The organism is Paraniabella hibiscisoli, from assembly GCF_022512515.1.
Lineage (GTDB): Bacteria > Bacteroidota > Bacteroidia > Chitinophagales > Chitinophagaceae > Niabella > Niabella hibiscisoli.
Window position 1 is genome coordinate 3,497,545 of record NZ_JAKWBK010000001.1, and the last position, 224,340, is coordinate 3,721,884.

276 protein-coding genes, 1 other RNA gene and 17 pseudogenes (1 of these 294 only partly in view) are annotated in these 224,340 nt (G+C 41.4%); 130 read left to right on the top strand and 164 right to left on the bottom strand.

Annotation, left to right across the window (positions count from 1 at the left end):
- From MKP07_RS21775 to MKP07_RS21830, 12 genes are all read right to left on the bottom strand, one after another.
- On the bottom strand, nucleotides 1-533 hold the 5' portion of the coding sequence (locus MKP07_RS21775) for an FtsX-like permease family protein (protein ID WP_240849075.1). 991 nt of this gene lie to the left of the window's left edge; only the first 533 of its 1,524 coding nucleotides appear in the window; its start codon is at nucleotides 531-533; the stop codon falls past the left edge of the window.
- Nucleotides 455-637 (bottom strand): hypothetical protein, encoded by a 183-nt coding sequence (locus MKP07_RS21780; RefSeq protein WP_240851130.1) that lies wholly within the window; start codon nucleotides 635-637, stop codon nucleotides 455-457. The genes MKP07_RS21775 and MKP07_RS21780 overlap by 79 nt, the downstream gene beginning before the upstream one ends.
- Nucleotides 622-1,215 carry an ABC transporter permease gene (locus MKP07_RS21785; protein ID WP_240849076.1) on the bottom strand — a complete coding sequence of 198 codons (594 nt, stop codon included), beginning with the start codon at nucleotides 1,213-1,215 and terminating at the stop codon, nucleotides 622-624. The genes MKP07_RS21780 and MKP07_RS21785 overlap by 16 nt, the downstream gene beginning before the upstream one ends.
- The gene (locus MKP07_RS21790) at nucleotides 1,215-1,394 is read right to left on the bottom strand and encodes an ABC transporter permease (RefSeq protein ID WP_240849077.1); all 180 of its coding nucleotides are present in this window, start codon (nucleotides 1,392-1,394) and stop codon (nucleotides 1,215-1,217) included. Before MKP07_RS21790 ends, MKP07_RS21785 begins: the two co-directional genes overlap by 1 nt.
- A 61-nt stretch (nucleotides 1,395-1,455) precedes the next feature.
- The gene (locus MKP07_RS21795) at nucleotides 1,456-2,856 is read right to left on the bottom strand and encodes an ABC transporter permease (protein ID WP_240849078.1); all 1,401 of its coding nucleotides are present in this window, start codon (nucleotides 2,854-2,856) and stop codon (nucleotides 1,456-1,458) included.
- Nucleotides 2,856-3,179, bottom strand: coding sequence for an ABC transporter permease (locus tag MKP07_RS21800; RefSeq protein ID WP_240849079.1), 324 nt, complete (start codon nucleotides 3,177-3,179; stop codon nucleotides 2,856-2,858). The genes MKP07_RS21795 and MKP07_RS21800 overlap by 1 nt, the downstream gene beginning before the upstream one ends.
- Nucleotides 3,180-3,348: 169 nt before the next feature.
- Nucleotides 3,349-3,849, bottom strand: coding sequence for an ABC transporter permease (locus MKP07_RS21805; protein WP_240849080.1), 501 nt, complete (start codon nucleotides 3,847-3,849; stop codon nucleotides 3,349-3,351).
- Nucleotides 3,850-3,904: 55 nt separating this feature from the next.
- Nucleotides 3,905-6,298 carry an ABC transporter permease gene (locus MKP07_RS21810; protein WP_240849082.1) on the bottom strand — a complete coding sequence of 798 codons (2,394 nt, stop codon included), beginning with the start codon at nucleotides 6,296-6,298 and terminating at the stop codon, nucleotides 3,905-3,907.
- Between the two features lie 38 nt (nucleotides 6,299-6,336).
- Entirely contained in the window at nucleotides 6,337-7,014 is a 678-nt protein-coding gene (locus MKP07_RS21815) for an ABC transporter ATP-binding protein (RefSeq protein WP_240849083.1), read from the bottom strand.
- Between the two features lie 48 nt (nucleotides 7,015-7,062).
- Nucleotides 7,063-7,647 (bottom strand): efflux RND transporter periplasmic adaptor subunit, encoded by a 585-nt coding sequence (locus MKP07_RS21820; RefSeq protein ID WP_240849085.1) that lies wholly within the window; start codon nucleotides 7,645-7,647, stop codon nucleotides 7,063-7,065.
- Nucleotides 7,647-8,009, bottom strand: coding sequence for an HlyD family secretion protein (locus tag MKP07_RS21825; protein ID WP_240849086.1), 363 nt, complete (start codon nucleotides 8,007-8,009; stop codon nucleotides 7,647-7,649). Before MKP07_RS21825 ends, MKP07_RS21820 begins: the two co-directional genes overlap by 1 nt.
- Nucleotides 8,010-8,011: 2 nt before the next feature.
- Nucleotides 8,012-8,272, bottom strand: coding sequence for a hypothetical protein (locus MKP07_RS21830; RefSeq protein ID WP_240849087.1), 261 nt, complete (start codon nucleotides 8,270-8,272; stop codon nucleotides 8,012-8,014).
- A gap of 282 nt (nucleotides 8,273-8,554) precedes the next feature.
- Between MKP07_RS21830 and MKP07_RS21835 the strand changes: the two genes are divergently transcribed.
- The 4 genes and pseudogenes from MKP07_RS21835 (at nucleotide 8,555) to MKP07_RS21850 (ending at nucleotide 11,270) form a co-directional block, all read left to right on the top strand.
- Nucleotides 8,555-9,100, top strand: a complete 546-nt coding sequence (locus MKP07_RS21835; RefSeq protein ID WP_240849088.1) for a response regulator — start codon at nucleotides 8,555-8,557, stop codon at nucleotides 9,098-9,100.
- Nucleotides 9,043-9,725 (top strand): annotated as a pseudogene (locus MKP07_RS43840) (sigma 54-interacting transcriptional regulator); the annotation flags it as partial. The gene MKP07_RS21835 and the pseudogene MKP07_RS43840, both read left to right, overlap by 58 nt.
- Nucleotides 9,711-9,935 carry a helix-turn-helix domain-containing protein gene (locus MKP07_RS21845; protein ID WP_240850987.1) on the top strand — a complete coding sequence of 75 codons (225 nt, stop codon included), beginning with the start codon at nucleotides 9,711-9,713 and terminating at the stop codon, nucleotides 9,933-9,935. The pseudogene MKP07_RS43840 and the gene MKP07_RS21845, both read left to right, overlap by 15 nt.
- 1,003 nt (nucleotides 9,936-10,938) lie before the next feature.
- Nucleotides 10,939-11,270 (top strand): annotated as a pseudogene (locus tag MKP07_RS21850) (sensor histidine kinase).
- Here the strand turns inward: MKP07_RS21850 and MKP07_RS21855 are convergent.
- Nucleotides 11,267-11,731 carry a GtrA family protein gene (locus MKP07_RS21855; RefSeq protein WP_240849089.1) on the bottom strand — a complete coding sequence of 155 codons (465 nt, stop codon included), beginning with the start codon at nucleotides 11,729-11,731 and terminating at the stop codon, nucleotides 11,267-11,269. The pseudogene MKP07_RS21850 and the gene MKP07_RS21855 overlap by 4 nt on opposite strands.
- 259 nt (nucleotides 11,732-11,990) lie before the next feature.
- Here MKP07_RS21855 and MKP07_RS21860 point away from each other — a divergent pair, with 259 nt between their 5' ends.
- From MKP07_RS21860 to MKP07_RS21880, 5 genes are all read left to right on the top strand, one after another.
- Entirely contained in the window at nucleotides 11,991-12,323 is a 333-nt protein-coding gene (locus MKP07_RS21860) for a hypothetical protein (protein ID WP_240849091.1), read from the top strand.
- Nucleotides 12,324-12,339: 16 nt separating this feature from the next.
- On the top strand, nucleotides 12,340-12,921 hold the full coding sequence (gene argS, locus MKP07_RS39225) for an arginine--tRNA ligase domain-containing protein (RefSeq protein ID WP_262919413.1): 582 nt from the start codon (nucleotides 12,340-12,342) through the stop codon (nucleotides 12,919-12,921).
- On the top strand, nucleotides 12,906-13,763 hold the full coding sequence (argS, locus tag MKP07_RS39230) for an arginine--tRNA ligase domain-containing protein (protein WP_317235871.1): 858 nt from the start codon (nucleotides 12,906-12,908) through the stop codon (nucleotides 13,761-13,763). Before argS (MKP07_RS39225) ends, argS (MKP07_RS39230) begins: the two co-directional genes overlap by 16 nt.
- A gap of 169 nt (nucleotides 13,764-13,932) precedes the next feature.
- The gene (locus MKP07_RS21875; RefSeq protein WP_240849092.1) at nucleotides 13,933-14,643 is read left to right on the top strand and encodes a hypothetical protein; all 711 of its coding nucleotides are present in this window, start codon (nucleotides 13,933-13,935) and stop codon (nucleotides 14,641-14,643) included.
- Between the two features lie 589 nt (nucleotides 14,644-15,232).
- Nucleotides 15,233-16,576: a hypothetical protein gene (locus MKP07_RS21880; RefSeq protein WP_240849094.1), complete on the top strand. Its 1,344-nt coding sequence runs from the start codon at nucleotides 15,233-15,235 to the stop codon at nucleotides 16,574-16,576.
- A gap of 141 nt (nucleotides 16,577-16,717) precedes the next feature.
- Here the strand turns inward: MKP07_RS21880 and MKP07_RS21885 are convergent, their stop codons facing one another.
- The 14 genes and pseudogenes from MKP07_RS21885 to MKP07_RS21945 form a co-directional block, all read right to left on the bottom strand.
- The gene (locus MKP07_RS21885) at nucleotides 16,718-18,181 is read right to left on the bottom strand and encodes a hypothetical protein (RefSeq protein WP_240849096.1); all 1,464 of its coding nucleotides are present in this window, start codon (nucleotides 18,179-18,181) and stop codon (nucleotides 16,718-16,720) included.
- A complete protein-coding gene (locus tag MKP07_RS21890) occupies nucleotides 18,157-18,438 on the bottom strand; it encodes a hypothetical protein (protein WP_240849099.1) in 282 nt (93 codons plus the stop codon). The genes MKP07_RS21885 and MKP07_RS21890 overlap by 25 nt, the downstream gene beginning before the upstream one ends.
- Before the next feature lie 10 nt (nucleotides 18,439-18,448).
- Nucleotides 18,449-19,315 carry a hypothetical protein gene (locus MKP07_RS21895; protein WP_240849101.1) on the bottom strand — a complete coding sequence of 289 codons (867 nt, stop codon included), beginning with the start codon at nucleotides 19,313-19,315 and terminating at the stop codon, nucleotides 18,449-18,451.
- Nucleotides 19,287-19,748 (bottom strand): hypothetical protein, encoded by a 462-nt coding sequence (locus MKP07_RS21900; RefSeq protein ID WP_240849103.1) that lies wholly within the window; start codon nucleotides 19,746-19,748, stop codon nucleotides 19,287-19,289. Before MKP07_RS21900 ends, MKP07_RS21895 begins: the two co-directional genes overlap by 29 nt.
- Entirely contained in the window at nucleotides 19,741-20,673 is a 933-nt protein-coding gene (locus MKP07_RS21905) for a glycoside hydrolase family 130 protein (protein WP_240849105.1), read from the bottom strand. Before MKP07_RS21905 ends, MKP07_RS21900 begins: the two co-directional genes overlap by 8 nt.
- Before the next feature lie 142 nt (nucleotides 20,674-20,815).
- Nucleotides 20,816-22,300 (bottom strand): RagB/SusD family nutrient uptake outer membrane protein, encoded by a 1,485-nt coding sequence (locus MKP07_RS21910; protein ID WP_240849106.1) that lies wholly within the window; start codon nucleotides 22,298-22,300, stop codon nucleotides 20,816-20,818.
- 31 nt (nucleotides 22,301-22,331) lie between these two features.
- A complete protein-coding gene (locus MKP07_RS21915; RefSeq protein ID WP_240849108.1) occupies nucleotides 22,332-23,780 on the bottom strand; it encodes a SusC/RagA family TonB-linked outer membrane protein in 1,449 nt (482 codons plus the stop codon).
- Between the two features lie 20 nt (nucleotides 23,781-23,800).
- The gene (locus tag MKP07_RS21920; RefSeq protein ID WP_240849111.1) at nucleotides 23,801-24,673 is read right to left on the bottom strand and encodes a SusC/RagA family TonB-linked outer membrane protein; all 873 of its coding nucleotides are present in this window, start codon (nucleotides 24,671-24,673) and stop codon (nucleotides 23,801-23,803) included.
- Between the two features lie 29 nt (nucleotides 24,674-24,702).
- Nucleotides 24,703-25,461 (bottom strand): TonB-dependent receptor plug domain-containing protein, encoded by a 759-nt coding sequence (locus tag MKP07_RS21925; protein ID WP_240849114.1) that lies wholly within the window; start codon nucleotides 25,459-25,461, stop codon nucleotides 24,703-24,705.
- A 281-nt stretch (nucleotides 25,462-25,742) separates the two neighbouring features.
- Nucleotides 25,743-27,503, bottom strand: coding sequence for a hybrid sensor histidine kinase/response regulator transcription factor (locus tag MKP07_RS21930; protein ID WP_240849117.1), 1,761 nt, complete (start codon nucleotides 27,501-27,503; stop codon nucleotides 25,743-25,745).
- A gap of 42 nt (nucleotides 27,504-27,545) precedes the next feature.
- A pseudogene (locus MKP07_RS42845) lies at nucleotides 27,546-27,638 on the bottom strand (triple tyrosine motif-containing protein); the annotation flags it as partial.
- The gene (locus MKP07_RS21935) at nucleotides 27,596-29,782 is read right to left on the bottom strand and encodes a ligand-binding sensor domain-containing protein (protein ID WP_240849119.1); all 2,187 of its coding nucleotides are present in this window, start codon (nucleotides 29,780-29,782) and stop codon (nucleotides 27,596-27,598) included. The pseudogene MKP07_RS42845 and the gene MKP07_RS21935, both read right to left, overlap by 43 nt.
- A 187-nt stretch (nucleotides 29,783-29,969) precedes the next feature.
- Nucleotides 29,970-31,746, bottom strand: a pseudogene (glgB, locus tag MKP07_RS21940) (1,4-alpha-glucan branching protein GlgB).
- Entirely contained in the window at nucleotides 31,701-31,949 is a 249-nt protein-coding gene (locus tag MKP07_RS21945; protein ID WP_240849121.1) for a hypothetical protein, read from the bottom strand. Before MKP07_RS21945 ends, glgB begins: the two are co-directional and overlap by 46 nt.
- A 280-nt stretch (nucleotides 31,950-32,229) precedes the next feature.
- Here MKP07_RS21945 and MKP07_RS21950 point away from each other — a divergent pair, with 280 nt between their 5' ends.
- The 6 genes from MKP07_RS21950 to MKP07_RS21970 all read left to right on the top strand — a co-directional run bounded on the left by MKP07_RS21950 (nucleotide 32,230) and on the right by MKP07_RS21970 (nucleotide 35,834).
- Nucleotides 32,230-32,805 (top strand): carboxypeptidase-like regulatory domain-containing protein, encoded by a 576-nt coding sequence (locus tag MKP07_RS21950; protein WP_240849122.1) that lies wholly within the window; start codon nucleotides 32,230-32,232, stop codon nucleotides 32,803-32,805.
- 104 nt (nucleotides 32,806-32,909) lie between these two features.
- Nucleotides 32,910-33,056 (top strand): hypothetical protein, encoded by a 147-nt coding sequence (locus tag MKP07_RS21955; protein WP_240849125.1) that lies wholly within the window; start codon nucleotides 32,910-32,912, stop codon nucleotides 33,054-33,056.
- A 32-nt stretch (nucleotides 33,057-33,088) separates the two neighbouring features.
- Nucleotides 33,089-33,301, top strand: coding sequence for a hypothetical protein (locus MKP07_RS21960; protein ID WP_240849126.1), 213 nt, complete (start codon nucleotides 33,089-33,091; stop codon nucleotides 33,299-33,301).
- Nucleotides 33,292-34,668: an outer membrane beta-barrel protein gene (locus tag MKP07_RS21965; protein ID WP_317235872.1), complete on the top strand. Its 1,377-nt coding sequence runs from the start codon at nucleotides 33,292-33,294 to the stop codon at nucleotides 34,666-34,668. The genes MKP07_RS21960 and MKP07_RS21965 overlap by 10 nt, the downstream gene beginning before the upstream one ends.
- On the top strand, nucleotides 34,650-35,042 hold the full coding sequence (locus tag MKP07_RS39235; RefSeq protein ID WP_317235873.1) for an outer membrane beta-barrel protein: 393 nt from the start codon (nucleotides 34,650-34,652) through the stop codon (nucleotides 35,040-35,042). Before MKP07_RS21965 ends, MKP07_RS39235 begins: the two co-directional genes overlap by 19 nt.
- Before the next feature lie 84 nt (nucleotides 35,043-35,126).
- On the top strand, nucleotides 35,127-35,834 hold the full coding sequence (locus MKP07_RS21970) for a GLPGLI family protein (protein ID WP_240849128.1): 708 nt from the start codon (nucleotides 35,127-35,129) through the stop codon (nucleotides 35,832-35,834).
- Here MKP07_RS21970 and MKP07_RS21975 read toward each other — a convergent pair.
- Together MKP07_RS21975 and MKP07_RS21980 are read right to left on the bottom strand one after the other, a co-directional pair.
- Nucleotides 35,831-36,253 (bottom strand): hypothetical protein, encoded by a 423-nt coding sequence (locus MKP07_RS21975; RefSeq protein ID WP_240849130.1) that lies wholly within the window; start codon nucleotides 36,251-36,253, stop codon nucleotides 35,831-35,833. The two genes, MKP07_RS21970 and MKP07_RS21975, sit on opposite strands and share 4 nt — an antisense overlap.
- A gap of 8 nt (nucleotides 36,254-36,261) precedes the next feature.
- Nucleotides 36,262-37,104 (bottom strand): aspartate kinase, encoded by an 843-nt coding sequence (locus MKP07_RS21980; RefSeq protein WP_240849132.1) that lies wholly within the window; start codon nucleotides 37,102-37,104, stop codon nucleotides 36,262-36,264.
- Between the two features lie 146 nt (nucleotides 37,105-37,250).
- On the opposite strand from MKP07_RS21980, the pseudogene MKP07_RS42850 reads away from it, so the two are divergent.
- From MKP07_RS42850 to MKP07_RS22010, 5 genes and pseudogenes are all read left to right on the top strand, one after another.
- Nucleotides 37,251-38,011, top strand: a pseudogene (locus MKP07_RS42850) (ABC transporter ATP-binding protein).
- A gap of 65 nt (nucleotides 38,012-38,076) precedes the next feature.
- Complete coding sequence (locus tag MKP07_RS21995) at nucleotides 38,077-38,520, top strand: FKBP-type peptidyl-prolyl cis-trans isomerase (protein ID WP_240849134.1); 444 nt, start codon at nucleotides 38,077-38,079, stop codon at nucleotides 38,518-38,520.
- A 4-nt stretch (nucleotides 38,521-38,524) separates the two neighbouring features.
- Entirely contained in the window at nucleotides 38,525-39,052 is a 528-nt protein-coding gene (locus MKP07_RS22000) for a YfiT family bacillithiol transferase (RefSeq protein WP_240849135.1), read from the top strand.
- Between the two features lie 59 nt (nucleotides 39,053-39,111).
- On the top strand, nucleotides 39,112-39,681 hold the full coding sequence (locus MKP07_RS22005; RefSeq protein WP_240849136.1) for an NUDIX hydrolase: 570 nt from the start codon (nucleotides 39,112-39,114) through the stop codon (nucleotides 39,679-39,681).
- Nucleotides 39,682-39,889: 208 nt separating this feature from the next.
- Nucleotides 39,890-40,465, top strand: coding sequence for a DNA-3-methyladenine glycosylase family protein (locus tag MKP07_RS22010; RefSeq protein ID WP_240849138.1), 576 nt, complete (start codon nucleotides 39,890-39,892; stop codon nucleotides 40,463-40,465).
- 571 nt (nucleotides 40,466-41,036) lie between these two features.
- On the opposite strand, the gene MKP07_RS22015 is transcribed toward MKP07_RS22010, so the two are convergent.
- The 16 genes from MKP07_RS22015 to miaE all read right to left on the bottom strand — a co-directional run bounded on the left by MKP07_RS22015 (nucleotide 41,037) and on the right by miaE (nucleotide 57,416).
- Nucleotides 41,037-41,321, bottom strand: a complete 285-nt coding sequence (locus MKP07_RS22015) for an alpha-L-fucosidase (protein WP_394803594.1) — start codon at nucleotides 41,319-41,321, stop codon at nucleotides 41,037-41,039.
- Complete coding sequence (locus tag MKP07_RS22020; RefSeq protein ID WP_240849140.1) at nucleotides 41,294-42,337, bottom strand: alpha-L-fucosidase; 1,044 nt, start codon at nucleotides 42,335-42,337, stop codon at nucleotides 41,294-41,296. Before MKP07_RS22020 ends, MKP07_RS22015 begins: the two co-directional genes overlap by 28 nt.
- Nucleotides 42,338-42,485: 148 nt before the next feature.
- Nucleotides 42,486-42,836, bottom strand: coding sequence for a hypothetical protein (locus MKP07_RS22025; RefSeq protein ID WP_240849142.1), 351 nt, complete (start codon nucleotides 42,834-42,836; stop codon nucleotides 42,486-42,488).
- A 35-nt stretch (nucleotides 42,837-42,871) separates the two neighbouring features.
- On the bottom strand, nucleotides 42,872-43,225 hold the full coding sequence (locus MKP07_RS22030) for a hypothetical protein (protein WP_240849144.1): 354 nt from the start codon (nucleotides 43,223-43,225) through the stop codon (nucleotides 42,872-42,874).
- A 544-nt stretch (nucleotides 43,226-43,769) separates the two neighbouring features.
- Nucleotides 43,770-44,216, bottom strand: coding sequence for a redoxin domain-containing protein (locus MKP07_RS22035; RefSeq protein WP_317236072.1), 447 nt, complete (start codon nucleotides 44,214-44,216; stop codon nucleotides 43,770-43,772).
- A gap of 163 nt (nucleotides 44,217-44,379) precedes the next feature.
- Complete coding sequence (locus MKP07_RS22040) at nucleotides 44,380-45,618, bottom strand: SusD/RagB family nutrient-binding outer membrane lipoprotein (protein WP_240849147.1); 1,239 nt, start codon at nucleotides 45,616-45,618, stop codon at nucleotides 44,380-44,382.
- A complete protein-coding gene (locus tag MKP07_RS22045) occupies nucleotides 45,545-46,081 on the bottom strand; it encodes a hypothetical protein (RefSeq protein WP_240849148.1) in 537 nt (178 codons plus the stop codon). The genes MKP07_RS22040 and MKP07_RS22045 overlap by 74 nt, the downstream gene beginning before the upstream one ends.
- A 23-nt stretch (nucleotides 46,082-46,104) precedes the next feature.
- Nucleotides 46,105-48,057 (bottom strand): TonB-dependent receptor, encoded by a 1,953-nt coding sequence (locus MKP07_RS22050; RefSeq protein WP_240849149.1) that lies wholly within the window; start codon nucleotides 48,055-48,057, stop codon nucleotides 46,105-46,107.
- A complete protein-coding gene (locus MKP07_RS22055) occupies nucleotides 48,054-49,127 on the bottom strand; it encodes a TonB-dependent receptor plug domain-containing protein (protein ID WP_262919864.1) in 1,074 nt (357 codons plus the stop codon). Before MKP07_RS22055 ends, MKP07_RS22050 begins: the two co-directional genes overlap by 4 nt.
- Nucleotides 49,061-49,399: a carboxypeptidase-like regulatory domain-containing protein gene (locus MKP07_RS22060; protein WP_240849150.1), complete on the bottom strand. Its 339-nt coding sequence runs from the start codon at nucleotides 49,397-49,399 to the stop codon at nucleotides 49,061-49,063. The genes MKP07_RS22055 and MKP07_RS22060 overlap by 67 nt, the downstream gene beginning before the upstream one ends.
- A gap of 639 nt (nucleotides 49,400-50,038) precedes the next feature.
- Nucleotides 50,039-51,634 (bottom strand): SusD/RagB family nutrient-binding outer membrane lipoprotein, encoded by a 1,596-nt coding sequence (locus MKP07_RS22065; protein ID WP_240849151.1) that lies wholly within the window; start codon nucleotides 51,632-51,634, stop codon nucleotides 50,039-50,041.
- Between the two features lie 41 nt (nucleotides 51,635-51,675).
- The gene (locus MKP07_RS22070; protein ID WP_240849152.1) at nucleotides 51,676-55,011 is read right to left on the bottom strand and encodes a SusC/RagA family TonB-linked outer membrane protein; all 3,336 of its coding nucleotides are present in this window, start codon (nucleotides 55,009-55,011) and stop codon (nucleotides 51,676-51,678) included.
- Nucleotides 55,005-55,145, bottom strand: a complete 141-nt coding sequence (locus MKP07_RS22075) for a carboxypeptidase-like regulatory domain-containing protein (protein WP_240849153.1) — start codon at nucleotides 55,143-55,145, stop codon at nucleotides 55,005-55,007. Before MKP07_RS22075 ends, MKP07_RS22070 begins: the two co-directional genes overlap by 7 nt.
- A gap of 100 nt (nucleotides 55,146-55,245) precedes the next feature.
- Nucleotides 55,246-55,479: a hypothetical protein gene (locus MKP07_RS22080; protein WP_240849154.1), complete on the bottom strand. Its 234-nt coding sequence runs from the start codon at nucleotides 55,477-55,479 to the stop codon at nucleotides 55,246-55,248.
- 52 nt (nucleotides 55,480-55,531) lie between these two features.
- Nucleotides 55,532-56,467: an ROK family protein gene (locus tag MKP07_RS22085; RefSeq protein WP_240849155.1), complete on the bottom strand. Its 936-nt coding sequence runs from the start codon at nucleotides 56,465-56,467 to the stop codon at nucleotides 55,532-55,534.
- A gap of 340 nt (nucleotides 56,468-56,807) precedes the next feature.
- Nucleotides 56,808-57,416: a tRNA-(ms[2]io[6]A)-hydroxylase gene (gene miaE / locus MKP07_RS22090; RefSeq protein ID WP_240849157.1), complete on the bottom strand. Its 609-nt coding sequence runs from the start codon at nucleotides 57,414-57,416 to the stop codon at nucleotides 56,808-56,810.
- Nucleotides 57,417-57,540: 124 nt separating this feature from the next.
- Here miaE and rpsO point away from each other — a divergent pair, with 124 nt between their 5' ends.
- The 5 genes from rpsO to MKP07_RS22115 all read left to right on the top strand — a co-directional run bounded on the left by rpsO (nucleotide 57,541) and on the right by MKP07_RS22115 (nucleotide 61,435).
- Complete coding sequence (gene rpsO, locus MKP07_RS22095; RefSeq protein WP_240849158.1) at nucleotides 57,541-57,810, top strand: 30S ribosomal protein S15; 270 nt, start codon at nucleotides 57,541-57,543, stop codon at nucleotides 57,808-57,810.
- 255 nt (nucleotides 57,811-58,065) lie between these two features.
- Nucleotides 58,066-59,028: a hypothetical protein gene (locus tag MKP07_RS22100; protein ID WP_240849160.1), complete on the top strand. Its 963-nt coding sequence runs from the start codon at nucleotides 58,066-58,068 to the stop codon at nucleotides 59,026-59,028.
- Nucleotides 59,021-60,238 (top strand): polyribonucleotide nucleotidyltransferase, encoded by a 1,218-nt coding sequence (gene pnp / locus MKP07_RS22105; RefSeq protein ID WP_240849161.1) that lies wholly within the window; start codon nucleotides 59,021-59,023, stop codon nucleotides 60,236-60,238. The genes MKP07_RS22100 and pnp overlap by 8 nt, the downstream gene beginning before the upstream one ends.
- Nucleotides 60,239-60,342: 104 nt before the next feature.
- A complete protein-coding gene (locus MKP07_RS22110; protein WP_240849162.1) occupies nucleotides 60,343-61,092 on the top strand; it encodes a HipA family kinase in 750 nt (249 codons plus the stop codon).
- Nucleotides 61,070-61,435, top strand: a complete 366-nt coding sequence (locus tag MKP07_RS22115) for a DUF3037 domain-containing protein (protein ID WP_240849163.1) — start codon at nucleotides 61,070-61,072, stop codon at nucleotides 61,433-61,435. The genes MKP07_RS22110 and MKP07_RS22115 overlap by 23 nt, the downstream gene beginning before the upstream one ends.
- A 43-nt stretch (nucleotides 61,436-61,478) precedes the next feature.
- Here the strand turns inward: MKP07_RS22115 and MKP07_RS22120 are convergent, their stop codons facing one another.
- The 12 genes and pseudogenes from MKP07_RS22120 to MKP07_RS22175 all read right to left on the bottom strand — a co-directional run bounded on the left by MKP07_RS22120 (nucleotide 61,479) and on the right by MKP07_RS22175 (nucleotide 69,148).
- On the bottom strand, nucleotides 61,479-62,486 hold the full coding sequence (locus MKP07_RS22120; protein ID WP_240849165.1) for a UbiA family prenyltransferase: 1,008 nt from the start codon (nucleotides 62,484-62,486) through the stop codon (nucleotides 61,479-61,481).
- 49 nt (nucleotides 62,487-62,535) lie between these two features.
- Nucleotides 62,536-62,820: a hypothetical protein gene (locus tag MKP07_RS22125; protein WP_240849166.1), complete on the bottom strand. Its 285-nt coding sequence runs from the start codon at nucleotides 62,818-62,820 to the stop codon at nucleotides 62,536-62,538.
- Between the two features lie 203 nt (nucleotides 62,821-63,023).
- Complete coding sequence (locus MKP07_RS22130) at nucleotides 63,024-63,461, bottom strand: glycosyltransferase family 2 protein (RefSeq protein WP_240849167.1); 438 nt, start codon at nucleotides 63,459-63,461, stop codon at nucleotides 63,024-63,026.
- A gap of 7 nt (nucleotides 63,462-63,468) precedes the next feature.
- The gene (locus MKP07_RS22135; RefSeq protein WP_240849168.1) at nucleotides 63,469-64,161 is read right to left on the bottom strand and encodes a glycosyltransferase family 4 protein; all 693 of its coding nucleotides are present in this window, start codon (nucleotides 64,159-64,161) and stop codon (nucleotides 63,469-63,471) included.
- 154 nt (nucleotides 64,162-64,315) lie between these two features.
- Nucleotides 64,316-64,630, bottom strand: coding sequence for a hypothetical protein (locus tag MKP07_RS22140; protein WP_240849169.1), 315 nt, complete (start codon nucleotides 64,628-64,630; stop codon nucleotides 64,316-64,318).
- The gene (locus MKP07_RS22145) at nucleotides 64,627-65,439 is read right to left on the bottom strand and encodes an ABC transporter ATP-binding protein (protein ID WP_240849170.1); all 813 of its coding nucleotides are present in this window, start codon (nucleotides 65,437-65,439) and stop codon (nucleotides 64,627-64,629) included. The genes MKP07_RS22140 and MKP07_RS22145 overlap by 4 nt, the downstream gene beginning before the upstream one ends.
- 220 nt (nucleotides 65,440-65,659) lie before the next feature.
- Nucleotides 65,660-66,184, bottom strand: coding sequence for a 6TM ABC transporter family protein (locus tag MKP07_RS22150; RefSeq protein ID WP_240849172.1), 525 nt, complete (start codon nucleotides 66,182-66,184; stop codon nucleotides 65,660-65,662).
- Nucleotides 66,181-66,453: a hypothetical protein gene (locus MKP07_RS22155; RefSeq protein ID WP_240849173.1), complete on the bottom strand. Its 273-nt coding sequence runs from the start codon at nucleotides 66,451-66,453 to the stop codon at nucleotides 66,181-66,183. Before MKP07_RS22155 ends, MKP07_RS22150 begins: the two co-directional genes overlap by 4 nt.
- Before the next feature lie 116 nt (nucleotides 66,454-66,569).
- A complete protein-coding gene (locus MKP07_RS22160; protein ID WP_240849175.1) occupies nucleotides 66,570-67,616 on the bottom strand; it encodes a prenyltransferase/squalene oxidase repeat-containing protein in 1,047 nt (348 codons plus the stop codon).
- A gap of 52 nt (nucleotides 67,617-67,668) precedes the next feature.
- Nucleotides 67,669-68,082 (bottom strand): 4-(cytidine 5'-diphospho)-2-C-methyl-D-erythritol kinase, encoded by a 414-nt coding sequence (locus tag MKP07_RS22165; RefSeq protein WP_240849178.1) that lies wholly within the window; start codon nucleotides 68,080-68,082, stop codon nucleotides 67,669-67,671.
- A gap of 56 nt (nucleotides 68,083-68,138) precedes the next feature.
- On the bottom strand, nucleotides 68,139-68,462 hold the full coding sequence (locus MKP07_RS22170) for a 4-(cytidine 5'-diphospho)-2-C-methyl-D-erythritol kinase (protein ID WP_240849181.1): 324 nt from the start codon (nucleotides 68,460-68,462) through the stop codon (nucleotides 68,139-68,141).
- 75 nt (nucleotides 68,463-68,537) lie between these two features.
- Nucleotides 68,538-69,148, bottom strand: a pseudogene (locus MKP07_RS22175) (bifunctional nuclease family protein).
- 203 nt (nucleotides 69,149-69,351) lie between these two features.
- On the opposite strand from MKP07_RS22175, the gene cmk reads away from it, so the two are divergent.
- Genes cmk through MKP07_RS22190 form a run of 3 tightly spaced genes read left to right on the top strand, consistent with a single transcriptional unit; the run spans nucleotide 69,352 to nucleotide 71,200 of the window.
- Entirely contained in the window at nucleotides 69,352-70,035 is a 684-nt protein-coding gene (gene cmk / locus MKP07_RS22180; protein WP_240849185.1) for a (d)CMP kinase, read from the top strand.
- A gap of 53 nt (nucleotides 70,036-70,088) precedes the next feature.
- Nucleotides 70,089-70,412: a hypothetical protein gene (locus MKP07_RS22185; protein WP_240849187.1), complete on the top strand. Its 324-nt coding sequence runs from the start codon at nucleotides 70,089-70,091 to the stop codon at nucleotides 70,410-70,412.
- The gene (locus tag MKP07_RS22190) at nucleotides 70,391-71,200 is read left to right on the top strand and encodes a Gfo/Idh/MocA family protein (RefSeq protein WP_394803687.1); all 810 of its coding nucleotides are present in this window, start codon (nucleotides 70,391-70,393) and stop codon (nucleotides 71,198-71,200) included. Before MKP07_RS22185 ends, MKP07_RS22190 begins: the two co-directional genes overlap by 22 nt.
- Here MKP07_RS22190 and MKP07_RS22195 read toward each other — a convergent pair.
- From MKP07_RS22195 to MKP07_RS22235, 10 genes are all read right to left on the bottom strand, one after another.
- Nucleotides 71,195-71,854, bottom strand: a complete 660-nt coding sequence (locus tag MKP07_RS22195) for a tRNA1(Val) (adenine(37)-N6)-methyltransferase (RefSeq protein ID WP_240849189.1) — start codon at nucleotides 71,852-71,854, stop codon at nucleotides 71,195-71,197. The genes MKP07_RS22190 and MKP07_RS22195 overlap by 6 nt on opposite strands.
- Before the next feature lie 126 nt (nucleotides 71,855-71,980).
- Nucleotides 71,981-73,021 (bottom strand): tRNA (adenosine(37)-N6)-threonylcarbamoyltransferase complex transferase subunit TsaD, encoded by a 1,041-nt coding sequence (gene tsaD, locus MKP07_RS22200; protein ID WP_240849191.1) that lies wholly within the window; start codon nucleotides 73,019-73,021, stop codon nucleotides 71,981-71,983.
- 104 nt (nucleotides 73,022-73,125) lie between these two features.
- Nucleotides 73,126-73,398 (bottom strand): ABC transporter permease, encoded by a 273-nt coding sequence (locus tag MKP07_RS22205; protein WP_317236073.1) that lies wholly within the window; start codon nucleotides 73,396-73,398, stop codon nucleotides 73,126-73,128.
- The gene (locus MKP07_RS22210) at nucleotides 73,308-74,000 is read right to left on the bottom strand and encodes an ABC transporter permease (protein ID WP_262919414.1); all 693 of its coding nucleotides are present in this window, start codon (nucleotides 73,998-74,000) and stop codon (nucleotides 73,308-73,310) included. The genes MKP07_RS22205 and MKP07_RS22210 overlap by 91 nt, the downstream gene beginning before the upstream one ends.
- Complete coding sequence (locus MKP07_RS39250; protein ID WP_262919415.1) at nucleotides 73,997-74,284, bottom strand: ABC transporter permease; 288 nt, start codon at nucleotides 74,282-74,284, stop codon at nucleotides 73,997-73,999. Before MKP07_RS39250 ends, MKP07_RS22210 begins: the two co-directional genes overlap by 4 nt.
- Nucleotides 74,285-74,427: 143 nt before the next feature.
- The gene (locus tag MKP07_RS22215; RefSeq protein WP_240849193.1) at nucleotides 74,428-74,832 is read right to left on the bottom strand and encodes a hypothetical protein; all 405 of its coding nucleotides are present in this window, start codon (nucleotides 74,830-74,832) and stop codon (nucleotides 74,428-74,430) included.
- Nucleotides 74,833-74,842: 10 nt separating this feature from the next.
- Complete coding sequence (locus tag MKP07_RS22220; protein WP_240849195.1) at nucleotides 74,843-76,096, bottom strand: OstA-like protein; 1,254 nt, start codon at nucleotides 76,094-76,096, stop codon at nucleotides 74,843-74,845.
- 83 nt (nucleotides 76,097-76,179) lie between these two features.
- A complete protein-coding gene (locus MKP07_RS22225) occupies nucleotides 76,180-77,127 on the bottom strand; it encodes an MlaD family protein (RefSeq protein WP_240849197.1) in 948 nt (315 codons plus the stop codon).
- A 163-nt stretch (nucleotides 77,128-77,290) separates the two neighbouring features.
- A complete protein-coding gene (locus MKP07_RS22230; protein WP_317236074.1) occupies nucleotides 77,291-77,920 on the bottom strand; it encodes an N-acetylmuramoyl-L-alanine amidase family protein in 630 nt (209 codons plus the stop codon).
- Entirely contained in the window at nucleotides 77,847-78,077 is a 231-nt protein-coding gene (locus MKP07_RS22235) for an N-acetylmuramoyl-L-alanine amidase (RefSeq protein WP_240851000.1), read from the bottom strand. The genes MKP07_RS22230 and MKP07_RS22235 overlap by 74 nt, the downstream gene beginning before the upstream one ends.
- 993 nt (nucleotides 78,078-79,070) lie before the next feature.
- On the opposite strand from MKP07_RS22235, the pseudogene MKP07_RS42855 reads away from it, so the two are divergent.
- Nucleotides 79,071-79,966: pseudogene (locus MKP07_RS42855) on the top strand (putative LPS assembly protein LptD).
- 29 nt (nucleotides 79,967-79,995) lie between these two features.
- On the top strand, nucleotides 79,996-81,399 hold the full coding sequence (locus tag MKP07_RS39260; RefSeq protein WP_262919417.1) for a putative LPS assembly protein LptD: 1,404 nt from the start codon (nucleotides 79,996-79,998) through the stop codon (nucleotides 81,397-81,399).
- Nucleotides 81,400-81,410: 11 nt separating this feature from the next.
- Here the strand turns inward: MKP07_RS39260 and MKP07_RS22245 are convergent, their stop codons facing one another.
- The 5 genes from MKP07_RS22245 to MKP07_RS43845 form a co-directional block, all read right to left on the bottom strand.
- Entirely contained in the window at nucleotides 81,411-82,034 is a 624-nt protein-coding gene (locus MKP07_RS22245) for a methyltransferase domain-containing protein (RefSeq protein ID WP_317236075.1), read from the bottom strand.
- A gap of 110 nt (nucleotides 82,035-82,144) precedes the next feature.
- Nucleotides 82,145-82,405, bottom strand: coding sequence for a 1-acyl-sn-glycerol-3-phosphate acyltransferase (locus tag MKP07_RS39265; RefSeq protein WP_317235874.1), 261 nt, complete (start codon nucleotides 82,403-82,405; stop codon nucleotides 82,145-82,147).
- Nucleotides 82,406-82,416: 11 nt separating this feature from the next.
- The gene (locus MKP07_RS39270) at nucleotides 82,417-82,827 is read right to left on the bottom strand and encodes a lysophospholipid acyltransferase family protein (protein WP_262919418.1); all 411 of its coding nucleotides are present in this window, start codon (nucleotides 82,825-82,827) and stop codon (nucleotides 82,417-82,419) included.
- A gap of 350 nt (nucleotides 82,828-83,177) precedes the next feature.
- The gene (locus tag MKP07_RS22255) at nucleotides 83,178-83,618 is read right to left on the bottom strand and encodes a uracil-DNA glycosylase (RefSeq protein WP_262919419.1); all 441 of its coding nucleotides are present in this window, start codon (nucleotides 83,616-83,618) and stop codon (nucleotides 83,178-83,180) included.
- Nucleotides 83,543-83,848 carry a uracil-DNA glycosylase family protein gene (locus tag MKP07_RS43845; RefSeq protein WP_262919420.1) on the bottom strand — a complete coding sequence of 102 codons (306 nt, stop codon included), beginning with the start codon at nucleotides 83,846-83,848 and terminating at the stop codon, nucleotides 83,543-83,545. The genes MKP07_RS22255 and MKP07_RS43845 overlap by 76 nt, the downstream gene beginning before the upstream one ends.
- A 148-nt stretch (nucleotides 83,849-83,996) precedes the next feature.
- Here MKP07_RS43845 and MKP07_RS22260 point away from each other — a divergent pair, with 148 nt between their 5' ends.
- From MKP07_RS22260 to MKP07_RS22275, 4 genes are all read left to right on the top strand, one after another.
- Nucleotides 83,997-84,908: a DnaJ C-terminal domain-containing protein gene (locus MKP07_RS22260; protein ID WP_240849201.1), complete on the top strand. Its 912-nt coding sequence runs from the start codon at nucleotides 83,997-83,999 to the stop codon at nucleotides 84,906-84,908.
- A 3-nt stretch (nucleotides 84,909-84,911) separates the two neighbouring features.
- Entirely contained in the window at nucleotides 84,912-85,184 is a 273-nt protein-coding gene (locus MKP07_RS22265) for a chaperone modulator CbpM (RefSeq protein ID WP_240849203.1), read from the top strand.
- 112 nt (nucleotides 85,185-85,296) lie between these two features.
- Complete coding sequence (locus MKP07_RS22270; RefSeq protein WP_240849205.1) at nucleotides 85,297-88,452, top strand: glycoside hydrolase family 2 TIM barrel-domain containing protein; 3,156 nt, start codon at nucleotides 85,297-85,299, stop codon at nucleotides 88,450-88,452.
- Nucleotides 88,453-88,607: 155 nt separating this feature from the next.
- Entirely contained in the window at nucleotides 88,608-90,038 is a 1,431-nt protein-coding gene (locus MKP07_RS22275; protein ID WP_240849207.1) for a Gfo/Idh/MocA family protein, read from the top strand.
- Nucleotides 90,039-90,621: 583 nt separating this feature from the next.
- Here MKP07_RS22275 and MKP07_RS22280 read toward each other — a convergent pair.
- The 4 genes from MKP07_RS22280 to MKP07_RS22295 all read right to left on the bottom strand — a co-directional run bounded on the left by MKP07_RS22280 (nucleotide 90,622) and on the right by MKP07_RS22295 (nucleotide 93,801).
- Nucleotides 90,622-91,290 carry a DUF4097 family beta strand repeat-containing protein gene (locus tag MKP07_RS22280; RefSeq protein WP_240849209.1) on the bottom strand — a complete coding sequence of 223 codons (669 nt, stop codon included), beginning with the start codon at nucleotides 91,288-91,290 and terminating at the stop codon, nucleotides 90,622-90,624.
- A 98-nt stretch (nucleotides 91,291-91,388) separates the two neighbouring features.
- Entirely contained in the window at nucleotides 91,389-92,345 is a 957-nt protein-coding gene (locus MKP07_RS22285) for a sigma factor-like helix-turn-helix DNA-binding protein (protein ID WP_240849210.1), read from the bottom strand.
- Nucleotides 92,342-92,752 carry an RNA polymerase sigma factor gene (locus MKP07_RS22290; protein WP_240849212.1) on the bottom strand — a complete coding sequence of 137 codons (411 nt, stop codon included), beginning with the start codon at nucleotides 92,750-92,752 and terminating at the stop codon, nucleotides 92,342-92,344. Before MKP07_RS22290 ends, MKP07_RS22285 begins: the two co-directional genes overlap by 4 nt.
- A gap of 716 nt (nucleotides 92,753-93,468) precedes the next feature.
- Nucleotides 93,469-93,801, bottom strand: a complete 333-nt coding sequence (locus tag MKP07_RS22295; protein ID WP_240849214.1) for a hypothetical protein — start codon at nucleotides 93,799-93,801, stop codon at nucleotides 93,469-93,471.
- A 172-nt stretch (nucleotides 93,802-93,973) separates the two neighbouring features.
- On the opposite strand from MKP07_RS22295, the gene MKP07_RS22300 reads away from it, so the two are divergent.
- From MKP07_RS22300 to MKP07_RS22385, 19 genes and pseudogenes are all read left to right on the top strand, one after another.
- Nucleotides 93,974-94,210, top strand: a complete 237-nt coding sequence (locus MKP07_RS22300) for a hypothetical protein (RefSeq protein WP_240849217.1) — start codon at nucleotides 93,974-93,976, stop codon at nucleotides 94,208-94,210.
- Nucleotides 94,211-94,221: 11 nt separating this feature from the next.
- Entirely contained in the window at nucleotides 94,222-94,401 is a 180-nt protein-coding gene (locus tag MKP07_RS22305; protein WP_240849219.1) for a hypothetical protein, read from the top strand.
- Between the two features lie 18 nt (nucleotides 94,402-94,419).
- Complete coding sequence (locus MKP07_RS22310; protein WP_240849221.1) at nucleotides 94,420-94,956, top strand: YciE/YciF ferroxidase family protein; 537 nt, start codon at nucleotides 94,420-94,422, stop codon at nucleotides 94,954-94,956.
- Between the two features lie 40 nt (nucleotides 94,957-94,996).
- A pseudogene (locus MKP07_RS22315) lies at nucleotides 94,997-96,183 on the top strand (catalase); the annotation flags it as partial.
- 87 nt (nucleotides 96,184-96,270) lie between these two features.
- Nucleotides 96,271-96,828 carry a catalase-related domain-containing protein gene (locus MKP07_RS22320; protein WP_240851002.1) on the top strand — a complete coding sequence of 186 codons (558 nt, stop codon included), beginning with the start codon at nucleotides 96,271-96,273 and terminating at the stop codon, nucleotides 96,826-96,828.
- 47 nt (nucleotides 96,829-96,875) lie between these two features.
- Nucleotides 96,876-97,127 (top strand): hypothetical protein, encoded by a 252-nt coding sequence (locus MKP07_RS22325; protein ID WP_240851003.1) that lies wholly within the window; start codon nucleotides 96,876-96,878, stop codon nucleotides 97,125-97,127.
- Between the two features lie 34 nt (nucleotides 97,128-97,161).
- Entirely contained in the window at nucleotides 97,162-97,386 is a 225-nt protein-coding gene (locus tag MKP07_RS22330) for a hypothetical protein (protein ID WP_240849223.1), read from the top strand.
- Entirely contained in the window at nucleotides 97,335-98,024 is a 690-nt protein-coding gene (locus MKP07_RS22335; RefSeq protein WP_240849224.1) for an SDR family oxidoreductase, read from the top strand. The genes MKP07_RS22330 and MKP07_RS22335 overlap by 52 nt, the downstream gene beginning before the upstream one ends.
- 148 nt (nucleotides 98,025-98,172) lie before the next feature.
- Nucleotides 98,173-98,325: a hypothetical protein gene (locus MKP07_RS22340; protein WP_240849226.1), complete on the top strand. Its 153-nt coding sequence runs from the start codon at nucleotides 98,173-98,175 to the stop codon at nucleotides 98,323-98,325.
- An 8-nt stretch (nucleotides 98,326-98,333) separates the two neighbouring features.
- On the top strand, nucleotides 98,334-98,822 hold the full coding sequence (locus tag MKP07_RS22345; RefSeq protein WP_240849228.1) for a chemotaxis protein CheB: 489 nt from the start codon (nucleotides 98,334-98,336) through the stop codon (nucleotides 98,820-98,822).
- A 41-nt stretch (nucleotides 98,823-98,863) separates the two neighbouring features.
- On the top strand, nucleotides 98,864-99,280 hold the full coding sequence (locus MKP07_RS22350; protein ID WP_240849230.1) for a hypothetical protein: 417 nt from the start codon (nucleotides 98,864-98,866) through the stop codon (nucleotides 99,278-99,280).
- 46 nt (nucleotides 99,281-99,326) lie between these two features.
- Complete coding sequence (locus tag MKP07_RS39280; protein WP_262919421.1) at nucleotides 99,327-99,728, top strand: chemotaxis protein CheB; 402 nt, start codon at nucleotides 99,327-99,329, stop codon at nucleotides 99,726-99,728.
- A 13-nt stretch (nucleotides 99,729-99,741) separates the two neighbouring features.
- Nucleotides 99,742-100,748, top strand: a pseudogene (locus tag MKP07_RS22355) (CheR family methyltransferase).
- Between the two features lie 79 nt (nucleotides 100,749-100,827).
- The gene (locus tag MKP07_RS22360; RefSeq protein ID WP_240849231.1) at nucleotides 100,828-101,958 is read left to right on the top strand and encodes a PAS domain-containing protein; all 1,131 of its coding nucleotides are present in this window, start codon (nucleotides 100,828-100,830) and stop codon (nucleotides 101,956-101,958) included.
- Nucleotides 101,959-101,979: 21 nt separating this feature from the next.
- A complete protein-coding gene (locus MKP07_RS22365; RefSeq protein WP_240849233.1) occupies nucleotides 101,980-102,354 on the top strand; it encodes a hypothetical protein in 375 nt (124 codons plus the stop codon).
- A gap of 5 nt (nucleotides 102,355-102,359) precedes the next feature.
- Complete coding sequence (locus MKP07_RS22370; RefSeq protein WP_240849235.1) at nucleotides 102,360-102,761, top strand: hypothetical protein; 402 nt, start codon at nucleotides 102,360-102,362, stop codon at nucleotides 102,759-102,761.
- Nucleotides 102,762-102,861: 100 nt separating this feature from the next.
- On the top strand, nucleotides 102,862-104,085 hold the full coding sequence (locus MKP07_RS22375) for a sensor histidine kinase (RefSeq protein WP_240849237.1): 1,224 nt from the start codon (nucleotides 102,862-102,864) through the stop codon (nucleotides 104,083-104,085).
- A gap of 2 nt (nucleotides 104,086-104,087) precedes the next feature.
- Complete coding sequence (locus tag MKP07_RS22380; protein WP_240849239.1) at nucleotides 104,088-104,453, top strand: response regulator transcription factor; 366 nt, start codon at nucleotides 104,088-104,090, stop codon at nucleotides 104,451-104,453.
- A 252-nt stretch (nucleotides 104,454-104,705) separates the two neighbouring features.
- Nucleotides 104,706-104,927, top strand: coding sequence for a hypothetical protein (locus tag MKP07_RS22385; protein ID WP_240849241.1), 222 nt, complete (start codon nucleotides 104,706-104,708; stop codon nucleotides 104,925-104,927).
- 10 nt (nucleotides 104,928-104,937) lie between these two features.
- On the opposite strand, the gene MKP07_RS22390 is transcribed toward MKP07_RS22385, so the two are convergent.
- The 3 genes and pseudogenes from MKP07_RS22390 to MKP07_RS22395 form a co-directional block, all read right to left on the bottom strand.
- Nucleotides 104,938-105,165, bottom strand: a complete 228-nt coding sequence (locus MKP07_RS22390) for a helix-turn-helix domain-containing protein (protein WP_240849243.1) — start codon at nucleotides 105,163-105,165, stop codon at nucleotides 104,938-104,940.
- Between the two features lie 72 nt (nucleotides 105,166-105,237).
- Nucleotides 105,238-105,327: pseudogene (locus MKP07_RS43850) on the bottom strand (hypothetical protein); the annotation flags it as partial.
- Entirely contained in the window at nucleotides 105,300-106,331 is a 1,032-nt protein-coding gene (locus MKP07_RS22395) for a sigma-54-dependent transcriptional regulator (RefSeq protein WP_240849245.1), read from the bottom strand. The gene MKP07_RS22395 and the pseudogene MKP07_RS43850, both read right to left, overlap by 28 nt.
- A gap of 201 nt (nucleotides 106,332-106,532) precedes the next feature.
- On the opposite strand from MKP07_RS22395, the gene MKP07_RS22400 reads away from it, so the two are divergent.
- On the top strand, nucleotides 106,533-106,727 hold the full coding sequence (locus MKP07_RS22400; protein ID WP_240849248.1) for a hypothetical protein: 195 nt from the start codon (nucleotides 106,533-106,535) through the stop codon (nucleotides 106,725-106,727).
- A 264-nt stretch (nucleotides 106,728-106,991) separates the two neighbouring features.
- On the opposite strand, the gene MKP07_RS22405 is transcribed toward MKP07_RS22400, so the two are convergent.
- Complete coding sequence (locus MKP07_RS22405) at nucleotides 106,992-107,132, bottom strand: dodecin domain-containing protein (protein ID WP_240849250.1); 141 nt, start codon at nucleotides 107,130-107,132, stop codon at nucleotides 106,992-106,994.
- A 395-nt stretch (nucleotides 107,133-107,527) separates the two neighbouring features.
- Here MKP07_RS22405 and MKP07_RS22410 point away from each other — a divergent pair, with 395 nt between their 5' ends.
- The 4 genes and pseudogenes from MKP07_RS22410 to MKP07_RS39285 all read left to right on the top strand — a co-directional run bounded on the left by MKP07_RS22410 (nucleotide 107,528) and on the right by MKP07_RS39285 (nucleotide 110,237).
- Nucleotides 107,528-108,079, top strand: a complete 552-nt coding sequence (locus tag MKP07_RS22410; RefSeq protein WP_240849252.1) for a hypothetical protein — start codon at nucleotides 107,528-107,530, stop codon at nucleotides 108,077-108,079.
- A gap of 17 nt (nucleotides 108,080-108,096) precedes the next feature.
- A pseudogene (locus MKP07_RS22415) lies at nucleotides 108,097-109,358 on the top strand (cation:proton antiporter).
- Nucleotides 109,301-109,918 carry a hypothetical protein gene (locus tag MKP07_RS22420; RefSeq protein WP_240849255.1) on the top strand — a complete coding sequence of 206 codons (618 nt, stop codon included), beginning with the start codon at nucleotides 109,301-109,303 and terminating at the stop codon, nucleotides 109,916-109,918. Before MKP07_RS22415 ends, MKP07_RS22420 begins: the two are co-directional and overlap by 58 nt.
- A 184-nt stretch (nucleotides 109,919-110,102) precedes the next feature.
- Nucleotides 110,103-110,237, top strand: coding sequence for a hypothetical protein (locus MKP07_RS39285; protein ID WP_262919422.1), 135 nt, complete (start codon nucleotides 110,103-110,105; stop codon nucleotides 110,235-110,237).
- A 35-nt stretch (nucleotides 110,238-110,272) separates the two neighbouring features.
- Here the strand turns inward: MKP07_RS39285 and MKP07_RS39290 are convergent, their stop codons facing one another.
- The 3 genes from MKP07_RS39290 to MKP07_RS22435 are packed head-to-tail and all read right to left on the bottom strand — an operon-like array spanning nucleotide 110,273 to nucleotide 112,114.
- A complete protein-coding gene (locus tag MKP07_RS39290) occupies nucleotides 110,273-111,244 on the bottom strand; it encodes a chloride channel protein (protein ID WP_262919423.1) in 972 nt (323 codons plus the stop codon).
- Nucleotides 111,156-111,770, bottom strand: coding sequence for a chloride channel protein (locus MKP07_RS39295; RefSeq protein WP_317236076.1), 615 nt, complete (start codon nucleotides 111,768-111,770; stop codon nucleotides 111,156-111,158). Before MKP07_RS39295 ends, MKP07_RS39290 begins: the two co-directional genes overlap by 89 nt.
- Nucleotides 111,716-112,114: a hypothetical protein gene (locus MKP07_RS22435; protein ID WP_240849257.1), complete on the bottom strand. Its 399-nt coding sequence runs from the start codon at nucleotides 112,112-112,114 to the stop codon at nucleotides 111,716-111,718. Before MKP07_RS22435 ends, MKP07_RS39295 begins: the two co-directional genes overlap by 55 nt.
- A gap of 312 nt (nucleotides 112,115-112,426) precedes the next feature.
- Between MKP07_RS22435 and MKP07_RS22440 the strand changes: the two genes are divergently transcribed.
- The 7 genes from MKP07_RS22440 (at nucleotide 112,427) to MKP07_RS22470 (ending at nucleotide 116,966) form a co-directional block, all read left to right on the top strand.
- Nucleotides 112,427-112,786: a mechanosensitive ion channel family protein gene (locus tag MKP07_RS22440; RefSeq protein ID WP_240849259.1), complete on the top strand. Its 360-nt coding sequence runs from the start codon at nucleotides 112,427-112,429 to the stop codon at nucleotides 112,784-112,786.
- On the top strand, nucleotides 112,783-113,223 hold the full coding sequence (locus MKP07_RS22445) for a mechanosensitive ion channel family protein (RefSeq protein WP_240849261.1): 441 nt from the start codon (nucleotides 112,783-112,785) through the stop codon (nucleotides 113,221-113,223). The genes MKP07_RS22440 and MKP07_RS22445 overlap by 4 nt, the downstream gene beginning before the upstream one ends.
- A gap of 22 nt (nucleotides 113,224-113,245) precedes the next feature.
- A complete protein-coding gene (locus MKP07_RS22450; protein ID WP_240849262.1) occupies nucleotides 113,246-113,992 on the top strand; it encodes a DUF72 domain-containing protein in 747 nt (248 codons plus the stop codon).
- A gap of 200 nt (nucleotides 113,993-114,192) precedes the next feature.
- Entirely contained in the window at nucleotides 114,193-114,369 is a 177-nt protein-coding gene (locus MKP07_RS22455; RefSeq protein ID WP_240849264.1) for a hypothetical protein, read from the top strand.
- A gap of 221 nt (nucleotides 114,370-114,590) precedes the next feature.
- Entirely contained in the window at nucleotides 114,591-116,078 is a 1,488-nt protein-coding gene (locus tag MKP07_RS22460) for a PAS domain S-box protein (RefSeq protein WP_240849266.1), read from the top strand.
- A 15-nt stretch (nucleotides 116,079-116,093) separates the two neighbouring features.
- Nucleotides 116,094-116,447: a response regulator transcription factor gene (locus MKP07_RS22465; RefSeq protein ID WP_240849268.1), complete on the top strand. Its 354-nt coding sequence runs from the start codon at nucleotides 116,094-116,096 to the stop codon at nucleotides 116,445-116,447.
- A gap of 18 nt (nucleotides 116,448-116,465) precedes the next feature.
- Entirely contained in the window at nucleotides 116,466-116,966 is a 501-nt protein-coding gene (locus MKP07_RS22470; RefSeq protein WP_240849269.1) for a hypothetical protein, read from the top strand.
- A gap of 48 nt (nucleotides 116,967-117,014) precedes the next feature.
- Here MKP07_RS22470 and MKP07_RS22475 read toward each other — a convergent pair whose 3' ends face one another.
- Nucleotides 117,015-117,326, bottom strand: a complete 312-nt coding sequence (locus tag MKP07_RS22475; protein WP_240849272.1) for a winged helix-turn-helix transcriptional regulator — start codon at nucleotides 117,324-117,326, stop codon at nucleotides 117,015-117,017.
- 82 nt (nucleotides 117,327-117,408) lie between these two features.
- On the opposite strand from MKP07_RS22475, the gene MKP07_RS22480 reads away from it, so the two are divergent.
- The 3 genes from MKP07_RS22480 to MKP07_RS22490 all read left to right on the top strand — a co-directional run bounded on the left by MKP07_RS22480 (nucleotide 117,409) and on the right by MKP07_RS22490 (nucleotide 120,264).
- Nucleotides 117,409-118,404 carry a ClpXP adapter SpxH family protein gene (locus tag MKP07_RS22480; RefSeq protein WP_240849274.1) on the top strand — a complete coding sequence of 332 codons (996 nt, stop codon included), beginning with the start codon at nucleotides 117,409-117,411 and terminating at the stop codon, nucleotides 118,402-118,404.
- A gap of 272 nt (nucleotides 118,405-118,676) precedes the next feature.
- Nucleotides 118,677-119,282: a hypothetical protein gene (locus MKP07_RS22485; RefSeq protein ID WP_240849276.1), complete on the top strand. Its 606-nt coding sequence runs from the start codon at nucleotides 118,677-118,679 to the stop codon at nucleotides 119,280-119,282.
- Between the two features lie 64 nt (nucleotides 119,283-119,346).
- Nucleotides 119,347-120,264 (top strand): alpha/beta fold hydrolase, encoded by a 918-nt coding sequence (locus tag MKP07_RS22490; RefSeq protein WP_240849279.1) that lies wholly within the window; start codon nucleotides 119,347-119,349, stop codon nucleotides 120,262-120,264.
- Between the two features lie 186 nt (nucleotides 120,265-120,450).
- On the opposite strand, the gene MKP07_RS22495 is transcribed toward MKP07_RS22490, so the two are convergent.
- The gene (locus tag MKP07_RS22495; protein ID WP_240849281.1) at nucleotides 120,451-120,963 is read right to left on the bottom strand and encodes a TetR/AcrR family transcriptional regulator; all 513 of its coding nucleotides are present in this window, start codon (nucleotides 120,961-120,963) and stop codon (nucleotides 120,451-120,453) included.
- 350 nt (nucleotides 120,964-121,313) lie between these two features.
- On the opposite strand from MKP07_RS22495, the gene MKP07_RS22500 reads away from it, so the two are divergent.
- The 5 genes from MKP07_RS22500 to MKP07_RS22515 all read left to right on the top strand — a co-directional run bounded on the left by MKP07_RS22500 (nucleotide 121,314) and on the right by MKP07_RS22515 (nucleotide 123,682).
- On the top strand, nucleotides 121,314-121,481 hold the full coding sequence (locus MKP07_RS22500) for a hypothetical protein (protein WP_240849283.1): 168 nt from the start codon (nucleotides 121,314-121,316) through the stop codon (nucleotides 121,479-121,481).
- 6 nt (nucleotides 121,482-121,487) lie between these two features.
- Nucleotides 121,488-121,610, top strand: a complete 123-nt coding sequence (locus tag MKP07_RS42860; RefSeq protein WP_394803688.1) for a DUF5694 domain-containing protein — start codon at nucleotides 121,488-121,490, stop codon at nucleotides 121,608-121,610.
- 29 nt (nucleotides 121,611-121,639) lie between these two features.
- Entirely contained in the window at nucleotides 121,640-122,578 is a 939-nt protein-coding gene (locus tag MKP07_RS22505) for a hypothetical protein (protein WP_240849285.1), read from the top strand.
- Nucleotides 122,579-123,110: 532 nt separating this feature from the next.
- Nucleotides 123,111-123,350, top strand: coding sequence for a hypothetical protein (locus MKP07_RS22510; RefSeq protein WP_240849287.1), 240 nt, complete (start codon nucleotides 123,111-123,113; stop codon nucleotides 123,348-123,350).
- A gap of 26 nt (nucleotides 123,351-123,376) precedes the next feature.
- Nucleotides 123,377-123,682, top strand: coding sequence for a hypothetical protein (locus tag MKP07_RS22515; protein ID WP_240849289.1), 306 nt, complete (start codon nucleotides 123,377-123,379; stop codon nucleotides 123,680-123,682).
- A 118-nt stretch (nucleotides 123,683-123,800) separates the two neighbouring features.
- Here MKP07_RS22515 and MKP07_RS22520 read toward each other — a convergent pair whose 3' ends face one another.
- Nucleotides 123,801-124,175: a hypothetical protein gene (locus MKP07_RS22520; protein ID WP_240849291.1), complete on the bottom strand. Its 375-nt coding sequence runs from the start codon at nucleotides 124,173-124,175 to the stop codon at nucleotides 123,801-123,803.
- A gap of 190 nt (nucleotides 124,176-124,365) precedes the next feature.
- Nucleotides 124,366-125,133, bottom strand: coding sequence for a hypothetical protein (locus MKP07_RS22525; RefSeq protein WP_240849294.1), 768 nt, complete (start codon nucleotides 125,131-125,133; stop codon nucleotides 124,366-124,368).
- A gap of 255 nt (nucleotides 125,134-125,388) precedes the next feature.
- Between MKP07_RS22525 and MKP07_RS43855 the strand changes: the two genes are divergently transcribed.
- The 6 genes from MKP07_RS43855 (at nucleotide 125,389) to MKP07_RS22555 (ending at nucleotide 130,144) form a co-directional block, all read left to right on the top strand.
- A complete protein-coding gene (locus tag MKP07_RS43855) occupies nucleotides 125,389-125,520 on the top strand; it encodes an ATP-binding cassette domain-containing protein (protein WP_240849296.1) in 132 nt (43 codons plus the stop codon).
- A gap of 62 nt (nucleotides 125,521-125,582) precedes the next feature.
- Nucleotides 125,583-125,732: a hypothetical protein gene (locus MKP07_RS43860; RefSeq protein ID WP_240849298.1), complete on the top strand. Its 150-nt coding sequence runs from the start codon at nucleotides 125,583-125,585 to the stop codon at nucleotides 125,730-125,732.
- Nucleotides 125,729-125,887, top strand: a complete 159-nt coding sequence (locus MKP07_RS43865) for a hypothetical protein (RefSeq protein ID WP_240849300.1) — start codon at nucleotides 125,729-125,731, stop codon at nucleotides 125,885-125,887. The genes MKP07_RS43860 and MKP07_RS43865 overlap by 4 nt, the downstream gene beginning before the upstream one ends.
- Nucleotides 125,881-127,014, top strand: a complete 1,134-nt coding sequence (locus MKP07_RS22545; protein ID WP_240849301.1) for an ABC-F family ATP-binding cassette domain-containing protein — start codon at nucleotides 125,881-125,883, stop codon at nucleotides 127,012-127,014. The genes MKP07_RS43865 and MKP07_RS22545 overlap by 7 nt, the downstream gene beginning before the upstream one ends.
- A 146-nt stretch (nucleotides 127,015-127,160) precedes the next feature.
- Nucleotides 127,161-128,354: a C1 family peptidase gene (locus tag MKP07_RS22550; RefSeq protein ID WP_240849303.1), complete on the top strand. Its 1,194-nt coding sequence runs from the start codon at nucleotides 127,161-127,163 to the stop codon at nucleotides 128,352-128,354.
- Nucleotides 128,355-128,863: 509 nt separating this feature from the next.
- The gene (locus MKP07_RS22555) at nucleotides 128,864-130,144 is read left to right on the top strand and encodes a Gfo/Idh/MocA family protein (RefSeq protein WP_240849305.1); all 1,281 of its coding nucleotides are present in this window, start codon (nucleotides 128,864-128,866) and stop codon (nucleotides 130,142-130,144) included.
- Between the two features lie 82 nt (nucleotides 130,145-130,226).
- Here MKP07_RS22555 and MKP07_RS22560 read toward each other — a convergent pair whose 3' ends face one another.
- From MKP07_RS22560 to hisG (MKP07_RS22620), 12 genes and pseudogenes are all read right to left on the bottom strand, one after another.
- Nucleotides 130,227-130,670, bottom strand: a complete 444-nt coding sequence (locus tag MKP07_RS22560; RefSeq protein ID WP_240849307.1) for a VOC family protein — start codon at nucleotides 130,668-130,670, stop codon at nucleotides 130,227-130,229.
- Nucleotides 130,671-130,682: 12 nt separating this feature from the next.
- On the bottom strand, nucleotides 130,683-131,225 hold the full coding sequence (locus MKP07_RS22565; protein WP_240849309.1) for a DinB family protein: 543 nt from the start codon (nucleotides 131,223-131,225) through the stop codon (nucleotides 130,683-130,685).
- Nucleotides 131,226-131,457: 232 nt separating this feature from the next.
- Nucleotides 131,458-132,090 carry a bifunctional phosphoribosyl-AMP cyclohydrolase/phosphoribosyl-ATP diphosphatase HisIE gene (gene hisIE / locus MKP07_RS22570; protein WP_262919425.1) on the bottom strand — a complete coding sequence of 211 codons (633 nt, stop codon included), beginning with the start codon at nucleotides 132,088-132,090 and terminating at the stop codon, nucleotides 131,458-131,460.
- A 36-nt stretch (nucleotides 132,091-132,126) separates the two neighbouring features.
- Nucleotides 132,127-132,882 carry an imidazole glycerol phosphate synthase subunit HisF gene (hisF, locus tag MKP07_RS22575; RefSeq protein ID WP_240849312.1) on the bottom strand — a complete coding sequence of 252 codons (756 nt, stop codon included), beginning with the start codon at nucleotides 132,880-132,882 and terminating at the stop codon, nucleotides 132,127-132,129.
- Between the two features lie 6 nt (nucleotides 132,883-132,888).
- Nucleotides 132,889-133,688: pseudogene (locus tag MKP07_RS22585) on the bottom strand (1-(5-phosphoribosyl)-5-[(5-phosphoribosylamino)methylideneamino]imidazole-4-carboxamide isomerase).
- Between the two features lie 34 nt (nucleotides 133,689-133,722).
- Nucleotides 133,723-134,019 carry a GNAT family N-acetyltransferase gene (locus tag MKP07_RS22590; protein WP_240849316.1) on the bottom strand — a complete coding sequence of 99 codons (297 nt, stop codon included), beginning with the start codon at nucleotides 134,017-134,019 and terminating at the stop codon, nucleotides 133,723-133,725.
- 1 nt (nucleotide 134,020) lies between these two features.
- Nucleotides 134,021-134,653, bottom strand: a complete 633-nt coding sequence (gene hisH / locus MKP07_RS22595; protein WP_240849317.1) for an imidazole glycerol phosphate synthase subunit HisH — start codon at nucleotides 134,651-134,653, stop codon at nucleotides 134,021-134,023.
- A gap of 75 nt (nucleotides 134,654-134,728) precedes the next feature.
- Nucleotides 134,729-135,766, bottom strand: a complete 1,038-nt coding sequence (hisB, locus tag MKP07_RS22600; protein WP_240849318.1) for a bifunctional histidinol-phosphatase/imidazoleglycerol-phosphate dehydratase HisB — start codon at nucleotides 135,764-135,766, stop codon at nucleotides 134,729-134,731.
- A 104-nt stretch (nucleotides 135,767-135,870) separates the two neighbouring features.
- Entirely contained in the window at nucleotides 135,871-136,944 is a 1,074-nt protein-coding gene (gene hisC / locus MKP07_RS22605; RefSeq protein WP_240849319.1) for a histidinol-phosphate transaminase, read from the bottom strand.
- A gap of 34 nt (nucleotides 136,945-136,978) precedes the next feature.
- On the bottom strand, nucleotides 136,979-138,247 hold the full coding sequence (gene hisD / locus MKP07_RS22610) for a histidinol dehydrogenase (RefSeq protein WP_240849321.1): 1,269 nt from the start codon (nucleotides 138,245-138,247) through the stop codon (nucleotides 136,979-136,981).
- Between the two features lie 106 nt (nucleotides 138,248-138,353).
- A complete protein-coding gene (hisG, locus tag MKP07_RS22615) occupies nucleotides 138,354-138,602 on the bottom strand; it encodes an ATP phosphoribosyltransferase (RefSeq protein ID WP_240851016.1) in 249 nt (82 codons plus the stop codon).
- Between the two features lie 17 nt (nucleotides 138,603-138,619).
- On the bottom strand, nucleotides 138,620-139,210 hold the full coding sequence (gene hisG, locus MKP07_RS22620; protein ID WP_240849322.1) for an ATP phosphoribosyltransferase: 591 nt from the start codon (nucleotides 139,208-139,210) through the stop codon (nucleotides 138,620-138,622).
- A 441-nt stretch (nucleotides 139,211-139,651) separates the two neighbouring features.
- On the opposite strand from hisG (MKP07_RS22620), the gene MKP07_RS22625 reads away from it, so the two are divergent.
- From MKP07_RS22625 to MKP07_RS22685, 13 genes and pseudogenes are all read left to right on the top strand, one after another.
- Nucleotides 139,652-139,921: a hypothetical protein gene (locus MKP07_RS22625; protein ID WP_240849324.1), complete on the top strand. Its 270-nt coding sequence runs from the start codon at nucleotides 139,652-139,654 to the stop codon at nucleotides 139,919-139,921.
- A complete protein-coding gene (locus MKP07_RS22630) occupies nucleotides 139,908-140,213 on the top strand; it encodes a SatD family protein (RefSeq protein WP_240849325.1) in 306 nt (101 codons plus the stop codon). The genes MKP07_RS22625 and MKP07_RS22630 overlap by 14 nt, the downstream gene beginning before the upstream one ends.
- A 31-nt stretch (nucleotides 140,214-140,244) precedes the next feature.
- A complete protein-coding gene (locus tag MKP07_RS22635; protein WP_240849326.1) occupies nucleotides 140,245-140,982 on the top strand; it encodes a DUF3307 domain-containing protein in 738 nt (245 codons plus the stop codon).
- A gap of 150 nt (nucleotides 140,983-141,132) precedes the next feature.
- Nucleotides 141,133-141,855 carry an exonuclease domain-containing protein gene (locus tag MKP07_RS22640; RefSeq protein WP_240849327.1) on the top strand — a complete coding sequence of 241 codons (723 nt, stop codon included), beginning with the start codon at nucleotides 141,133-141,135 and terminating at the stop codon, nucleotides 141,853-141,855.
- 98 nt (nucleotides 141,856-141,953) lie between these two features.
- Complete coding sequence (locus MKP07_RS22645) at nucleotides 141,954-142,703, top strand: polyprenol monophosphomannose synthase (protein ID WP_240849328.1); 750 nt, start codon at nucleotides 141,954-141,956, stop codon at nucleotides 142,701-142,703.
- Nucleotides 142,704-142,771: 68 nt separating this feature from the next.
- Nucleotides 142,772-143,368 carry a DUF4268 domain-containing protein gene (locus tag MKP07_RS22650; protein ID WP_240849329.1) on the top strand — a complete coding sequence of 199 codons (597 nt, stop codon included), beginning with the start codon at nucleotides 142,772-142,774 and terminating at the stop codon, nucleotides 143,366-143,368.
- Complete coding sequence (locus MKP07_RS22655; protein ID WP_240849330.1) at nucleotides 143,334-143,732, top strand: alpha/beta hydrolase; 399 nt, start codon at nucleotides 143,334-143,336, stop codon at nucleotides 143,730-143,732. The genes MKP07_RS22650 and MKP07_RS22655 overlap by 35 nt, the downstream gene beginning before the upstream one ends.
- On the top strand, nucleotides 143,716-144,195 hold the full coding sequence (locus MKP07_RS22660; protein ID WP_240849332.1) for an alpha/beta hydrolase: 480 nt from the start codon (nucleotides 143,716-143,718) through the stop codon (nucleotides 144,193-144,195). Before MKP07_RS22655 ends, MKP07_RS22660 begins: the two co-directional genes overlap by 17 nt.
- Before the next feature lie 95 nt (nucleotides 144,196-144,290).
- Nucleotides 144,291-145,694, top strand: coding sequence for an MBL fold metallo-hydrolase (locus tag MKP07_RS22665; protein ID WP_240849334.1), 1,404 nt, complete (start codon nucleotides 144,291-144,293; stop codon nucleotides 145,692-145,694).
- Between the two features lie 237 nt (nucleotides 145,695-145,931).
- Nucleotides 145,932-148,294 (top strand): annotated as a pseudogene (locus tag MKP07_RS22670) (penicillin acylase family protein).
- Between the two features lie 76 nt (nucleotides 148,295-148,370).
- On the top strand, nucleotides 148,371-148,718 hold the full coding sequence (locus MKP07_RS22675) for a hypothetical protein (RefSeq protein WP_240849335.1): 348 nt from the start codon (nucleotides 148,371-148,373) through the stop codon (nucleotides 148,716-148,718).
- A 438-nt stretch (nucleotides 148,719-149,156) separates the two neighbouring features.
- Nucleotides 149,157-150,131, top strand: a complete 975-nt coding sequence (gene trhO, locus MKP07_RS22680; RefSeq protein WP_240849337.1) for an oxygen-dependent tRNA uridine(34) hydroxylase TrhO — start codon at nucleotides 149,157-149,159, stop codon at nucleotides 150,129-150,131.
- A 148-nt stretch (nucleotides 150,132-150,279) separates the two neighbouring features.
- Nucleotides 150,280-150,453, top strand: a complete 174-nt coding sequence (locus tag MKP07_RS22685; RefSeq protein WP_240849338.1) for a hypothetical protein — start codon at nucleotides 150,280-150,282, stop codon at nucleotides 150,451-150,453.
- Between the two features lie 6 nt (nucleotides 150,454-150,459).
- Here the strand turns inward: MKP07_RS22685 and MKP07_RS22690 are convergent, their stop codons facing one another.
- From MKP07_RS22690 to MKP07_RS22705, 4 genes are all read right to left on the bottom strand, one after another.
- Entirely contained in the window at nucleotides 150,460-150,879 is a 420-nt protein-coding gene (locus MKP07_RS22690) for a hypothetical protein (protein WP_240849339.1), read from the bottom strand.
- Complete coding sequence (locus MKP07_RS22695) at nucleotides 150,869-151,063, bottom strand: hypothetical protein (protein ID WP_240849340.1); 195 nt, start codon at nucleotides 151,061-151,063, stop codon at nucleotides 150,869-150,871. Before MKP07_RS22695 ends, MKP07_RS22690 begins: the two co-directional genes overlap by 11 nt.
- Before the next feature lie 50 nt (nucleotides 151,064-151,113).
- Nucleotides 151,114-151,806, bottom strand: coding sequence for an ROK family protein (locus MKP07_RS22700; protein ID WP_240849341.1), 693 nt, complete (start codon nucleotides 151,804-151,806; stop codon nucleotides 151,114-151,116).
- Between the two features lie 225 nt (nucleotides 151,807-152,031).
- On the bottom strand, nucleotides 152,032-153,042 hold the full coding sequence (locus tag MKP07_RS22705) for a hypothetical protein (RefSeq protein WP_240849342.1): 1,011 nt from the start codon (nucleotides 153,040-153,042) through the stop codon (nucleotides 152,032-152,034).
- Nucleotides 153,043-153,180: 138 nt separating this feature from the next.
- Here MKP07_RS22705 and MKP07_RS22710 point away from each other — a divergent pair, with 138 nt between their 5' ends.
- The 5 genes from MKP07_RS22710 (at nucleotide 153,181) to MKP07_RS22725 (ending at nucleotide 156,195) form a co-directional block, all read left to right on the top strand.
- Nucleotides 153,181-153,852: an ABC transporter transmembrane domain-containing protein gene (locus MKP07_RS22710; RefSeq protein ID WP_240849345.1), complete on the top strand. Its 672-nt coding sequence runs from the start codon at nucleotides 153,181-153,183 to the stop codon at nucleotides 153,850-153,852.
- 190 nt (nucleotides 153,853-154,042) lie between these two features.
- The gene (locus MKP07_RS39300; protein WP_262919428.1) at nucleotides 154,043-154,627 is read left to right on the top strand and encodes an ATP-binding cassette domain-containing protein; all 585 of its coding nucleotides are present in this window, start codon (nucleotides 154,043-154,045) and stop codon (nucleotides 154,625-154,627) included.
- Nucleotides 154,600-155,010, top strand: a complete 411-nt coding sequence (locus tag MKP07_RS39305; protein ID WP_317235875.1) for an ATP-binding cassette domain-containing protein — start codon at nucleotides 154,600-154,602, stop codon at nucleotides 155,008-155,010. Before MKP07_RS39300 ends, MKP07_RS39305 begins: the two co-directional genes overlap by 28 nt.
- 59 nt (nucleotides 155,011-155,069) lie before the next feature.
- Nucleotides 155,070-155,666, top strand: a complete 597-nt coding sequence (locus MKP07_RS22720; protein ID WP_240849346.1) for a rhomboid family intramembrane serine protease — start codon at nucleotides 155,070-155,072, stop codon at nucleotides 155,664-155,666.
- Nucleotides 155,667-155,922: 256 nt separating this feature from the next.
- On the top strand, nucleotides 155,923-156,195 hold the full coding sequence (locus tag MKP07_RS22725) for a hypothetical protein (RefSeq protein ID WP_240849347.1): 273 nt from the start codon (nucleotides 155,923-155,925) through the stop codon (nucleotides 156,193-156,195).
- Between the two features lie 61 nt (nucleotides 156,196-156,256).
- Here MKP07_RS22725 and ssrA read toward each other — a convergent pair.
- The 4 genes from ssrA to MKP07_RS22745 form a co-directional block, all read right to left on the bottom strand.
- Nucleotides 156,257-156,630, bottom strand: a transfer-messenger RNA (tmRNA) gene (gene ssrA / locus MKP07_RS22730).
- A 131-nt stretch (nucleotides 156,631-156,761) separates the two neighbouring features.
- The gene (locus tag MKP07_RS22735) at nucleotides 156,762-157,187 is read right to left on the bottom strand and encodes a site-2 protease family protein (protein ID WP_240849348.1); all 426 of its coding nucleotides are present in this window, start codon (nucleotides 157,185-157,187) and stop codon (nucleotides 156,762-156,764) included.
- A gap of 89 nt (nucleotides 157,188-157,276) precedes the next feature.
- A complete protein-coding gene (locus tag MKP07_RS22740; RefSeq protein WP_240849350.1) occupies nucleotides 157,277-157,717 on the bottom strand; it encodes a Do family serine endopeptidase in 441 nt (146 codons plus the stop codon).
- A complete protein-coding gene (locus tag MKP07_RS22745; RefSeq protein WP_262919429.1) occupies nucleotides 157,714-158,145 on the bottom strand; it encodes a site-2 protease family protein in 432 nt (143 codons plus the stop codon). Before MKP07_RS22745 ends, MKP07_RS22740 begins: the two co-directional genes overlap by 4 nt.
- A gap of 255 nt (nucleotides 158,146-158,400) precedes the next feature.
- Between MKP07_RS22745 and MKP07_RS22750 the strand changes: the two genes are divergently transcribed.
- Nucleotides 158,401-158,883, top strand: a complete 483-nt coding sequence (locus MKP07_RS22750) for a DUF3276 family protein (RefSeq protein WP_240849351.1) — start codon at nucleotides 158,401-158,403, stop codon at nucleotides 158,881-158,883.
- Nucleotides 158,884-159,023: 140 nt separating this feature from the next.
- Here the strand turns inward: MKP07_RS22750 and MKP07_RS22755 are convergent, their stop codons facing one another.
- The 6 genes from MKP07_RS22755 to rplU form a co-directional block, all read right to left on the bottom strand.
- Nucleotides 159,024-159,446, bottom strand: a complete 423-nt coding sequence (locus MKP07_RS22755) for a hypothetical protein (protein ID WP_240849352.1) — start codon at nucleotides 159,444-159,446, stop codon at nucleotides 159,024-159,026.
- Between the two features lie 71 nt (nucleotides 159,447-159,517).
- The gene (locus MKP07_RS22760) at nucleotides 159,518-160,177 is read right to left on the bottom strand and encodes a hypothetical protein (protein ID WP_240849353.1); all 660 of its coding nucleotides are present in this window, start codon (nucleotides 160,175-160,177) and stop codon (nucleotides 159,518-159,520) included.
- A 247-nt stretch (nucleotides 160,178-160,424) separates the two neighbouring features.
- Complete coding sequence (locus tag MKP07_RS22765) at nucleotides 160,425-162,044, bottom strand: DNA polymerase/3'-5' exonuclease PolX (protein ID WP_240849354.1); 1,620 nt, start codon at nucleotides 162,042-162,044, stop codon at nucleotides 160,425-160,427.
- A gap of 101 nt (nucleotides 162,045-162,145) precedes the next feature.
- Nucleotides 162,146-162,427, bottom strand: a complete 282-nt coding sequence (locus tag MKP07_RS22770; RefSeq protein WP_240849355.1) for a hypothetical protein — start codon at nucleotides 162,425-162,427, stop codon at nucleotides 162,146-162,148.
- A gap of 185 nt (nucleotides 162,428-162,612) precedes the next feature.
- Nucleotides 162,613-162,876, bottom strand: coding sequence for a 50S ribosomal protein L27 (gene rpmA, locus MKP07_RS22775; protein WP_114791204.1), 264 nt, complete (start codon nucleotides 162,874-162,876; stop codon nucleotides 162,613-162,615).
- A gap of 57 nt (nucleotides 162,877-162,933) precedes the next feature.
- Nucleotides 162,934-163,233, bottom strand: a complete 300-nt coding sequence (gene rplU / locus MKP07_RS22780; protein WP_114791205.1) for a 50S ribosomal protein L21 — start codon at nucleotides 163,231-163,233, stop codon at nucleotides 162,934-162,936.
- A gap of 219 nt (nucleotides 163,234-163,452) precedes the next feature.
- On the opposite strand from rplU, the pseudogene MKP07_RS43870 reads away from it, so the two are divergent.
- The 10 genes and pseudogenes from MKP07_RS43870 (at nucleotide 163,453) to MKP07_RS22830 (ending at nucleotide 171,721) form a co-directional block, all read left to right on the top strand.
- Nucleotides 163,453-163,889 (top strand): annotated as a pseudogene (locus MKP07_RS43870) (GH3 family domain-containing protein).
- The gene (locus MKP07_RS22790; protein ID WP_240849357.1) at nucleotides 163,886-164,257 is read left to right on the top strand and encodes a hypothetical protein; all 372 of its coding nucleotides are present in this window, start codon (nucleotides 163,886-163,888) and stop codon (nucleotides 164,255-164,257) included. The pseudogene MKP07_RS43870 and the gene MKP07_RS22790 overlap by 4 nt, the downstream one beginning before the upstream one ends.
- Nucleotides 164,254-164,829, top strand: coding sequence for a GH3 domain-containing protein (locus MKP07_RS22795; protein WP_240849359.1), 576 nt, complete (start codon nucleotides 164,254-164,256; stop codon nucleotides 164,827-164,829). Before MKP07_RS22790 ends, MKP07_RS22795 begins: the two co-directional genes overlap by 4 nt.
- A 174-nt stretch (nucleotides 164,830-165,003) precedes the next feature.
- Complete coding sequence (locus tag MKP07_RS22800) at nucleotides 165,004-166,158, top strand: 1-deoxy-D-xylulose-5-phosphate reductoisomerase (protein WP_240849361.1); 1,155 nt, start codon at nucleotides 165,004-165,006, stop codon at nucleotides 166,156-166,158.
- Nucleotides 166,159-166,257: 99 nt separating this feature from the next.
- Nucleotides 166,258-167,079, top strand: coding sequence for an alpha/beta hydrolase (locus tag MKP07_RS22805; protein ID WP_240849362.1), 822 nt, complete (start codon nucleotides 166,258-166,260; stop codon nucleotides 167,077-167,079).
- 163 nt (nucleotides 167,080-167,242) lie between these two features.
- A complete protein-coding gene (gene mazG, locus MKP07_RS22810; RefSeq protein ID WP_240849363.1) occupies nucleotides 167,243-168,040 on the top strand; it encodes a nucleoside triphosphate pyrophosphohydrolase in 798 nt (265 codons plus the stop codon).
- A complete protein-coding gene (locus tag MKP07_RS22815; RefSeq protein WP_240849364.1) occupies nucleotides 168,033-168,608 on the top strand; it encodes a hypothetical protein in 576 nt (191 codons plus the stop codon). The genes mazG and MKP07_RS22815 overlap by 8 nt, the downstream gene beginning before the upstream one ends.
- Before the next feature lie 175 nt (nucleotides 168,609-168,783).
- Entirely contained in the window at nucleotides 168,784-170,259 is a 1,476-nt protein-coding gene (locus MKP07_RS22820; protein ID WP_240849366.1) for a hypothetical protein, read from the top strand.
- On the top strand, nucleotides 170,250-171,176 hold the full coding sequence (locus tag MKP07_RS22825; protein ID WP_240849367.1) for a HAMP domain-containing protein: 927 nt from the start codon (nucleotides 170,250-170,252) through the stop codon (nucleotides 171,174-171,176). Before MKP07_RS22820 ends, MKP07_RS22825 begins: the two co-directional genes overlap by 10 nt.
- A gap of 5 nt (nucleotides 171,177-171,181) precedes the next feature.
- On the top strand, nucleotides 171,182-171,721 hold the full coding sequence (locus MKP07_RS22830; protein ID WP_240849369.1) for a sensor histidine kinase: 540 nt from the start codon (nucleotides 171,182-171,184) through the stop codon (nucleotides 171,719-171,721).
- 125 nt (nucleotides 171,722-171,846) lie between these two features.
- Here the strand turns inward: MKP07_RS22830 and MKP07_RS22835 are convergent, their stop codons facing one another.
- From MKP07_RS22835 to MKP07_RS22885, 11 genes and pseudogenes are all read right to left on the bottom strand, one after another.
- Nucleotides 171,847-172,065, bottom strand: a complete 219-nt coding sequence (locus tag MKP07_RS22835) for a hypothetical protein (protein ID WP_240849370.1) — start codon at nucleotides 172,063-172,065, stop codon at nucleotides 171,847-171,849.
- 137 nt (nucleotides 172,066-172,202) lie between these two features.
- Nucleotides 172,203-172,670 (bottom strand): Rrf2 family transcriptional regulator, encoded by a 468-nt coding sequence (locus MKP07_RS22840; protein WP_240849372.1) that lies wholly within the window; start codon nucleotides 172,668-172,670, stop codon nucleotides 172,203-172,205.
- Nucleotides 172,671-172,679: 9 nt separating this feature from the next.
- A complete protein-coding gene (locus MKP07_RS22845; RefSeq protein WP_240849374.1) occupies nucleotides 172,680-172,991 on the bottom strand; it encodes an iron-sulfur cluster assembly protein in 312 nt (103 codons plus the stop codon).
- 46 nt (nucleotides 172,992-173,037) lie between these two features.
- The gene (locus MKP07_RS22850) at nucleotides 173,038-173,475 is read right to left on the bottom strand and encodes a SufE family protein (protein WP_240849376.1); all 438 of its coding nucleotides are present in this window, start codon (nucleotides 173,473-173,475) and stop codon (nucleotides 173,038-173,040) included.
- Nucleotides 173,476-174,000: 525 nt separating this feature from the next.
- Nucleotides 174,001-175,247 (bottom strand): annotated as a pseudogene (locus MKP07_RS42865) (SufS family cysteine desulfurase).
- 78 nt (nucleotides 175,248-175,325) lie between these two features.
- Nucleotides 175,326-176,630 (bottom strand): Fe-S cluster assembly protein SufD, encoded by a 1,305-nt coding sequence (gene sufD, locus MKP07_RS22860; protein ID WP_240849378.1) that lies wholly within the window; start codon nucleotides 176,628-176,630, stop codon nucleotides 175,326-175,328.
- A 27-nt stretch (nucleotides 176,631-176,657) separates the two neighbouring features.
- Nucleotides 176,658-177,236: a Uma2 family endonuclease gene (locus MKP07_RS22865; RefSeq protein ID WP_240849379.1), complete on the bottom strand. Its 579-nt coding sequence runs from the start codon at nucleotides 177,234-177,236 to the stop codon at nucleotides 176,658-176,660.
- A gap of 10 nt (nucleotides 177,237-177,246) precedes the next feature.
- Nucleotides 177,247-177,996 carry a Fe-S cluster assembly ATPase SufC gene (sufC, locus tag MKP07_RS22870; protein ID WP_240849381.1) on the bottom strand — a complete coding sequence of 250 codons (750 nt, stop codon included), beginning with the start codon at nucleotides 177,994-177,996 and terminating at the stop codon, nucleotides 177,247-177,249.
- Between the two features lie 61 nt (nucleotides 177,997-178,057).
- Nucleotides 178,058-179,542, bottom strand: a complete 1,485-nt coding sequence (sufB, locus tag MKP07_RS22875; RefSeq protein WP_240849383.1) for a Fe-S cluster assembly protein SufB — start codon at nucleotides 179,540-179,542, stop codon at nucleotides 178,058-178,060.
- Between the two features lie 761 nt (nucleotides 179,543-180,303).
- Entirely contained in the window at nucleotides 180,304-180,636 is a 333-nt protein-coding gene (locus MKP07_RS22880) for a substrate-binding domain-containing protein (RefSeq protein WP_240849384.1), read from the bottom strand.
- Nucleotides 180,637-180,682: 46 nt separating this feature from the next.
- Nucleotides 180,683-181,336, bottom strand: coding sequence for an SGNH/GDSL hydrolase family protein (locus tag MKP07_RS22885; RefSeq protein WP_240849386.1), 654 nt, complete (start codon nucleotides 181,334-181,336; stop codon nucleotides 180,683-180,685).
- Between the two features lie 131 nt (nucleotides 181,337-181,467).
- Between MKP07_RS22885 and MKP07_RS22890 the strand changes: the two genes are divergently transcribed.
- The 5 genes from MKP07_RS22890 to MKP07_RS22905 all read left to right on the top strand — a co-directional run bounded on the left by MKP07_RS22890 (nucleotide 181,468) and on the right by MKP07_RS22905 (nucleotide 183,671).
- Entirely contained in the window at nucleotides 181,468-181,785 is a 318-nt protein-coding gene (locus MKP07_RS22890; protein WP_240849388.1) for a ferritin family protein, read from the top strand.
- A gap of 105 nt (nucleotides 181,786-181,890) precedes the next feature.
- Nucleotides 181,891-182,544: a hypothetical protein gene (locus tag MKP07_RS22895; RefSeq protein WP_240849390.1), complete on the top strand. Its 654-nt coding sequence runs from the start codon at nucleotides 181,891-181,893 to the stop codon at nucleotides 182,542-182,544.
- Nucleotides 182,541-183,179, top strand: coding sequence for a C25 family cysteine peptidase (locus MKP07_RS22900; RefSeq protein WP_240849392.1), 639 nt, complete (start codon nucleotides 182,541-182,543; stop codon nucleotides 183,177-183,179). Before MKP07_RS22895 ends, MKP07_RS22900 begins: the two co-directional genes overlap by 4 nt.
- 10 nt (nucleotides 183,180-183,189) lie before the next feature.
- A complete protein-coding gene (locus tag MKP07_RS39320) occupies nucleotides 183,190-183,318 on the top strand; it encodes a hypothetical protein (RefSeq protein WP_262919431.1) in 129 nt (42 codons plus the stop codon).
- On the top strand, nucleotides 183,315-183,671 hold the full coding sequence (locus MKP07_RS22905) for a hypothetical protein (protein WP_240849394.1): 357 nt from the start codon (nucleotides 183,315-183,317) through the stop codon (nucleotides 183,669-183,671). Before MKP07_RS39320 ends, MKP07_RS22905 begins: the two co-directional genes overlap by 4 nt.
- 81 nt (nucleotides 183,672-183,752) lie before the next feature.
- Here the strand turns inward: MKP07_RS22905 and MKP07_RS22910 are convergent, their stop codons facing one another.
- The 5 genes from MKP07_RS22910 to MKP07_RS22930 form a co-directional block, all read right to left on the bottom strand.
- Nucleotides 183,753-184,142 carry a DUF6157 family protein gene (locus MKP07_RS22910; protein ID WP_240849397.1) on the bottom strand — a complete coding sequence of 130 codons (390 nt, stop codon included), beginning with the start codon at nucleotides 184,140-184,142 and terminating at the stop codon, nucleotides 183,753-183,755.
- A 21-nt stretch (nucleotides 184,143-184,163) separates the two neighbouring features.
- Entirely contained in the window at nucleotides 184,164-184,346 is a 183-nt protein-coding gene (locus MKP07_RS22915) for a GNAT family N-acetyltransferase (RefSeq protein WP_240849398.1), read from the bottom strand.
- The gene (locus MKP07_RS22920) at nucleotides 184,324-184,611 is read right to left on the bottom strand and encodes a hypothetical protein (RefSeq protein WP_240849400.1); all 288 of its coding nucleotides are present in this window, start codon (nucleotides 184,609-184,611) and stop codon (nucleotides 184,324-184,326) included. Before MKP07_RS22920 ends, MKP07_RS22915 begins: the two co-directional genes overlap by 23 nt.
- A 96-nt stretch (nucleotides 184,612-184,707) precedes the next feature.
- Nucleotides 184,708-185,409, bottom strand: a complete 702-nt coding sequence (locus MKP07_RS22925; RefSeq protein WP_240849401.1) for a LytR/AlgR family response regulator transcription factor — start codon at nucleotides 185,407-185,409, stop codon at nucleotides 184,708-184,710.
- Nucleotides 185,406-186,446 carry a sensor histidine kinase gene (locus tag MKP07_RS22930; protein WP_240849402.1) on the bottom strand — a complete coding sequence of 347 codons (1,041 nt, stop codon included), beginning with the start codon at nucleotides 186,444-186,446 and terminating at the stop codon, nucleotides 185,406-185,408. Before MKP07_RS22930 ends, MKP07_RS22925 begins: the two co-directional genes overlap by 4 nt.
- A gap of 180 nt (nucleotides 186,447-186,626) precedes the next feature.
- On the opposite strand from MKP07_RS22930, the gene MKP07_RS22935 reads away from it, so the two are divergent.
- The 3 genes from MKP07_RS22935 (at nucleotide 186,627) to MKP07_RS22945 (ending at nucleotide 188,551) form a co-directional block, all read left to right on the top strand.
- Nucleotides 186,627-187,448, top strand: a complete 822-nt coding sequence (locus MKP07_RS22935) for a DUF5694 domain-containing protein (RefSeq protein WP_240849403.1) — start codon at nucleotides 186,627-186,629, stop codon at nucleotides 187,446-187,448.
- Nucleotides 187,449-187,544: 96 nt separating this feature from the next.
- Nucleotides 187,545-188,309 carry a bestrophin family protein gene (locus MKP07_RS22940; protein ID WP_240849404.1) on the top strand — a complete coding sequence of 255 codons (765 nt, stop codon included), beginning with the start codon at nucleotides 187,545-187,547 and terminating at the stop codon, nucleotides 188,307-188,309.
- Nucleotides 188,285-188,551: a bestrophin family protein gene (locus MKP07_RS22945; protein WP_240849405.1), complete on the top strand. Its 267-nt coding sequence runs from the start codon at nucleotides 188,285-188,287 to the stop codon at nucleotides 188,549-188,551. Before MKP07_RS22940 ends, MKP07_RS22945 begins: the two co-directional genes overlap by 25 nt.
- 188 nt (nucleotides 188,552-188,739) lie before the next feature.
- Here the strand turns inward: MKP07_RS22945 and MKP07_RS22950 are convergent, their stop codons facing one another.
- From MKP07_RS22950 to MKP07_RS39340, 9 genes are all read right to left on the bottom strand, one after another.
- Nucleotides 188,740-189,174, bottom strand: coding sequence for a sensor histidine kinase (locus tag MKP07_RS22950; RefSeq protein ID WP_240849406.1), 435 nt, complete (start codon nucleotides 189,172-189,174; stop codon nucleotides 188,740-188,742).
- Nucleotides 189,123-190,082, bottom strand: a complete 960-nt coding sequence (locus tag MKP07_RS22955) for a histidine kinase dimerization/phospho-acceptor domain-containing protein (RefSeq protein WP_240849407.1) — start codon at nucleotides 190,080-190,082, stop codon at nucleotides 189,123-189,125. Before MKP07_RS22955 ends, MKP07_RS22950 begins: the two co-directional genes overlap by 52 nt.
- Nucleotides 190,083-190,355: 273 nt before the next feature.
- A complete protein-coding gene (locus MKP07_RS22960) occupies nucleotides 190,356-191,546 on the bottom strand; it encodes a PIG-L family deacetylase (RefSeq protein WP_240849408.1) in 1,191 nt (396 codons plus the stop codon).
- Nucleotides 191,486-191,686 carry a hypothetical protein gene (locus MKP07_RS22965; protein WP_240849409.1) on the bottom strand — a complete coding sequence of 67 codons (201 nt, stop codon included), beginning with the start codon at nucleotides 191,684-191,686 and terminating at the stop codon, nucleotides 191,486-191,488. Before MKP07_RS22965 ends, MKP07_RS22960 begins: the two co-directional genes overlap by 61 nt.
- A 124-nt stretch (nucleotides 191,687-191,810) precedes the next feature.
- Nucleotides 191,811-192,236, bottom strand: a complete 426-nt coding sequence (locus MKP07_RS22970) for a 6-phosphogluconolactonase (RefSeq protein ID WP_240849410.1) — start codon at nucleotides 192,234-192,236, stop codon at nucleotides 191,811-191,813.
- A complete protein-coding gene (locus tag MKP07_RS39325) occupies nucleotides 192,233-192,547 on the bottom strand; it encodes a family 20 glycosylhydrolase (protein WP_317235878.1) in 315 nt (104 codons plus the stop codon). The genes MKP07_RS22970 and MKP07_RS39325 overlap by 4 nt, the downstream gene beginning before the upstream one ends.
- Nucleotides 192,548-192,647: 100 nt before the next feature.
- Nucleotides 192,648-193,043: a family 20 glycosylhydrolase gene (locus MKP07_RS39330; RefSeq protein WP_262919433.1), complete on the bottom strand. Its 396-nt coding sequence runs from the start codon at nucleotides 193,041-193,043 to the stop codon at nucleotides 192,648-192,650.
- Nucleotides 193,043-193,645: a family 20 glycosylhydrolase gene (locus tag MKP07_RS39335; RefSeq protein WP_317235879.1), complete on the bottom strand. Its 603-nt coding sequence runs from the start codon at nucleotides 193,643-193,645 to the stop codon at nucleotides 193,043-193,045. The genes MKP07_RS39330 and MKP07_RS39335 overlap by 1 nt, the downstream gene beginning before the upstream one ends.
- Before the next feature lie 2 nt (nucleotides 193,646-193,647).
- The gene (locus MKP07_RS39340; protein ID WP_262919434.1) at nucleotides 193,648-193,938 is read right to left on the bottom strand and encodes a glycoside hydrolase family 20 zincin-like fold domain-containing protein; all 291 of its coding nucleotides are present in this window, start codon (nucleotides 193,936-193,938) and stop codon (nucleotides 193,648-193,650) included.
- 93 nt (nucleotides 193,939-194,031) lie between these two features.
- Between MKP07_RS39340 and MKP07_RS22980 the strand changes: the two genes are divergently transcribed.
- Nucleotides 194,032-194,520, top strand: coding sequence for a nuclear transport factor 2 family protein (locus tag MKP07_RS22980; protein ID WP_240849411.1), 489 nt, complete (start codon nucleotides 194,032-194,034; stop codon nucleotides 194,518-194,520).
- Between the two features lie 94 nt (nucleotides 194,521-194,614).
- On the opposite strand, the gene MKP07_RS22985 is transcribed toward MKP07_RS22980, so the two are convergent.
- The 3 genes and pseudogenes from MKP07_RS22985 to MKP07_RS23000 all read right to left on the bottom strand — a co-directional run bounded on the left by MKP07_RS22985 (nucleotide 194,615) and on the right by MKP07_RS23000 (nucleotide 195,855).
- Nucleotides 194,615-194,884 carry a hypothetical protein gene (locus tag MKP07_RS22985; protein WP_240849412.1) on the bottom strand — a complete coding sequence of 90 codons (270 nt, stop codon included), beginning with the start codon at nucleotides 194,882-194,884 and terminating at the stop codon, nucleotides 194,615-194,617.
- Nucleotides 194,885-194,908: 24 nt separating this feature from the next.
- Nucleotides 194,909-195,318 (bottom strand): annotated as a pseudogene (locus MKP07_RS22995) (class I SAM-dependent methyltransferase); the annotation flags it as partial.
- Nucleotides 195,319-195,384: 66 nt separating this feature from the next.
- Nucleotides 195,385-195,855: an NADPH-dependent FMN reductase gene (locus tag MKP07_RS23000; RefSeq protein WP_240849414.1), complete on the bottom strand. Its 471-nt coding sequence runs from the start codon at nucleotides 195,853-195,855 to the stop codon at nucleotides 195,385-195,387.
- A gap of 265 nt (nucleotides 195,856-196,120) precedes the next feature.
- On the opposite strand from MKP07_RS23000, the gene MKP07_RS23005 reads away from it, so the two are divergent.
- The 3 genes and pseudogenes from MKP07_RS23005 to MKP07_RS23010 all read left to right on the top strand — a co-directional run.
- Complete coding sequence (locus MKP07_RS23005; protein ID WP_240849415.1) at nucleotides 196,121-197,149, top strand: isoaspartyl peptidase/L-asparaginase family protein; 1,029 nt, start codon at nucleotides 196,121-196,123, stop codon at nucleotides 197,147-197,149.
- A gap of 201 nt (nucleotides 197,150-197,350) precedes the next feature.
- Nucleotides 197,351-197,434: a copper homeostasis protein CutC gene (locus MKP07_RS39345; RefSeq protein WP_317236080.1), complete on the top strand. Its 84-nt coding sequence runs from the start codon at nucleotides 197,351-197,353 to the stop codon at nucleotides 197,432-197,434.
- Between the two features lie 46 nt (nucleotides 197,435-197,480).
- Nucleotides 197,481-198,008, top strand: a pseudogene (locus MKP07_RS23010) (copper homeostasis protein CutC); the annotation flags it as partial.
- A gap of 21 nt (nucleotides 198,009-198,029) precedes the next feature.
- On the opposite strand, the gene MKP07_RS23015 reads toward MKP07_RS23010, so the two are convergent.
- From MKP07_RS23015 to MKP07_RS23050, 8 genes are all read right to left on the bottom strand, one after another.
- Nucleotides 198,030-198,974 (bottom strand): hypothetical protein, encoded by a 945-nt coding sequence (locus MKP07_RS23015; RefSeq protein WP_240849416.1) that lies wholly within the window; start codon nucleotides 198,972-198,974, stop codon nucleotides 198,030-198,032.
- A 2-nt stretch (nucleotides 198,975-198,976) separates the two neighbouring features.
- Nucleotides 198,977-199,825, bottom strand: a complete 849-nt coding sequence (locus tag MKP07_RS23020) for a hypothetical protein (RefSeq protein ID WP_240849417.1) — start codon at nucleotides 199,823-199,825, stop codon at nucleotides 198,977-198,979.
- A gap of 11 nt (nucleotides 199,826-199,836) precedes the next feature.
- Entirely contained in the window at nucleotides 199,837-200,343 is a 507-nt protein-coding gene (locus MKP07_RS23025) for a hypothetical protein (RefSeq protein WP_240849418.1), read from the bottom strand.
- Between the two features lie 335 nt (nucleotides 200,344-200,678).
- Nucleotides 200,679-201,539 (bottom strand): DUF4249 domain-containing protein, encoded by an 861-nt coding sequence (locus tag MKP07_RS23030; RefSeq protein WP_240849419.1) that lies wholly within the window; start codon nucleotides 201,537-201,539, stop codon nucleotides 200,679-200,681.
- Complete coding sequence (locus MKP07_RS23035; protein ID WP_240849420.1) at nucleotides 201,539-202,120, bottom strand: hypothetical protein; 582 nt, start codon at nucleotides 202,118-202,120, stop codon at nucleotides 201,539-201,541. Before MKP07_RS23035 ends, MKP07_RS23030 begins: the two co-directional genes overlap by 1 nt.
- A 149-nt stretch (nucleotides 202,121-202,269) precedes the next feature.
- Nucleotides 202,270-203,817 carry a TonB-dependent receptor gene (locus MKP07_RS23040; RefSeq protein ID WP_240849421.1) on the bottom strand — a complete coding sequence of 516 codons (1,548 nt, stop codon included), beginning with the start codon at nucleotides 203,815-203,817 and terminating at the stop codon, nucleotides 202,270-202,272.
- Between the two features lie 479 nt (nucleotides 203,818-204,296).
- The gene (locus MKP07_RS23045; RefSeq protein WP_240849422.1) at nucleotides 204,297-204,989 is read right to left on the bottom strand and encodes a hypothetical protein; all 693 of its coding nucleotides are present in this window, start codon (nucleotides 204,987-204,989) and stop codon (nucleotides 204,297-204,299) included.
- Between the two features lie 76 nt (nucleotides 204,990-205,065).
- Entirely contained in the window at nucleotides 205,066-205,839 is a 774-nt protein-coding gene (locus tag MKP07_RS23050) for a sensor histidine kinase (RefSeq protein WP_240849423.1), read from the bottom strand.
- 265 nt (nucleotides 205,840-206,104) lie between these two features.
- Here MKP07_RS23050 and MKP07_RS39350 point away from each other — a divergent pair, with 265 nt between their 5' ends.
- Nucleotides 206,105-206,233, top strand: a complete 129-nt coding sequence (locus MKP07_RS39350; protein WP_262919435.1) for a hypothetical protein — start codon at nucleotides 206,105-206,107, stop codon at nucleotides 206,231-206,233.
- Between the two features lie 239 nt (nucleotides 206,234-206,472).
- On the opposite strand, the gene MKP07_RS23055 is transcribed toward MKP07_RS39350, so the two are convergent.
- From MKP07_RS23055 to MKP07_RS23125, 15 genes are all read right to left on the bottom strand, one after another.
- Nucleotides 206,473-206,772, bottom strand: a complete 300-nt coding sequence (locus tag MKP07_RS23055; RefSeq protein ID WP_240849424.1) for a hypothetical protein — start codon at nucleotides 206,770-206,772, stop codon at nucleotides 206,473-206,475.
- 334 nt (nucleotides 206,773-207,106) lie between these two features.
- On the bottom strand, nucleotides 207,107-207,748 hold the full coding sequence (locus MKP07_RS23060) for a response regulator transcription factor (protein WP_240849425.1): 642 nt from the start codon (nucleotides 207,746-207,748) through the stop codon (nucleotides 207,107-207,109).
- A gap of 21 nt (nucleotides 207,749-207,769) precedes the next feature.
- A complete protein-coding gene (locus tag MKP07_RS23065) occupies nucleotides 207,770-208,519 on the bottom strand; it encodes a sensor histidine kinase (protein WP_240849426.1) in 750 nt (249 codons plus the stop codon).
- Nucleotides 208,489-209,169, bottom strand: coding sequence for a hypothetical protein (locus MKP07_RS23070; protein ID WP_240849427.1), 681 nt, complete (start codon nucleotides 209,167-209,169; stop codon nucleotides 208,489-208,491). Before MKP07_RS23070 ends, MKP07_RS23065 begins: the two co-directional genes overlap by 31 nt.
- Before the next feature lie 14 nt (nucleotides 209,170-209,183).
- Nucleotides 209,184-209,450, bottom strand: a complete 267-nt coding sequence (locus tag MKP07_RS23075) for a hypothetical protein (protein WP_240849428.1) — start codon at nucleotides 209,448-209,450, stop codon at nucleotides 209,184-209,186.
- A 222-nt stretch (nucleotides 209,451-209,672) separates the two neighbouring features.
- On the bottom strand, nucleotides 209,673-210,023 hold the full coding sequence (locus MKP07_RS23080) for a glycoside hydrolase (RefSeq protein ID WP_240849429.1): 351 nt from the start codon (nucleotides 210,021-210,023) through the stop codon (nucleotides 209,673-209,675).
- Between the two features lie 70 nt (nucleotides 210,024-210,093).
- A complete protein-coding gene (locus MKP07_RS23085; protein ID WP_240849430.1) occupies nucleotides 210,094-210,660 on the bottom strand; it encodes a WD40/YVTN/BNR-like repeat-containing protein in 567 nt (188 codons plus the stop codon).
- A 52-nt stretch (nucleotides 210,661-210,712) separates the two neighbouring features.
- Nucleotides 210,713-211,171: a DUF2867 domain-containing protein gene (locus tag MKP07_RS23090; RefSeq protein ID WP_317236081.1), complete on the bottom strand. Its 459-nt coding sequence runs from the start codon at nucleotides 211,169-211,171 to the stop codon at nucleotides 210,713-210,715.
- Nucleotides 211,120-211,347, bottom strand: a complete 228-nt coding sequence (locus tag MKP07_RS23095) for a hypothetical protein (protein WP_240849431.1) — start codon at nucleotides 211,345-211,347, stop codon at nucleotides 211,120-211,122. The genes MKP07_RS23090 and MKP07_RS23095 overlap by 52 nt, the downstream gene beginning before the upstream one ends.
- Before the next feature lie 5 nt (nucleotides 211,348-211,352).
- Nucleotides 211,353-212,141: an NAD(P)H-binding protein gene (locus MKP07_RS23100; RefSeq protein ID WP_240849432.1), complete on the bottom strand. Its 789-nt coding sequence runs from the start codon at nucleotides 212,139-212,141 to the stop codon at nucleotides 211,353-211,355.
- Nucleotides 212,142-212,176: 35 nt separating this feature from the next.
- Nucleotides 212,177-212,998 carry a response regulator transcription factor gene (locus MKP07_RS23105; RefSeq protein ID WP_317236082.1) on the bottom strand — a complete coding sequence of 274 codons (822 nt, stop codon included), beginning with the start codon at nucleotides 212,996-212,998 and terminating at the stop codon, nucleotides 212,177-212,179.
- Between the two features lie 109 nt (nucleotides 212,999-213,107).
- Nucleotides 213,108-213,665, bottom strand: a complete 558-nt coding sequence (locus tag MKP07_RS23110; RefSeq protein ID WP_240849434.1) for a sensor histidine kinase — start codon at nucleotides 213,663-213,665, stop codon at nucleotides 213,108-213,110.
- A gap of 207 nt (nucleotides 213,666-213,872) precedes the next feature.
- Nucleotides 213,873-214,088 (bottom strand): triple tyrosine motif-containing protein, encoded by a 216-nt coding sequence (locus tag MKP07_RS23115; protein WP_240851019.1) that lies wholly within the window; start codon nucleotides 214,086-214,088, stop codon nucleotides 213,873-213,875.
- 20 nt (nucleotides 214,089-214,108) lie between these two features.
- Nucleotides 214,109-214,693, bottom strand: coding sequence for a two-component regulator propeller domain-containing protein (locus MKP07_RS23120; protein ID WP_240849435.1), 585 nt, complete (start codon nucleotides 214,691-214,693; stop codon nucleotides 214,109-214,111).
- Nucleotides 214,693-216,048, bottom strand: a complete 1,356-nt coding sequence (locus tag MKP07_RS23125; protein WP_240849436.1) for a ligand-binding sensor domain-containing protein — start codon at nucleotides 216,046-216,048, stop codon at nucleotides 214,693-214,695. The genes MKP07_RS23120 and MKP07_RS23125 overlap by 1 nt, the downstream gene beginning before the upstream one ends.
- 697 nt (nucleotides 216,049-216,745) lie before the next feature.
- Between MKP07_RS23125 and MKP07_RS23130 the strand changes: the two genes are divergently transcribed.
- The 9 genes from MKP07_RS23130 (at nucleotide 216,746) to MKP07_RS23165 (ending at nucleotide 223,904) form a co-directional block, all read left to right on the top strand.
- Complete coding sequence (locus MKP07_RS23130; RefSeq protein ID WP_240849437.1) at nucleotides 216,746-217,540, top strand: TonB-dependent receptor plug domain-containing protein; 795 nt, start codon at nucleotides 216,746-216,748, stop codon at nucleotides 217,538-217,540.
- A gap of 29 nt (nucleotides 217,541-217,569) precedes the next feature.
- Nucleotides 217,570-217,719, top strand: a complete 150-nt coding sequence (locus tag MKP07_RS23135) for a hypothetical protein (RefSeq protein WP_240849438.1) — start codon at nucleotides 217,570-217,572, stop codon at nucleotides 217,717-217,719.
- Nucleotides 217,686-218,285, top strand: coding sequence for a hypothetical protein (locus tag MKP07_RS23140; RefSeq protein WP_240849439.1), 600 nt, complete (start codon nucleotides 217,686-217,688; stop codon nucleotides 218,283-218,285). The genes MKP07_RS23135 and MKP07_RS23140 overlap by 34 nt, the downstream gene beginning before the upstream one ends.
- A 61-nt stretch (nucleotides 218,286-218,346) precedes the next feature.
- Nucleotides 218,347-219,906: a SusC/RagA family TonB-linked outer membrane protein gene (locus MKP07_RS23145; protein WP_240849440.1), complete on the top strand. Its 1,560-nt coding sequence runs from the start codon at nucleotides 218,347-218,349 to the stop codon at nucleotides 219,904-219,906.
- A 28-nt stretch (nucleotides 219,907-219,934) separates the two neighbouring features.
- Nucleotides 219,935-221,230, top strand: a complete 1,296-nt coding sequence (locus tag MKP07_RS23150) for a RagB/SusD family nutrient uptake outer membrane protein (protein WP_240849441.1) — start codon at nucleotides 219,935-219,937, stop codon at nucleotides 221,228-221,230.
- On the top strand, nucleotides 221,227-221,802 hold the full coding sequence (locus MKP07_RS41375; RefSeq protein ID WP_317235880.1) for a RagB/SusD family nutrient uptake outer membrane protein: 576 nt from the start codon (nucleotides 221,227-221,229) through the stop codon (nucleotides 221,800-221,802). Before MKP07_RS23150 ends, MKP07_RS41375 begins: the two co-directional genes overlap by 4 nt.
- Nucleotides 221,763-221,849, top strand: coding sequence for a RagB/SusD family nutrient uptake outer membrane protein (locus MKP07_RS41380; RefSeq protein ID WP_317236083.1), 87 nt, complete (start codon nucleotides 221,763-221,765; stop codon nucleotides 221,847-221,849). Before MKP07_RS41375 ends, MKP07_RS41380 begins: the two co-directional genes overlap by 40 nt.
- A gap of 77 nt (nucleotides 221,850-221,926) precedes the next feature.
- Entirely contained in the window at nucleotides 221,927-223,174 is a 1,248-nt protein-coding gene (locus MKP07_RS23160; RefSeq protein ID WP_240849442.1) for a DUF4959 domain-containing protein, read from the top strand.
- Between the two features lie 10 nt (nucleotides 223,175-223,184).
- Nucleotides 223,185-223,904 carry a DUF4998 domain-containing protein gene (locus tag MKP07_RS23165; protein ID WP_240849443.1) on the top strand — a complete coding sequence of 240 codons (720 nt, stop codon included), beginning with the start codon at nucleotides 223,185-223,187 and terminating at the stop codon, nucleotides 223,902-223,904.
- Nucleotides 223,905-224,340: the final 436 nt, after the last annotated feature.

Below are 224,340 nucleotides of genomic sequence, written 5' to 3' on the forward strand. Positions count from 1 at the left end.
TTCATGTCAATTTGCAGCAGATTACTTTTGTTAAAGCCCAGGTTACGGCTTTTTACGTGTTGTATCTGCTGAAAAATAATGACGGTGCTGACAATTAAAATAATTGAAATGCTGAATTGTAATACTACCAGACCTTTTCTGATAAAAGCGGCGCTGCCGGTTTTAACGTTCAGGCCTTTTAATACAGACACAGGATTGAACGACGAAAGATAGAAGGAGGGGTAGCTGCCTGCGATCAGCCCGCAAATAACAGCAATTGTAACCATAGCAATAATATGACTGGGTTGGCTAAGGCCAAGAGTAAGGTTGGTTTGCGCCAGTGAGTTAAAGGAGGGGAGCAGCAATGACATGAAGAGGACTGCAATAATGGCTGACAGGAGGGCCATACAGAGTGTTTCAGCAATAAATTGAAAAATCAGTTTTTGCTTGCCGGCGCCTAATACTTTTCTAACACCTACTTCCCTTGCTCTTTTTCGCTTTGGGCAGTAGAAAGGTTCATAAAGTTGATACAGGCTATAACCAATATGATCCATGCAATAATTGAGAACATGTGTACATACTCAATTCTTCCCCCACCTGTAAGTTTACCATTTTTAAATTCACTTTTAAGGCGCCAATCATTCATAGCCCATAGCATAGGGGAAGCTGTAGCTTCCGCTTCTCTTTTTTGATCATGTTACTAATGGACCGGTTGATAGCCTGTGCTGTTATGCCTTCTTTCAGCTCTACAAAAGTTTGTAAGCAATTGTTGCCCCAGGATTGAGCCCAGGAATGGTTAAGGTTATACCAGATGGCAAAGGGTGCTACCCAATCGAACCGAAGGGTGGATGTAGCGGGTATATTTTCGATAACACCAGAAACAACGTATTCATTTTTATTATCAACCCTGATAGATTTTCCCACTACATTTTTTGCAGTACCAAAGAACTTTTCGGCTGTTGCCTGTGTAAGCACCAAAGAATAAGTTTGTGAAAAGGCGGTTTTAGCACTGCCCTCGGTAAAGTGAAAACTAAACATGCTAAACAGCGATGGCTCAGCATAAGCGCCAAATGCAAATATCGACTTGTCGCCAACTGCCAATAGTTGTTTGGTTCCTTTGTCGGCAATCCGGCAACTGTTAACAATACCAGGTATCTCCGACTGCATGGCGGGTCCCATAGGCATGGGTGTTGAACTGAAGGTGGATGTTTGTGACCCGTAGGTCTGGTTGGTCATTACCTCATATAACCGGTCTTTTTTGAATGGAACTGATCGTAACTTACTTCATGCTCCACCCAAAGAAAAATAAAACCAGCACAGGTAATACCAATAGCTAAACCAAAAATATTCAGAAAGCTATAACCTTTGTTTTTCCAAAGGGTTCTGAAAATAGTTTTTATATAATTATTGAGCATGTATTGATTATTTGAAAATTATCGTCTTATTACTGTTATAGAGAAGCGCTAATCATCAATCTTATTCTGATCTAAGACTTTTGACCGGGCTGGCAGTTGCAGCTCTTATAGCATGGAAACTAATTGTTGACAGTGTGATAAGGATCATACCCAGAACAGCTGCGGCGAAAACCCACCAGGATATTGCTACTCGGTAATTATATTTCTCCAGCCATTCATGGAGATAGTAATAGGCGACGGGTATAGCTATAACACTGGCGATGCTTACCAGTATTATAAATTCAGCCGAAAGTAAAGTCCATAAATTAAATACAGATGCGCCTACTATTTTTCGTATTCCCAGTTCCTTGGTACGTTGTTCTGCTACAAACGATGCTAAGCCGAATAAACCTAAGCAGCTAATGAAAATAGCCAGCAAAGTAAAGAAGCCCGCCAGGTTGCCAATGCGTTCTTCATTGGAGAACTTTTTGGCATATTCTGTATCCGCAAACTCATAGGCAAATGGTGCTGCGGGGATCAGTTTCTTAAAAACTTTTTCTATAATCGCCAGGGATGCTGACGTGCTTTTTTCCGGATTTAGTTTCAGGTTAATGACGTTTACGTTATTATTCGTTAAAAGATATACCGCCTGCTTCACCGGTTCGTATGGAGACGTCATTACCATATCTTTTACCACACCTACAATGGTAAACGCGCCGGCTTCCGGGCCATCTCCCCATCGTACTACTTTGCCTATAGGGTCTTTTACACCCATAAATTTTACAGCCGCTTCGTTCAGGATTACGGAACTACTGTCTCCTTTAAATTCCGGGGAAAAGTCGCGTCCCTCTTTAATAGTAAAGCCAACTGTTTTCCCATATTCGGCGGTTATCCAAATGGTGGCAAAGTCACTATCAGTATTAGGGTCTTTACCCTCCCAGTTAAAACCGCTGTTATTACTCCATACACCGGTAACGGGGCTTGACGATTCAGACATTTCTTCAATGGCCTGTTGTTTTTTTAGCTCTGTACGCAGGATATCGTATTTGCCGTAAAAGTCCGGCGTCTGCATCATGATCGATACCAGGTTATTCCGGTCATAACCAACAGGCCTGTTTTTACTATGTTGTATTTGCTTGTATACAATGATAGTGCAGATCATTAAACAAACAGAAACTGCAAATTGCATTACCACTAAAACCTTCCGGGGCAGGGTAGCCAACCGCCCGGCTTTAAAAGTGCCTTTTAATACTTTGATAGGCCTGAACGAGGATAAATATAATGCAGGGTAACTTCCGGCTAATAAACCGGTAACAATAGTAAAGCCGAGGCCGATCAACCAAAACCAGCCATTGCTCCATAAAATATGTATTTGTTTGTCGGCTACTTTGTTAAACCAGGGCAGGGACACCATGGTGAGCAATATGGAAAATACAAAAGCAATAAGTGCTACCATTACCGATTCGCAGAGCAGTTGTCCCACTAATTGGCTACGATGTGACCCAACTGTTTTCCTGATCCCAACTTCTTTTGCTCTTTTTCGGAACGGGCAGTGCTTAGGTTCATGAAATTGATGCAGGCTAGTAGTAATACAAATGCACCAATGATAGCGAACATCCAAACATATTCTATTTGTCCGCCAGACTGTACTCCCTCTTTGTAAGATGATCGCAGATGCCAGTCTTTCATTGGATGGAGAAAGATCCGGGATTTAAACCTTTTGTTTCTTTCTGCTACCTTGTTATATCGTACTTTCTGAATTTTGGCGCTTACCGATGCGAAATCGGTATGGTCATTTATTTGCACAAAGCATTGAAATGAATTGTTGCTCCATTGTGTAGCCGCCTCTGCTAACCATCCTTCGGATGTTTTATACAGGTCCCAGGGAGCGATGAATTTTAAATCCCTGAACGTGGTGCTGTGGGGAGGTCTTTAAATACGCCGGTAACTTTAACATCCAGTTTGTTGTCGATCTTCATCGATTGATTGATGGGGTCCGCATCTCCAAAAAAGCTTTGGCCGTGCTTTCAGAAATGAGAATACTATTGGGGTTACTCAAACTCTTCCTGGAGCCTTTCAACATATCGAGCGATAAAATGTAGGGTCCATCTTTATCGATGTAAATACCGTTCTTGTTTAAATAATTATTGTTAGTGCTCAGCATGTGATCGCCTTGCCAGGAGGCCATCGCTATATACTTGAAATTATTTCCATAGAGGGTTTTTAGTTCGTTTCCCAGGGGGAATGGAACGGCAGGCCAGGTTTCTGTATTGCCATTCTTGCTCTCGTATTGCTGTATCTGCGCCACCCGGTCATAGTTGGTATGGTAATGGTCAAAATTAAGTTCGTCCCATATCCACAAGCCAATGAGTGTCGTAACAGCCATGCCTATGCTTAAACCGCCGATATTGATAAAAGAGGCTATTTTATGTTTTAATAAATTCCTCCAGGCTATTGTGAGATAGTTTTTAAGCATAATTCCTATTGTTTTGAATAAGGTTGTTTGGGATTGGTTTTCTCGGCTATTCTTTTTATTCAGTTTTCAAACTCTTTACAGGATTGGACATAGCTGCTTTTACTGCCTGTGTGCCAATGGTGATTAACACAATAATAGCAATGGTGAAAACAGTTCCTGTCACCATCATCCAGTTCAGGTGAATACGATAAGCAAATGTTTGCAGCCATTTGGAAGCAGCCAGCCAGCTAAGGGGGATTGCTACCAGCAGCGCCACGATGATCAGTTGCAGGAATAGCTTACCCACCAAAACAAGCACATCACCTATGCCGGCTCCCAACACCTTCCTGATACCGATTTCCTTGGTTCGTTCTTTTATGATATAGGCAGTAAGTGCAAACAGTCCCATTGCTGAAATAAGTATGGCAACCAGGGCGAAGAAGCTGATGGTTTTTTGAATAGTAAAATAGGTTTTAAATATCCGTTGAAAATTCTCATCCAAAAAGGTATAGCGGATAGGTGTGTCTGGCTCAATTTGCTTCCACCTCTCTTCTATATTGCTGATTGTTTGCGATAGGTCGCCACCCGACAGCTTTATTAAAAGCGCTCCGCCAGACAGGTACCCGCATGCCTTATTATTGATGGAGTATGCGATTGGTCTTACTGCGTTTGCCATATCCTGCACATTAATGTCTTTTGTAATACCTACTATTTGCGCTTTAACCGAATCGCAGTAGGGCATGCCTACAAAAGAGCCAACTACTTTCTGATTGCCCCACAAACTGGCTGCCGTTTCGTTTAAGATAAGGCTGCGCGTATTTTGATCGGCATAACTGTCATTAAATCCCCTGCCCTTTAATACGGGCGTTCCAACCGTTTTAAAATAGTCGGCGCTTACCTTAACAGTGGTCATTTTTATAGTCTGGCCGTTAAACGAATAGTCGTTTAATATAGTGTCTACATCGGCATCGCCCGGAACCAGTGTTGTTTTAGATACCAGCTCTATACCAGGAACGGATAAGAGTGTCGCCCGGGCTTTATCGAATCCGTCATCGCGGGTGCCTTGCTGAGCTTCAATTCGCATGATCTGAGCGCTGGAAAAGCCTTTATCCTTTGTTTGCATATAGTGAACCTGTGAACTAATGACTATAACAGAGAAAACAAAAAAGGCAGAAAGTGCAAATTGCAAAACCAATAATAAGTTGCGGAGTTTTAATCCCGACTTGCCCTGCGAGTAGTTACCTTTTAATATTTTAGAAGTGTTGAAGCGGGAAAGAAAAACGGAAGGATAGAGGCCCGATAATAAAATAACCGTTACAATACATAAAGTGATCTGCGCAATAAAAACCAAGGTGCCACCACTGAGAATGGAAAACTGAATGCTGAACTCCTGTTTGAACCAAGGCATTAATAGTACCACCAGCATTCCTGCAATGCATAAGCTCAATGAACAGGATAAAATAGCTTCTCCCATAAACTGCCAGAACAATTGTTGCCTGCGGCCTCCTAACACCTTTCTTACACCTACTTCTTTTGCCCTTTTAATAGATGTGGCAATAGATAGATTGCTAAAGTTTACAGCTCCTGCAACCAGCAACAGGAAGGCTAAGATTAGCAGCACCACTATAGTTTTGAAATTACTGCCTCCGCTTTTGGGGAAGTTGTGGAGCGCCGATAGCTTTTCTGAAAATAGAATTGTTTTATTTTCTTTTTGCAGGTATTGCTGATAGGTTAGGTTATTAGCTTTCTGCTGGTCATTGTAGTAAATAGTATTGATCGCAGTTTCCAAATCGCCGGGTGTAACTGCATTTTTTACTTTTATAAATGTCTGATAAGAAAAGTTCTGCCAGTGACTATTTGATTTTTCATAAGGAGAGCGAAATAATATCTGCATATTTAATGCAGAAGGTTGGTCAGGCGATTGCATGATGCCCGACACTACGACTTCAATCCTCCCGTAGAGTTTAATGGTTTTGCCGATAGGGTCGTCCTGGCCAAAAAGTTTGTTCCTCACAGTTTCAGTAATTACTGCTGCATTCGGTGCATTTAATGCGGTATGTATATTACCAGAAGAAAGTTGATAGGGAAAGACTTTAAAGAATAATGAATCTACTTCTGTGATACCTTTTTGGTATATTTTTTTATCGTTTGCCGCTACCAGTATCTCATAATCGCCCGCGCCACTCATACGCGTTGCGGCTTCGGCATTACTGTATTTTCCGGCTATTAAGCGACCCAGAGGCTCAGGAGTTGCCCCATTCCAGGCTATACCATCTTTATCTTCAATTCCAAGCTTATAGATCTTTGTCAGTTCCGGGTTCCATTTATCATAGCTTAGTTCATAGTTCAAAAACAGAAGCACTAAAATAAAGCTGGCAAGACCAATACCCAGTCCGATGATATTGATGGCGCTATACCATTTATTGATCCGCAGATTTCTCCAGGCAATTTTTAAGTAACTTTTAAACATACAGCCGATTTAGATTTTTTCCTGATGGTTGGTGATCATTAAACTAATATATTCTCTGTAACTGTCTGGCCATCCAGCATACGTATAATACGATGACTATAGCGGGCATCATGCTCGCTATGGGTTACCATAATGATGGTAGTGCCTTGTTCATTGAGGTCGGTCAGCATTTCCATTACTTCGTTACCGTTAGAGGAATCGAGATTACCGGTAGGCTCATCGGCCAGGATCAGCTTGGGCTTGTTTACAACAGCGCGGGCAACAGCTACTCTTTGTTGCTGTCCGCCCGAAAGCTGTTGGGGGTAATGGTTGCGACGATGCATGATCTGTACCTTTTCAAGTACTTCTTCCACCCGTTTTTTACGATCGGCGCTTTTAACACCGGTATATATCAGCGGGAGCTCTACATTCTCAAAAACAGTTAGTTCATCAATCAGGTTAAAGCTTTGGAAAACGAAACCAATATTATGCTTTCTTAAGTCTGCTCTTTTGCGTTCATTGAAATGCGCCACTTCAATACCATTGAAAACGAAGCTGCCGCCATCCGGATCGTCCAGTAACCCCAGTATATTTAACAGGGTAGATTTACCACAGCCGGAGGGACCCATCACAGCAACAAATTCTCCTTCTTTTACTTCGAGCGATAATTTGTTGAGCGCAATAGTTTCTACTTCTTCAGTCCGGTACATTTTTTCCAGATCGGTAATTTTTATCATATAAAAGATTTCAGATTCGAAAGTTTAGGTTTAGTGCTGTTGTTAAATTTATTGTTTGATCACCAACTCCTGCATATCTTCTCCATAATTCTCATAGCTGCTGGTTACTATTTTATCACCGGGTTTTAGCCCGCTGATCACTTCGAAGTAATCAGGGTTTTGACGCCCCAGTTCAATATCTGTTTTATAAGCAACAGACCCGTCTTTACTGAGTTTGTACACCCATCTGCCACCGGTTTTGTTATAAAAACCTCCTCTTGCCAATAATAAAGCCTTGGTTTCATCGCTTAAAGCCAAACGTATCTGCAGGGTCTGGCCGCGCCTGATGCCTTCCGGCGCTTTGCTCTCAAAAGCCATATCCACCGAAAATTTCCCATTGGCTACCTGTGTATATACTTTTTTAATGGTCAGTGTATAGTCTTTACCGCCAATACTTGCTATGCCCTCAAGTCCGTTATAGATACGGTTAATATAATGCTCATCTACATCTACCCGAACCTTATAGTCTCCCATTACATCCAGCTGCCCTAATCTTTCACCTTTGTTTTTGTTTTGCCCAGGTTCTGCGTCAAGAGAAGTGAGTTGCCCGTCAACCGGCGCACGTACTATCAAATCTCCCACTTTTTGACGCATTACCGATAAGGCATTTTGTGAACCAGTGTACGATTGTTGGGCCTGTACCAGCTGTTGTTTAGAAGATTGAGCGTCCTGGTTAATGGTTTCAGTGGCCAGGTTTTTTTAGCTTGCTGGTAGTTATAAGCGTTTTCACTTTGTTTCAGCTCCTGCAAACCAATAGCCTTTTTATCATATAGTTTTTTGTTAAGTGTATACACCCGGTCAGCTTCTTTCAGTTCGTTATCTACATCAGTCATCTGGTTGAGGTTAGTAATGCGGTTTTGCTGGGAGGCATTTTTAGCGATCTGCATTTGCGTGATCAGGTTGTATACCTGTGTTTCCTGTTGCACCAGGCTCAGCTGAAGATCCGTATTCGACAATCTCAGGATCGGTTGTCCTTTTTCATGATGGCCCCGTCTTCTACAAACTTTTCTTCCACACGACCGCCTTCCGCAGCGTCAAGGTAAATAGAAGTGAGTGGCTGCACCACGCCGTTAACCGGTATAAACTCCTGGAAATTTCCCTGCTTTACTTCACTGATCGTGATTCTTTCAGCGGCTACATTCAGTTTGGTATTGCCTGTTGTAGCGTAAATGCTGGCTGCAATCAATACTACGAGGCCGGCAATACCGGCGATAAGCATGATTCTTTTCTTAGACCATTTTTTTGTTCAATCTTCCTGTCCAACCCTATTAGTTTTAATTGATATGATTCTTTTAGTACTGTTCTAAAAAGCTGCCGGATTTTTTGATCAGTCATCCGGCACTGATGCCTTGTAATACCGTGCCATAATCGCAATTTATTTGTTTTCAATGTTCTATGTGATTTGCATGACATGTGTTTTGTGCGAAACCGGACACTGAGTGTACGGTTTTGATACAGTTTTTTTAATTGTCACCCGGCAGGCTATAAAAATGTATATCAGGTGATCAAATGTGGTATTATTGCATTGCAAATGTCCCTAAAAAATATATCCATATTAGCTGTAGACGATGACGCAGATATGCTGACGGCATTGCGCTTATTGCTGAAGGCAGAAGTGAGGCAGATCACTACCGAAAAGAACCCGGAAAATATACGCACGCATTTACTGGAACAAAAGTACGATCTGTTACTGCTGGATATGAATTTTACGAGCGCGCTGCATACAGGTAATGAAGGGCTTTACTGGCTACGGAAGGCTAAATCGTTAGACCCCGGCATACAGGTAGTAATGATCACCGCCTACGGGGATATTGACCTGGCCGTAAGGAGCTTAAAGGATGGGGCAGCAGATTTTATTGTAAAACCCTGGCATAATGAAAAAATGCTGGAGACCATTAAGGAAATAGTTGCGCAAAAAATAAATCAGCAAGAGCCGCTAATAGTACGCTGTTGCAGCCGGATGTTTCTTTTATTGCTGAGTCTCCGGCTATGCAGGATATTTTGTATAAGATCAGGAAAATTGCTCCTACGGAAGCCAATATCTTAATACTGGGAGAAAACGGAACAGGTAAAGACCTGGTAGCCCACCTGGTTCATCAGCAGTCGTTGCGCCACAATGGTCCGTTTGTAAAAACAGATGTAGGCGCTTTAACAGCCAGTCTTTTTGAAAGCGAGTTATTTGGTTATAAACGGGGCGCTTTTACCGATGCAAGGGAAGACAGGGCAGGGCGTTTTGAAATGGCTTCGGGAGGTTCGCTTTTTTAGATGAGATCGGGAATATTGCCTTGCCGCAACAGGCTAAATTATTGACAGTGCTACAAAACAGGGTAGTAAACCGGTTAGGCAGTAACGAAGCGTTGCCTGTCAATATACGGTTAATATGCGCTACCAACCTGCCTTTGCACGAGCTGGCTAATGAACATCGTTTTCGGCGCGACCTGGTGTACAGAATCAACACCGTTGAGATCACAATACCGCCATTGCGCGACAGGCAGGAAGATATTTTACCCCTTGCGCAACACTTTATTAAACTGTATAGCGAGAAATACCTCAAACCTTCTTTGTCCATTAGCAGGCAGGCCATTGAAAAGCTAAAGCTATACCATTATCCAGGCAATATCAGAGAGCTGCAGTACGCAATTGAGAGGGCTGTGATCATGTGTGAAGGGAAAACACTGGATGCCGATGACGTGGTTTTTTCGCCTATAGAAAAACACCAGGCCCAGGTGCAGGAGCAGGGTCAAACGAACCTGGAAACCCTTGAGAAAAATACCATCATCAGGGTTGTTGAAAAACATAACGGGAATATTACCAAAGCTGCGAAGGAGCTGGGTCTTACACGCACAGCTCTATACCGGCGTTTAAGTAAGTACGATATTTAGCACTATGGCAATCCATCGAAAATACAGGTTCAGGTATGCACTACGACTGGTATTACTTTTTCTTTCATTGTTGGTTACCGCCTGGTTTTTCCTGAAAGCTGAGTATATTTTATCCGTATTGGTCTTTTTACTGGCAGTGGTGCAAGCCTGGCTGCTTTATAAGCTGGTGGTATTGCCTTTTACTGAATTAGAAGATTTTGCATCAGCTGCCAGGTACCGCGACTTTTCGCGCCATTTTAATATCGATAAAGCTCCTGTGGAGCTACAGGCATTAAGAAACGATTTTAACCAGATCAATCAGACCTTTAAAACAATTACCAAAGAGAAAGAAGCCCAGTATCAATACCTTCAGAAAATACTGGAGTTAATACAAACCGGTATTTTGCTGTACGATACAGAAACCGGTAAGGTGAGTTGGGTGAACGAGTCGCTTAAAAAAATGCTGGAGCTTCCGTATATCCCCAACCTGCAGCTGATAGAAAAGAAGAATGCAATAGTTTATAATGCAGTACTTCAGCTGGAACCGGGCCAGAGCAGTGTGCTTTTACTGGATGCCGACCAGCAGAAGTTAATGCTTTCTGCAGCAGCTTTCTTTACAGAAGGTAAAAACTACAAGCTGGTAGCATTACAGAATATTAATGAAGCGCTTGATGAGAACGAAGCCAGGTCCTGGCAGAAGTTGCTGAGTGTTATGACCCACGAGATCATGAATTCTGTAGCACCCATCGCTTCGCTGGCAGCTACATTAAAACAGCAGCTACAGTCAGGCGGCAATAATTTGAGTTCTATTAAGGAGGATGTAGAACTGGGCATTGAGACCATACAGCGTAGGAGTGAGGGCCTGATGCAGTTTGCGGCTACTTATCGTACCTTGAATAAAATTACCAGCTCGCGTAAACAATCGTTTCTTGTTGGAGAGTTGTTTGAAAATGTGTTGCAATTGCTAAGTCCTAAACTGGATCAGCGAATTATTAATACCGATATTATTCTGAAAGATCCTTTAATGAAGCTGAGTGCCGACCGGCATTTGATAGAGCAGGTATTGATCAACCTGGTGCTCAATGCCATTGATGCTTTAAAAGATACCCGGGATCCAAGGTTGATACTTTCGGGTTATTTGAACAATGATGGCCGGATCATTATAACAGTTACCGACAATGGTGCGGGGATGCCGGCAGATGTAATGGAAAAGATTTTCATTCCTTTTTTAGCACCAAAGCAAGCGGGAGTGGTATTGGTTTAAGCCTTTGCAAACAGATCATGTTGCTGCACAAAGGCAACATCTACGCAAAATCAGTACCTGGCTCGGGAACGGTTTTCTATTTGCAGTTTTAAAGCGGAGCTGAAGAGTTGTCTTCTTCCTCTGCCACATAATCGGGTACCACTGTTTTCTTAAAGGTGAAATTGCGTTGTACCAGGTAACTTACAATGATCAATATAGCTGTGGTGCCCAGCTGCGCAAATGTGGGAAATATATGCAGGTATTCAACTGCCAGTTTCAGTAATATCCAGTTTAAAAAAAGGTTCAACAAACAAGAGAGAAAATACCTGAAGAACTGCACCCTTCCTTTGATCTTGCTATCGTCAAACACTACATATTTCATCAGGAAAAAGCCCCAGAATAAAGCCACGGTAAATGAAATAGCAAGCGTAACGGTATAAGATTCAAAAACGTAAAAACCCAGGTCTACATTCTGGCTTCCTACTATATAATGATAGGCGATATAAAAAGTAAAAAGACCCAATAGGGTATTGGAAGCACCGGTTGCCAGGTAACGGAAGGTTTGAATGGTCATTAACTTCTTAAAAGGAGGGTAAAAAAGTCAATAACCGGCAAAATAAAATTTCTAGCCCGATAAAAATGTTGCCGCATCGGCTGCGAAGATATTGGTATTTACAGCTATTTATGATGTATGCTATCTTAAATTTCTGCTGTATTGCGGTCAAATCAGTAATATCTCTAATTTCTGTAGGAGACCAGGGACAGGCGCGGATAGGCAACTGTAAATCGCGAACGAAAAAATCTTGTACGTTTGCACGAAAATTAAAGATAGTATGAGCATTGTTGCGGAATTGAAACCTGTAGTACTGGATACTTTAAACCAGTTGTACGGACAGGATTTTGGCCAGGATGTGGTTTCGATCAATATAACCAAGCCTGAATTTGAAGGCGATTACACTTTGGTACTTTTTTCCTTTATCAAACTGCTGAAAAAGAAACCGGAAGAAATAGGGGATGAGATAGGCCAGCACCTGGTAGATAACCATCCGCAGCTGATCACTTCTTTTAATGTTATTAAGGGCTTTTTAAATCTTTCGATCAATCAGAACTTGGAAGCAATACCTGGAGCAGCGATATGCTGTGACCGATTTCAGGCAGTCTGCTGAAGCTCCACAGAAAATTATGTTGGAATATGCTTCGCCAAATACCAACAAGCCTTTGCACCTTGGGCATTTGAGAAATATTTTCCTGGGCTGGAGCGTTTCAGAAATTTTGAAACAGCGGGGTGATGAGGTTTTTAAAAGTTCTATCTCTAACGACCGCGGGATCCATATCTGCAAATCAATGGTAGCCTGGGAGCAGTTTGCAAACGGTCAAACACCAGAACAGGCAGGCGTAAAAGGCGATCACCTGGTAGGAGACTACTATGTGTTGTTTGGTGCTAAACATAAAGAGCAGATGGCTTCTTTAATAGAAGCAGGTATGAGCAAAGAGGATGCAGATAAAAATACACCGATCATGAAAGCCGCTCAGCAAATGCTGGTAGACTGGGAACGCGGTGATACGGCTGTTGTGGGACTTTGGGAAAAAATGAATGGCTGGGTGTATGAAGGGTTCAGCAAAACCTACAATCGCATCGGTGCAGACTTTGATAAAAATTATTATGAGAGCCAGACCTATTTGTTGGGAAAGGAATTTGTGCAGGAAGGTTTAAGCAAAGGTGTTTTTATCAGAAAGAAGATGGCAGTGTGTGGATTGATCTGACATCGGACGGGCTGGATGAAAAGATTGTGCAGCGTAAAGATGGTACTTCGGTATACATAACGCAGGACTTAGGTCTGGCAGATGAGAAGTACAAAGATTTTCCTTATGATGAGAGCATTTATGTAATAGCGGATGAGCAGAATTATCACATGAAAGTGCTGAAGCTGATCCTGCAGAAATTGGGCAAGCCTTACGCAGATCGTATTCATCATTTAAGTTACGGAATGGTGGAGCTTCCAACGGGAAGAATGAAAACCCGTGAAGGTACCGTAGTAGATGCGGATGATTTGATGGATGAGCTGGTAAAAGTGGCGGCAGCTAAAACCGAAGAGTTGGGCAAGGTGAGCGGCTTTAACGAGGCAGAATTGAAAGAACTTTATGAAACCATTGCAGTAGGTGCTTTGAAGTTCTTCCTGTTACGTGTAGACCCTAAGAAACGTATGGTGTTTAACCCTGAAGAAAGTATCGACTTTCATGGTTTTACCGGTCCGTTTATACAATATACGCATGCGCGTATCAAGTCAGTATTAAGAAGTGAGACGATCAACCAGGAATCGGTTATTGCAGATGGTTTATTGCCGCTGGAAAAAGACCTGGTGTTTTTGCTGGAGCAGTTTAATGTAGTGGTACAGCAGGCTGCTTCCGAGTTTAATCCATCTCTGTTGGCTATTTATGCTTTTAACCTGGCCAAGCTGTTCAATAGTTTTTATGCGGCACATTCTATACGTAATGCCGAAAGCGAAGAGAAAAAGCAATTGCGGTTGAAAATTTCTACCTTAACTGCCAATACTATTGCTGCATCGATGAGCTTATTGGGTATTAAGGTGCCTGAAAGGATGTAGTAGCGGTTATTGAATAATTATGATAAGTATGCGGAATGAAGAGGCACTTTATTCCGCATTTTTTTGAGTAGGTTAATATGATGCGGGCTATATTGTAGTCACTACTTAGTGAATAATTTTATATTTGTACCCGGGATCGGGATTTAATAAGTATTCTAACCATAATGAAATGTCAAACTGTATTTTATACCTATTGGTAATACTCAGCCTGATGACGAAAGGATGTGATTCTTCGAAAGGCGCGCAGCAAGCGACCGGTAATAATCAAACTGACATGCCATCAACAGCGTCCTGGCTTAAAGAGCAGTATAATAATGTGGTGGAGATAGAACAAAAACATGTTGCCCGATCGGGGGATAATTTTCTGGTTGATATTCCGCTTACAGAGCACCCGGACAGCGGTTATGTGTTTTTTCTGAATGCAGCTATACCTGTAAATAAGTTGGTAAAGTTGGAAGGCTTTTATCCTGGCATTAAAGAGCTCACTATTATTGTACCCGATTGGAAGTTTTATGAGCAGGTAGCTGCAGATGCAACCAAAAACGGTATTATGCTGGAGCCTGCTACCACCAACCTGTATTATCATGTTATTCGCGAGAACGATAGTATAAAAGTAGATAGCATCCGTATATCGGGAGACGGGCATCCTCAACTCCAGTATCAAAAGCCAGCAGTTCCTAAAGATATGCTGGTGGTATACCGCACAGAAAGCTACGGTTCGGTTTGCTGCCCGAAAGACCCGCGATGGGAAATAGCAGATGAGGATCCTGCCTTTGTTAAAGAGTTTGAACAGCGGTATCAAACCCATATTACAGAAACCTACCGCCAGAATAATGGCAAAGAAGGTGAACATAGTGTTTTTATACTTTGCCTGCGCTAACAATCCAACAACGTCTAAGCTTTATATTGGAGAAACGCTCGCAATGGATCGTCAATAAAGAAGCTAAAAAAATAGCCTTCCAGCCCCAGGTATTTACACCTCAATTAGTACCTGTTATAAAAACGGGATTCACTAAAATGACTCAATTATAGCTTCCCTGGCATGCCTGATCCGGATGGATTGAGAATGATATGGGCTGGATCGCCTTTAGGCGGTTAAAGCATTGTCAAGCCTGGTAGACGTGCAGTTTGATATTTCTTTTCTGTCTCATTTTTTTTTTTTTTTTGACACTCTCGCGCTATTTTTTCTTCTGGCCGTTAAGGTATTGCTAACACCTGTTAAATCCTTACCGGAATATTTTCAGGTTTCAAAGAGTTTTCTCTGTCTTCTGTCGAAAACCGGCATGAGAGATGCTGGTTTTCAATCAGTTTTGTGATCTCTTTACAAACAAGAGGTGCTCAATAGCACATCTACATCAATCAAAACAAAATGAAAAAATCTTTTCTCACTCGCATTAGCCAGCGCTGTTATTACGCTACAGGCTCAGGATCGCATTTACTGGTCGGCTTCATGTCCAACTTTTTCAAGGATGGCTTCCCCAACCGCTAAAAGCATGGCTACAACGGCCAGCAGTAGCGTAGCTAACCCCTCCGGCAGCACAAGTGGCTGGTTCCAGGGTAGTATCGATCCAACAACCGGTGCGCTTACCCCAGGTACTAACTATTATAACAGTACCGCAATTAAGGCAGAGTACCCTATAGGGATTTCACCCAACGGTTATTTATACGGTATTGCTGGCAATGTAACCAACAATAACAACGGCGTCATTCAACTAGCGTATAAGCCTGCTGCTGTTTTCACCGATACGGCCCCCACACTCACTCCTTCAATTGATTTAAATGGTACCAGCAATCCCACACAGGATATTTACCCTTACGCCCTCGGCATCGGAGCGTCAGGAAACGGAGGCTTTATTTATGAAGATGGCCCTGGTATGAAGTATACCAGCTTTACAACGGCAGCCAACGGGTCAGTAACCTGGGGCAGTTCGGTAGCTATTTCACTGATCAATTCAGATGCGCCTGCAGCCTGGAATAGTTATATAGAAATCGCCGACCTGGATTTTGATGCTGCTGGTAATCTTTATATACTAGGAACCCGCTATACGGCCAGCACCTCTGAACCGCAACCGGCTATTTACATGGTACCTGCAGCCAATGTGGGCACCGGTGCTATGACAGCTAATTTACAGTGGGCAATTATCGATAGTAAGAATCTTGGTGATCTTGGAGGCAATCGCGGTTTGGCTTATTCAAACGGTACTTTTTATCTTTCTCAATCCTCAACAACTGATTTCACTACCTATACGAATTACATTACGGCCATACAACCCCCTGCCACCGGAACTTCGATTGTTTTAGGAGATAATTATACATCGCTTACCGGATATTGCGAAATAACTGACCTGGCTGTAATTCCGGCATCAGTATTACCGGCAGATTGGGGAAGCATTAATGCTCTTGTTCAAAATGGCCAGTTGAAAGTACAGTGGCAAACACTAAAAGAAGCCAGTAATGATCATTTTGAAGTGGAAGCGTCTGCTGATGGTGTAACTTTTTCCAGCATTGGTAAGGTAGACAGCAAAGCCAATAACGGAAACAGTGATACTGCATTGGACTACAGCTTTAATATAGATGTGAATGGAGTAGTATTAGGATTTTCGGCCGTAGCCTTACTGCTGCTTTTTGTTCGCCGCAGAAAAACATTTTTAGCGCTTGCCACTGTTCTGAGCATTGTTATGACTGTTCAAATAGGTTGTTCTAAAACCAGCAATGATGTTGCCACTACGAGCTCCACTTTATTTGTTCGTATTGCACAGATAGATAAAGATGGTAAAAAGACCTACTCGAAAGTGATACAGGCAAGGAAATAAATTTGTTCTTGTTATAGAACAAGCGTATTCGCAGTTTTTATATTAATGATTGTAAATAATGAAGCCGCCTCAGAATATGGGGCGGCTTATTTTATATGATTGAGCAAGGCTGTTCTACTACAAAGTAAAATGAAGATAAGGCTAATTTTTCCTGAAATCGATCACCACATTGTTTGCTAAAAGTTTTCCATTGATTGTAGTGATTAAAGCTCCAGCAGGAACCTGTACTAAAACTGCTGTTTTTTTTGCGCCAATTTTATAGCTAAAATGCTGCCTGATATTACGTGCAACAAATTTTCCTTCTACTGTATTGTAAAGATCAATTGGGTGTTTTAATTTGTTTTTAATAATAACAGCCTTTGTCGCCGCATAGGGATTCGTATATAGGTGAGTGGGATAGGCTTCCTGGTGAAAGAAGTCAGTCGCCAGCAAATCCAGCTGAAGGATGCCTGGTATATTGGTTGGGTGTATAGTGCTGCCGAAGATACCTACATGCCCGCTTCCATACACACTTAACTGAGATTCCCTTGGGTTTTTGTCTTGCACCCATAAAGGTCCGTCTCCCTGCGCCACCGGGGCTGCCAGGTGTTCGCTCTCTTTATAAAGTGATTTTTTGATAATGCCTTCGTACGCAATCACTCCTTTTGAAGTAGCTATTGCATTCGGTAAGGTCTGGTGATTGGCCGGCATGTACTGGGGGTAGAATAACCTGGCTACATTAGCGGCATTCAGCATCCATTTGCCCACAGCGGCTGCATAAGAGGCGTCATATCTAACCATCGGTAATAACGGCAGTGCGAGGTCGTAAGTATTCATTAAAAATCCATAACCACCATTGTGTACGGTACTGCCTACCATACCAGATATATCAAAACCATTCCAGTTGCCCACCAATACACCCCATCCTTCACGACATTTAGCATTTCCATCAAAGCTCCAGTCGAGGATCTTTTGAAAATCGAACTGCTGTCCGGCTTCTACGTTTAACATGGCTGCAACATAGGCGCCGTAAGGCATCAGCAATTCGTAAGTCATGTTTTCATTTAATGCAAGCAATGCTTTAATTGCATTGATAGCGCCATGCAAATAACGTTTATCTCCGAATTTTTTATAAGCCATATATAAAACCCATGCCTGGCCGGCCGCTGCATCGGGCTGTATACAGATCTGGTTTTGTGTGGGTGTTAAAGTAGCATAATTGAAGAAACTGTAATTATAATTGCCCTGCAAAACAGAGTCTGCAGCATAAAATTTTTCGGCAATGCTCCTGGCTATTTGCTCAAAATCTTTTTCATTGGGGTATAAACTGTAAATAGAGTAGAACAATACATTGGGATATACATCATACCACCAGTCTCTTCCATAACCACCGCCGAGCAATGCTACTTCAGGGCAGGTATTATTCATCATAATATTCCAGCCGGTTTCTTTGTTGAAATAGTTTTTCAACATAGCCACATAGTTGTATTGCTGCGTTGATTTATCAATGCCTACCAGGCTCGCACCCAGTACAGCGCCCATGGTGGTCAGCGCCTCATGAAAAATGCCTTTATGATTTTGAAGACCCTGGCGTACGTCGCCTACTGCTGTGTAAATACCCGCCACGTTTTGCGGGAAATTTCTTTACTGCTGTCGATCCAGATCATAGGCCAGAACTTTCCTTTTGCATTGAAGTCGTAAATTTTACGATCGAAATCTTTGGCAAGAGTGGTAAAATCGATAATTTTCAGGGGACGGGGCAGATCAGGCATCTCGTTAACCCGGTCGATTGATTTTTGCGATACCTGCGAAAGTGCCGAGACGCTATAGCTGCATATAGCTAAAGTAAACAGATAGGTAAGGAGGATATTCTTAAATGTCATGGGCTACTGATTAAGCTTGTGGTTGTATAACTTTTTCTACTGTTCCTGTTTGTACCGGCGGCAGTTCTTCCAGGCCGTCCGGTGCTATTTTGTTGCCATCTTTAATAATAACTTTTGCTACTAATATAGAACCTAATTGTAAAATAGCGATGATCAATATGGCATATCGTAAAGCTATTTCTGTAGAAACTTTATAGGCTAAAATTAAGAAAGTAGCAGCACCCAGGAAACGGCCTATATATAATCCTGCTTCATGGTTAAGGATATAGGCAAACTCGCTGCGTTTTTCTATTTTAGATACAATATCAATTACCCGGAATTGTATGGGGAAATAAGCGAGGTCCATTAATGGCTTTGCGATCAGGAGTAAAAGAATGAATAAAATTACCCCGGTCTGGTTAAATAAAACACTGTTGAAAGCTGCGCCCGCCGTAAAAAGTATCAGCCCTGCTGCAAATATCTTGATACGGTCAGAGGGCTTGGTTAAACGTCCTAATACATACATGATTACCGCAGCTAATATAGCGCCAATAGATTGAGCAGTTCCCAATGCACCTTCTTTTCCCAGGAGGAGCATAATGAGCATAGCCGGAGCCGTAACCAGGAAGCCTTGTGCCAGTCCCTTTAATGAAGCCAGTACCAGTAGCTTTCTCCACAAGGGATGAAACCTGAAATAAACATATTTCTTTTGGACAGGATTGCTGAAACTGCTGCGAAAACAAACTATTGAAGCCAATATGGTAACCATAAACACAATGCCCGTAACAATACGGTAGGCATTTTTACGCCTTCGCCAGATCCTTTTGACTCGATGAACCAACCAATCGTAATAGGAATAGCTACTGCGATCAAAGTATAGAAAAAGTTTCGAGTCCATAATAATAATTCCGGTTGCTATCGTTGGTAATAGCCAGTGCCAGGTAATCCCGGTTGGCCCAGTAAAAACCAAAAGATAATCCCATGATCATGCCGGCAATACCGATGCCTACAAGGTCCAGTGATTTTAAAGACATCATAACGATCATCGATACTGCGCTCAGCATCATACCTGCCGAATAAAGCTTACGTATATTAACGTACTTTAACAGAAAACCATTCAGTAGAAAAGTGAGTGGTATACCAGTGTAAATAGTAAGCTGGTATATTACAACTTTGGTAGGGTCATTGGAGTTACGCATTACATAAGCTGCAACGAAAATATCAATAACGGGCAACACAAATGCGTATACCAGGTTGGTAAGTACCAGTATTCGAAAGTTATGCGGTTGCTGCCTGAAATGAGCTATTTCGCTGGATAAATATTTAAACATGGGTATAGCTTAATTGTGATAAGATCTGGTTGATGGAAAAATTAGCTGCACATACCACTTCATCGGAGGCCCCATAATAAACGGTTACGGTATCGCCATCCGGCTGAACAATATGCCCATTAGTAAAAACCACGTTGCCAAAAAATCCTGCCTGTTCGTAGGTAGCCAGTGGCATCATAATAGGATCAATGGTCTTTGCCAATACTTTTGAGGGATCCTGGAGGTCTAGCAAAAACGCACCCAGGCAGTACTGGTGCTTTTCGTTTGCACCATGATAGATGGCAAGCCATCCCTTATCAGTTTTAATGGGTGCTGCCCCACCACCCACACGGGCGCTATCCCAGCTTCCCTTTGTTGTTTTTACGAGGCATTGATGATTTCCCCAATGAATGCCATCGGGTGAACTGCATAGCCATATATAGTTTCCGCCGATGTCTACGCTGCTGGGGCGATGCAGCATATAATGCCGGCCGTTTATCTGCTCCTCAAACAATGCGCAGTCTTTATTGTGAGGCGGTAATATCATACCATGTATCTCAAAATGTTTCCAGTCTTTGGTCGTTCGTAAACCTACACCTACACCGTTATCAGAAACAGAAGTAAAGGTGAGGTAATAGGTGTCGCCGATCTGTGTTACGCGGCAATCTTCTATGCCGAATGTTTCCAGCCTGCCAATTCCGGTCAGTGGCGGATAGCCTTCGGGTTCATAAAAATGAATACCATCATCACTGCAAACCAGTCGCAGGTGCGACAAGGTTGTTAAATAGTCGGCACCTTTATAATTGATCACGCGCGCGTCGGTGGCGTCCAGGTCAGGATCTGATTTGGATATTCTGATCAATTGTATCGCCCCTTCTTCAGTGAAAATAGGGAAGGAGATCGTTGCTTCGTCCTGCGTGGGGCGCTCTGCCACCCGAACGATCATCCATGTTTTGTTGTTGAACCGGAATACGCCGGGGTTGAGCAGGCATGCTATCTCCAGCCCCTCCGTACTGGGCTTCAGATCTGAAGGTCTCAGTAACGGATTCCGGGGAATCTCTTTGCTATGTCAGACATTGAATTGTTTTTTAGTATCCGTTGTTTTGAGTGATGGAACCGCCTGATTTATCGATCTCTCCCTGGGGAATGGGGTAGAGATAATGCTTGTCCTGGAAGCTTTTGCCAAGCCCGGTAAGAAATGCTTTAGCTATTCCCCACCTTTTCAGGTCATTGAAACGATGACTTTCAAAACCAAGCTCTACGCGCCTTTCGTGCACCAGCCAGTTTTTAATTTCATCTTTATTGCTGGAAGCCGGGCGATCGGCAATGCTGCCAGCGGGTACAGTTCCTCCCGTAATAGTAGGCGTTTGGCGGGCCCGGGTGCGTATCTTGTTAATATAGGTTACAGCATTTGCATAACCGTTGGTTTCATTATAAGCTTCTGCTTTCCACAGTAAAACATCTGCCCAACGAATGTACACCTTATTACTGGCGGCATCTTCATTGCCTTTATTGGCGGTGCCCGTCTCGCCGAAAATTTTATATACATTTTGGGCAGCCGCATCCACGGTATAAAGCAAGCGCGGGTCATTGGCTTCAAATTCGTTAATGAAATTTGTAGTGGGCGCTATAAAGCCCCATCCTGCCAACGCGCAAATACCATTACCATTTCTGGGTGTTTGCTCTGGTACATGGTTGTAGGCAAAAATTACCTCGTTATCAGCGTATTCTTTAGCAATCGAAAAATTATCAAAATAATTACTGTTTAAACTGTAATAACCAAGTCCTTCCAGTTCTGTAATGATCGTAATGACATCGTTCCACTTCTGATTGAATAAAGCTACTTTGGCCTGCATGGCTAAGACGGCTCCCTGCGATATCCGCCACTTGTCGGTAGCATTGGAGTATTTGCCCGCTGGGATCAAACCTTTGGCTGCTGCCAAATCAGTACTAACCTGGTTGTACACTTCTTCTTTTGATGTACGTTTGGATACCTCATAGGCTTCGGAAAAGTTCTTCAACGGTTTTAGCAATAGTGGTACATCACCAAAGGCGTTTACCAGATCAAAATAGTAAAATGCTCTTAGAAAATAAGCTTGTCCCAGCTGGTAATTTCTGCTGGCGTTATCAATGGATAGTTTCGACATTAAGGCATCGTCTGTAAGATAGCTGATAGCCATATTGCAGCGCGAGATACCTTCATAGTTATAACTCCATTGTCCATTAAATCCACCGTTGTCGGCTGTGAAGCTCCAGGAGGAAAACTGATCCATCCAGGCCTGGTCGCCATCGGGGTTCCATTTCTTCTGCATATCGCCTGAGGCAATGTCCTGTATAATAAAATCATTTCTGAGTACCAGTCCTCTTGGCCAATCCCAGTTGCCCAGTAAGTTAAGCGTGCTGGATAACATTTGATAAGAAGAGTTGACCGCACCGGTAACAGTACCTACCTGTGGATCGGTATTTACCTGTTGCGGTGTTAAAAGACCGATGGGGTCACGATCGAGATTTTTCATACAACCCATCGTCAATAAGAGGGCTGCGGGTATTATTAGTTGATATATCGCTTTCATATTATTCTTTTACTGGTGAAAAACTGCTGATTTAGAATCTGACATTGATGCCTAACATTAAATTGCGGGATTGCGGGTAAGTACCCTGGTCAATTAGTGCTGTCGATTCCGGATCCAAGCCTGTGTATTTGGTAACCGTGAAGAGGTTTTGTGCAGACACATAAAGGCGACAATTTTGGAAAACATTACCTGATTTTACTACCTTGCCCAAATCATATCCAAGCTCTATGTTTTTTAAACGTAAATAGCTGGCGTCCTCTACAAAAATGCTGGAGATATAGCTGCTGCCATTGTCCTGGAAGGTAGAGCGGGGCATCGTGTTAGTGCTGCCTTCGCCATTCCAGGCGCCTAATGTAGCCACCGTGTGGTTGAACGGACGGGAATCATAATCGATAATTTTCTTCAGATCATTATAACGCTCCACACCCTCAGCTCCCTGGAAAAGAAAGGAAAGGTCTAGGCCCTTGTAGCCTAACCTGAAGTTGGCGCCGTACATTAATCTGGGATTGGGGTTGCCAATATGGGTGCGGTCATCATCATTGATAATACCATCGCCGTTCAGATCTTTAAAACGGATATCACCGGGTACCTGTGAAGGGCTGCTTACACCATGTAAATGGCTGGAAATCTCTGAAGTGTTTTGATAAATACCTTCCATTACATATCCAAAATAGGAATTAAGCGGGTGGCCTGCTTCTGTTTTAGTAACCGGCCCGGTAAGGTTGGGTAGATTAGGGTGCAGTTTCACTACCTCGTTCTTAAGCGTTGCGATGTTAGCGCTGATACCATAGGTAAAAGCATTTGCAGTGTTGTCATAGTTTACTGATGCTTCAAAACCTTTGTTCATTACGGTTCCTGCATTTACTACGGTGGCAGATACATTGCCCACTAATGCTGGCAAAGAAATGGGTAGTAAAATATCGGAGGTGGTTTTTTTGAAGTAGTCAAAGGTGAAATTGAGTTTGTTTTTCAAAAATCCTATATCCAGGCCTATATTATCCTGGCGGGTGCTTTCCCATTTCAGATCGGGGTTGCCGTATCTTGAAATAAGGTATTGCTCGCCCGATTTTCTCAGCAAAGTAAGATAAGCATAGTTGTCAATTTCCTGGTTGCCCAATGTACCGGTACTGGCCCTGAGTTTCAGGTCAGATAACCAATTGGCCTCTTTCAGGAAACTTTCCTGTGAAATTCTCCATCCCACAGAAACGGATGGGAAATATCCCCACTGGTTATCGGGTGAAAAACGGGAGGAAGCGTCAGCTCTTAAACTGGCCGTTACAAAATATTTGTTTTGAAAATTGTAGTTGGCAGAACCAAATAATGAAAACAAGGCCCATTCTGAAGCTGTACCACTATTCCAAAGGTCTTGTGCAGTACCGCCAAAGTCTAAATATTGGAAAGTAGGCTGTGTGTATTCAAACCGTGCACGCGATGCTCCAATGGACGAAGCCCGGTTTTGTATATATTCTGTACCACCCAATACACTAAAAGTGTGGTCACTTATTTTTTATTGTATTGCAAAGTATTATTCCAGGTAATGGTGGTTTCCTGACCACGATTTTCATTGAGGCTGGTAGGTCTGTTCTGACGACCCAATCCTTTGTCTGCATCAGCGCCGCCGCCATCAACATCGCCAAAGTTCTGGTTAAAGGCTTTGTTGTGCAACATATTCAGGTCGATACCAAAATTGGTTCTGAATTTTAATTCTTTCTTAGCCAGGAATGCATACTCGGCGAAAGCGTTTCCAAATGTTTTTAAATTCACTCTTTTGTCATTCGTAAAATAGGCTAGGGCAATTGGGTTGGCGCTAAATTCATATCGATTGGCCGCCCCATTCCAGCTGCCACCATTGGCCTGTACATTCCGGTAATAAAATGGCAGGTCTGTATATGGGTCTTCTGCTGAATAAGTAGGGTCAGACGGGTCTTTAAAGACTGGAATTACCGGTGCCCGCAGAAACGCATGGCGTATAATTCCCGGCGCATCGCCGCTGGAAGATGTTTTGTCCTGGCGTATATTGGTGATTTGCAGGTTGGCGCCAACTTTCAGCCTGTTCGTCAGATTGCCGATAACATTGCTTCTGAAGTTGATCCTTTCGTACTGATCATTGTCATAAATAACTATGCCGTTCTGCTTATAGTATCCGCCAGAGATCAGGTATTGCACCGATTCGTCGCCGCCGCTGGCGGTAAGGGCCACATTCTGGCTACGGCCCGTTGTAAACAATTCATCCAGCCAGTTCGTATTGGCAAGGTCGGTTCGCGATTTGTCGGTTGTATATGGATTAGTACCTGTTAAACCAGAATTATTCCAGCTTTCTTCCATTTTGTCCATGTATTGGCTGCCGCTCAGCATAGTAGGCAGGTTGGCCACCTTATGAAAGCCTGTAAAATAATTCAGCTCTACAGCAGGTTTACCTTTTTGCCTCCTTTGGTGGTGATCACTACTACGCCTGAGGCCGCCCTGGAGCCATAAATAGCTGAGGCTGCTGCATCTTTTAGCACGGTTATGCTTTCAATATCCTGGGGATTAATAAAGTTGATTTCACGGGAAGGAATACCATCCACGATATACAGCGGGTTGTTATTCCCAATGGTGCTGTTACCCCTTATTCTTATTTCTATCCCATCACCGGGAGCGCCCGTACTTTGGGTTACCTGTACACCCGCTACGCTACCCTGCAATAGCTGTCCCACATCAGGAACACGTCGGGTGCTGAGGTCGGCCATATTAACGCTGCTGGCAGCACCGGTAATGGTACTCTTTCTTTGAGCGGTATAGCCCACTACCACAATATCATCCATCGATTGGGTAGATGGCATCAGGGTAAAATTAAACTCGGTAAGGCCCGCAGTGTTCACTTCCTGCTCTTTATATCCCACAAACGAAATAACCAGTATCGCATTTTCGGGTATATGAATGGAGAATGAACCATCGCTTCCGGATACTACTGCACCGCTAGCTCCTTTTACTGAAATAGTGGCACCTTCGATCGGCTCTCCATTGGAAGTAACTACTTTGCCCGATATATCCCTGCCGGTTTGTTGGGCAAAACTGCTTAAATTAAATAAAAAGAATGCCAGGCAACAGCTAAACAGGCGAAGTGCGCGAGGCCATTTTGAGGCCAAGGCGGGCAAACAATTTTTGTTCGGTTGTATCATAATTATGGCTTTAGAATTAAATCGTATTTTATTTACAAACTACCCGGAACTGACAGATTCTGCTCTTCTTGGAAATGATGGTACACTTTATAATAATAGCAGGTAGCAAACTTTCAATCTGGCGAACTGGCAATAATCGTTAAGTTTCTGTACCAAAACTACGGTTGAGTACCCCCGAAAAGGGTGTACCATTATTGCATTTTACTGTACTGTAATTGCAAAAGAAGGTAATTCTTCTTTTTTAAAGAATTGATTTTCAAATTAAAATAAAAATCATGGTTTTAAGTCCCTGCTTTTGCGGTAATCCTGGGGGCGCATTCATACCTTTTTTTAAACTCCCTGAAAAAATAGGACTCATTGTTAAAGCCGCTGTTCAGGAAGATCTCTCCAACCGGCATATTGGTGTGGATGAGCAGGTCGGCTGCCTTTGCCAAACGTGTATGCTTGATGAATTCTCCGGGCGTCATTCCTGTCAGGGATTTAGTTTTGCGGTAAAGCTGCATCTTGCTCAGGAAGATGGTTTTTTCGAGTAGGGCTGCATTAAGCTCTGGATTGAGTATTTCTTCCTGTATAATACGGGTAAGCTGCTCAAGGAATGCTTTGTCATCTTTTTTGATCCCGGCATCACGAACAGGTAGATTACTATCTGCATTTTTAAACAGTTGCTGTATGCGTTTCTGGTATTCGATCAGCTTTCTTACCCTTACTTTGAGGTTCGACGTATTAAATGGCTTTGAAATATAAGCGTCAGCTCCGGCCTCATAGCCCTCCATATGTTGTTCTTCCATTGATCTGGCCGAAAGCAGGATAACGGGTATCTGGCAGGTTGCCGGGGTTTCTTTGATTAACTTACATAATTCAAGACCGTTTACCTTAGGCATCAATATATCAGCAATTACCAAAGAGGGCATATAGGTATTGACGAGTTCGGCAGCCTGCCCTCCGTCTTCTGCTTCATATATGATATAGTCATTTTTTAGAATATCTCTTAACAGGTAGCGTATTTCCGCTTCATCGTCTACAATTACCACAATGTCCCTTTCTTTATTCTGAATTTCCTCTATAGCAGCCGTTTTATTTCCCAGGTTAACGGGACGTGACAGGCTATCAGAGGTCATTACAGTAAACAGCTCGGAAGGGGTATCGTCTGCCACCGGCTGCTCCTGCACCGGCTGGTTGATGTTTTTTAATGGAATGCTGGTTGTAAAGCAAATGCCATTCTGCCTGTTTTCGGCCACAATGGTTCCTTCAAGCAGGTTTACCAGCTGGGAAGTGAAGGCGAGACCGATGCCTGTACCATAACTGTCGGGTGCGTTTTTAATGTTATCGCCGGTATAGAATTTTTTGAAAATATCGCGGAGCTGCTCTTCCGGTAAATGAGCGCCCGAGTTAAACACCTGCAAGGATAACTGATTGTCGATGATCGAAGCATGGAAGGATACCTTCTCGTTTTTGCCGGTGTATTTAAAGGCATTGGATAGCAAATTGAATAGGATCTTTTCCAGTTTGTCCTTGTCCATCCAACCCATCATGTTGCCGGCAATATGATAATCGTATTCCAGTTTTCTTTTTTCAGCCAGGGGTGCAAACGGCTCCACTATATTTGTTAATAATGCAGTGAGGTTAAGATAGCTGAAGTTGTTTCGGGTATACCCGGTATCGGCTTTTCTGAATTCAAACAGCTGGTGCAGCAGGTAAGTGAGTTTTGCTGTTTGCTGTTTAATCAGAGACAGATATTTGTTCCTGTCATCTTTAATAAGTAGGTTGTCTGCTTTTTCTGTGAATCGTTCGAAGCCACCCATAATGAGCGTGAGCGGGGTTTGCAGCTCATGTGCGATATTGGTAAAAAAGCCGATACGGTTTTCATGTACCTCTTCTTCTTTTAACCGCATTAGTTGTTCGAGCTTCAGTTGCTGTTTTATTACCGTTCTTCTTTTACGGTAGCTGTATAAAGCATAAAGGGCAAAACCAAAGATCAATGCGTATACAATAAAGGCCCATATGCTCAGCCAGGGATAAGGTTGTATTTTTACCTGTAGCACCGTGATTTCGTTCGAACTGAGTCCCTCTCCGTTATTCCATTTTATTTTGAGCTCGTAGCTGCCGGGCGGAAGATTACTATAAGATATCTTGGCTATGGCTTTCTGTGTATTCCATGTATGATCATAGCCTTCCAGGAAGTAAGATATTTCAAATTTTTCGGCATTGGCAAAATTAATGGCCGATGCTTCAAGGCTAATATAATTTTCGTCCCGGGGAGTTGTATAGAGAGGGGAATAGCCGTTTTATTATTGGGGAAAACAAAAAGACTGTTTTGCCCCGAACCCTGGTTTCCCGCAGTAACGTATGAAATAAGCATGTTTCCCAGGTAATTGCTTTTGCTGATCCGGGCGGGCAGGAAACTATTGAACCCAGATATGCCACCAAAGTAGAGCTTGCCATTTTTATCTTTCCATACAGCGCCGTCACTAAACTCGCTGCTTTGCAAACCATCGGTTTGCTGGTAATTACTAACCGATAAATTAGGCCAGTTGATCTTGGCTATTCCTTTATTGCTGCTGATCCAGATGTTCCCTTCATTGTCTTCCGTGATGGCGTGGATGGTATTATTGGGAAGACCCTGTTCGGTGGTGATCTTTCTAAAAACAGGGTTGCTTTTGTTTATTTCATCCGGCAGTAAAAAATTAAGTCCGTAGCTGGTACCTATCCATAGAACACTTCTCTTATCCTTATATATATAAATGATATCATTGTTGGATAAGCTGCCTTCATAAGTAAAGGCCTTAAAGGTTCTGAACCGACCGGTTTTCTTGTTTAAAAGACTAAGCCCGCCATACCTGCAACCCACCCAGATATGATCTTTATCGTAAGGTGTGATGGAATAAATAATATTATTGGCCGGACCTTTATCTTTTTCTCCTGCGCTATATTTTCGCCCCGAAGCATATTTGATACTACCATTTACTGCTCTCGAAAAACGGAGGTGTAACAGGCCGTACCCACTGGTGCCCACCCATATAGAGCTATCGGGGTCCTGGTAAATGCTATACACCGATCCAAAATCAGGGCAGGTTTCTTTATTGATAATATCAGACCATTTAAAGAACCGGTCCCTGTTTGCTTCATATATATTCAACCCGGCTCCATCTGTTCCTATATAAATAAGGTTATCTATCCCTTTTTTTAAAGCATATACTGAATTGTTGTCGAGATATTCAGGTGCAGTTATGTTTTTAAACTCTTTTTCTTTTGATGGGTTAGCGTAGGTAATAATCCCCCTTCCTTTTGTTGCTACCCATAATTGCTGCCCGTTTTCACAAAAAGCACGTACCGGGCGGTTGTAGGCGCTGCCCTGTTGAAATAGCGAAACTGTTCCAAAGAATTTTGTTTGAGGCGTTATTTTGATAACACCGTTACCATCTGTGCCTGCCCAAAGGGTTTCATCTTTTAAGGCCCAACTGGTAACCCTTATATTGGTGAGAAATCTGGATACCTCAGGCATAATGCCCGAAGGTTGCCATACATGATTAAATATACTGCAGCCACTTGTACTCCAGGCAATGAAATAATGATTATTATAAAAGGTGATTGAATTGACTGTGCTGCCTAACGCGACAAGGGCAGAGGATCCGCCTGGGGTATAACGATATAAATAGGCGTCGTTTTTGGCAAATAAAAGCTGGTTATTAACGAGGAAAAAATTAGTAGCGCCGTTTGTTATAGCAGCTATTAACCTGGGGTGGTTTTGCGAAAGCGTCCATAATTGTAGCTGATCATTTTCTGTAAGAATGATCAAACAGTTGTTACTGTCGAAGGAGAATTTCTTAATCTTAAGGGATATGGTTCCAGGAATGGCTTCGAATTTATTTTGCTTCAGGTTATAATGGGTTAATCCTTGCCGTTGTGTATAGCAAAATACCTGTCCATTTGAATCAATGGCAATTTTATACTCGTGCTCGGTAATATTCCCCGGTACATTTTGCTGATAAAAGAAATTATAAAACCGGCCTTCTTTTTTGTCGTATCGGGTTATACCTCCAATAGTGGTGATCCACAAGTTGCCGCTCTTATCTTCGTCAATTGCCTGGATGATGTTACTGCCGATACTTTGCTGATCGTTATTTGAGTTATAATTAAATATCCTCAGGCGGCTTCCTTCAAACATGTTTAAGCCATCCCAGGTACCCAGCCAAAGCAACCCGTCTTTATCTATATGCAGATCATTAATGGAGCTGTTGGATAAACCGTTGTAATTGTCATATGCCTGTACCAGGAATGAATCTGCCGGTGAGGCCGCAAAACTTCTACTGCTGATTAACAAAAAAGAGCACCATAGCAGCAAACATTTTATGCAGTTATTGATCATGAAGCCTTATCGTTTATAAAGCAAGTATACGGAATCCAGGCATTAATACGTTAACAGGGATTTTCGTTGACGCTCACTCGAATAGTTCAATGTAGTATTAAACGAATACCAGGATCTTTTACAGTTGTGTCATAGATCGTAGTTACTTCAGTATAATACCAGCTAGTGGCGGCAGATTGATTGTGATTCTATACTTTTTAGAGGCCTCATCTAACAGCTCGCTTCTTATCTCCTGATTAAATACATTACCGGTACCGTCAAACTCTTTGAGGTCAGAGTTGAAGACCTCCCGGGTGTAATGCTTACCGTAGGTTTCAATAACCCAGTTGTTGCGTACTTCGGGCGTGGCATTTAATATAATCAGTACATCATCTTCTTCTTTTTCAGCTTTCCTTTTATAGATCATCACACATTCATTACGGTGATTGAGGTCTACCCATTCAAATCCCCCGATATCAAACTGGCGCGTGTAAAGCGCCGGCTCATTTTTCAATACCTGGTTAAGCGTTTTTAAACAATGTTGTGCTCCTTTGTGGCTGTCGTGCTCTAACAAATGCCAGTCTAATTCTGATTTGTAATTCCATTCGCTGGTTTGTCCAAACTCGCTGCCCATAAACAAGAGTTTGCCTCCGGGATGTGTCCACATATAAGTGAAGAACAGCCGGAGATTAGCAAATTTTTGCCATAGGTCGCCGGGCATTTTAAATAGCAGCGGACTTTTACCGTGTACTACTTCATCATGACTAATGGGTAGCATAAAGTTCTCATCATAATAGTACATCATACTAAAAGTAAACTGGTTCTGATGAAAAGTGCGGTGAACTGCTTCCAGTTTAAAATAGTCGAGCGAGTCGTGCATCCAGCCCATCATCCATTTCATGCCAAAACCCAGGCCGCCTGTAAACGTAGGTTTTGATACGCCGGGCCAATCGGTAGCTTCTTCTGCAATGGTTTGTACACCCGGAAAATCACGGTACACCATTTCGTTAAGGTTTTTAATAAAGTCGATCGCTTCCAGGTTACCATCGCCTCCATGTTCATTAGGCTCCCATTCGCCCTCTTTGCGGGAGTAATTCAGCTTTAGCATGGAGCTTACAGCATCAACCCGTATGCCATCTATATGAAAAAGATCAAACCAGAACCTTGCATTACTGATCAGGAAGGACTTTACTTCGCCTCTTTTATAATTGAATATATAGCTGTTCCAATCGGGATGGAAGCCTTTTCGCATGTCGGCATATTCGTAAGTATGATTGCCGTCAAACATAAAAAGACCATGCGAGTCGTAGGGAAAGTGCGAGGGCACCCAATCTAATATTACGCCAATGCCTTCCTGGTGAAAAGCATCGACCAGGCGCATAAATCCTTGCGGATCACCAAACCTTGATGTAGGTGCAAAATAGCCGGTGATCTGGTAGCCCCAGCTTCCGTCGAAAGGGTGCTCTGCAACGGGCATAAACTCCACATGGGTAAAGCCCATTTCTTTTACATAAGGCACCAGGCTTTCTTTCATTTCATCATAGCTTAGGTATTTATGCTCATCAGTTGCATCAGGTCTTTTCCAGCTTGCCAGGTGCACTTCGTACACACTCCATGGAGCGTTCAACGCATTGTGTTTTGCCCTGTTTTGCATCCATTCGTTATCATTCCATTCATATTGCAGGTCCCAGGTTATAGAAGCGGTAAGTGGTTTTAGCTCCCAGAAATTAGCGAAAGGGTCGCCTTTATCTGCAATGCGGTTATTAGGCCCGGCTATGTGATATTTATAGAGTTCTCCTTGTTTAATGTCTGGTATAAATCCTTCCCAAATTCCACTATTATCCCATCTGGGCGTAAGGGGGTGAAAGCTTATCCCAGTCGTTAAAATTACCCGTTACAAAAACAAACTTGGCACTCGGCGCCCACACGCAAAAATACATACCCCAAACGCCGTTAACTTGTAGGGGGTGGAGCCAAATTTTTCATATAATGTATAATTAGAGCCATTCTGAAAATTAGTGATGTCTTCTTCTGTCAGGATGGAGTAGTTCCAGACAGGTTTGGTGGTGTCTATAAAATTTTTCTTTTCAAAACTTTCCTGCAAAATTTTAATATCAATAGGCATGGTGAATGTTTGAGGCAATTTACGATAATTATGATACCAACAACGTTGTTCAGGTTGAATTCCGTTATTCGCCGATAAAAAAGAGGAGTTTACCGGAAGTGAGGTACAGGTTACTTTAAATATTTCTATTTTTATACCTGATCGAATGTCAAACGGATGCTACGCGCTATTCGTAGATATCTATTATTGTCGTATTTTAACAAAAAATTGATTGCCTGAAATCTTTTTGTGCTAATTGTTTATGGAAATTTGTTTGTCGCGCGTCTTAAACGCTTATAACTACTTATCGAAACCAACTATGAGATTATACCTTACGCTTGCCTTACTGTTTGCATGTAGTCTATTCACTTATGCACAAACTTCTACTATCAAAGGAGCTTTGGTAGATTCCGCGGATAAAAAGAGCTTACAAAACACAGTAGTAGTGCTGGTGAATGGTAAAGATTCAACCTTGGTTGATTTTACCAGGGCAGGAGCAGAAGGTGATTTTCGGCTTAATGTACCCGATACGGGTAATTATACGCTAATGGTTACACATCCGTATTTTGCTGATATCTCGGAGAGCATAAAAATGCAGCCCGGTATGCCTGTTAATATGGGTTTTATCAATATGATTTCAAAAGCAAAGCTGCTGGACGAAGTTATTGTTAAGGCTAATAAGGCCATGTTTATGAGAGGCGATACAACCGTATTCACTGCCGATAGCTTTAAAGTTGCTGAAGGAGCAAATGTAGAGGAGCTTTTGAAAAGGCTCCCGGGTTTTCAGGTAGACCGGAACGGTAATATCACAGCAATGGGGCAAAGTGTGAAAAAGGTTTTAGTCGATGGCGAAGAGTTTTTGGTACCGATCCGGGTATTGCCACAAAAAATCTGAGGGCAGATATAGTACAGGAAGTTAAAGTATACGACAGGGCCAGCGATCAGGCCAATTTTACAGGCATCGACGATGGAGTAAAGGACAGAACCATTGATCTAAAATTGAAAGAGGATAAAAAGAAGGGATACTTTGGTAAGGTAGATGCCGGGGAGGTCTTAGAGAACGTTCGGCATTTAATGATGACGCAGGTAAGGGCAGGTACTATGGAGCTGCGATGCTCAACTCTTTCAAGGCTAAGCGAAAACTAGCAGCTTATGGTATTAGCAGCAACACTGGCTTTATGAACCTGGATTGGGAGGATGCAGATAAGTATGGATCGGGAGCTACAAGTTCCGGCATTACTGAAGATGGGGGAATGTATATTTCATACGGTGGCGGTGATTATAATTCAAGCAATGGTATTCCTGTTAATTATAACGGAGGACTGCATTACAGTAACAAGTTTAATAAGGATAAGAATTCAGTGAATGCGGCTATAGGTTTGTGCGCATAGACGCACCGGGTAATACGCAGGTGTTTTCTAAAAATTTTACACCGGATTCATCCTGGAATACGAATTCGATAAATAACTATTTGAGTATATCGGACAAGCATAGCGGCAATTTTGTTTTTGAAACAAAGTTGGACTCTATGAATACCCTAAAACTTACCACCGGTGTTAATTTGAATTTCAGCAAATCTAATGGCGATTACGATGTAGAAAATTTGAACGGTGAGACGAGTGCGATGATCAACACCAACAACCGGAGAAGTAATGATGATAGGGATCAATCGGCCTACAATGCCAACTTATTGTGGATGCATAAATTTAAAAAGCAGTATCGCACTATTTCTGTTAATACCAGCTTTAATGCCAATAAAAGTAACAGTGACGGATTCTTGTACTCCCAGCTGGACTTTTATAAGAACGATATAGTTGATAGTACCAATATTATTGATCAGAGAAATTTAATTAATAATACGAGCAATACTATAGGCTCTCGTATTTCTTATACGGAGCCATTGGCAAAAGACTTTTACCTGGAAGCCAGTTATGCTTTCAATAGAGTGGATAGGAATAATGTGCGTGATATTTTGGCAAAAGGTAATGGGGGAGCATATAATAATCGTGTAGACTCTCTAAGTAACAATTTTGATTACAATGAAATGTCTAATTCCCCTGGTTTTGGTTTAAGATATAGCAATAAAAAGGTGAATATTAATGTAGGTTCCTCAGTAGCTTTTACTTCCTACGATCAGCTGGATAATACACTGGGTACTGAAACCTCTTTTAGTTTTTCTAACCATTTTCCTCGTGCCAATATATCTTATAAAATAAAACCCAGCGAAAGTGTAAGGCTTTTTTATAATGGGAACACTACTGCGCCAAGTCTGAGTCAGCTGCAACCGATCCGGGTTAATACCGATCCGCTGAATCAGTATATAGGAAACCAAGATCTGAGGCCTTCGTTCGCCCATCGTTTCAGCCTGAGCTACGATAACTGGAAAATGCTATCCGAAAGAAATATTTATGGAGGTATGGATTTTTCGTTTACGCAGAATGCATTCGCTACGTTCGCTAGTATCAATAACGCAGTACGTACTTCTAAAACGGTTAATACAGATGGTATTTATAATTATAGCGTCTATTTGTCCTATAATAAAAAATTGCGAAAAGCTAATCTTCGCGTAGGTCTTAGTCCAAGAATTAATATGAGTCAAATGGTGGACTTTGTGGCCAGCTACAATGGTGAAACGGTTAAGAATACAACTAAAAATAGTTTTTATAATTTGCGATTAAGCATTTCGAGGGATGTAGAGAAAAATATAATTTTTATCTGGCTCCTTATTTTGGCTATAATGTGGCGAAAGCTTCGGTAAGTGAGCAGGCAAATGCCCAATACTGGACAGGAGGTGGGTACCTGGATATGCGTGTTTATTTACCAAAGGAAATTGAAATCTATAATACTATAGATGCATCTTTGAGGCAAAAAGACTCTCGTTTTCCGACTAATAACAATTTCGTTTTTTGGAATGCCGAGTTAATTAAATGGATTTACAAGAAGGAGTTTCAGGTAAAGATTGCAGTTAATGATATTTTGAATCAGAAAAATGGATATTCCCGGAATTTCAATAGTTTCAGCTTTACAGAAACCTATAATAATACTATTTTACGCAGGCACTTTTTAGTCGGGTTTGTCTGGAATTTCACGAAAATGAATGGAGGCGCTGCTGTAACTCCTCCCGCGAAATAGACCGTGAGAATGGAATGAGTTTATGCCACTATGCAACAATTAATTTAATACAATGAAACAGATTTTAGTTATAGTTTTTTTATAATGGGTGCTTTAGCTGCTAAAGCTCAAACCTATGTAAACAGCGGGTCTATTGAATATGAAGTTAAGACGAATGTACATGCTTTAAATGAGGGTGATGAATGGTTTGAGCGGTTTAAGGATCAGGTGCCCAAATTTACAGTTAACTATTATACATTATCGTTTAATGATAATAAGTCGGTTTATAAGTTTGACAGAAAGGGGGATACTAAAAGAGGGTTTTCCTTTGGCTTAAGTGAGGAGGAAAATGTCTGGTTTAATGATTACAGCAGCAAAACCTATGCTACGCTGATGACGCTTGAAGGGTATTTGCTTTTTAACGGGGAACAGAAAAAGATTAACTGGAAGCTGGTGCCCAATGATCAGCGCGAAATTGCCGGGTTTAGTTGCCGCAAAGCTCAGACAGTTTTATTTGACAGTGTATATGTTTTTGTTTACTACACAGATAATATAACGCTCAGTGGTGGTCCTATGAACTTAAATGGATTGCCCGGCACTATACTTGGTGTAACAGTACCTCGTTTGCATACCAGTTGGATGGCAACAGGTTTAAAACTGGATAAGCCGTCTGCGGCATCTTTGATGCCACCGACAAAAGGTAAAAAGAAGACACAGCAGGAGGTTAAAACTGATCTGGCAAGCCTGGCGAAATCCTGGGGCTCCGAAAGCAAGAGATGGCTGGATCAGATGTACTGGCGAACTTTTCTTTAAGCCTCTTCTCTATACAGCAACCGCATATTGTGAACGGTTTGCTGTCTCACTAAAAACTGTTTTTCCTCCGCATGTTTTTTCAGCGAAGCATTATCGTAATGTCTTATGGTTAACAGGGTTAAACCAGGTGTAACCTGTACATCAAAATTTTCAGATGCTTCAGCAGCAAACTGGCTGATCTTCTCCTCCCTGTTGTCAAAAGCATAGGTAATGCTGATCGCACCGTTTTGTGTAAGGGTAGGTGTGATAAAAAGCTTTTCAAATAATTCGTACAATATCTCGGTGTTGTGTTCTCCTATAAAAGAAAAATCTTTCGATTTTAACTCCACCATCACCTGGTTTCTCTTAATTACTATAATAGGAGGGAGCTGCTTAACGATATTATTATGAATATGCGTGCCGGGCAGGTCCTTATTCAAAAAGCATTTTACAAATAATGGATACCTTTATTTTGTAAGGGTTTTATAGTTTTAGGGTGAATGACCTGGGCTCCGTAATAAGCCATTTCAATCACCTCCGTATAATTCAATTCGGGGATAGGCACGGCATCGGCAATTTCTTTCGGGTCGGCATTCATCACGCTTTCTACATCCTTCCATATAGTTTGGCTTTCTGCGTCGAGCATGTTGGAAAATACAGCCGCCGTATAATCGCTGCCTTCACGTCCCAGCGTGGTGCTTTCATTTTCATCGGTGGCGCCGATAAATCCCTGGGTTAATACCAGAGCACCTTCTGTTAAAACGGGGCGGATAAGCTCATCTACTTTTGCCTGTGTAAAGCTCCAATCAATATTGGCGTCTCTGAAATTGTCATCGGTTCTGATGATGTCCCGCACGTCTATCCATTCATTGCGAACGCCGGCTTCATTTAAATAATGGCTTACAATTGCAGTAGACATCAGCTCTCCCGAGCAAACAATCTGGTCATAATAATAGTCATATTCCCTTACAGGCTGATCGTGCAATAACCATTCAACTTCGGTGAAGAAGTCCTTCAACTGAGCTTCGCAGGTAAGGTAGTTAGTTACTAAAAGGTACTTGGCTGTATTTAAATGCTGCTGCTTCACTTGCTCAAAAAGCTGTAAAGCCTCCTCGTTTTTTTGCTGGTAGAACGCTTCTGCTACTTTTTCGAGGGCATTGGTAGTTTTGCCCATAGCAGAAATTACTACCAAAAGCTGTTCGTTTTGATACTGCACTAAAATATCACCAACATTTTTTATTCTGTCGACACTATTTACCGAGGCTCCGCCAAACTTAAAAACTTTCACCATTTGTATTTTTAGAAAGTGCAAATGTCGTGGTTTGTTGGCAATATTTTGAGCGTCTGGCCCCAGTGCCTGTAGAAAAGCAGGTATAGTTTTTCTGATACAGCCAACTTTTCAACTGTCATCTGCCAACTAAATTGTAGTTTTAGCGCATGGCAAATGTGAAGATTTCTGTAAGGGACCTGGTAAAAAACTATGGCGATTTTAAGGCCGTTAAAGGCATTTCCTTCGATGTTTTTGAAAACGAAATATTTGGATTGCTGGGGCCTAATGGTGCAGGAAAGTCTACTACCCTCGAAATAATAGAAACACTTCGTAAAAAACAAGCGGCTCCGTACAGGTGGCAGGCTATGACCTGGATGAAAATCCTAATACCATCAAAGGGCTGATTGGCGTACAATTACAGGCCAGCAGTTATTATCCCGGTCTGAGTCTGCTGCAACTGATCGACCTGTTTGCAGGGTTATATAACCAGAAAGTGGACGGGATGGAATTGCTACGCTCCGTAAACCTGGAAGAAAAGGCAAAGGCGAAGTTCAAAGAGCTAAGCGGCGGTCAAAAGCAGCGTTTTTCGGTGGCTACCACGCTTATTAACCGGCCGCAGGTAATATTCCTGGATGAACCAACCACCGGCCTCGATCCGCAGGCACGCCGTAATTTGTGGGAACTCATTAAAACAATTAAGGCGCAGGGAACCACCATCATTATTACTACGCATTATATGGATGAGGCAGAATATTTGTGTGATCGTATCGCTATCATCGATGCAGGAAAGATTGTGGCCCTTGATACACCCGATAACCTGATCGACCACCTGGTCGACTCAGGCTTTGAACGACCAAGAGAGGTGAAGAAGGCCAACCTGGAAGATGTGTTTATTCAATTGACCGGTAAAACCCTTAGAGAAGCCTGATTTATTTACCGGATGAATTGAATGAGTAGTATAGGTTTTATGAATTATTTTTGAAAAAATGTTTTATGGATTTGAATTTACAACAAAAATTACGTTCCGCTATGAATGAAAAAATAGAAAAGCAAAAACAGGAAGGCAGCGATTTTTTAGCCGCTAATAAAAGTAAAGAAGGAGTGCTGGAGCTGGAAGGTGGCATTCAGTATGAAGTGATCAAAGAAGGTACAGGTATACAACCTGAGTTGTCCGACTCAATAACTGCTCATTATAGAGGTGCATTATTAAGTGGTAAAGAATTTGATAGCTCTTTTAAACGCAACCAGCCTTTTACTGCACGCCTTACCCAATTGATCCGAGGTTGGCAAATTGCTATTCCTCTGATGAAAGAAGGAAGCCACTGGAGATTGTGGATTCCTTCAGACCTGGCTTATGGTGACAGGGGAGCTGGTGGTGATATTCCGGGTGGCGCTACTTTATTGTTTGAAGTAGAGTTATTAAAAGTAAACAAGTAGGGATTTGGAAATAGAAAATCAATATCCGATTGGACCCGCTTCTTTTGTAGAATTTTCTACAGCGGCAAAAGAAAGTGCATTGGGTGATATACAATTTTTACCCAATGCGCTGGAAGCCGCAATTCTGAACCTGGATGAAGCGCAACTTCAAACGCCTTATCGTACAGGCGGCTGGACGGTTAACCAGGTGGTGCACCATGTGGCAGATAGTCATATGAATGCCTATATACGGTTTAAGCTCGGCTTGACAGAGCCAATACCTACTGTAAAACCCTATGAAGAACAATTATGGGCAGAGTTAAAAGATGTATCGCTTATCCCCATCAATGTGTCTATCACTTTGCTGTTTGCATTGCATCAGCGCTGGTATGCTGCCCTAAAAGACCTGGATGATACCGCCTGGGAAAGATCCGTTTTTCATCCGGCATCACAAAAAGAATTATCCTTATGGTACTTGCTGCAAATGTATTCCTGGCATGGCAGGCACCATGTAGCACAAATCAATGGTTTAAGGGAGAAAATGAGATGGTAGGTTGACTGGGGGACACAAATGAGCATCGGCTATGGACCATAAACCATCACCTGTGAACAATGAACAAAAAAATAATGGAGATGAAATGGGAAATACTGAAATCGGAGCAATTATTTAATGATCTCTGGTTTAAAGTAAGAAAGGATACCTGTAAAACACCGCAGGGGAAAATTGTAGACCCTTATTATGTTTATGAATTCCCGACCTGGGTTACCTGCTTCGCTTTAACGGCAGATAACAAGGTAGTAATGGAGTTGCAGTACCGGCATGCCATAGGTGAAACCTGCTGGGAGATTCCGGGAGGTTGTGTAGATGATACAGATGATAACCTCGAGTTCGCTATTAAAAGGGAACTTTTAGAAGAGACGGGGTATGAATTTGAAAATTTTGAATACCTGGGCAAAACCTGTGCTAATCCATCTACCAATAATAACTGGATGCACATGTTCCTGGCAAGAGGCGGCAAAAAAACAGCTGATCAAAGCCTTGATGAGAATGAGGAAATACATGTTGAGCTGATGGATCTGGAAGTTTTCAAAGAGAAATTCAGGAATAATGAGTTTATACAATCGATGCATGTGACCTGTATGCTGTATGCGTTGATGAAGTTAGGAGAGTTGAAAGTGTGAGTAGAGAGTGGTAAACAGTGAATAGTAAATGGTGAATGGTAAATAGTGAATGGTGAATAGTGAATGGTGAATAGTGAATGGCTAGTCGGTATTAGCATTTGTTTTTGTATCCGGGAACAAGCTTCTAATATCCATCATTCAGTATCCAACATCAAGTAACCCATATCCGGCATCCATGTACCGCAAACAATTAAATAAAGACAAAGTAATGAAGGCCCTGATTAAGACACAGGGTGTTTATGTCATTGAGCCCCAAAAGAATGTTTGCCTGCAACTTTGTGCTTCGATTATGAGCCAGCAGTTAAGTACCAAAGTAGCCACCGTTATCTATAACCGTTTTTTACAGCTGTTTAAATCGAAATCACCTAAGCCCGCTGATATATTGCAAGTGCCTCACGAAACTTTAAGAGGTATTGGCTTGTCGAATGCTAAAGCGCAGTATGTAAAAAATGTGTGCCATTTTTTTATTGAACATCAATTAACCGATGCCAGGCTTTATAAAAAGAGTAATGACGAAATACTAGCGCTGTTAACGCAGATAAAGGGAGTGGGACAGTGGACTGTAGAAATGTTGCTGATGTTTACGCTGGCCAGACCTGATGTGTTTTCTACCGGCGACCTGGGTTTACAAAAAGCCATTGTTAAACTCTATAATGTGGAATACGCCAACCAAAAAGAACTTTTCGAGAAAATGAATACTATTGCCAATACCTGGGCACCTTACAGAACCTATGCCTGCCGGTATTTGTGGCGGGCTTTGGATATGCCACTGATTCCCTTATAATATTATCCTCTATTTTATTTTTCGGAACCTGTAAGTGCAACCTTCAATACAAAGTCCGCTGAGCTCTAAAGTATCTTTACTAACTCTGATAGGATAGAAAAAAGTGCTGTCATTGGAAGCCTGTTTAGTGAAATAGGTGACCTTCCAATTGTTTCTTAAGGTTGCCCCAAATTTCCCCTGGGGTGCTATTGAAGAAAACGGCCAGAATTCTGAACCTGTTCCATTGGTTAGCTGATAGGTAGAGTCTGCATGAATCGTAAGAACCAGCCCGTTTGCAACGTTTTCCCAATGCCAGGGCGATCCGGGTGATACATACTTTTCGGTGTGCTTCCACTCGCCAACCGCTTTATTGTCAGGATTGGGTACATAATCATTTACCGGTTGCTTTTTTCGCAGGCTGTAAAAAACGCCAGCGCAATGCAGGCGGTAAGGATACTTTTCATATTTGCCGTTTCTTATGAAGACGTAAACGCAATGGCAAGTGCAACAGTTTTTAAAGATTTTGGAATATATACCTTCACTTTACCGTTAGATAATTCCCATTTTAATTTTTGCTTTGTCTGTAATAGGGTCATAGTACTGCCTTTGGCCGGTATATTTCAGTCCATTCAATGGAAGCCGGTATAACGGTGTTCTCTTCGAGTGGAATCAAGGCATATAGTTTTTTGCCGGCTTTCGCTTTAGTAAAAAATACGCTGCCATCCTTATAAATATCTGTAGCTCTCGTGTTGTAAATGGCTTCACCGTTGGCATCCATCCAATTGCCTATTTCTGCCAGCCGGTCAATAATGGGTTGTTGTAGCGTACCATCGGCACCTGGGCCTACGCCTAGTAGAAGACTTCCTCCTTTGGCCACAATTTCAATAAGGCTCGCAACAACTTTATGCGCCGACTTAAAGTTTTCGTTGGGCACATACCCCAGGCACCGCCCAGTGTCATGCAGCTTTCCCATGGATTGTCGATCTTATGATCCGGTATGCGCTGTTCCGGTGTTTGGTAGTTTTCGTAAGGGCCATGAACGGTACGATCAACCACTAAGAGTCCGGGTTGTTTTTTACGCGCCATCGCTGCTATTTTCGGAATGTCCACGTCCTGGCTCCACTCAGGTATAGGGGCGCCCCAGCTTAATACTTCTGCATTTACGGTTTCTTTGGGGCGCACCCAGCCGCCATCCAGCCACAGCATATCCATGCTGCCGTAATCAGTCATCAGTTCGCTGATCTGGTTATAAGTATATTGTTTGAATTTCTCCCATCGCCAGGGAAATTTCCTGATATCATAATTGTTGTTCCGGTTGGCTGTTTCATAAACCGGCCACCAATAGTTTTCGCTATGCCAATCGGGTTTTGAAAAGTAAGCGCCGATCATCATGCCTTCCTTTCTAAAAGCATCAAAAACGTATTTAGCCACATTGGCTTTGGGATTGTTTTTAAAGGGGCCGCTGGTAATCTTAAAGTCAGTTTCTTTGGTATCGAACATGCAAAATCCATCATGATGCTTGGTGGTGAATACGAGGTATTTCATGCCCGCCGTTTTTGCGGCCTTGGCCCATTGGTCGGGGTTGAAGTTAACGGGGTTGAAATCTTTTTGCAAACCCCAGTACCATTTTTTATAATCGCCATAATAAGAGTTGCTATCTCTGGTGATCCAATCTTCAGAGCAAAGGGACCATGACTCAATAATGCCCGGCAAGGCATACAATCCCCAGTGAATGATCATGCCAAACTTCTGATCCTGCCACTGATCCAGCTTTTGTTTTACCTGCGGATCGGCAGGCCATTCGTATTGAGTAGAGGAGGGGTGAATGCCTTGTTGCTGGGCGGTTAATGATACAGTTGTAAAAAGTATAATAAACGCTAAAAATATTTTCATTTTTATGGTTTTTTTTTTTCGGATTTTCACATTAGGATGATCTTAAGGGCAAAAAAACTGATTCTTAGAGTCAAGGATCTCCCATACAAATATGTTCTCAGGTATAAGAAATGCTGTCATACTTTTTAGAAGGGTAAAAATTATAAATCTATGTTTTCATCCCCTCTTTGTAGGGAACATATATCATCAATAGTGTAAACATTTCCATTTTACTATCCATGTTTTTAGCAGAGTAAACCACGGCCGGAGGATTATTTGGGTTATATGGGTTTTGCGAAGTATTGTCATATGAGCCATCTATTGTTAGAATAGATCGGGCGGGGATTTTAGTTAATTTTTTCATTCGATACATTTCCTGCCATTTATAATCCCAGTTTGGAATTGAAACAAGAGGAATGGTATCTTGTGTTGGTGTTACCGCATATGATTTAAATGATTTACCCAGCAAGTGCATATGAGGCCAAACGTACATAACCGACTGCGCGTCTCTTGTAGCCATTTTAAGTTGAAAATCATTTATCTTATTGGGCTGGATTACAAAATTGGGTGTAATGTCCCGTTCTCCGATTCCCCTGACCCAAAACTAATTATTTTAATTTTACGCTGAATTGGCTGGCCGGTGGTGGTTAAGTTTATACCGAAATCAAAAAACTCTTTGACTGGTGTTGCTGAAAAGTGAACAGTAAAAATGATGACGCCTCTTTTCGGTAGCGTCCATCCAAATCCCTTCGGATATCTTTCTCCTGAAGCGCCGGGAATCCATCCGGTGTAGTAAATGGGTTTGTTAGAAAGATGGTCGTATTCTCTCAAATTTGCGTTGAGATTATCTGTTTCGATAAAGTTATTTCCGCCAGCTATACTAATGGCTGAGTCTTCAACGGAGAACACTCCGTAATTAACGTGATGAACTACTTTTTTATTACTTGAAATAAATTCTATGCCTTCTATATTAACCTCCGATATTTGTTCAAAAGGAATTTTAAATAAAACAAAGCGTTCGGTATTGTCTCCTTTAACTGAATACTGGAAGTTTGACTTAATAGAAATACTGGTTTGATGTTTTTCAAAAACGTCTTTTTTAAAGATTGGGGAAGCGTTTTAGCTTTCTGTTCTTTTGCGCCATTTTGGATCCAATCTAAAAGCACTTTTTTCTCTTCATTTGTTAATGACTTGTCGTTTGAATAACTACAATAGCTATTGTCGGCTTTCCAGGGTGGCATATATCCTGACTCTACCGCTGTTTTAATGGTAGTTACTTTCTTTTTTATGTCATTATAACTGATGAGTGAAAAAGGTGTGTCTCCGCCTGGTTTGTGGCAATTGCCACATTTATCAACTATTATCTCAAGCGCGGATACAACCTGTGAGAATGCTGATGTTAACAAAATGAAATGGAACAGTAAAAAGAGGATTATTTTTTTCTCATTTTATATTAATCAATAAAACAGCCAATAGGCTTTATATAATCTATAACAGGAGTAGTGTTAGAAAGCACATCCGAAATCGCGTTTTGAAGATAGTTAATTTTAGGTTCGCTTTTCGTTTTTCCCAAGCCAACTACCCAATCATCAATTGCGCCATGGTATAAAATTTCCCCCTTCGATATAACAAAACACTCCGGAGTAATTTGGGCTTTTAGTGCTTTGGTTAACTTTCTTCCTTTATCGAGAATAAGTTCAAATGGTATTTCGTACTTCTTCTGAAATTGGCTATAATCTTTTCGTGGTGAGGTTGTGTCTGGAAAAACTCCATAGAAAGCAACATCTGGGTAAAATGTTTTGGACAGTTCGTTTAACGTACGTGTATATTTTTGAGAGAGTGGACAGTCAACAGAAAGAAAAATCACTACCTGTAATTTTTTAACAGAGTAAAATTTAATTTTTTTTCAGTTATCGTAGTGAGTGTCATAGTATCTGTCAAAGAATGTTTGTATTGAGCATTAGCAGATACCACTAAACAAATAAATAGTATTATAGAAAATAGCCTGAACATAAAAAAATCAGGATTGCGGTACCGCAATCCTGATGAAGATACATTAAAAATTATGGAACATCCCACCATACGCGGCCTGTTATATCTGTAAGGTTTCCGAAATTTGGGTCTTTCTGCATTTCTTCAATAGCAGCTTTTGCATTTGAATAATTAAAATCACTGATAGATGGCACATTAATAGGCCATCTGCGAGGCATCTTGATTTCATTTCCGAGGTTTGTTTTTCTTTCAAACGGCATAACTACACCTGTTGTACTGGGATAGCCGGTTCGTCTTCTCAAAGCCCATCCTTCACTTGGATTTTTAAAGAAATTAATATATTGCTGTACACAGACCTGTTCTACACCTTTAGCCGCATCGTATTTAATTGCAGGCATATTGAGGTAAGCAGCAATTTCGGCATCTGTAACTGCAGTGAATCCAACAACTTTTGCATCGCTGCCCCACTCATTGTAATCTCTGATGGAAGCTTCGATGCCTTTTTTATACCAGTCTTCGGCATTTTCTGTAGTAATACCCCTTGCGGCCAATTCTGATCGCATAAAACAAACATCAGCATACATAATAATAGGGAAACTAACCAATCCCTGATTAATAGCACGATTAAAAAGAGCTAACTGTATTTCAGACGGATACATAATATTAGCCCCGGGAAAATTATTGAAGTAAAAGCTCTTGTCAGCTTGATTCAACGCTTCAGCGCCAATATAGCGGCCAACATAGTCCCCATCGTATGTAGCTGTTGCAGGAATAGTTCCTGCAGTCTTTGCCGCATTAAACTGAGTTAAAGTTATAGCTGTTTTTTTGTAAAAATTTCTTATCCTCGGGTCGCTATTGGTGCGCATGAAGTCAACCATGCCTTTTGGGCCGGCTATACTTGCAAAAGTAGCCCAGTTGCCTCCATTTACGTCATTGCTGCCCGCTTTGAAATACCAGGACGCGCTGCGACTATTGATAGGGCCTACATTATCTGCCAATACTTCATCGATAATTGCTTTTGCCGCGGCCGGTTTTCTTTTATACATACGCATAGCAATTTTTAACCTAAGTGAGTTTGCAGCCATCGCCCAGTTTTGCGCTTCATTTGCTGTGCCATGGTAAAACAGATCGTATGTACCATAAAGCTGCTGGTTAGGTAGATTACTCTTTAACACAGCAACACTTGCTTTCAGTTCATTATCTAAAATGGTATATAATTGTTCCTGAGTTTCATACTTAGGTGTAAAAAGCGGAGGGGTTGTATACCTGGCTTTGAAGGCCCTCAGTATAAATAATGCTGCCCACAGCATCTGACAAATAAAATGCGCTATAAGCCATGGGTATATAGGTGATGGCATTGATATTTTCATACCTGGCCTTATCTGCATCGTTCATTTTGCTGATAATGTTACGTATTTCAACCAGGGCACCACCAGATCCGGTAGTTTCCCGGGTATAGAAATTGTCTGTACGGTAGGGGCGGGATGAAGCCGTCCAGATTGCAGTGTAATTGGAGGTGGACGCCAAATAAGCAGGCAAACCACCGGTTCTTACCCAGTAATCGGTCCAGGTTTGAATATTTCTGTTGATGTCATAATAAGCCTCAAAATCATTCAGATTTATTGCTATTACAGCATTGGGAAACAGCGTCTGGGGTATAGCATTTTCTGCCACAATCAAATCAGGGTCGGTGTTTATTTCAGCAAACTTTTCTCTGGAGCAAGCAGGAAGCAATATCGCTGCACCGATTAGGTATTTAAAAAATTGTTTCATTATGTCTTTTTTAATTTCATTCATTAAAAATCAGCATTAATGGAGAATCCGAATTGACGGAAATAAGGCGTTCCTCCTCTTTCAATAAATGCACCTGAGCTTGTCGAACTTAAATTATCGGGATTTACATCATCTGGTGCGCTATTATATAGGAACAGCAGATTGGTTCCAGTAAGCGATACTCTTAAGTTGTTCATTTTTATTTTAGATGCAATGTTTTGTGGGAGTTCGTAAGTAAATGAAACTTCCCTTAAGGACACCCAGGAGGATTCAAAGGCTGCCATAGATCTTAAGCCAGTTGCCCACCCGTAAGTATTATTATAATAGTCACCTGCTGGAGTTGGTTTAACCCATCCTTTCGCATAAGCATCAGCTACTGTCATGCCGCCAACATCATGCTGTTGTCCATCCGGGCTAGCAGCAGCAGGGATTATTGTTCCAGGTGCAAATACACCTACAGGTAAAATACCATCAGTTCTTGTACCAGGGGCCTGACCGTTGTAGTTGGTTTTGCTCTCATAAGTTAACCCACCCAAATCAGCTGTTCTTCCGAAAAGGGTACTGTTTAACATACCATATTGCGACCCATATCCATAAGTGGTTGAATATACCATGCCTCCAAACTTAGCATCCAAAAATGCACTCAATGTAAATCTTTTATAATTAAAGGTATTTCTTATACTGCCCAGGAACTTCGGTAAAGTAGATCCAATAACCGGATTACCATCACCTCCAACTGTAGGATTATAGGTTGTTGCACGTGCGTAGTAAAGAATTGGGTTGCCTAATATGCCGCCGTTAGAAGAAAAACTAACCACAGGCATACCATTTAAAGGGCTTGCAATATTATTTCCCTGACCATCCCGTGCCTGATAAGAAGCGTAAGAGTAGGGGGCTACTATAGATCCATAATCGCCTCCAACCTGGCCAACTGAATAAATTCCATCATCCTGATCTAATGTTTGAAACTTAGCTCCAAAGGCTAATGAGAGTATTTTATTGCGATTTCTGGTGTAGTTAACTAATACATCCCAAGAGAAGTCACTTGTTTTTACAGGTGTTCCGAAAAGAGAAAATTCGATACCTGTATTTTTAACCTCACCAGCATTTATCAAAGCGCTTCTAACTCCGCTTTCAGCAGGTATCGCCCCTGCTCCAAAAGGAAGAATCTGGTTTTTTGAGTTTTGTTGGTACCAGGTAAAGTCTCCACCCAATCTGTTTTTGAACATTTTAAATTCAAACCCTGTTTCGTATTTTGTATTACTTATTGGCACCAGGAAATTGTTAGGAAGCGCATCCCCGTTGATGCCATACCTAAGAATCGTATTGCCGTAGGCGTCTATATAATTGCCATAAGTTCTGTAAGAGCCTGTGCTGGTTCTGTAAGCATCTGTACCTCCACCCACTTTAGCATACGATAACCGTACTTTTGCAAAATCTATAACCTGAGGCATTTTAACAGCATCTGTAAATACAAATGATAAGTCAGCTCCCGGATAAAAATAAGAATAGCTACCATGTCCGTCTCTGTAAATTAATGTACTATTCCAGTCATTTCTACCATATATGTTAAGGAATGCGAAATTCTTATAGCCAAAACTTCCCTGGTAAAATAGTGAGTTTATTTGTGTGCTGTTGGGCTTTTGTTCAACAGTATATATGTTCGACCCTGCATTGTTTGATAATCTAAAAACATCTGGGACTATTAAACCATTAGTTCTTAAAAATACACCATGTGCTTCAGTTTTGTTCAACTCACCACCAGCCTTAATTAAAACATCAAAATCCCCAAATTTCTTAATGTAATTGAAGTTGCCGTTGTAGCGCGTTTGTCTAACTGTAGCTTCGTTTACCGAATATTCTCCTCCCGCAAAATTGTCGTTCCTGCCTCTTACTTTTCCGGTATAGTAGGTGCCTACCTGGTTGTATGAAGCGCTTCCTTCAAACCGTAGCCATTTTGCCAGGTCCGCTCTCAAGTTAAAATTGCCTCTAAAGTTGTTTTCGTTCTGCTTGTATTTATTTTGAAATAGATACCAAAATGAATTATTAGGACCACCCAAACCTCTTTCTGTAATTCCCCAAGGGCCGTATCAACATAATTATTTAGCCAGTAATTGTAATCGAAGTTTCTGGGAACCTGGTAACTGGATGAGTAAAGAATTGAATTGCCGCCCTGCAACGCCGGGTTGGTTGCATCACTTAAAGTGTAATTCGCATTGAAGTCCATCAACACAGCCTGTATAGGTCTGTGTGTTAACCTAAGTGAGAAATTGTTTCTTCCAAATTCATTATTGGGAGTTGCGGATTTCGCACTCAAATTTGAATATGAAAATCTAACAGTTGATTTTTCGTTGCCTCCGGAGATGCCAACGTTAGTATTCCTTGTAATACCTGTTCTGTATAGTGCCAACGGGTCGTTGTATCCTGGATTATTAGGTCTGTATTCTCCTGAAATATCCCTGAACATCTGGCCTGTCATTTCAGGTCCAAAGCTATAAGCGTAAGAGCCCGTATTAATTTGAAGTGTATCGGCTATAACTTTATTCCAATCATCGGCATGAACGCCGCCACCGAATCTGTCTTGTAATTTTACTGTTTTATAAGCGCGTTCAAATAAGAGCGATTGAGAGAAGGAAACGCCAAGACCTCGTTGTGAAAACCCTTTTTTAGTCTTAATAAGAATAACACCATTAGAAGCGCGGCTTCCATATAATGCTGTAACAGCGCCACCTTTTAAAACGGAAATAGATTCGATGTCATCCGGATTGACGTTTTTCAATATATTACCAAAATCCTGATCTCCACCTCGGTTGGGAAGTATAACCTGGTCATCCATAACGATATCGTCAATTACTACCAATGGTTGGTTGCCGTAAGGATCAAGACTGGCGCTTCCTCTTATCAGAAAACGCGTTGAAGCCTGCGGTCCTCCGGCATTAGGGGTAACTTGTAAACCCGGCACCATGCCTCGAAGCGCGTTTATGGGATTAACGTTGCCCGTGCGCCGTATATCATCTCCTGATATTTGGGTAATGGAATAACCCAGAGACCTTTTGCCCTGTTTTCACCAAATCCAGTCACTACAACTTCCTCTTCTAATTTCCCAGAACCCGCTTCAAGTACGATATTGAGTTCATCACCTGAGCCTACATTAACTCCTTTTGTGATATATCCTACTGAAGAAAACTCTAAAACTGCTGCGCTATTATCTATCTCTATCGAATAGCGTCCCTGTTCATCGGTTATAACTGCTTTTACAGTTCCTTTAAGAGAAACAGTGGCCGCAGCTAAGGGAGTGCCCTTGTCATCACTAACCACCCCCGGATGGTTCTTGTTGTTTGCGCTAACAAATAAGTACTATTTAATAGCAACAACACAAAGAATAGAAGTAGTTTTTTTTTCTTCATACCTGTTGTTTTTGATTTGATAAAAGTTTTGTAGACAGCCTAATGCAAGCGACTAGTCGCTTCACATAGTATTGTTTAGTGTGACGTTACAGTTTACGGTTTAAATCCTAAAAAGTCCCTTCACTATTTCTTCGATATTCGGAGCAATAGTATCTTGGTAGTTCTGCTTACTGATGTTAGTTCTCTCAATATTCGCTATGGCACGCACCAGTATATGGTTTAATTGTTAAGTAAATGTAAACTATCTTTTTTATAATATACAATACTTTTTAAATTTTTTTATAACTTTTGTTAAACGGTTGTACGGTTTGATGTGAGGTTAGTTTTTGTTTTAAAGTGAAGTAGTAATAATATTTCCAAATCTTTGCTGTTTCAGAATGCTCCCAGCCCGTTTGAATTAACCTCCAGACTTAATAGCGTTAGTCAAGTAGCGAGGAAACAAAAAACCGCCCGAGGGCGGTTCATTTTTGATTATATAGCTTTTCCGTCTAAGGCGCCCAATATACTTTTTGTATTGCCTGCGCATCCGGGTTAGCGCCATTAGTTGCTTTCATCCAGTTTTCGTGGTTATTGGTTTCCTCATCGTTTGGATAGGGAGTTTATTAAATACCTGCGGGGTGTAACCTGCTGCTTTGGGTGTTAGACCTGTTCTTCTTGCAATAGCCCAAGCCTCCGGTTGCTGCCATAAAGTAGCTAACCATGCCTGAGTTACGATCTTTTTAAGATTGCCTGTATTGTCGCCCGACACTAGTGCCACTTTAGGATTGGCCAGGAAATCGGAAATAGTGTTAGCCGCCAACGCGGGTTTAGATGATGGCCAGATGCCGCTGGTAGAAGACGCAACATAAGTATACCAGAAATTAATGGAGGCTGTTAATCCGGCCTGGTACTCCTGGTTGGCTTTGGCAAAATCAGCAGCTACACCCATACCCCGGGTATAAATTTCAGCTTTCAATAAATGAACATCTGCTTCAGAAATGATAATATAAGGAAGCATGGTATGATCTCTTACCAGGTAAAAATTAAAACCGGCAAATTTATTATCTGCCAAAGTATTAGGTGCTGCAGGTGCATTGGCATCTGTGTTGGGGTAAAGTGTGCTTGAACCCTCAGCTACAGATTTGTCCTGAGGCTGTGGTACCCATTTGCCCGAATTGTTTGGCATAAACCATACATAAGTCCGCGGATCAAAGATGCCTGAGCCGTTGTCTGCACTACTGGAAGATATTTCATTCCATACATTTGAGCTCAAACGAATATTACTTACAGATGTTTCCCTGAACGCATACCACAACCTATCGTTATAGTCGGGATTTTGCGGTACTACAATTTTAGGATAGTTTCCGTAATTGTTTTGCCGCATCGCGTCCATGTCTGCATAAGTTATAGCGTTAGGAAGCGGTTTGTTCCCTCCGATAATGTCGGTAATGATCGGGTTGGCCAGGGCTGCATTTTTGGCATGTAACCGAACAGCGTAGCGTAATCGCAACGCATTGCCAAACTTGATCCATGAATCATAGTTGTTATTAAGGAACGACTCGTTACTACCCAGGGATACCTGGTCTGAAGCAGCAGTACCAACCTTGATCGAATTAACTGCGGTTGAGAGATCACCTAATACAAACTCGTATATACTTTGATCACTATCATAAGAGGGACGGTATTTAGTGGGATCACTGCTTGCATCACCTGCATTGGAATAGGGGATACTGCCGTAGCGATCTAACATAGATAAAGTTCTCGAAGATATCAATATGGTAGAGATTGCCCTTAAATTAGTAAAGGCTGCAGGATTTATATCTCCGTCTATTAGCTTAACGAGCAACTTGTAATCTGCCAGATCCCGATAGTAATTATTCCAATAACTTGAAATATAGTTAGTATAAGGCACTGTTACGTTTTGCACACCCTGCTGGTTTGCTAAGGGCATAAGCACACCAACATGTAGCGTATAATCTTCTTCGGTGGCTCTACGGCTTAACTGGTTAAACAAGGCTACCGGCGATGCCGTAGCAACCGACACATCTTTATAGGGACTGTTTATTTCTTCAAAATCTTTTGTACAGGAAGTCGACAGAAGCAGGCAAAGTACACCTGCACTGGCTGTAAACTTCGTAAAGATTTTAGATGATATATTTCTTTTCATAATGAACGACTTTTTTGAATTGACAAATTCTGTTACCAGGATTAGAATGATGTTCTTACGGTAAAACCGAAAGAGCGGGTTTTAGGCATAGAAGAATATTCAATACCCTGAACATTACCAATACCATTTACACCCTCGGGATTTAGCCCTTTAGGTATAGTTGTAAATATGTAAAACAAGTCGCGGCCATATACGGACAAGTTGAGGTTTTGCAGAAATCTGGTGGCTTTAACAACGTTCTGAGGTACCTGGTAAGAAAGAGAAACTTCTCTCATCTTCATCCAGGAGTTTTCAAATACAGCAGCCGAGCGCGGTACACCGATATGGTTCCATGCTGAGTACGTACCAGCATATTTCCATAAATAATGAACTACATCATTGTTCGGGGTGCCATCAGCAAATACTCCTCCAAAATTAACACCTGTATTGGCGGTTGTTCCGTCAGGATATACATAAGGAAGACCTCCTCCGTTACGCTCTTTCAATGTTTCATTCAGGTTGCCGCTTCCCATTGCTGCAGCATACGAACCGAAATAAGTGTCGCCTCCGATTTTCGCATCCGCTAATAAATACAGTGAAAAGTTTTTATACCTGAGGGTATTGGTAATACCGCCGGTGAGGAAAGGTTGTGAATTGCCAATAGGAACTTCATTGTTCGTTAAAACCCATTGGGTGCCGGCATAATAGGTCTGACCATTAGCTGTAAAAGTTACCGGTAAAGGATTGCCCTGTGCGTCATTCTGGGTGCCAGTGGCGCGTTTTACAACTTTTTCGCCATTCAGATAAGTGTAGTCTTTGCCGTATAAAGTACCATAATATTCACCTACAGCTACTCTTTGCGACACACCGGAACCACCGAAAAAGTTGCCGAGGTTTAGTTCTTCAATACCTTCAGATAGCTCCAGTACTTTGGTTCTTGCATGTGCAGCATTTATGCCTATGTTCCAGGAAAAATCACTGGTTTTTACAGGTGTTGCACTAAGTACTAATTCAACACCATTGTTTGCCAATGATCCGGTATTGATGGTAATAGAATTATATCCGGAAGAAATAGGCAGCGGGTTACTCAGGATCTGGTTGAAGCTCTTCATCCAGTAAGTGGTTACATCCAGGGTGATCCTGTTTTTAAGGAAAGCGAGGTTGATACCTGCCTGGAAAGCCTGGCTGCGGGCTGGTTTAACACCGGGTATTTTAACATTGTCAGGTAAACTGGACGCCAGCACTCCATTATAAGTATTACTTTCCAGCAAATTGTGTATAGCATAGGGGTCTGTATCACTCCCTGTTTCAGCATACGAAAGTTTGAACTTTCCAAAACTTAACCAGGATGCATTATCTTTTAAGCCGCGAATTCCATCAGTAAATACATAGCTCATGTTTACAGAAGGGTAGAAATAGCTATTGTCAGTGGAAGGCAGGCTGCTCGACCAGTCATTACGGGCTGTAGCTTCCAGGAATAATAAATTTTTATAAGATAAATTGAGGAATGAATAAACAGAATTGATCTTTTTCGCATATTTAAGTTCTTCAGCGGGGTCGTTGGGAGGGGTGCCGTTATTCAAAGCAAATATGAATGGTTTTACAAATGGAGCACGGGTTGCATTACTAATTGCTTTGTCATTGCGATAGTAATTCTCACCACCAACTGTTAAACTGGCATTAAAGTCACTATTGATAAATCCATCTTTGTATAATCTTAAATAAGCAGTAAGGTTACGACTCATATTGCGGCCCATCGTTTCTTTATAAACACCGTCTGCTTTACCTAAAACATCAATGGGATAAGTGATGAAAGTTGCCGCATCATTCGAATTATCTACGCCTCCCTGGGCTGTAACACTTAGGAAGTCTGTGAGGTCGGCGATTAATTTCAAACTTCCCAAAAATTGGTTCCGGGTGAAATCGTTATTATTTTTCATCAGGTTCCAATATTGATTATTAAGGTAGCCCGTGCTATAGGGGTATGCAGGAACATCCGTACCCGGATAACGACCATTGCCATTGGTGATATCTACACGTTCTCCATTGGGGCCAAAGGCCTGGGAAAACGCCAGTTCAGGGTTGTAATCTCTGGCCATTGAGTAAGTGGGGCCTGCCTGCCATGCAGCGCCTATTTGAGGAGCATTCAGCCTGTAGAAGTTAACATAGCTTGATGTAATCTCCCCACGAAGCCTATCACTTACTTTAAATGTAGATCCTAAATTAAAGTTGTTAGAGTGCATCTTGCTATTGATCATGTTGGGCGTAGTGTTGTTTCGCGTATACGAAGCCCTGAACGTTGCTTTTTCTCCACCTCCCGAAACGGCTACATTATGCATTGCTACAGAGCCATCAGGAAAAAATGCTTTCCAGTTGTTGGGCTGTGCAGAGTAAGGACGCAACACGCCGTCATAGTTCATAATAGGCTGATCATCAAACCTGGCGCCCCAGGAATAACTACCCGGATAACTAAAGTAGGAGTAAAAATCATAAGCATTAGGATAAGGTAAGCCACCATGCGAGTTGTTTACGTAGTTGCCACCAGGGTTGGTATTGTTTCCCACCTGCATTCGTTGCCCTTTACTATTAATAGGAAACCATTTAGATTGATCGGCGGTAGTCATACTGGCAACACCGCCTTGTCCGTATTCGTTCTGATAATCGAGCAACTCCCATGGTTTAGTTGCCCGGTACGAAAAACTGTAATCAACACCCAGGCCTGGCTTATTACCGCCTTTTTTACGTGTAATTAAAATGACACCATTGGCTCCGCGGGCGCCATACAAAGCCGCCGCTTCTGGTCCTTTTAATACAGTAATGTCTTCGATATCTTCCTGGTTGATCATATTCATACCGGTGCCCCAGTCGTTGTTACCTGATACATCGGCACCTACAGCGCCCAATACGGACTTGCCATTACCACCGTTATTGTTATTTACATTTACCGGATCATTATTAATGGCTACACCATCAACAATGATTAAAGCGCGGTTATCACCTGTAAGTAATGTATTACCTCTTACCACAAGCCTCGATGACGCTCCGTCAGCACCACCGCCTGACTGGGAAATTTGCAGACCCGCGACCTTTCCCATAAGTCCCTGAGCGATAGTAGGGGCCTGAGCAATCGTAAGGTCATCGCCTTTTACTGTTTGTGCTGAATATCCCAACGAACGGGCTTCTCTTTTTATTCCGAGTGCCGTTACAACTACTTCTTCCATACCCGTTGCTTCGGATTTGGTGAGCACTACGGAAAGTGTGGTGTTAGTACCAATTGCCACTTCTTTGTTGGCATAACCCACTGAGCTGAATTCAAGAACGACATTATTACCGTTTACTGAAAGCGAAAAGCGTCCGTCCATATCACTAACACCACCTGTAGTAGTACCTTTTACCACAAAGACGCATTTCCGATCGGGCTTCCCTGATCATCTGTAACGGTGCCGGTCACTGTTCGCTGCTGGGCATGTGACAGGAGTGCGCAGCAACTCATCAGCAATGCGAACAATAGTTTTTGCATTGTTTTCTTCATACTTGTTCTTTTTGATTTTTAAGAAATCGATACCAGTAATTGACTAATTAAATAGTAAGAATGGGATTTTTTCAAATGGATTTTTAAATGTTAGAAATGTTTATAGTGCAATCGTTTTTTCTGTTAATAGCCTGGGGAGCCGCTCGTAATTGTCCATGATCAGAGCAGTAGCCCCTACCAGTTCAGCATTATAACCCAGGGAAGATATCTTGATTTCGGTGTGTTCTGCGATTTTGGGAATGCAATGCTCATTAACGGCCTGCTGAATAGGCGCTACCCATACTTTTCCTGCTAATGAGCCAATACCGCTGATGACTATCAGCTCGGGGTTCAATAAATGGATCAGGATGGAAACCCCCGGCCAATATTATAAGCAGCTTCAGAAATCAGGTCAATCGAAAATTTGTCGCCCTTTGAGCGGCTTCAATTATTTTTTTGGCTGATTCTTCAATGCGCTCTTTGTTCAGCTCTTTTAGAATAGAGGGTTGGGTAAGTTTTTTAAATTGCTGAATACCTTTTTGAGCTACCACCATCATTGAGGTTTCGGTTTCCAGGCAGCCATGCTTGCCGCAACTACATATCTTATTATTATCAAAAAGGGGGATGTGGCTGAATTCTCCTGCAAAACCTTCCTTGCCTCTGAACAGTTTTCCATCGGCAATAATACCCAAACCAATGCCCCAGCCGATATTGATCACCATCACATGTTGTTTATTTTTGGCAGCACCCCACTTCAACTCTGCTAATCCTACCAGGCTGGAGTCGTTGTCGATTAGCGTAGGAATGTGCAGGGCTTCCTGTATCGTATTTACGATAGAATCGCCATAACTGGGAAGAAAAGTGTGGTTAACCCCCTTCGCTACGTCTACAAAGCCGGGCATGCCAATACCAATACCGGCAATTTTCGATGCAGGAACGTTGGAATTGCTGATAAAAGTCTTAAGATGCTCAATCAGTTCATTCAGGCTGTTGGGGTTATTGGCTAATACCAAGTCGAATTTCTCCACCTCTCCAACAATATTATTGTCATTGGAAATAAGCGCTACACGTGTTACCAGCTGGTCCATTGCCACAGCTACCACATAAAATACGCCCGACTTGATGCTGTAGGTTTGCGGGCGTCTGCCGCCTGTGGAAGCCGCATAGCCTTTTTCAATCACCATTTTCATGCTGATGAGCTCGCTCAGGTATTGCGTGGTAAGAGGAATGCTCTTACCAATCAGATTACTTAAATCGGCACAGGACAACTGTTTATTGAAAAACAGGTGCTTTAAGATTTCCTTATAGAATTTCTGCTTTTTAGAAATGATGTTGGCAATCATATTGATTATTTTCGTTAGGCAGTGTATTCAATTCTACATAAATATAGATACTTTTTTAAATTTTAAAAAACTTTTTAAAAAATTCACTAAACATTTTATTAACATAGCTGGTTTTGAGCATAGGGGTAGGTGCGGGAGGCATTACAGCAGAGTTAAGTGATTAGGAAAAGCTTAATATTTAATGTTGAATTAGGCAACCTGTATGAGGCATTTAATTGTGAATACTTAAGAGGTGTTTTCTGTGGTAATAGGTACATCGTACATTAAACACCAGATACGGCATCAAAGATCCTGTATCCCGCATCCAACATCTAATATCATACATATAACATCTTACATATCAATGAATTCTATCACCCCTTAGCTCCAGATCTTTCATGATTTCCGTTTCATGGTTCAGCCATTCGCCCCAGCGTGCTCGAACTTTTTCTTTAGGCAGGTAGGTTTCTGCGAGTTCTATAAATAGCGTATAGTGACCGGCTTCGCTTTCCATAAAGCGCCGGTAAAATTTAGCCATGTAAGCGTCATTGAGCCCTTCGCTCAGGCGCTTAAACCGTTCACAACTGCGTGCTTCAATCATTGCCATCATTAAGAGATGGTCTAAAAAGCGATCTTCCGGAGATCCGCCTTGTTGCTGAAATTCGATCAGTTTATTTACATAGAGGTCTTTTCGCTGCTTACCAAGTTTCAAGCCTCGCTTATGCAGTTCCTGTAACACCAGGCGAAAATGTCCCCATTCTTCGGTCACAATAGGGGCGAGGGAGGTTACGAGTTTTTCCCGATCGCTGTATCTTTGTATTAGTGTGATACAGGTGGTGGCCGCTTTCTGCTCGCAATAAGCATGGTCTGTAAGTATGGCTTCCAGTGATATTTCTGCCAGGTTTACCCAGCGGGGATCTGTAGGAAGCTGAAGACCTAGTATGTTTTTGGTATCCTGGGATAAATTCATGCGGTAAAAATCGCCATAATATCAGAAATATCAAATTTCGCATCAGAAATATCAAATTATTCCTTACCTTTGCCGCCTTAAATTATAGGATACAAAAACAGGATGACCTTTTAAAAAAGACAGTATGCCACTTACAAAAGAAAGAAACGCACAGATTTTTGAACAATTTGGTGGAAGCGCCGCTAACACAGGTTCTATTGAGGGCCAGATTGCGCAGTTAACAGAGCGTATCAGCCAGATCAGTAAGCACTTACAGCAAAATAAAAAAGATTTCTCTACTCACCGCGGTTTGATGCAGTTGGTAGGTAAGCGTAAAAGCTTGCTGAGTTATCTGCAAAAGCATAACCTTACCGGTTACCGTGCTTTAATTGAGAAACTAGGTTTAAGAAAATAGTATTTTCCATCTTGCAAAAGTTGGGAAAACGGTTCTATATCCTGGGTTTGATGCACTAATTTCAGACTTATTTATATATTTTGTATTCCCAACATCCGCTGTTGGGAATACGTGTTTTTACCTGCTTGCAATTTTACCTGCTCAATTTTTAAACAGAATACTGTTGGAAACGTTCTAACATGCGTTTTTTTAACAACAGAGTTACTGGTTGAGTAAGTTGCTTGCTTCACAATCAAATACTTACAAAAATATTTTATGTTACAACAACCATTAAGAACAACCTTCGATTTAGGCGATGGCCGCGAAGTTGCTATAGAAACGGGTCGCCTTGCCCGCCAGGCAGATGGCTCGGTTACGGTAAGCGTAGGTAAAGCAGTATTGCTGGCTACCGTAGTTGCAAATAAAGAACCAAAAGAAGGACAAAGCTTTTTTCCTTTAACAGTTGACTACCAGGAGAAATTTGCTTCTGCTGGTCGCATCCCGGGATCTTTCTTTAAACGTGAAGGTCGCTTAAGCGATTACGAGGTATTGATCTCCCGTTTAATTGACCGTGCGTTAAGACCTTTGTTCCCTGATGATTATTTCTGCGAGGTACAAGTGCTGGTTACATTGATCAGCAGCGATCCTGAAATATTGCCTGATGCATTAGCTTGTTTAGCGGCATCGGCTGCATTGGCGGTTTCTGATGTGCCTATTAAGGAGATTTTGAGCGAAGTACGTGTTGCACGTATCGACGGCGCATTTAAAGTAAACCCTAACCGCACAGAATTGGCTACTGCTGATATGGATTTCATCGTAGCAGCTACTGAAAAGAACCTGATGATGGTGGAAGGAGAATCGCAGGAATGCTCTGAAGCTGATCTGGTAAGTCTTTTGAGTGTGGCTCACGAGGCAATAAGGGTGCAAATAAAAGCACAGCAGCAGCTGAGAGATCTGAAAGGTGTAACTACCAAAAGAGAATATACTTTACCTGCTATTAACGAAGCGGTAAAAGAACGTGTATATGCATTTGCAAGTGATAAGGTTTATGAGATAGCAAAGAGCAAATCTGCTAAACACGACAGAACAGATCAGTTTAAAGCTTTGGAAGAGGAGTTGCTGGCTAAATTAGTTGAAGAATCAACTGAAGAGCTTCCTTTTACCGATGTTGAAAAAGACTGGCTAAAAATATTACCACGATGTTCAGTACGATGTGGTAAGAGATATGGTTTTGAATGATCGTATCCGTTTGGACGGCAGACAACTGGATGAAATTCGTCCTTTAGATATGGAGGTAGATGTATTACCTTCTCCACATGGATCAGCTTTATTTACAAGAGGTGAAACTCAATCTATTACAACAGTTACCTTAGGTACTGGTTTAGATGAGTTGCTGATTGAAACAGCTGCTTCTTCTAAATATTCCAAATTCATTTTGCACTATAACTTCCCTCCGTTCTCAACGGGTGAAGTAAAAATGATGCGTGGGCCTGGTCGCAGAGAAGTAGGACATGGTAACCTGGCAATGCGCTCTCTGAAACAAATGATGCCCGCTGATTCAGAATTTGGCTACACTGTTCGTGTGGTTAGCGATATTCTTGAGTCAAACGGTTCTTCTTCAATGGCTACCGTTTGCGCAGGTTCATTAGCGTTAATGGATGCCGGTGTACCTTTTCCAAAACACGTGGCAGGTATAGCTATGGGGTTGATTACCAAGGGAGATAAGTTTTCTATCTTAAGTGATATTTTAGGTGATGAAGACCACCTGGGAGATATGGACTTTAAGGTAACCGGAACTCGTGAAGGTATTTGCGGTGTGCAGATGGATATTAAAGTAGATGGTCTTCCCATGGAAGTGATGAGACAGGCATTGGATCAGGCGAAAGCAGGCAGATTACATATCCTGGAGTCTATGTACAAAGCAATACCTGAAGCAAGAGAAGAAGTGAAGCCTCACGCACCACGTGTGGTTAAGATGTTTATCGATAAAGAATTTATCGGAGCAGTGATCGGGCCAGGCGGTAAAGTAATACAGGAAATTCAGCGTGAAACCGGTGCTACGATCAATATAGAGGAAGTAAACAATATGGGTGAGATCAGCATCTTTGGTGTAGAGAAATCAGCCGTAGCTAAAGCCGAAGACTGGATTAAAGGCATTGTTGCGGTTCCGGTTGTAGGTGATGTTTACGATGCTACAGTAAAATCGATAGTTGCTTTTGGTGCCTTTGTTGAATTTTTGCCAGGTAAACAAGGTTTGGTTCACATCAGTGAAGTAAGCTGGAAACGTTTAGAAACTTTGGAAGGGCTGGTAAAAGAAGGTGATTCGATGAAAGTGAAACTGATTGGAACAGATCCTAAGTCAGGTAAATTTAAATTATCGAGAAAAGCTTTAATCCCTAAACCGGAAAGAAAACCGGAGCCAGGGGATGAAGCCGCAGCTCAGCAATAAAATTTGAAGCCTCCGAAAGGGGGCTTTTTCTTTATAACCTGTATCTTTCCAACCTAAAACTTATTATTCTGCCAGATATTCGAACTATAAATGTAACGCGTTATGTGACGCCTTTACGTGAGGGAGGCTCTCTGCCGGCGATAGCTGAAGGAGACGATGGCTTTTTATACGCATTGAAATTCAGAGGTGCCGGCCAGGGAATTAAGGCACTGGTTTCGGAATTTATTGGCGGTGAAGTAGCGAGGGTGCTGGCACTTAAAGTGCCTGAAATCGTATTTGCTTTCCTGGATGAAGCTTTTGGCCGAACCGAGCCGGATGAAGAGATTCAGGACCTTTTAAAGGCTAGCCAGGGCTTAAACCTGGCGCTTCATTATCTGAGCGGAGCCATTACTTATGATCCAGCCTTAAGTAAAACGGATTCCTTACTGGCGTCTAAAATAGTATGGCTTGACGCCTTCCTTACCAATATGGATCGTACTGCCCGCAATACCAATATGCTGATATGGAACCGGGAGCTATGGCTGATTGATCATGGTGCCAGCTTATATTTTCATCATAACTGGCAGAATTGGGAGGCACAAATGAAAAGCGCTTTTCCATTGATAAAGGATCATGTGTTATTGAAAGAGGCCGGCTTGTTAGAAGAAGCGGACCGTATATGCAGCGGCTTAATGAATGAAACTGTGATAGAAGAAATATTAAATGCATTACCCGAAGAGTGGCTGGCTTACGAAGAAACCAACGGTATGGCTGAGGAAACAAAAAAAGTGTACCGGGAGTTTCTCAACTTCAGGTTACAACATAGCAGTATATTTTTAAAACAAGCGATTGATGCAAGAGCAGCAATTATATGAGTATGCGGTAATACGGGTGGTGCCGCGTGTGGAGCGTGAGGAGTTTGTGAATGCCGGCATTATACTGTTCTGCAAAAAAACAAAGTATGTAGATTGCAGTCTTTCATTACCTGCAACCAAATTAAAATGCTTTGATCCCGGGATTGACCTGGATTTTATTGAGCAAAATCTCCGGGCATTTGAGAAGATTGCTTTGGGCGACCGGCTGAGCTCTTCTCCGATTGCTCAGTTAGATGCACCATCCCGATTCAGATGGCTCACCGCTATACGGAGCACGGTTATACAATGTTCTAAAGTTCACCGGGACTCACTACCAATTTACAGCTCGCCATGGAAAAGCTAATTGCAGAAATGGTACGATAGTAAGGTGTAAGGGGAAATACCTGTTACAGCTGTTTAGACCAGCGCTTCTTAAATAAAATACGATAACAGTCTTTAAGTATTAATATCCATCTGCCGGGAAACAACAAAAGTTGTATCAGAAGCAGTATCCAGGCTTTGGGCTGGTGAAATGACGAATAAACTAATAAGGCTGCAGGTAAGAAGAGGTCGGTAAAATCAAGCAGGAGCGTTTGGTAATTGGATGTTTTATGGAGAAATGAAATAGGCTCCTGGTGTAATACCTTAAACCGGAGCAACATCAGTATCAGGTAAGCAATAAAGCTGTAATATACAAGAGTTATAGATAACGTATAAATTACGTAAAAGAGCGCAATCGACTCAATCAGTAAAAGCACCCATTCAATATATCTGAAATCTTTTGCCTCTCGCCGGGTAGCAAAAGTTTCTATACCTGACTTTATATCATTGTCCCGGTCTGTAAACTGATGCCACATAATTCCTCTTATACCACCGCAGGTAGCCCATACACCTATCGCCAAAAGCCAAAACCAGTTAATGGGATGTTTCGAGATGTAAGAAAGACTACTTACCATTAGCAGGTTAATAAATATGTGAGCACCGCTTGCGTCAGCCAGCACGCCCCATATGCCCCGGTTTTTAAGCCTGAATGGAGGTAAACTATACATGCTGAAGGCGATCCAGGGAATGGTGTAGAAAATACAGGACAGCCAGTCGGGATAATAGAAAAACGCTATAAAACAAATGCCGCATGCAATACAGATGATGGGCAAAAGCCATTTCACAAAAACAGGTAAAGAGGCCATTTTGTTGGGCTTTCCGGCTCTTGCATCAACCTCAACGTCGCTGATGTCGTTGATAATACTTACATATATTGCCCCTATAATTACCGAAAGCAATATAATAACTATGTGTCCGGATGCGTTAAAAAGGTTCTGATCATATAGTAGAAGGGTAGCGTACCCGATCCCAAGTATGGGAGGGAGTTTGTGATCCCACCAGTCGCCGGTTCTGATAAAGGCTGAAATATTCATTTAACGGGCTATTTTACCCATTTGGTGATTTTTTTATCCTTCATTCTATTTACTCCAACATCACCACCTGCGGTATGCTTTTAAAGGTCTGGCGGGCATCCAGGTAAAATGATCGGGCAAGCAACTTAACCGTCTTTACCAGGTTAAACTCGCGAATAAGATTGTGCTTAGCTAATTCAACCAGGCTGTAAATATGCTTATTGCGCATTATTTTATAATGCGCGTTTTTCATCTTCGGCTTAAAATCGTAGAGCATCTTATCCATATCGGCAATGTATAGATGCTCCAGCACTTCGCTTCTCTTTCTACCGTCATAAACATTGATGGGGCCCACACATTTTTTCCAAAGGCGATCCAGTGTAAAAGCGGCTTTCCGTTCACCTGCATACAGTACTGAAAGATATAAATACCAATCATCTCCTACACGTATATTGTTATTCCAGCCCTGCTGTATAAGGCTCCTTTTTATAACTGCTGAAGATGAAGGAGAGGGGCAGGCTTGTGCATAAACCGATCTTAATTCATTGAAGTCCAGATTTACCCAGCTTTCTTTTTTCTATGAAAGTAGGGTTGAATGAAAATATCGCTGGATAAAAAATCGTAAATTCTTCCGTTAGCATCTTCCTGGTCCCAGTTTGCAAAAACAAAATCCAGGTCATCTGCCTGTAGTTTTTGCACGCAACGTTCCAGGAAATCAGGATACCAGATATCATCAGAGTCGAGTGATGCTATGAATTTACCGGTTGCGTGCTTCAGGCCGGCATTTCTCGCGCTTGCCTGTCCGCCGTTCTCTTTACTAATTACAATGATATTGTGATAATTTTTTAAAACTTCAGCGGTGTGGTCTGCTGATCCATCATCTACTACGATGATTTCTATATGCTTATAGGTTTGCGCTAGTACACTGTTTATTGAATGACTAACCGTATTAGCACGGTTATAAGTTGGTATTATGACGGAAACTAGAGGGTTCATTTGTAGCTCAAGATATTATTTTTATTATTAAATCTGAAAAAATACGCTCGGGTAGTGCCGGTACCTTTTCTTTTACAAATGCGTTCGCATTTTTACCGATTAGCTCCCAGGAATTCCTGTTTTCCCACGCATCTTCCATCGCCTTAGCAAAATCTTTTACAGTTGCATCTGCAATAAAACCATTTACGCCGTGTTGTATGATCTCTGCATGTCCTCCCGCTGTACTTACTATCACTGGTCGTCCTACTGCCATTGCTTCCAGAGTTACCAGGGGTAATCCTTCACTCCTGGAGGGCAGGATAAGAGCATGATAAGAGGTCCAGAGGTTTTCGACATCATTTATATGTGCAGCGAATTTCACATTTTTAACATCCAGCATTTCGGCTAAATCCTGGAGGGCTTTTTGGTCCGGTCCGCCACCGATAAAACTTACTTCAATCGGGCGATCTTTCCAGGATTGATCTGCAAGAATTCGCAAAAGAATATCCTGTCCCTTATCCAGGATAAAAAAACGACCAATACATGCAAATTTATATAAATGTTCGGCGGTTGGCAAAGGGGAAATTTCCCGTTTAAATTTAATAGGGTTCCAAATTACCTCAGCATGGGAAAAGCGAAAACCAAATTGCTCTTCTGTTAAATTGAGGTTTTGCTGAGATACAAAAAAGCATTTTTGAGCATTTTGCCAAACCTCGATCATAATGGGGCGTTCCGTTTCAGACGGCCAAAAAAGTCTACGCCTTTATGGCTAATAATAGCATAAGGTATTTTCAGCTGGTAGCACTCATAAGCGTGACCCAGGCCGTCGAAGTTGATGCCCTGATTGATCAGAACCAGGTCGGGTCTATCCTTGCTTAATTTTTTCTTAATTGTGCGGCATGTTCATTGTTGTAGTGAATCCTATTAGTGCCTTTGTTGAAAAACCGATTTTTTACTTTTTGAAAAGTTCGGCTGGCGAAGGTTTTAGGTTTAAATGCTACAAAGCGAACTCCCTGCGCTTTTGCTTTTATTATAGATGGGTGATGGGTATTAAACGTTTCTTTATAGAGGGTTACCTTGTGGTTTTGTTGTATGAGTATGGGCGCAGTTTGTGCCCACAATTCTTCACTTCCGCCCCAGTCATTGCTGCAGCAGGTTATAAATGCTATATGCTTTTGCCTCACTTTCATTTGGTTGTCGCCTTTTCTTTTTCAGCTACCGCATTTTCATTAAAAATAGATGCATAAGCTCCTTTGCGTTGCATGAGTTCTTCATCTGTACCCTCTTCTACCACTTTCCCGTCGGCTAAAACATAAATGTAGTCGGCATGAAGTATGGCAGAACGTCTATGACTTATAATGACTGCTCCGCGATTGCCGATCCTATCTCTGAACGAACCAAACAGCTCCTTTTCAGAAACCGCATCCAGCGCGCTGGATGCTTCATCAAAAATGAGAAAACGTGCATCAGAATAGAAGCACCGGGCTAACGCAATTTTTTGCCATTGTCCAATGCTAACCTCCTTGCTGTCTTCAAATATTCTGCCCATTGTGGTTTCATAACCATCGGGGAATGACTCGATAAAGGAGGCGATACCCGATTTTTCAGCGGCTTCTTTAACGCGCTGTGGATTATAAGGTTGATGAATGTTGCCAAAGAAAATGTTCTCGCCGGCACTAAAACTATATCGGTTAAAATCCTGGAAAACCACTCCCAGTTGTTTACGGTACTCTAATGCGTTTAGCTGTTTGATATTCTTATTCCCGTATAGTATCTCTCCTTCAGTAGGATCGTACAGGCGGCAGAGTAGTTTTATAAGTGTTGATTTTCCCGCTCCGTTCAAACCCACCAGGCCAATAATTTTGCCAGAGGGAATGGTTAGGTTGATACCGGAAATGGTTTGCTTATCTGTGTAAGGGTAGCTGAATTTTACATCCTTTAGTTTTATACAGATATCATTTTCCAAAGGCATTGATTCAGTATCAACATCCTTTTCCATATCATTTTCGAGTTGCAGCAATTCGAAAGAACTATTAATATAAATACTATTCTGATAAATATTTGAGATGCCCCCGAAATATTCTGAAGTAAACCAAATGCTTGTGGAAAAGCAAAAAGAAACAGTGAAATGTCTCCGGTGCTTGATTCACCGGATATAGCTCTTAAAGCAATAAACCCGATACAAAAGAAAATGCCCACATATGATAATGCGGTGGTGGCTACTTCGAGCTGGGTTTTTTCAAGCTAAGAGAAAGTTTCTCCTTAACAAGAATATTTCTGATCTCACTGAATTTCGTTTTAAGATGGGCGCCTAACGAGTAGGTACGGATTTCTTTGGCGGCCGTGTCTGTTGTAATCAAGCTGCTGAAATAAGCTGATTTACGCTCTAATGGTGTTTGGGCTATCCGTAGCTCGTTCAGTTTTTTCGAATATTTTAAGCGAATAAATAAAGTAGGAATTATAAACAGGGCAATGATGGGCAGTAAAAGCCAGTTGATGAGTATGAGTACCGAAACTACTGCCGCCAGGGATAAACAGTTCTTTAATATTTCAATTAATGTAGCAATAATCAGCCCGGGTTTGTCTGTCCCGGCCTCCATCGCTCTTTTTAAAATATCATAGTAGGCCGGACTTTCGTAAAAAGAAAGCTGGAGATTTACTGCTTTTTCATGTACATTTTTGTTAATGAACTCTGAGACTTTGGTTGAAAGCACTTCAACAGAATAAGTACTGAACGATCTCAATATAAAATAAACAACACCGCTATTCCGCTAAAAATTACATAGCCGATAATATTGGTATGAGCAGCTCCGGCCTCCAGCTGTGTTTTCACAACCATGTCGATTAGTAACTTCATTAAATACAGGGACGCAAAAAAGGCAAGGGTCTCTAAAATAATGAGTGTTAAGGAAATGTATAACCATCCCGGTGCAGCAGCTTTAACCAGGTTTAATATCCTCGGAAGATTTAAATTATTTTTAAGATGAAAAATTTTATTACGTATAGAAGGCATATAAGTTATCTCACGAGTATGTAAACCAGTTTTTGTAATGGAATGAGGACAAATATAAAATGAACAAACGACATATGCCGTGAAAGAAGGGGCTGTGGGTTAATTTTAATCCATTTCTAATAGCGTAGTTTTAAACAAATGTAGAGCCTCAATACAATAAGCGGTTGTAGCTTCCTCGCTACCCCAAACCAGCGGCCCACCCGTAACCAGTTCATACCTTTGCCACTCTCCGTTAGAGCTTGTCTTGATAATAAAAGGGTTACATATTCTTCGATCTTAGGATCGATAACATTTAACTTAAGTAAAGAAGTTGTTGCGAGGGCTATTTCAAGATCACAGTGTTGAAAATTCTTGCTGCTATTTACCGCATTTTTTATTTTTTCCTCGAATAAAGATTTTATATCCCAGACTTCAGGAATGTCCAGGTCGTACAATCTAGAAATAAAGTAATAATGAACGATTTCATTCAAATACCACTTGTCGGGTATTTTGCCTTTATTTTTGATCATTTCATCTATGATATGCTTCACTACGGGCTTCGTAATGTCATTATAACCCAGGTAAGAAACCACATTACAATTGATCACCAGGTCAATATCATTTCTACGATGAGTGGCGCTGGTCCAATACAAAAAGGTACTAATGGGCGCTTTGAGTTCCCTGGCGATAAGCCGCCAGTATTTTCGGGAATATTTGAAAAAATTACTATGGAGTGTGAACCAGGTATAGAATAATCCCTGTTTGTTTCTATTTAAAAGAATTGTTTTGATGTTATCGGGGTACGAAACATTTCTTTTCCTCAAAAAATTACAAACTAATGCTGTGTCATCTACATCGGGTGGCAAAATTTTGAATTTCGGATGCCATTTCGCATAGAACTGCCATATGCCGCCTCTTACATCCTGGTACGAGAGATAGTTGGTTGATTTGGTTAATAGCTTGTCAACTAATGGATTGTCCTGGAAAGGTATAAGACAGTTTCCTATTTCTGCAGTGAATCCTGTATTGCTTTCCGGCACGCACCATTCCTGCATTGCAGCGTCCGGAGACATGTAAGTGGCAAATTCTCCGCTGGCCAATTGATGCTCTACCAAATAATTGATTGCTTTTTCTATCGCTTTTTCGATCTTTTGTAGAAGGTCTTCTTTTGAGGGACTAATCATAATAGAAAATGAGTTAGTGGGTTATATAACCAGAAATCAAAAGCGGCTGTTTTCAGGAAATATTGTTTGGGAAGGTTGAGTTGTACAGGAGTGTTTTTTCGAATAAGCCGTATATCGTGCTACCGCTGCCGCTCATAATTGCAAATATAGCGCCTGCCTGGTACAATTGTTTTTTAATTGCCGCTGTTTCAGGAAACGCTTCAAAAACAGCATCCTCAAAATCATTAAAAATGTAATTTTTCCATTTGTGCGGAGGTTGGGCGATACTTGTCTTAAGGTTAAATTGAGGTGGCGCAGGTTTTAGCTGTCCGAATGCCCAGGGGGTTGAAATATGGATACCCGGGTTTACAATTACTATTTTGTAAGGGCTTAGATCTACCTTCACTTCTTCAAAAACTTCTCCGCGACCAGTTGCCAGTGATGGTTTGTTTAGAATGAAAAACGGGCAGTCGCTACCCAGTTGCAAAGCATAATGAAGCAGTTGTTGTTCAGTTAAACCGAGTGCGTATTTTTGGTTTAATGCTAATAAAGTATGAGCGCCATTGGCGCTTCCGGCTCGAGCCCTGCTCCGGCAGGCAGGTTTTTTAAGAGGTAAAAATGAACAGGCGGAAGGGCATGGAAGTCCTTTTTCAACAGATTCCAGGCTTTAATAATGATATTATTTTCAGCAGACCCCGGAATAGATTGGCCTACAACTGTAATGCCTGTTTGGGGCGCATCTATAAGCTCAATAACATCGTAAAATGGCAGGGGAAAGAAAACGGTTTCGAGATTGTGATAACCATCCGGCCTTTTTGCGGTAATATATAAACCAATGTTGATTTTACAATTAGAAAACCGGATCAAGGTGGTTGGTATAATAGGTGAGGAGTAATGATGCCTGATGATAAACTATCATACTCTTATAGATACTGTACGCTGCTATTTATTCTTCCTGCTGTTCAGCTCGTCTCTGATGGCGATAGCTCTCATGTAATCTTCGCTTTCCAAAACCTCGTTCAGCAGTTTATTAAGTTCCTCAACATTCATGTTTTTAAGATCATTATCTGCGCTCTCGGCTACAGTTGCACTTATAGCTTCTGCATTTTCAGTTTCGGATGTCTGGTTTTTTTCATCCATAACAATGCCGGCATTACTTAAAATATTTTCGTAAGTATAGATGGGGCATCCAAAACGAACAGCCAATGCAATGGCATCAGAAGTACGGCTGTCAATTTCTATGGTATCGTGATCAGAGGAGCAAACCAACTTACTGAAGAAAATACCTTCCTGCAGATCGGAGATGATAATTTCGTGCAGGTCGATAGAGAATGCCGTCATGAAATTTTTCATCAGGTCATGCGTTAAAGGCCGGCTTGGATTCATTTTTTCCAATGCCACGGCAATAGCCTGCGCTTCAAATCCGCCAATTACTATCGGCAACCGCGCAAACCATTTACTTCCCCTAAAACTACCGCATATGAATGCGTTTGAGTAATACTGTGAGAAAGCGCTACGACTTCTAATTCAATTTTTTCATAAAAACAAGCCACGAAACTAAGGATTTTTAGCGTTAAAAAGAAGTCGTATAAAGGCTATGGGTTGTTTTTTATGAAACCCTAATATTTAACACGATCTTACTTTGAACGCTTTCTTATGCTCCCGTTATTAGCAAATACGTCACCGCCTGCTCAAATATTAGTTAAAAGAATAAGGATTTAAATTTTATCTTTATAGAAATATCGATAGCCTTTTAATGAGTGACAAGAAAATCATAATAGCGATAGATGGAAAGTCGAGCTGTGGTAAAAGTACCATAGCTAAACAGCTGGCAAAAGAACTGAGTTATGTATATGTGGACAGCGGGGCAATGTATAGAGCCATTACACTCTATTTCTTAAGGAACAATATCGATATTAATGATGCAACACAGATCAAAGAAGCGCTTGACGAAATAGAATTGGATTTTCGGTTAAACGAACAAAGCTCACAGGTAGAAATGTTTTTGAACGATGAAAATGTGGAGTATCTGATCCGCGAAATGATCGTTGCTGAAAAAGTGAGCGAAGTAGCAGCACTGGGAGCGGTTAGGGATTTCGCAGTAAACCAGCAGCAGAAAATGGGACAACGAAAAGGCGTTATTATGGATGGCCGGGATATTGGAACCGTAGTCTTTCCTCATGCAGAGCTCAAGTTGTTCTTAACTGCCGATAATGCCGTGAGGGTAGAAAGGCGATTCAAGGAATTGTATCAGAAAAACCCCAATATAACTATAGAAGAAGTAGCACATAATATAGAAATGCGTGACTATATCGACGCTAACCGTGAAATAAGCCCTTTACGAAAAGCGAAAGATGCTATCGAAATAAATAATACGCATCTCACACATGAGGAGCAGCTTGAAAAAGTACTGGAACTTGCTAACGGACTTTTGAAATAGATCAAGGGGCATAGTGCTGTTCAAAAATTCTAAACTTTAACGATTAAACCGGCATGTATGAAAACCAGGAGAGCATTCTTGCAAAAAATAGGTATGGCTTCTGCGAGCATTCCTTTTTAAGTACTGACCTTTTCCATCTGAATTTTAACCAGGAGCTGAGGGAGGATGGCGTTGTATTACGGGTAGCCTTAATGGGACTAGGAGGTTATGCCAGCCGTGTAGCCGAATCTATACAGAATTGCCGTAGGGTAAAAATAACAGCCCTGGTAAGTGGTACCCCGAAAAGCTTCAAACCTGGGGCAAAAAATACAATATACCGGAAAGTAGTTGCTACAACTACCAGAATTTCGACAATATCCGATCAAATAAAGCAGTAGATGTGGTATATGTTATCACGCCTAATGCGCTGCATCATGATCATGTTATACGGGCTGCTAAAGCCGGCAAGCATGTGATTTGTGAAAAACCGCTTGCCATAAGTGTGAAAGAGGGAAAGGAAATGCTGGATGCCTGTAATAAGGCTGGTGTAAAATTGCTGGTGGGCTATCGCATGCATTTTGAACCCACCACACTGGAAGTGATACGCATGCGTAACGCAGGAGAGTTTGGGAGTATAAAGTTCTTCCAGGGGCTTTGCGGTTTTAGAATTGGTGATCCTACCCAGTGGCGTCTGAATAGGGCATTGGCCGGTGGCGGATCACTTATGGATATTGGCATTTATGCTTTAAATGGCAGCCGGTACATGGTGGGAGAAGAACCGATTTGGGTTACTGCGCAGGAAACCAAAACCGATCCGGTAAAGTTTAAAGAGGGTGTGGATGAAACCATACAGTTCCAATTAGGCTTTCAGAGCGGAGCCACAGCTTCCTGTCTTTCTACTTACAATATGAATCACCTGGATAAGTTTTTCCTGAACGGTGATAAAGGCTTTGCAGAAATGCAGCCGTCTATAGGGTATGGTCCTATTAAGGCACGCACACATAAAGGTGCTGTTGATGCGCCTGTAGTTGTGCATCAAACGGTGCAGATGGATGAAATGGCCGACATTATACTGGATGGAAAAAAGCCTGTTGTAGCGTCAGATGGTGAGGAAGGACTAAAAGATCTTAAAATTATAGAAGCTATTTACAAGGCAGCAGCCAGCGGACAAAAAATAGCTTTATAGATAGAGGTAATAATCTCTAAGGAGACGTGTGAAAGCCTGGCTGTAAGTACCGGCTTCCTTAATTTTTATTTTGTTTTCAGCAGTTGTAGTTGCGTTAAAAGAACCGCTGATCAGTACCCTGAATGCATCATGGTTTTCTGTCTGATGCACGGTTACCATTTCATTGATAAAGAGACTGCTTGTGGTAATCAGCTGTAGCAATTCTGTCAGTCGTTTATAGGGTAATAAAAGATAGAAATTCCCACCAGGAGTAAGCTGACGGGCAATGAGCTGTAACAGCTCCGGCAGCTTTAATCCTTCATCGTGATGTGCAATATTTTTGCCCTCCACTAAACCTTTCAGGTCATTTTCGTAAAAGGGTGGATTGCTGATAATAACATCATATTTTTTATCGTAAGGAAACCGTAGTGCGTCAGCGTGGTAGATCGTAACCTGGCTGGCAAAAGGACTATTGGCTATATTATTAAGACTTTGCAGGTAGTCTGTCTTTTGAATTTCAATACTTTCAACAGACGCCCTTGTTTGTTGAGCGATCATTAAACTTAATAACCCACTACCGCTGCCTATATCTAATACGCTTTTGCCGTCATCAAGATTGGTTAAATGGTCAGCCACCCAGGCCCCAAACAGGCAGGAGTCGGTGGTAACCTTCATACTGCATTGGTCATGGTGGATCGTAAATTGCTTAAACCTGAAATATGGATTGGGCAAGGGATGAGGAGGGTGTGGCGAATGATGAATGGTGAGTTATGAATGATGAGTAATGAGCGGATATTAGTACTACTGGAATCCGCGGGCTGCAGGTTGTGCTGTTAATGAAGCAAAATCTCCTGCCAGTAACTTATAATAGGCTGTAATGGCAATCATCCCCGCATTGTCGGTGCAATATTGAAACTCGGGAATAAACACATTCCAGCCGTTCTTTTCACCCATCTCGGTGAAAGCTGCTCGAAGTCCGCTGTTGGCCGATACACCGCCTGCAATACAAATATCTTTTATGCCCAGCTCCCTGGCTGCCTTACTGAACTTATTCAGTAAAATGGTAATGATCCTTTTTTGAATAGAAGCACAAATATCTGCCAGGTTATTATCTATAAATTGCTTTTTATCTTCTTCAGAGGCTGCAAACTCCTGTTTGTACACCTGGCTTTTACCCGCATTCATCAGGAAATATAGTATGGCCGTTTTAAGGCCGCTAAAGCTAAAATTATATTCCGGGATTTTAGGCTCAGGAAACTGGAAGCGATCAGCATTCCCTTCTTTGGCATATTTATCAATCAATGGGCCGCCCGGGTAGGGAAGGCCTAGCAATTTAGCTGATTTGTCAAAAGCTTCACCTGCAGCATCGTCAATAGTTTCGCCAATCACCTCCATCTCTACCGCACTTTTGCAAAGTACGATCTGGGTATGACCACCACTAACTGTGAGACATAAAAAAGGGAACGAAGGTTTTTTATCCGGTATCAGGTTAGCCAATACATGGGCCTGCATGTGGTTTACGGTAATTAAAGGTTTGTTCAGCGATAACGCCAGCGATTTTGCAAACTCTGCTCCAACAAGCAGTGAACCAATAAGGCCCGGCGCCTGGGTGAATGCAAAAGCATCTACTTCTGATAATGTTTTGCCGGCTTTATTCAAAGCAACATCTACTACCGGCACTATGTTTTGTAAATGAGCCCTCGAAGCCAGTTCGGGAATAACACCGCCATATTGGGCATGTACTGCCTGCGTGGCAATATTGTTGGATAATATTTGTCCGTCTTCACAAATGGCTGCGGAGGTTTCATCACAGCTCGATTCTATAGCTAGAATTATAGGCATGTGCAAAAGTAAGGTTTGTGTGGTTTAGTTGACTAGTTGAAAAGTTGATTAAGGTAAAGCAAAAAGTGCCGTTTCAGACACCTTGTTAACTAATCAGCTAAATACTAGCTCCTGATGGCTACTACCGGGTCCATCTTGGCTGCCTGCATTGCGGGAATAATTCCGGCGACAATGCCTACCAGAACACAGATGAAAAAGGTCCAGGCCATATTGGTGACAGAAACATAAATAGGAAATTCGAGCACTTTTGTAAGAATAAACGCCAGTATTACTACTAATGCGAGACCTATAATGCCACCGATAATACAAAGAAATGCCGCTTCGAGCAGAAATTCTGTGAGAATAATATGGCGCTTGGCACCGATAGCTTTTTTAATCCTATCTGTGGTGTGCGTTCTTTAACCGTTACAAACATAATATTGGCTACACCGAACAGGCCTACAATCAGGCTGATGCCACCAATTATAGCACCACCGATATTAAGTCCCACAAAAGCTGCTTCTACTTCCTTACTGATATCGTTCAGGTCATTCAAAGCAAAGTCAGATTCTTTGGTAGGACTTAAGCGGTGAATGCTTCGCATTACGCCTTCCAGCTCGTCTTTTAAAATAGAACTGGTAATAATATGCTCGTAACCTTTTACCATTATTTTGGGGTCAGAAAATCTTTCGAGATAGATCGTCTTTGCGAATGCATAGGGTATAATAATGCTTTTATCGTAGTCCCAACCGCCTGTTAATTGCTTTCCTTGTTTTTTAATAACACCTATTACCTTTACTAGTCTTCCCTTTAGCTTAATATCTTTATTAATGGCAGCCTCTGGCAGGGTAAAGAGTTTCGTGGCCACCTCATCTCCAATTACAGCTACATTAGTTCCATAATTAAATTCGGCATCAGAAATATACCGGCCATGGGCAAACGTGAGTTTTTGAATCTGGTTGTATTCTTCACTGGCGCCGTAAACTTTAACGCCGCTCAAAATGGAACCGCTGAACTCGATATTGTCGGAAACATCATAAAAAAAGCAGCATATTGGGTACTGGGAGAACGCTCTTTGATCTGTTTGAGTTCGTGGTGTTTGGGGTAGGGGCGGTTTACAAATTTCCACCAGGGATAATCGGGGCCTCCGCTCCAAACCCATTTATCGATGAAAATGATATTATCACCCATCGATTTTATTTCGTTCTGTATATTGCGCTGAAGGCTGTTTACAGTTGCCAACACACCAATAATGCAGAAGATGCCAATGGTTACGCCAAACAAACTTAAAAAGTCCGTAGCTTGTTTTTCAACAGCTCCTGTAAAGCCATTTTAAAACTATTGCCTATTATTTCTAATGTTGAACGTATAGCGTTATACTATTTAACAGGCAATTTAATATTTAATATCGGGAAAAGGAACGCTGTTTACTCAAACAGCTCATATTTTGTTTTGGGACGTCTTGTTTCTAACCATTGAAAACCTTCCAGCCTTGCTTCAGTAGGTTTTTTTTCTTTGATGGGGTAGAGCGTCGATTTTACATTAGAAATATCAGCTACTTTATATAGTTGCTTATCTGCAAAATGAAAAAGCATCAAGTCCGATTCCACATATTGTACACCTATAAAAGCACTGTCACTATCCTGCAAAAAATAAATTCTTTTTGGGGACCCCTTTGCTCTTACAGAATCGATATTGCCATCTGAGAAAAAAGCATCTATCCGGGTAGATTGTATCTGGTTGTAGGCCCGGGTATTGCCTCCCAGGTAATTTACCATAAATCCATTTTTGTAGGCTTCCATCCATTTGGGTTGCTTATTCTTGGTGTGCATCAAAATGGTATCACCGGTGATCTGGCTCTTTTCCCCATACTACAGGGTTTTGGTAAAGACGAAAGGTGGAATCTCTAAAGGAGTAAAATAAGCTGTCCGAAACGGCCTGCATGGAGTCCGAATAGATCCTTACATTATGAAAAGCCTCGAAATACCGGTCTGTACTATCATTAGAAGCTTTTAGATTTTTCTGAAATGTCTGGGAAATAACCTTTGCATCTTTTTTATCCGTTACTACTATGCTGTCGCCAATAATAACGCTGTCGGTACGGCTTACGCTATCTATAACCGGTGGTAAGGTAACGGTCTCGAACAGGTCAGAAAGTTTGGCGCTGAACAAGGTGTCTGCAGCTACGTAAATGGAATCATTATCCTGTTTAATGATCATCACAGGTTTTTGGGTTGCCAGTATAGCATCGTTGAGCCTGTTCTGAAAAATGGTATTGGCTATGATAATGGTACCTCTTACTGAATCTACGGCGATAGCATTGCCTTCTGCTCTCGCTATATTATCATCCAGGTATACTTTGTCCGCATTCAGGGTAGACTTATTGTCGTCGTTGATAAAAGGTCGCTGGCCAAACTCTGCCTGCCCGGTTTTGAGGTTATAAAAGCCTTCTTTAGTATCGATGCTTCTTCTTGCACTGTCTTTTATATGAGTCATCGATATAAAAGTAGCTATCTGCGAAACGGTGTTATATTGTAAAGAATCGGCGGTTATTTTGTAAGCGGGGTCGTTTACAATTACATTTTTCTTAAAGAATACATCTTTTACATCAGCGTAATATTCTCCCTCCTTGCTGGTAATAACTGTTTTTTTATTAACCACTTTACCACCTTGCTTATAAATACCCGTATTGGTAATCATATTATAAACCAGGCTGGGCGTAGTAAGTGTTGCCTGTCCATCTGTAAGCCGCACATTGCCATCAAGATTGGCTACCTGTGGAGTGCCGAAATACTTCAGGTGATCGGAATAAATATTAGTGGTGTCAGCATCATTGATATGAACATGTCCCCAGGCCTCGAAAGTATTTTGCCTGTCATTTTTAATAGCTTTATCAGCCTTAAAAATTGTTTTACCCTGCTGTAGTATCACGTCGCCTTCCAGTACGGTAAGGCTGTTGGTATCCGATTCCTTTTTAAGGGAAAGGGTATTAGCATTTAGTATTTTTATCGTGTCTTTAAGAACTAATTTCTCTGCATTGTTAGCATGTTTGGTAATGGAGCTTGTAGTGCTATAGGCAACGAAACATCCCAGCACCAGCAGTGCAACGGGGAAAAAAATGGAGCGATTTTGAAGTTTTTGTTATCACCTGGGTACTGAATCTTTTATTGCAGGAGCAGTTAATTCACCTGCTTTATTTTTTTGCCGAACACTGATATATTTACGTAGCGCTTGGGATGTACCCTCAGGTCATCCAGCAATATTTCTGCACTCAGTAATACATCGTTCATTTTATTATACAATTGCCTGTCACTGGTTAAAGCACCCAGGCTTCCGTTTGGACTGGTAATATTGTTGATAGCAGCATGCAGATCTGAGATGGTTAAATTTAAGCTATCCACTGTTTTTTGAAACTGTAATTGTTTTAGGTTACCGGTAAACGTATTGGCGTTAACTAAAATGCCTTCGATGGCTTCATTTTGATTCTTCAAATTGCCGGTAATAGCGCTAACATTATCCAATGTGGCTGCCAAAGGCTTATTAACGCCGTTTAGCAACGCATTTAAGGAGGCGGTAGAATAATTTAAGTTGGCGATGGCATTCTGAACATCGCGTTGTGTATTGGCATTTAAGATCTGGTTGAAATTGGATAACAACAAGGTAACCGAATCAGCCACCGTTTTTATCTTTGTCATCAACGGTTTTGCCTCTGAAGAAAGGTTGCCTAAAAGACCGGCTTCTTCTTTTGTTGCTATCCTGTTTCCGTCAGCGATTAAAGTGGTAGAACTACCTCTTTCAATAACAATATTGGAAGAGCCTAACAGGCTTCCCTCGATATAAGCGACCGAATTGGAAGGTATATGCACATCTTCTGTGATACTCAATACTACCTTTACGGCAGTAACATTCTCATCAGCAGGCTCCATAGAATAAACAGTACCTACCGTGAGGCCGTTTATTTTAACGAAATTTGATTTCTCCAATCCGCCTACCGATTTGAAAATGGCATAAATTTTAGGTGTGCGGTTAAAAATATCTTTGGCTTTTAAGAACCTGAAACCAATAATTAATAAAGCTATAGACACAAGTGCCAGTACACCTACTTTTACTTCATTTGAAATTTTCATTGTACAAATTTACTTTAGGTTTAAACGCCGGGTAGCGTGCGACATATTTCTGATAGTCAAATTAATAAGTATTACAATATCTGCCTAAGACAAATTATATGCCTGATTTTCTTTTAATCAGTTATTGGTTAATCATTTGGCAAAGTAGCTTAAATAAGTTGGTTTAACCATATTTTTCAAGATAAACCTTTACAGCATTAACAATATCTTTAACAATAGTGTTTTGTCCCTCTTCGCTCATCAGGTAAGCCTGGTCTTCGTTGTTACTGATAAATCCCATCTCTACAAGGATGCTGGGCATACCTGTAGCCTGTAACACCCAGATGCCCTTATGATTACGTTGTTGTACGCCGCGGCTGTTTCGTCCACTGGATATAAACTCTTTCTCCACCAGTGTAGCGAGGGCATAACTTTTACGAAAATAATGCTGTGCATAGATCAGCATACGGGCTTTTTCGGCCGGATCATTCAGATCGGGTAATTTTAAGCTGTCCGCATCCTGGTCTTCACCTTCCTCGTTATAATAATCTTCGTCATCATCGGGTACATTATTTTTTAAGGAGGAAAGCTTCTGATCGTTTTTGTTTACCGCCCAGATGTAGGTTTCAGTTCCTTTGGCTTTGTTTTCAACCCATACATCCTGGTAGCTGTTCACATAGTAGGTTTGTTTTACTTTCTTTTTGCCCTTTTTACCATGCGGGTGCGGGCTTCTCTGCCTACTACCTTTTTGGTATACCAGCCCCCGGTTTTCTACCTGCTGCATTACAATGCAGAGAAATGAAAAGGTCTCCATGATTTTCGTTGGCAAATTGCGCCCGGTACCTGTTAGCCGCATTGGCGTTCGTATTCCCTCCAGGAAGGGGAAAGCTGGCTCTGGTTTCAAGGGTTTTGATCGATGGAAAGGTTTCTCTTAGCGCCCTGGCCAGTTTTAATCCTACGGCGAGTGTAATGGTCGCTTCATTGGTTTCGGTGCCTCTTGCTCCAACATCGGGGCCTCCGTGGCGGCATCAACAACTATTGTTTTAACGGATGAAGTGTTTTGCTGAGCTTGCGCTATACCTAAACAATTAAGAATGCAACCAGCAAGAAATAAGAATCGGATCATTAATTTATAGAATAAAATTTTTAGGTTATTTTTCTTGTAGAAAAGCCCCTGGATTTTATATGTATGTTAACTATTGAGTTCGCTTTGTTGCATTTACATACGGGCGCAGAACATATTTTTTGTTAAAAATCGATATATGTACCACTATGCACCATTTTTCATTCGAACGCATGAAATTAGAATGAAAAATTTACTGTACGTTTGCGAACTTTGAGAGAACCAATGCGCAAATTTAAAAGAATTTACCATGCCGTACTTATACTTACTGTTATCTTCCTTTTAACGGTGAGTAAACAAATTGGCGCTATTAATTTTTTATTTAAAAGAATTCCTGCTTATGAAGAGAAAAATAAGCAGATCGAATCTTTTTTCGACAACTGATACAGTTCCATTAACAAAAGATACACTTCTTTCTAAGCTGAAAGATACCTTACCCGGCCTCACGGATACGCTTCCATTGCCAGACAGTACTTTAACTGACAGCGCATCCAGGCAAACTGTTGATACATTCAGCCTGAAAATTTCTAAAGACAGTTTAGATTCCCGCGTAGAATATGAAGCAAGAGACTCTGCAATAGGATTTGTGCAGGAAAAAGTTATCCAGCTGTACGGTAAGGCAAAAACGCAGTACCAAACCAGCTCATTACAGGCTCCTTATATGAAGCTCAACCAGGCAACAGGTGTTGTGTCAGCCAGGGCAGGCAGGGATAGTACCGGAGCTGTAACTGACTACATCGATATGAATGACGGGCAAAGCCAGTATAAGTCAGATAGCCTTGATTATAATTTTCAAACGCAGCGTGGTTTAATACGGGGCACTATCTCTCAGCAAGGGGAAATGTTTGTGCACTCTCATATTGCTAAAAAGGTAAATGAAAACACCGTATATGCTACCGGCAACTTTTTTACCACCTGTAATTTAGATCATCCGCACTTTGGATTCAGGGCTAATAAAGCGAAAATTGTCAATAAAAAGCTGGCGGTTACAGGGGCTGTTCGTCCCGAGTTCGACTCGGTACCAGTGCCAATTTACCTGCCGTTTGGTTTTTACCCGCTTTACCAGGGACGCCACTCGGGTGTTATGGCCCCCAGTTTTGAAACTAACGACCAGGAAGGAGTAGGCTTATCTGGCCTGGGTTATTACCTGGGTATTAGTGATTACTGGGATGTGCAGTTTTTTGGTGATATCTATTCTTTTGGAACCTGGAGAGCCAACGCAAATCCTACGTATAGAAAATTGTACAAATACCAGGGTAATATGAATATTGGTATCCAGAGTACCAAGAGAAATACCAGGGGCGATCCTGATTATTATAAGAGTATGACCTACTCTTTAAACTGGTCTCATAGTTCTGATAGCCGCTCCAGGCCGGGTGTAAATTTTGGGGCCAATGTTAACTTTAGTTCGACAGGTTATAATCGTAACCTCTCTAATGTGCCAATGGCGCCTTATAATAATGTTTTTGGTTCTTCTATCACGTACTCCAAGCAATGGCAGGATAAGCCCTTCAACCTGTCGTTATCCATGAACCACAGCCAGAACAATGCCTCCAGGTTAATGACGGTTAACTTTCCAACCGCCAACTTTGCGGTAACGACTATCTATCCCCTTCAAAAAAGGAAAGCGTGGGTAAAAAGAAGTGGTATGAGCAACTGGGTATTGGCTATAATGGTAGCTTTAGAAACGATTTCAACTTTTATGACTCCTGTCTTATTCAAAAAGTAATGACCTGATTGGTAACCGTCGTATTTTAAAATATCTTTTGGATACTGCCCGTTGGAGCGCCAATCACAGTATTCCCATTACATTATCTCTCCCGTCTATATTAAACGGAGCCCTGGTAATTGCACCTTCTATTTCCTATTCGCAGGAGTGGGTAGACGGGGTGACCACAATGAACTGGGGCCCGAAAACATTTTACAGGCGTAACTTAGCTAATAGCGCCGATAGTGCGTACCAAAAAGATACTATAGTAGCCAATATACAGAGGGGCCTGAAAATTAAGCAACAAACTTCGTTCGGCATATCATTTAATACAGCGCTATATGGTGGTTATGAGTTTAAAGGAGAAAAGATAAAGGCAATACGACACGTAATGCGGCCTACCTTCGGTTTAAACTATACACCGGATTTGACCCGTAGATATTGGAAGGATGTTCAGATTGACAGTCTTGGAACAAGGGCTTTATATAATCAGTTGGAGGGTTTATATTCCAGGCCGGTTAGTCAGTTCACCAGCAGGGAGTCGGGAGGTATCAGCTTTGGTTTAGACAATAACCTGGAAATGAAAGTAAGGGCGAAACCGAAGAAAAAGAAAGCAACCAGCAGCACCGCAGCAACAGAAGGGGACGAAGCCGATAAGGAAAAGGATTCTTTTGTTGATACCAAAAAAGAAGATGCTGAAAATGGTATTAAGAAAATAAAGCTGGTAGATGGATTTGGGTTTAACGGATCGTACAACTTCCTTGCAGACAGTTTAAAATTGTCGCCGATAAGTATGTATTTCAGAACGAATCTTTTTGAAAAAATAAATCTGAATGCTTCTGCCACACTGGTTCCCTATAAATTAAATGAGTCAGGGTATGCTACTTCTACTTATGCCTGGGCGGGTGATGGAGGCTTCAAGGTAGGTACGGTAACCAATGCGAGTATTTCTATGAGCACAAGCTTTCAAAGCAAACCCAAAGATCCGGAAAAGGCAAAAGCAAGGGAGAAAATTATCAATGATAACTTGAATGATCCTATGCTGCAGGGTGATCAAACAAGGTTAATGGAATACATGCGTCAGAATCCAGCACAGTTTGTGGATTTCAATACACCTTGGTCTATTAACTTATCTTATTCTTTAAATTATTCCCGCCAAAACCGCAATCCGCTTACTTTACAAAGTAGTAGCAGTCCTATTACATCCAGTGTTAACTTTAATGGAAGCTTTAACCTTACCCCTAAATGGAATTTTAGCGTAAATGGTTATTACGATTTCTCAACGGCAAAGGTCCAGACTTTTTCTATGGCTATCTCAAGAGACCTGCATTGCTGGCAAATGGCTATTAATGTAACACCAATCGGTTTATACCGCTTTTTTAATTTCACCATCAGCCCTAAAGCGGGCATACTACAGGATCTAAAAATTAATCGTAGCCGTTCTTTCGTAGGAGGCAGATAATAAGGTGTTTATTAAGATGCTTTCTTTTGCGCAAAAACAAATTCAGCAAAGCCCAGGATATCCCAAAAGATATTGGCATTAAGTTTTTTAGTGCTTAATAAGCCTGCTAATAACCTGAATGGTGTTAGTAAGATGAATAATTTGTTACGACGGGTACCGGATTGTATAACTGTACAGTTATTGTTTTCGAATATTGCTGATACTTCTTTTACAGAATAAAGTCTCACATGCGTAGGATCGTCCTTGAAGTTTAACGTGCCGTGCATGCTCGGCAAATGCATACTTTTTTCACCTGGGTATTCTATATAAAAGTAGCCGTTGGGTTTTAATTTTTTAATTAAGGCTGGTAAAACCAGGTCTCCGTTATGAAGATGCTCGATCACATGCGCCATCCTGATAAAGTCAAAATAGCTGTCGGGGATGATGTCGAGGTTAAGTAGCGTAAGGTCCAGCTCGTAAAAGCTATGCATGGCAGCAAAGTCGCTTTCGTCGTTATTGAAATCTCTTACAATATCCAGTCCATGATACTCACAGTTGGGGAAAATAGCTTTTGTTTTGGAAGCCGATCGGTTACCCGCCCCCACATCCAAAAACGTAAAAGGCGCGTTGCCAAATGCTTTGTTGATGTGAATGATTTTGGGCGTTTGTTTTTTAGAAAGCGAAGCATGATATGTTGATGGGTCTGATTATTTTTGAAGCGTATTTTTCGCAATATGATCATACATAGTGCTAAATACTTTTTCTTTTAATTGTAATGGTGAAATATCTTTAGAAGAGATTGGCTTAAGAAAACGTATCTCCAGTTTCTTAGGTAGAAAGAAAAAAGTTTTATGTAAGGGGACAGCTTCCTTCGTACCTGAAATAATGCCGGGATAATGTCCGTTTTTGTTTCATAAGCCAGCTTGAAAGCACCGCTGTAAAAGGGCTTTAACGGTTCTGTCGTTCGATTCCTGGTTCCTTCCGGATAAATACACATATGCATTCCCGTTCTCAAAACCCATTTCATTTTTTCGAAGCTTACCCGGCGACTTTTTCACTTTTCCTGTCCACCAGTACCGATCCCTTGGCATAGTAAAGACCAAATAAAGGTATTTTGGCAAAACTCATTTTAGCGATGGTTTTATTCGGGCCCGGAATAAAAGGAGATGAAAGTGGGATATCCAGGAGCGAATTGTGGTTACAGGTAACGATATAGCTTTTACCTTTTTCAAAATGTTCTTTACCGGTTACTCTAAATGGGCAGCCGATCAGGAACAGCCATATCCGCATCCATACCCGGGAGATCCTTATCAGGAAATGCGTTCCGCCTGGTTCAGGGATCAGGTAAGAAATTAGTGAAATGGGTAATATGATCAGAAATGTTATAACAAAACTCAGCAGCCCCCAGGTGGCCCAAACTCTGCCCGCTATCTCTTTGAAAATGGTCATGCGTATTTTTGAATCTCAGCAAAAATAATAGATTTCAATTTTGACTATTGATCTTTTAATTTAGGACGAGGAGTTATATAGTTATCCGATAAATATGACCTGCTATTTGTTTCTCGAAGAGCACACAGGGAAGCAGAGGGACAGCGAAAAGGTTTTGAGTTGTTGAAAATTGGTTGTTGATTATTAAATATTTCCACCTCACCACTTTCCATTCCCCACTAGCGTTTACAATTTAGCACATTACATGGAGAGAAGCATAGGTGCGGAGAATAATGCCTATTGAAACTTTGAATCTTGAATATGGAACATTGAACATTTCCTTCCTCGCCATTCCCTACTTGCCTGCTTTTCTACAATTTCCAATCTACCGGCTCAATACCTTTTTCCATCAGGTATTTGTTGGTTTTTGAAAAATGCTGGCATCCCAGGAACCCGGCATGTGCGGATAAAGGAGAGGGGTGTGCGGCTTTAAGAACATGATGTTTGGTTTCGTCAATAAACGCTGCTTTTTCCTGCGCAAATTTTCCCCACAACAAAAACACCACATGCTCTTTTTCTTCAGCAATTTTTTTAATCACTGCATCTGTAAACTGTGCCCAGCCAATTTTGGCATGGCTCATAGGTTCTGCAGCACGAACGGTTAAGGAGGCATTCAACAGGAAAACGCCTTCTGCTGCCCATTTGCTCAGGTCGCCATCCTTCGGTCTTTCCATACCTATATCAGTCTGCAATTCTTTAAAAATATTAACCAGAGAAGGGGCGCGGGTACTCCTGGTTGTACAGAGAAACATAAACCATGGGCCTGTCCCGGGCCATGATAAGGATCCTGTCCCAGTATGAGCACTTTTACTTTATCAAATGGGGTAGAATTGAAAGCATTAAAGATCATGGGGCCGGGAGGATAAATAATTTTCTTTTGCTCCCTTTCCGTTTTAAGATGATTAACAATATTGGAAAAGTAAGGCTTGCTAAATTCGCCTTGCAGCTTTTCTTTCCATGAAGCTTCTATCTGAACATCCATTGATTTTGTAATTTAAGTCTCAAACCTACCTAAAATTTTTCAATCATGAAATCAGGTGGCCATGCAATGGGATGATTTTTGTATACTTATTAGAGAAGGCAGACCATATTAAAGAAAAGATGTAAATTACTATAATGATTTTTAAACTATGGAATATATAGATTATTATAAAGTGCTCGGTGTAGAAAAAAATGCAACGGCCGATGATATTAAAAAAGCCTATCGTAAGCTGGCCCGGAAGCATCATCCCGATTTGAATCCCAATGATCCCGAGGCAGTGAAAACATTTCAGCAGATCAACGAAGCACATGAAGTATTAAGTGATCCTGAGAAAAGGAAGAAATACGATCAGTATGGAAAAGACTGGAAGCATGCAGATCAGTTTGAACAAGCCCGTCAGCAAAGGCAGCAGGAGCGTGGCCCGCAGCAGGGTTATGGCAATGACGAATATTTTTCCTACAGCAATGAAGGAGACTTCTCTGACTTTTTCTCCCAGATGTTTGGTGGAATGGGCGGCCGCTCATCGCAAGGCAATGTAAAATACAAGGGGCAGGATTACCGGGCCGAAGTGAAGCTGAACCTGAGCGAAGCTTACAAAACCCATCAGCAAACCTTTACAGTGAACGGTAAGAATATTCGTATAACGGTACCTGCTGGTATTGAAAACGGCCAGGAGATTAAAATTAAAGGATATGGGGGTGCTGGTGTAAACGGAGGTCCTGCGGGGGACCTGTTCATAACTTTTCAGGTCTTTAACGATACTTCCTTTACGCGAAAAGGTAATGACCTGTATAGAGAAGTGCCTGTCAGTTTGTACAAAGCGGTTTTAGGTGGAGAAGAAACTGTTGAAACAATAGATGGAAAAGTGAAGCTTACCTTACAACCCCAAACACCTAACGGCACCAAAGTGCGGCTAAAGGGAAAAGGATTTCCGGTGTATAAAAGCGAAGGTAATTTCGGAGATTTTTATATTACCTGGCAGGTGGCATTGCCAACACATCTCACAGAAAAAGAAAAAGAACTATTTCAACAACTGGCCGATGAAGCCTCTAAAAAATAAGCTATGACTAACGAAAACAATATTTTAATAGAGGAGTGCTGTAAACATTACCGCATTGAAACGTCTTTTGTAAAAACCCTAAACGAATATGGATTGGTTGAACTGAGTTATACCAACGAGTCTTATTTTATTCACAACGATCAGCTCTCATCGTTAGAAAAATATGTACACCTGTATTACGACCTCGATATCAATTTTGAAGGTATAGAAGCGATCAGCCATTTATTAAATAAGATCGAGCATTTACAGCATGAGTTGCGTCGCCTGAAAGGATAGATGCTGTAAATACACTCAATAAGGGCAATCGTTTGCGCAAAGCTTTGTGGTTAGCGGGTTTCAGTGTTTCTTTGAGGGATTGTTTTTCCAACTATTCCAACCACAGAAGTTTATGAAGTTTTTATCTTTTCTCACGTTATCTATTTTAAATATTTACAGTGTTTCAGCCCAGTCTTTACCAACCGAACTGCAAACCCCGGAGATTGTTTCCGTCAACAGGATGCCGATGCGTGCAACAGCTTTTGCTTACGAAAGCAAGGCGCTGGCTGAAAAGCGGGTAAAGGAACAGTCTGCTTTTTTCTTATCATTAAATGGCAGCTGGAAGTTTAACTGGGTGCAGAATCCGAACGACCGCCCTAAGGATTTTTATAAAACAGATTTTGATGATAGCCAATGGAAAAACTTTGCGGTTCCTGCCAACTGGGAGCTAAACGGGTATGGCTTGCCCATCTATGTGAATCATCCGTATGAGTTTGCCGGTCGCAGGCTTACAGGCGCCAGAATGAATCCTCCTTTCGATATTCCTGCGGATAATAACCCGGTTGGGTCGTACCGGAAAAAAATTACTATTCCTGCCAATTGGGATGGTCGACAGGTATTTATTCACCTGGGCGCTGTAAAATCAGCATTCTTTATTTGGGTGAATGGTAAAAAAGTAGGTTATAGCGAGGATAGCAAACTGGCCGCTGAATTTGACATTACAAAATATGTAAAAACCGGCGACAACATGATAGCCCTGGAAGTATACCGCTGGAGTGATGGCAGCTACCTGGAATGCCAGGATATGTGGCGTATTTCGGGCATTGAAAGGGACGTATACTTATATGCAACTCCTAAATTAGACATACGGGATTTTAAAGTACAAAGTGGCCTCATTAACGATTATAAAGACGGGCAACTGCAGGTAGATGTTGAAGTAAATAGTTACAAAACTGATATTAAAACCCTGCATTCCAAACCAGATAGTTTTTATGTTGATCTCCAATTAGTGGATGCAAAGGGGAAAGAAGTGTTGAAAAAGAATGATGAAAAAGTTAAGACCGTATTAGGCCGGTATAAAACCAATGTATCATTTGAAGGCATTATTCCTTCTGTAAACACATGGTCCGCCGAAATACCTTACCTGTATACCTTATATCTTTCGCTGAAGGATAAAGCTGGTGATATAATAGAGGTGATACCTGTTCGGGTGGGATTCAGAAGCATTGAGATCAAGGGCCGGGATTTCCTGGTAAATGGTAAGCGTGTATTTTTTAAAGGTGTTAACCGCCACGAGCATAATCCTAAAACAGGCCATACTTTAACCAGGGCAAATATGTTGAAGGATATGGAAATGATGAAGAAGTTAAATGTAAACGCAGTCAGGCATTCTCATTATCCTCCTGATCCTTACTGGATGGAGCTTTGCGACGAGTATGGTTTGTATGTCATAGACGAAGCCAATATAGAGTCTCATGGACGCTACTATGACTTGGAATACACTTTCGCTAATGATAAACAATGGCGACTGCCACATCTGGAAAGAATTACACGTATGTATGAGCGGGATAAAAATTATCCTTCCATCATTACCTGGTCCTTAGGTAATGAAGCCGGCAACGGGGTAAATATGTACGAAGCCTATGACTGGCTCAGGAAGAAAGATACCCGCCCGGTGCAGTACGAGCGTGCAGAGCGCGATTACAATACTGATGTGATCTGTCCTCAATATCCTTCGCCTGACTGGGTTGCCGGATGGGCAAGAGCAAAGGAGCAACGTCCATTGATTATGAGCGAGTACGCGCATATTATGGGTAATAGCCTGGGTAACTTTAAAGAATATTGGGATGCTATTGAGTCTACACCCGGTGTGCAGGGCGGATATGTTTGGGAGTGGATCGATCAGGCTTTTGATACGGTTAAAAATGGTAAACGGATTATGGCTTATGGTGGTGATTTTCCTTTAACTGGTCCGGTGAATGAAGACTTTAGTGATAACGATTTTTGCGTGAAGGGAGTAGTAACTGCCTACAGGGAATTAACACCGATGGCCGTGGAGCTTAAAAAAGTGCACCAGTTTATTAAAACGAAATATATTGCTCATAATACCATCAATATTGCCAATACTTATTTCTTTCGTGGAGTAGATAACGTTCAATTATATTGGGAAATATTGGAAGATGGAAAACCGGTAGAAAAAGGAACAGTAAACAATCTGAATATTCAACCCCGGAGTAATGTGGATGTTAACCTGCCTGTTAAAACCAAACCTAAAAATGGCAAGGAGTATTTCCTGAATGTTTATTACCGGTTAAAAACAGCAGAACCTTTGCTGGATAAGGGCTATGAGCTGGCATACGATCAGATGGCTTATGCCGGGCAACCAACTTCTATCAAGTCAATTAGTGCTACAGGTGTAATTAACGAATCCAAAACCGGAAATACCATTACTTTAACGGGTAAAACTTTTAGCGTGGTATTCGATACCGGAAAAGGGATATTGTCCTCTTATCGCAGTGGCAATGTAGAGTTGCTCCAAAATGGTCCACAGCCAGGTTTTTACAGGGCCGCTACTGACAACGATATCGGTGCCGGTTTAAACCAGTCCTTGCGCGCATGGAAAGATGCGTATGAGAAAAGTGGTATTGCCAATGTTACTACAGAAAGAGTTAATGCAGGCACTTACCGGGTAAGTATTACCAAAACCATACTGGATGGAAAAGCCAATACCAACGAAGTATTTACCGTTTATGGAGATGGTACTATTCACGTAAGTAACAATTTTACGGTTAACGAAAGCAGTCCGAAAACTTTGATGCGTTTGGGTAATGATCTCAGGGTGAATAAGCAGTTTAGCACTATTCAATGGTATGGCCGTGGACCCTGGGAAAACTACTGGGACAGAAAGTATGCAAGTGAAGTAGGTGTATACCAGCAAAAACTCGATCAGCAATATTTCTCTTATGCACGTCCGCAGGAGAGCGGCAACAAAACAGATACCCGCTGGTTTACACTCACCAACGGTAAAGGCCGGGGTATCCGTGTTGATTTTGCAGATAGCCTGCTTTCTTTCTCAGCATTACCCTACAGTACAGATGATCTCGACCCTGCGCCGCAGAAACATCAGTATCATTCAGGAGAACTGGTAGAGAGAGAGCAGATCTACTTACATATCGATCTCAAACAATTAGGCGTGCAAGGTATTGATAGCTGGGGAGCTATGCCATTAAAGAAGTACTGGGTAACACCCGGGCAATATAGTTATAGCTATTGGATACGAACCTTATAATTACTAAATGTAGATTCATAGCTATAAGTGTCTTTGATTTTTGCGCAAACGGTTGCGTGAAGCGATACATAACCGAATCACTACCTTAGTCGTGTCAAAATAATATTTAACGAAAGTCCATATTGAAAGACGAATCATTCACAAAAAAACTATTTATGAACAGGTTGAAAATTCTTTTCGTAGCTGTTACTTCCCTGGCACTAACCGTGCAAAGTTTGGAAAGCTTCGGACAGACCTCTAAATCAGGAACTCAAAAAACAAAAACAGACAGATCCATTGTTACTCCGGTTCCGGTACGTCCCGCAGGACAAAAGGATATGCTGGGCTATGCAGCGCCCAAGATACCAGTGGTAAGAGTAGGGTTTATCGGTTTAGGTATGCGAGGGCCGGGCGCTGTAGAACGTTGGACTCATATTCCCAATACGAAGATCATTGCAGTAGCCGACCTCAGACCGGAAAGGGTAGAGGCTGCCCAGAAGATTCTTGATAAGAATAATGTAACACGTGCCGCTGAATATTCCGGTTCAGAAGATGCCTGGAAGAAATTATGCGAGCGAACCGATATCGACCTGGTATATATCGCTACAGATTGGAAGCATCACGTTCCGATGGCGTTGTATGCAATGCAAAAAGGCAAACACGTAGCTATTGAAGTGCCGGCTGCAATGAACATGAAAGATATATGGGACCTGATCAACACCTCAGAGAAAACACGTAAACATTGTATGATGCTCGAAAATTGCGTGTACGATTTTTTTGAGCTGACTACTTTAAACATGGCGCAAAAAGGTTTATTCGGAGAAGTAATTCATGCCGAAGGGGCTTATATCCACCAGTTGTCTCAGTTCTGGGATGATTACTGGAATAACTGGCGCCTGGACTACAATAAAAACTTCAGGGGCGATATTTATCCCACACATGGTATTGGACCGGTTTGCCAGGCATTAAATATTCATCGCGGTGACAAAATGAACTTTTTGGTTTCTGTAGATACGAAGTCTTTTAACGGTCGTGATGAGTGGAAGAAAATGAAGGGTGAAGATCCGGGTGAATTTAAAAATGGTGATCAAACCATTACCATGATCAAAACGCAGAATGGTAAAACCATGCAGATACAGCATAATGTTATGACGCCGCGCCCTTACTCGCGTATGTACCAGTTAACAGGTACCAAAGGATTCGCTAATAAATATCCTTTAGAAGGCTACGCTATAGGTGGAGATCAGCTTTCGGCTGATGATGTACCTAATCATGAAAAATTAAGTGCTCATAGCTATGTATCTAAGGATGTGAAAGACGCATTAATGAAGAAATACAAACATCCTATTCACCAGGAGTTAGAGGAAACAGCAAAGAAGGTAGGCGGACATGGCGGAATGGATTTTATCATGGACTATCGCCTGGCGTATTGTTTACAAAATGGTCTTCCTTTAGACATGGATGTTTATGATCTGGCTGAATGGTGCTCTTTAGCTGAGTTATCTGCAGTTTCTCTGGATAATGGAAGCGCACCAGTATCAATTCCCGACTTTACCCGTGGCTCATGGAACAAAATACAGGGTTATAAGCATGCATTCGTTAAATAAAAAGAGGGCATAAAACTCATATAAACTTTCTCTTAGTGCAATCAGTTAGAAAATAGAAATGCCTCCGGCGACGGAGGCATTTTCTTATATACGAGGAGTATTAATTAGATGACATATTTTTAAGCTAGCTGTAATAATCTGCTGCAGTTTAGCTGTTCGGTTTTTATTACCCAATCACATTGAAGCTTAACCTATTTCTAAATTATCACAATCCTTTAAAGCAACCAACAATCAATCATCTACAAAAGCATTTGGAATTTATGGTTTGAATGCAATTATTGTTGATAGACTAGATGTATATGCTTACAATATTTCTCGCCCAGCCAGCTTCGTCGATAACCTGCGAGCAGACGAAATTGAAATGTTAGAACTTGGGGCGGCTGTTAGGTGTCTTTATACTATCGAAAATTGCAAATGAAGAATGGGGAAACGGCGATAAATGTTGATGCTCTCGAAGACCTAATTACTAAGAAAATCTAAATTATTCCATCTACCTAAAAACCTTAAAATGCCTCCGACGAGGGAGGCATTTTCCTATATGTATCACGAACGGAGTGACTATGAGTGCATGTTTCCTTGAATATTACTTCAATGTAATATCTCCGAAACTGCTGCTAATGTTTACTGAGGCCTTACCGGATCCCTGCGAACCTGAATAGGTTTTATCGAATGTAGGTCCGTATCTGTTATCCTTGGTCTTGTTTATAATATCTAGCTTACTGTTGTTTTTCAGGCTTCCAAAACTCGTTTTGATATTAAGCGTAGTATTGAGTTTCGACGATACATTGATCGAAACATCGGAGTAAGATACTTTCATGTCCAGCTTTTCCAGGTTGTCATTTAATCCCACTTTGGTTCCCTTACAAAAGTCAATTGTACTGGATATGATACCTGAAAGATTGTCAATTTTCATATCTGAGTAAGAGATTTTGATTTTACCATCATTAATTGCAGTAGAAATAAGCGAGCCAAATTCTACATTTACATCTTTTGCTTTTTGGAGTTTACCTGTCACAATCGGGCCAAATGATTGTTTGATATTGATCTCACCCTCCCAGTCAGGTATACTAGTACTTCCAAATTCGTTCTTAACATCCAGTGGATTACCGGCCGGCATGTATACCATATAATTAATTTCCATTTTTGATTTTTGCCCTTTGGTATTGTTATTACCCCGGAATTTGGTAGTAAAAGTAACAGGATTGCCATCGCTGCTTTCGATAGAAATATTGTCAAGAATACCTTGCGCCACACGTTCATTTTCAGAAAATGCTATGATGGTTACATCTACTTTTACCTCGTTCCGGTCCCAGGCTTTTACTTCTACCTTTCCAAACTGGTTAGCAATTTTTACCTTTTGGCCACCTGATAAAGCATAGCTCTTACTATAGGTTTTTCTTTTTCGTTGAAGTTATCGGCGTGCGCAGCGTAGGTTGTTAGTGCAAACAGCAGAAACAACAGGCTACAGATTTTTATAGTTCTTCTCATCGTTAATGTTCTTTTTTTGTGTACTTGTTTTAAAATCTCGAGTTGTTTATTGAGCAGATCTGCTTGCATTTTTAAGTTGCCAATCATGGCTTCCAGTAATTTTTCGCTGTTTACTCCCTTGGATAGCTGCGATTTTAACGCATCGTAGGATGTTTCCAGCATTTCGGCGTCCCTGGAGAATTCTTTATAAAGCTCAGGCTCCGTTTTTTTGAGTTCTTTCATCTGTCCCTGCTTTATTTCAATCAGCCTTACATAATGATATAGTTCCTCTTCTTCAATGCTCCTTTGAGGGGCCGTACTTTTCTCTTTTTGGGGATCGTTCCCTGCCATTTGACTATGGGGACTATCGGTCGTAACCAGGGGCTGTTCCCCGCTAACTGTTTCCGGGCCCTTGTTAACCATAACGGGGGTACTGTCGGTTTCACTGCTGGTTGCTGACGCAATTTCGGGTGCCTGGCTGCCTGTGCGATTGAGGTTATAAAAAACAACGGCTGTAGTTACCACTAAAGCTACAACGGCAGCTACCTTCATCCAGCTTTTTAAAGCGAATACCCTGCCTTTGGACGGAGCTTCCTTAGTTACGTCCAGCTTTCCTTCAATGCGTTGCCATAAAGCATCAGATGGGGTATAGTCATCAAATGCATTTTTATTATTCCTGATAAAATCTTCCAGTTTCTTACTCATGCTATAGCGTTTACTGTATCGATCCTTTTTCCTTGCGCGATGGTAGATCGTTCTTACATTATTATGAGATACATTGAGAAGCGTGGCAATTTCTTCCTGTTTCAGGCCATCTATAACAAATAAATTAAAGATCACGCGATAATTTTCGGGGAGCTTTTCAATTGCTTTTTTATTCTGTCGATATCCGCCGAAAAGTCATCTTCATCTAATTCTGCGCTGTCTCCGGCATTGATGTTACTAATCTCTGTATCCACCCATTGAATCTTCTTCTTTCTCAGCAGGCTAATAGATTTGTTAATGACAATCCTGCGTAGCCATGCTTCAAAAGAACTCTTATAAGTGAACCGGTCCAGGCTGTTAAAAGCATCTATGAAAGCCTCCTGTACCGTATCTTCTGCATCTGCCAGGTTGTTCAATACACGCATACTACTGTTCAACATAGCCTTGGCATATCGGTGATACACATCATAAAAGGCCTGCTTATTGCCCTCGCGGCAAAGTTCCACCTGTTCATCCAATGCTATTTCTACCGTAAGGTTCAATGTTAGTATTTGCGTCTTTTATATAATAATAGCAAAAAAGAGAAGAATGTTACACTTTATCAAAAAAAATAAATTTCTCTTAAATTGAATTTTTAAAACTTTGAAAATCAGTATTTTGTTGTGTGCTTAAAGGGTTTGTTTGAGTGGTAACATCAATTAAAAGATTGATTGCAGATAAATAAGTGGGAGAAGTCAAGGTAGGCTAATCACTTAATGGATGCGAATTTTTAATTGGGTTGTTCATATAGCTAATCACCGCAATGTATTTTGGAGAATTAAATTGTACGTTTACGGATTATTTTATATATATTAGGGGTGGAGTCTTCGTTGTTTTACCGGGAATAATTTCAGATGCTGATAGGTTATATTGGCGTAACCTTTAAATTTACCTTCTACAAAACAATATATAACTGATTACTCGTGTGCTAGAGGGCTGTTCTACCGTCTTTTTAGCATAGTCGGTATTTTATGTTTGCAGCCTCAATAGGAGATCGAATGATGCAATTTACTTTTAGCGAGTTTACAATACAGTAGTTGAGTGTATAAAGAATAGACCCCTGTGGAAACAGGGGTCGCAACCAAAACTAACTGCTTATGAGAAAATCTTTATTTAGAATAAATATTGTAAAACTTGTTTGTGATAAAAATTGCAATAACTATGCCATCTGTTTAAATGGAGGACTTTTCAACTTTAAATGTTGAAAGTTGGCATTGTTTTAACATTTTCTTCTTTTGGCCATTGCTATAAATAGCAATCCGCTAATAGTTAGCAAAACCACTGCGCCAATATACCGGCTACGATCTATTTGGCTTATCTCCAGGCGCTGTTTTTGTTTTTGAATATCCGTTACTTGCCTGATGAAATTGGAAGCATTGGCGTCATCATAAGCGCCATAGGCATCGATCAAAGTGCCTTTACTGCCATCTGCAGTGCTGATCAAATAAAGTATGGCATTATCTGCCGGATCGCTTTCTCCCTCAAACCGGTAAAAATCGTCAATACTTACTTCTGTGGGGTGGTAATATTGGTCCTTGCTATCCCAAAGCATGCCGTTAGGATTTACGTTGAAGTTGGTATCATAACCTTTTTTACTGCGTTATTAACCAGGTCGGATAATGTGGTCATTTTTTCAGACGAAGTATCTTCCTGAAGGTCGTTTGTTTTTGTAGTCATAACGATAAGTTTTCGATTACATTTTATACATTATTGTGAGGTCAAAAATGCTGCCGTTTTCATGTGCGGATAAAGAGGCGCAGCTAACCGGCTGCCACACTATATTATGGGATGGCGGCACTAAAGATGTAGTAGCACAGATCAGAGACCTGACTGAAGGTCGTAGCACAAATGTCTGTATTGATGCAGTGGGCTTTGAGCCATCAAGAAATATATTAGAGAAGGCCAAGGCTGTGATCAATTTTGAAGCAGGATCGGTTAAGGTGCTACAATATCTTCAATAAAAAGAAGATGATTGCTTAAAAGTGGTGTTAGATACCTGGAAATACTGTGTCGCTTATGTGGAATTATTTACCCGCTGGTACCGGAGCGGTGGTTAATAATGGAAGAATCGCCACATCCGGGTCTTTCATTTACTACTTTGAGTTTGTATGGTAGCGATGGCTTTATTCTTGTTACTACTTTGTATACTTAAATCCTATCTATAATTATTATGGCAAAGACATCTAATACAAAGAAAGTAGTGAAGTCTGCTTCAAACGGACTTGCAGATTTGTTAACGCAACGACTTCAAAGTATATATTGGGCTGAATCGGAATTGTTAAAAACCTTGCCTCAATTAAAAGAGCAGAGCAATTCTCAGAAGTTACAGGCCGCTATTACCGAGCATATTGCACAAACTCAAATGCATGTTACGAGACTCGAAGAGATATTCTCTGCATTGAAGGAAAAAGCTGGGGCAATAAAATGCGAAGGACTACAGGGGATTTTAAAAGAAGGTGCAGTAACGATCAGTCAGGCTGAAGAAGGCCCTGTTCGTGATGCAGCTATCATTGGCGCCTGCCAGTTGGTAGAACATTATGAAATAGCCTCTTATGGCACTCTGGCGGCTTACGCAAAAGTTTTGAATGAAAAGCAGGTGTTGGATCTTCTTTTAAAAACATTAACAGAAGAAAAGAAGTCCGACCAGATCTTATCTGCTATAGCCGACACTCAGCTGAATGCTTCAGCAACAACAAGTCGGGCCTAGCATTCAATTTTTAACAAACAAAATTTAAAACATTGTATAGATGGAAGATAACAATAAGAGCTACAACAACGGTAATGATCCCAAGGCAGAACAATTGAAAGCATATACCAGCAATCACCAGGGAGAATTTTTGAATACCAACCAGGGGCTAAAGATCAATGATGATCAAAACTCTTTAAGGTCGGGTGACAGGGGAGCTACCTTATTGGAGGATTTTATCCTTCGCGAAAAAATTACGCATTTCGATCATGAGCGTATTCCCGAAAGAATCGTTCATGCAAGAGGCTCAGGGGCTCATGGATATTTTGAGTTATATGAGTCGCAGGAGAAATATACAAAAGCAAAATTGTTTACAGATACGTCTGTTAAAACACCAATTTTTGTAAGATTCTCCACTGTTGCCGGATCGAGAGGCTCAACTGATTTGGCAAGAGACGTAAGAGGCTTCGCCGTTAAGTTTTACACGCAGGAGGGTAACTATGACCTTGTAGGTAATAATATGCCTGTGTTTTTATACAGGATGCCTTGAAATTTCCAGATCTTGTTCATGCGGTGAAGCCTGAGCCACATAATGAAATTCCTCAGGCGGCGTCTGCACATGATACCTTTTGGGATTTTATAGGACAGATGCCGGAAAGCATGCACATGATACAATGGCTCATGAGCGACCGGGCTATTCCACGTAGTCTTAGAATGATGGAAGGTTTTGGCGTACACACTTTCCGTTTTATTAATGCCGATAACAAGGCGAGCTTTGTAAAATTTCACTGGAAGCCTTTGTTGGGTGTGCATTCCGTAGCATGGGATGAAGCGCAGCGGATATCTGGCAAAAACAGCGATTTTCATAAGCAGGATCTTTGGGAAGCGATAGATCAGGGACAATATCCTGAATGGGAACTGGGTGTGCAGATAGTTCCTGAAGAAGAGGAACATAATTTTCCTTTCGATCTGCTGGATCCCACTAAGATCATCCCGGAAGAGATGGTACCGGTTCAAAGGATAGGAAAAATAACCTTGAACCGTAATCCTGATAATTTTTTTGCAGAGACAGAGCAGATCGCTTTTCATCCGGGCCATTTGATACCAGGTATTGATTTTACCAATGATCCTTTACTACAGGGACGATTGTTCTCTTATACAGATACGCAGTTGTCACGTTTGGGTGGACCTAATTTTCACGAAATACCTATAAACCGTTCCATTCCTGAGGTGCACAACCACCAGCGCGATGGCATGCACCGGATGCAAATCAACAAGGGTAAGGTAGCGTATAATCCCAATACTTTGGCTGGCGGTTGCCCCTATCAGGCGATGATGGCAGAAGGTGGCTTTCATTCTTACGAAGAGCGGATTGACGCTAAAAAAGTGAGAGCCCGCAGCCGCAGCTTCTTTGATCATTTCAGTCAGGCCACTTTATTCTACAACAGTCAGTCTGAAATAGAAAAGCGCCATATACAGAACGCCTTTTCTTTCGAGCTGGGGAAAGTGTTGGTAGAAGGTATAAGGCAAAGAATCGTTGACATGTTGTTGGAGGTAGATGCCGACCTGGCCAATATCGTAGCTGCTAACCTGGGATTAACACCTAAAAAATTACCACAACCTATTACGGGCAGTATTCCTGCAGATGGAGATACTGAAGCGCATTATTCTTTTAAAGAAGGATTACCGGTTGCGGTATCGGAAGCTTTGAGCATGCAGAATACCATTAAGGATATTAAAACCCGCAAAATTGCCATATTGGCGGCAGATGGAGTTAATGGTGAGGCTTTATTGGAACTAAAAACAACATTGGTAGAAGCTGGCGCCACCTGTAAAGTTATAGCGCCGAAGCAAGGTTTATCAACGCCGATAATGGCGATCTGGTTAAAGTAGATGAAAGTTTTCTAATTTCTTCCTCAGTTTTATATGACGCGGTTTTTATAGCCGATCATTCCAATACGGCCATGCTGGAGGGTTGTAAGGATGCTCTGCATTTTATAGCGGAAAGTTTTAAGCATTGTAAAGCTATCGGCGCTACCAAAACAAGCAGTTCGTTATTGCAGATCGTATTGCCAGGGGATGCTATTAAAAGTAAGGGAGTGATCACCAATGGTAATGCTAAAGCATTTATGGACGCGGTTGCACAGCATCGCTTCTGGGAAAGGGAGGAAACACCGGTAGTGGCCGCCTGATCTTTTAACCATTCTAAACACAACAATATTTGATATGTCAAAGTTAAAACCTAAAAAAGAGGTAAATCCTCCACAGGAACAGCCGAGGCCGGGGCTGGAAGAGCAAATGAAACCCGTACCGGAAACCAACCCTTTAAACCGGGGATCAGGTAAATTACAATCGAAGAAAGTATTAATAACCGGGGAGATAGCGGCATTGGTAAGGCAGTGGCGAAGTTGTTTGCCAGTGAAGGTGCTGCAATTGCACTTTGTTATTTGAATGAAGACGAAGATGCCGATAGGGCAAAAGCAGACATAGAAAAGTGGGGAGCGGACTGTATATTGATACCCGCTGATATTAGCAGCGAAGACAGTTGCAGGGAGGTTGTAAAGATAGCCGTGGAAGGATTGGGCGGACTGGATATACTGGTAAACAATGCGGCTGCCCAATGGGAGCAGGAAGATATTGCGGATATTAGCACAGAGCAGCTGCTAAAGACATTTGCTACTAATTTCTTCTCCTGCTTCTGGATGACCAAGTATGCGTTGGAGCATTTAGAAGAAGGCGCCTGCATTATCAATACAACCTCCGTAACCGCCTATCGGGGAAGTCCTACATTAATGGACTATGCAGCCACCAAGGGAGCTATCGTGGCTTTCACCCGTAGCCTGGCAGACAGCCTGGTGAAGAGAGGCATAAGGGTAAATGCCGTCGCGCCTGGGCCTATCTGGACACCGTTAATTGTTTCATCATTTGACGCTAAAAAGGTTTCCGAATTTGGAAGTGATACACCTATGCAGCGACCCGGCCAGCCTAACGAAGTGGCGCCGAGCTATCTCTTCCTTGCCTCAGATGACAATAGTTATATGACGGGGCAGGTATTGCATCCCAATGGAGGTGAAATCATTAATGCCTGATATTGCTATCGGTCATTACTTATGGTTGTAAGCCGCTCCGATACCTCTTTTCAATGGTACTCCCGGTTATAAATCTGTAAAAGCGATTACGGCTGGCACGTTAAATGCTATTGTTATTACACATGTATTTAACTGATAAATAAAGTGTATGAAAAGAAGGAAAGATGCGGGGCCGTCAACTGATTCGGCCCTCGGCGAAAAAGAAAGAATTATTGTGGTGGGCGGCTCAGCAGGAGGGGTAAATGCTTTAAGAACTTTTGTTAAGGGGCTGCCGCATGATTTCACAGCGCGGTTTTTATAACATGGCATATGTCTGCTGACTCGAGTGGCATCTTACCCGAATTATTAAGCCAAGTTACTGTATTGAAAGTGGCGCATGCGTTAGACTATGAGCCTATTCAACCCGGGCGCATTTATGTAGCCCCGCCAGATCACCACTTGCTAATTGAGTCGGGACATCTTAGAGTGACCCGTGGCCCCAAAGAGAATCGTTTCCGGCCCGCCATCGATCCGCTATTCCGTTCTGCCGCTTATGCCTATAAAAACCGTGTGATAGGAGTAATTGTATCAGGTGCGCTCGATGATGGTGTGGCGGGACTCTGGACTATCAAAAACAATGGCGGTATTGCCGTTGTACAAGACCCTGATGATGCCGATATTCCTTCGATGCCTCAGAACGCCTTAAGGGAAGCGCCAGTAGATTATTGTATACCTGCCGCTGATTTTCCTGCTTTGCTGCAAAAGCTTATTAAACAAAAGTTACCTCCCGGCGTTCAAAGGAGCAAGTATTACCCATAAAACTAGAGAAAGATATAGCAGGTGAAACAAGGGGCGCCGGTATGAAGGCCTTTAGTATGGGAGAGTTAAGCCCGTTTTCCTGCCCCGAATGCCATGGGGTATTGGCAAGGATCAAAGAAGGGGATGTGCTTCGTTTTCGTTGCCATACGGGTCATGCCTATTCTGCCGATACTTTGTTGTTTGCACTCACCGACCAGATCGAGCAGCAATTGTATAGTGCTATGCGGGGCATGGAAGAAAGTGTTCTTTTGTTGAATCACATGGGTGATCATTATGCAGAAGACAATGAACCTGTTAAGGCAGCCTTCTGTTTTAAAAAGGCCAAAGAAGCAGAAGACAGATCCCGGCAGGTGCGTAGTGTTATACGCAGCCAGGAACTTTTAACGAGAGCACGTGTTGCGGAAGATGGAGCGATGGGGAAAAACATAACCGTAGAAAAAGCAAGGTCTGGGCAGTAGGTTATATATTGCGGTGACAATTAACCCATCAACACAAATTAGCAGAATGACAAACCTACTTGACAGCCAGGGAGGAAAGGACAAAGCAGAGGGATTTAAGAAAGAGGAACCTTTTAGGGTGGTAGTGTTAGGTACAGCAGCAGGAGGGAGAGTAGCATTGGATGACTTTTTCAGGCAACCTGTTCCTAAGGATACTTCTTACATTATAGCTGCGCATCTTTATGAAGATGAGCTGGACGCATTGAGCAATTCATTGAGAAGTATCAGCTCAATGCAGGTAACTATTGCGAAAGAAAAAATTTCATTCGAACCCAATCGTATCTATATTCTTGCATCCAATGGCGGATGGCGTGTTGCAGGAGACTTTTGGGTGGTCTCACCTGATGAAGACGAGATAACTCATCCGATAGATGGTCTGATGCAGCAGGTAAGCGCTTTTTTGGAATGAATACTATAGAGTCATTCTTTCCGGAAAAGGAACAGATGGAGCTGAAGGTGTAAGGAGTATTAAAAAGGCCGGAGGAATCGTTTTTGTACAAAATCCGCGCGAAGCCCTTGAAAGTGAAATGTGCCGCAATGCAATTATGACCGAATGTGTAGATGAAGTACTGTCTGCCGGGGATATTCCCGCTCGGATTCAGGCTATTAAAGAATACCGGGTTAAAGTTCCTGCACAGCAGGATGCTGCGGCAGATGCCGGGCTGCAGCAGCGGGCGCTGGAGCATATCTTTGACGAGATCGTTCATCACACCGGGCATGATTTTACCAATTATAAAAAGCCCACACTACTGCGAAGGATTGAGCGACGCCTGGCTGTACATCAGTTGCCGGATTTATCCTCTTACGCCTCCTTTATTTCCGGGCATAGTGAAGAAGTGTCGGCATTGGTCAACGATCTGCTGATATCTGTTACCAGCTTTTTCAGAGATGCTAAAGCGTTTGATACATTGGAGCGGGAAGTATTGCCCATGCTATTAAAGCCCAAGAAAAAAGAAGACCTGCTGAGAATATGGATACCAGGTTGTGCAACTGGCGAGGAAGCTTACACTATTGCTATTTTATGTGCTGAAAAAGCGGCTGATATCAAAGAGTTGCCCAGGATACAGATTTTTGCGACTGATATTGATACACAGGCCATCAGTGTTGCCCGTGAAGGATTATACACGGCCAGCGAATTAGTAAATGTATCGCCTGAACGCATCAGGCGCTTTTTTACCGAGAGGAAAATATGTTCCGTATCCGTAGGGAGATAAGGGAAACGATCATGTTTGCCAATCATAATTTCCTGAAAGATCCACCTTTTTCGAACCTGGACCTGGTAAGCTGCCGCAATGTGCTGATCTATTTGGACAGGGTAGCTAAGGATCGGGTGATCAACACTTTTCATTTTGCATTGAACCCGGGTGGTTTCCTGTTGCTCGGCTCTTCTGAGTCGATAGACCCTGTTTCGGGTTTGTTTTTTTTATAGCAGGGAAAATCACATTTTCCAGAGTCGCCGTTCGGGTGGTCGTATATATGCGTCTGCAGAACCCCGGAGCACGGCGGGATTGAGTAATATTGCCGCATTGGAGCCTGGTAACCAGGAAATGGAGCATACAAAAGAGGCTTTGTCACTAGGAGCACTTCACCTTCAGTTATTGGAACAATATGCACCTCCCTCCGTACTGATCAATGAAGAGTATGACCTGGTGCATCTTTCTGAAAATGCGGGTCAATACCTACAAATGGCGGGCGGTAGTATAACCCGTAATATCCTAAAACTCATCAGGCCCGAACTAAGGCCTGAGCTTAGGTCTGCTTTATATCAGGCTACACAGCGAAAGACTGCCGTAGAAGCAAGAGGATTGGAAGTGGACCTTGGAGATCGCAGGGAAACGGTCAATATCCTTGTTAGGCCCATAGTGAATATGGAGACCAGCCTGCCGTTTTTGTTGATCATATTTGGTATAGCAGCGGGTAAAGAGCCTGAAGTAGACAGGGTCACAGATGAGCCTGTGACTAAACACCTCGAAGAGGAGGTAGCCAGGCTAAAAACCCAACTGCGTTTTTCAAATGAGCAGCACGAATTCCAGGCCGAAGAATTAAAAGCTTCTAACGAAGAGTTGCAGGCGATGAATGAAGAGCTAAGGTCGGCAGCCGAAGAGCTCGAAACGAATAAGGAAGAACTGCAGTCGATTAATGAGGAGCTACGTACCGTTAATGAAGAGCTCAAGATCAAAATAGGAGAGACCAGTCTTTTCGCTAATAATTTACAGAACCTGATCAACTCTACTGATATTGGTACGATTTTTTTGGATAGGGCATTCAGGGTGGCTTTATTTACGCCGGCGGCCCGTAATATTTTTAACCTGATCCTTAGTGATTACGGACGGCCCATTACAGATATTACCAGCAAGCTCACTTATAGTGAATTATTGGAGGATGCCGAAGCAGTGTTGGAGAAACTTAGCATGGTGGAGAAGGAAGTAACAACGGTTGATAACCAGGTATACCTGATGCGTTTGTTTCCTTACCGGACTACCGACGACCGGATCAATGGAATAGTAGTGACCTTTATTGACATCAGCACCCGTAAGGTGGCTGAAGAAAAGCTGAAGGAAACTATCGGAGAACTTACCAGATTTAATAAAGCGATGATCAGCCGGGAAACCCGTATGATCGAATTAAAAAAGAAGTAAATGAGCTGAAGCGGCGATTGGGTGAACCTGAAATTTATCGCTTCTCCATTGAAAACGATGCGGATGATGGAAAATAAACCAGAAAGAAATAAAAGAGACGCGGCTTTGGGTGGTTTTAACCTCGAAGAATTGCAGAAATCCAACAAGGAGTTTAAAGAAGCCCGCCTTGCGGCGCTTAACCTGATGGAGGATGCTATTCTTTCTGAACAGGCATTGCGGCTGACAGAGGAACGCTATCGCTTTCTGTTTGATAATATTGACCAGGGCGTACAGATTTGTGAACTGGTTAGAAACGAGGCCAGCATTGCAACCGATCTTGAACTGGTGCATGTTAATACAGCCTGGTCGCATATTACAGGTATTAATACAGAGAACGTAAAAGGAAAAAAGCTTTAGGATGGTTGCCAGCGCTCGATCAGCCCTGGTTCAGGTATTGCGAGCAGGTAAAAGATAGCGGGGTCTCTACCCGGTTTGAAACGAGGATGAATGGGATACAATGGCTGGATATGGTGGTGACACAAATGGAAGAGGATCGCTTTATGATACTGGTTAGTGATATTACTGAACGGAAGCGGCAGGATGTAAACCAATCTTTACTAGCTTATTGCAGCGCTTCGCTATTGAAGGTGAACAGCCTTAAAGATATGATCAATGCCATTGGCGAAAACGTACACAATTTTTTGGGTTCTGTAGCCTGTACTTTTCTTAAAGTGGAAGAAGACCAGGATACGCTTCAGCTGGTAGCTGGTTGGCAGGACGCACCTCAACCGCTTCAGGATGAGGAACTTTTTTATCAGCATTGATTACGGATGCCAACCGTAAACAACTTTCCAGATCAATACCCTTAATATTCAACGATGCGGTGTTGAGCCAACAGCACCTAAAGATCCGGCTCTGGGCATAATGAGGGCAGCCTTATATGTTCCTATTGTAAAGGAACAACAAGTAAGATATCTCCTGTGTATCTATCATAACGATCCCTATCAATGGTTCAGCGACCAGGTAGTACTATTGACCGAACTCGCAGGCCGCACCTGGAATAAACTTGCCAGGTTGGAGGCGGAAGAGCGGCTAAAAGCTTCGGAAGAGAATTATAAAGCTATTGTTAACCAAAGTGTGTCGGGTATTTTTAAGATAGCATTAGATGGCCGTATACTTTTTGCTAATGAGTATTTTACCAAGATGCTAGGTTACACGCCTGAAGAGCTGCAGGAGATGAGAGTGACTGATCTGATACATCCGGATGACCGGGAAAAAACTTATATAGGTTTAAGCAATATGGTGCAAACCGGCAAGCCGTTCGACATGGAGAAGCGGCTAAAAAGAAAAAACCAATCTGTTTTGTGGGTTACGAATTATGTGGCACCTTTATTCGATGGGCTGAAGGAACCCACAGGTGCATTAGTCGTATCGGTAGATATCAGCAGGCAAAAAGCAGTGGAGCTTCAAAAAGATGAATTTATCAGTATTGCCAGCCACGAACTAAAGACGCCTTTAACCAGTGTAAAAGCCTATGGGCAGCTGGTACAACAAACATTAAAAGAGGGAAATACGGAAGAGCTGGATGATATGATCGGAAGGATGAACCTGCATATCGACCGTTTGGTGAACCTGGTTAGTACAATATTGGACACAACCAAACTGGAACGGCAGGAGTTTTCAATAAATCTGGAGCAGCTGGATATTAATGAGCTAATAACCGAAAAGGTAAAGGAAAATCAGCTAGCCGCACCTCATTTTCATTTTGTACTGCATCCTTGTACTGCATTATGGATATATGGCGACAAAATTTCTCTGGGACAGGTATTAAATAACCTCATTTCCAATGCCATAAAGTACGCTCCCCATGGAAGTACTATAACAATTGATTGCCGGCAAGAGGAAGCCGGGGTGAAAGTGTCGGTAACGGATCAGGGCATTGGTATCTCAGAGAAAGACCAGGAAAAGATTTTTGAGAAATACTATCGCTCGGTGGGGTTACTTGAGTCAGGCCGTTCTGGCATAGGATTAGGCTTATATCTATGCGGAGAAATTATAAGACGGCATCATGGAGAAATTGGTGTTTCCAGTAGTCTTGGGCAGGGAACTACTTTTTATTTTACCATTCCATCCATCCCTCAAAAATAAATATGAAGACAATTGCGTTTGTAGAAGACGACCTGGGTATACTGGATGTAGCCCGTTTTATATTTGAAAGAGCAGGATATACGATACGTCTGCATCATTCAGCCGGTAGCCTGCTTTCGCAGCTTCATTCTAACCCAGATATTTTTATATTAGATAAGCAGTTGCCCGATATGGACGGCCTGGATCTATGCCGGCGCCTTAAAACCAATGCCGATACCAGTGCTATACCTGTATTGATGCTTTCAGCGAATCCGCAGATCAAGTCATTGGCATCTGCTGCAGGCGCAGACGCAGTAATGGAAAAGCCTTTTGAAATTAAAGACCTGCTTTCTGTGGTGTCACAGCTAACCTCATCTCGACATAACTGATCGAGATTAAACACGAGAAATGCTGTGTTTCCTTTTTTCTGCAAATCGTAGAAATTTTGCTACATCTGCCTGTAGATTTAATCACAATCTCAGGCTGGTTCAACTGTTAAACAAATCTTTAAAAGTCCCGTGAAATAAAGGCATATCATTTGCTGATTTTTATGAGTCATTTTGTGCTAAAAAGTTAGGGCTAGCTGCTAAATATTTGAGGTCGGGGTTGCATGAACATTGTACACTTCTAAACAAAGCAGTATGAATCGATTACTTTTTGATAATGATTCTCAATCGCAAAGTACGCAAGTACCTGTGCAAAAGATTTGCTTTACGGCTAATAGCATTCATTACCTTGCCACAATACATTTGCCGGTTAATTTAGATGATTGGGAGTGGCATGAAGAAGTGATTGATGGAGCCAACACTTTTGTTATTACTGATAAGAGAAGTGCAGGAGATACACATCTTACGTTCTCTTAAGAGCTTTAACTTAGTTATCCTTGTCCCTGCTTTTTTCAAGGTTCAATTTATTGTAAAGCGTCTTTCTGTCTATATTTAACAGAGCCGCAGCCTTTGTTTTGTTGTATTGTACCCGTTTCAGTACTTCCATGATCTTTCGATACTCAGCTTTCTGCGTAGCATCTTTCAGGTTCAGATCTGCAGGTATTTCCGCATCACCACCTATCGTTAGTTCAGTTGTTGTGCCCCGGGCAGACAAGGATAGTACGTCCAGCTCTCGTTGTATAAGTGTTTCAGAGATAGGACTCCCGTCTGGTGTTAGCAGGCAAATACGTTTAATAAAATTCTTGAGTTCCCTTACATTACCCGGCCAGGGATAGCTGTAGAGTAATTCTATAGATGCCGGGGAAGGGAGATGTATTTTTTATCCAGTTCCTTCTCTGCTATCGAAATAAAATAGTCAACAAAAAGAGCCAGATCTTCCGTACGCTCTTTTAACGGAGGGATGATAATAGTAAATTCATTCAGCCGGTGAAAAAGATCCTCCCTGAACTTTTGTTCTCTTACAAGGTTGTAAAGATTTTTATTGGAAGCTACTATAATGCGTGTATTAACGGGCTTTTCCTGGCTGCCGCCTACTTTACGAATATGCTTTTCCTGTATTGATCGAAGCAGCATTGCTTGTACATCGTAAGAGAGATTGCCGATCTCATCCAGGAAGAGTGTTCCTCCATCAGCCATCTCAAACGCCCCGGTCTTGTTTTGCACAGCTCCTGTGAATGCACCTTTTTCATGCCCGAATAACTCGCTGGCAGCAAGTTCTTTTGACAGGCTGCCACAATCTACTGCTATAAAAGGGCCCTGCGCTCTCTTGCTTTCCAGGTGTATCTGCCGGGCCAGGCGTTCTTTGCCGGTGCCGGTCTCCCCGCAAATGATCACGCTGTAATTGGTAGGAGCTATAAGGCTTACGTTGCTGTACAACATTTCCGACGCAGAGCCTATTCCTTTTACATAAGCATCGCTATCTTGCTGTGCTCTAAACAAGAAGGATGATTCTGTTGCTTCGCTGGATTCAAATGCATATTGCATGAGTTCCAGTATCTTTTCGGGGAATAAGGGTTTTTCCAGGTAATAAAAAGCCCCTGCCTTCATCAGGTCTACTGCAATTTGAACACTGGCATGACCCGTTATAAAGATTACGGTAGCCTTGGGCTGTATCCGTTTGATTTTTTCAAACATTTCTTTTCCCCTTATATCTGTCAGGATATAATCGCAAAATATCAGGTCAAATTTCTTTTCCTGTAGAAGATTAAGGGCTTCCTTGCCCGATAAGCTTGTATCGGTAAGATAATGATGTTTCTTTAAGAAAGAGGCGAGTAAATTACACGTTGATGGGTCATCGTCTATGATGAGTATTCTTTTCATTCCGGGCGGTTTGGTACAACATTAGAGTAAGGCAGTGTAAGTACGCAAAAAAAATGGCTTCAGCAAGCAAAGTTTAATAAAAGGTGTTCTTAATGCAAAAACTGTGGAATTTTATGCACAGGTTGTAGAAGTATAGCCATGGTTGCGCTAAATTCTTTGCGCTCAACATAATCTTATTATTTTTACCTGATAAATTCAAATATGCCGTATCGTAATGATCCTTTGCTGGTGACCTTATTTCATGATGTTAAGAATTGTCTCAATAACATTGCTATTGCTACCGTGCTGCTGGAGGAGGATGACCTAAATACCGAGGACAAACAAAAGTATACTGCGGAAATCAGGAAAAATTATACACAAATAAAAAACCTGTTGGGGAATTTCATGGAGAACTAAGCGATTTCTATGCAGGTTTGGTTAGCAGTAGATCTTTTCTTGTTTTTTTATACACCATGCATACAACATTCGGTTTGCAGGTGCGTTCATTGTTAATCCCGGTTTCTTTTAAGTGGATGCTTCGCTGACGATTTTAGCAGGCGGCAACGCAAAGAAGGAGCATTAAACTTGCCGTTATTAATTTGTTCATACCGGAAATAAGCTATAACACCACACAGAACGAAACTTTGCACATTACCCCATGAGATTCGATAGCGCTTTCCCTTAAATGTACTTGAAGTCTTTTACATAAACTGCATCCGTATTGCCCACCGTTTGAGCAATTTTATTAATGCAGCTTTTTATAGCATCATCAAATCCTTTTTCTGAAGAAGCGCTTACCTCGACTACCTTTACAATATCCATGATCCTGACTTTGGAAGACATATACTATTGCTTCAGAAACAACCAGCATGCCATTTTAATGTACTCCTTAAATGAGCATTGTGAACTGCTATCGCTGACACATTAGACCAATTGGCAGTAGACTTCTTTCTACATAATGGGTTGTTTACTAGACATGTTTAAATAATTGCCGGGCCATAATGTGCAAACGATGGTATCGAAAACGTTAATAAAGGCCGTTATTTTTATTGCTTTTTATTATAATGTATTTATTTTAGCGGCCAGGCATTATCGCAGATAGCTAACATTTGCGGCCCGCTCTCGGCTACTTTTTCGAGACGTTTATTTTCTGAACTTATAAAACGAACCTCGTATATGAAAAAAATATTGTTTTACTAATAATAACGCTAAGTGTTTTGGGCTGTGGTCTTGAAGATCGCAAGAAAGAACTGGACGAACGCGAATTGCGGATCGCAGATCGCGAACGCATGGTTATATTGAGAGAGAAGGAATTGCAGCTTTTTGAAGATAGCCTTAAAAGAAATATTGCTATAAGAGATTCCTCTCTTCTGTTAACGGATAGCAGCTCACTACCGCTACCCGATTCGCTGTCGGGGTCATGGGATGTTACTATGCTTTGCACTAAAACGAACTGCACTGGTTTTGCGGTAGGAGATACGCGTAAAGAAACCTGGCTGTTTATCAAAAGAGATGAAGTGGTAAGTGTGCGGGCTATGCAGGGAGATAAACTGATCAGGGTCTATGTCGGGGCTTTTAATGGTGAAGGTTTTCAACTTTCGGTACCGCCTACAGCCACAGACTCACTTTCTTCTTCTATGACCGTAAGTCTGAAGGTAGAAGGATTGAACAAGCTTTCAGGCGAGCGCCTGATCCGTCAGGCGGACGGATGCAACTCTTTCTTTAAGGTGGATATAACCCGTCCTGCTGTTTCAAAAAATAACCTGTAAAATTCATACCGAACTGTATGCTACTGAACATTACCGATCTCAGTTTGCCGATATCTGATCCGATCTTAAGATATTTAATCGTAATCCTGATCGTATTGCTGGCGCCTATTTTATTGAATAGGTTAAAAATACCGCACCTTATAGGGTTGATCATTGCCGGTGCGCTTATTGGGCCGAATGGCTTTGGTGTATTGGAACGGGATAGCAGCATCGTGGTCTCTGGTACTACGGGTCTATTGTATATTATGTTCCTCGCCGGACTGGAGATAGACCTTATCGAGTTCAAAAAAATAAATGGAAAAGTATTGGGTTTGGCTTGTATACTTTTTGCATTCCAATGATCATTGGAACGCTGTCCAGCTATTATATATTGCATTTCGATTGGATGACCTCTATTTTACTGGGTAGCCTTATTTCTTCTCACACCTTATTGGCTTATCCTATCGCCAGCAAGCTGGGCATTACAAAGGATAGGTCTGTAAATGTAACGGTGGGCGGTACCATGATCACCGATACACTGGCATTACTGGTATTGGCAGCCATTGTAGGTATGACCAAAGGAGATGTAGGCACGGCATTCTGGGTTAGGCTGAGTTTGTCTATACTGGCATTCGGTCTTATTGTATTACTGGTATTCCCGTTGATAGCCCGTTGGTTTTTTAAAGTGGTGAGCGATAAAATATCGCAATTCATTTTCGTGATGGTAATGGTATACCTTGGTGCGGTGCTGGCGGAACTGGCGGGAGTAGAAGGCATTATTGGAGCTTTTTTGGCAGGCCTTGCTCTAAACAGGTTGATACCTCATACATCGCCGCTGATGAACCGCGTAGAGTTTGTAGGAAATGCCTTGTTTATCCCATTCTTTTTAATCAGCGTTGGCATGCTCATCGACTTCAGCGTTTTTATAAAGAGCATGGGTACTTTAAAAGTAGCAGCAGTGCTTACTCTTGGAGTGATCGCTGCAAAATGGCTGGCTGCCTGGGCTACCACAAAAACATTTAAGATGAGCCGCAGCCAGTTACGTATTATTTTTGGACTGAGCGTAGCACAGGCCGCCGCTACGCTGGCCGCGGTGATGGTTGGGTATAATATAGTGATTGCTGAAACCGCAGACGGTGTGCCCATAAGGCTGTTGAATGAAGACGTATTGAATGGTTCCATACTGGTGATATTGATCACCTGTACCCTTGCTTCATTCGTTACCCAAAAGGAGGTCGCCAGTTGGCTGAAGAAACCGAAGCTGGAGAAAGCCACCCGGCAGAAGAAGGTGAGGGTATGAACATTCTTATAGCTACTAACACTCTTTCCAAAACCGAACAACTCGTTCAGTTAGCCCTTAATATAAGAAGGCATAAGCCTCTTGATAAAATGTATGCACTCAATATCATTAATAAGCAGGAAGCGCCGGATGAATCGGATAAGCATGCCAGGAAAATGTTACAACTGGCGACGCAAACGGGCGCATCTGCGGATATCGAAATTGAAGAAGTGATCCGTTATGACACGATTATAAATGGTATAAGCGGCGAAATAAAAGCAAAAAAGATAACAGATCTTATTATGGGCTATAGCACAAAGCCGTACAGCTCAGATAAAAGTTTTCATTTGATCAATGGCATATTAACCAATGAACAAATTACAACTTATGTATATAACCCGGTACAGCCTATTTCTACCATAAAAAAGAATATAGTGGTAATACCGCCTCATGCTGAAAAAGAAAGTGGATTTTACTACTGGTTGTCTAACCTCTGGACGCTTGCCAAAAACTGTGGAGGTGGTGTGAAATTTTTTGCTGCTGCTGAGTTGGAGCCGTTTTTAAAACACTTAATGAATTAAATCCCATCAGCTATAGCTTTCTCGAATTTACCCGTTGGGAAGACCTGTTGGTTCTGGGGCGCGAAGTAGGAACAAATGATTTGCTCACTTTTGTGCTCAGTCGTAAAGAAGGCGTTTCACATAATCTGCATATGGATAAAATATTTTCTTACCTGGATAAGTACTTCAGGCAGAATAATTTTTGTTGATCTATCCTTCGCAAAAGACGGCAGATATCCAGGAAGATTTTTTTGCCGGTGCTCACAATCGCATCCTCGATGGATCGGTGGATATACAGGGCCTGGGCAAAGATATTGAAAGGCTTTTCACAAGGAAATAGTTAACAAGCCTGTCATTCCTGTTGGAATATCCCGTTTATTCAGAGTAGGTTTGCAATTGTTTGCGATACTTAATAAGAATAGTGGGTTTTGAAATAAAGCCGGTGAATTTTCCATTTTGGTCCAATACCGGCAGATGCCAGGCATCCGTCTGATCAAACTTCTGTACCACTTCCACCATGTCTTCACCTTCATGAATGATAGCAGGTGGTTCTTTCATTAACTTAGTAATGCTATAAGACTCCGGATCATTAGAGAAAATAACCGGTTTCAAGTCGTCTAATGTTAACATGCCAGTTAATTTCCCCTGGTTATCTACGATAGCAAATACATTTTTACTTCCCGTTTTCACCATGCTGAGCAATTGATGAATAGAGGCATTAATAGGTATGGTTTGAGGATTGGCATCAATAACGTCTGCCACCTGTAGCCGGGTGATCAGGTTCTTATCATGTTCGCGTGTAAAGATCTTTCCTTCGTCAGCCAGTTTTTTCAGGTCTGGAGAAATAGGTGAAAATCTTTTGGCTACCAGGAAGGATATCACAGAAACGATCATGAGCGGAATAAAAAGATCGTACCCAAAGCTCGATTCGGCAATCAGAAATATAGCTGTAAGCGGAGCGTATAAGGCGCCGCTCATTACCCCGGCCATACCGGCCAGCACCAGGTTGGTTTCTGGCACGTCCTGTAGCCCGATCATTTTGCAAACCTGTGCAAAAAGAAAACCCAATGTGCCGCCAGCAAAGAGCGATGGTGCAAAATTGCCACCATTACCGCCACTGAAAATAGTGATAGGAGTGGCAAAGGCTTTCAGTAAACAGATAAGTGTAAGAAAAATAATAATGGTCCAGTCTTTAAGCTCAAAATACCTGAAGAAGCTATTATGGATCACGAATTCGACGTGGCCACTGGTAAAGGATTTAATCACACCATAGCCTTCTCCAAACAAAGGGGGCAGAGTCACACAGAGTAAGGATAATACAGCTCCGCCCAGCATAGCTCTTTTCATTTTTGACAAATGGAGCCGGGCAATAAAATGTTCCACTTTTTGGGCTCAATACAAAATACCTGGCATAGAATGCGGTAAGCAAACCCAGTACCAGGTAAAAGGGCGTGTTGTGGTAGTTGAATGGTTCGCGGGTATGAAAGCGAAAAAGCACATCTTCCTGCAACAATACTTTTGAAACCAGGCTGCCGCAAATGGCTGCCACTACCAAAGGCACAAAATCCGAAAAAACCACTCCGGTTAATAGTATTTCAAAAGCAAACATAATTCCGGCAATAGGCGCATTAAAAGCAGATGCAATACCCGCAGTAGCGCCGGCAGCCAGCAGGAGGGTTCGCTCCTTATAGTTGAGTTGATAGGTTTGGGCAAAATTAGATCCTATTGCCGATCCCGTAACGGCTATAGGGCTCTCCAAACCCGCTGATCCGCCCAGTCCTACGGTGATAGCACTTTGCACCACCTGGGAATACATTTTTACTGACGAGACAATGCTGGAGTTCTGTGCGATTTCATAAAGGATAGCGCCAATGCCTTTCCGGTCCTGTCCTTAAAAAAAGTAAGCACAATAGCAGTTGTAAGCACGATACCCAAAAATGGAAAAATGATATAGAAGAGGATCTGGTATTCAAAATGTATTTTATGGCTGATCAGGTAATGGATATAATGAACGAGCGATTTGAGTGCCACGCCCGCAAGCCCTGCAGTACATCCTACCAGCATACCCGAAAGAATCAGGAACTGGGTACGGTTCATGCGACTTTTTAACCAAAATAGAATGACTTCGTAGCTTTTTACTTTTTGGATACTATATCTGGTAAAGTCTCTTTTGAATTTTAAAAAGCTATGATATTTTCTTAAGTAACTTTTACGCACGGTTCCTGTTTTTTAACGTCAATACGCCAAAGGTATTAAAGAGCCCGGCATCATAGAAGATTATTTCAAGTGCATGGAGCTTGCAGGATAGTTGAGCTTTTATTGGAATGGTTTTTGGAATTGATGAATTGTCAATTTTCACACAAGCAGTTAGTTTTGATTGCGACCCCTGTTTCTACAGGGGTCTTCTCATTAACAGAAATAGCTGTTAATAATGCCCATGTTATTTTAACGTATAAATGAATACTAAGGAATGATAATTGTTGAACCCTGCTGATAAACGAAGTGAATTGGTAAAATATAACCTGTAGCATGGCTGAAATTAAGAAAGAAGAATGGTTGGATAAAGCCTCCGGCTGGATAGTTGATAAAGGTCCCTCCCTGGTGCTGGCATTAGCGGTGTTATTTATAGGTCTTTGGCTGATTAGTGTCTTTTCGCGTTATCTGGGTCGTGTAATGAAAAGCAGGAAAATTGACCGTTCTCTGAAGCCCTTTTTGCGAAGCCTGATCGTTGTGGTGCTGCGGGTATTGTTATTGCTGGCAGTTATGCAAATAGCCGGTATTGCTATGACCCTGTTTGCGGCATTGGTCACCTCTTTGGGTGTAGCAGCGGGTCTGGCCCTTTCCGGTACATTGCAAAACTTTGCCAGTGGCATTCTTATTCTTTTTTGAAGCCTTTCCGGGTAGGCGATAATATTTTAACTCAGGGGCAGGAAGGTACAGTGAGCGAGATTCGGATTTTTCATACCATCATTATTACTTATGATAACAGGAGAGTAGTGGTACCAAATAGTAAATTATCCAATGAAGTGATCATCAATCTGAGTGGCTCAGGTAACCGCCGGCTGGATATTGAAATGAAGTTTGGTAACGCAATCGATTATGAACAGGTAAAAGCTTCAATAGATGAGGCGATTGCTGATGCAGGTACTATTTTAGATGATCCGCCCAGGAGGATAGGTATCTCTTCACTGGAAGCCGACGGTTATAAAGTAATGTTGAACCTGTGGATTGATGCACACGGGTTTGTTGACACAAAAATGACCTTTCAGGAGATATTGTTGCAACGGCTAAAAGGCTCTGGTCTTAAACTACCTGGTATGGCATAAGCTTTGATTTTATATTAATGTTATGAGTCGGGAAAGGCTATATATGGGAACCAGTGGCATTGTATTGCCCTACAGAAACCAGCAGGCCTATCCTGAGGCATTGCAGGGCTTAAGCAGGTTGGCGGTATATGGCGGCATTTTCAATTCCCTGGAAGTAAACTCAATTTTTTATAAGTTACCCCGGCCATCAACTATTGGGCAATGGTGTGAGTCGGTACCTGAGGAATTCCGTTTCACGTTTAAGCTATGGAAGCAAATAACCCATGCTAGCGCGCTTGATTTCAGTAAGGCTGATCTGGTAAAGTATTTTGAAGTGATAGCGCCCGCAATTGAAAAAGCTGGATGCCTGCTGGTGCAATTTCCTGCATCTGTTAAATGTGGCTTCTTCAAAAAGGTAAAGGCCCTGCTTTCCGGTTTGCAGCAAATTTCTAAAGCAACCTGGCCGCTGACAGTAGAGTTTAGAAGCCCTTGCTGGTACAACGATGAGACTTACGAACTTTTAAATAATTACAACGCTTCGATGGTATATCATGACAAATGGGGTAGCGAGTCTCCGCAGCCGGATTTAAATGCGGACCAAATTTACCTGCGTTTTCATGGACCTAATGGAGACTACAAAGGGAGCTACGATCAGTTTTTTTTACATGAATATGCACAATATGCCAATGACTGGTTAAGACTAGGCAAAACCGTGTATATCTACTTTAACAATACAGTTGGAGATGCGCTTAACAATGCACATACATTGAAGAAATTTATTAGAGAATAAACCAGTCCTTAGTGCCGACACTTCTTTGAAAGAGTATCAATAATCACCTACAACTTGTAGAATATTTCCCACGTAGAATTTTTCATAACGAAATATCCTAATTAATAAAACGCTTGTAAGTAAAAGATTACAAAATCTTTAGTTTAAGCTAATACAGGCATTGATGTTGTTGTTGATTATGTGAAATTGAGCAAATGAAAATGAATAAACTACAATCTAAACAAGCTCCTACACCGGATATAGGTCGAAAAAACCGGGTAAAAGGTAGAAGCATGAGTTATTGGGGTGAGTTGTTATACCCAGCCGGGCAGCAGGAGCAACACCTGTTGGTGAAAAATCTGCAAATAATGTCCCGCAGTTTAAAAAACAAAAAGTAACATAAGTATTTCGCTAGTTTTTCTTAATAGTTTTCGCATACACCCTCATGTTTCCACATGGGGTTTTTTGAACGCCCGCGTTTCAGATTTTGTTGAATCGCCTTGGGAGTAAAAGGTTGTTGTTCTGAATAATTACTTCTTTAATAAATGTTGTGGACTGGAAATCGTTGAATATCAAAAGATCATACCTTTTTTAATTGTTTTTTAACTAGTTTTACCTAATGAGCGAATCGACGCCTTTATGGGTTGCTGAAGAGCGGCAAGCATTACTGGCTGCGATAGTGGATTCTTCGGAAGACGCTATTGTGAGTAAAACGCTTGAAGGTATTATTACCAGCTGGAACCGGGCAGCAACCACTCTTTTCGGGTATCAGGAATCCGAAGCAACAGGTAAGCATATATCATTGATCATTCCGGAAGATCGATTGCATGAAGAGGATTTTATCATTCATGAGATTCGCAACGGACGCAGGATCCAACATTTTCAAACCATTCGCAGGGCTAAATCAGGAAAAGAAATTCCTTTATCATTAGCTATCTCACCCATTAAGAATGGCGAAGGTATTGTGACCGGAGCTTCTAAAATTGCCAGGGACATCAGCCGGCAGAAAGAGGCAGCAGAAAAACAGGGAATGTTGGCAGCTATTGTCAATAATTCTGATGATGCAATTGTAAGCAAAACACTCGACGGTATCATTACCAGCTGGAATAATGCAGCGGCTCTGATGTTCGGCTATAAAGAATCAGAGGCCATAGGTCGCCACATCTCACTCATTATTCCACAGGAGCGCCTGGCTGAGGAGGATTATATCATTGGTGAAATAAAGAAAGGTAACAGCGTTTCGCATTTTGAAACGATCCGTGTTACCCGCAATGGGGACTTTATTCCCATTTCGCTTACTGTTTCCCCCATTCTGAATGAAGAAAAAACAATTATTGGTGCTTCCAAAATAGCCCGCGATATATCTGAGAAAATTGCAGCGCACAACGAGCTGGAGCAATTATATCAACAGGTGAAAAGCCTCAGCGATAAAAAAGATGAATTTATCGCGATGACTACTCATGAGCTTAAAACGCCCGTTACCTCTCTGAGAGGCTTTTTGCAGTTGCTGCAAATACATACTGATGGTGGCGAGCGGAACAGGCTTTTTGTAGAACGCAGCATTAAACAGGTGGACAAATTAACCATGCTGATCAATGACCTGGTGGAGTTTTCTAAACTACAGGCGGGCAAGTTGGGCATGCATTTTGAAACATTTGATTTGAGACTGTTGATTGAGGAATGCCTGGACTTATACGCAACCAATAGTAATCATTCATTAAAATTGTATTACAGTGGCTCAATGGAAGTGAGCGCAGATCGACTGCGGATAGAGCAGGTAGTCGATAACCTGGTTAGCAATGCAATAAAATACTCACCACAGGGAGGAAACGTAGAAATAGTGCTGTGTGGTAAAAGTAGCTCAGTAGAAGTACAGATCAAAGATGAAGGAATAGGTATCAGCCCCGAGGTTTTAGACAAACTGTTTAGCCAGTTTTTCAGAGCCGTAGAGCCAGGGTTCAATATACCAGGTTTAGGAATGGGTTTGTACATCACCAAAGAAATAATCGAGCGTCACGGAGGAACAATTAATGTAGAAAGCACGCCAGGTAAAGGTTCTGCTTTCAGTTTTGTTCTGCCCCGGGCAATGTTGCCCCCTATAGTATAGCAGTAAGTTTAAAAAATGAAAAAGAAGAAGATTTTAATTGTAGAGGACAACAACGATATAAGAGAGCTGATTGGTTTTATTTTAACCGGAGATTACTACATACTGAAAATGTGCGCTACTGCAGCTGCATTGAATGCCGAAATGAGTAGAACCCTGCCCGATGTTATTGTACTGGATATTATGTTACCGGATGGTAACGGTCTTGAGCTTTGCAGGCATATTAAACATGATCCCTCTACCAGCCATGTACCGGTTGTACTGATGTCAGCTCACGAAAATGAATGGCAAAAAGATTCAGGTGCAGATTCCTTCATTGCCAAGCCTTTTAATATTGGCGATTTTAAATCGGTAGTAGAAAGTTATCTTTAAAAGTCCGCAGCCAAACGAATGAACCTGACTACGTTATTTGCCGATAAATCAATAAAAGCCAAAGCGAAAACAGCACAGGCAGGGAACTGGTTGATGACAGGTGAGTTAACGGTACATGAATTATTGGCTTTTGCTGAAACAAGTAACCCAACAGATAAAGCAACCTGTATTGAAATCTTAGAATTGGCTACCCGCCATAAACCTGAACTGGCCGATGAAAGCTTGTTGGATTTTGTAACCGCTACTTTACAGGAAGATGAGCCGCGTATTAAATGGGAGAGTGCCAGGGTGATCGGTAATATCGCGAAGTTGTTTCCCTCTTCTTTAAAACAGGCGACCCTTTGTTTGCTTGTAAACGCTACTCATTCGGGTACCGTAGTGCGCTGGGCCACCGCATTGGCGCTGGCGGAAATACTAAAACTTAAAACAAGTGACTATAAGAAATTGCTTCAGGCAGTGAAAGCATTAAGCACGCAGGAAAAAGATGCCGGGGTTCAGAAAAATACCAGGAATCTTTAAAAAAATTAAAGAAAGAAACAAAGGCTTAACCAGCTAGCCTATCTCACGCTAACCGAGATGCTCTAATTGTTGTAGTACCGGGATAAAAGTCCTTCCCCTGTTTGTAAGGTAATATTCTATATGTAACGGCTTTATTTTGATGGTTGTTTTTTCCAGCAAACCGGTTTCCTCCAGTTCCTTTAATGCAACCGAAAGGCTTTGCTTATTGGCGCCGCGTATTTCACGAAGTAACCCACTGAAACGCAACGGGCCATTCATCGCCAGGCGAAATATTTCCGGCTTCCATTTACCTGAAAGCATTTTTAACAGCGCCTGTGCCGGACAGGTTTCTTTCTCTTCCATAGCTATTTGAGTAGTCATAAAAATCTGACTTATTTTCTGCCTGGTATATAACAGGCAACTTTGTGCAAATCTATAAAAATTGCATAGGACATTAATAATAATGAAACCGGCTTATTTACTTTTAATTATTTTACTGGCATCAGGCAGTATGCAATGCCAGGCTCAAAATGGAAAAAATATGCAGCAGCAAAACAATCCGCTATTATGCGATCCCGAAACCGGCATTTGTGAAATACCCGGAAGTACAGCAACCTCAGATAGTGCCGGGCCGGTTTCCAACACTGAGAAACCCATCAAGCTGGTTTATTTTACCGATCCCATCTGCTCTTCCTGCTGGGGAATAGAACCACAATTGAGAAAGCTGAAGCTCGAATATGGAGATAGTATAGAGATTGATTATCGCATGGGTGGATTATTGCCAGACTGGAGCTACAATAGCGGAGGTATTAGCAAACCTTCTGATGTAGCCCATCACTGGGATGAGGTAAGTGTTTATTATGATATGCCTATCGATGGCAATGTATGGCTGGAAGATCCTTTGCCATCGTCTTATCCGCCATCTATCGCGTTTAAAGCTGCCCAAATGCAGGACCACCGTAAAGCCGTTGCGTTTCTGCGCGTGATCAGGGAAATGGTTTTCTTACAAAAGAAAAATATCACCCGTTGGGAACATCTGGAGCTGGCTGCTCAGCAAGTGGGACTGGATGCCGCGCAACTCAAAAAAGATTACGAGGGTGGTAAGGCCAAGACACTTTTTGAGGAAGATCTGAAGCTAGCCCGTGAATGGAGCGTAAGGGGTTTTCCTACTATGTTTTTCACGGATGCAGCCGGACAGCGACAGGTGGTATATGGTTCAAAACCTTATGGCGCTTACCTCGATGCAATTAAACAGTTGTTACCTGCCTTATCCCCAAAGTTATACAATAAGGAATGGACAGCATTGTTTTCAACATATCCATCCCTTACTGCAAAAGAATTTTCTGAGCTTATGCAAATACCCCGTGCTGATGCAGAGCAACAACTGGAGAAGCTAACAGGCGACGGCCAGCTGAACAAAAGGGATACTAAAAATGGTTCATTGTGGACTTTTAAATAGTATCATCTACATCTTCCTAAATTGAATTTTACTATATTTTTTTACTCTAATAACGATCCAGCGCTTCGGCCTGGATCATGTTGTTGGGAGGAAAGTAAAAGTAATAGTGTCACCGGGAATGAAAACCTGGATCGGTGTTAACCGTTGAATACCGGACTCAGATCTGATCCGCCCACTTAGATGGTAGAATATTTTTGCACATGATTTATTTATTGAAATGGCTTTTGTTTATTTGCAGATTCTTAATTGTATAGGCTACGAAAAACACGGCAATGAGTATTTATAGGTTTTCCGAAGTTTTAAACGATACCCTTTCTTATTTTTTATTAGGTGACCTAGTCGCTCTAAACAACTATAAAAAGACACACAATTTACCGGATGATCTGGCAACAGAATTTACAACCCGCGAGTCAGGAGACCAGGTAGTGGCAGATGGTGTGATGATCCCTTTGTCGGATGTAGCCAACTATCCCTATACTATTATATTCAATTTATCGGAAACACCAGAGCTACTGAAGCCCGGTAATCAACTACAGCTACGCCAAAGCGGGTATATTTTGAAAGTCGAAAGCGGCAGCATCATGTTATTTACCTGGTGGATTTTAAACAATTTTACCGACGAACGTATTGCTGAAAAGATACAATTCGCCCGGGCAAATCAGCTACCCATTATCGAACTCGAGAACGGTTGGTATAAGGTAGAAATATTGGGTGGACAAATTGTACAGTCAACTGAAATCACCAACCAACAAGGTCAAAAATCAGTATTGAGCGGACTTGAGCCTGCATTTGAATTTCTGATCAGTAAAACAGGGTCAAAAGAAAGTTGCACGGCTGATATCTTCAGATCGTATAAGTTAGGGAGTGACGCGTATTAAATAGCAGTTTGCTAAAACTGAGCATTAAGTTCAAAAGTTTTAAACTTTGTAATCCAGATATCCAATGAAATTTTTTATTGCAGCTTTTATGACGCTGATCTGTTTTTCTATAAAAGCGCAGGTGATTTATTCGAAAGATTACGGTAGCCCACAAAATACAGCTATCATTTTTATTCACGGCGGACCCAGTGGTAATTCAAACCTCTTCGAAGCCACCACAGCCCAGGCTTTGGCCGATCGCGGGTTCTATGTCATAGTGTATGATAGACGTGGAGAAGGGCGCTCAAAAGATGAAGAGGCAACAATGACTTTTAAGGAAAGTTTCCGGGACCTGTTAGGCATCTATGAAAAATATCATTTAAATAAAGCCGTCATCCTGGCTCATAGTTTTGGAGGCATTATTGCAACACTATTTGTACAGGAGCATCCGGAAAAAGTAAGTGCTTTTATCTTGGCTGGCGCATTGTTTTCGCAACAGGAAACCTATGATCATATTTTGAAATCAGCCAGCACACATTTTAAAAATGATAGCACAAAGATTGCTGAAATCGCTGCGATTGAGCTGTTAGGGAAGCATACAGCCGATTACCGTAAACGGTGTTATGAAATGGCTGGTAAAATGAATTTCTTCAACATGCCAAATCCCACAACAGACAGTAAAAACCTGCGGGACGCGTTTGAAGAAAGTGTATTTTATGCTACCAATGTAAGAAATCATGAATCCCCCATCAAGTTTTATAGAAATGAAACCGCGAATAATTTGGATAACCAGCCGGTATTAAGAAGTATACTTAAAAAAGGGGTTCCGATTTATGCTATATACGGGCAAGAAGATGGTGTATTTTCTGCTACGCAACTTTCACATTTGAAAAATATTGTTGGAAACAAAAATTTTAAGATGATCAGCAACTGCTCCCATTATCTCTTTGTGGACCAACAGTCGGCATTTCTACAGTTTGTAGCGCAAAAACTGGGGAAATAACAAAATCGGCAGAATCGATATAGATTAGTTGATAAAAACATCCCGATAGTTAAGTTGTGTTATCCCGATCGGGTGTCGAAAAAATAAGCTCATCTGGTCGAAGCGGTGGAATATTTAAATGAGAAAAACGCGGTCACAGGTGTTGGTAAACAGGAGAAGACGGGTTTATACAATTACCTTGGGATATTATAAATTCTGATAAGCCTGCTCTATTAAAAAATTCACAGCTTCCTTTACTTCATTTCTCCCTTCTTCACTTTTCATATCCAGCCCACAAAAAATGCTGCCGTTAACAGCCTGGTACATATTTAGATAATATAGCCCGGAAATAAGCACAGCGGTAATCGCCCGATATCGGTTTGCTTTATCGCCAAAGTGAGGATCAACAATTGCCTGAAACAACCGTTCTCCGTTTTCTTCTTGTTTATCGGTTAGCTTTTTCAAAGATTTCCGGCTTTCAGAAAGACGCCAGATGATGATTCTTTGGAATTCTTTGTTTTTGAACATATACTCAAACTGCGACGATAGCATCTCTTTGGTTAAAGCTTCGCCACCGTCGGTGATTTCAGTTGGCACATCAATAACATTACTCCAGAAATCATGATTACGGATATACTCATCAATCAATTGGTCGGTACCGCCGAAATAATTATATATCAGTTTTTTATCCAGACCTGCAGTAGCGGCAATGTCGTTCACCTTTAAGGCCGTGTAGCCTTTTGTTTTGAGCAGTTTGCCAACGGCGTTCAGTAGTTTTTGTTTACTTTTTCCTTGCTTCTGATAGGCCCCTCAACTATTTTTCGTTTCATAAAAAAATGATTCCGTCAATTGAGAATGAATCATGATCAAAGTTAATTAACTTTTTTCCGTCACTAATTAGTGACTTATTGTAAGTTTGTGATATCAAAAACTGCTGCTGAATATTGATGCATTCTGATAGGCACTGTAGATTGACATGGCAAATAATGACAATGATTAGCATAACAGGGATTGCGTTTTTATTTTTGTTGACATCTGTTCACAATTGCTTTTCGCAGCAAAAAACAAATGTGATATTAATAGGTTCCAATCATTTTAATAGTTCGGGGTTCGACAGAAGTAAACTAGCAGATATAGATCTAATAGCTCCTTCCAGGCAAAGAGAACTTGAAGAGCAGACAACTGCGATTTCGAAAAAGTATCATCCTGATAATTTGATCATGTATGCCAATGTATAAAACCAGATATCAGAAAAAGACAGAAATATCGTTATAATTGTAGGCGTTGGTCATGCAGCGATGTTTTATGAGTTTATAAAAAATGACCCCAATTTTAATCTTGTAGAATTCAATGAAGCAATCCGGTAAATGAAACAGGTTCGTTTTTTTCTAATCGTGTGGGCAAGGTTTTAGTATATTTTGTGCTATTAATGCTGATGGCTGGTTGTGCCGATCAGCAGAAGGAGCATAGAGGGACTGTAGAAGACACTGTTTTAGCCGACGTTCCTTTTGAAGGCAATGCCGGAGATGCCAATGGGGAGGAAGAGTATCCTCCAGCCCTTTATAGTTTCAATACCATAGGTGGTGAAGTGATAAGGGTCTCTGCTTCCGAACAGTCGGAGCGTGATCCCTTTTTTCTTGTCGGAGATGCAAACCAGGTTATTGTAACCAAATACCTGGATAAAAAGATAATCAAAACAGATACGCTGCTCGATAATGAATTTGTATATACCCGTATCGATTCTGCGAGTATGGAACAAAAACTTAACGGGAATAACCACTACCTGCTAATGACCGCTAAAGAAACCTTTAAGGGACAGGCTATTACTGAAAAAACGGTCAATTTTATTTTGGTTGATGTAAACACACTCGAGCATTATACGCTCGTTTACGAAGGTGAATCTTCCATTAGGTGCTACGAATGTATCGATGGCGCTTTTAAACCCGCTCCGTTATTAGAGAAGTATCCTTTGATAAAGACAATGCTGCAGCAATATGCCAATAAAAGTAAATGGGTGTACCTGCCTGCAACAAAGGCTGAAAAGGACGCCAGGCATTTTATCAACTACGAGCAAAAGTGGAATGCAGATAATAAAGCAGGTAATCATTTGGCAAACGGACATTCGGGTATTGCTGAACCCATTTACAGTACATATTATAAGGATAATATTTTTAAGCTTACCGCAGCACACGCCAGTGTTACTGATTCTATAGAAAATGAACGGTTTAGGATCCTTTCTTTTTCAGAGGAAATATCCTGGGTTTTGACAAACAGAAGCAGCTTTACTTTCCTATATATATTGAGAGTTGTGTTACCGGTTGTGATAAGAAAATAAAGTTTACTTCCCCTAAAACTATAGAAATCACATATGATGAGTATAACGGGAAAGAAGTTTACACCGTTCAGTTAGATGAAATCTTATTTCAGTAACCACTAAAGTAGATCATCTCATTATAGCCTGCAGATGACCTCGATATTGGGGGGATTATTTTGCGAATCATAAAACCTCAGTTGCGAATTGTAAATGCAGCCACTCTCGAAGAGCCGGGTTTCGTTTTTTTGTATCTGGTATGCAACAGGAAACATTATTGTATGCCCGAGCTCAACCCACCGGAAATGGATATTATTCAACACCAGGGAAGAGAGTTTGGCGATGTCAGCCGTTGCAAACCATGAGACTTTTGAGGCCGTTGCTACCCCAACCATCCAGCCAAGCGATATAAACCGGTTTTTCCTTCTTGGATTATGAAATACCAAAAACCGGGTTTGTCCAGGGGCTAAATACACCAGCCGTTTTGAGAGCTGCTCATTAAGCTGTGTTGCCATACATTTCTTTACATTTGAGAATATCAACACATAAAACGGTTATGGGGAAAATATTTGAGCTGATTGCAGATCAGGCTTTAGAAAAGCTGGACGAGTACTATGATGAGTGTCACATTTGTGAAGACACAGATGTAGATTTATATAGTTATCAGGGGGTATTGACGCTTCCGGATGGAACAACTGATGATGATATTTATGCAGCCTGCGCAACCTGTATCGGCTTAAAGCCATTAAGACATACTGGAGAACAGGATTATATACGAGCCATAAAAAATACGTAAACTCGTTAGATCAGTTAACGGAGGATATGAAATGGACGCTTATCGAAGCTTTAATAAGCAAGAGCAGGAAAACACCAGATATTCCTATGTTTTTGCAACGTGTAGACCGGCCGTTATGTTGCAAAGACATCACTGAATTTACGGGCTATCCCGCTAATGATGATGAACTGTACCTGGTCGGCGATCAGGATATCTACTGGGAAGAAGGAGTAAAAGGGAGAGCTTCGATGTACGACTTCAGGGTTCATGGAAGCCCGGAAAGCTTAAGAGAAATAGCCCGGTTTACCTGCCGCCATTGTAGTAAAAAGTATTTTACCTTTCAATTCACCTGATTGTTTAAAGTGGTGACTATAAGCTATATTGAAAGTAATAAGCTTTACGGTAAATAGTATCGTACCAGAGCCGCTTGTGGAGATTCTTTTTTGCGTGTTGCTGTGCCAGGGTAGCCGGTTAGTTCCCGAATTCTTTTTTATCCCACCAGGGGAAGTCGTGCTGCATACCTTCAGGATTATCTCCGGTTAAACTGTCTTTGCTTAAATCTAGTTTTTTGATGATGGTCCCTGCTGTTGTACTGTCACAGTTAAAGGAAAACATGTAATCGGCATCCTGCCCGATGGCGTCATCAAAGCAATAAATATTTTCCACATCTGGCGTAATAGCTACCTGCAGAAAGTGCCGGAAGTTTTTAAGGTTGGCGTCTGTATCTGCCCGGTCACTGTCAAAAGAGGGAAAGAACGGATCAATAATGTTTTTAGCGAGCTTGGTAGTTACCTCTTTACCCTTGTCTACAGTATAATGAAGGGTGTAAATGCCTGTTCCAACCAACGTGAAAAAAGCAAGCAGGGAAACCAGAAATAGTCCTTTGCTTTTTTTTAATGATGGCCATAACCCAAAACACCAGTATAATGACCAATAATAACATTAGTGCCGACGCTAGTATTTTCAATTTCAACATAAAGCCTGCTTGCTTTTTTATAAATTTTCATGGTATTTGCGTTGCACTAAACCGGTGTTTTCAGGCTTCGTCAATGATCCACGTAGGATAGTCATCAACATACACCCACTTGCCATTTTCTTTCTTGATAAAGATAAAGCTCCTGCAAATCTTATCATCACCACATAAAAAGGAGAACAGGTAACAGCCCTTCGTACCATCTGCATTAAAAACCGCACGATATACTTTATCTGCCTGCAGGCAAAACTCATTTTTATCGCAGTCTGTTGCTTTTTTCTGGTATTGGTAATGATCTATGTTAAAAGACGACAGTTCAATTGGGATACTCTTCTCCTTATAATGGATCTGTTGTTTGACCAGTTCGATATATGCTTCACCAATGACCGTATCAAAACGATGCAGGGCATTTTTTTGAAAATCATCCACCAGGTTCGGGTAATTGTTTTGCCACCCGGCTTCTGTCTTCAGATCCTTGCTTCCGGCAACATATTGATAAGCGTATATGGTATCAGTTAGCTGAACCATTACTTTTTGAGTTTGAAGTTGCAGCGTCACAGAATCAACATAATGATCAAAGTCGGCTATGTCTTTATAAATATCCTTCCGTTTAGCAGAATCTGGTTCAAAAGCAAGGGCCATATTATGGTAATCCCTCATCATTTGGTACCCTTTGTTGGTTCTTAAATAACTGGCTGCCGAATTAGGATTGGTATTCAGGTACTGGCAAAGCGTTTCCCTGATAATTGATTTTTCTGTAGCAAGATCTATGGATTGAGAAGCGGCTGATAGTGCCAAAAACGAAAAAAGTAGGGGTAAGATCAGTTTCATAAGTATGTTATTGCAGCATGCAATATACCTGTAAGAAATGAGGTAAAATGAGGTTTTTGAAATTTATCTTCTTAAATAAATGGTAACTAGTTGAATAAGTAGGGTTTAAATAATTAATTTATTTAAAATTTTTCAGATAAAAGCTATTTCGCTAACAGAGCAAGACCATTCTTTCAACCGCTAAGTTTTAGCAGGATAAAACTTTTAATCCTTCCAACTTTAGGCTACCTTTGCAGCCTTAAAAATTGTCTAGTAATGATAAGTGTAAAAGATCTGAAACTCGCTTACGGTAAGCGCGTGTTGTTTGAAGATGTAAACCTGAACTTTACCAAAGGGAATTGTTACGGTGTGATTGGAGCTAACGGGGCCGGAAAATCTACTTTTTAAAAATATTAAGCGGAGAAATAGAACCTAATAAGGGTACCATAAGCATTACGCCGGGGGAGCGTATGGCGGTATTAAAACAAAATCAGTTCGAATTTGACGAGCAAACAGTTTTGAATACGGTATTGATGGGGCATAAAAAAATGTGGGATACCGTGCAAAAAAGAGATGCTATTTATGCCAACCCTGATGCAACTGAAGATGACTATATATGAAAGCTTCGGAACTGGAGGCTGAGTATGGCGAAATGGGCGGATATGAAAGCGAAAGCGATGCAGCTTCATTTTTAAATGGCCTGGGTGTAACCGATGATATGCACCAGATGCTGATGAAGGATATTCCTTCTAACATGAAAGTTAGGTGTTGTTAGCACAATCCTTATTCGGTAACCCCGACATCCTGTTATTGGATGAGCCTACCAACGGTCTGGATATTGAAACGATCGGCTGGCTGGAGAATTTCCTGGCTGATTATGAAAACATTGTATTGGTAGTGAGTCATGACCGTCACTTCCTGGATGCGGTTTGTACGCACGTAGCTGATGTAGACAGGCAGAAAGTAAAAGTGTTTACAGGTAACTATTCTTTCTGGTATGAAAGCTCGCAATTGATGGCGCGCCAGATTACGGACAAGAATAAGAAAATGGAAGAAAAGCGTAAAGATTTATTGGACTTTATTGCCCGATTCAGTGCGAACGCTTCCAAAAGCAAGCAGGCCACCAGCCGTAAAAAAGCTTTGGAGAAATTGAATTTTGAAGAGATTGAGCCTAGTTACAGGAAATATCCCGGTATTATTTTCCAGCCATTAAGGGAAGTGGGTAACCAGATATTGAATGTGGAAAAGCTGAAAGTTTCTACCGAAGATCGTGTGTTATTTAATGACGTGACTTTTAGTGTAAATAAAGGCGACAAGATTGCATTTATTTCTAAAGATCCTTTGGCCGTAACACAGTTTTTCCAGATCATTAATGGTGAAGAAAAAGCTGGCTCAGGCTCTTACGAGTGGGGTACTACAGTAACTTCAGCGTATCTTCCTATTGAAAACAGTAAATTCTTTACAGAAGGTTTAAGTCTTATGGATTGGTTGCGCCAGTACGTGCCGCCTCATGTAACCGATGTGGATGAGCCTTTCCTCCGTAGCTTTTTAGGTAAAATGCTTTTCAGCGGTGAGGATGTGATGAAGAAAACAAATGTGTTGAGCGGAGGAGAGAAAGTAAGGTGTATGCTCAGCAAAATGATGCTGCAAAATCCTAACGTTATTGTATTAGATCAGCCCACCAACCACCTCGACCTGGAGAGTATTCAAAGTTTCAACGAACAATGTACGGCTTACAGCGGTGTGGTATTATTAACCAGCCATGACCATACATTTATGCAAACAGTTGCCAACCGGATCATTGAGTTAACACCTAAAGGCATTATTGATAGATTAATGACCTTTGATGAATACCTGGCAGATGACAGGGTAAAGACATTGAGAGAAGAAATGTACAAATAAAAAAATGATAAAGTAATAGCAGAGGCGGGGAGACCCGCCTCTTTTTTATGTATACCGCTCATCACAATTTCATTGTAAAAATGATGGTTTTTGGTACTTTCATCCTCCTGTATATGTTGTTTTTCGTTTTACATTAAGAATACATTATGACAAAAAAGTTTCTATTTACTGTTTCACTGTCCTTTGCTATGGGAAGTTTATTACATGCGCAGGACGACCTTATTAAAAAAATAAGCGATAATAAGACCCAGGGTAAGGCAGGTTATACTTTTAAAAGAACTATCGACCTGGCAACAACGCCGATCGAGAACCAGGGGTCATCCGGAACCTGCTGGAGTTATTCAACCAATTCTTTCCTGGAGTCGGAGATGATCAAAGCCGGCAGAACACCGGTTCCACTCGCCAAGATATACACCGCGCGATGCTCTTATATTGATAAGGCCGACAATTTTGTAAGAATGAACGGCGCCGTAAGCTGGGGCGATGGAGGTGAGCCACACGACGTGGTGAATATGTATGCCAAATACGGTATTGTTCCCTATGATAATTATACCGGCCTGGTAAATGGCACCACCAAAAATAATTTTAATGCGATGCAAACCGGTTTGAAAGCTATGCTGGATTCTGTCGTAAAAAATCTTACAGGAACTGTTGATCTTACCTGGAAGGAACGTTTTAAGGATTCGCTTGATAAGTACCTGGGAGCAGTACCTCAGCAATTTGAGTACAAGGGAAAAAAATATACTCCTGTAAGCTTTGCAAAGGAAGTAGTGGGCCTGAACCCGGATGACTATATAGAATTCATTTCTCAGAATAATACACCCTATTGGCAGAAAGCCATGATGATGGTGCCTGACAACTGGGCTTTTCAGTGGGACTGGAATATTCCCGCACAGGAGTTCACGAATATCATTGATCATGCATTAAAACAGGGCTATACCGTTGCCTGGGGAACAGATGTATCCGAGCCATTTTTCAGCTGGCCTAATGGTGTAGCTTTTGTTCCTCAAGATCCGGAGAACTATAAGGGTGGATTGACCGACGAGCAAAAGAAAGAGCTGTTTAATGGCCCCAAGCCTGAGCCCGAAATTACTGCTGCGTTAAGGCAGAAAGGGTTGGAGAACCTGAGAACTACCGATGATCACGGTATGCATATAGTTGGCATGGCCAAAGATCAGAACGGTAAGGACTATTACCTGGTTAAAAACTCATGGGGTGAAAGCAATGATTTCAAAGGATTTTTATACGTGACCAAAGCCTATGTACAATATAAAACAACAGGACTAATGGTAAATAAAAAAGCATTACCGGCAAATATTAAACAGAAGATCGGTATTTAATATTATTGAATTCAATAGCTCTTAAAGCCTCCTGCTAAATAACAGGAGGCTTTTTCGATAGAGTAATAAACGTTGCTGTAGTAATAGTTTGATAACGCTTTTTGTCCTTTAAGGACAAGATATTGATAGTGGTAGGTTCAATAAGAGCTGCTGCGTGCCCTAGGTACGCAACCCTGAACAAAGCAACCAATTAAATTACCAGCCCGGTTTCGGGAACGTTTGCGTACATTTTCTCGGCTGGTTTCGTTAGCAGGCAATTTTTATGTGATATATTGAAGCAACATAGCCATTCCACCTGCTTATTTTATTGCCATTAATAAGCGGGTAACTCTCGAATCGGAATAGATGCTATGATCGAAAACTATATTATTTCTAACGTAAAGCTGTCTAAAAATGGAAAATCAATCCCGTAGGTCATTCCTGTATTCTTTAAGTATGCTGGCTGCTGGCACCGCACTAACCAGTCCGCTGTATGGGTTCAGTACAACTAAAAACTAAAACTGGTACTGGTGGGAACCGGTGTAAGAGGTATCTCATTCTGGGGTAAGCGATTGATTGAGCAATACCCCGATAAACTGGAGTTTGTAGGTCTCTGCGATATCAACCCGGGAAGGGTGGAGTATGCAAAAAAGTTTATGGGCACATCCTGTCCCACATTCACCGACTTTGATAAAATGATTAAAGAGCAGAAGCCCGATTTGATTATTGTTACAACAAAAGACGCCGTTCACCATGAGTACATCATCAAAGGATTAAAATATGGCTGCGATGTACTGACGGAAAAACCATTGACCATTGATGAAGATAAATGTCAGCAGATACTTGCAGCAGAAAGAGCATCTAATAGAAAGCTGATTGTTGGATTTAATTATCGCTGGGGTCCTTATGTTACGAAAATAAAAGAGCTATTGGCAGAAGGAGCCATTGGCGAAGTAACGTCAGTAGATTTCAACTGGTACCTGAATACCCACCATGGCGCTTCTTATTTCAGGAGATGGCATGGACTGATGAATGGCGGAGGATCATTATGGGTACATAAAGCAACACACCACTTTGATCTGTTGAATTGGTGGCTGGATTCAGACCCTGAGGAAGTGTTTGCTTATGGCGCCCTGGAACATTATGGAAAGAATGGCCCTTACCGGGCTAAAAATTGCCGTAGCTGCGATCACAAAAAGGATTGTAAGTACTATTGGGATATTACCAAAAGTAATCATGATATGCGCCTGTATGTTGACAATGAGAAACATGATGGTTACTTGCGGGACGCCTGCCTGTTTCGCAACGAGATAGATATTTATGATAAGATGTCGGCGCAAATTAAATATGCCAATAAAGCGATTGTTAATTATTCCCTTACTACCTATTCTCCATTCGAGGGATGGCGGTTGGCCTTTAACGGTCAGAAGGGGCGCATTGAAGCATGGACAGATATACCGTTTTTCAAAAATGAAAACCTGAGCCAGGCGGAATTGCATGCAGCAGAAATGAACCAGAATTTAAAAGAAGATATAGCTGTGGAGCCTGTGATTCTCTTTAAGAATTGGGAGAACTTTAAAACAATTAATGTTACCAGCGAAAGAGGCGGTCATGGAGGTGGTGACAAGAGACTGCACGATAAAATCTTTGTAAATCCTAATGCAGCCGATCCTTTAAAACATTCGGCAGGGGTAAGGGATGGGGTGATGTCCGTATTAATTGGTGTTGCGGCAAGAAAGAGTATTCAAACCGGGCAGCCTATTAAAATTGCAGGTTTGACAGATTTAAAACCTACGGCCAACAGGGTATAGAAAATTCAATGGCTATATTTAAAAACTCCGGTTCGTTCAACACAAACCGGAGTTTTTTTTGTAAGATATAAGTAGGCAAATATTATTGTTGAGCTTTTGCGGGATCGTCATAGTTCACCATCCAGCTGATACCAAATTTATCGGAAAACATACCAAAGTACGCGCCCCAAAAGGTATCGTTCATTGGCATGGTTACCTGTCCACCTGCCGAAAGACCATTAAATAATTTTTCTGCTTCCTCTCTGCTATCAGCATTAATAGAAATTGAAAAGTTATTGCCTTTTTGAAAACCAGCCGACCACTCACCACCGGTATCGCTGCCTAAAAGCATGGTTTCTTTACTGATAGGCAAACTGATGTGCATGATCTTGTTTTTGTCTTCATCAGGCATTGTCATTCCTTCCTGCGGGGGCATTTCTCCAAAAGTACCTACATACGGATAGTCGCCGCCAAATACAGATTTATAAAAATCGAAAGCTTCTTTGCAATTGCCATTAAAAGTTAAGTAAACATTTACCGTTGCCATTGTATTCTTATTTTAAAATGAACGAATTAATGGTTTAGTAAGGTGCACGTCGTTAAGATTTTTTGATTGTTCGTAGGTAGGACCATACAAACCAGGTACTGTATTACCCGAAGCTCTAAGGTGCGCAATCATTTCTCCACGATGGTGATACAAATGATTAAAAAGAAAACCTCGAATAACCTGTACTTTGGGCATAGGCGGCATCAGTGGCGCGCCGCCGGCATGCATCGTCCAGGTATTCATGTACTGCGACTCATCTGACTGCTCAATAGCCGTTTTTGCTTTTGCCAGGTTTTCCTCAAATTTTTGCAGAATGTTGGATGCTTTGCTGATATCGCCTTTGTCATACTTGTAGGTTGCCATGTCAAAATTATCCTGCAAGAAAGTAGATTCATACCAATTATATACTTCGGCAATATGCGAAGCCAGTTGTGCTACAGACCATAAATGTGGCTGTGGGCGATACTCAAGAGCAGTATCCGGAACAGCATTTAATAGCTTTCTTGTATTTTCGGCTTCATATAAGAATTCGCCGAGTAATGCCTGTTTGATCATTGTTTTAAAATTTATAAGCTAATCGATTCAAAATATCCTGTAGACAACAGCAGCCTTTTTTATGGTTATGGTTTCATACAAAGCATAAGCAATCCTTTTCAGGGTGAAAGTTAATACAAATATATAATAATTTATTTTAATGTTCAAATGTCAACATCCATGTAAATTGATAACCTGGTGTAAAACAAAAATCCGGACCATTAGCCCGGATTTTTGTGTCGTTCTTTTATTTCTATTTTTTATGCCTGCTTTCCAGCACCTGCAATACATCTGCCAGTGAAAAACCTTTGGCTTGCAATAATACCAGGTAATGAAACATCAGGTCGGCGGCTTCTCCCAGAAACAAATCTTTGTTGTCGTCCTTACTTTCAATAACAATTTCAACTGCTTCCTCGCCCACTTTCTGTGCGATCTTATTAATACCCTTGGCAAATAAAGAGGCCGTATACGACTTTTCGGAAGGATTGTTTTTCCGGTCGATGATCACTTTTTCCAGCTGTTGTAAAGAAAATTGATCATTGGCTTGCCCAAAACAGCTGATATCACCCGTGTGACAAGTGGGTCCCTGTGGCGCTGCTTTGATTAGGATAGTATCGTTATCGCAGTCAACCAGCACTTCTTTTACCAGGAGGAAATTATTGGATGTTTCTCCCTTGGTCCATAAGCGCTGTTTGCTGCGACTAAAGAAAGTTACTTTTCCTTCAGCCTGTGTTTTTGCAAAAGCTTCTTCATTCATAAAGCCCAGCATCAGCACTTCCAGTGTGTGTGCATCTTGTACGATAACCGGCATCAGGCCGTCGCTATATTTTGAAAAATCAGGAGACATAGTTATTTTATGATTTGAGACCTGTCTGTCGACAGGCAAGTGTATGATTTACTATTTACAATGAACTATACGGCGTTATAAGCGCACAACAATATTTTCTTTTTGAAGATATTCTTTTAAATCCTGGATTTCAATTTCTTTAAAGTGAAAAATACTTGCAGCCAGTGCTGCATCTGCGCATCCCCGGGTAAATACTTCGTGAAAATGTTCCATGGAGCCGGCACCACCGGAAGCGATAACCGGAATATTAACAGATTGGCTGATCTCTGCAGTGATGTCAACCGCAAAGCCGGCTTTGGTACCATCATTTTCCATGGAGGTTAAAAGAATTTCTCCGGCGCCCAGGTCCCGGCATTGTTTAACCCATTCTGTTGCAAGAAGTGGAGTAGGAGTACGGCCGCCATGTGTGACCACTTTCCAAACGCCATCGAAAAGTTTAATATCTACTGCCACCACAATGCATTGACTTCCGAAATTTTTGGCTAATTCAGCAACCAGCTCCGGCCGCTTTACTGCCGAAGTGTTAACAGAGATTTTGTCAGCTCCGTTTTCAAGTAAAACAGAAACATCTTCCACCGTGTTAATGCCGCCGCCAACGGTGAACGGGATATTGATATGGGTGGCAATCTTCCTTACCAGGTCTGATAAGGTTTTACGTTTATCTACAGTAGCTGTTATGTCAAGAAACACTAATTCGTCAGCGCCTTCCTGGCTGTAACGTATCGCCAATTCTACAGGATCCCCGGCATCCCTGAGCTCCACGAAGTTGGTACCTTTAACAGTCCTTCCGTCTTTAATATCTAAACAGGGTATAATTCTTTTTGCGAGCATTGGTGATTAATTGAAGTTCTTTAAATCGTCCAAAGATATCCGGTTTTCATAAATCGCTTTTCCCACAATCGCTCCCGAACATCCTACATCTTTAAGTGTTGCAAGATCTTTTATAGAGGATACGCCTCCACTAGCGATCAGGCTGATACCTTCCACATTCTCCAATATCTTTTATAAAGGTCATTAGAACTGCCCTGCAGTAAGCCGTCTTTGCTGATATCGGTGCAAAAGAATTGCTGCACACCTTTTGAAGCATAATTTTTAATGAAATCGATGATGTTGATATCGGTGGCTACGGTCCAGCCTTTTATCTGTATTCTTTCATCCAGCACATCCGCACCCAGAATAAATTTTTCAACCCCGTGAACCTTAAACCAGCCGATCAGCAACGCTTCATTTTTTACAGCCACACTTCCAATTGCTGCATAAGCGGCTCCAGAGTTAAAGGTAATGGACAGGCTTTCGTTCGAGCTGATGCCGCCGCTAAAGTCTATCTTCAAACCTGTTTTTCCTGCCACCTGTTCCAATACTTTCCAGTTCTTCACCTCACCAGCTTTGGCTCCATCCAGATCAACCAGGTGTAGTCTTGTTAAACCGGCATCTTCGAAGCTTTTAGCTACTTCTAGCGGGTTTTCATTGTATACTGTTTTCTGCGCGTAGTCTCCCTTGCTCAGGCGTACACATTTGCCTTCTATAATATCAATTGCGGGTATAATTTCCATTGTTTGTTGATTCAGTTTCTTTTCCATTACTATAAATTCCTGTCCCAATGCCTGCCAGGATTGGCCTGTAGCCTGCATGCCCATTTTTTCGTATAAGCTTTTAGCGCTTACCCGTGCATTACACCAAAGCCTTTGTGCTTTTTTTTTGCTGTGCTAAATGGTTGATATAATTCAATAAGGTAGTGGCCAGCCCTTTTCCTTGCCAGTCTTTACGGGTAGCAATTTTGCGAAACTGTATTTCCCGTTCTTGCAGGAAGACGGATACCACGGAAACGAGCTCGCCAGCCTTATAAATACCCAGGTGCATACCCTGCTCATCATCTTCTAATTTTACTACATCAGCAGAGTAATCAGGATACATTACCGAGTGTCTTAGCGACCACACTTCGGGTAAGGGTACAGTTCTTATATCCATATCAAAGTGCTAGGAAGTTTTTAAGGATCTGTTCACCTGTCTCTGCACTTTTCTCCGGGTGAAATTGTACGCCATAAAAATTCTCCTTTGCTAATGCACAACTAAAATCAATTTCATAATTCGCCGTAGCAATAGAGCTGTCATTTAGCTCGGCATAATAGCTGTGCACAAAATAGCAGTAGCTATTATTCGCAATTCCTTTAAAAAGCGGGCTGTCTTTTACCTCTATGTTATTCCAGCCAATTTGAGGAATTTTTAAAGTTTCACTAGTGAATTTCTTTACTTCAACATCGAACAAGCCGAGGCATTCCGTATCATTTTCTTCGCTGTGATTACATAGCAACTGCATACCCAGGCAAATACCCAATAAGGGTTGTTTCGCCGAGCGTATCACCTGGTCTAATTTACGCTCCTTCAGGTAACTCATGGCTGTACTGGCTTCTCCCACGCCGGGAAAGATAATTTTATCGGCAGATAATATCAATTCCTTATCATCAGTAACCACGGCCTGAACGCCAATTCGCTCTAAAGCAAAAAGAACCGATTGTATATTGCCTGCATTATACTTTACAATTACAATTCTATCACCGTTGCCTGCATTGGTTGAAATACTACTATTCGTATTTTCTGTCATAATCAATAAATCTATTTGGCTGGTTGATTTAATCAACCAGTTACCTAATCAACTTGTCAACTAATTAACCTTACACTATAGCATGCCCTTCGTACTAGGCAATTGCTCATTACCAGGACTGCGCTTGATCGCCATTTTAATCGCCTTCGCCAATCCTTTAAAAATAGCTTCGATCTTATGATGTTCATTCTCTCCCTCAGCCTTAATATTCAGGTTGCACTTCGAACCATCGCTGAAAGATTTAAAAAAGTGATAGAACATTTCTGTCGGCATTTCGCCAATTCTTTCTCTTTTGAATTCGGCGTCCCAAACCAGCCAGGGGCGCCCGCCAAAATCGATTGCCACCTGTGCCAGGCAGTCATCCATGGGGAGTAAAAATCCGTACCGCTCAATACCAGCTTTATTGCCCAGGGCCATCTGGAAAGCTTCTCCCAACGCAATGGCAGTATCTTCTATAGTATGATGTTCATCAATATGCAGGTCGCCTTTAGTAATGATCTTAAGGTTAATACCACTGTGGCGACCTAATTGATGCAACATGTGATCAAAGAAGCCCAATCCGGTTTCTATTTCGCAAATACCCGTTCCATCGAGATTGATCCCGATATCAATTTTAGTTTCGTTGGTATTGCGGGTATGTTTAACAATGCGCTCTTTTTGCTGAAGAAAGCCGTAAATATCCTCCCAGCTTTTTGTTTTCAGCACAATGGTAGTTTCCAGTTCTTTTAATGTATCTGAAACCTCTTCCGCTCCTAAGGCTTCATCCAGATTCAGCCAGATGCCTTTACTGCCCAGGTTTTTGGCGAGTTGTATATCCGTTATCCTGTCGCCAATTACATAGGAATTAACGAGATCGTATTCAGGATTGTTAATGTATTTGGTAAGTAATCCGGTGCCAGGTTTACGTGTAGGCGCATTTTCTTCCGGATAGGTTTTGTCGATCAACACCTCATCAAATAGAATGCCTTCACTTTCTAAATTGCGCATTACCAGCTCCTGGTAAGGCCAGAAAGTGTTTTCTGGGAATTTATCTGAGCCAAGGCCATCCTGGTTGGTGATCATTACCAGCTCGAAATCCATATCACGGGCTATTTTACCCATCCAGGAAAACATTCCGGGATAAAAAGTTATTTTTTGATCGAATCCAGCTGGTAGGTGGGTGGCGCTTCGTTAATCAATGTACCGTCCCTGTCTATGAATAAAACTTTTTTCATTTTTTAAACAGTATAATTTTTTAATGCTTCAATCAATGCCTGGTTTTCTGTTGCTGTACCTACGGTAATGCGCAGGCACCCCTCACACCCTTTAGTGGTATTACGGTTTCTTACAATAATTCCTTTTGACTGCAAATAGGTAAAAACATGCTGTGCATCAGTTATTTTAACTAGCAGGAAATTCGCGTCTGATGGAAATATTTTTTCTGTGAGTGGGATTTTTGTTAACTCAGTTTCTAACCAGCTACGTTGTTCAATAGTTGTTTTTGTCCACTGGTTTACCTGCTCCACGTTAGTTAAAGCCTGTAATGCCAGTTGCTGTGTAGCTTCATTAATATTGTAAGGGTATTTTACATTATTCATCAGGTTGATGATCTCCTTGCTTCCAAAGGCAAGACCCAGGCGCAAAGCAGCCAGTCCCCAGGCTTTAGATAATGTTTGCATTACTACCAGGTTTGGATAATCCATCAGTTGCTGCGCAAATGTTTTCTGCCGGGCATAGTTAATATAGGCTTCATCAATTACCACGATGCCGTCAAAATTATTCAATATAATTTCTATATCCTGGCGGGTGATGCTATTTCCTGTAGGGTTATTAGGCGAACAGATAAAAATAATCTTGGTAAAGTCGTCAATCGCGTCTGCAATGGCTTGTATATCCATCTGGTACTCGCTGTTAAGCGGAACTTCTTTTACCTTTATATTGTTAATAGCGGCACATACACCGTACATGCCATAAGTTGGGGGAAGGGTGATGATATTATCAACACCGGGTTCGCAGAAAATGCGCATCAACACATCAATAGCCTCATCGCTGCCATTACCTGCAAATATATTTTCCACCGGTACTCCTTTAATTTCGCCAATACGTTTTTTGAAGCCAATCTGCAGAGGATCGGGATACCTGTTCAGCGACTCATGTAAACTTCCAATATCCAGCGTTACGGGTGAGCCTAAAGCATTCTCATTAGCATCCAGCATTACACTGGCTTCTCCGGTAAATTCATGCCTCGCTGTGGTATAGGGCGCAAGGTTTTTAATATTGTCTCTTATCAGGTAATCTAAATTGAAATCCATGGTAGTAAAATTAATCGTTCATTGTCGGGGAGCCTTATAATCTGATCTTAACCGCATTGCTGTGGGCCTGTAATCCTTCTGCTTCAGCCATTGTGGTAACCGTTTTAGCGATGTTATGCAAGCCATCTTTAGTTAATTGCTGAAAAGTGATCTTCTTGTAAAAACTATCCAGCGATACGCCACTGTACGCCGTTGCATAACCGTTCGTGGGTAATGTATGGTTGGTGCCACTGGCATAGTCACCCACACTTTCTGGCGAATAGTTGCCTATAAATACAGAACCGGCTGTTGTGATTTGTTTTAAAATCGTATTGCTGGTCTTACAAGCGAGAATCAAGTGCTCCGGAGCGTATAGATTGGAGAATGCGATAGCATCGCTCACTGTATTTAAGACAACGAACCGGGCATGCTGTAAGGCATGGAGTGCTATATCCATGCGTGGCAGTTCTGCTACCTGTTGTGTAATAGCTGCCTGCACTTTCTTAGCAATATCAATAGTGGTGCAGGCCAGTATTACCTGAGAGTCAGGGCCATGTTCAGCCTGCGCCAGCAGGTCCGCCGCTACAAATTCAGGTACCGATGTTTCGTCCGCAATAACCAAAACCTCCGAAGGACCTGCCGGCATATCAATGGCCACTTTGGTCTGAAGAATCTGCTTGGCCGCTGTTACATACTGGTTGCCCGGACCAAATATCTTAAATACCGCCGGAATGGTTTTCGTTCCGTAGGCCATTGCAGCAATAGCTTGTGCGCCACCGGTTTTAAAAATTCTTGAAATACCGCAAATAGAAGCCGCATATAAAATGGCATCGTTTATTTTGCCGTTTTTATCGGGTGGTGTGCATAAAACTACTTCCTGGCATCCCGCAATCAACGCCGGTACGCCCAGCATCAAAACGGTAGAGAAGAGCGGGGCCGAACCTCCCGGAATATATAACCCTACTTTATCAATGGCTCTTGCTTCTCTCCAGCATACAATGCCCTTGGTGGTTTCTGTTTTTACTACCGCCTGTTTTTGTGTAGCATGAAATTTCTGGATATTGTTTTTGGCCTGTTGTATCGCCTTCTTAAGCTGTGGATCAATATGCTTGGTAGCGGCAGCTATTTCTTTTGGCGACACCTGTAGGTTTTTGAGCATTACTCCGTCAAACTTTTCTGCGTAACTCTTTAATGCCGCATCACCATTGTTGGCTACATCATAAATAATAGCGTTAACAGTAGTTTGTATCGCATTGCTATTCTGCATGGGCCGCTGACAAATGGCGGGCCAGGCTTTAGATGAAGGGTATTTATAGAGTTTCAAATTATGTGAGTTTGATGGATGAGCAAATAAAATGAACCGTTTTATAGAGAGGTCTTTTTAACTAATCAATTTTAAACCTGCCATGCTTTCAGGCATGCTGGTTTACTTATTCTATGATCTTTTCTATTGGCAGGATCAGTATTCCCTCTGCACCTGCCGATTTTATTTTCTCGATTACATTCCAGAAATCATTTTCACCGATTACCGAATGAATAGAAGACCATCCTTCTTTAGCCAAAGGAACAATGGTGGGGCTATTGATGCCGGGCAGGTATTTACAAATTTTCTCAATACTGCTATTGGGCGCATTCAGCAAAACGTATTTGTTATACTTAGCTTTTTTTACTGAACGGATACGGAATAAAAGCTGTTCTAAAAGTGCTGTTCTTTTTTAGAAATGTTTTTGCCAGAGATCAGAACTGCTTCCGATTTCAGGATGGTTTCATACTCGTAAAGTTCATTGCTGAAAAGCGTGCTGCCGCTGCTTACCAAATCACAAATAGCATCTGCCAAACCTATGCGCGGCGCTATTTCTACCGAGCCGCTGATCTCGTGAATATCAGCTTTCAGCTTATTCTTTTTCAACCACCCCTGCAGTATAACCGGGTAGCTGGTTGCAATTTTAATGCCGTCTAAAGCCTGTATGTTTTTGGGTTTTTTACCTTTGGGTAATGCAATGGATAAGCGGCATTTCCCATATCCCAGGCGCTCTACTATTTCTGTTTCTTTATTCTTTTCAAGAACTACATTTTCTCCCACAAAACCAATATCTGCTACACCATCCTGTACATATTCAGGAATATCATCATCACGCAAAAACAGTATCTCTGCATCAAAATTTTCCGTACTTATTTTTAACTGGTTATTTCCTGCCGGTACACCTATACCACATTCTTTCAGTAGCTTAAGGGAGTCCTCGCTTAACCTGCCTGATTTTTGTACCGCGATTCGTAGCTTTTCCATTTTTTTGTTTTTATTTTTTGATCACCTGGTTTTGAAAATAAAAAAGGCTTACAAACTGTAAGCCTTTATATAAGTTGATACATAGCACCACCGGCTTACTGCTGTAAGTTTGTAAAATGATGATGGATATGTATATTGTTAAATGTCATTGCGCGGCAAATATAGAAACTAATTAAATAGAATTGTAGATTTTATTCAATTAATTGAAAATTATTTACAGTTTGTGCCAATGCCTTGCGCTTCTAAAGTTACCAATGCTTTATTTGCTCTCATGCCGATAATTGTATTTATCGGCTATTTTGCCGATATTTTATTTTATTGGCTCAAGAGCCGATATTTTGATATATCGGATATATAGCCGATATTTGCGAAAGGGAAAGCAGCATTTTAAGAGGTTGCAAATTTTTCGGAGTGTGAGGATCGGTGATAAAACAACAAAAAATGATTGCAGTAATTACAGGCGATATTGTAAATTCAAGAACGGAAACAGCCAACAAATGGCAGCCCCTGTTGAAAGCGGTGTTAAGTCAATATGGTAAAGAGCCAAAGAACTGGGAATTGTACCGGGGAGATAGCTTTCAACTGCGGTTGACACCGGACTTGGCATTACAGGCCGCTATTCATGTAAAAAGTACTATAAAGCAACTGGCTAATCTGGATGTACGCATGGCGATAGGAGTGGGCAAGATTGAAACCGATGCAAAAAAGTGACAGAAGTAACGGGGATGCTTTTATCCGCTCCGGCAGCAGCTTCGATGAACTGGGCAGGCAAATGCTGGTTGTAGATATTGGAAATACAGACTTGAATGACACATTAAATCTCATGATCAGCCTGGCCCTGCTTGTGATGAATAATTGGAGTGAAACGGTAGCAACTGTAATTAAAACCAGCATCGAAAATCCGGAAAAAAATCAGAGTGAACTGGCTGTTTTGTTAAAAAGAACGCAGAGCAGCATCAGTGAAGCCCTGAAAAGAGGGGGCTATGATGAGGTTAAAAACTAAATAAATATTATCAAACCAGGATTGCCCAACTATGATAACACTTTTCCTAAAGCTGCTTTTAGCACACCTTTTGGGTGATTTTGTTCTACAGCCTACATCCTGGGTAAGGGATAAAAAGCGACGAAAAAGCAGCTCGCCCTTTTTGTATTGGCATATTGCCATCCACGCCATTTTGTTGGCTATAACCTTACAATTTGACACCTACTACTGGCTGGGATTTTTATTCATTGTAATAAGCCACTACCTTATAGACTGGCTGAAGCTGGAACTACAGGGTAAGTGGCAGGAGGGATATTTGTTTTTTGCCGACCAGGTTGCTCATGTATTAGTATTGCTGTTAGTGGCTGTTTTATATACCGGAACGGACATTAATTGGTCTTTCCTGTTCGCTCCTGAACTTTTGCTCCTGGCCTGTGCGGTGATTATGGTTACTTATACGGCATCTATAATAATGCGGGTGATTATGGATAACTGGAAGGTAAAGGATGATAGCGCCGAAGACTCCCTTGCAAAAGCAGGGAAATATATAGGCATGATTGAACGGTTGCTCGTTTTCTTATTTGTAGTATTGAATCAATGGTCGGCAATCGGTTTTCTTATTGCAGCCAAATCTATTTTACGTTTTAGCGATTTATCCAAGGCCAAAGACAGGAAACTAACAGAGTATATTATTATTGGTACTTTACTAAGCATCACTATGGCTATTGTTACGGGCCTGGCATACAAATACATGTTGCCCTATTTAACCGGGATAAAGCTGGTTTTTTGAAAAAACTTACCATAAAAGGCTAAAACTGAGGTTTTGTTTAACAGGAAAATTGCATTCTTCAGAACAAGATTCTTTATCTTAGCCGCCTTTAAATATTGATATGTTACAAATTACCAAGCCTATAGCATTTATTGATCTGGAGACGACGGGGTGAACCTGGGAACCGACAGGATTGTGGAAATTGCTATTGTGAAGTTGCTGCCGGATGGTTCGAAAACCGTTAAAAGGAAATTGATCAATCCTGAAATGCCTATATCTAAAACTTCTGTAGAGATTCATGGTATCACCAATGAAATGCTAAAAGACGCGCCTACTTTTGCACAGGCGGCACAGGAGCTGAAACAGGTATTGGACGATTGCGACCTGGCTGGATATAATTCTAATCGTTTTGATATTCCGCTTCTGATAGAAGAGTTTTTGCGTGCAGGTGTTGATTTTGATATGAAAGGTCGCAGGATGGTAGATGTGCAAAACATTTTTCATAAAATGGAACAACGCACTTTATCAGCAGCATATAAATTTTATTGCGGAAAAGTGCTGGAGTCGGCTCACTCTGCAGAAGCAGACGCTTCCGCCACCCATGAAGTTTTAGTGGCGCAACTGGAGCGTTACCCCGAATTGGGTACTACCATCGACTCTATTAATAAGTTTTTAGGTGATGAACAGGTGGTCGATTTTGCCCGCAGGTTTATCATGCAGGATGGTGTAGAAGTATTCAATTTTGGTAAATACAAAGGCCAGTCTATTGCCGAAATACTAACCAAGGAACCCCAGTATTATGATTGGATGATGCGTGGAGACTTTCCTCAGCAGACCAAGCAAAAACTGACCGAAATATTTACACGTACCAAGTTAAAAGGCTTAAAACTCTAGTTTCGCCGGAAGTGCGGGACTGAATGATGACGTTGTTGTAGCAACTTTTATTCATCAGGTAGCTTTGCTGTTTATTGCTGATTTAATTATGATTGTTCTTGGATAAGATAGTTATCATACCTACTTACAATGAAAGGGAGAATATTGAAAGTATTCTTAAAGCCGTATTTGAGCTCGAGGGTGGCTTTCATATACTGATCGTTGACGATGGTTCTCCGGATGGCACTGCGGATATCGTACGCACATTGCAGCAAACCTATGCAGGTCGCCTTTTCCTAGAAGAAAGAAAAGGTAAGCTGGGCCTGGGTACCGCCTATATTCATGGATTTAAATGGTCGTTAACGAATGGCTATGGTTTTATCTTTGAAATGGATGCAGACTTCTCTCATAATCCTAAGGACTTGATAAGATTGTATGATGCCTGCAAAAACCAGGGTGCTGATGTAGCGATTGGTAGCCGGTATGTAAAAGGCGGTGGGGTTATTAATTGGCCAGCTGATAGAATTGCTTTATCTAAAGGTGGATCGCTTTATACGCGCATCATCACCTGGATGCCCATAAAAGATCCCACAGCCGGTTTCATGTGCTATACGGCAAAAGTGTTGGAAAGCATCGATTTTGACAGTATTACATTTGTTGGTTATGCCTTCCAGATAGAAATGAAATTTGCCTCCTGGAAACTGGGTTTTAAAATAAAAGAAGTGCCTATTATTTTCCAGGACAGAACCAAAGGACAATCTAAAATGAACAAGGGTATTGTAAAAGAGGGAATACTGGGCGTATTAAATCTTCGTTGGCAAAGCCTTTTTAAAAACTACAGAAGAAGAGTACGAACGAAGAGCGTGTAGACCCTGTTACTTGAAACACCAGCCATCACTCATTGTTTAGTACTCCTTACTCATACTGATTACTCATCATGTACAGCAAATCAGAAGCCTCTAATATTAAAAAAGAATTCTGGACTAAGTTTGGCCTGTATATGAAGCCGGTGAAAAACGCTGAACACCTTACCATTAACTGGATTAACTACAAAACAGGGATCCGCCATATCTACTTCCGGATGGATGCTTCTAAAAGGGAAGCTACCATTGCAATAGAGATCAAACACCCAGACGCCGCTAGCCGGGCACTGGTATACGAGCAAATGGAATTATTGAAAGGTTATCTGGAGGGAGTATTGGGAGAGTCCTGGATCTGGCAACCGAATTTTTACGATGAAGATGGTAGCAGCGCTTCCCGCATCTTCATGCAATTAGAAGGCGTGAACGTTTTTGATAAAGAACACTGGCCGGTTATCATCTCTTTTTTAAGGAGCGGATCATTCAACTCGATCTTTTCTGGAACGACGTTAAAACTCAATTCGAGGTATAAATTTTCTTGCTTTTTTGTTATCAGGTTTATTATCTTCATGATCTGCACTTTTAAAAAGATGCCAAATGAAAAGAGGACTTATATTTATCCTGATATTAGCTTCGAGTATGTTACATGCACAGGAAACAATAAAACTTTATGATGTTGTACCTAACAGCAAAACTTCAGATCTGGCTGAGAAGAGCGAAACTGCTGCAGACGGTATTACCCGCGTAAGCCAGGTAGTGTCGCCCGAAATCATTATGTACCGGCCTGAAAAGCCAAACGGGACCGCTGTATTGATATGTCCGGGTGGGGGATATCGTATTTTAGCGATTACACACGAGGGGCATGAAGTGGCTAAAGTATTAAATCAATGGGGTGTTACGGCATTCGTTTTAAAATACCGGCTGCCGGATGACCACACCATGCTGGATAAAACTATTGGTCCCTTGCAGGATGCAGAGCGTGGCATTCAGCTGATCCGGCAAAATGCAAAACAATGGGGAGTTGATCCCAAAAAGTAGGTGTGATGGGCTTTTCTGCGGGGGACACCTGGCGGCATCACTTTCTACCAGGTACAACCAGGAGGTGATTGAAAACCATAAGCATGTTTCCTTACGGCCCGATTTCTCGGTTCTGGTATATCCTGTTATCAGTTTTTCAGATAGCCTTGGTCATACCGGTAGCCGCGATAATCTGATTGGTAAAAAACCTTCTCCCGAAAAGATAAAGAAGTTTTCCAACGAGTTACTCGTTAATAAAAAAACGCCGCCTGCGTTCCTGGTTCATGCCAAAGATGATGGAGGGGTTCCCTATAGAAACAGTGTTGTATATTATGAGGCGCTGCAAAAGAATAAAATACCAACGGAGATTAAATTATTTGAAAAGGGAGGACATGGATTCGGCATGTATAATAAAAAAGAAGCAGGAGATTGGATGAGTGAGCTGCAACAGTGGTTGGTGAAAGAAAAGTTTTTGAAAAAATAAACATCAAACAAGAATGAAATGCTGGTAGCTATGCGAATTACTTTTCTGCCAACAGTTAAATAATCTGGCCATAAAAAATACAAAAAATTAAACAGATGAAAATTGCTTTTCACGGAGCTGCACAAACAGTGACTGGCTCCAAACATTTAATAACATTAAAGAATGGAAAAAAGATATTGCTTGACTGCGGTATGTTCCAGGGCATGGGCGATGAAACAGAACTACTGAACCGGAATTTTGGTTTTGTAAGTAGTGAAGTAGACGCCATGATTTTATCACATGCACATATAGATCATTCGGGATTGATACCCAAATTGGTGTCCGAAGGATTTGAAGGAAATATTTACTGCTCTCCGGCAACCAAGGAGCTGGCTGCTATCTTGCTGATGGATAGCGCCGAAATACAGGAAAGTGATGCGCGTTTTATGGAGAAAAAACGCGTAACCGGTTTGCCTGAGTTGCTAAAGCCATTGTACACGATAGAAGATGCAAAAAGCACTATCCCGCTCTTTACGCCAAGAGAATATGGAGATTGGTTTGATGTAGTTGAGGGCGTGCAATGTATGTTTACCGATGCGGGGCATATTATCGGTAGCCAGTGTGTGCATCTTAAAATAAACGAAGATGGCAAGGAACGGCGGATCACCTTTAGCGGCGACCTGGGACGCTATCGCGATATCATTTTGCGATCCCCTGAAGTATTTCCGCAGGCAGATTATATCATCATGGAATCTACTTATGGCAACAGTCTGCACGATAATATTACCGGTACTCCCGATCAGTTGCTCGATTGGATTCAACGCGTTTGTGTAGATCGGAAAGGAAAGTTGATCATGCCCGCATTCAGCGTAGGCCGTACGCAGGAGATCCTTTATTTCCTAAACCAGCTGGACCTGGAAAACCGGTTACCGAGAATTCCCATTTTTGTAGACAGTCCCCTAAGCATTGAGGCTACAGATATGGTGAAGCGTTTTCCGCAATACTTTAATAAACGTATTCAGAACGTGATGAAGAACGATGATGATCCGTTTATGTTCCCGGGACTTACCTATATTAAAGATGTAAGAGATTCCAAAGCACTGAATTTTAGAAGCGGTCCTATGGTGATCATATCAGCCAGCGGTATGGCAGATGCAGGGCGCGTAAAACACCATATCAATAACACGGTAGAGAATTCAAGAAACGCAATTGTGATGACGGGTTATTGTGAGCCCAACTCTTTAGGGGCAAGACTTTTGTCGGGCATGAAGGAAGTGGGCATATTTGGTGCAGAAAGACAGGTGAACGCCGAGATCGGTCAGATAAGAAGCATGAGCGCTCATGGAGACTATGAAGATATGAGCCAGTGGCTGGCCTGCCAGGATCCAAGAGCGGTGAAAAAGTTGTTCCTGGTGCATGGTGAGCCCGATGTGCAGCTGGACTTTAAAAACCGTTTGCTGAAAAAAGGGTTTATGGATGTAGAAATTCCGGAACGCCATTTTGAAATAGGACTGGATTAACGAATAGTATAACAAACCGCCGCGATGGCGGTTTTGTTTTTAAAGAATTGCGCTGCGCACAAGCCCTGTTATTCCGGTAGGCATTTGTACATCCTGATTCTTATCAATGCATACTAACAAAAAATAATTTATCTTTCCTAAAAGATCGATATGAGACTGCTGCCATTCTGCTTTTCTTTATTGATAACTATTTTGTTGATATTCGTACTGAACCGGCCTATTGGCACCAAAGTGCCGATGCCTCTCGGTAGTTTTCTAAGTCCTCAAACAGGTTTCTGGCAAAATGCTGAAGACACGGCTTTCAATTATAGCCTCGATATTTTGCAGGCAGATCTGAAAGGAAATGCCAAAGTATATTTTGATGAAAGGCTGGTGCCACACGTGTTTGCAGAAAATGATGAAGACCTGTATTTCATACAAGGGTACCTGCATGCTAAATTCCGCTTGTTCCAGATGGATCTGCAAACGAAAGCCGCGGAAGGACGAGCCAGTGAAATAGCAGGCCCTGTTGCGATCAACTATGATAAGGAGCAACGCCGGCTGGGAATGAAATTCGCTGCAGAAAATACCCTTCATGTGGTAGAACAGGATGCGCCAACGCTGGCGAGGTATAGTTCATATACAAAAGGGGTTAATGCCTATATCAATTCCCTGGCAGAAGGCACACTACCACTGGAGTATAAAATACTCAATTTTAAACCAGAGCAGTGGACGAACCTCAGAACTATGTTATTGTTAAAAATGATGGCAAAAATGCTTTCTTCGGGAACAGAACATGACCTGGAAAATACGAGCCTTCGTGCCATTCTAACTTCTGAACAATTTAATCTTTTGTATCCGCAGGTGCCTGATTCTCTTCATCCCATTGTACCGAAAGGAACCACTTTCCCCAAACCTATGCACGATTACCAATTGCCGGAAAATGTAGATTCAGCTTATTTTCTTAATCAAAGAGCGGTGGCGGCAAGGAGTCAATACCCCGAGGATAAAGATAACGGGAGTAATAATTGGGTAGTTGCCGGCAGCAAAACGGCGAGTGGTGTACCTATTCTTTGTAACGATCCGCACCTGGAGTTGTCACTGCCTTCTATTTGGTATGAAATGCAGTTAACCACACCTGAATCTAATGTATATGGTGCAACACTGCCTGGTAGCCCGTTTGTGATCATTGGTTTCAACGATTCTATTGCATGGGGTGTCACCAATTCGCAAAGAGATGTGAAAGATTATTATATCATTAAGTTTAAAGATAATACCAAACAGGAGTACTGGTTCAACAACGCGTGGAAGCCAGCTCAGCAAAGAATTGAAGAAATAAGAGTTAAAGGCCAGGCCTCTGTTTTTGATACAGTGGCGTATACAATATTCGGTCCGGTAATTTATGATGGAGCTTATGCAGATACGGTTACGCACCAGGAAGCTTTGGCAGTACAGTGGATGGCACATCATACCGGAGATGACGGTGGCGCATTTTACAAGCTGAACCGTGCAGGCAATTACAACGATTATGTATCAGCTATAAAAGATTTTGAATGCCCCGGTCAGAATTTTGTTTTTGCTTCCAAGTCTGGTGATATTGCCATCTGGCAACAGGGTAAATTCCCCGACAGATGGCAGGGCCAGGGGCAATATATTATGCCGGGGCAAGATAGCAGTTATCTCTGGCAGGGCTATATCCCTCAATCGGAAAATCCACATGCATTAAATCCGGAGCGTGGATTTTTAGAAAGCGCCAACCAGCGACCTGCTGATGGAACTTATCCTTACTTTATACCGGGTACCTATATTACACCGCGTGCTAATGCCATTGAACATTTCCTGAGTAACATGAGCAGCATCAGTATACAAAACATGATGGAGCTGCAAAACAATAATTATAATATTCTGGCCAGCCAGATGCTGCCCATTTTCTTGTCTAATACTAATGAAGCGGCCCTAACACCTGAGGCACGTACCTATTTAAATACTATTAAACGGTGGGACTTTGATGCTGGACCTAATGCTGTGGGACAAACTATCTATCAGTTTTGGTTGGATAGTTTGCAGCGAAATATATGGTCGGATGAGTTAGTTAAAGCAGCGACTAAAGTGCCGGTTCCGGAAGAGCAAAGGCTGATGGAACTATTGAAAATAGATTCAACTGCACTTGGATTTGTGGATAACAAAAATACGCCGCAGGTAGAAACCTTGCGCGACCAGGTTACTGCTTCCCTGAACGGTGCAGCTGCTATGTTGGCTCAAACAGAAAAAGAAGGGAAGCTGGAATGGGCGCTGTTCAAGCAACCCGCCATCTATCACCTGCTAAAAAATAATCTACCATCTTTTGCCCGCACTAATTTATCCGTAGGTGGTGCAGGGTCTGTAATTAATGCTATCAAAAAAGCCATGGTCCAAGTTGGAGAATGATCGTTCAGATGTCGGCAACAACAGAAGCCTATGGAGTGTATCCCGGCGGACAAAGTGGTAATCCTGGCAGTCGGTTTTACGATAATGCAGTAGATAGTTGGGTGCAAGGTAAATATTACCAGCTTTGGATGATGCAGAAAAGCCAGGAAGGAGATGCCCGTGTTAAATGGACAATGAATTTTATTAAGAGTTAACTACTGCAGTGGAAATGCCAGTAAGTAATGAACATTGAACCTCGGCCATTAAACTTCGAATCGTAAACAAAAGCTAATGAAATTTTTTATATCACTTCTTGCTATAGCGATCTTATCATTTATTGTTGGTTTATACGCGCCCTGGTGGAGCATTGCCCTGGTTGCCTTTATAATATCCCTATGTATTTCTCAAACCCCGGGTTCGTCTTTTTTATCAGGCTTTACTGGTGTTTTTCTTCTATGGTTGATTTTGGCATTGTTCATTAACGCGGCTAATGGCGGTATTTTGGCTAATAGAATTGGAGGGATGTTGGGCATTGGGCAAAGCCCGGTATTACTGGCTTTTATTACCGCAGTAGTAGGAGGTCTTGTTGCCGGGTTTGCTGCCTTAACGGCTTCTTATTTAAGGAAGAAAATAAAATAAGCAGCTGCTTGCAAAATTGCAGGCTACATGATTCTTGACATCTTAAGGTATTACAAGATATTCATCACTCAGCGTGTTCCCTTTGTCTCTTTTCTCCGCGGTTAGTACTGTAAACTATAGAAAAATGAGTGCGTGGAGCAGACTCAGGAGTATGATATTAAGCTATTAAATGATTCAAACGCGATCTTAGTGCGATCTTGAATTGCATTGACCAATAATTTGTCCTTTGCTCTGCGTTATCTCTTTTCTCCACTCCTCAGCGGTTAATACTGGAAACTGCAGAAAAGTAGGTGCCGGGGCAAATTGACCAATAGTTTCCTGTTGTGAAATTATAAGTCATTAATAAACTTTACCTTTGCACCGCGAAATTTGGTGCAGCCTGCAACTGCCCAATTATTAAATAATTTCCTGCGGCAAGCAGGATCAAATTTCAAAATAATGGCTTTACACAATCGTGTTTCCCGCAAGGAACTGAAGGAGCGTATTTTACAGGATAACACGCCCCGGACTACCATCTCTTTTTATTGCTACTTTAAAATAGCTGATCCTACGCAGTTTCGAAATCACCTTTATAAAAGTTTTTCAGATATAGGTGTTATGGGGCGTATCTATATTGCTGAAGAAGGCATCAATGCCCAGATCAGTGTACCTACCGAAAATTTAGACACATTCAAGGAATTTTTATATGAAACAGATACTGCATTGAATAACTTGCGTTTAAATATTGCGGTAGATGATGATGGGAAATCTTTTTATGTGCTGGATATCAAGGTTCGTAATAAGATTGTAGCAGATGGAATAGAGGATGCCGATTTTGATATGGCTAATAGAGGCCGGTACGCTGATGCTGAAACATTCAATAAACTAAGCAGTGATCCTGAAACGATTATCATTGATATGCGTAATCACTACGAGTTTGAAGTGGGGCATTTTGAGAATGCAATTGAGGTTCCGAGCGATACCTTTCGTGAGCAATTACCTATGGCTGTGGATATGATGCAGGAACATAAGGATAAAAATATTATCATGTACTGCACGGGTGGGATACGTTGTGAGAAAGCGTCAGCCTATATGTTGCATAAGGGGTTTAAAAATGTTTTTCATCTAGAAGGCGGCATTATTAATTATGTGAATCGGGTAAAGGAATCGGGACTGGAGAATAAATTCCATGGTAAGAATTTTGTATTTGATCAGCGGTTAGGGGAGCGTGTTACCGAAGAGATTATTGCAAAATGCCACCAGTGCGGAAAACCGGCCGATACACATGTAAATTGTGTGAATGACGCCTGCCACTTGCTTTTTATTCAATGTGAAGACTGCGCAAAGGAATTTGATGGCTGTTGCAGTAATGATTGTAAAGACTTTATACATCTTCCAACAGATCAGCAAAAAGGAGCTGCGCAGCGGCATTGATCTGGGTAGAAATGTTTTTAATAAATCTAAATCCAGGTTAGGCAACTTATCCGTTAAAAATGATGCAACATAATAATAACTTTTTTTGGAAGATTGCAGCGTTTGGAATGAAGTTTGCGTCTGAAAGCTTGTTTAAAGCTAAACTTTTATGAATAGGATATCCAAAATGCTATTTCTTCTTGTACTGGTAATTTTACCGGTGGTACTATTTGTTCTTGATAACCGGCAGGTATTGGCCGAAAATGCAAAAGATATGATACCGGTAAAGGAGCCGGCAAGAGCTGCAACTCCTGTTTATTCAGTCTTTAATAGTTCTGAATAAGCTTATTTAGCGTTTATCAGATTTAAGCAGTTCTACTTCCTGCTGCAAGCGCGTAATCAATTCCTGTATTTGCGATATTTTATCCGTCGCTTTTTCTGCTTCAGATTTTTGTATAGAAACAGTTGAGCTAACCTCTTCAGGCTCATCATCCAGTTCCTCCTGCAGTTCTTCCACGTTTTCCTGTATTTCTTCTACATCCTCCTGTATTTCCTCCACGTCTTCCTGTATTTCTTCCACATCCTCCTGCATTTCCTCTACATCTTCCTGTATTTCTTCAATATCCTCCTGTATTTCCTCTACATCTTCCTGTATCTCTTCAATGTCTTTACTGTTTTTGTTTACAGACATTTGAATGAAAATGGCAAGGTAAATAGCTTCTAAAGAAACGATCGTTGTAAGCACCAACAGCATTTTATCAAAGCTCACAATACGCAACGCCGGTAGTGCAAAAGCTATGATAAACAGCAGGGGTATGTACCACTAATGATGCGGTAGAGCCGATCCATCGCGTAGCTACATCCGCAATACGTTCCAGTCGTTCCCGGTTGCGCTCTCTAATGTGTGTGTATCTTTTGATTGTTGCATAGAGTAAGGGCGCAAAATTAGCCAATTAACTGCTTATATAAACAGACCTCAATTATGAATGAGTTATTTTTATAGCTATTGCTCCCAAAGCTTTACGCCTCCGTCAATCCCATCAATATTGTTAACCAGTATAATATTGTCGTCAAGTTCAAAGTCGAGTTTCTTCGCAAGGCCGCCACCAATGTATAAACGATCGTAGTTAAATACCGTTTTCGTTACAGAAAGCACGTATTGCATTCTTTTATTCCATTTTTTCTTACCTACCTCATTGTAAGCGGCTTCTCCAATAAAGGCATCGTAATCCTGGCCTTTATGAATAGGGTGGTGAGCAACCTCCAAATGTGGCAATACTTTCCCATCCAGGTAAAATGCAGTACCAAACCCGGTTCCCAGTGTGGTCATCATCTCAAATCCTTTTCCACTAACACAGCCAAGTCCCAGTAAGTCTGCATCATTAACAGCTCGGGCTGGTTTTCCCAGTGTTACCATTAATTCTTCAGCAAGATTTACACCCGCCCAATACCCGGTACCCAGATTAGGAGCAGTATGCACTATACCATTACGCACATAACCCGGAAAACCTGCCGATATGCGATCATATTTAAAATCTTTTACCAGTTCTTTTATGGATGCCAGTATGTTTTTAGGATTGGCGGGCTGTGGTGTGAGTATCTTTGTGTATTCGTGTAATATCTTGCCACTTTTATTGAGTGTGCACGCTTTTATTTTAGATCCACCAATATCTATTGAAAGTGTAATTGCTGCCATTATTATTGTTTATACGGTTAAGGTTTATGTTATTCAATGTAATTTATCGTTCAAAAAGGCCAAAAGTCCCGCCGGTCCATGTTTTATCTTTATTGTAGCGTACCCCAATCATCTTGCCCTTGCTTAAACGCACCAGGTTATTAGTAGGAATGGGGCGTTCAGCATTCTTTGGCCAGAAATAAAACAGCCGGATCTCTGCTTTAGCCGGCTCATCGGGCGTTTCTATTACCGGGGCGTAGGTAACCTTTTTTGAAGGATCCAGTTTTGAGGGTCTTCAATTTTTTCAATATCATCCGGTGCTATATCTATAACCACACCCTGCCCGGCAAAAGAAAAAAGTGGCTTTAATACGTAATTTTCCAGGTCTTCCGGTATCTTTTCTACCTTGTTCAGGTATTGTGTTGCCGGAATATTTGGATGCTGTATCAAGGGTAATGTGTATTTGCTGATACGGTAAAACCAATTGGGGTGGGGCATCCATTCTACATCTACATCTTCAAACAGTACTTTTGCTTTTTGCTGTACCCAATCTTCCTGTTGCAGCAACTCATCAAAAATTACCCGGTTGTAAATTCTTTTAATAAGTGTTTCTTTACCATTGTTCAAATAAAAAAGTTGCCTTCCTTTTTGTATCAGCTCAGTTACGCAAACCGGTTGTATTCCAGTGTAATCCCGCGTGCAATAAAAATCTATATTGGTTTTCTGTTGGTCGGGAAATATTTCAAGCAACACAACATGCTCAGGCTCGTGCCCGTTGAGTAACAGGTTTTTCAATAATTTCAGGTACGATTCCCGGTTCAGTCCACTCAGGTAACTCGAATAATTAGCCGGGGCGCTGAAATGTTTATGATAAACATCATCCAATAAAACCTCGAAAGCAAAAAGGGTAGGGAATGCCTGCATTTCGATCAGCTGCGGCTCCAGCTCGTTATGTTCATTTACACAAACTCCAAAATCGAAAGTAATGCAGGAGGGATAATCATCTTCATTTAGCACCTGTAAATTTTCGGGGATTGCATTTTGAGTAAGCTCCTTAAAGTCGGGCTTCAAAATTACATCTACAATGCTTTCGCAGGCGCTTAGCATCTGGTTCGTAAAATCTTTTGGGATAAAAACAGGCGTTTCAGCAGAACGGAACTGTATAGGCCCATGCTGACTATTCAGCTCTTTCAAAAAGGCCTCATATTTTTCCGTTGTAAAACTATTATTATACTGTGCTCTTAAATCGGGTACCATTGAAACAAAATATATAGGCCAAGATAATAAATTAGTTTTAGTGAGGATAATTAAATGAAGAAAAGTTTTTATAAGTTAATATAGCTGGGAACAATTGATAAATGAGGAGTTTAAAAGCTAAAACCCTACCTTGCATTTATGAGGCATTTAAGAGCTCTGGGAAAGTATTTTTGGAAATATAGGGCAAGATTAGGAGCGGGAATTTTATTTGTGGTATTATCCAACTACTTTAATGTTTTGTCGCCACAACTGATGCGGTTTATCATTAATTATGTTGATAATGCTTTGTCGTTGACCAATAGCCCGCCTGAAAACACGGATGAGGGCTATGATTTTCTGGTGAGGAAAGTAATTGACTGGATAGGTGTACAAAACGACGTGGGAAGGGTGGTTATTATTGCCAGTCTTATTATACTGTTACTGGCGTTGTTGAGGAGCTTTTTTATGTTTCTGATGCGGCAGACCATTATTGTAATGAGCCGTCATATCGAGTATGATCAAAAAAACGAAGTGTATGCGAAATACCAGAGCCTTGACAATTTATTCTTTAAGCGTCATGCGATTGGCGATTTAATGAACCGCATTGCAGAAGATGTGAGCCGTGTTAGGATCTTCACCGGGCCCGCGATCATGTATATTGTAAACCTTGTTTCTGTAATAGCTTTGAGCGTTTTCTTTATGCTTAAAAGCAGCAAGGAGCTTACTTTTTATGTCCTGATTCCCTTACCCATACTGGCTGTAATTATCTATTTTGTAAATAGTACCATCCACAAAAAAGCGAACGGATACAGGAAGCTTTGTCGGATTTGACTACTAACGCCCAGGAATCTTATTCAGGTATCCGTGTTATTAAATCATTTGTGCAGGAGCGATCCATGCTGGATTTTTCCAGGTAAATACCGAGCGCTACCGCAAGAATGCAGTAAGCCTTGCTAAAACAGAAGCTATCTATTTCCCGGCTATTAATTTGCTGATTGGCGTAAGTACTTTATGTACTATTATGATCGGCGGACTTTATTATATCAATCATGAGCATAATATCAGTATCGGAACTATTGTGGAGTTTATTGTTTATGTGAACATGTTGACTTTTCCGGTAAGTGCCATAGGCTTAACCGCAAGTATGGTGCAACGAGCTGCTGCATCATCTCAGAAGCGGTTAAATGAGTTCCTGGATATTGAACCGGAAGTTAAAGACAGTCTGTCTGCAAAAGAGGCCGTTATTGAAGGGACGGTTGATTTTAACAATGTAACATTCACTTATCCCGATACCGGCATTGTGGCGCTGAAGGACTTCAATCTTCATATACAAAAAGGGGAGAAGGTGGCTATAACCGGCAGAACAGGTAGTGGCAAGACTACGATTGCTCAGCTATTGCTACGTATTTATGATGTGCAGGAAGGCAATATTCAACTGGATAAAGCGCCATTAACACATTTGCAATTGCATTCGCTTCGCCAACAGATCAGCTATGTTCCCCAGGATGTCTTTTTGTTTAGCGATACCGTTGAAAACAATATCCGGTTTGGTATTCCCAATGCAAAAAAGAGGCAGTGGTGGAAGCAGCCCGCATTGCAGGAGTAGATAAGGAGATTGAGCATTTTGCCAATGGGTATGAGACGATGATCGGTGAGCGTGGCGTTACATTAAGCGGCGGGCAAAAGCAAAGGATATCTATTGCGAGGGCCCTGATCAAAGATCCCGGATTGATTATTTTTGACGACTGTCTAAGTGCGGTAGATGCTAAAACAGAAAAAGAAATTATGGGCCGGTTGAATGAATACCTGGCAGATAAAACAGCCATCATCATTACCCATAGGGTTTTTTCTTTACTGAATTTCGACAGGATTATTGTATTGGATGAAGGGAGTATTGTTGAGCAGGGCACGCATGAGCAACTGATGCAGATCCCGGAAGGTTTTTATGCGAAGCTTTATGCCCGCCAGCAGGGGCACACGAATCATTAACAAATCAATTGCCGTATTTGAAGTAGGATGGTTACATTATTAAACTTTATTTTTATAGGATGACATTTACATTTTCTATTACACTGGTGATTGCAGCTATCACCGTTCTTGTATCACTTTTAGGATTTAATAGTCCCAAAGTAATTGATAGCCTTGTTTTTTATGGGCCGGCTATTTCGAAAAGGAATCAATATTACCGGTTTATAACCTGCGGGTTTATTCACGCCGATTTTATGCACCTGGCATTTAATATGCTGGCGTTTTATTCTTTTGGAACAACTTTAGAACAGGGATTGTTTTCGTCTCCTGATATATTTGGCACAGATGCTCCAATTTATTATGCCATGTTGTATTTCGGTGCATTAATTATATCAAGCGTTCCCGATTATTTTAAGCATAAGGATAACTATTATTTCAGGAGCCTGGGTGCTTCGGGCGCAGTAGCTGCAGTTATATTTTCCTGCATTGTTTTATATCCTACCATGGGCATTGGTTTTATTTTCGTACCTATTCCTATACCAGGTTGGATATTCGGTCTGATTTACCTCGGTATTTCAGCCTACCTGGATAAGCAGGGCAAAGGGAATATTAATCATGGTGCTCACCTCTGGGGGCTATATTCGGTATTGTGTTTACCGCTCTTTTCGTTTCTTTAAAAGGAGAAATCAATGTCTGGCAAAACTTTATCAGTAATATCCGTGGGTGATTTTCATGACAGCTTAACAATGTATTCTCATCTATTTTCTTTTTGATAGGCTTTACCCGTTACCTGGGTGGCAAATCGAGTTTTAGGCAGGCCTTTTACATATGTTTTAAGGCTGTCGTAACAGACCTGACCTAAATCAGTAAAATAGTCAGTTAAAAGTGTTATTTTAGTTAGGTTAAATTGATTTTTTAATAAAACGAATTGCAATGTCTGAACATTATTTCCCACGCGGCTTCGATTCCTGGCAAAAGACCCATTTTGAAGTAGTAGAAGCGCTTTGTTATTTACGAGATCTGCAGGAAGGAAAAGAAAAAGAGAGTAAAAACTTTTCTCAAATGCTTGATAGGAGTGCTACTGACGATCTGTATAAACTGGCCATTGAGTTGACTGATAAATTTGAAACCGAAAAAGTGGAAAGAGTAGGCAGTACTTTGTTTGATCTGATTGAGGAGTTTGTATACAAGGAAACACAACATTAAAAGATAAGATAAAAAAAACGACGTGTATCAAAAAGTACACGTCGTTTTTTTTAGTCTTTTTAAGTGGAGGCGACCGGACTCGAACCGGTGTCCAAACATATCCTCCAAAAGCTTTCTACATGCTTATTTCTTTATTATTTGTCGGCAATGAACCGGGAAAGAACAAACCAATTCAAAGCTTAGCTGGATAGTCTTTTGCTACGCTCACAGCCTTACGCAGCAGCATTCTGTTTTTGTTTTTGAGTCGGCGGCGGAGCTTGGTAACAGACCAACCTGCTCAAGCGGCCCTAATGACTATCTAATCACTGATTAGGCAGCCATGGCATACTGTGTATTGCCATTTGAAGTTTGAGTATTCAGATTAACGGGCTAATTACACAACGCCCGACATGCTTACACTTTCAAAGACCTACGCTGTCAAAACCAAGCGCCCCCAATAAACTAAGATTTAAGACTTTTCTATTTCACTATCATGCTTAAACCAGCATACAAAGATACAAAATTAAACTCATTTTTCCGCATTTGTACCACCTGTCATCTGTCAACAACAAACTGTTAACTCGCCCTTACCGTCCCCAGCCAAACCAGTCGTTACCATTAGCATATAACATAAGACCTAACAAAAGTATCATACCCACCATTTGTGCATACTCCAGGAACTTCTCATTGGGTTTGCGGCCGCTTACCATTTCATACAGGGTAAACATTACATGGCCACCATCCAGTGCAGGTATCGGAAGCAGGTTCATAAATGCCAATACAATGGAAAGAAATGCCGTAATATTCCAGAATGCCTCCCAGCTCCAGAAGGTAGGGAATACAGAGCCCATTGCCTTAAAACCACCTACGCCTTTGTAAGCTTCTGTTTTTGGATTCAGGATCAAAGCAAACTGGTCTATGTACGCCTTTAATTTCTCTATTGATTTGTTAACACCAGCCGGAAAAGCGGCAAAAAAACCATATTCGCGTTTTTCTATTTTGTAAGCTCCCAAAGCTTCATATTCTTCATCTGTTAAACGCGGGATACCTATTTTACCGTCTGCGTCAACCTTTGCGGTTAGCGTCAGCGGCTGCCCGTTTCTTACAACTGAAAGCTGAACCTGTTGATTTTTTTACTGTTGACCACGGCTGACATTTCATCGAAGAACCGAACAGGAGTTGCGTCAATGGCGGTAACCAGGTCCATCTTCCTTAGCCCGGCTTTATAACCGCCCATCGTGTCCATTTTGAACTTCTTGTCGTATTCGCCTACATAAGAGGGTACACGTTCCATAAACATATACGCTTTCTTGCGCCTGCTTTCCACCAGTTTGCCAATCAGGTTTACCGGTACAGTTACGGTCATTTTTTTACCATCGCGCTCTACGTCGATCGTTTCGCTGCCGATAAGGATCTTTGCCGCCAGGTCTTCGAAGTAGGGAACAGGCTCGCCATTAACAGCTAGTATCTTATCGCCTGAGCGTAGTCCAATATCACTCATCAGGCTATCGGTAACGGCCACACCATCGCGTATAGAACTCATCGGCGTTTTTGCTCACCCCAAACAAATAAAATCATGGCGTAAATAATAAACGCAACGAGCACATTCATGATAATACCAGCCAGCATAATGATCAAACGCTGCCAGGCCGGCTTGCTTCGGAACTCATAAGACTTTGCAGGCTGCTTCATTTGCTCCTTATCCATGCTCTCATCAATCATCCCGCTGATCTTAACATAACCACCCAGGGGTAACCATCCAACACCATATTCGGTGTCGCCTACTTTCTTTTTAAACAGGGAAAACCAGGGGTCGAAAAACAAATAAAATTTTTCAACACGGCAACCAAACCATCTTGCAGTAATGTAATGACCAAACTCGTGTAATAAAACGAGAATCGAAAGGGCCAGAATAAGTTGAGCAACCTGTACACCAACACCAGACCAGTTAATAGCTAAAGTATAAAACATTATGGTATAATAAATCTATTCTTAAAAAATCACGCAAAGATACATTGAATGCTCTTACTGAATTGCTAAAAACAACATTTGGCGGTGCTATATTTTTTGTTCAAAACATATTATGTTTATTTATATTTGTTGTGTTTCTTTACCAAAACGCCTATATAGATTAATTTATTCTATTTAACAACTATTTTATTGTTTTTTCAAAAACATAGTTATATTTGTTAGCTAGTAAACTTCTATAAAGTAAATATTACGAAAGTGGAGAACGGAAACAACGAAAAAAAACTGGAAGCTATTTATAGCAAAAGGCTTCGTGCCGGAAAAAGAAGAACTTATTTCTTTGATGTGCGGTCAACCAAAGGCAACGATTATTATTTAACAATTACCGAAAGCCGTAAAAGGTTTGATGATAATGGCTATGACAGGCACAAAGTTTTCCTTTATAAAGAAGATTTCAACAAGTTTTTGAAAGCTTTGAATGAGGCAGTTGATTACGTGAAAACAGACCTGATGCCTGATTTTGATTTCGATGCTTTCAACCATGATGATTATGATGAAGAAGGTGGCAATCATTCTTATGTTGCACCTGCTGCTGTTGCCGCTACACCTGCACCTGCAGTGGAACCACCGTCACCGGTAGAAGAACCTGCTAATGATGAACAAGTGGTAGAGAATGTTGAACCAAAAGTTTCCGAATCCGGAACCAGCTCCACCACACATGAAGAAGTAGATAAATGGTAATACCAGATTGATATTTAAAGAGGCCACTAGCAATAGTGGCCTCTTTGTTTTGGGTGAAGTTAAATGCAATATAAATATTAAGCAGTTGATTTACCTGCTCGGGAACTTTACGTTGAACTTGTTTTGCTTAAGCTGATCTGTTATTTGCAGCATAGTTCAGTCAACGTCCACGAGGGAATGGAAAGAGATGCCTTCGAAGAGCCGTGGGAGAAAATGCCTTCTGAAGTTACCGTTGCCTTTAAGTTGGCGCCAAATCTTGTTCTGTCATCGCTTTTATAAATGGTATATGTTTCTATAATAGTTTGCTTTCCTTTTCGTTCATGATACCAGAGTAAGGGCGCCACTGCGGTTATATTTCCTGCAGTAAATTTTGAGTTGTATTCGGCTGTAGATACGGTAAGGTGACCGTAAAATGTAAAGGCATAGAGCGCCGCCTCCCAATAAATGGTTTTGCGAACTTTAACCTTACTGCAGCCATTATCCGCAGGCCTGTTATTGCTGATAAGGTCAATATTACTTAAACCTCGTCCCCAGAAAGGCCATGTATTAGCCCGGGCAAACACGCCGCTAGCACTAATACCGTAAGCATCTGCATCGGCACATAATATTTTATCGATATAGCGATTCGCGTTGATTATATTGGGGTAGTAGACTGTACCTTCAACCCAGCTGCAGGGGGCGGGGGCGGGGGCGTGTTAGGCGGTGTTGGGTCATCGTGGTCGTCTATATCCCATTGATTGATATCTTTCATGCGGGGAAGCCAGGTATTAGATTGAGGAGGTCGCAGCATATCGAAATAGAAATTCAGAAAGTCGGCATCGAACCGTATTAGTTTTCGCAGCTCGTCGGGTAGCAGGCCGGTTATTTTTTCCTTATAGCTTTTTTCATCTATTTGAGCTGCAGCCCATCCTTCCTTCAAAAAAGGATAGTATTTTTCTTTCATACTATGTGCAAATCTGGACCTTTCGCCATCCGCGGTTATTTGGCTTAGCTTTTCAATATCTTTTTGATACGATTCATATAAACCGGGATTCATTTTTTTGAAAATCTGATCTAAATTCTCCTGTACTGGTTTTAAGAGCTCGGTCACCTCATCAAAAAATTTAGAGGGTATGGGAGAAATCGATTTAACGGAATCTTTTTGATCTAAAGTAAAAAGGGCGGAGTTTTTCAGGCCCGCTGAGGCAAGCTGGCTTTTTTCAATAGATGCGTTGGCGCCTGATTCGTGTTGTTTGCTACACCGACACAATATTAATACCAATGTCAGTAGCAGAAAGATACTTGTGTGTTTCATGTATTCTTTTTTAGAGGTTTTAAAATGGATGAATGACAGTGTAAAAATATACGTGCCGTTGTTCGTTGCTTATCCTCTAAAAACATGATTTTGCTGCCAGACCTATCGCTTATATAGGGAGTCTGGTGGTTGGCTGTTCACTCTTCGTTGTAAAATTATAACGAAGAGCTATCGGATTGTGCACCAATCCGGAGCGCTGATCTTTTTATATGGAGGTATTGTTGAAAATTGTGCAATGTAAAACTGCTTAAATTGAAGGCGGCGTTAGCCCGCCTTTTTGAGCTGCTAATACGCCGTATTTAATATCGTAAAGACCGGCTATTGAGTGTGCATCCGGGTTAATGGATAATAGTACTCCTTTTTCCATAGCATAGCTGATCCATTGCCAATCTAAATCTAACCGGTGCGGGTTGGCATTGATTTCAATAGCTACTTTATTTGCTGCACAGGCATCAATTATTTTTCCATGATCAATGGGGTAGCCATTCCTGCTAAGTAATAAACGCCCGGTGGGATGACCCAGAATAGTAGTGTATGGGTTTTCTATTGCTTTGATGAGGCGTTGCATTGCCTTATCTTCTTTCATATACAGGTTGCTATGCACTGAAGCGATAACCAGGTCGAAACTGGCTAGTACTTCGTCGCTATAATCTAAACTGCCGTCGTTCAATATATCGCTCTCTATGCTTTTAAATATTTTGAAAGGAGCCAGCTTTTTATTTAATTCATCTACCTGCTGGTGCTGGAGTAAGATCCGCTCTTCAGACAAACCATTGGCGTAGGCAGCTGTTTTGGAGTGGTCGGAAATAACGAAGTATTCAAATCCATTTTTTATAAGATCTGTTGCCAATTCTTCTATGGTATTCACACCATCTGACCAGGTACTATGGTTGTGAATAATGCCCTTGATATCGCTAACCTGTAATACCTGGGGAATTGTTTTGTTTTTAGCCTGAAGAACGGCTGCACTGGTTTCCCTGTAGTAGGATGGAACGAAGCCTGTACCTGCCTGCTCAAAAATGCTTTCTTCGCTTGTAAATGCGGCGTTATCAAACCGGTCCTTCCCGAAATGTTCAATAAACGTATTGATGAACGACTCCCCTGAGCTATAAAGGAATTGTTTCTTATATAAATTATCGGTTCCGAAATAGAGCCTCAGCTTAAGACCATTGGTTAGTTTGTAAAGAATAGAGGTGGGTGTTTCTTCCAGCAGTTCGGGGGGATAGGCTGTCTGGAATTTGGGTTTTATGGTATCGGATGTTGCCGCGATAATAAATTCGAGTTCTTTTATAATAAGCATCTGGCGTCTGAAGTCACCCGCGGGTGCTACTTTATCTTTACCAAACAAGCCCTCCAGGTAGTTTTGTATAGTAGGATATAAGCTGGCAACCTGAGCATAGAGGAAATGCCCGATATTTTGATTGTAAAACCTGATTGCTTCCAGGACATTTGCCTGCGTCTTGGCTCCAAAGCCTTTATATCTTGTTAAGCGGTTCTCTATACAGGCATATTCCAGCTCGCCAATAGACTGTATGCCCATTTCCTGCCATACGGCATTGATTTTTTTAGGCCCCAGGCCTTTAATGTGCAGCATTTCCCGAACACCTACGGGTGTGTTTTCAATGATCTCCTGCAAGGCAGCCATCGATCCGGTATCCAATAGCTCAATGATCTTTGCTGCCACCGAAGGTCCCAGGCCTTTTATAGAAGCCATGGCATTCCTGTCCGTTTCTGTAAGTGGATATTCTAGCTTCTCAATATGAAAAGCTGCGATAGAGTAGGTTTTGGATTTGAATGCATTTTCTCCATTAATGTCCATCAACTTTGAGAGCAAGGAAAAATGTTCTGCGATGTCTGCATTGTTCATTTACGCAAAATAGCAAACAAAATGGAATATGCCCGATGAGTTTATCTATAGATAAAAAAAACCTCCCGATTGGGAGGTTTATAATTTTTAAAAATCAGCGCTTATTTTTTCTTAGCTGCTGCTTTTTTAGGAGCTGCTTTCTTAGGAGCTGCTGCTTTTTTAGGAGCTGCTGCTTTCTTAGGAGCCGCTGCTTTTTTAGGAGCCGCCGCTTTTTTAGGAGCTGCTTTTTTAGGAGCTGCCGCTTTCTTAGGGGCTGCTGCTTTCTTAGGAGCTGCTACTTTTTTGGGGGCTGCTGCTTTTTTAGGAGCTGCTTTTTTTGCTGCTGCTTTCTTAGGAGCCGCCGCTTTTTTAGGAGCTGCTTTTTTAGCTGCTGCTTTTGCCATTTGATTTTGAATTTAATTGATTAGTAAATGGGTTATCGATGGTAAAATTATACAAATTTAGAATACCTGCAAATTTTTTTCCACAATTTATTAAGGTATAAGTAATAGTTATTCACAATTGAGGGGTAAACATAAAAAAGTCCCGCTTATTTGCGGGACCAATAGTATCCAGAAAAAATATATTCCTAAGCTTGAGCTGCTTCAGAAACAGAAACGAAAGTTCTGTCTTTCCTCCCTTTTTTAAATTCTACTACACCATCAGTTAATGCAAATAAAGTAAAATCTTTACCTACACCTACGTTAGTGCCGGGATGATAAACAGTACCACGCTGCCGAACGATGACGTTACCAGCAATAGCAGGTTGTCCGCCAAATATTTTAACACCTAATCTTTTGCTTTCCGAATCGCGACCATTTTTTACACTGCCTTCGCCTTTCTTATGTGCCATGTTGAATTATTTAAAGTTGATATTGATAGAAGTTTAAAAGAATTTTACCTGGATATATTAAGCTATACCAGTTACTTTAATTTTAGTATAAGCGGTACGGTGACCTTTCTTTTTATGAAAACCTTTTCTTCTTTTTGTTTTGTAAGCAATAACAGTATCGCCTTTGATATGATCAACGATTTCGGCGCTAACTTTTGCTTTATTATCGGCACCAACAGACAATTTTCCGTCAGCGTGTACAAATAGTACATCTAAGTTAATAGAGTCACCTGCTTTACCTTCGAGGTGTGGAACAAATAATGTCTGATCCTTTTCAACTTTGTATTGTTGGCCTGCTACCTTAATTACTGCTATCATCTTTTAAAAATTAGGCGGCGAAGGTAGTTATTATTTCCGAATAATCAATAAGAAAATCAAACTTTGTGCAAATCATTTTTTGCAACTTGGATTCTCCTGTTATTTTTGCTTACATTTGATTGCCTGATATTCCCATTAAAGTTTCGTAAATTAATGAAAATCAAATCTTTTTTAGCAAAGCCGTTTGCATCTATCGTTCACAAAAACATAAAGAAGGGAATGCTGACGGCCGTTGCTGATCAACAGGCTATATTAAAAAACCTTATTAAGGTTGGCAAATCTACACAATTTGGAAGAGATCATAAGCTGGAGCAGGTTTCGGGTTATGAAGAATTTCAGCAGGCGATCCCGGTGAGAGACTATGAAGCTTTAACTTCTTACATCAATATGATCAAAGAGGGAAGCATAATGTTTTGTGGAAGGGTGTACCTGTTTATTTTGCCAAAACATCGGGCACCACCAGTGGTACCAAATACATCCCCATTACCAAAGATTCGATTGGGAATCATATTAATTCGGCGCGTAACGCGTTGCTGTGCTATATGGCAGAAACCGGGAATCACCAGTTTGCTGATGGGAAGATGATTTTTTTGAGCGGATCGCCGGAGTTGGAAAGAGTGGGGGAGTCCCTACCGGAAGACTTAGTGGTATCGTGAATCACCACGTACCCAGGTATTTGCGTAAAAACCAGCTACCTGATTATGAAACCAATTGTATTGAGGATTGGGAAACCAAGCTGAATAAAGTGGTGGATGAAACCCTGGGAAAAAATATGACGCTGATCAGTGGTATACCGCCATGGGTGCAAATGTATTTTGATGAGATCATTAAACGTACAGGCAAGCCGGTGGGAGAAGTATTTCCAGATTTTTCGGTGATGGTATATGGTGGTGTAAATTTTGAACCATATAAAACAAAGCTGTTGCAAAGCATTGGCCGTAAAATAGATGGTATCGAAACATTTCCTGCTTCAGAAGGTTTTTTTGCTTTCAGGATACACAAACAGAACCCGGCTTATTATTGAATACCAATAGCGGTATTTTCTTTGAGTTTATACCGGAAGATGAAATTTCTAAAGAGAATCCTAAGCGTATTTCATTGAAGGATGTGAAGACGGGAGTTAATTATGCGCTGATCATCAATAGTAACGCAGGATTATGGGGTTATAATATTGGCGATATGGTAAAGTTTGTTTCAACAGACCCCTATCGTTTGATCGTAACAGGCCGTACCAAACATTTTATTTCAGCGTTCGGCGAGCATGTAATTGGAGAGGAGGTAGAGCATAGTTTAATGAAAGCGGCGCGTGAAGAAAATATTCATATAACAGAGTTTACAGTAGCTCCTTATGTTAACGAGGGCGAAGGTAAAAGCTATCACGAATGGTTTATTGAGTTTGATACTTTTCCTGAAAATATGCAGGCGTTTTCCGAAAAAGTGGATATTAATTTGCGTGAGAAGAATGTTTATTATGACGATCTTATTACGGGAAATATTCTGCAAACATTAAAAATTACCCCCGTAAGAAAAAACGGGTTTATCGATTACATGAAGTCTATCGGGAAATTGGGGGGCAGAATAAAGTGCCGCGTTTAAGTAACGATAGAAATATAGCCAACAGTCTTTCGCCCTGGACTGAAAATAATTAGTACAGGTTTTATTAGGTCTGTTGAAAAGCAATAAGCAACTTTGTGTTGCTTTTTTGTAGCGTTTACAGGTATCATCTATACAATTGTAACAAAATATCATCTCAATTACGCAGGGAAGTTTATGATAAAAAGAATAGGAATTTTTGGTTCAACCGGCTCTATTGGCAAGCAGGCGCTGGAGGTTATTAAACATAACCCCGACAAGTTTTCTGTGGAAATTCTGACGGCGAACAGCAATTATGAAGAATTGATTGAGCAGGCGATTGTGCATGATCCTAATATTGTAGTGATTGGAGACGATACTTATTATGAAAAAGTAAAACAAGCTTTATCCGGCACCGATGTAAAAGTTTTTGCAGGTGAAAAGGCGCTGGAAGAAGTAGCAGCAATGGATTGTTATGATATGATGCTGGCTGCGATAGTGGGCTTTGCCGGGTTGAAGCCAACGCTAAAAGCTATTCAAAGTAAAAAAGCCATAGCACTGGCCAATAAGGAAACCCTGGTGGTGGCGGGTGATATTGTAATGGATCTGGCAGTGCAGAACCAGGTGCCTGTGATACCGGTTGACTCGGAGCATTCGGCGATCTTTCAATGCCTGGTTGGTGAAACCCGTAATAAAATCGAGAAGATTTACCTGACAGCTTCGGGTGGGCCGTTCCTGGGCCGCAAGACCAATTTTTTAGTAAACGTCAAAAGGGAGCATGCTTTGCAGCACCCCAACTGGCAAATGGGAGCTAAAATATCGGTTGATTCTGCTACTTTAATGAATAAGGGGCTTGAGATGATAGAGGCCAAATGGCTTTTTAATTTACAGCCCGACCAGATAGAAGTATTGGTACATCCTCAAAGTGCTATCCACAGTATGGTGCAGTTTGAAGACGGTAGCCTAAAAGCACAGCTCGGTGTGGCTGATATGCGTTTGCCTATACAGTACGCGCTGGCCTTCCCGCATCGTATACCTAATGAATATCCCCGGTTTAGCTTCAGGAAATTCAATACATTTACTTTTGAAGAACCGGATCTTCGCACTTTCAGAAACCTGGCTTTATCTATTGAAGCGCTGGAGAAAGGCGGTAATTTACCCTGTGTGATGAACGCTGCTAACGAAATAGCAGTTTATGCTTTCCTTAAAAATAAGATCGGCTTCCTGGAAATGACGGATATCATTGAAGCAGTAATGGGAAAAGTTCCATTTATTGAAAAACCTTCACTCGATGATTATCTTAACAGCGATGCCGAAGCGAGAACGCTTGCTGCAGATATTATGAGCCTTTAATACTGCGCCTTCCTAAAGAATGTTTAATGTGAGCTGTATCAATAAGATGCACTTTCATTTTGAGTCTAATGCCCTAAATTCGTGTTCAAACTTTTATTAATGATGAACTACAAATTAGGCACCTTATTGTTGGCATTCAGCCTCATCTGTAATATAGTAATTGCTTCGAAAGTGGATACTGTTGTAACCCGCAGCGCCGCAATGAAAAAGGATATTAAGGCCGTGGTTATCACACCTGATAATTATAGCAAGTCTAAGCAATACCCTGTTGTATATCTTTTGCACGGCTACAGCGGCAGTTACGCTAACTGGCCCAAAGCAGCGGCGGTACGGGAGTCTGCAGATGAATATGACCAGATCATAGTTTGTGCGGATGGCGGCTTTGGCAGCTGGTATTGGGATAGTCCTGTAGATCCTTCTTTTAAATATGAAACCTATGTTTCCCAAGAGCTGGTAACCTGGGTGGATGCTAACTATTCAACTATTAAAAATTCTAAAGGCAGGGCTATAGCAGGTTTAAGTATGGGAGGGCACGGCGCTTTATACCTGGCCATTAAGCATCCGGATGTTTTTGGCGCCACCGGTAGTATGAGCGGCGGAGTAGATATCAGGCCTTTTCCGAATAACTGGGATATGGCAAAGCGACTGGGGAAATATGCGGAAGCTGCTGATTTGTGGGAGAAAAATACAGTTATTAATATGCTGCATTTAATTGAGCCGAAAACTTTAAGCATTATTGTTGATTGCGGGACTGAAGATTTCTTTTACGAAGTTAACCAGCAATTACACCGGCAACTTTCATACAGGAATATACCGCATGATTATATAACGCGCCCCGGTGGACATACCTGGCCCTATTGGGAGAATGCGGTAAAGTATCAGCTGCTTTTCTTTCACGGCTTTTTTTCAAAGAAAGGTTGATTTCAGTAGTTTATTGATTTTGAATAGATTGATTTCACCACAATAGAAATTTCAGCACAGTATTTGATGGTCTTTGATGGATAGTACCCAAAATGTTTTAAACAGTGGTCGCTTATGAGGCCTTACATGTTAATTTTTACTTTCTATAAAATTCACAACAATAATGATTCAAAATGCATTTGAACGATTGGTGACCATTATGGATACCCTTCGCGAAAAGTGTCCCTGGGATAAAAAACAAACCATTCAGTCGTTGCGGCAAATGACACTGGAGGAAACCTACGAGTTAACAGACGCTATCCTTGACGAAGACTGGACGAATATAAAAGAGGAGTTAGGCGACTTGCTATTACATATTGTGTTTTATTCAAAGATTGCAGCCGAGCAACAGCAATTTACTATTGATGAGGTAGCAAATGCAATCAGCGACAAGCTCATTAAGCGACATCCGCATATATATCCGCCAGCAGAACACACGGAAGGGTTGCTGGAAGTGAAGAGTGAGGAAGATGTGAAGCGTAATTGGGAACGTATTAAATTAAAAGAAGGAAAAACCTCAGTTTTAAGTGGTGTGCCTGTGTTTTTACCAAGCATTATAAAAGCCATGCGTTTGCAGGAGAAGGCGAAGCAGGTAGGCTTTGAATGGGAGAAAAAGGAAGATGTGTGGGAAAAGGTAGAGGAAGAAATGGAGGAGCTGCAATCTGCCATAAACCAGCAGGAATCGCAATTGAGACAACAGGAAGAATTAGGCGATCTTTTATTTTCTGTGATAAACTATGCCCGGTTTTTGAATATTGATGCAGATGCCGCTTTGGAACAAACCAATAAAAAATTTATCAGCCGGTTCACTCAAATGGAAGCTATTGCTGCCGGCAAGGGACAAACGCTCAATAATCTCACACTAGACGAAATGGATACCATCTGGAACAGCGTAAAAAACGCAAAACTGGAGAATGAGTAAAATTTATCAAAATAAGAACTTTTGGAGCTACCTCATATTGATCGCTTCCCTGGTTTTATTTGCAGCCTCGTTTGTTTTTAAATCTCCGGTACTTAATGAGACTTCTTTAGAATACAAAGAAAGAGAATTACAAAGAGGTATTCATCTACAGGAAGGAGATGCTGCTAAAGTATTAACTGATACTTCTCTTATACGTAGGCTGAGTGAAAACAAGGAAACACAAGCCGATATTGACCTGCTATATAATAAACCTTATGGCCTTTATCTATACAAGGGAGTTGAAAGCAATCAGCCCTACCTGCATTTCTGGAATACCGCTACTATTATTATACCTGATAGTATTTTACATCAAATAAAAGATGAAAAGCTGCAAAAGCTGGCCAATGGCTACTACCTGATAAAAAAGTTTGCAGCAGTCAATACAAAGGATATAACTGTTTATTCAGCCATCCTCGTTCAGTCAACCTACTATTTAAATTCGACCGATTATGCAAAGGAAACATTTCCATTAAGCCCTGATCTTACTTCTATAGCGGTGTTAGCGAAACCCCAACGCCTCATGCAATAAAGTCCTTATCAGGCCATAGCTCCATTTACCTCGAAAAGAAACCCGCAGCTAAATCTGACCAGGATGGCCCATTGCTGGTTATTGTTAGGTTAGCGAGCTTTTTTTCGCCTTCCTGGCCCTCTACTTTCTCCTTTTTAAAAATGTAGTACGTCAATATAAGTTTGCAGACATACCCTTGTTCCTTTTTTGCTTGCTTGTTTTCAGGTTATTGCTGTATTTGTGCAGGGATCTTTTCAAGCTCAATAGCCTGGACCTTTTCGGTCCGCATCTCTACAATGCTAATTTTATCCTACCCAGTTTTGGAGATCTATTGCTTAACAGCGCGCTTTTTTGTTGGTTTGGCATTTTTATCTGGAACAGGATAAAGCCGGATGGTACCATACCTCCCGGAGAAAGCAGGGGAGGACATCGTATTCAATGGTTGCAGGGAATTCTTTATATAGCTTTGTTACTCTTGCTCACATTTGTTGTAGTAAATGTAATCAGGAGCATAATATCCAACTCTAAAGTTTCTTTTGATGTTACCAACTTCTTTGGATTATCTGTTTATACTGCAATTGGTTTTATCATTCTGGCTTTTCTTTCATTTGGTTTCCACTATTTTTCGCGTATACTATTTTACTACCTTTTTCCGGTTTTTAGAAGCCGTGTATATCTTATATATCTTCTTATTGCGGTAGGCGGACTTTCTTATATCGCGCTTGTTGCTTCAGAATCCAGCTCGTTATACCTGCTTTGTTTACTCTGGTTATTGGTGTACACTTTCCTGTTTAACAACGAGCGGTCTTTAAACAAACTTATTCGTTTTAATATTTCGGGAACCATAGTCTGGATCTTTATCTTTTCCGTAAGCATATCTTTCTTGATGTTATCAGAAATTGATAATGCTGAACTGAAACAACGCCGGGTTTACATTGAAAAGCTAAATGTAAAGAGCGATTCGGCTACCGAACGCCTGATCGTAATGGCGAATGTTTACCTCGATAACGATTTTTTTGAAGAGAACTATCACCGGTTTTATGACGAACAGCAAAATGAATATTTAAGAGATAGTATTCTGTCCAATAATTATTCGAGGTATATTAAGGATTATACACCGGGTCTTTACCTTTTTGATAGCTTAAATAAGCCGATGTTTAATACGGGAAATCTTTCTTATGAATCCCTTCAGAATATAATACAGCGACAATCAACTCCAACCAGCTCGCCCGATCTTTATATTTATGAACCATCCTACGAGAAGTTTGCGTACATAACCCAGCGGCGTGTTATGAACGATGAAGGTGGTTTGATTGGGACGGTATGGATCATATCTAAACCTAATAAATATTCACCGGATGCCATCCGGCCGGAGCTGTTCAGACAATCAAGAGATTCGTCTTTCTTTAATTCGCCAGTATATAATTATGCGGTATATTCTAAAAACTTACTAATTACTTCATCTAAAAAATATCCTTTCACGTCAACATTACTAAGGTCTCAAGTTCCTAAATCTACTTTTGAGTTAAGAGAGAACAACGGATACAGTGAATTATGGTATCGGGCCGGCTATGATAAGATCATTGTAATGACACGTAAAAACGAGCGCATCCTTGAAACGATTACTTTATTTTCCTATATTTTTGTGCCTTCCTGTTCCTGGTGGCGTTAATACAATTGGTTTCTAACCTGCTCAATTTTGCATTGAATAAAGGACGTTTGAAAAAGCAGATACGATTTTCTACGAGTATCCGAGGGCAAATACATAATACTTTTATATTAATAACACTGCTGTCTTTTTTAGTGATTGGTATTGCCACTATTTCATTTTTTACCAAACGTTTTGACGATTCTAACTCAGAGCACCTGGGGAGAACCATGAGCATTATGCTCAATGAAATGCAGTCGCATACTGAAATTGGTTCATTGGTGTATGAGCAGGCAGACTCCCTGAATTCCCAGAGGCTGGAAGAAATTATGAAACGTGTTGCAGATATACACGGTGTGGATGTGAATCTTTACAATTTCAGGGGAAACCTGCTGGCTACCAGTCACCCTGATCTTTATGATAACGGGGTTTTAAGTTCTAAAATAGACCCGCGGGCTTTTTACTATCTGCAGAAGCTACGCCATATTGAGCATACCCAAAAGGAGAAGATCCTGGACCGTAAGTATACCAATATGTATGCTCCTTTAAGAAATAAAGACGGGTCTTTTTATGCTTATTTAAGTATACCTTATTTTATTTCTGAACAGGTGCTTAATGAAGAAATATCGCGGTTTTTAATAACGTTGATCAACCTGAATGCGTTTATTTTCTTAATAACAGGATTGGTGGCCTTGCTCATTACCAATCGTATTACCCATTCTTTTGCACTTATAAAAGATAAGCTGATGCAGGTAAACCTGTCTAAGAATAACGAAATGATCATTTGGGAAAAAAATGATGAGATAGGTAGCCTGGTTACAGAGTATAACAAAATGGTGACCAAGCTACAGGTAAGTGCCGATGCTTTGGCCAAATCTGAGCGGCAGGAGGCCTGGCGGGAAATGGCGCGGCAGGTAGCACATGAAATAAAAATCCATTAACTCCTATGAAGCTGAGTTTGCAATACCTGCAGCGGGCTATTGACAATGATAGTCCTAATGTACAGCAGCTCACTTTTAATGTTTCCAAAACGCTGGTTGAACAAATTGATCACTTATCAAAGATCGCAGCAGACTTTTCACAGTTTGCCAATATTAACCAGGTTAAGACAGAGATATTTGATCTACATGAAGTCATTCAGCCATTGATTGTTATTTACAGTAAAAACCCGGAGGTAGATCTGTTATGGCAACCACTTTCGCAACCTATTAATGTATTTGCTGACAAAACGCATATGAACCGGGTATTTACTAACCTGTTTGGAAACGCCATAGAGGCTGCCCGGGAAGATGTGATCTGTAAAATGACAGTAAAAGAAAGGGTAGAGGGGAATAAGGTTTATGTAAGTGTGAGCGATAATGGTGTAGGTATAAAAGATGAAATGCTGGATAAAATATTCACGCCCAACTTTACAACCAAAACCTCTGGTACCGGTTTAGGTCTCGCTATGTGTAAGACTATTGTTGAGCAGGCAGGGGGGAGATAACTTTTGAAACCGATATTAATAAAGGCACCACCTTTCATATTGAACTTCCCCTGATAGATTAACGCACAAAAAAGCCGGTTGAAAAATCAACCGGCCTCTTTATAGCTAAATGGTAATTGCTTCAATTAGTGAGCAGCTTTAACTGAATCTACAGTTGCAGCAGCAGCTGAATCTACAGTAGCAGCAGCTGAATCGATTGTAGCTTTAGCTGAATCAGCGATAGCTTCAACCTGAGTGTTTAAAGAATCTGCAGTAGCTTCAGCAGCATCTTCAGTTTTAGTTTCAGCACTGTTACAAGCTGCGAAAGATACAGCGATCAAAGCAATTGCGAATAATTTTTTCATGATTGTCTTTTTTGTTGTTAAAATTATAATTTGAAGATTAATACCCAAAAGGCTAAGAGGTAACCCACAAAATGACAACTTTTTAAAATATTTTTTAATTGAAAATCAATAAATTGTGTATTTTATTTATAAATATGTTATTTTTTGTCTAAAAATTCGGGACTTAGCGCGTCAAAAATGGTTTTGGATGCTTCATTTTCGCTGACAAGATCAAATAAGGTGATACGTTCCAGCAAATTATTTACGGTCATTTGAATCATTTGCCATAACGAGCGTGAGGAGCAATCTACAGAACTGGTGCAGAAACGCATCACAGCCCCGTTTTCATCGGTAAATTCTTTATCGAGTGGAGTACCCAACGCTTCTAATACTTGTTTGATGACTATTTCCTCGGCTGGTTTAGCCAAAACGTACCCTCCTTTATTACCAGGTGTGCTACGTATAAGGTTAGACATGCGAAGAAGCCTGGTCAGTTTCGCAATGTAATGCTGACTTAGTTGTTCAGTTTCGCTTAATTGGGGTATGCTCATACCATCCTGGTCTTTGCAAGACCCTATGCGGATCAAAATCCTTAAGCCGTATTCTTCCTGTGCAGTAATTTTCATATAGAGTATTTACATAAAGCCGAGTTCGAGTTGCGCTATTTCACTCATCATTGATTTATTCCATGGTGGGTCCCAGGTTACCGTAACCAATACATCACTTACGCCTTCAACCGCCCGTACTTTTTCATCCACTTCCAATGGAAGCGATTGGGCAGCAGGGCATCCGGGTGCAGTTAGCGTCATCAAAACAAAAACATTTCCACCCTCATTTACCTCTATTTTATAGATGAGTCCCAGCTCTAAAATATTTACCGGCAATTCAGGGTCAAAGATGGTTTTAATAACCTCTACTACCTTTTCTTTTATTTCTTCTTCGTTCATTTTGTTCAAGGTTTAATGTTTAAGATTAGAAGTCCAATGCCGAATATTATGCATCAAACTTTAAACTTTTAAACGCTAAAGCATAGTTCTTCATTTGTCTTACCATTGCTAACAGGCCATTAGAACGGGTTTGTGCCAGGTGACTCGTCATGCCGATCTTATTAATAAAGTCCATATTGGCGTTTAAGATCTCATCAGGCGTATGGCCACTCAATACCCTGATCAACATACTGATCAGGCCTTTTACAATAATCGCGTCACTTTCTGCCTGGTAAAATACTTTACCATCCCGGTAATCAGCGGCCAGCCATACAGTAGATTGGCATCCTTTTACTTTATTTTCGTCTTTTTTATGCTCATCGGGTAATGGGGCAAGCTTTTTACCAAGATCAATGATATATTCATACTTACCATCCCAGCTATCGAACAGCGAAAACTCGTCTACGATTTCTGCCTCTGTTTGTTCTATTGAATTTTCTATCATTTTAACTACTTCTTGTTCAAAATATCTCTGACGGTTGTTCTGCTATAGCCAATGTTTAGCAGCACATTGTCAGATTTCCTTTCTATCGTATAAAAACCTTCAGGGCAACCCAGCTTTTCACAAAGCGACCGCTAAAACTGCCCGGTTGCCATGAACAGGCGGATTGTACAAAGGTTCGTAACAAGTTATTTTTGAACAGCTTGTTCTCTGTTCCTTCTACCATCAGATTACTCATCATGCCCTCCTGGTCAATAATAAACCTTACCACTGCGGTGTCACTGAGAAATTTATCAACCGGATAGGCATTCAGGTGAAAAAACTGATGTTCTGGCTTAAAAATGTCCCTAATCCCGATTGTCCTATAAAAGAAGGAGCTACTTCAGTTTTAGTGAATACCTGTTGAGTACTGTCTTTTTCATCTTTGTAACAGCGTGATTTGTCTAAATTATTTAACTGGGCCCAACCTTTGACAGGAATGACGGCTAAAATCAAGATGATAAATACTTTAAACATTCACCTGGATACTTATCTTAATACTTTCACGGCTCTGTTTAATCCTTCTATTAGTTTGTCTACCTCTTCTATCGTATTATACAAAGCAAAAGAAGCACGTATAGTACCTGGTATGCAAAACCGGTTCATTAGGGGTTCAGCGCAATGATGTCCTGTTCTTACTGCGATGCCTTTATTATCCAAAAGTATGCCTATATCTTGCGGGTGAACACCGCTGATAACAAAAGATAGGACGCTTACTTTATGATCGTTATCACCAATGATTTGCAGCCCTTCAATAGCACGTAGCTTTTCGGTTGCGTAGTTTAACAACAGGTCTTCGTGCTTACGGATATTGCTTTTACCGATCTTATTAATATAATCAATGGCCGGTTTTAAAGCAATGGCATCGGCAATATTGGGTGTGCCTGCTTCAAATTTATAAGGTAGTTCGTTGTAAGTGGTCTTTTCGAATGTTACTTCTTTAATCATTTCACCACCACCTGCAAATACCGGCATAGCGTTCAACAGGTCTTTTTGCCGTATAAAATACCCATACCTGTAGGGCCTAATAGCTTGTGCGAGGAGAAAGCGAAGAAGTCACAGTCAAGCTCCTGTACATCAATATCCAGGTGCATGGCGCTTTGTGCACCATCGATCAATACTACAGCGCCATGTTTATGTGCCAGGTTAATAATCTCTTTCACCGGGTTTACCGTTCCCATGGCATTGGATACATGGTTTACAGCTACCAGCCTGGTGCGATCATTCAACAGCGCTTTATACTCATCTATGAGTAATTCGCCGTTATCGTTAACTGGAATTACCTTTAGTTTCGCTTTATTCTGTTCGCATATAATTTGCCAGGGAACAATATTGGAATGATGCTCCATTCCAGATATAATCAATTCATCTCCTTGTTTCAGATTTTGCCTTGCCCAGGTGTACGCTACCAGGTTGATACTTTCTGTAGTGCCACGGGTGTAAATAATCTCCTCTCGTGAACTTGCATTAATGAAATTCTTAACGGTATCTCTGGTTGCCTCAAAATCTGCGGTTGCCTCTTCTGCTAATGAATGTATACCGCGGTGAACGTTGGCATTATTAAAGCTATAATAATGAACCAGCGCATCGATAACCGATTGCGGTTTTTGAGAAGTAGCGGCATTATCGAAGTATACCAAGGGGTGTCCCTTTACTTCCCGGCGAAGAATAGGGAAGTCTTTCCGGATAGCCGCTACATCGAAAGTATGTGTTGCATTTATAGTTGCTGTTTCCATAATGACCCGGGTTGTAATGTCATTAAAGTAACATTAAGAAATAATTAGATTTCTCAGCTTCGTTTAATGACAAAAAAGTTATAAATCCAGTTTCTTTACTACCAATTTCTCCACGAACGTTCTTACATTTTCGTGCCTGATCTTTTCTAATACATCTAATGCGAAGCCATGGAGCAGGAGAGCCGTAGCTGTTTTTTCTTCGATGCCGCGAGAGCGCATATAGAAAAGGGCATCTTCATCCAGGCTACCTACCGTACAACCATGTGAACATTTTACATCGTCTGCAAAAATTTCCAACTGAGGTTTGGTATTAACGCTGGCGTTGTCAGACAATAATATATTACGGTTACTTTGGTAAGCATTTGTTTTCTGCGCGATTTGGCGTACAAATATTTTACCGTTGAAAACTCCGGTTGAATTACCATTCAATACGCCTTTGTATAATTCATTGCTCAGGCAATGAGGCTGGCGATTATCTACCACTGTGTGGTTGTCGATATGCGTTTGCTGGTCTCCCAGGTATAATCCAAACATGTTAGCTTCGCAATGCTCTGCAGACATAACCATGTTGAGGTTATTACGAATAAGGCCTCCATTCAGAGAAACGGTAACAACGTTGGCCACACTTTTACCTACCTGGTGTACATGCGTAGTACTTACCACTTTAGAGTTTGCCTCATCATTCTGAATTTTATACAAATCCAGGATCGCATCTTTTTCTACCACTAATTCGATAACCTGGTTGGTAAAACTCTCGTCGGCACCAATAGTTAGAAATGTTTCTACGATCTGCACCTGTGCATTTTGGGCAACATGTACCAGACTTCTTGGCTGGGCAAAAATATTGCCGTTGCGGGCATCTGTAATATTATAAAGGTAAATAGGGTGACTGGCAGCTTTGCTTTTAAACACATGTACAAACACACCTTCCTGTATAAATGCTGTATTTAAAGCGTTGATGCCATCTTTGTGATAAGAGGCGCTATGTCCCAAATGCTCTTTTACAATAGCACCATATTGAGTATGAGAGGCCGCTGCCTGCAGTGACGTGATTTCTAATTCTTCAGATCTCGTATGCGATAGCTCGGGATGAAAATGCCCGTTGATAAAGACAATCAGGTTGGCTTCTTCGTGACCCGGCAATTGTAGCTTTTCCAGGTCTGCGGCTGTAAATGATTGCTCCTTCAGATCTGTCGTAAAGTGATAGTCTTTCCCAAAGAAATCATTAATACGTGTATATTTCCATTCCTCATGCTTTACCGTAGGAATGCCTGTTTGTTCAAATTCGGAGAACGCTTCATCTCTCATAGCCTTAATATGAGTATCTACAGGATTTGCCTGAAGCTGTTCAAAACGTTCTTTAAAATAAGTAATTGTATCCATTAATATTGTTTGCTAATATGAGATTTGTTATATAGTACGCAACGTTACATTGCTGTAGAGCTCTTTGAAAGAAAGAGAAAATCCAATTGACGATATTTTTAAACTGCCTTCTGCTCCTTCCGTAACTGCAATATTCCACAATTCATCCTCCTGTCTGCGGTATATTACTACCGATTGCAGTGTACTGTCTATTAATATGTACTCTTTAAGAGACGGAATGCGTTGGTAAAATAGGAACTTTTTACTCGTATCGTATTCACGGGTAGTTTCTGATAAAACCTCAAAAATAACCGTAGGGTTTTTTACAGTGTCACGCTGTTCGTCTGTTACTTCAGGTGAACCACAAATAATCGTAGCATCCGGGTAGGTGTATGTTGCCGCCGAGGGAATGCTAACTCTAAGGTCGCTGGGGAAAATATTACAGTCTTTTTCTTTTAAAAAAACGCCAACTTCTCTTATCAAATTCGATACAATAGTATTGTGAGCAATGCTTGCACCGGCCATAGCTACCACGTCACCATTAAAGTAATGGTGCTTGGTCGAGGATCTTCGCTCTTCCGCGAGATAAACCTCAGGACTAATGGGTTTTAATGCCGGGTAAGCCATGTTTTTATTTTTAAACCAGCGCGCTCTTAATAAAATCGTATCCTTTTTCTTCCAGCTCGTAAGCTAGTTCTTTAGTACCCGATTTTACGATCTGGCCATTATACAGTACATGTACGAAATCGGGAACGATATAATCTAATAAACGCTGATAGTGAGTAATTACCAGGATACCGTTTTCAGCAGTACGTAATTTGTTTACGCCGTTTGCAACAATCCTGATCGCATCAATATCCAGACCTGAATCTGTTTCATCCAGTATGGCTAATTTAGGCTCCAGCATGGCCATTTGGAAGATCTCATTACGTTTTTTCTCACCGCCGGAGAAACCTTCATTTAGAGAACGGCTCAGCATTACCTGGTCAATTTCTACCAAAGCCATTTTCTCTTTCATTTTTTTAAGGAAAGAAACAGCGTCCAATTCTTCTTCGCCACGATATTTGCGTACTTCGTTTACGGCCGTTTTCATGAAGTTGGTAGTACTCAAACCTGGAATTTCAACAGGATATTGAAAACTAAGGAATACACCTTCGCCCGCACGCTCTTCAGGAGCCAGTTCTAAAAGGTCTTTTCCCAGAAACTCTACCGATCCACCTAATACTTCATAGTCTGCTTTACCAGCTAATACAGAAGCCAGGGTGCTTTTACCCGAACCGTTAGGTCCCATAATAGCGTGTACTTCACCGGGGTTTATTTGTAAATTAATTCCTTTTAATATTTCTCTATCTTCAATACCTGCTCTCAGGTTGTTTATCTTCAGCATTTTATAACTTATTTGTAAATTTTTATTTTAGATTGATTGGTGGCGATATATTAAATTTATATTAACCTACACTTCCTTCCAGGCTGATTGCCAATAATTTCTGAGCTTCAACTGCAAATTCCATTGGTAATTGATTCATCACTTCTTTTGCAAAACCATTAATGATCAAAGCAACAGCTGTTTCAGTATCAATACCGCGCTGGTTACAATAGAAGATCTGGTCTTCACCAATTTTCGAAGTAGTAGCTTCATGCTCAACCATACCCGTGCTATTTTTTACCTCAATATATGGGAACGTATGTGCACCACACTTGTCACCCAGCAATAAAGAATCGCACTGGGAGAAGTTACGTGCATTAGATGCATTTTTACCTACTCTTACTAAACCTCTATAGCTGTTATTGCTGTAACCTGCTGATATACCTTTACTTACAATACGGCTTCTCGTATTTTTCCCGATATGCAACATTTTCGTTCCTGTATCAGCCTGTTGGCGATTATTAGTAACTGCCACGGAATAGAATTCACCGATAGAGTTATCACCCTGAAGAATTACACTTGGGTATTTCCAGGTAATAGAAGATCCTGTTTCTACCTGAGTCCAGCTTATTTTGGAGTTAACGCCTTTACAAATACCCCGTTTGGTAACAAAGTTGTAAATACCACCTTTTCCATCTTTATCGCCGGGATACCAGTTCTGAACAGTAGAATATTTTACTTCTGCATTATCTAAAGCAATAATTTCGACAACTGCTGCATGTAATTGATTTTCATCTCTCATTGGGGCTGTACATCCCTCCAGGTAACTTACATAAGCACCCTCTTCTGCTACAATTAGCGTACGCTCAAACTGACCTGTATTTTCAGCATTGATGCGGAAATAGGTAGAAAGCTCCATTGGACTGCGAACGCCTTTGGGAATAAAGCAAAATGAACCATCGCTAAATACTGCTGAATTCAAAGCAGAAAAGTAATTATCGGTAACGGGTACAACACTACCTAAATACTGTCGAACCAGTTCTGGGTGTTCCTGTATGGCCTCGCTCATAGAGCAGAAAATAATACCTAATTCACCCAGTTGTTCCTTGAAAGAAGTACCGATTGAGATGCTATCAATAACCGCGTCCACAGCGACACCAGTGAGGCGTTTTTGTTCTGCCAGGGAAATACCTAGTTTTTCAAAAGTTTTGATCAACTCCGGATCTACTTCGTCCAGGCTATTAGGCTTTACCTTTTGCTTGGGCGCAGAATAATAAATCACATCCTGGTAATTGATGGGTGGGAAAGTAACATTAGCCCAGTTAGGCTCCTTCATTTTAAGCCACTGAGCGTAGGCTTTCAACCGCCACTCCAACATCCATTCCGGTTCATTTTTCTTTGCTGAAATAAAACGTACAATATCTTCACTTAACCCTTTGGGGGCAGATTCTGATTCAATTTCTGTTACAAAACCATATTTATATTCGCTGTTTACATGGCTTTCTATCGGATCAAACTCAACCTCTGTGGTTTCGGGTTTTATTAATTGGTCTGTATCTGTGTTCATCCGGCAAAGGTAGGTTATTTGTACTAAAAAGTATAAATGAGGCGGGTAGCAATTGTATAAATTTTATTAATAGGGCTATTGAGAGCATTGATAAACAGAATCCAGCCCTTGCCTGGGGTTAGAGATCGGTTAGATCTGAGGGACGCAGGTGGTTGAATCAGGCAAAGTAAATTCTCATTTTGGTGAAATAATCCGTTTTGTTAAGAAGCTGCCAACGCTGTGTTTGCGTATTTACAGAACCATCATTGTTGGGGAGCTGGAACTTCTTTGGATGAGCTATATTTAATATAATGTAAAAAATTAATATCAATACGGGGACGAATTTTAGATGTAGCAGCATAATCGTAAATTTTTGACTTGGACGATCGCTTTTAACAGATCATCAAAATTGAATACAGATTCCGGAATCATCCGGGAAATAACTCTCGCGGGAAATTTTCTTTTTCCTCTTTAACTGGTTGGCGAAAAGAAAAGCCGGTCCGGATGCCAGCAACAAACTACATTAACCTATTTTTATGGCATGCTTGAGTTTATTATTATAGTATTGGTGATAGTGGCCATGGCTGGCTTTTCGATGAATAAGAAGAAATGATTGATAGTGAAGGTAATTACCTCTCTAAGTCCCAAACCTAATCATCGTTCTTTTATTGATGTCAAGAGTATTGAACCATTCGAAGGCTAAGTAAATTGAAATTGCCCTGATCCTTGTATTGAAATATTTATCTTCTACTCAAAGAGTGGTTTTACTTTTTCAGATCCTGTCATAATATTTCTCCACGAACAGATGATGTTCTTTGAATTAACTGCGTCTTCAAAATAGTGGAAGCGGGAATGGTGAAGGCGGGGTTTCCGATTTTATTAACCAGCAGATGAATACAAGATTCTGCCATTTTCCCGATAGGCTGCCCCAATGTAGTAAGGGGCGGATCAATGACATCGGAGCGGGAGTCGTTACTAAAGCCTACTACACCTAAATCGCGGCCGATTGTTATGCCTCTTTTACGGGCTTCCAGTATTAAGTGAATGGCTGCAGGATCATTTACGGCAAAAACAGCATCGGGTCTTTCTTTTGATCCAGCAATTGCCGCGCACATTTTTGGGCGCCTTCATTACTTAAATCATGTAAAGCAAACAGTAGCTTTAGCGCGTTTGACTTTGTAAAGAATCTGTTATAAGCTTAACCCAGTCTGCATACATTTTCTCCGATGGATGCAAACCATCGTTGGCAATCAGCGATCTGTCTTCAGCTGCTTTTCTGGATGAGGTTGTTATATCAATATAGATAGCTCCGAGAGCTAAAGTGACATCTTTATTAATGGCATTGAAAGCGTCTATCTCAGTAGCAATGGTTGTAATCGACCGACCACTGTTTTTTCCAAAAGGTGTTACTCCCCAATCTGGTATGGAAAGCACATATACTTTTTCCTTGTTGCCATTTGCAAATGTTATGGCTTGTTGTAACAGGGAGGTGAACTCTACGCGATATTGACCGGGTGAGTAACCCCTGTATTGATTATTAACCCCGATCAGTAAAGTAACCAAATCAAAACTTTTATTAATATTTTCTTTGCTAATGGCTGTCTGAAGTTCATCCGTTGTCCAACCGGTGCGCGCAATTATTTTTGGAACGGAGGTGACCTTGTTATTTGCCTGGTGCTTTACAGTAAGCTGGTAAGGAAACGATGCGGCCTGGCTAACACCTTCTCCAATGGTATACGAGTCTCCTAAAGCCAGGTAATTAAATTGGATTTTGCCTTTTTGAGTATCTGACTGCTGCGTTTTTGTGCAACTCAACAGAAACAGGGTATGCAAAAGAATAAAGGTTCTCATATGGATACATACGAAAGCCGGCCAGGATTGGATTGCAAATTGCTATTGGCTTAATAATTGTCTGATGTTTTTATTAATCATCAAAATCGAAAACTATGGGATTTGATCAGTATCACGAACCGCCTGAAGAATTATCGCAACCGGTAAGAACATTCGCAAGGATGATCCAGTCGTTAATAGAAGAAGCCGAAGCTATTGATTGGTACGAACAGCGGATTCATGTAGAGAAAGACAGGGAAGCAAAAAAGATCATGAAGCAGGCGCAGAAAGAAGAGTTTATACATTTTGCAATGGACCTGGAGTTTCTGCTGCGTAAAAAAGAAGACTGGAGAATCGTTATGAAAAACGTACTGTTTAAGCCTGGTGATATTGTTGAGAACGGGGAGAAAGCAGAAGATAAATTAGAAGAGTAGCCGCCTTTACCTGAGTTGTAGTTGGCTCACTAAAACAGGTGACCGGGAATTTCCCCGTGCTTTCAGATGGTATTTTTGGTTTTTAATAATTCAAAAAATACCGATATGGCCACCAGGAAAAATGCTCCCCAAAAAGCAGCGGCACCCAAAAAATCAAAGTCGCCTGCAAAGAAAACATCAGCAAGTACAAAAGCAACAAGAGCCACCAGAAAGCTGCCCGAGTTGGTAGCAGGAGATGCACTGTCTGCTGTTAAAAATGGTGTTATTACCAGTAACAAGTTTACCGCAGCTACTGTTTTAAAAGACAATACACTGATCAACATGCAGGCGATAGGCAGGCATTATAAGCTGAACAATGCTTATAAGAATGTACGTAACCTGAAGTTAAATGATCCGCTATATAAGAAGTTCGATTCGTATGCAGAACATCGCTTAAAGTTTAAAGATTATTACCAGTTTTTACCGCTAATTGAGGAGATGCCCCGTCCTTCGTTCAACTCCAACGAGGCTTATCTCAACTCTTATAGCTTGTTTCGCTTTTTGAAAGGGCGTGTATTAATAATGGTTCATAAAGATGTTTACGCAGCTACCCGCATTAATGTAGAGCGCTTTGTGCTCGATCTGGCCAGAGACGGCTACTGGGCAACGGTTCATGTGGTAAGGGGAGGAGGACCTTCTTATATCAAAAACTATATCAAAGGAAAAAGCCGGGTAGGCGTTATTATGGTAGGTGCGGTTGCCCCGCATGGTTTGAAATGACCGATGATTTTGATGGCGCTGATACCGAATTTCCCTGCGATTTATATTACACTACACTCAATGGTAACTGGGCAGACGCTGATAGCGATGGGAAGTTTAATGCCGTTTCGGGCGATATGACTCCCGAAATATGGCTGGGCCGCATATGGACGCCTACGCAAAGTGGTAACGACGCTGCGCTGATCAATGATTATTTCGAAAGGAATCATCGGTTCAGAATTGGTCAGCTGGGGCATTCCCGTTCCGCACTTGCCTATGTTGAAGACGATTGGGTAGATTTTGATGATTGCGAGATGGACCAGATGGTACCTGCTTCTTTTATTACCAAATTCACTAACCCTGATACAACAGATGCAGATCTGTATAAAACAGAAGTAAATAAGTTGCGTTCTTTTGTACAGTTATGCTCTCATTCATCACCTCATGTACATTCATTCAGGATACCGTCTACCAATTCTAAAGAATGGATCTATAATAGTTATTTCAGGGATGAAAGAGCAACTAATGCGCATTTCTATAACCTGTTTTGTTGCAGCAGCGCCGTTTTACTGAAAGCGAATATATCGGAGGCTGGTATATATTTGACAAAGCCGGGGAGAAGTCTCCAATGGCCTTACTGCCATAGGCAGCACTAAAACAGGGTCCATGTTATTTTTTGCAGACTTTTATAAGCCGCTTGGCGATGGTAAATGTATTGGTGATGCCATGGTGAGCTGGTGGCAAGCCCGCGGTAACGGCATGAACTATGGCAGCGTCAATGGTTTTATGGTATGAGCATATTGGGCGACCCAACGCTTACCTGGTCAAAAGGCGCTGTGCCTGTACTCAATACACCTGCGGAGGGTAAAGTTTTCAATAATTATCCACGTAAAACAGATTTTAGCTGGGGCGCTGTTGGAATACCGGGGGCCACCTACAGTATAGAAATAGATGCTTTTGGTGCGGTAAAATCAGGTGAATGGGCTGCTCAATCTTTTAAGACTTTTGCTGTTTACCACGATATTCATGGTACCAGCTTTACGCATAATTTTGTTGGCGCCCAGCCAGGCAGATGGCGGGTAAGAGCTAAGATAGGCGACAGGTATTGCTCCTGGAGTCCCTGGAGATACTTTAGGTATACCATCTAATGAACTATAGCAACATAACTTAGTTACACTATAATCGATCGGGTAAAAGGCCTTGTTACTTTTTAGAAGTACGCATGGCCTTCACTTTTTTATCGCTTCATCTTTTAATAACTGCTTATAGTGATCGGTTTCTGCGCCATAAAGAGCGATCCTCCCATTTTCATCTGCATGCACACCAAAACCATAACGCTTGGTTAAAGGTGAGGCCCGAAAACAAGGTTGCCCTTTGGAAAAAAATAATTCCCGGGCAGATTTGTATTCTGCCTTAGTAAGATCATTTCGCTGCGCATATACCTGGAAAAGCACATCATCCGAACTGTATTTATACGGATGTTTAGCCAATAATTCGTATTGAAGCCGTGCTATCGTTTTAGAATCATCTTTTAATGCAGGTATTTCAGCTGTCTCCACCGGGCAGTCCTCCGCTATTTCTATCAGAGTGTTAAAGTAATTAGTAGTATGCTGTTTCATGAGATGTGCTTAAAAGTACGGCTAAGTTAGTCTCATTTCGGTTAAGATAGGTTTAAAGCCTACTTTTTCATATGCCTTAATGGCGCTGTCATTTTCACTGTAAACCTGTAGACGAATTTCCTGTAAACCCTTACTATTAGCCCATTGCTTCAAAGCATCGATGACCTGGCTGTTTACGCCTTTACCACGAAATGCCGGATCCACATACATAAATCCTAAAAAACATAGGAGGTGTACGTGTTGTAGTTTTTCCCTCTAAAACCCGGGCGGAGCCGCTTCCAACCAGCTTCTCGTCTTCTTCCGCCACTACGATGGCGCAATCATCACGTGTAAGCATTTCCTTAATATCGTAATAATGAAAATGTTCCGTTTTCATAGTAGCATCAAAAGGACGTTCTGCTTCAATAATGCCTAGCTCAAATTGTAACAGGATATCAAGGTCTTCTAAACGGGCGTTTCTTATCTGCATCTGATTAAAAATTGATCAGAGATGAAGGTATAAAAAGATGATGTAATAAAGCTGGTATTTAACACTTAGCGTTTTAATCAACCCATACATCTTTTGTTAAGCTGACGGGGAGAACCAGTCAGACACTATTTTTCGATAGGTCTCACCAATAGGTAACCAATTCGAATTTGTTAGTTGTATGCGGTTGCTCTCGATCAGTTTTATTTGTTGGGTGGAAATAATATAAGACCGGTGAATGCGTAGAAATTGTTGAGATGGTAGCCGGCCCAGTATATCTTTCATATTTTCCCAAACCAGAATAGCTTTTTCGTTGGTGTGAATGCGTATATAGTCTTTAAGTGCTTCAATGTATAGTAGGCTATCAAAAGCGATATGGTGATATTGCCGGTCTGCCCGCACAATAAGATACCCGCTTTCAGCGGCGCGGGTAAAATTCAGTCGCCATTGTATAAACTTTTCAATGCTTTGTTTGAAGCGGTTGAACACAATAGGTTTTAAAAGGAAATCGACTACCTGGAATTCAAAAGCGTTCAAAGCATACTCCAGGTAAGCAGAGGTGATGATAAAATGATGCCGGTGGTTGAAGTGCCGCATAAATTCCATTCCGCTCAGTTCCGGCATCTGGATATCAATAAATACCAGGTCCACGGGCTGGCTTTGGAGCACTTGCATCGCCTGGTAAACCTGGGTGCCTGCATATACAACTTCCAGTTCCGATAGTTGCCGGGCATAGTCAGCTACAAGCTTTACTGCAAGGGGTTCATCATCCAGTATCAGGCATTTTACCGCAGAGCTCATAATAGCTTAATTTGAAGACGAACAATAAACTGCTGGCCTTGCTGTTGGATGTTTAATTGATGTTGATTTGGATAATAAATTTCTAATCGCTTTTTTACATTGTCGATACCAATGCCACTTGTGCTATCTTTTTGCGCATGATTTATGGTATTGATAATAGAGAAGCTTAAGGATCCTTGTTCGGTTTTCAGATGAATGGTGATCGGTGTTTCAGGCGATATTTGTCCGTGTTTTAGCGCGTTTTCTACAAAGGGAGACAAGATGTAAGGTGGAATGGACAGCGTCGGGTCTTCTGTTTGTAACTCCCACTGTACAAAATCTGTTACTTCGTGCCTTAAGGATTCCAGCTCAATTAAAGATTCGATATAGCTGATTTCATCTGACAAGGGGATCCGGTCTTTCTGCGATTGATAAGTAGTAAACCGCATAATATTGCTTAATTGCGCTACTGCCGGTAAAGCACCTTCTGATTTGAAATAAACCATGGAGTAAATATTATTCAACGTGTTGAAAATAAAATGGGGGTTAATCTGGGCTTTCAGAAATTTAATTTCTGTTACCTTCTGCTCTTCTGCAATAAAACGGTTGTAATCGGCCAAACGGATATTACGGATAATGAGCCAGAAAAAAGTGCTTAACACGACTGGCTGACTTCCAAAATAAAGATTGTCGTAAGCATAATGTATGGGAGATACATCAACAGGGTAGTTGCTGGAATTAAAGAGCCAGCTCATGATTATCTCTTCTACCAGGTACCTGAAGAAAATAAAGAACAGGTAAGTTGTTAAAAGACCGGCTATTACTTTTAGTATATTGATCTTATTAAATACACGAGGTAGTACTACCAGGTAATTAAAATAAAAAGTAGCGACCAGCACTATGATCCAGGTTAACTGGAACATGCTCAGCAATATGCCTTTGCCCGGGCTAACCAACGAAAAATAAGCAACTACCAGCCACAGAATAATGTGTAGTAGTGTTTCTTTTTGAATAGATAATGAACTTTTGTATTGCATAACTGTACTGATCTGGGTCATAAACCTGTTAGAATATTGCCATTGTAAAATTACTATTCAGCCGATTCCAGTGCGAACGGGTTTGCAGAAAAATCAGCCGGGTTTGCAGAAATAATTTTTACAGCAGGCTGCTTCCATGAAATTTTGCGATACCTGCGGTATAGTCCCGTAGGTCGAGTCACCTTTTAAAATAATATTTATATGAAAACTATTTACATTACGATAATTGCCATGTTATTAAACGGGATGTCCCGGGCGCAATTAAAGCCGCTGGTGCCCACTACCAAATTCGACACCGCGATTGCTGTATTGAATATGGGTAGCTTTCACATGGGTTTTACTACCGATGCAAATAAGACAGAATTTGATGAGCATGATGCGAATAATGTGAAGCAGGTACACGATATAGCCAGGAAGATTGCAGCATTCAAACCAACGGTTATACTTGTAGAAACGACGCCCGGTTTTAACGAAAAGCTACAAGCCGAATACCAGCAATACCTTCAAACACCTGGTATGAAATTTAAGAATCCTTCTGAAATAGAACTACTGGCTTATGAAATTGGAAGGTTAAGTAAAACCAGACACATTTATGGAGTAGATTATAAAGAAGGCTATGACTACATGATCGGGAATAAGGTAGCCAATAGTCCCGATGCTAAAACGGCCAGGGCTTATATGCAGATGGTGAATAAATATGAAGCAATGTACCCCGAAGAAAAAATGACTGTATTGGAAAATCTTAAGATTTGTAATCATCCCCAGTATCTCGATATGCTGATGAATGTTAATGCAGATATGCTTACACATATATCATCACCCGGAAAATGGGAGGGGGCAGAAGAAGCAGCTAAGTTTTACCATCGCAACCTGGTGATGTACTCCAATATTAATCAAATCCCACTTACTAAAAATGACCGGGTATTTATTCTGATGGGCGCTACGCACACAGCTTTCTTTAATATGTGGTTCCAACGCAGCCCCAAGTATAAGTTGGTCAATGTTTTTGACTATCTTAAATAATACGCATAAGAAAGCTCCCGATTTATAACCGTATTCTTGATTCCTTGGTGCGAAGGCTCTATTTTTGATGCCTGTAAAAAAAATAATAAAGCTAATATGCACGCAGGCAGAAGATTTACTCCTATCGAATTTATGAAATGGACCAGCAGGGACACTTACTGGATGTTATTCCTTGCCACAGTTCCAACATTGTTATATTACCTGGGTTTAAAATTTCTAACATTGCCCTGGCAGCCCACTGCTATTGTTGGTACTGCCGTGGCCTTTATTGTTGGGTTTAAGAATAATGCCAGCTATAACCGCTTATGGGAAGCCCGCCAGATCTATGGTGGTATTATCAACGATAGCAGGAGCTTTGCCTACACGCTTCGTGATGCCCTGGGCGGTAAGCAGTCATTGGTGGTCAGGCGCATGTTCTACCGTCATTTTGCCTGGCTTACAGCTTTGCGTTTCCAACTAAGGGAGCCCAGGATATGGGAGAATATGAGTGAGAAGCGAAATACAAATTTCAGATCCTCACATTACGATATACCTGAAACACTTACAAAAGTTGATGTAGAGCTGGCCCGCTATCTGGCGCAGGAAGAACTTACCTATGTTCTTTCTAAAAAGAATCGGGCAACTCAATTAACAGCTATCCAATCAGAAGAACTGGCCGTTTTGAAAAACAACGGTACTATCAATGATTTTCAATGGACGCAGCTACAACAGGGATTGATGAAGTTTACGGATAACCAAGGTAAAGCAGAACGCATTAAGAACTTTCCTTATCCACGTAATTTTTCATCTATTGCTACTTACCTGCTTTTTATCTTTATTATTTTGGTGCCCTTGCATTGCTGCGGGAGTTTGACAAACTAGGTGATGGTACGTTTTTAGAAGGGCATTCTATCTGGCTTAATATACCTTTTTCTGCAGCCATTACATGGGCGTTTCACACATTGGATACAGTAGGCGAAAGTTCGGTTAACCCTTTTGAGGGAAGTGCTAATGATGTGCCCATTACCCAAATAAGCCGCACCATTGAAATTGATATGCGCGATATGCTGGATGAGGTTAATCTGCCAGCAGCTATTGTGCCGAAAAATAATATTGTGTTGTAGTGGATGAAAATGGATTACGGTTAATAGATTACAGTTGACAGATCTTCGTAGGGATGGCCGAATAGAAATGTCTATCATAAACAAGAGATGGTGAAGATCTGCAGTAATCTACGCCACTGCTGCGGGACTGGCTACTGCTACCGGTATCGTTAAAGTGAAGATGCAGCCTGCGCCGGGTTCACATTGCATTAAAATTTCTCCACCGTTTTTTCGGCAAACTCCCGGCTGATCTTTAGTCCCATGCCCGTGCCTTTTTCGTTAGATGTACCTCTTTGCGAGGTTACAGCTGCCTCATTGAAGAGTTTGTCTATTGCCTCTTTTTTCATGCCAATGCCTTTGTCTATTACAGAGAAATAGATAAAAGGATCTTTGTTCTCCACAACCAGGTCGATCTCGCTTCCCGCATAGCTGAATTTGATAGCGTTCGAAATCAGATTTCGCATAACCAGCTTAATATGATCCGGGTCTGCATATATCATGGTGCCTGCATCAAAATTCGTATTGATATTGATATTTTTATTGGCCAGGTTATATTGCAATAACCCGATGGTATCTGCTATTAACGGTTCAATCAGTATTTTTGTGGCTGCAGTTCCATTCCCGTCATTTGCCTGTTGCTCCATTTAAGTAAGTTGTCCAGGCTGTCCTGTAGCTGATTCAACTGTGATGATAGTTCGTGCGAAAGCTCGGTAAAAGTCTCTCTTGATAATGCTTTTTCATTAAGCAGATCTAACGAGCCCTTTAACCCGGCTATAGGACTTCGTACGTCATGTGCCAGAATAGAAAACAGTTTTTCCTTAGTACTATTTAGCACAGCCAGCTTTCGATTGCTGATCTCCAATTCTTGTGTTTGCTCGGTCAATCTTGTTTGCTGCTGCTGTAGTTGATCATTTCTTTCCTCAATATTGGCCAGGTACATCCGGTTTATTTTCCCCGAATACCTGAAGAAAACAAAGTAAAACATTACCAGCAATAGCAGATTGATAAAGTAGATATTGCCTGGCGCCGGTGTATAAAATTCTCCGGCCCGTTTTATCAGGAAGAGAAATACAATGCAGTTGATAACCGACAAAGCCCGCAGGAACCAGGTTCTTTTCATAATAGTGACGATAACTGCGGTTATAAGCAATAGGTAGAATTCCATACCGTCATGATACAATAAGCTGGTAATAGTAAAAACACTACTTAAAGCAATGCTGATTACCCACTGACCTAAATAGTAGTGGTGTTTATAATTGGTAATTAAAAGGGTCGCCGTAGATATCATGGTTACTACATTAAGTATACCCAATGTAGTACGGCCATTGAGAAAATGAATAATAACAAATGTGGTTGAAATGATAAGGCCCAGAATCGCCATCACGTTTAGAATGCGTACCCGCCTCGTTTCCTCGAACGTAAGTTCTGTTGTGAGTCCTGTATTGATAAAGTTATTAAGCCGCTGCCTTGTATGGATGTATTTTTTAAATACTGCTGTTTGCGCATTGTTTGGTTCGAGATTTAGAGGAGAAGAAGGACAGCTTCGGGCCAATTTAAATTGTTCCTGAGCTTCTTTCGAAAACTAAAAATATTCATTTTCGACAGTGTGGCAAATTTTTAATCAGATTATAGTTGTCGAACAATTGTTTGAAAGATAATTGTCCACCAGTTTGTATCTCTTAACTGTTTAGAATGCTATGGTTATAAAGTCGTTAAATAAAAAAATGCCGCAGATAGCTGCGACATTTTCTGATTGATTATTTGTCTTTAAAAAACAGTTTTTAGTACATCCATCTAACAAAAGCCTCCATGGCGGCATAGTGTGTTAAGCCCAGGTCAGCATAGATCTTAGCGGTAGCAGCATTTCTTTCTTCCGCTCTTTGCCAGAACTCCCGGTCATCACTACCCTGGAAGGGAACACTATCCTTTTGGGACTGGTGGATAAAAATGCCAAAACGTTTTTAAGCACCTGTGCCGGGCTCATAGGGATGGCCATTTCGATATCCTCGATGTCCCATTCCTGCCATGCGCCTTTGTACAACCATAGCCAGCAATCATTGATCCATGCATCACCATCGGCTTTGATGCGTTGTAATGCCTTTAATACGGCATTAAAGCAAACCAGGTGGGTGCCATGAGGATCGGCAAAATCTCCGGCACAAAATATTTGTTGCGGTTGTACTTCCCGCAATAATTGTATGGTCAGTTCCACATCTTCTTCACCCAGGGGCTTCTTTTCAATAGTACCGGTTTCATAAAAAGGCAGATTCTGAAAATGTACGTTATTGGGGTCTATCCCTACATAGTTACAGGTAGCTTTAGCTTCCCCGCGACGAATGAGCCCTTTTAAGGAACGGATGGTGGGAGAATCTACTTCCCCTGGCTTTTTACCCTTGATATAGGCCCTGGCTTCGGTTAACACCTGGCCCGGTTTATCGGAGTTGATGTCGGCGATTTCGTTAAAACCTACCGCAAAATCTAAAAAGCGGGTTACAAACTCATCGGTAACGGCAATATTGCCGGAAGTTTGATAAGCTACATGCACTTCATGTCCCTGGTCATGCAGGCGCTGAAAAGTACCTCCCATGCTGATAATATCATCATCGGGGTGGGGAGAGAAGATGATGCATTTTTTGGGATAAGGTTCTGATCTTTCCGGATGTGCGGGAATCACTGCATTGGGCTTGCCTCCGGGCCAGCCTGTAATGCTATCGCGCAGCATATAATACACTTCGAGGTTGATCTCGTAGGCATCGCCTTTTTCTACTAAAAGATCACTGAGGCCATTATCATTATAATCCTCGTTGGTGAGGCTCAGCACGGTTTTACCCAGCTGCAAAGCCATATTCACCACTGCTTTTTTAATATTCTTTGGGGTCCACTCACAATCGCCGGTGAGCCAGGGCGACTTAATACGGGTAAGACCAGAAGCTGCTGCTTCGTCCAGAACAAAACTCACATTATCGTGGTTTTGCAGGAAGGAGGCCGGAACGATCTCAGAATCTTCATCTTCCACTGCTTTTTAACCGCCTGGGCCTTGGCCGGTCCCCAGGCCATCAAAATGATCTGCCTGGATCTCATGATGGTGCTGATGCCCATCGTAATGGCCATACGCGGCACTTCAGAAATATTGGCAAACTCGTAGGCATTGGCCAAACGGGTGCTGTTGGTAAGGTTTACCAGGCGGGTACGGGTGTAAATGCCCGATCCGGGTTCGTTAAAACCAATATGGCCGTTATTACCAATACCAGTATCTGCAGATCAATACCACCAGCTGCCTCTATTTTCTTTTCATAATCGGCGCAGGCCGTTTTGATGTCTTCTTTTTTATTTCACCATTGGGAATATGAATATTCTCCGGTTTGATATCCACCTGGTCGAAAAGGTGGTTATGCATAAAGCGGTTATAGCTTTGCGGCGCTTCTTTGCTGATGGGATAATACTCATCGAGGTTAAAGGAGATCACATTGCTGAAACTTAAGCCTTCTTCTTTGTGCATGCGTACCAGTTCTGCATACAATGTTTTAGGGCTTGATCCTGTAGCGAGCCCGAGTACACAGTTTTGTCCCTGTTGCTGTTTTTCACGTATCAGGTGGGCAATAGTTTGTGCAATTACCTTTGAACCGCTTTTTACATCAGCCTGGATATTGACACTGATCTTCTCTAAACTGTCGATATAATTGCCTGAAGTTTTTTGTTTACTCATTGCTTGGGTTTGTTTGATTGGAGTAGGCGTATTTGTTTAATGAATAATTTATTTATTTTTTCCGTAATAATTCGTTCCCCAAAGGTTGTACCGCTTTTTTGTACTTCCAGTCGGTTGCTAAATTTATCCCAGTTTTTCTGCTCCTGCGGCGTCCACAACACTTCACTTATCGCAGCCACACGCGGGAATATCATATATTCAACCTTGGATGGATTGCTGATATACTCTGTCCACAGGTTGGCTTGTCCGCCTTGTACATATTTTTTCTCTTCAGCTGAAAGGGCATCAGGAAAGATCTTCCAGCTATACACTTTCTCAATAGGCAGAAAACCTTTATTGTCACTAATCGTAACCGAATCTTCTTTTTCGCCTGCTGATAATCAATGTAAGCATAGGTGGTTGGCGTCATGATTACATTATGGCGCTCTTTGCAGCCTCAATGCCGCCTGCTTCACCCCGCCAGCTCATCACCCAGGCATTAGGGGCAAGGCCACCCTCCAGTATCTCGTCCCAGCCCAGCAAGGTTTTGCCCTTGGCGTTTAAATATTTTTCCATACGCTGTACAAAATAGCTTTGCAGGTAATGCTCTGCTTTATGCTTGTCATCGCCTTTAATATTAAGATTCCTGATCCTTTTTTGACAATTGGGGCAATTTTGCCAGTTGGTCTTCGGGGCTTCGTCACCGCCAATATGCACAATTTTAGATGGGAATAAAGGTAGTACTTCATTTAAAACATCCTGCAGGAAACTGAAAGTAGATTCTTTACCAGCACAAAAGATATCATCATATACGCCCCAGCTTTGCATCACTGTTTTGTTGGTGGTGTCACCGGCCCAGTTGGCGGGCTTGTTACCCGCTTTATTAAAAAGTAATAAGTCGGTTTCTCCGGAAAACAACTCAAGAATGGATAGGCGGCAATAGCAGCACTGCCATGTCCGGGCATTTCAATTTCAGGAACCACTGTTACAAATCTTTCTGCTGCATATTTCACTACTTCTTTTACCTGTTCCTGTGTGTAAAAACCTCCGTATTGCTGGTTGGTGTTACCAGTGCCGGGATATCTGCCGATAATAGTGCCATTACGGTAACCGCCGATTTGGGTTAATTTAGGATACTTTTTTATTTCAATACGCCATCCCTGGTCATCGGTTAAATGCCAGTGGAAATAGTTCATCTTATGCAAAGCTATATAGTCGATATATCGTTTTATAAAGTCCAGCGGGAATACATGTCTGCTTACATCCAGCATCAGGCCCCGATAGTGCACTGCGGGAGCGTCAGTGATGCTAACCGCAGGAATCTTCAGTAGGGTACTTTTTTCTACGGGCAATAGCTGTATCAGCGATTGTACGCCGTAAAAAGCGCCAGGTGCAGTAAGGCCGCTGATAATGGCCTTGGTATTATCCACATTTAAAGTGTAGCCATCTTTAGCACTATTGCGGCTTTAATAATAATGCCTGTTGTACCTTTGGGCTTTACCGGTAAGATGAAGCCGTAGCAATTTTTAAGATATTCGTTTAAAAAGTTTGCAGATTTTATTTCATCTTTGGTTTGAGCAATAATGGCTGTTTTAGGGGTAATGGTAAAAAAGCCTTCTTTTTCAGTAATACTGGTAGGTTGAGGTATGATATTCACTTTCTGAGCGATAACTGATGTACAGGCAGAAAGCAATAATAGTGTGACAGAAAATAATTTAAGCATAGCAAAGACTGTTTAAGAAGATGCCAAGATAAGTATTTTTGGAAGAGCTGATAACTGAAACCCAGTGCAAACGATTGCCTTTTAAAAAGTTTTATGACAAACAAGCAAATAGTAGAAAAATTTTACGAAGCCTTTAGCCGGAGGGATTTTGAAACAATGAATAGCTGTTATGCAGATGATATTGTTTTCAGCGACCCGGTGTTTGGTTTTTTACGGGGCGATGAAGTGAGGGCCATGTGGAAAATGCTTTGTACGAACGCGAAAGACTTTATGTTGACTTTTGATGAAATTACAGAGATTGACCAGGAATACTTAACCTGTAAATGGGTGGCTTCCTACACTTTTTCCGGAACAGGCAGGAAGATTGTTAATCGCGCAAAAGGTTTTATGAGAATAAATGAAGGCCAGATTGTAGAACACAGTGATGGTTTTCGGCTCAGCACCTGGCTGGCCCAGGCATTTGGTGTAACAGGCAAGTTATTTGGCTGGACGAATTTTATGAAAAGAAAAGTGCAGAACAGGGCCAGGAAGAATCTCGGAAACTTTATGGATGCGGAGGATAAACTGCTTGGGAATAGCTAGTGGGGAGAATAAAAGCAACAATATTTTGCCTATGTAAACTCTGAGCTTTTTTAGCGAGCTCTGCGTGAAACAAGAATCTACCGGCGGAGCTAATCTATTTTATCCCTCCAAATGCAGCAAAGCAGAGGTTTTTATGCAAGATCTCTGTTGTGTTAAATCCCACTTCTTTCATAATGCCTAATTGATAGGTTACTGAACGAGGCGAATCTTCTTTAGCTATATAATCGAGTACTTTCTGACGGTATTCTTTTCCGCCAAAGCTTTCGAGGTAGTCGCCGTATTTGCTCCAGATATAATCATCCAGTCGCTGGTCGTCCTGGGTTACCAGGTCGCTGATCATTAAGCAACCGCCGGGTTTTAGCAAGCTGTACAATTTAGCAAAAGTGGTTTTCCAATCCTCATCATCACGTAAGTGATGTAATACTGCTCCGGCTAATATAATATCATAGCCGTTTTGAGTAAGGGGAGTTCCCGTATATCTCCCTGGTGGGTCTCAACGCTTCCGGTTGTTTGTGCAGATACTCTTTCTAAGGCTTTGTCGAGCATCGGTTGGCTCAGGTCTACCAATGTGCAATGAAGCGCAGGCAGTTTAGAAAGCATTTTTAAAGTATAGTTGCCGGCACCGCAGCCAATATCCAATAAATGTGTGGCTCCGGGTGCTATATTTTTAGCGGCTTCTGTAATCAACTCCAGTGAAATGGTAGCGTCGATAGTAGACTGCTGACCGGTTTCCAGGTTGGCAAATCTTTCTACATCATTGTCAAAACGCTCGCGTATTTCTGCTATAGTTGATTTCATAAATGCTTTTTAAAAGATATGGAAAAGAGCTCCCGCATTTATCGGGAGCCTTTCTATACCAGGTAATTATTTTGAGGCTATCTTTTCTGCCAGCCAAAGATATTCTGATGCAAAATTGTGGATGCTTTTTTCAAAAGCCGGGTCGATCAAATCCCCGTTTTCATCAATTTTTTTATCTATCGTAGGTATTACCAATAATTGAGGACAAACTACTGTAAACAGTCCTGCTCCCAGTAAAATCAACTGTTGTGCAGCTCTCATACCTCCAAATCCGCCGTTTGAAGCGGTAACAACGCCTAGTGTTTTGTGCAGTTGTTTAGGAAAATGGTCCACCATGTTTTTTAAAGATGGTGAGTAGCTGCCATTATACTCGGGGGTAACGAAAATGAAAGCATCTGCTTTAAATATCCGCTCAAACAATGGTTTCCATGGCTCGGGCGTATTGTCAATAGAATTAAACACTTTTTCTACCCACGGTAACTGGTGTTCGCGGCAATCGATGATACCTACATGATGTTCTGTGTTTTTTGAAACCATTTCTGCACGGCATATGCGGCTCTTACCGTTAAGCTATGTTGCCGGGGACTACCGGATATTATTTCAATGTTCATTAAATCAAAGTTTAAAAAATAACAGCGAAGTAAAGCAATTGTTGGCATAACTGAGCCTGAAGATAAAGGTACCTGTTTTTGGAGCCTTGAACCTTCTGTATAAAAGCTTCAAATAATTTAAAAAGTTATTGGAAGGGGATCAGGCATTTTTAGGATCATTAATTCTTATTTTCGATATTCAAATTTGCTCTATGATGAATCGTAAGCGTTTTTTACAGCTAGGAGCCTTAACGGGCGTGGCTGCATCGGTATGGGGAAAGAAGACTTATGCTCAGCGGGTAACCAAGGTGAGCGGCCCGGTGGTAGTGTCTACCTGGGATGCTGGTTTGAGGGCTAATAAAGGCGCATGGGAGGTGTTGGGCAAGGGTGGCAATGCGCTTGATGCCGTGGAAAAGGGCGTGATGGTTACTGAAAACGAGATTAATTGTTGCGTGGGATTAGGAGCCAACCCCGACAGGGATGGTTTTGTAACGTTGGATGCCTGTATAATGGATCATCGTTTTAATTGCGGAAGTGTAGCTTTCCTTGAAAGAATCAAACATCCGGTTTCTGTAGCCAGGCGGGTGATGGAGAAAACACCTCATGTAATGCTGGTGGGAAGCGGTGCGCAGCAATTTGCGATAGCTGAAGGGTTTTCGTTAGAGTCGGCAGAGCTTTCTCCTGACGCAAAAAAGGCGTACCAGGAATGGTTAAAAAATGCTAAATATGAACCTCAGATCAATAGGGAGAACAAAGAAAACAAAGGGCATGGACCCTTTGCGCCTTCACAGATCAACGGCGAATGGAATCATGATACTATTGGAATGGTGGCATTAGATGGAAACGGCAATCTCGGCGGCAGTTGTACTACAAGCGGTATGGGTTTTAAAATGCGCGGACGCCTGGGTGATTCGCCTATTATTGGTGCGGGACTTTATGTGGATGGAGAAGTTGGGGCCTGCACGGCAACAGGTCAGGGCGAGGACGTAATACGGGTGGCCGGTTCACATAGTGTAGTAGAAATGATGCGCCAGGGCTATGGCCCCGAAATGGCCTGTCAAAAGGTTATTGAGCGCATCGTTAAAATAAAGGGTGCCGATGTACATAAAATACAGGTGGCTTTCCTTGCCATCAATAAGCATGGAGTGGTGGGCTCCTTTGCCATACATAAAGGTTTTAGCTATGCTTTGAAAACAAATACGGTGGAGAAGCTGGTGGATGCTAATAGCTGGTTTAAGTAGTAAGAGGTGAATAGTTAATGGTGAGTAGGGAATGGTTACAAAGTGCATATCTTAAATTAATAATAGATATAGCGAACTAGTGAGTAATCTATCGATAATGTATTGCATCAATTAAACAGGTATGAACCAGGTATATACTTTAGAAATAGCAACGTCGGATTTTGAATCTACCCGGAGTGCGGTAGCGGTGGTGCCGACCGGATTGAGCTTTGCGCTAATTTAGGGGAAGGTGGTACGACCCAATCGTACGGCGTAATTAAAAGTGCAGGGAACACTTTGATGTGAAGATCTACCCGATTATACGGGTAAGGGGTGGTGATTTTTTTACACAGAAGAGGAGTTTGATTGCATGTTAAATGATGCGCAGCAATGTAAAGAGCTGGGATGTGACGGGATCGTTATTGGCTTTTTAAAGAGGGATGGATCAATCGATTTAAGCAGAACCGAAAGATTGGTAAAGGCTGTATATCCATTGGGTGTTACTTTTCACCGCGCTTTCGATCGTTGTGCGGCGCCATTTGAAGCATTGGAGCAGTTGGTAAATGTTGGTTGTGAGCGGATATTGACCAGCGGTCAGCAGCTCACTGCTCCCGAAGGCGTGGGTTTAATAGCCGAACTGAACCTGTTAGCAAACGGGCGTATTATAATAATGCCCGGAAGTGGCGTACGTGCCACTAATCTTTCGGTTTTAGCGGCACAAACAAAATGTACGGAGTTTCATACTTCCCTACGTGAATTAAAGAAAAGTGACATGGACTTTTTCCCGCCGGCGTTTAAAAATAATAATGAAAATGATCATTATAGCATTGATAGAGAAGCGGTGATCACAATGAAAAAAGTATTGAATACACTCTTATAAATGAATTATGAGGTGCTTGCCTTATTTTACCTCAAAAGTATTTTCTCCATAATAGGGAACTCCTTCTTTTGATATGCCGTGTATCAGCACTTTATACTTTCCGGGCAAATCGGATGTGAAGCAATCAATCGTATTGGTCCGTCCTTTTTGAATGAGTATGGCAGGTTGCCACAACAGGGTGGTCCTGTAATCAGGGATACGAATATTACCTTTGTGTTGCGAATAATCAGGCGTATAGAAATCTCTTTGAATTTGAAGCCCTTCGTAATCGATAGCTACTGCATTGGGATCCAGCTCAAAGCCATCGAACTTTGAATTGTAGGTTTCAAAACTTGCAATGCCTGAAAAAGCAATCGACCCGAAAATATATCTTCTCGGCACCACCTCCAGCTTTTTAACTTTGTAAGGATTATAGGTGAAAATTTTATTATAATCAAAAAGAGGAACCCCATCCAATAGCACAAGAAAACCATCGCTGTATACGGTTTGGTATTTTTCATCATAAAAGCTCATGCGTAGCTGTCCACCTTTGGCTAATACATTGATAGGGGTTACATATTCCCGCAACACTTCTTCCATGGTTGAAAATCTTTTGTAGTCATCCAGGTGGTACCTGAATTCTGGCTTGCCATAAAAGGGAAGTGTATCGGTAATAGCAGGTGAGCGAAACTGGCTGAATTGCTGTTTATTGTAGATGTGAGTAGCCTGCATGGCAATGCTGCGCCTTAAAAGTTCAGTGCTATCCGATTCTTTCAAATATAAAGGCGCTTGTGTAAAAGAACCCCGTGTGAGGCTATCTGCAAAAGGACTCGTCACTTCAATGGTGTAATTCGGTTTGGTGTTAACACTTAGGGGAATAGGAGTGATGAATATATCTCCGGGACCGTAATATCCATTTACATTGAATCGCACGATACCGCTTGAATCGCTGGTGCCAAAGTATAAACCATAGGGTACAGAAGGCACACTCAACAAGCAAGGCGCGCGGCTACAGGTGCTTTACTCCAGTTGTCTTTAACCCGGGCGCTGATAATATGGCCATCAAATTCTGTAACAGGAGCGGAAAGTGGCGCCGGCAAATTTTTGAATTGTCGCCATCCACGAGTAAGCATCAGGTTGTCGATATAATTATATTGATTTGCAGCTGGTGTAAAGTAAAACTCAGGATTTTCAATTGTACCATTTAAGTGACGCGTCAGTGAAAGGTAAATCCACATAGGCTCCTGGCTATCGTTACCGGTCTCTTTAAAAACAGAAAGGGACGCATCTACCATACCTGCTATTTCAGATCCACTAACTGACAGTGTCGTTGTTTCGCGGCCTGCGTATATGGGTTTGTTTGAGGTGATGTTAAGGCTCTTTTTCTCCGGAATGAAAGGGGTGAAAATCAATCGCTCACACAAAGGCTGAAGGTTTTCATTAAATAGGGTAAAATAAGTGATACCCTTGCTGAGCACCGATTTTTCAACATTAATTGTATTTGCTGATGCTTCAGGTTGTATCGTTTTTACTATCTTATTAGCTTGCCCATCGTGCGCAACTAAATAGAGTTTTTCCTGTGTTTGAGCAGTTGAATATATAGTAACGCTGTAGGTATCGTTATTTTCCTTAATGCTTAAAGTACGGCCTGAAGACAGCACATTAGGTAAGCTAATGTTGGCAGAAGTCTTGCCCGGTATGGAAGCAATGGCGGTGTATTTTTTGCCGGCTTGCGGTGTAAAGTTAAATTGCCCCAGGCCAAATTTCTGAGTGCCGAAGCGGGCCACGGTATCTTTGCCATCCTGTAATATAAATCCCCGGGCTTCAACACCTTTCATGGTTACGGGATCTAAGGTTTGTACTCCGATTTTAGAATCAGTATTTTGAAGTAGTACACCTCCCTCAGGAAAAACTGTAACAGTACCCCAGGTTGTTCGGGAGTACGTTGTAGCGGGTCGTTCAGCGTATTGGTAATTATAATTCTCTTTTTGAAGAATGATCGGGAACCAGCCTCCTTCATATCTGTGGTATAGGATGCCAATGTGTACAGTCCGGTAGCCAGATCAGTGGGTAAGTAAAAATTTCCGCTGGCGCCCTCATCTTTCAAAGATGTTTTACTTTGGAGAACGGCAATACCCTTATCATTCAATAGTTCAGTATAAATAATATGATTGTAATTGTGCGATGAGTCTGGCGCATCTTTAATAAGATAGGGACGAAACCACAGTATTTCTCCCGCTATGTAATCGTTTTTATCTGTATGCACAAAAACCTTTTCACTGGTCAATACTTTTGATAAAGCTGCTTGCTGAGCATGCGTTTGTATAAAGCACAGACTGCTCAGAAACAAGCTCATGGAAATCATACTATTTTTTATACTTAACTGCATTTTATTAAGTTAGTTAGGCCAATATGACGGTCTTTGTGTATTGCCTCCTCTATACCTGCAGTCTACACAGGCAGGCATTGAACCTAAGTAGTCAATAATGTTTGGGTTGCTTTCCCTCGCCTGGGTACCGATAGGGATCAGCGCATTAGAACCAAAATAGTATTCCACACTGTCAGGTGGAACTAACTGGGGAAGCGGGCATTGATTAAAATACCCCCAGTTTGCAGGCCGCCTGATAAATACTCTTTTCCTCTGTACCGTTGTTGCCGAAATATATCCAATAACGATCTCATCCGGATTGGTTACACATTGAATATTACCGCGTATTTCAGAAGGCAATGGGTCGAAAACGGTGCCAATCGACTCTGTATTTTTTTCATCAGGTCGAAAAACTCATATGCTTTTTTGTCCATGCTATATTGGCGCAACATCATACTGTATAATACGGAGAGTTTTTCATCTCCATTAGGTATTAACAGAAGAGGTTTTTCGTGAATAACATCAGCAGTTAGTTTAGCTGAACTGGCAAACAGCAGGTTGTTAGATATGCCATACCGCCAACAGCGGGTAATCTGCTCATCAGGAAATATCCTGTCCCTGATGGGAGGTGGAGGACTTACATTTTTATCGTAAATAATAACGGATGAATACAGGCTATTAATCTCCCAGGCTTCATCAAAGTCCCAACGATAATATATAGTATTGTTAGCGGGATCATGTGTGTTTACATAAACGTTAATCCCCTTGTCGGTACTGTTAAAACCAACACTGTCTATAGGTGGGGTAATTTTTACTTTAACAAAATCGGAAAGATATTCTTTACCCTCACCTGTTCTTATTCTCAACCGGTATTCTATATTCTGGGAGAGTCCAAGTCCGATGTGGCTGTAAACGCCCGGGGATGTCATAGCCAATGTTTGAATAGAGTTATCATTTCCCTCAACTGTTACCAATGCGCCCTGTTCCAAAGGTTTTCGGCCTGCCGATTCAATCGGGTAGGTTCTGGAAATATTAATATTGGTTGCTTCGTTACCCGCGTTCAATACACCTTCCACTACCAGGTATCCTCTGTCGGTAGCTTCATATTGCGGAAAATAGCGATCCTTACAGCCGATTACCATAAAAACCAGTATTGTCAGTACATATAATAATTGTTTACTCATCAGAAACGAATATTATAGTTAATAAAGGGTATGGCGCTACCAAATATGGATAATTGATAGCCGCTTACCTGGCCTTGTTCCGAGACAAAATATACGGAGTAAGGATTTCTTCTTCCCAGTAAATTATACACGCCAATAGTCCACGAATTATGTGTCTTTTGGTGCACTTTATGATTTCCTTCGATGTTCATTGAAAAATCGGTTCGATAGTAGTCTGGTATGCGGTATTGGTTCCGGTCTGAGTACAATACCCTTTCCGATCCGCCATAGTAAAAACGACCGATGGGGTAGGTAATAGGGCGGCCCGTACTGTAAGTGCTGTTTATTGATAAGCTGAAGCGATGATTGACTTTAAAATTACCGGCAAAAATAAAATCATGAGGTTTGTCGTAGTTAGCGGGATAAAAATTGCCATCATTGATCAGGTTGCCCAGCGTTTCATCTGTAGCTTTTAAAAGAATACGGGAATAGGTATAACCAATCCAGCCGTTTAATTTTCCGACAGGTTTTTTGATCAGCACTTCCAGGCCATAGGCTTTTCCTTTGGTGTTAATAACATCGGTCTCTATATTGTCATTCATTAAGAGTAAAGCCCCGGGTTTATAATCCAGGTAGTTTTTGATGTTACGATGGTAGACTTCAACCGAGGTTTCAATAGTGTTGGAACGAAAATTTTTGTAAAAACCAATGGAGGCCTGGTCGCCTATCTGGGGCCGAATATTAGGATCACTCAGCTTCCTATATCAGTAGGAGAAATGGCTGTTGTATTAGACAATAAATGAATGTATTGCCTTTGCGTATTGTAACTGGCTTTCACTGAAAAGTCAGGTGTAAATGCGTACCGCAGGGATACTCTTATTTCCGGACCATGATAATTATTGATGAATTTTCCTTTGGCGTAGCTTAGGGTGTTGGTTCTGGTATCGTCCGTTCTTGGTTGTCCTTGCAGGTAATAGCTAACATCCTGCGGTCCTATAAATGAATACAAAGAATAGCGAATGCCGGTAGAGATTGCCAGTTTGTTGGTAGGGTTGAATCGGTGCGTTAAATAAGCGGCATTTTCAAGTGCATACTCAGTGCTTACTGTATCTGGACGCACCAGAGATTGGCTACTACCGGGCTCATAGTTACCAGGGCTCAATTTATAATGAACTGTACTTAACCCGAAGTCAAAAGCATGTTGCTGACTTTGATAATAAACAAAGTTCAGCTTGCCATATAACTGCCTGATGTCGAAAAATAATTTAAAGGCATTCACCTCGTTGGCTTCGCTGCTAATCTGGTACTTATAATAATCATACCCGCCGATTAGCTCTCCTTGTAACCTTCGGGAAAGACTTCGCTTCCATTTTACCGATAGGTTCCTGTTATTGTACTGGTAGGCCGTGTCTTCGTTCAACGTAAAGCGGTCCCGGCTATAATAGCCATTGATGTAGATATTGTTGTTGGAATCTATATTATGACTCAACCCCAGATTAAAGTCCTGGAAAGAAGCCCGGCTTTTATCGAATTCTTCGGGCAGTAAATCAATCAACCAATTAGCATACGTCGATCTGCCTCCTAATATGAACGAAGTTTTATCTTTAATCAACGGGCCTTCCAGCTGTATACGACTGGTTATAGGTCCAATGCCGGCCGATCCCGAAAGCTTCCTTTTATTGCCCTCCCTGCTATTAATGTCTAGTACTGAAGATAGTCTTCCTCCATATTTTGCAGGCATGGAGCTTTTATACAGCTCTATATCTTTTACAATTTCAGGGTTAAACGAAGAGAACATCCCAAAAAAATGCGAGGGGTTGTAAATAGTTGACTCGTTAAATAATATGAGGTTTTGATCCGCTGAGCCGCCTCTTACATTAAATCCTGTACTCGCTTCTCCTACCGTTTTTACTCCGGGCAGGGTAGTAATGGCTCTTAGTATATCGGCTTCTCCAAAAAGAGAAGGTATTTGTTTTATTTCCGTAATACTTAACCTGGAAACGCCCATTTGCACATTTCTAACATTCCTGGTTCGGGTAGCAGAAACGATCACTTCTTTTAGTGTAGGCATTTGCTCCTGAACATCTATATTCATTGCTCCATCAGAGTAAACCTGAAGGCTCAACAGTGCTTCCCTGATGCCAAAACCGATAACGTTCAGGCTATGCTTTCCAGGTGCGATATTGATCGAATAATTTCCATAGGCATCGGATGTGACGGACTGCTCATTGTCGATTAATATGGAGATGTTGGGGAAAGGTTCACCGGTCCGCGCATTTCTTACGGTGCCATTAAGCAATACTACATCCGATGGCTTTGCATTCCGGTTACCAATTTCATATAATTTATTTTCTGCAGTAGGCGCTCTTTTTATAATATTGGTTAATCCCAGGTTATTATTGGCCGGTTGTTGACCAGGCTGTTGATTAACAAGAGCCTCTTTATATAAGCCTTTGGGCAGCCATAATTGAACTACTAAGTCTTTGGAGAGGTATATTTTTTCGTAGTTTCATCTATAGAGTAGGAAAGACCGTTTGGCTTTAGTGCTTTGTCTAAGACGGCAAGTAGTGGTTCACTACTTACATTCATATCTACAAATAATGAGTCTACGTGCGTTGAATCGAAATAAAAAAAGTAGCCAGACTGTTTTTCGATCTCGACAATGAAGTCTTTTACCAATACACTGTCAAATTTCGCTGTTATCGAAGGTTGACCATTCTGTGCATTTGTGTGTAAAACAAATGAGCATAAACAAAAATATTAAAATACGATGCAACATTAGTTTTGATTATAGGTTTCTACAGCCTTCAATATCAGCACTTCTTTATTTTTCTTAAAATTAAGTCCCAGCGGCCTCAATGTTTTTTTTATCAGTTTCTTTTTATCTTTTAGAAGTTCGTATAGTTTGCGTTTGGAAACAATTTTTGTTAGTTGGTCATTTCTTTGCAAAAAGAACTCATCTGCTCTTAGAAATTCATACTCTAACACTTGTTGCTCAATTTTTTGTTCCAGAGTTGCGTTTCTCCTGGCTAAAACCTTTAAATCTCCGTCCGCAAGAAGTTCATAAAAACCGGCCCTGGTTGCAGATTTAACAGTGCTGTCTAATCGTATAAACTTCTTTTCTCCAAGTGTAAAATTGCTGATCCTGTATTTAACCGGAAGGATGGAAAACTGGTTGGGGGTGTAAATTATAAGTTCACCGGTATAAGCGTCAAATTTTATACCGCCCACTTTGTACCAGATATTATTGTATTGAATATCGCCCGGCAACCAGCCAGTTTCAGGAATATACGGAGAACCCTTAATGCTAGATGCATAACCCAAAAACAGTCTGCCGGAATAGACAGGTAAATCACTACCAAAAGTAGTATAGTAGCTCTCGGGTAAATGTGAGGTATCGCTTTTCTCTTTTGCCTGTAAAGTATTGCAAAAAAGAAGCATTAAGATTGGTATAAGCAGTTTCTTTCGCATATTGGCTTAGCTACTGGTAAATATAACCAATAATAACCGGTTAATAGCTCTGATAAACCTTTCCGTGAGGAAATAATTATAAAACTATACCAATTTCTGTTCCCTGGTTGATCACACTGGTTAGCTGGTAAGTAGCTCCGATAGTTTTAGCCCGGCTTTCCATATTAATCAACCCAATACCTGACTTCTCTAGTTGCGCGGTATTAAATCCGTTGCCGGTATCCTTTATGGTGATTTTCAGTTGTTCCTCATGCTTTTTGATGCTTATATGAATGTCGCTTCCGGGCGCATGTTTGGTAGCATTACTGATTGCCTCTTGTACAATCCTGAAAAGAATGATTTCCTTTCTCGGGTCTAATAGCAAAGGTTCTTCGATAGTGTGCAATGTAGCGCGGCAAAGCCCCAGTTTATTGATCCTTGACAGTTCTAATCTTAAGGATGCTATAAAACCGGTTTGTGTTATTTTATCACCTAACAGCGTTTGAGATATATGGCGGATATCCTGCAGGCTGTTGGAAATAATTTCCCGGCAGGTTTGCAGCTTGCTGTTTTGTTCCTGGCCCGCCTCCTGCATTAAAAGGTTAAGATATATAGTAGCTGCAGACAACTGTTGTCCAACATTGTCGTGTAATTCACGGCTGATATCGTCAAAAGCTTTTTCCTGTATTTCAATGGTACTGGTTAAAAGGTCTTCGTTGAATTTAGTTTGTAGGAGCTGCTTTTCTCTAGAATTTTGCTGTTGTTTTTTATAGTAGGTAACTACAAAGAAAATGATAAATCCTGCCAGTATGCCAAAAAGAAGAATACCCGTAAAAATGAAAACGTATATTTCGGAAACATTATTATTCATTTGCTTTGCGCCTGCTGTCTAAAAAAATGACAATTGCTGTGGTTAAATAGTATTGTATATTTAATACGTATGTAATGTGTGTTAGCATAAGTGAAACATCTTTAATTTTTACTAACGAGTTATAAAAACTCCAGCAGAAAAAATTAAAGGTAAATAATATTAGTGTAGAAGTGTTGTACCAAAACAGGCCTTGCCTTAATAAAGGCTGATCATCACTAATCTGCAATATTTTTTAAATAATAATAAGGTGCATAATATATAAACGATGTTAGCTGGTAACATTGAGTTGGTAGGCACTGTCCAAACATCCTGGAACAAGCAAGCATTAACCATTGTGAATATTGTAAATGCCACCCAAGACCATGAAATAATGGCTTTTGATTTATTTAGATAACTTAGGTAAAATGTTGTAATGAAGAAGTATTGTAACGGCTGATAAATATGATAGGGCGGGCAACTGTTTCTATATTCTTTAATAAAAATACGCGTCACAGATTCACTGGTGAAAGTAACTAGAATGAAAATTGTTAAGAGTCGATAGGGGTTACTTAGTTTTTTAAAATTTAGCAGCCCATACACCCATGTTATTAATAAAATAGACAGATATACTGAAAAACGAACGCTCATTTTTTCTTAATTGTTTCGAAGATTAGTATTGCCTGGTGGGATCGGTTCTGGCTCTGGTTCTCCACACTGGTTGGGGCAAGGATCTGTTTGGTCATAAAAATCGCCCTCATCTTCTATTTCATCGCCACCAACAGCCACGCTTTTACCGGCGATATTTTCTTTATTTGTTTTACTAGGTACCGTGCCCCGTATAACCAGCGTTAAAGCCTGGCTTTTGTTTTTGCTATAAGGCTCGGTTTTTCCAAAATAAAAACTATATCCAACAATATTAGCAAGCTTGTCAATTTTCCTAATAGATTCGTCCATCCCTTTTAGCGTTTCTTTTGAAATCCAAAAACCGCGCAGGGTAGTTTTGCCGTCACTAGTAACGAGTTTATAAGCATCACCTACAGAATCCTGGGATGTTAAATAGTTGGAAATATATGCGTCTGCAACTTCCTTTGTTATAGGGCCAGCTTTGGTTGGAATGGGATTTGACCCGATAGTGTCTTTTTTATAACACGGTCATATACATAAAATAACAAAAAACCGAGCAATACCAGGAAAAGATAAAATGGAATACGTTTTACTGAGAGCGTTTCGTTCTGGGACATGTAATTGGGTTTAGTTGCGGTAAATGTAGATATTTTATCAGTTAGAATTATAATTTCACCAACTCTTTTCTTATTGCCTCCAGGCAAAGGCCCACACGACTTTGCACACTGAACTTTTTAAACAGCGCCTCCCTATAACCATCAATGGTACGTTCGCTGAGATTCATTTCTGATGCGATTTGTTTGTAGGTAAGTTCGCTACATGCGTATTTTAAGAATGTGGCTTCTTTGGGGCTCAGTAATGGCTCTTCTTTTTCTTCCGCTTTCATTAGTATACGGCTGAAGTTAATATTACCTGCATCCGCATTATAATACCCCTTTCTGTTGATTTCATCCAGCGCCTTCTCTAACTCATTGGGGTGGGTGTCTTTTAAAAGATAACCACAACAACCCGCTTTAAACATAGAAATGATCGTATTATCATCAGCATTCATCGATAAAGCAACAGGCTTTATCTCGGGATAGTTCTCCGAAAGCCATTTAGCTGTTTCAACGCCATTCATAACCGGCATATTCACATCTATGAGCATAATTTCAGGTAGTTCTCTTTTGTTTTTTATTTTCTCCTGGAGGTCTTTTCCATTGCTGGCTTCCAGTATTACCTCATATACTTTAAAACTCTCCAGCATCAGGCTTAATGATTTTAAGAAGAGCTGGTGATCATCTACAAGACCTATTTTAGTTTTCATCTTTTTCTGAACTTTGTGGTATTAAAATAACAATGCTGGTACCTCTGTCTGAGGAGGTGTAATTGATAGCACCCCCAGGAGTTTAGCACGGTACTGCATATTTTTTAAGCCCATTCCCTGATTTTCTTTATTCGTAAATCCTATGCCGTCATCTGCCACCGTAATCTCAGCATCGGTTCCTTTTTTGTAAAAGTATATATCTATAACCTTACAATTGCTATGTTTTAAAGCATTTTGCACAGCTTCCTGTATAATGCGAAAGAGAATGATTTGTTTGGAGGATGGGAGTCTTGGTTCCGCATGTATGTGGAGATGAGCGCTGATGGCAGTTCCGGCGTTTAATCTTATTACTTCTGCTTTGAGATTTTCAAGAAGATTAAACTGGGACAACCAGTCTTTGTCAAGAGATTTAGACAAGGACCTTAGTTCATTAATCGCTTTTCCTATAGTGGCATTCGCTGTTAGTAAGGTATCGGGCGGTGTTTGCAAACTTCGCTCCGCCAGTCCTATCAGCATCCGGGATGTACTTAATAGCTGACCTACGTTATCGTGTAGTTCTTTACCGATTTGTGAGAATGTTTGCTCCTGTACTTCTATCTGGGAGCGTAGCAACTGGCTATTGAAATCTTCTTCCAGTAATCGTTTTTCTTTTAGATGTTTGTAATCTCTGCGTTTGTAGGCCATTAATAAAACAACTATAAATAAAGTAATTAAAAGAAGAAAGACTGAAGCGCCAAGTATTACGACAATATCGTTCGATAATTTTTGCATAAAATGCCATAACTAATGTACAGGCTACAAATAAATAAAAGAATATTATGAAATCGCCATAAGGCGCCCAATGTACTGCTACTGGTATCTATAACGTATTTGTAAGATATAAATATAAAGAATGCACCGGCATAATAAGTAAATATACCTACAACACACCAGAAAATACTGGTTTCAGGAATACTAACCTCCTCGTGCGTATTGATCAGCTTTGAATAGAAAAAGTAAAGACTTAAAGCGACAATGACTATACTCTCAAAAGCCGAACTTCCTGAACTGAACTGAGAAATGCCGTCCCCATTTATGATCAGTAATATGGAAATGATGGCATACGAGACCAGGGAAAGGTGGATTACTAAAGGTTTAAAATGGAGCAGATATTTTAAAAAAAGGGTAAGAATTACGAGGAAAGAAGCCGTGGAATTAAGTTTATATACCCAATAGTTGTTTTGCAACAGGAGAAAATTGGTAGAAATAGCCATACGCTCTATTACCGTAGCCAGGCAGTTACAAATTAGTTGAATAAGGCAAAATACCAAAACAAGAAGCACTTCTTTAGAAAGCATTTTCTTACTTTTCAATAGGAATACTACAGCAATTGCAGGGCCGATCGTATCCAGGATATTCAATATTTGAGAAAGTGTCTTCACGCTTGCTATTCGGATTATAGTTCAACTTCTGCCTTTTTATCGCATCCCGGAGGATAAGGACAACCATTTACCTGGTTTTTTAAAGTTCGTGTTTTTGTATTTCCGTTGTCAGCCCGGGCTGCTATTTCTATAATATTTAGCTTCTCATTATCAGCGGTAAGACGAACTTTTATTTCCTGGCTGATGATGATGCCTTTTGCTTTTGGGTTTTCTTTTAGAAGGCTTTCGATTTTTTCTCTTGTAAAGTAAAATTCGAGCTTACATTGATTGTTGACTGACATTGTTAGTAGGCATTTATATAATACACAGAATATTTAGCAAACTTATAGCATGTGTGAAAAAACAGGTACGGGAAAATTCCCGTATTTAATCCGGTAAATCCCCGTTGTGTAGTCCCTGATCGGCTCCTATTTTTGACTCATTAAAATTATTAGACCTTAATACGGCTAATTTATGTAACGCACCAGTTCCACCTATGAGCGATCCACCTGGCAGGGTTTGAGTTACCGTAATAGTAATTTTCCAACCCTGCCATTATTTCCTACAAAATATACGCTGTTATCCGCTTTATTATATGCGCAGGTATTAAACCCTTCCTCGCTTATTTTTTTCCAATTCACTCCTCCGTCCTTGCTGATGTCTATTCCCGCTATACCGCAGGTGACCGCTTTGTTTTTACCCGTAAAGCAAACTGCACTTCTGTACCCAGCCGGCATAGTAACGGGTAGTCGCCAGGTTTTTCCCTGGTCATGGCTATAAACGAAAGCGCTATCTGAGCTACTCCGATCATTATAGTTCCCACTGGCTACCAGGAAGATTTTGCCCTGCGTTGCAATACCATTAGCGCCGGTCATTTGCTGGCCCTGGGTAGTGGGCAGCCGTACAGCTTTCTTCCCGCAAAAAAACGCGAAACGGCTCCACCGCTTACAATACAGTATCCAGATGCAGACCATATAATATTGGAGCCACTTGCGGCAAAAAAGCTTCACCCGGTTTTGCGTCGGGCAGTTGTAATTCATTATCTGATTGCCAGCTATTGCCGCCATCTTTTGTTCGTGTTACAAATATGCTGTTGTTGATGGGATCGCCTATTACTACACCTTCTTTTTCGTTTTTAAAAGCCATTGCATCCAAAAACATAGCGGTGTCTCTATTTTCATAAACTTTGGTCCAGTTTTGCCCGCCATCTGATGTCTTTAAGATATAGGCCGGAGCTGCAATACCCATAACAAGCGCTGTATTTTCATCCAGCGCCTCTATGTCGCGGAAGTCGGTCTTCTCATATCCTTTAATAGTGGTCCATATCCATGTATTGCCTCTATCCATTGACCTGCCAACAGTACCACCGCTGCCACTTACCCAAATGGAATTCCCTTTGATGCTAAGCCCGCGAAAACTGGTTTTGGTACCCTGAACGATTATCTGAACCTCCTGCGATTGCGCTGATAGGATGAAAAGCAAGAATAGTAAAAGCAGCGTTGATTTTCTCATTAGCTAAATTTATGAAAGAAATAGCTAAATAGGAGGGAGTCGCTTTATTGTTTTATTTTTCCGCTCCTGTTAACCGCCGGATCATGGAACCGAAAATGAAAAAATGGAAGGGGTAGACGGTATACCAGTACAATCGTCCTGCAAGCCCGTGAGGCCTGAAAGTAGCTGTTTGATGCAGCGTATCGCCCGTAATCTTAAACTCAAGCCAGGCTTCACCAGGCATTTTCATTTCTGCAAAAAGCAGCAGCCGCTTTTCATCGCGATTGGCATAGAGTACCCGCCAGAAATCAACGCTATCTCCAGGTTCCAGGAGGCGTATATCTCTTCTGCCCCGGCTGAGTCCTACGCCACCAAATAACTTATCCAGCAAACCTCTTAATCTCCATAGTACGGAAGATGAATACCATCCCTGCGAACCGCCAATACCGAATATGCGATCCAGGGTTTCAGGCTCGTTAGTTACCTTTTGCTGCTGCTGGTCTTTGAAGCAGCCCCGTACCGGTACTTCCAGGTATTGCCATACATTTTTTTGTGAAAATGATCGGGAAAAGAATCATACCAGCTTGATAGTACATCGTTTTGCTCAATTTTATCGAATGCCAGTCGGATTGCGTCCTGGTAGCTGATCAATTGTATACCCAACTGCTGATCCAGGTTATTAGGTTGAGCTACCACATCTACTTTCATGCTATCTACCAGGTTTTTAGCGAGTGTATAACTGGTAGAGGTAATAAAGTATAACCAATAAGAAGAAAGACGTGGGGAAAAAACGGCACTGTTATAATACGTCTTTTTAAGTTCCTTGATCGGGCATATTGAAGGATCATTTCTTTATAGGTTAGAATTTCTTTGCCGGCAATATCAAAATGACGGTTGTAGGTAGACGCCTGGAGTTTTACGCCGGTAAGAAATTCAATCACATTCCGGATGGCGATGGGTTGGCATTTGGTCTTGATCCATATCGGTGCAACCATCAGGGGTAGTTTTTCGGCAAGATCCCGGATGATTTCGAAGGAGGCGCTTCCTGATCCAACAATAATACCTGCTCTTAAAGCGGTTAGCGCATAGTGATTACTTTGGAGTGCTTCCTCTACTGCTTTTCTTGAACTAAGATGTTTGGATAATCTTTCTTCGTTTACAATGCCCGTAAGATAGATGACCTGGGTTGCATTAGTGGTTTCTACGGCTTCGCGAAAATGCTGAGCGCTCTGTTTTTCTGTTTTTGCAAAATCGCCACCTTCTGCCATAGAATGAATGAGGTAATAGGCAATATCCAGATCCCGGGGAACAACTGATAAGCTGGCTTTGTCTGAAAAATCGCATTCAATAACTTCTACACTTCCTTCGGCGTCCTTATATTTTGACGTATTGAAACGGTGCTTATCTCTTACAGCACAAATTACTGTGTGTCCTTCTTTTAATAGCTGGATCAATAAGCGTTTACCAATATACCCTGTGGCACCGGTCAGGAGGATTCTCATGAAGGGAGATTGTCAAAATTCCTGCCACAAAGATATTATTCGTCCAATGTATCTGCAGCACTTGCACCTTCACCGGTTTGATTGCTGCGAACTGCCATAGCATACTGTTTCGGACTGCTTCCGAATTTCTTTTTAAATTCAGTGCTGAAATGTTTACGATCCTGGAATCCTACTGCATAGCAAACCTCGTAAACAGCCATATTGGTATTGCTCAGGAGCTCCGCTGCTTTTTGCAGCTTCACCGACTTGATGAAATCATTTACTGACATGTTGGTGACGGCTTTCATCTTTTTATAAAGAACAGGAACACTCATGGCCACTTTTTGTGCCAATACTGCCACATTAAACTCAGGTTCGTCAAGCCTGCTTTCAATAATCTGTAATACTTCTTTAAGGAACTCATTGTCTAAAGCGTTGGCCACAGGCTCGCTGCCTGCGTTGTTAGTGGAAACAGGTAGTAAGCCTCCCTGAATGCGGCGTTCCACATTTTGTCTCACCCGCTCACTGGTGATGAGCAAGTTGCCTACATTCAGTTCAAGAACGGTGCGGTTAAAAGGTTTGGTAAGGTACAAGTCGGCGCCTTTGTATAATCCTTCAATATGATCCTGCTGTGTCGATTTTGCGGTAAGCAGTATCACTGGGATGTGACAGGTTCGGATATCTGATTTAATCCGGTTACAGAAACTCAAACCGTCTTCTTCCGGCATCATCACATCGCTGATAATAATATCGGGCAGGTGTTCACTGGCATAGACCCAGCCTTCAGCCGCATTATCTTTTAAAATAACCTGGTGTGTTTGTTCAAGTATCTCCTGCACCGTTTGGCGGATACCTGGATTGTCGTCTACAACCAGGATAGAGAATTTTTTGCATTGTCGATATCCTTATCTGGCAGATCCGGAGCCGGCACAGGCAGCGTTGTTGCTGGTTCCGGCGAGCTTGTGTTCTTTACAGTTTTGTCCAATATTACCTGAGGTGCCGGCGTGCTGATATGCCGGTTAAAATGTTCTGCTCCCTTTGCAGGAATACCGAAAATGTAGTACACCGTTCCTGTATTTGATTATCAGAAAGTTCGCTTTCAACCTCGATACGGGCACCGTGGAGCGCAGCTATTTTGCTGGATAAAGCAAGGCCAATACCATAGCCTTTGTTTTGCGACCCGCTATCATTTACCTGGAAAAAATTGTTGAAAAGTTTATCCTTGTACTCCGGAGCTATGCCTCGCCCGTTATCAGATACCGATACTTTTATATAATGCTGCACATCTTCTATATGTACCTGTATCTTTCCACCGTCGGGCGTGAATTTAAAAGCATTGCTGATCAGGTTAAAGAATACTTTTTCCAATTGTTCCGCGTCAAAATACAGGATCTCGTGTTGAATGTTATGCGTGAATAATATATGCATGTCCCTCGCCAGCGATATTTGGGTAAAATGCTCATATATCTCTTTAATAAACGAAACAATGTCATAAGGAGCTACCTGCAGGCGCATATTCTCCGTTTCAGCTTTCCTGAAGTCCATAAGCTCTTCAGACAGACGTAAGAGGTTGTTGGCATTCTTTTTATATGGCCAAATTGCTGTTGCAGATAATTGTCGCTGGCCCTGTCAGATATCATTTTATCCACTGGCGACATGATCAGGGTTAAATGCGTTCTTATTTCATGCGTAACATTGGTAAAAAAATCAAGCTTGTGCTGATGTAAAGCTTCTTCTTTTTGATGAGCTCTCTCAAATAGAAAAAACGGATAATAACAAATAAAATACCTGCAAACAGTAATACATATATAAGGTAAGCCCACCAGGTGCGCCAAAAGGGGGAAGCACAACAATGGACAACTCTTTAGCATCGCTCCAGATACCATCATTATTGGCTCCTTTCACAGCCAACGTGTATTTGCCCGGCTTCAGGTTCATGTAGGTTGCAGATGGATCATCTGTTTCTATCCACTGCTGATCAAAGCCTCTTAATTGGTAAGCATATTTATTTTTTCTGGTTTAATATAATTCAGAAGAGCAAACCTAATAGTAAATACGTTCTGATCATAACTTAGCTGCAGTTCCGTGGAGGATGCAATATCTGTCATGCCTGGATGGTTTAAAGTAGTAAGCGCTGTAAACTGTATGGGAACTGCTACCGTATTCGACCGAAAAGAAGCTGGATCGAAGCTGACCAGGCCGTTAAAGCCTCCAAAATAGAACAGGCCGTTATCGTCTTTAAAATAGGCGTTATAATTAAAGGTATTGGACGGGAGGCCGTCTGTCTTGGTATAACGTTGATACTTTGAAGTACCCGGATCCAGTTTAATAAGACCGTTTCCTGTGCTTAACCATACAAACCCTTTTATATCTTCCAATATGCCGTATACCGTGTTTTGATCCTCAGGCTGATTAAATCCGAACGATTGGATATTTCCGGTAAAGGGGTTGTACTTTTTTACTCCGTTCTTTTCAATTCCAAACCAGATATTTCCTTTCTGGTCCTCCTGTATACAATTAATGTATGCATTGGATGAATCGGGTAATCCTGCAAAACGATTGGCCGATTTCACTATATGTTCACTTGCCCGTACCAGAAATAGGCCAGAAGAAGTAGCAATCCATATATTATTCCTGGAGTCTGGGAATATTTTTTTATATCCCTGTCTTTTAATGCAGTTCTATCGTACCGGTTACTGATATCAGTGAGTGTGGTACCATTTCGGCTATAAACCTGTACATCTTTTAAGCCACCCTGTACGCCCAGCCATATATTATTGTGCAGGTCTTCTGCAATGGTTGGAATTTCTGATCTTAAAAATGAAGGATTTTCGGGGGTGTAAAAATATTTTTTAAAGGAATTACCCTCCAGTAGGTTGAGTCCGCCTGCATGGGTTCCTACCCAGATATTTCCGTCTCTATCCCTGAAAATCGCTTTAATTAAATTAGAGCCGATGGCGCTGTTCGCATGAGTATAGTAAGTAAAGCTGGCTGATTGCTGATTAAATTGATTGAGACCGCCGCCTTCTGTGCCTATCCATAGGTTGCCTCTGATATCGGATGCAATGGAGCTAACTACATTATTACTGAGTCCTGAGGATGTGCCATTGTTTTGCCAGACATGGAAAAGGGATGAAAAAGGGTCAATTACATTGATTCCCCCGAAAAAAGTGCCCACCCAAACCAGTTGATTTTTATCTACATAAACACTGTGCACCGAATTCTGACTTAAACTATGTTTGTCTTTCGGATTGTTCCTATAGCTTTCTGCTGTTTGAGTAGTCCAGTTTATTTTTGCCAGGCCCTCCTGAGTACCAATCCAAATATTACCGTCCATATCAGGCCTGATGACCCTGATAATATTGTTGGGTAATTTTAAATGCGCTGAATTGGTATTAATACGGGTAAAGTTTCCGCTGTTTTTATCCAGCAGGTTGATGCCCTGGCTTTGAGTACCTACCCATAAGTTATTATATTTGTCGGCATTAATGGCAGTAATAATATTGCTGCTCAGGCTGAATTCGTTCAGCGGATTGTGGCTGTAATGTTTATATTCCGGAACAGACTTTTTAGTTACTACCTGGCTTAATCCTTCATTAGTGCCTACCCACACTGTATTATCCTTATCAACGAATATCGATCGTATACGCTGACTGTGAAATCCTGAACTTTCATGACCGTCCCATCTTTCAAGCTGAAAATCCTTATGGTTGTTCGTTTTAAAAATGCCTGTATCAGTTCCTACCCAAATATTAGATTGCTGATCCTCGAACATGCATAAAACCGATGGCTGTAGCTGATCGCCAAATTGTCCCCTGTGATATTCATTTTTTCCGATATCGTAGATCCACAAGCCATTACTGCTTCCGATCCATAACCTGTTCTTACGGTCTATCAAAAGAGAGTTGATATCATTTTCCGCCGCCATACGACTTTGCATGGGGGCTTAAACACCCTGAATGCTCTTCCGTCAAATCTGTTTAATACATCGCCCGCAGCCAGCCACATAAACCCCGATTGATCCTGGGTTACAGCATAAACACTATTACGCGAAAGACCTGCTTCTGTATTCCAGCTATTGAAAGTTGGTTGTTGAGCCTTTGTGCTTATAGGGATGATAAGCAAACAGAGAATTCTAAAAGCAGTACCTGGAGATTTTAAAAAAGACCAATACATTCTTGGCCTAAGCTACAATTTGTTAACGACTTTATAAAGATTTTTTGCAAGTAAGATGAAAGTTTCTGTAATTAATGATGTTGATAATCATGTAGTTGTATTTGTGCGTATAAAAACACCCCAATTTATTTACGAAAACACCCTATGGTTTTTTAAAATCCGTCAGATATTACAATCATTGAAGCTGTAGAGAAAGTTGTTGAAGCAGATTGCCGATTGCCTATTTCAGAAAAGTACAAATTGCTGTATTTATAAATAGTATTTCATGTTCAGTATTTATTATGAACTGGAGTGACACTGCCCGGATATTTACTTATTTTAAAACTAACACGCAAAATGCAAAACCAAAATGTTTTGATTTTAATGAGGAAAGGAGCTCCGCCTCTTCTGGTAGGAGGAAAGGACCTGGAAGTACTTTCTGTCCGATGTATTAAAAAAGAATGATGACAATGACCGTAATGTTATTGTTTCTTCTGATGAGTTCAGTGGCAAAAAGTGCCGAACCTGAAACCAGATCGTTCGACAATGCACGGGTATTTTTTCAAACTGACATAGAAGTGAGTGGTTTGGTAACAGATTCTTCGGGCACTATTTTACCGGGAGTAACTGTTATGCTGAAATCAAAGCAGAGTTACGGAACCACTACCGATTTAAATGGCCGGTATATTTTAAAGGTACCTTCTTCCGATATTCTGGAGTTTAGAATGGTGGGTTATCTGACGCAGGAGGTAGCGATCAACGGCCAGACGACTATTAATATAACCCTTCAAAAAGATTATCAGAAGCTGGATGACGTAGTTGTTACCGCGTTTGGCCAACGTGCCAGAAAAAGAGACCTGATTGGATCAGTAAGTTCTATAAACCCGGGTGAATTAAGAATTCCGGCCAGTAATTTAACCACCGCGCTGCAGGGAAGAATTGCCGGTATGGTATCTTTTCAGAGAAGTGGCGAGCCTGGAGCCGACAACGCAGACTTCTTTATTCGTGGTGTCAGCACATTTGGGGTGAATCAAAGGCCATTGATGTTGGTGGACAATATGGAAGTAACCGCAGATGATCTGGCGCGTATCCCGGTAGACGATATTGAAGGGTTTAGTATTTTGCGCGATGCCACGGCTTCTGCGGTGTACGGATCAAGGGGGCAAACGGTGTTATACTGGTTACCACCAAAAAAGGACAGGAGGGGCCGCCCAAAATCTTCTTCAGAGGTGAACAGCGGCTTTCTACGGCAACACAGCAATTAAAAATTGCCGATCCCGTAACCTTTATGAAAATGAACCGGGAAGCTATTCTGACCCGTAATCCGCTGGGTGGCGCCGATGAGAATGTATATTCACTTGAAAAATTGACAGAACCGCTGCCGGTGACGATCCGATCCTTTACCCAGCAGTGGATTGGCTGGATTATATTACCCGGGATGTGACGACCACACGTAAATATAATTTAGGTCTTTCCGGCGGTGGGCAGGTAGGTACCTATAATGTAAGTGGAGATTATTCAACTGATAACGGATTACTTAAAATAAATCCCATCAATGATTTCAATAGTAATGTACGTTTTAATGTTTACAACCTTAGAACCAATGTAAACCTGAATGTTACCAAAACTACCAGTTTAACCGCCCGTTTCAACCTCAATGTGCAGGATTATAACGGACCTCCCGTTTCCGGAAGCGATGCGTTTGGCCTGGCATTACGTTCTAACCCGGTTCTGTTTCAGCCGGTATACGAAGCCCCGGAAAGTATGTCCTGGATCAAGCATCCTATGTTTGGTAATTTTGCCGAAGGAGGATACACTAATGCCTATGCTCAAATTGTAAGAGGGTATTCTGAAAGAAAAAGAAGCAATATTTATTTTCAGCTGGATCTGAATCAGAAACTATCTTTCATTACAGAAGGGCTCAATTATCGCGGGCTTTTAAATATTACCCGGAACTCTTATTTTAGTCAACAAAGAACTTATTTTCCATTTTTATACACCTATACCTAATATAGAGACCGGCGTTGTTGATAAATACCAGGCCATTAACCCGGAAACAGGTACGGAGTATTTGAATTTTGTTCCCGGCGAGCGGGACCAGGCGGCTATCTTATATGCTGAGAGCCAGTTCTCTTACAACAGGATAATGGGCGATCACAATGTGAGTGCTATGTTGGTGGGAACCATTCGCGACAATGTACAAACCCCGGAAAGTTATACCTTACTCAATACGTTACCGTTTAGAAACGTAAGCGTATCCGGTAATACCACCTATTCATTTAAGGAAAAATATTATGCCCAATTTACTTTCGGCTATAATGCATCTGAGCGTTTCGATGAAAATTACAGGTGGGGTTTCTTTCCCTCATTTGGTGTAGCATGGACGGTTGATAAGGAAAAGTTCATGGAGGGGTTAAAGCCCGCCATAAGCAAGTTTCGGTTAAGAGCCACGTATGGCTGGCTGGGTAATGATAATGTAAGCACTTCTGAAAACCGCTTCTTTTATCAATCGATAGTAAATTTAAATAATCCTACCCGTGGCTATTCATTTGGCTTGCCTACTAATATCGTAGAGGGGTATCCAGGGGTATCTATTACGAGATACGCCAACCCTAATGTACAATGGGAAATATCCCGACAAACCAATTTTGGGATTGACCTTGGATTTTTTAATGGCGCACTTACTTTTACAGGCGACTATTACCAGCAGTACCGCTACAATATTGTACAACAAAGAGCAGGTGTTACCGCCTCGGCCGGTTTTCAGGCGCCCATATTAGCCAATGTGGGAAAATATAAAAGCAAAGGGTTTGATGCAGAGCTTACTTATAATAAAAATTTTGCATCGGGTTTGTGGATACAATCGAGAGGCACCTTTACTTATGCTACCGGCGAGTTTGTACATTTTGATGAGCCCACTTATGCCTATTCCTATCTCTCTCGTGTAGGCCTTAATTCTAACCAAACCCGCGGTTATATAGCCGAGCGTTTATTTATTGATGATGCTGAAGTGGCGAATAGCCCCCAGCAACAATTTGGTGGTGAAGCTGTAATGGGAGGTGACATTAAATATGTGGACGTTAATAAAGATGGCGTAGTTAATGGAGATGATATGGTTGCCATAGGCCATCCTACGGTACCAGAGATCACCTATGGTTTCGGACCCAGTATCGGGTTCAAATCATTTGATCTCTCTTTCTTCTTTTCCGGCAACGCACGAACCTCTCTTTTTATAAGACCTTATAATACTTCTGGCAACTTATACGGTACCGCCCCTTTTGGAAACAGGTTTTCTCCTAACGCGGTTTTGCAGGCATGGGCTGATAGTTATTGGTCTGAAGAAAATCAGGATGTGTATGCTCAGTATCCAAGATTGAGCCAGACTGCAACAGCCAATAATACACAAACCAGTACCTTCTGGATGAGAGATGCCAGCTTTATCAGGTTGAAGCAAGCTGAATTGGGCTACAATATCAAGGGCATTACCGTTAGAAGGTTCAATGTAAAGAGTGTGCGCATTTATATGAGTGGTACCAACCTGTTTAGAATAGGCGCTTTTAAACTGTGGGATCCTGAAATGGGGGCAATGGACTTGCCTATCCACTACAACGTGTGTTCAATTTTGGTGTAACGGTTAATCTATAAAATCCCCTGCAAAAATGAAAAAGATACTATACATATTAATGATGCCGTTGTTGCTAACGGCGGGCTCCTGCAAGAAATTCCTGGATGTAGTGCCAGACAATACACCCGTAATAGATCAGGCATTTAGCCTTCGGGTGATGGGGCAACGATTTTTGGCTACCTGTTATAACAGGCTTCCGGCCAATAATGCTTTAGGCAATGAGAATTTTTTAATGGCCGATGAATTCTGGCTGAACTCCACTGCTAATTTCGGGTCAGCTGCTTACCCGGGGTGGTACATTTCTATGGGGCAGCAAAATGCTAATGCGCCTTTGTTAAATTGGTGGGGTAACGCTGGAAGTGGTGCTTACTGGCAGGCAATTAACGACTGTAATGTGATGATAGAACGGGTACAGGAGATTCCTGATATGGATGTTGCTGAAAAAAACATGTGGGCAGCCGAAGCCAAAGTATTGAAAGCCTATTATCACTACTTATTGGTACGAGCTTATGGTCCTATTATTATAAGAGACAAAAACCTGTCCGTTTATGGTGATCAAACAGCAATGCAGGAGCCTCGCGTACCGGTGGATGATTGCTTTGCTTATATCGTAAAAACAATTGATGAGGCTATGGCAGACCTGATGCCCATTGAACAAAATGGCAACCTGGATGTAGGTAGAATTACACAGATCGCTGCCAAAGCTATCAAAGCCAGAATTCTGGTTGATGCGGCAAGCCCGCTTTTTAATGGCAACTCAGATATGGTATCGCTGACAAGCGATAGTGGGACGCCTTTGTTTAATCAAACTTATAGCGAAGCTAAATGGGTTGTTGCCGCTGCAGCTTGCAAAGAAGCAGTGGATATAGCCGTTGGCAGTGGTAAGCGCCTGAATGTTTGGACGCCTCCGGCTAACCTCACCGTGGGTTCGCAGTCTACCCGGTTCCAGATGGACTATCGTACTGCATTTAATGAATCGGATGGTAATGCAGAAGCTTTGTGGTATGATACCAGAAGCATTGCTGCTGCTGCATTTCAGGCGGCATTTACACCGCGTGGCTTTAATACGAATACGGTATCCAATGGTAATATTACCAGTTTTATGGGAGCCACTTTAAATATGGCTGAAAAGTTCTATTCAAAAAATGGAGTTCCCATTGAAGAAGATAAAACCTACCCTTATGCGAGCCGTTTCGATTTAGTGACCGTGCCTGCTACCGATGAATACCGGTTTAACTTACAGGCTAACTATACTACCGTTCGTTTTCACCTCGATAGGGAGCATCGCTTTTACGGAACACTTTCTTTCGACGGGGGCGTTATTTTATGATGTCTGAATTGAATGACGCCAATGCATTAGGCACGAATTACAAACAAGGCGGCAACGTAATGAGCTACAATGTGATCAATAACCAGGCAACCGGGTACATGGTCAAGAAATATGTGAATTATCAAAATTCGTATGGAGCCAGTAATGCATACGGCGCCAGGCCTTATGCCATACCCATCATAAGACTTGCAGATCTGTATTTATTATATGCAGAGTGTATCAATGAGAGCCAGGGGCCTACGGCCGAAGCATTTACTTATATTGATGCAGTTCGCGCCAGGTCTGGTTTAAATGGCGTTCAGGCGTCCTGGACTAATTTTTCATCTCAACCCAACAAACCCTCAACCAAGGCAGGGTTACGCAACATCATTAAACAGGAGCGTACAATTGAACTGGCTTTTGAAGGGAGACGGTTCTGGGATTTAAGGAGATGGAAAGACGGCATACAGGAATTGAACAAGTTGATTTTAGGCTGGGATGTTTCGCAGAGAACTGCTGCCCCTTTTATAGAAGCCGCGCTTTATACAACAGGATTTTTACTACCAAAGATTATTTCTGGCCTATTTCTTTAGATGAATTAAGAAGAAATCCAAAGTTGAAACAAAATGTGGGCTGGTAAATGTTACTACAGCCGAAATATAATTCGACACAAAGTCAGGCCCACTTTTTCATGGGTTGGCAATTAAAAAAATAATAATGAAATCATACTTTTCTAAAAATAAGATAGCATTCATAAGTATCATCTCGTTGCTGCTATTAACCCTTGGTTGCAAAGAAGATATCGGGATAACGGTTAACAGGGTGGGCGAAAAGCCCGCTCCTGTTTCTAATGTGCAGGTAACGCCCATATCGGGTGGGGCTGTTATCCGGTACGATCTGCCCCTTTCTGAAGACCTGAGATATGTAAAAGCGGTTTATCAACTTGATAATGGTTTGAAGCGGGAAGCAAAGGCTTCCATTTACAAAAATGAGATTACGGTAGATGGTTTTGGAAAGGAAGGTGTTTTTGGTGTTGAATTATATTCAGTAGCAGTAGGGGAGGTTGCATCAGAAGCTGTAGCAGTTCAGGTAAATGTACTTACCCCTCCACACCAGGTGGTATTGAATAAAATAAGGGCCAACAATAATGTAATAGCCACGTTTGGTGGACTTAATCTGAATTATGTTAACGAAACAGAATCAGACATTGTAATAAAAATTATCAGGAGAGATTCTTTGGGTAAGTGGCAGCCAGTTGAGTCAGAGTATACCAATTTTCCTTCCGGTACCATCAGAATCAGGGGGCAGAAAGCTGTGCCTACGGATTTCGGCGTCTTTATAGAAGATAGATGGAATCATAATTCAGATACTTTTAATGTAAATCTTACACCTATTGAAGAAGTGACAATACCTACTACACGTTGGGCCAGGTTTGCTTTGCCCGGAGATGCAGGTGTAAGAGCAAGCGGGTTTCCTTTTAATGGAATTTGGGACGGTAATACCAATGCAGGGTATTTGTCAATTGCCAACGCCAATACCACCGAAAGTATTGAATTGCCAAATTCTCTTACCATTGATTTAGGCGTGCAGGCCAGTATTAGCCGTATGCAGATATGGGCTACACGCTACAGCACGCTTTCTGATATTTATGGTCCTGCTCATCTTTATGAGTTTGAGATCTACGGAAGCAATAGCCCCAATGCCAATGGCTCCTGGGATGAGTCCTGGACCCGTCTCGGACAATTTACCAGCTCAAGACCTACCGGTTTTGGTTTTGGCGTTCCTGCAACATCTGCAGAGCAAACAGCCATACGTGATAACGGGGAGACTTATGAATTCCCGGATCCTACAACCCTGGGGAAATTTAGGTATATCCGGTTCAGAAATTATGCAATGTGGAATGGTTCGTATGAAGGTGGGTCTAATTTCTTCATTTTTGAGCTTCGCTTATTCGGACAACTTTAAAATTAACGAAATGAGAAAAATATTTATTTTAATAGGATCGGTAGTAGCCGCCTTGGTATTGAGCCAATGCGGTAAACCTAAGGATTATTACTCTGCAGATTTTTTGAACGAAGCAGAGCAGGCCAAGCCCGGCAAGGTAGATTCTTTACAAATACTGCCGGGGCGAAACCGTGGCCTTTTGAAATTTATTGTTGCGCCAGACAGGCGTGTGAATAAATTAAGGGTTTCTTACAGTAGTTCTCTGAGCGCCGATGTAACAACTTCGATGGTAGATATCGCTGCCAATGAATATGGCAATTATAAAGAAGTATTGATCAATAATTTACCAGAGGCAACATTGCTGGTTCGTATTACTTCCTATGATACCAAGGGTGATAGTTCTAACATAGTAACCGGTGCAGGGTTTATTTATGGCGACAGATATATTTCTTCCCTGTATAACCGGATTTTTCAAAATATTACGACCGTTAACGGCGTTAAGCAACTCAATTTTCAAAATGAGAGCGCCAAACCCAGGGACAGTACCATATTTTATACTTTACAACAAACAATCATTACTTACTCAAAGTTAGGCGGCGGCACATCTACCATTGAAATATCTCCTTTTGTTAATGCGGTAAAAATAACAGACTTAGCCGCCACAGGTTCTATTACTCATTACTCCCGTTTTAAACCCACAGCACAAACAATTGATATATTTGAATCAACCCCGGTAACCGTCAATTTCTAAAAATAACCGGCTATTAGTTGGTCGTATCAATAGGTCGGAAAAAGCCGGTTAAAGTGGATATATCGGCTTATCATTTTACATGCCTGATTAACCATGATGGCTAAACAAATGGTACCTATGGCTTTCTTTAACCGCCCGTTAATAGCGAATGATATTTAAATAGAAATCATTATAAATGATTTAGAAGGTTTGTTTGAAACCCCGCACGAAATTGCGGGGTTTATTATTTAAGGTTTGTGATCGGTTACCAGTTCTATCAATATTCTTTATATGGCTATTGATGATTATTATAGCGGTGTAATTAAATATCGTGCCCGGCATCTGGGCTGGTTTGTTTTGATAGTACACATATAGGCGACTTTAAACGGCAGAAAATAACCTATGAAAAGCAACAACCATTTTCGTGGGATTAGCTTGTTTATATCTGTTGTGTCAT

Bases quoted from the DNA above. Each gene is read 5' to 3' on its own strand.
- MKP07_RS21820 (WP_240849085.1), bottom strand. From the start codon at position 7,647: ATGCGTCAAAAAGTGGGAGATTTGATAGTACGTGCGCCGGTTGACGGG.
- MKP07_RS43865 (WP_240849300.1), top strand. From the start codon at position 125,729: ATGAAAGCTTCGGAACTGGAGGCTGAGTATGGCGAAATGGGCGGATAT.
- MKP07_RS22770 (WP_240849355.1), bottom strand. From the start codon at position 162,427: ATGGCAAAAGCAGCAGCTAAAAAAGCAGCTCCTAAAAAAGCGGCGGCT.
- MKP07_RS39320 (WP_262919431.1), top strand. From the start codon at position 183,190: ATGTTATTTTTTGCAGACTTTTATAAGCCGCTTGGCGATGGTAAATGT.
- MKP07_RS22720 (WP_240849346.1), top strand. From the start codon at position 155,070: ATGACATTTACATTTTCTATTACACTGGTGATTGCAGCTATCACCGTT.
- MKP07_RS22675 (WP_240849335.1), top strand. From the start codon at position 148,371: ATGAAATTTTTTATATCACTTCTTGCTATAGCGATCTTATCATTTATT.
- hisF (WP_240849312.1), bottom strand. From the start codon at position 132,882: ATGCTCGCAAAAAGAATTATACCCTGTTTAGATATTAAAGACGGAAGG.
- MKP07_RS21860 (WP_240849091.1), top strand. From the start codon at position 11,991: ATGAGCATTGTTGCGGAATTGAAACCTGTAGTACTGGATACTTTAAAC.
- MKP07_RS23080 (WP_240849429.1), bottom strand. From the start codon at position 210,023: ATGACCGGCGCTAATGGTATTGCAACGCAGGGCAAAATCTTCCTGGTA.
- MKP07_RS22450 (WP_240849262.1), top strand. From the start codon at position 113,246: ATGAGTCGGGAAAGGCTATATATGGGAACCAGTGGCATTGTATTGCCC.
- MKP07_RS23060 (WP_240849425.1), bottom strand. From the start codon at position 207,748: ATGAAAACTAAAATAGGTCTTGTAGATGATCACCAGCTCTTCTTAAAA.
- MKP07_RS22480 (WP_240849274.1), top strand. From the start codon at position 117,409: ATGAAACCGGCTTATTTACTTTTAATTATTTTACTGGCATCAGGCAGT.
- hisB (WP_240849318.1), bottom strand. From the start codon at position 135,766: ATGTTTTCCTGGATGGGTAAAATAGCCCGTGATATGGATTTCGAGCTG.
- MKP07_RS22265 (WP_240849203.1), top strand. From the start codon at position 84,912: ATGACTAACGAAAACAATATTTTAATAGAGGAGTGCTGTAAACATTAC.
- MKP07_RS23135 (WP_240849438.1), top strand. From the start codon at position 217,570: ATGAACCGGGAAGCTATTCTGACCCGTAATCCGCTGGGTGGCGCCGAT.
- MKP07_RS22490 (WP_240849279.1), top strand. From the start codon at position 119,347: ATGAAATTTTTTATTGCAGCTTTTATGACGCTGATCTGTTTTTCTATA.
- MKP07_RS22020 (WP_240849140.1), bottom strand. From the start codon at position 42,337: ATGAAAATATTTTTAGCGTTTATTATACTTTTTACAACTGTATCATTA.
- MKP07_RS22805 (WP_240849362.1), top strand. From the start codon at position 166,258: ATGATGAACTACAAATTAGGCACCTTATTGTTGGCATTCAGCCTCATC.
- MKP07_RS22935 (WP_240849403.1), top strand. From the start codon at position 186,627: ATGAAAACTATTTACATTACGATAATTGCCATGTTATTAAACGGGATG.
- MKP07_RS22140 (WP_240849169.1), bottom strand. From the start codon at position 64,630: ATGAAAGTGAGGCAAAAGCATATAGCATTTATAACCTGCTGCAGCAAT.
- MKP07_RS22635 (WP_240849326.1), top strand. From the start codon at position 140,245: ATGATAACACTTTTCCTAAAGCTGCTTTTAGCACACCTTTTGGGTGAT.
- MKP07_RS22330 (WP_240849223.1), top strand. From the start codon at position 97,162: ATGTCAAAGTTAAAACCTAAAAAAGAGGTAAATCCTCCACAGGAACAG.
- MKP07_RS22270 (WP_240849205.1), top strand. From the start codon at position 85,297: ATGAAGTTTTTATCTTTTCTCACGTTATCTATTTTAAATATTTACAGT.
- MKP07_RS21905 (WP_240849105.1), bottom strand. From the start codon at position 20,673: ATGATCGTTCGGGTGGCAGAGCGCCCCACGCAGGACGAAGCAACGATC.
- MKP07_RS22195 (WP_240849189.1), bottom strand. From the start codon at position 71,854: ATGAAGGTTACCACCGACTCCTGCCTGTTTGGGGCCTGGGTGGCTGAC.
- MKP07_RS22630 (WP_240849325.1), top strand. From the start codon at position 139,908: ATGCAAAAAAGTGACAGAAGTAACGGGGATGCTTTTATCCGCTCCGGC.
- MKP07_RS22510 (WP_240849287.1), top strand. From the start codon at position 123,111: ATGGGGAAAATATTTGAGCTGATTGCAGATCAGGCTTTAGAAAAGCTG.
- MKP07_RS21875 (WP_240849092.1), top strand. From the start codon at position 13,933: ATGTCAAACTGTATTTTATACCTATTGGTAATACTCAGCCTGATGACG.
- MKP07_RS23065 (WP_240849426.1), bottom strand. From the start codon at position 208,519: ATGCAAAAATTATCGAACGATATTGTCGTAATACTTGGCGCTTCAGTC.
- MKP07_RS22085 (WP_240849155.1), bottom strand. From the start codon at position 56,467: ATGATTGCCAACATCATTTCTAAAAAGCAGAAATTCTATAAGGAAATC.
- MKP07_RS22560 (WP_240849307.1), bottom strand. From the start codon at position 130,670: ATGGCAACGGTAAATGTTTACTTAACTTTTAATGGCAATTGCAAAGAA.
- MKP07_RS22160 (WP_240849175.1), bottom strand. From the start codon at position 67,616: ATGATTAGTCCCTCAAAAGAAGACCTTCTACAAAAGATCGAAAAAGCG.
- MKP07_RS21900 (WP_240849103.1), bottom strand. From the start codon at position 19,748: ATGTTTAAATATTTATCCAGCGAAATAGCTCATTTCAGGCAGCAACCG.
- MKP07_RS22930 (WP_240849402.1), bottom strand. From the start codon at position 186,446: ATGACCCAGATCAGTACAGTTATGCAATACAAAAGTTCATTATCTATT.
- MKP07_RS22405 (WP_240849250.1), bottom strand. From the start codon at position 107,132: ATGGATATTGTAAAGGTAGTCGAGGTAAGCGCTTCTTCAGAAAAAGGA.
- MKP07_RS43855 (WP_240849296.1), top strand. From the start codon at position 125,389: ATGATAAGTGTAAAAGATCTGAAACTCGCTTACGGTAAGCGCGTGTTG.
- MKP07_RS22725 (WP_240849347.1), top strand. From the start codon at position 155,923: ATGTCTGAACATTATTTCCCACGCGGCTTCGATTCCTGGCAAAAGACC.
- MKP07_RS23025 (WP_240849418.1), bottom strand. From the start codon at position 200,343: ATGAGCTTGTTTCTGAGCAGTCTGTGCTTTATACAAACGCATGCTCAG.
- MKP07_RS23160 (WP_240849442.1), top strand. From the start codon at position 221,927: ATGAAATCATACTTTTCTAAAAATAAGATAGCATTCATAAGTATCATC.
- MKP07_RS39350 (WP_262919435.1), top strand. From the start codon at position 206,105: ATGTTAGCTGGTAACATTGAGTTGGTAGGCACTGTCCAAACATCCTGG.
- MKP07_RS22895 (WP_240849390.1), top strand. From the start codon at position 181,891: ATGGCCACCAGGAAAAATGCTCCCCAAAAAGCAGCGGCACCCAAAAAA.
- MKP07_RS22300 (WP_240849217.1), top strand. From the start codon at position 93,974: ATGCTGCCGTTTTCATGTGCGGATAAAGAGGCGCAGCTAACCGGCTGC.
- MKP07_RS22225 (WP_240849197.1), bottom strand. From the start codon at position 77,127: ATGAAAATTTCAAATGAAGTAAAAGTAGGTGTACTGGCACTTGTGTCT.
- mazG (WP_240849363.1), top strand. From the start codon at position 167,243: ATGATTCAAAATGCATTTGAACGATTGGTGACCATTATGGATACCCTT.
- MKP07_RS23050 (WP_240849423.1), bottom strand. From the start codon at position 205,839: ATGAATAATAATGTTTCCGAAATATACGTTTTCATTTTTACGGGTATT.
- MKP07_RS41375 (WP_317235880.1), top strand. From the start codon at position 221,227: ATGATGTCTGAATTGAATGACGCCAATGCATTAGGCACGAATTACAAA.
- cmk (WP_240849185.1), top strand. From the start codon at position 69,352: ATGAGTGACAAGAAAATCATAATAGCGATAGATGGAAAGTCGAGCTGT.
- MKP07_RS22890 (WP_240849388.1), top strand. From the start codon at position 181,468: ATGGGATTTGATCAGTATCACGAACCGCCTGAAGAATTATCGCAACCG.
- hisG (WP_240849322.1), bottom strand. From the start codon at position 139,210: ATGGAAAAGCTACGAATCGCGGTACAAAAATCAGGCAGGTTAAGCGAG.
- MKP07_RS43860 (WP_240849298.1), top strand. From the start codon at position 125,583: ATGGCGGTATTAAAACAAAATCAGTTCGAATTTGACGAGCAAACAGTT.
- MKP07_RS23130 (WP_240849437.1), top strand. From the start codon at position 216,746: ATGACCGTAATGTTATTGTTTCTTCTGATGAGTTCAGTGGCAAAAAGT.
- MKP07_RS22850 (WP_240849376.1), bottom strand. From the start codon at position 173,475: ATGATAGAAAATTCAATAGAACAAACAGAGGCAGAAATCGTAGACGAG.
- MKP07_RS22025 (WP_240849142.1), bottom strand. From the start codon at position 42,836: ATGGCTACAAGAGACGCGCAGTCGGTTATGTACGTTTGGCCTCATATG.
- MKP07_RS22655 (WP_240849330.1), top strand. From the start codon at position 143,334: ATGTTACATGCACAGGAAACAATAAAACTTTATGATGTTGTACCTAAC.
- sufC (WP_240849381.1), bottom strand. From the start codon at position 177,996: ATGCTGAAGATAAACAACCTGAGAGCAGGTATTGAAGATAGAGAAATA.
- sufD (WP_240849378.1), bottom strand. From the start codon at position 176,630: ATGGATACAATTACTTATTTTAAAGAACGTTTTGAACAGCTTCAGGCA.
- MKP07_RS22650 (WP_240849329.1), top strand. From the start codon at position 142,772: ATGTACAGCAAATCAGAAGCCTCTAATATTAAAAAAGAATTCTGGACT.
- MKP07_RS22920 (WP_240849400.1), bottom strand. From the start codon at position 184,611: ATGCAGATAAGAAACGCCCGTTTAGAAGACCTTGATATCCTGTTACAA.
- MKP07_RS22010 (WP_240849138.1), top strand. From the start codon at position 39,890: ATGAAGGCCCTGATTAAGACACAGGGTGTTTATGTCATTGAGCCCCAA.
- rplU (WP_114791205.1), bottom strand. From the start codon at position 163,233: ATGATAGCAGTAATTAAGGTAGCAGGCCAACAATACAAAGTTGAAAAG.
- MKP07_RS22900 (WP_240849392.1), top strand. From the start codon at position 182,541: ATGACCGATGATTTTGATGGCGCTGATACCGAATTTCCCTGCGATTTA.
- MKP07_RS39300 (WP_262919428.1), top strand. From the start codon at position 154,043: ATGATCGGCGGACTTTATTATATCAATCATGAGCATAATATCAGTATC.
- MKP07_RS22400 (WP_240849248.1), top strand. From the start codon at position 106,533: ATGCCGTATCGTAATGATCCTTTGCTGGTGACCTTATTTCATGATGTT.
- MKP07_RS22115 (WP_240849163.1), top strand. From the start codon at position 61,070: ATGCAAGAGCAGCAATTATATGAGTATGCGGTAATACGGGTGGTGCCG.
- MKP07_RS21855 (WP_240849089.1), bottom strand. From the start codon at position 11,731: ATGACCATTCAAACCTTCCGTTACCTGGCAACCGGTGCTTCCAATACC.
- MKP07_RS22255 (WP_262919419.1), bottom strand. From the start codon at position 83,618: ATGTTTCTCTGTACAACCAGGAGTACCCGCGCCCCTTCTCTGGTTAAT.
- MKP07_RS22460 (WP_240849266.1), top strand. From the start codon at position 114,591: ATGAGCGAATCGACGCCTTTATGGGTTGCTGAAGAGCGGCAAGCATTA.
- MKP07_RS22345 (WP_240849228.1), top strand. From the start codon at position 98,334: ATGTCTGCTGACTCGAGTGGCATCTTACCCGAATTATTAAGCCAAGTT.
- MKP07_RS23085 (WP_240849430.1), bottom strand. From the start codon at position 210,660: ATGAGAAAATCAACGCTGCTTTTACTATTCTTGCTTTTCATCCTATCA.
- MKP07_RS22260 (WP_240849201.1), top strand. From the start codon at position 83,997: ATGGAATATATAGATTATTATAAAGTGCTCGGTGTAGAAAAAAATGCA.
- MKP07_RS21950 (WP_240849122.1), top strand. From the start codon at position 32,230: ATGAGATTATACCTTACGCTTGCCTTACTGTTTGCATGTAGTCTATTC.
- MKP07_RS21845 (WP_240850987.1), top strand. From the start codon at position 9,711: ATGTGTGAAGGGAAAACACTGGATGCCGATGACGTGGTTTTTTCGCCT.
- MKP07_RS22950 (WP_240849406.1), bottom strand. From the start codon at position 189,174: ATGGAGCAACAGGCAAATGACGGGAATGGAACTGCAGCCACAAAAATA.
- MKP07_RS21890 (WP_240849099.1), bottom strand. From the start codon at position 18,438: ATGACATTTAAGAATATCCTCCTTACCTATCTGTTTACTTTAGCTATA.
- MKP07_RS23045 (WP_240849422.1), bottom strand. From the start codon at position 204,989: ATGCGAAAGAAACTGCTTATACCAATCTTAATGCTTCTTTTTTGCAAT.
- MKP07_RS22970 (WP_240849410.1), bottom strand. From the start codon at position 192,236: ATGAGTAAACAAAAAACTTCAGGCAATTATATCGACAGTTTAGAGAAG.
- MKP07_RS22440 (WP_240849259.1), top strand. From the start codon at position 112,427: ATGGCTGAAATTAAGAAAGAAGAATGGTTGGATAAAGCCTCCGGCTGG.
- MKP07_RS22320 (WP_240851002.1), top strand. From the start codon at position 96,271: ATGGCAGAAGGTGGCTTTCATTCTTACGAAGAGCGGATTGACGCTAAA.
- sufB (WP_240849383.1), bottom strand. From the start codon at position 179,542: ATGAACACAGATACAGACCAATTAATAAAACCCGAAACCACAGAGGTT.
- MKP07_RS22470 (WP_240849269.1), top strand. From the start codon at position 116,466: ATGAACCTGACTACGTTATTTGCCGATAAATCAATAAAAGCCAAAGCG.
- MKP07_RS22340 (WP_240849226.1), top strand. From the start codon at position 98,173: ATGAAAAGAAGGAAAGATGCGGGGCCGTCAACTGATTCGGCCCTCGGC.
- hisC (WP_240849319.1), bottom strand. From the start codon at position 136,944: ATGGATTTCAATTTAGATTACCTGATAAGAGACAATATTAAAAACCTT.
- MKP07_RS22815 (WP_240849364.1), top strand. From the start codon at position 168,033: ATGAGTAAAATTTATCAAAATAAGAACTTTTGGAGCTACCTCATATTG.
- MKP07_RS22710 (WP_240849345.1), top strand. From the start codon at position 153,181: ATGAGGCATTTAAGAGCTCTGGGAAAGTATTTTTGGAAATATAGGGCA.
- MKP07_RS22375 (WP_240849237.1), top strand. From the start codon at position 102,862: ATGAGGGCAGCCTTATATGTTCCTATTGTAAAGGAACAACAAGTAAGA.
- MKP07_RS22625 (WP_240849324.1), top strand. From the start codon at position 139,652: ATGATTGCAGTAATTACAGGCGATATTGTAAATTCAAGAACGGAAACA.
- MKP07_RS39270 (WP_262919418.1), bottom strand. From the start codon at position 82,827: ATGACCATTTTCAAAGAGATAGCGGGCAGAGTTTGGGCCACCTGGGGG.
- MKP07_RS21790 (WP_240849077.1), bottom strand. From the start codon at position 1,394: ATGCTCAATAATTATATAAAAACTATTTTCAGAACCCTTTGGAAAAAC.
- MKP07_RS22550 (WP_240849303.1), top strand. From the start codon at position 127,161: ATGACAAAAAAGTTTCTATTTACTGTTTCACTGTCCTTTGCTATGGGA.
- rpsO (WP_240849158.1), top strand. From the start codon at position 57,541: ATGCCACTTACAAAAGAAAGAAACGCACAGATTTTTGAACAATTTGGT.
- MKP07_RS22830 (WP_240849369.1), top strand. From the start codon at position 171,182: ATGAAGCTGAGTTTGCAATACCTGCAGCGGGCTATTGACAATGATAGT.
- MKP07_RS21970 (WP_240849128.1), top strand. From the start codon at position 35,127: ATGGGTGCTTTAGCTGCTAAAGCTCAAACCTATGTAAACAGCGGGTCT.
- MKP07_RS22765 (WP_240849354.1), bottom strand. From the start codon at position 162,044: ATGAACAATGCAGACATCGCAGAACATTTTTCCTTGCTCTCAAAGTTG.
- MKP07_RS22350 (WP_240849230.1), top strand. From the start codon at position 98,864: ATGAAGGCCTTTAGTATGGGAGAGTTAAGCCCGTTTTCCTGCCCCGAA.
- MKP07_RS22310 (WP_240849221.1), top strand. From the start codon at position 94,420: ATGGCAAAGACATCTAATACAAAGAAAGTAGTGAAGTCTGCTTCAAAC.
- MKP07_RS23075 (WP_240849428.1), bottom strand. From the start codon at position 209,450: ATGTCAGTCAACAATCAATGTAAGCTCGAATTTTACTTTACAAGAGAA.
- MKP07_RS22845 (WP_240849374.1), bottom strand. From the start codon at position 172,991: ATGAACGAAGAAGAAATAAAAGAAAAGGTAGTAGAGGTTATTAAAACC.
- miaE (WP_240849157.1), bottom strand. From the start codon at position 57,416: ATGAATTTATCCCAGGATACCAAAAACATACTAGGTCTTCAGCTTCCT.
- MKP07_RS21780 (WP_240851130.1), bottom strand. From the start codon at position 637: ATGCTATGGGCTATGAATGATTGGCGCCTTAAAAGTGAATTTAAAAAT.
- MKP07_RS21805 (WP_240849080.1), bottom strand. From the start codon at position 3,849: ATGCTTAAAAACTATCTCACAATAGCCTGGAGGAATTTATTAAAACAT.
- MKP07_RS23110 (WP_240849434.1), bottom strand. From the start codon at position 213,665: ATGGACTTCAGGAAAGCTGAAACGGAGAATATGCGCCTGCAGGTAGCT.
- MKP07_RS22880 (WP_240849384.1), bottom strand. From the start codon at position 180,636: ATGTGCGCGGCAATTGCTGGATCAAAAGAAAGACCCGATGCTGTTTTT.
- MKP07_RS22045 (WP_240849148.1), bottom strand. From the start codon at position 46,081: ATGAAACAATTTTTTAAATACCTAATCGGTGCAGCGATATTGCTTCCT.
- MKP07_RS39330 (WP_262919433.1), bottom strand. From the start codon at position 193,043: ATGCAAAGCTGGGGCGTATATGATGATATCTTTTGTGCTGGTAAAGAA.
- MKP07_RS22840 (WP_240849372.1), bottom strand. From the start codon at position 172,670: ATGAAAATTACTGCACAGGAAGAATACGGCTTAAGGATTTTGATCCGC.
- tsaD (WP_240849191.1), bottom strand. From the start codon at position 73,021: ATGCCTATAATTCTAGCTATAGAATCGAGCTGTGATGAAACCTCCGCA.
- MKP07_RS21925 (WP_240849114.1), bottom strand. From the start codon at position 25,461: ATGATACAACCGAACAAAAATTGTTTGCCCGCCTTGGCCTCAAAATGG.
- MKP07_RS23030 (WP_240849419.1), bottom strand. From the start codon at position 201,539: ATGAGTAAACAATTATTATATGTACTGACAATACTGGTTTTTATGGTA.
- MKP07_RS23100 (WP_240849432.1), bottom strand. From the start codon at position 212,141: ATGAGAATCCTCCTGACCGGTGCCACAGGGTATATTGGTAAACGCTTA.
- MKP07_RS23150 (WP_240849441.1), top strand. From the start codon at position 219,935: ATGAAAAAGATACTATACATATTAATGATGCCGTTGTTGCTAACGGCG.
- MKP07_RS22155 (WP_240849173.1), bottom strand. From the start codon at position 66,453: ATGCCTTCTATACGTAATAAAATTTTTCATCTTAAAAATAATTTAAAT.
- MKP07_RS22925 (WP_240849401.1), bottom strand. From the start codon at position 185,409: ATGAGCTCTGCGGTAAAATGCCTGATACTGGATGATGAACCCCTTGCA.
- MKP07_RS22800 (WP_240849361.1), top strand. From the start codon at position 165,004: ATGATAAAAAGAATAGGAATTTTTGGTTCAACCGGCTCTATTGGCAAG.
- MKP07_RS22565 (WP_240849309.1), bottom strand. From the start codon at position 131,225: ATGATCAAACAGGCATTACTCGGCGAATTCTTATATGAAGCCGAAAAT.
- MKP07_RS22135 (WP_240849168.1), bottom strand. From the start codon at position 64,161: ATGATCGAGGTTTGGCAAAATGCTCAAAAATGCTTTTTTGTATCTCAG.
- MKP07_RS23035 (WP_240849420.1), bottom strand. From the start codon at position 202,120: ATGAATGACAATATAGAGACCGATGTTATTAACACCAAAGGAAAAGCC.
- MKP07_RS22700 (WP_240849341.1), bottom strand. From the start codon at position 151,806: ATGGCAGCAATTACACTTTCAATAGATATTGGTGGATCTAAAATAAAA.
- MKP07_RS39340 (WP_262919434.1), bottom strand. From the start codon at position 193,938: ATGCTTAAATTATTTTCTGTCACACTATTATTGCTTTCTGCCTGTACA.
- argS (WP_262919413.1), top strand. From the start codon at position 12,340: ATGTTGGAATATGCTTCGCCAAATACCAACAAGCCTTTGCACCTTGGG.
- MKP07_RS43845 (WP_262919420.1), bottom strand. From the start codon at position 83,848: ATGGATGTTCAGATAGAAGCTTCATGGAAAGAAAAGCTGCAAGGCGAA.
- MKP07_RS22040 (WP_240849147.1), bottom strand. From the start codon at position 45,618: ATGCTGTGGGCAGCATTATTTATACTGAGGGCCTTCAAAGCCAGGTAT.
- rpmA (WP_114791204.1), bottom strand. From the start codon at position 162,876: ATGGCACATAAGAAAGGCGAAGGCAGTGTAAAAAATGGTCGCGATTCG.
- MKP07_RS39290 (WP_262919423.1), bottom strand. From the start codon at position 111,244: ATGAAAAGAGCTATGCTGGGCGGAGCTGTATTATCCTTACTCTGTGTG.
- MKP07_RS22385 (WP_240849241.1), top strand. From the start codon at position 104,706: ATGAATCGATTACTTTTTGATAATGATTCTCAATCGCAAAGTACGCAA.
- trhO (WP_240849337.1), top strand. From the start codon at position 149,157: ATGGCTTTACACAATCGTGTTTCCCGCAAGGAACTGAAGGAGCGTATT.
- MKP07_RS21810 (WP_240849082.1), bottom strand. From the start codon at position 6,298: ATGTTTAAAAGTTACTTAAAAATTGCCTGGAGAAATCTGCGGATCAAT.
- MKP07_RS22275 (WP_240849207.1), top strand. From the start codon at position 88,608: ATGAACAGGTTGAAAATTCTTTTCGTAGCTGTTACTTCCCTGGCACTA.
- hisH (WP_240849317.1), bottom strand. From the start codon at position 134,653: ATGACAGAAAATACGAATAGTAGTATTTCAACCAATGCAGGCAACGGT.
- MKP07_RS21960 (WP_240849126.1), top strand. From the start codon at position 33,089: ATGAACCTGGATTGGGAGGATGCAGATAAGTATGGATCGGGAGCTACA.
- MKP07_RS22980 (WP_240849411.1), top strand. From the start codon at position 194,032: ATGACAAACAAGCAAATAGTAGAAAAATTTTACGAAGCCTTTAGCCGG.
- MKP07_RS22380 (WP_240849239.1), top strand. From the start codon at position 104,088: ATGAAGACAATTGCGTTTGTAGAAGACGACCTGGGTATACTGGATGTA.
- MKP07_RS23055 (WP_240849424.1), bottom strand. From the start codon at position 206,772: ATGGACGAATCTATTAGGAAAATTGACAAGCTTGCTAATATTGTTGGA.
- MKP07_RS22295 (WP_240849214.1), bottom strand. From the start codon at position 93,801: ATGCTTTGGGATAGCAAGGACCAATATTACCACCCCACAGAAGTAAGT.
- MKP07_RS22130 (WP_240849167.1), bottom strand. From the start codon at position 63,461: ATGAACCCTCTAGTTTCCGTCATAATACCAACTTATAACCGTGCTAAT.
- MKP07_RS22215 (WP_240849193.1), bottom strand. From the start codon at position 74,832: ATGCACACCAAGAATAAGCAACCCAAATGGATGGAAGCCTACAAAAAT.
- MKP07_RS22745 (WP_262919429.1), bottom strand. From the start codon at position 158,145: ATGTTTTATACTTTAGCTATTAACTGGTCTGGTGTTGGTGTACAGGTT.
- MKP07_RS23095 (WP_240849431.1), bottom strand. From the start codon at position 211,347: ATGAAAGTAGATGTGGTAGCTCAACCTAATAACCTGGATCAGCAGTTG.
- MKP07_RS22075 (WP_240849153.1), bottom strand. From the start codon at position 55,145: ATGAAGAAAACAATGCAAAAACTATTGTTCGCATTGCTGATGAGTTGC.
- MKP07_RS22940 (WP_240849404.1), top strand. From the start codon at position 187,545: ATGCACGCAGGCAGAAGATTTACTCCTATCGAATTTATGAAATGGACC.
- MKP07_RS22185 (WP_240849187.1), top strand. From the start codon at position 70,089: ATGTATGAAAACCAGGAGAGCATTCTTGCAAAAAATAGGTATGGCTTC.
- MKP07_RS22910 (WP_240849397.1), bottom strand. From the start codon at position 184,142: ATGAAACAGCATACTACTAATTACTTTAACACTCTGATAGAAATAGCG.
- MKP07_RS21995 (WP_240849134.1), top strand. From the start codon at position 38,077: ATGGATTTGAATTTACAACAAAAATTACGTTCCGCTATGAATGAAAAA.
- MKP07_RS23125 (WP_240849436.1), bottom strand. From the start codon at position 216,048: ATGGCGGCGGAAAATGATATCAACTCTCTTTTGATAGACCGTAAGAAC.
- MKP07_RS22485 (WP_240849276.1), top strand. From the start codon at position 118,677: ATGAGTATTTATAGGTTTTCCGAAGTTTTAAACGATACCCTTTCTTAT.
- MKP07_RS22865 (WP_240849379.1), bottom strand. From the start codon at position 177,236: ATGGCTTACCCGGCATTAAAACCCATTAGTCCTGAGGTTTATCTCGCG.
- MKP07_RS39280 (WP_262919421.1), top strand. From the start codon at position 99,327: ATGACAAACCTACTTGACAGCCAGGGAGGAAAGGACAAAGCAGAGGGA.
- MKP07_RS22905 (WP_240849394.1), top strand. From the start codon at position 183,315: ATGAGCATATTGGGCGACCCAACGCTTACCTGGTCAAAAGGCGCTGTG.
- MKP07_RS22230 (WP_317236074.1), bottom strand. From the start codon at position 77,920: ATGGAGACCTTTTCATTTCTCTGCATTGTAATGCAGCAGGTAGAAAAC.
- MKP07_RS21895 (WP_240849101.1), bottom strand. From the start codon at position 19,315: ATGGACTCGAAACTTTTTCTATACTTTGATCGCAGTAGCTATTCCTAT.
- MKP07_RS23020 (WP_240849417.1), bottom strand. From the start codon at position 199,825: ATGAAAGGTGTTGAAGCCCGGGGATTTATATTACAGGATGGCAAAGAT.
- MKP07_RS23000 (WP_240849414.1), bottom strand. From the start codon at position 195,855: ATGGTTTCAAAAAACACAGAACATCATGTAGGTATCATCGATTGCCGC.
- MKP07_RS22740 (WP_240849350.1), bottom strand. From the start codon at position 157,717: ATGAGTTCTATACGCGATGGTGTGGCCGTTACCGATAGCCTGATGAGT.
- MKP07_RS21910 (WP_240849106.1), bottom strand. From the start codon at position 22,300: ATGAAAGCGATATATCAACTAATAATACCCGCAGCCCTCTTATTGACG.
- MKP07_RS23165 (WP_240849443.1), top strand. From the start codon at position 223,185: ATGAGAAAAATATTTATTTTAATAGGATCGGTAGTAGCCGCCTTGGTA.
- MKP07_RS22065 (WP_240849151.1), bottom strand. From the start codon at position 51,634: ATGAAAAGAAATATATCATCTAAAATCTTTACGAAGTTTACAGCCAGT.
- MKP07_RS22665 (WP_240849334.1), top strand. From the start codon at position 144,291: ATGAAAATTGCTTTTCACGGAGCTGCACAAACAGTGACTGGCTCCAAA.
- MKP07_RS21815 (WP_240849083.1), bottom strand. From the start codon at position 7,014: ATGATAAAAATTACCGATCTGGAAAAAATGTACCGGACTGAAGAAGTA.
- MKP07_RS22835 (WP_240849370.1), bottom strand. From the start codon at position 172,065: ATGAAAAAATTATTCGCAATTGCTTTGATCGCTGTATCTTTCGCAGCT.
- MKP07_RS21785 (WP_240849076.1), bottom strand. From the start codon at position 1,215: ATGACCAACCAGACCTACGGGTCACAAACATCCACCTTCAGTTCAACA.
- MKP07_RS22100 (WP_240849160.1), top strand. From the start codon at position 58,066: ATGTTACAACAACCATTAAGAACAACCTTCGATTTAGGCGATGGCCGC.
- MKP07_RS22465 (WP_240849268.1), top strand. From the start codon at position 116,094: ATGAAAAAGAAGAAGATTTTAATTGTAGAGGACAACAACGATATAAGA.
- MKP07_RS22760 (WP_240849353.1), bottom strand. From the start codon at position 160,177: ATGAAACACACAAGTATCTTTCTGCTACTGACATTGGTATTAATATTG.
- MKP07_RS22395 (WP_240849245.1), bottom strand. From the start codon at position 106,331: ATGAAAAGAATACTCATCATAGACGATGACCCATCAACGTGTAATTTA.
- MKP07_RS22145 (WP_240849170.1), bottom strand. From the start codon at position 65,439: ATGGAAAAGGATGTTGATACTGAATCAATGCCTTTGGAAAATGATATC.
- MKP07_RS22475 (WP_240849272.1), bottom strand. From the start codon at position 117,326: ATGACTACTCAAATAGCTATGGAAGAGAAAGAAACCTGTCCGGCACAG.
- MKP07_RS22590 (WP_240849316.1), bottom strand. From the start codon at position 134,019: ATGGATATAAGAACTGTACCCTTACCCGAAGTGTGGTCGCTAAGACAC.
- MKP07_RS22685 (WP_240849338.1), top strand. From the start codon at position 150,280: ATGAATAGGATATCCAAAATGCTATTTCTTCTTGTACTGGTAATTTTA.
- MKP07_RS21830 (WP_240849087.1), bottom strand. From the start codon at position 8,272: ATGCTTATCGCCGGTATTGCCGGCCTCGTAGTATTGATTGCAGCCAGC.
- MKP07_RS22705 (WP_240849342.1), bottom strand. From the start codon at position 153,042: ATGGTACCCGATTTAAGAGCACAGTATAATAATAGTTTTACAACGGAA.
- MKP07_RS22455 (WP_240849264.1), top strand. From the start codon at position 114,193: ATGAATAAACTACAATCTAAACAAGCTCCTACACCGGATATAGGTCGA.
- MKP07_RS22515 (WP_240849289.1), top strand. From the start codon at position 123,377: ATGAAATGGACGCTTATCGAAGCTTTAATAAGCAAGAGCAGGAAAACA.
- MKP07_RS39265 (WP_317235874.1), bottom strand. From the start codon at position 82,405: ATGAAATGGGTTTTGAGAACGGGAATGCATATGTGTATTTATCCGGAA.
- MKP07_RS22525 (WP_240849294.1), bottom strand. From the start codon at position 125,133: ATGAAACTGATCTTACCCCTACTTTTTTCGTTTTTGGCACTATCAGCC.
- MKP07_RS21980 (WP_240849132.1), bottom strand. From the start codon at position 37,104: ATGGTGAAAGTTTTTAAGTTTGGCGGAGCCTCGGTAAATAGTGTCGAC.
- MKP07_RS21880 (WP_240849094.1), top strand. From the start codon at position 15,233: ATGGCTTCCCCAACCGCTAAAAGCATGGCTACAACGGCCAGCAGTAGC.
- MKP07_RS23005 (WP_240849415.1), top strand. From the start codon at position 196,121: ATGATGAATCGTAAGCGTTTTTTACAGCTAGGAGCCTTAACGGGCGTG.
- MKP07_RS22120 (WP_240849165.1), bottom strand. From the start codon at position 62,486: ATGAATATTTCAGCCTTTATCAGAACCGGCGACTGGTGGGATCACAAA.
- MKP07_RS22005 (WP_240849136.1), top strand. From the start codon at position 39,112: ATGAACAAAAAAATAATGGAGATGAAATGGGAAATACTGAAATCGGAG.